Source organism: Arthrobacter sp. Y81, from assembly GCF_002929335.1.
Classification (GTDB): Bacteria; Actinomycetota; Actinomycetes; order Actinomycetales; family Micrococcaceae; genus Arthrobacter.
The window spans coordinates 168933-373565 of the sequence record NZ_PJIL01000003.1 but is presented as its reverse complement, the minus strand read 5'-3'; the positions used below and the strand labels follow the sequence as shown (position 1 = coordinate 373565).

Genomic DNA, 204633 nt, shown 5'->3' with positions numbered 1-204633 from the left:
TCTCTTCCGGATCACGATCAGGCAGCTGGTTAGTCAACCCGCTGAGGATATGGGAGGTATCTTCTCCTGCAGCCACGTCCAACCTCTCTTTGCGCGCATGCATCGGCGCCCTCAGGTCCGGCAGGGTAACTGCCTGGCGTGAACGCGACGTGTGCGACGTATCGGTTACAACAGCCCGGTCATGTGCGCCGGGCAGGGGGTCCTATCACTTCTATGACCGTATAAATCCAGGGCGATCGCCCCGCCGGCATAGTAGTCATCAGCCACTCTAGCTGTGCGAGCTATCCGATGCGTAGCCGCTGCCTGACGACCCCGTCGCATTTGACGTCATACTGGTTGTGTGACGGAAGGCCGCCTCGGCGGACGGACGTCAGCCCCCGGTGTGACGCAGAATAAGTGGGATCGCGGGGGCAACAGCTTGAAGAGCAGGCACAAAGGGTGTTGGCTTGTAGTAATGGAAATCACTAGATTTATGAAAATGACTAAGCATTGGAGGAACACGTGAGCGAGGCCGACGCCGCCACTTCGGTAAATGTGGCGGAAAAATTGGGTTTCAAAAACGGGGATCTGATTCAGGAGTTCGGTTACGACGACGACGTCGACTTCGACTTGCGTGACGATATTGAAGACCTCACGGGCTCGGAACTCCTTGATGAAGACGACCACGACGTAGTTGATGCCGTCATATTCTGGTGGCGCGACGGCGACGGGGACCTGGTGGACACGCTCATGGATTCACTGACCACCCTGAGTGAGAACGGTGTGGTCTGGGTACTGACGCCAAAGTCGGGGAGATCCGGTTACGTGTCCCCCGCGGAGATCCAGGAAGCTGCGCCCACGGCGGGGCTCCACCTCACGACATCGCCGGGTGTATCCAAGGACTGGAGCGCCACGCGCCTGGTCACCAGGAAGAACAAGTGACCCCACCGCCGGTACAAACTGCCGCGGCGGTCAGCGTTCTTCCGGAAATCGGCAGCACAGCTCCTGACTTTGAACTTGTCAATCAGTACGGCGAGCCCGTCCGGCTGTCGGAACTTCGGGGGCGCAACGTCGTCGTCGTTTTTTATCCGTTCGCCTTTTCCGGAATCTGTACCGGCGAGCTCTGTGAAATCCGCGACAATCTGTCGGTGTTTGCGGATGCGAACGCGACAGTCCTCGCTGTTTCCGTGGACAGCAAGTTCACGCTGCGTGCCTACGCAGAGAAGGAAGGCTACGGATTTGATCTGCTGGCCGACTTCTGGCCGCACGGCGGAGTTGCGTCGCTGTACGGCGTGTTCGATCCCGACAGCGGGATGGCGCAGCGGGGAACGTTCATCATCGATGCGGACGGCATCGTCCGCTACGTCGTGGTGAATCCGCGCGGCCAGGCCCGTGACCTGGCCGGATATCGTGCCGCCCTTGCGGAGCTCGGCGGGAGCTGACGGAATGAGGGAGCGGCGCCCCGGACTTGGCATGACTGGGTTCGCCAGCCTGCCGCCGGTCAGCGCCGCCACCCCTGCACCCGACGTCATCGGAGTCCTTCGGGGCATCCGGGACGCCTTGGCGGGAAGACGCTTCGCACTCCTCACCGGAGCCGGTCTCAGTACCGACTCGGGCATCCCGGACTACCGGGGACCCGGTGCCGCACCACGGGCACCCATGACCTATCAGGAGTTCATTGGCCACCCGGACAACCGCCAACGGTACTGGGCGCGCAATCACATCGGCTGGTCACACCTGCGCCGGGCCGATCCGAATGACGGCCATGTGGCTGCGGCCAGGCTCGAAAAACGCGGCCTGCTGACCGGCCTCATCACCCAAAATGTGGACCGGCTCCACGAGGATGCTGGCAGCGTTAATGTGGTGGACCTCCATGGCCGATTCGACCGCGTGGCCTGCCTTGCCTGCGCGCGGCGCTACAGCAGAACCTTGCTGGCGGGGGTACTGGAGGAACTGAACCCCGGATTCCTCGAACGGGCACTGGCGGACGGCGTTGTGGAAATGGCGCCCGACGCCGACGCGACGGTGGAGGATTCGGTCCTCATCCGCAGTTTCGTCGTTGCGCACTGCCCGGCATGCGGCGGCACCCTCAAGCCGGACTTTGTGTACTTTGGCGAGAATGTTCCCAGGGACCGGGTCGAACGCTCGTACGCCATGGTCGATGATGCCGGCGCCCTGGTTGTTGCCGGATCCTCACTGACGGTCATGAGCGGCCTCCGCTTCGTCCGGCATGCCGCCAAGCAGCAGAAGCCCGTGGTCATCATCAACAGGGGAGTCACCAGGGGCGATGACCTGGCCACGATCAAGCTGGAAGCCGGTGTCAGCGAATCGCTCACCTGGCTGGCCAGTGAACTGCCGGATGTGTGATGTAGGGCTCACTGCGGTGTGAACGCGGATGCCGATTGGCGTTCTGCGGGATTTATCCGGTACAGTTGCTGTTCGTTGGTTGAAGCGCTGAGGCGCGGAAATCACGGTTTGGGTCTTTAGCTCAGCTGGTAGAGCGCCACGTTTACACCGTGGATGTCATCGGTTCGATCCCGGTAGGACCCACCAACGGAACCCCGTCATTGCCGGCCGAAAGGTCAGCAAGGGCGGGGTTTTTTGTGTTTGCTGCCACGGACAAAAACTGTCGGACCCTGTCCATAGTGTTGCCGGCATGGAACACGTTTTGATGAGGATGGCCGCGGACGGCCGGCCGCTGTCCGTTGTTCGCGGCGGCCGGGAATGGACCATCGGCGCAGAACCGGTCCGCTGGTTTGAGCGCGTCAGCTGGTGGGAGGCCGAGCGGAGGATGCCGAAGGGCCTTGGCCGGGTGGACATTGAGGTCTGGCAGGTCCAGGCGCGGCTGGGCAGGAACGCCAACTCGGCCCTCACCATTATGGAACTGATCCGCGACGGACTCAGCGGGGGCTGGCGGCTGAGGGAGGCCGTGGCCGACGCTGCCTGATTCCCGGAACGGCGATTCTGCCGGGGAATTGGAAAAGCCTTCCACCGCGGCTATTGGGGGATGCCGCGGTGGAAGGCTTGAAATGAATATACAGTGAATTTTTCGAAATGTGAAACAAGGCGGGCGGGGGCGCGCCGGGTTTTCGGTGCCTGCGGTCCAGCCCGCGCCGGGTCCGAAGGTCGATGCCAGGGGCTCCCGGGAGCGGATCCCACCGTCACACATTATGATGGTTACTGTTCAGCTGATTGAACACACCTTTGTTTTGAACGGCGCTGAATGGACGCGCTTTACCTGAAGGAGAATCATGGCCGATTCCCGAGCTCCCCGCACCTCCTCTGACGGACTGGGGAGTGCGTCCCCCGCGCCGGCCGTGACGCGTGCCGCCGCCGTGCTGGAGGCGCTGGCCGCCTCTTCGACGGGCAGGCTCACGCTGAGTGACCTTTCGAGGGAACTCGGCATCCCCAAGTCGTCAACCTCGAATCTCCTGCTGGCCCTCGAAGAGGCCCGCCTCATCAACCGCCAGGGGGCGGACTTCACGCTCGGGCGCAAACTTGTGGAACTTGGCGCTGCCTACCTCAGCCGGCTGGATGAGGTCCAGGAGTTCTACCGCTTCTGCGAACAGGCCCCTACCTTGTCGGGTGAAACGGTCCGTATCGCCATGCTGGACGGAACCAATGTCATCTACCTGGCCCGTTACGAGGGCCACCCTGCGGTCCGGCTCACCTCGAATATCGGCGACAAAATGCCGGTGTCGCTGTGCGCTGTCGGCAAGGCGCTCATCGCGCGGCTGCACGACCACGACATCGAGGAGATGTTCCCTGACGACACGGAACTCCCGGTGCTCACGCCGAAATCCCTCCGGACCGGCGCCGACTTCAAGAAGCAACTGCCTGTCATTCGGGAACAGGGGTATGCCTTCGAGGACGAGGAGTCCACCACCGGAGTTGTTTGCCTCGCTGTCTCGGTCCCGACCAGGGGAGCCCACGGGCCAAGCCTGGGGCTGTCCGTCACTGCCCTGAAGGCCACCTATTCCGCGGAGCAGGGCGCCATGATGGTGAAAGAACTGAAGGAACTGGCCCGATCCCTGGGCAATCCCATGGGCTAGAACCGCCCCTGAAGCGGCGCAAAAGGCGGACGCTGACTCACGGAAAAATAAAACGGATTTCATCATTGGCTATCCGTTCAGCTTGCTGTACTGTGTTCACTATAGTGATCGACGCCACCGGTGTCGTCACTATCCCACCAGACCAACGGGGGTCTGGAGTGTTCTTAAGGGAGTGCTAGTGACAACTCGTACTAATTCACCGCTGGCCGATGTGGACGACGCCGTCGTCGAACCGGAACAACTGCGGAGGGCAACTCTTGCCAGCTCCGTAGGCTCCGCTCTGGAGTACTACGATTTCTACATTTATGGCCTGGCTTCGGCCCTCATTTTCGGGCCGCTCTTCTTCAAGCCGCTCGGCGAAGACGGCGCCCTGATCGCATCATTCGCCACCTATGGCGTTGGGTTTGCGGCCCGCCCCTTCGGGGGAGTCATCTTCGGTTACATTGGCGACAGGTTCGGACGCAAAATGGTCCTGATCCTTACGATCGGCCTGATGGGCACGGCAAGCTTCGCAATCGGCCTGCTGCCGACGTTCGAGCAGGCGGGAATGCTGGGCGCGGTCCTCCTCGTCACGCTGCGAATCCTTCAGGGCCTCGGCGCCGGCGCTGAGCAGGCGGGCGCCACCACCTTGATTTCCGAAGTCGCGCCGCGCCGTCGTCGTGGATTCTTCGCTTCCCTGCCGTTTGTCGGCATCCAGCTGGGCACCCTGCTCGGTGCCGGCACGTTCGCCCTGATTGCCATGGCTGACAAGGCGGTCCTGGAAGGCTGGCTGTGGCGTGTGCCTTTCCTGGCCAGCATCCTCCTGATTGCCGTGGCGATCTTCATCCGGCTCCGGCTCAAGGAAACTCCGGTTTTCCAGGAGCTGGAAAAGCACAAGAATGTGGTCAAGAACCCCATCGGCCAGCTCTGGAAGCACTCGAAGAAGAACGTGCTGATCGGCATCGGCCTGCGCATGGGTGAGAACGGCAACTCGTCGATCTACTCGGCACTCCTCATCGCCTTCCTGGCAGCCAAGGACGGGGTTTTCCCGGGCGACAAGTTCATCGGACCCGTTGGCCTGCTCATTGCCGCCGGCTTCGCCGCCGTTATGGTGGTCACATTTGGGGCCCTGTCCGACCGCTTTGGCCGTGTGCCGGTATACCGCTACGGAGCACTGTTCCAGGCCGTCATTGCGCTTCCGGCGTTCTACCTGGTGACGCTGGGCAACGTGACCCTGGTCTGGGTGGTCATGGTGGTGGGTATCGCCATCGGCGTCCAGTCCATGCTCGGTCCGCAGTGCCCGCTCCTGCCGGAGCTGTTCGGTTCCCAGTACCGCTTCACCGGTGTTGCCATGAGCCGCGAACTCTCCGCCGTTATGGCCGGAGGCCTTGTTCCCCTCGTTGGCGCGTCGCTGCTGGCGGCAACGGATCACTCCTGGCTGGTGCTTGCCATCTACTCGCTGGTGCTCGCGCTCATCTCCTTCGTCACCACGTTCTTCACTCCGGAGACCGTGGCCCGTGACCTCGTCCTCACGGAGGACGCGAGCTAGCACTCCCGCAGCACCGGAACTGCACTCCAACACAACGGCTGTGGCCCCTTCCGCAAGGAGGGGGCCACAGCCTTTGCTGCGCCGGGGCACGTTCGTGCCTGCCTGCCCCTAGGAGTTGTTGCGTTCCAGTGCCTGACCGATGATCCGGGCCCCTTCCGGGAAGGCTCCCGGGTTGGCCCCTGAGTAGTTGAGGCGGATGAAAGCGCCTGCGGGTTCGGCCGGGAACCACTCCCGCCCGGCGGCAATGATGACCCCGGCGCTTTCGCAGTCGCGGGTCAGCCGTTCAAGGTCTGTGCCGTCGGGAAGGCGCGCCCAGAGGTTCAGGCCTCCCTTGGGCACCTGCTCGATGTGCGCCTGCGGGGCGTACTCGCGCATGCTGGTGACCAGGAGGTCGCGGCGGGACTGGAGCTGGTGGCGGAGGCTGCGCAGGTGGGTCTGCCACCCGGGCTGGGTCACGACGTCGAGCGCCGCGGCCTGGAGCAGGCCGCTGACATACATTGACTCGGCTGCCCGGTCCGCGAGGATGCGCTCACGTGCCGGGCCGCGCGCGATCACGGCGGCGATGCGGATGGCCGGCGACACGCTCTTGGTCAGGGAGCGCAGGTACACCACGTGGCCGGAGTCGTCGCGGGAGGCGACGGGCACGGGGCTCGTGGTGATGCCGAAGTCGTGCGCCCAGTCGTCCTCGACCAGGAACGCACCCTTCGCCCGCACCACGTCCAGGACCTCGTCACCCCGACCTGCCGCCCACTGCGCACCGGTGGGGTTCGCGTAGTTCGGTTGGGCGTAGAACAGGCGGGCACCGGTTTCGTCAAAGGCCCGGGCCAGTTCGGCCGGGTCCGGACCGTCCGGTCCGCTGGGCACCGGGACAACGCGGACGCCGGCCTGTGCCGCCGCCAGGATGGCGCCCCAGTAGGTTGGTGACTCCATCAGCAGCGGCTGCCCGCGGCCCGCGAGCGCGCTGAAGATGGAGCTGAGCCCGCTCTGGCTCCCCGGGAGTACGACGACGTCGCTCGGGTTCGGCGGTGTGGTTCCGGCCGGTGTCGAGGTGCCGAGTTCATGCGCGAACCACGATTGCAGTTCCGGCAGGCCCGCTGCCGGCGGACGGGACAACGCTGCGTCGCCCCGGGCTGCCCGTGTGAGTGCCGTCCGGACGAGGCGCTCGGGCAGGAGTTCCCGGTCCGGGTAGCCGGAGTGGAAGGCTATGGCGTCGTTCGCCACGTCGCGCATGGTGGTGGAGGCTGACGGAAGCGGTGCCAGCGGCGACCGCAGTGCCGCCGTCTGCCAGCCATAGTCCGAGGGACGGGCACTCCGGACTGCCCGCACGAATGTTCCGACGCCGGGCCGGCTCTCGATTAGGCCCTGAGCGGTGAGGGACTGCAGTGCCTTCTGCACGGTCACCGGACTTGCCTGGTACTCAGCCACCAGGGACCGTGTGGACGGCAGCCTTGATCCGGGTGCGGCTTTGGCGATCCATTCCCGTAGTCGCACCGCAATCCGGGAACTGCTATCGTTGTTCATGAGAGACAATAGTAGCGCTACTACGCTAATTCGCCCAGTGGTACTGTCCCGCACCCCTTCCGGACTGTGGTGGGGTCTCCTCGGAGTAGCGGCGTTCTCGTTCACGGTTCCGTTCACCAAGATCGCCGTCGCGGGGCTCTCGCCGCTGTTCATCGGGTCCGGCCGCGCGGTGGTGGCCGGGGTCCTGGCCGCTTCCGCCCTTGCACTGGCGCGGCAGAAACTTCCCCGCGGCATGCAGTGGGCCAGGCTCGCGGTGGTGGCGGCCGGCGTTGTGATTGGATTTCCCTTGCTTACGTCCTTCGCGCTCACCACCACGCCGGCCAGTCACGGCGCGGTGGTCATCGCCCTGCTCCCGGCTGCGACGGCGACGGCGGCTGTCCTGAGGGGGCGCGAGCGTCCACCCTTGGCGTTCTGGCTCATCACCGGTGTGGGCGCGCTGGCGGCCATCGCCTTTGCCTCCATGCAGTCCGGCGGATTCGGGCAGCTGCACTCGGCGGACCTGCTGCTCCTTGGCGCCGTGGTGGCGGCGGCGATCGGCTATGCGGAGGGCGGCCTGCTGGCCCGCGAGCTCGGCTCCTGGCAGACCGTGTCGTGGGCGTTGGTGCTGGCGTCGCCGCTCATGGTGTTCCTCATGATGCTCTCCCTGGCCCAGCAGCCGGCGTCAGCCACTCCGGTCCAGTGGGCGGCGTTCGCCTACCTCGGGGTGGTGAGTATGTTTCTGGGCTTCTTTGCCTGGTACCGGGGCCTGGCCGTCGGCCCCATGGCCCAGGTCAGCCAGGTCCAGCTCATCCAGCCAGTGCTGAGCATCTGCTGGGCCGGCCTCCTGCTGGGCGAGGCCCTGACCTGGACCACCATCATCGGCGGCGTCGCCGTCATCCTCTGCGCCGGCGCAGCCGTCCGGGCCCGACTCAGGCAGCCCCCCGCTCCGCATGCCGTCCCACACTCCACAAGATCCCTCCAGCCTGCAAAGGATTAGCACCATGTACACACCAGCCCACTTCGAAGCCGGACCCGACGCCATCAGGGACCTCCTCACCCGGCCCGCCGCAGCCAATCTGGTCACGATGACACCGCAGGGCCTGCTCGCAACGCTGCTTCCGTTCGTCTACGACCCCTCGATCGGCGAACTCGGTGCCCTGCTCACCCACGTGGCCCGGAACAACGCGCAGTGGTCCGAGCCGGTGACCGGAGAAGCACTCGCCATCCTCCAGGGCGCGGACGCCTACATCTCGCCGTCCTGGTACGCCTCGAAGGCCGAGCACGGGCGTGTTGTCCCCACCTGGAACTACTCAACGGCGCATGTATACGGCAACTTGGTGGTCCACGACGATCCAGCCTGGCTCGCTGGCCAGGTCAGGCGGCTGACAGGCGTCAACGAAGCGGACTTCGACCACCCGTGGAGCGTGGATGACGCACCGGAGCGCTACATTTCGGGGCAGCTGCGCGCCATCGTGGGCCTGGAACTTGTTATTACCCGGATCGAGGCCAAGGCCAAGCTCAGCCAGAACCGGCCCGATGCGGACATCGACGGTGTGGTGGCAGGTCTTGCCGCCCGGGGGCAGGCTAAGAGCGCCGCCGACGTGGAGCGGGCAAGACGGCAATAGTCCCGGGAACCCACAAAAGGGCGGCCCCTCCGTTGCCGGAGGGGCCGCCCTGGCCTGCGGGTGTGCCGCGCGGGCCGGTGGACCCTGCAGTAGTGCGGCTTAGTAGAAGTGCACGGTGTCCACGAGGTGGGGGAGTTCCCCGCCGTCGAGGAACGTGCGCAGGTTGCTGCTGAAGCGTTCTGCGATCAGCCGGTTCTCCGCCGCGCTCAGCGCCGAGGTGTGCGGGGACACCATGACCTTCGGGTGGTTCCAGAGCGGGCTGTCCTGCGGCAGGGGTTCGACGGCGAATACGTCGAGGCAGGCGAAGCCCACCTGGCCGTTGTTGAGCGCCTCCAGGAGGGCGTCTTCGTCCACCACGGTGCCGCGGCCAACGTTGACGAACACCGTTCCCGGCTTCATGGCGGCGAACACCTCACGGTTGAACAGCCTCTCCGTGTACGGCGTGCCGGGCAGGGTGTTCACGACGGCGTCCGCCGAGGCGAGCAGCCCGGCCAGGCCGTCGTTGCCGGCAACTTTTTCGATGCCATCGATCGGCTCAACGTTCCGCTTGGTGCCGCTGACCTTCATGCCGAGGGCGCGGGCGATGCGGGCTGTTTCCAGGCCGATCTCGCCGAGGCCCGTCACGACGAGGGTGGAGCCGTTCACCAGGCGCGTCGGGGTGCGCAGTTCAGGCCAGACCTTGGCGGCCTGGTCCACGGCGAGCTCGGCGCTGCGCTTGAAGCCGTTGAGGATACCCAGGGCGGCGAATTCCGCCAGCGGGAGGGCATGCACTCCGGCGGAGGTGGTGACCTTGAACTTCTGCAGGGTTTCCTGGTCCAGGCCGGATGCCTTGACCGCTCCGCCTGCGCCTGCCGCCATGGCGTGGATCCACTGGAGCCGGGGGTTGCTTCCGGCAATGCGGGCAAGCCCGGCGGGATTCTCGTTGGGGAAGCCGTACAGGACGTCGGCCTTGTTCAGCATGTCCCAGTACTGTTCCTCCTGTTCCGGAGTGCGTTTGAAGTCCGGATCGCCGGAGTGGTCCGCGGGGAACCTCTCGGGCGGGAGGAGGTCGGGCTCATAGAGGACGGTCACGGCGGGATCTACGGCGCGGATGCGCTCAACCAGCTCAGCTTCGAGCGGGACGGCGATTGCGACGGTGGTTTTAGTCGTCATAGTGTTCATCATACTGAATGGAGGCTAGGATATTGAACAGATTCCCCTCCATTAACCACGATGAAGTGAGGTACCGCTGCCGATGGATGTGCAGACAGACCACGATTTGAGTGAAAATTCGTGTGAAAAGAGGGCCGGTTTCGTCGGGCTGGGCCTGATGGGCGGCCACATGGCAGCCAACCTGCTGAAGGCAGGCTGGAACGTCACAGGCTGGAACAGGTCAGCGGCCGCCCTGGACGACTTTGCGGCCCGCGGCGGCGCCCGCGCCGCCGACGTTGCCGCGCTGCGCGACGAACCGGTCATTGTTTTTATGCTCCCGGACCTGGGCTACATCGAGGAAGCGGCAGCCGGGCTCCTTGCCGGCTGGTCCCAAAGCCCGCCCGGCCCCGGTACCGCCGTTGTGGTCATGAGCAGTGTCTCCCCGGCAGCCGTGCGGGACTTCGGGGCGCGGGTGTGCGCCGCGAGCCGCGGCAACGCCGTCGTCGTTGACGCACCGGTCAGCGGCGGCACCAAAGGTGCCCGGGACGGAACCCTGGCCATCATGGCGGGCGCGGAGGAAACGGACTTCCAGCGGCTCCTTCCCCTCTTCAACGCCATGGGCGGCACAGTCCGCCGGCTGGGGCCCCTCGGCTCGGGCTCATTGGCCAAGGCCTGCAACCAGCTGATCGTGGGAACCACGACGGCGGCGCTCGCAGAAGCCGCTGAGCTCGCCGAACGCTCCGGCATGGACGTCGGGGCACTGTATGAGGTGCTGTCCGGCGGGCTGGCCAGCAGCAGGGTCCTGGACATCGTCGGGCCGCGCCTTGCCGCCAAGGACTACGAGCCCACCGGTCCGGCAAAATTCATGCACAAGGACCTGTCCTTCGTCCTGGAAAGCGCCGAGGCCGTGAACGCCGCCGTGCCCATGGCGACGGCCGGCGTCGAACTTTACGCCGAACTGAAGCGCCAGGGGCTGGGCGACCTCGACCTCGCGGCAGTCCGGCAGACCATCTCGAATCTCAGCAACGACGCAGCAGTCAAGACCAATTGAGGAACAGGAAACAATGAGCGCACTTTTTGACCTGACAGGCCGGACCGCGCTGGTCACGGGCTCCAGCCGGGGAATCGGCAATGCCCTGGCGCGGGCCCTGGCCGACGCCGGCGCCACTGTGGTGCTTAACGGCATCAACCCCGAACGGCTCAAAGCCGCCGAAGCCGCCATGGCGGCCGACTACCCGCCGGGGCGGGTGCACAGCTGCGCCTTCGACGTCACCAAAGACACCGAGGCCGCCCGCGGCGTCGCCTGGGTGGAAGAAAACGTGGGACCGCTCGAGATCCTCGTGAACAACGCCGGCATCCAGCACCGCGTCCCCATGCTGGACCTGGAAGTCAGCGACTGGGAACGCGTCATCTCCACGGACCTGACCAGCGCCTTCCTGGTGGGACGGGAAGCGGCGCGGCACATGATCCCGCGCGGACACGGCAAGATCATCAACATCTGCTCGGTGCAGACCGACCTCGCGCGGCCCACCATCGCCCCCTATATCGCGGCCAAGGGTGGACTCCGCAACCTCACCAGGGCAATGACCGCGGAATGGGCGGCTTCGGGGCTGCAGATCAACGGCATCGCCCCGGGCTATATCCACACCGAAATGACGCAGAACCTCGTGGACGACGAGCAGTTCAACTCCTGGATCCTGGGCCGCACGCCGGCCCACCGCTGGGGGACGGTCCAGGACCTGGCCGGCCCGGCGGTCTGGCTTGCCTCGGACGGTTCCAACTTCGTGAACGGACAGACCATCTTCATCGACGGCGGAATGACGGTGGTGGTCTGATGCCCGGCATCCACGAACTCCCCACCACCTCGGCCGCGGTGGTGGCCCATGCAGCCGGCGACCTCCGGATCGAGGAGGTGCATGTCTCTGTTCCCGGTTCCGATGAAGCGGTGGTGGAAATAGCCTATGGCGGCATCTGCGGCTCTGACCTCCACTACTGGCTCCACGGTGCCGCCGGTGAATCGATCCTCCGGGCCCCCCTGGTCCTGGGGCACGAAATTGTGGGCACTGTCCTGCAAGCGGCAGCAGACGGCACCGGACCTGCGGCGGGGACCGCCGTCGCCGTCCACCCGGCCACACCGGGCCCAGGTGCCGCACGGTACCCCGAAGACCGCCCCAACCTGTCGCCGGGCTGCACCTATCTGGGGAGCGCCGCCCGCTTCCCGCACACCGACGGCGCCTTCAGCCGGTATGCCACCCTGCCTGCCCGGATGCTCCGTCCGCTGCCGGAAGGCCTCAGCCTGCGGACAGCTGCCCTGGCCGAGCCGGCTGCTGTTGCCTGGCATGCTGTGGCCCGCGCCGGTGACGTCAAGGGGAAGACGGCCCTGGTGATCGGCAGCGGACCCATCGGCGCCCTGGCCGTGGCCGTCCTCAAACGCGCGGGTGCCCGGCGGATCGTCGCCGTGGACATGCACCCCAAGCCGCTGGAAATCGCCCGGGCCGTCGGCGCCGACGAGGTCCTGAAAGGCGATGACGCCGAGGCCATCGCCGCGGTGGAGGCGGACGTCGTCATCGAGTCATCCGGCAGCCACCACGGACTCGCCTCAGCCATCAAGGGCGCCGTCCGCGGCGGCAAAGTGGTGATGGTGGGCCTGCTGCCTTCCGGGCCGCAGCCCGTGCTGATCTCCCTGGCCATCACCCGCGAGCTGGAGCTGCTGGGTTCCTTCCGCTTCAACGCCGAAATCGACGAGGTCATTGCGGCGCTTGCGGACGGCACACTGTTCGTGGACCCCGTGGTGACCCATGAATTCCCGCTGGACCGCGGACTCGAGGCCTTTGAAGTGGCCAGGAACTCCGCTGAATCCGGAAAGGTACTGCTGGACTTCAGCCCGGCGCCGGGGGAGTAGGGACGGGGCTGCGCCTCCCCCGGCCGGCTCGGCGCGGCCGGTCCGTCAGCAGGGCGCGAGGCTGGCGGTCAGGGCGCGAGGCTGGCGGTCAGGCCTGCGGCAGGGGGACGAAGACCCTGGGCTGGTCCCGCCAGCCAGCCTCCATTTCGGTGATCGTCTCACGCATGATCCGGCTGGAGGCCTCCCGGGCCCCGGCGGCGTCCCCTGCGGCAATGGCCTCCGCCACGTCCACATGCCACTGCAGGGCGGCCTCGCGGGGGTGGTCCGGCATGAGGCCGTGGACGGTCCGGCCGGTCAGGGTTTCCGCCACCTGGCCTACCAGGTTGGCGAACATTTCATTACCCGAGCCGCTGAGGAGCAAGGAATGGAAGCGGATGTCCAGCTGCAGGAACTCCGCCACGTTGCCGGCCCGTCCGGCGTCGCGCATGGCCAGCGACACGTCCAGCAGTTCCTTCCGGAGGTCCTGCGGGGCGTTGGCGGCGGCCAGTTCGGCGGCGACGGGTTCGACGGCGGAGCGCAGCTCCGCCAGGGACCTGAGCTGGGCGCCGCGGCCCTCGCCGGCCAGGCGCCAGCGGATGACCAGGGGATCGAACGGATTCCAGCGGCTGGCCGGAAGCACCCGGATCCCCACGCGCTTGATGGTTTCCACCAGGCCGAGGGACTGCAGGACCCGGACGGCTTCCCGCACCACGGAGCGGGAAACCTTCAGCTCATCCTCGAGTTGCTCAGCCAGCATCACATGGCCCGTGGGCAGCGCGCCGCTCACGATACGGGTTCCCAGGTGTTCGATGGCGCGATGATGGAGGCTGGTTGACATAGTGGTAAGCATAATCGTGCCGGCGCCGCCGTCCGGCGCGGGCCCAACCCATGACGGACCCGGGGCGGCCGCCGCCCCGGCCTCACGCTGGCGGCATCATAGACTGTTTTATGACGCGCCGCCTTCCAAAACGTGGGCGCAACTTTCCCGTTGTCCGCGGAAATACATATGGTTTATTGACAGCCACTGGTTCTTAAAGCGTGTTCCGCAGGAAGTGCGGAACAGAATGCACACGTTGCACAGAAATGAATTGGAGTTTTGATGTCAGCACACATCGGTGTCACCGGCCTCGCGGTGATGGGGGCCAACCTCGCCCGCAACCTGGCCCGTAACGGCTTCACCGTGGCCCTGCACAACAGGTCTGTTGAGAAGACTGACGCGCTGCTGGAAAAGCACGGACACGACGGCGACTTCGTGCGTACCGAAACCCTCCAGGAGCTTGTGGATTCCCTGGAAAAGCCCCGCCGCGTGCTCATCATGGTCAAGGCCGGCAAGCCGGTCGACTCCGTGATCGAGCAGCTTGAGCCCCTGCTGGAGGCTGGGGACATCATCATCGACGCCGGCAACTCGCACTACGAGGACACCCGCCGCCGCGAAGCCGCCCTCGCCAAGAAGGACCTGCACTTCGTGGGCATCGGTGTGTCCGGCGGTGAGGAAGGCGCCCTGAACGGCCCGTCCATCATGCCTGGCGGCTCCAAGGAGTCCTACGACGCCCTCGGGCCGCTGCTGGAAAAGATCGCCGCTAACGTCGACGGCCAGCCCTGCTGCGCCTGGATCGGCACCGACGGCGCCGGCCACTTCGTCAAGATGGTCCACAACGGCATCGAATACGCCGACATGCAGGTCATCGGCGAAGCCTTCGACCTGCTGCGCTCCGGCGCCGGCATCGAACCGGCCGAGCAGTCCAAGATCTTCGCCGAGTGGAACAAGGGCGAGCTCGCTTCCTTCCTGATCGAAATCTCCGCCGAGGTCCTCGGCCACGTCGACACCCGCACGGGCAAGCCGTTCGTCGACGTCGTTGTAGACGCAGCAGGCCAGAAGGGCACCGGCCGCTGGACGGTCATCTCCGCGCTCGAGCTGGGATCCCCGACGTCGGGCATCGCCGAGTCCGTGTTCGCGCGTGCGCTTTCGTCCCAGGCCGAACAGCGCAAGCTGGCCCAGGAACTGCTCGCCGGCGAGGAAATCGCCGTCGAGGTCCCGGAAACGTTCGTCGAGGACGTCCGCCAGGCCCTGTACGCCTCCAAGCTGGTTTCCTACGCCCAGGGCCTGGACATGCTGACCTCGGCCGCCAAGGAATATGGTTGGGACCTGAAGCTTGATGAGATCGCCTCGCTGTGGCGCGGCGGCTGCATCATCCGTGCGGAACTGCTGAAGGAAATCACCAAGGCCTACGCCGCGGAGGAAAAGCCGGCGAACCTGCTGTTCGCTCCGGCGTTCACCAAGGCCATTGCCGAGGTCCTGCCGGCCTGGCGCCGCGTTGTGGCTACGGCGGTGCAGCTGGGTATCCCCGTCCCTGTCTTCTCCTCCTCGCTGGCCTACTACGACGGCCTGCGCCGCAAGCGCCTGCCCGCCGCCGTGATCCAGGGACAGCGCGACCTCTTCGGTGCACACACCTACGGCCGTGTTGACGCCGAAGGCACGTTCCACACCCTCTGGGGCGAGGACAAGTCCGAAATCGAGGCAGTGGACACCCACTAGCCTCAACACCACACCGGCACTCACACCACCGGTGACATTAAGCGCCGGCGCTTCCCGGATACTCTGGGAGGCGCCGGCCGTTGTCGTTAACAGGCCCGAACGGGCCCGCGTTGCCTATGCCTGCCGTTACCAAGGAGTGCAGCACATGTCCCAACCAGTCGCGTTTGTCACCGGTGCGTCCACCGGCATTGGGTTCGAGGCCGCCAAAAAGCTCAGCGAACATGGCTTCACGGTGTACGCGGGGGCCCGGCGGGTCGGGAAAATGGAGCCGCTGAAAGCATTCGGCGTGAAGGTGCTGGACCTGGATGTCACGGATGATGCATCGATGGCAGCAGCCGTGGGTACGATCCTCGAAGCCCACGGCAGGATCGATGTCCTCGTCAACAACGCCGGCTATGGGTCGTACGGGTCCCTGGAAGAGGTGGAACCGGCGGAAGGCCGGCGGCAGTTCGACGTCAATGTCTTCGGCCTGGCACGCATGACCCAGCTGGTGCTGCCCGCCATGCGGGCAGCGGCGCAGGGGAGGATCATCAACGTCTCCTCCATCGGCGGCAAGATGTACGAGCCCCTGGGCGCCTGGTACCACGCCACGAAGTTCGCCGTCGAAGGGCTCAGCGACTCTCTTCGCGTGGAACTCAAGCCCCACGGCATCAAGGTGTCAATCATCGAACCGGCAGGCACCCAGACGGAATGGGGCGGCATCTCCGGCGAGAGCCTGCTGGCAACCTCCGGGCACGGACCTTACGGGGACCAGGCAAAAATCGTCGCGGCCGCGTTGGCCTCCACCGCTGGCGCCGGCATGTCAACGCACCCGGAAGTCGTCGCCGACGCAATCGTCCACGCCGCCACGGCCGCCCGGCCAAAGACACGTTATCCGGTAGGCAAAGGTGCCCGGGCCATCGTGACACTGCGTCGGCTCCTGCCGGACCGTGCGTTCGACGCGGTTTTCTGGGCCATCTACCAGCGGATTGGCCGTTAGATCCTGTACTCCGCTAGATCCGGTACTCGATGTAGTACTCGGCGGGGTCCACGGCAGGCTTGGTTTCGCGCTGGGCGTCACGGTGGCGCCACGTTGCCGGGACACCGGTGATGATGGACTCCGGCGGGGCGTCCTTGACCACCACGGCGTTGGCCCCGACGGCACTGTCGCGCCCGATGGTGATAGGGCCCAGGATCTTGGCGCCGGCACCGATGGTCACCCGGTCCCCGATGGTGGGGTGCCTCTTGACCTTGGCAAGTGACCTTCCACCGAGCGTGACGCCGTGGTAGATCATGACGTCCTCGCCGATTTCCGCCGTCTCTCCGATGACCACACCCATGCCGTGGTCGATGAAGAACCGCTTGCCGATGGTGGCGCCCGGATGAATCTCGATCCCGGTCAGGAACCGCGCCAACTGCGAAATGAGGCGCGCCGGAAAGCGTAGCGAGGGATTCTGCCAGAGCTTATGCGTCAGGCGGTGCGCCCAGATGGCATGCAGGCCGGAGTAGGCAAAAAAGTTCTCAAAAGAACCTCGAGCCGCCGGGTCATGCGACCGGGCGGCGTCGAGGTCTTCCTTAAGTCTTGCGAAAAAGCTCACAAAGACCTTTCTACAGGAAACAGGGAATGGCGGGCTAAGACTTAGCCTCGGATGTCGTCATAGAGCACGGTGGAGATGTAACGCTCGCCGAAGTCGCAGACAACCGCGACGATGAGCTTGCCGGCGTTCTCCGGGCGCTTGGCGAGTTCGAGGGCACCCCAGACGATTGCGCCGGAGGAAATGCCGCCCAGGATGCCTTCCTTGACCCCGAGGTCGCGGGCCACGCGGACTGAATCCTCCAGGGTGGCGTCCAGGACTTCGTCGTAGACGTTGGTGTCCAGGATTTCAGGGATGAAGTTGGCGCCGATGCCCTGGATCTTGTGCGGGCCGGGAGCGCCGCCGTTAAGGATTGCGGAATCCTTCGGTTCGATGGCGACAATCTGGACGTCCGGCTTGCGTTCCTTCAGGACCTGGCCGACGCCGGTGATGGTTCCGCCGGTACCGATGCCGGAGACAAAGATGTCTACCTTGCCGTCGGTGTCGGTCCAGATTTCCTCGGCCGTGGTGGTGCGGTGGATCTCGGGGTTGGCTTCGTTGGCGAACTGCTGGGCCCAGATGGAGTTCTCCGTGTTGGCCACGATCTCCTGGGCCTTCTCCACGGCGCCGCGCATGCCTTCGGATCCCGGGGTCAGCACGATCTCCGCACCGAACGCACGGAGCATGACACGGCGTTCCGTGGACATGGTCTCGGGCATGGTCAGGATGACCTTGTAGCCGCGGGCGGCACCTACCATGGCCAGGGCGATGCCGGTGTTGCCGGACGTTCCTTCGACGATGGTTCCGCCGGGCTTGAGCGCGCCGGACTTCTCCGCGGCGTCAACAATGGCTACGCCGATACGGTCCTTGACGCTGTTGGCCGGGTTGTAGAACTCGAGCTTGACGGCCACCTGGGCGTCCAGGCCCTCGGTCAGGCGGTTGAGCCTGACCAGCGGAGTGCCGCCGACAAGCTGGGTGACGTCGTCGTAGATCCGTGCCATGTATTTGTGCCTATCTCTGAAGAGTTCTCTGAACAGCGAATACTGAGGTCAGCCTAACGAGGGCGGCCGGAACGCTGCTAAGCATTAAGCCATGCAGAGTAATATTTCCGTGCCTTGGCCAGCTTTGGGTTGATGATCACCTGGCAATAGCCCTGTTCCGGATGCTTGGCGTAGTAGTCCTGGTGGATATCCTCGGCCACGTGGAACGCGGGCAGCCTGCTTACCTCGGTGACGATCGGATGTGCCCACAGCTCCTGGTTCCGTTCGATGGCCTCTTCGAAGAGGATCTTTTCCTCGGTGGTCTCGTAGAACATGGACGAGCGGTACTGGGTGCCGACGTCGTACCCCTGGCGGTTGAGCGTCGTGGGGTCGTGGAGGGCGAAGAACATGTCCAGGATGACCTCGGCGGGGATCACGTCCTCATCGAAACTCACTGCCACTACTTCGGCATGGCCCGTGGTGCCCGAGCAGACCGAGTAATAGTCCGGATGGCGGTCATGGCCGCCGGTGTACCCCGAAATAACCGACGTGACGCCCTTGGTTTTTTGGTAGACGGCGTCGAGGCACCAGAAACAGCCTCCGCCAAGCACAAAAGTTTTCATGTCCTCTTCAATGGTTGAAGCGCGCTGATGATTCCCCCACCACCTTACGAGACTGTTACACGTGCGGACGAAGCCGGCGGATAGGGTAAAAATGAGGGTATGGAACCTGTGAACACCGACGTTGCAGACGACGCCCCTACCACTGCCGATCACGCCGGTGCGGAGTCCACTGAAGCAGCCGAGTCCTCCGATGCCCCCACGCTCGGCCAGATCCTGCTTGCTGTTGAAGAGCTCTGGCCGGAGTCCCTCGCCGAGGAATGGGACGAGGTGGGCCTGGTGGCCGGCCATCCGGCGGCAGAAGTCAGCAGGATCATGTTCGCTGTCGATCCCACCCTCGACGTCATTGAGGAAGCCATCGAATGGGGCGCTGGGCTGCTGATCACGCACCACCCCCTGCTGCTTAAGGGAGTCACGTCGGTGGCGGCGACGACGGCAAAAGGCAAAGCGGTCCACCGCCTCATCGAATCCGGAACCGGACTGCTGACCGTTCACACCAACGGTGACTCCGCCGTCGGGGGCGTCTCGGATGTCCTGGCAGACGCCCTTGGCCTCAACGACGTGGTTCCCCTTACCCCCTCCCCGAACGGACTGCCCGAAGAAGGCATCGGCCGGGTGGGGGACCTTGAGGACGTTATGACGCTGGGGGACTTCGCGGCCCGCGTGTTCGGCATCCTTCCATCCGTCGCGGGAGGCGTCCGCGTGTCCGGGGACAAGGACGGGCTGGTCCGGCGCGTGGCCGTCTGCGGCGGCGCGGGCGACTCCCTGTTTAACGAGGTCCGGGCAAGCAACGCCGATATCTTCGTGACGGCGGACCTTCGCCACCACCCGGCGTCCGAGGCCCGTGAGAATGCCGTGAACGATCGGCCCTACCTTATCGATGTTTCGCACTTCGCCAGCGAATGGCTGTGGCTGCCCGCTGCGGCCGACGCGCTGGGAAATGTCCTCAGCGACCAGGGCCACGACGTGGACATCCGCGTCAGCACCACCAACAGCGATCCCTGGGACTTCATTCTGACTCCGGGCGGGGACTAGAGTCTAAACTGCGCCGGTCCGGTGCCCGGCTGCGGCCGGTAGGAACAAGCGGAGGTAATAGTGGCCAAGGCAGCACCGGCGGAACAGTTGAAATTGCTCGAACTGCAGGGACTCGACGCCAGGCTCAAATCGCTGTCCAACCGCCGCCGGACCATCGAAAGCGATCCCCGGATCAGCGACCTTGAAGCTGCCCTGTCCGTGGCCAACGGCGAGCTCGGAGCCGCAAAAATGGCGGTCCACGACGCCGAAGCCGAGCTCAAGCGCTCGGAAGCGGACGTTGAGCAGGTGGCCTCCCGGATCGAACGGGACGAAGCGCGGCTGAACAGCGGCACCGGCCTCTCCAAGGACCTCGTCGCCCTGCAAAGCGACATTGCCTCGCTCAACAAGCGGCGTTCGGCCCTTGAGGACGTTGAACTCGAAGTCATGGAGCGCCTCGAGGGACTCCGCGAACGCCAGGCGGCCCAGCAGCAGATCGTGGACGATGTCCAGGGCTCCTTTGGTGTGATCCGCGCCGAGCTGGACGCGGCCCTGGCCGAGATTGCCGCCGAGGCGGGAGAGGTCGGCCGCAAGCGCTCGGAGTTCGCCGCGGGCCTCGACGCGGGCCTGCTGGCTGTCTACGAAAAGACCCTTGCCAAACGCGGAGTCGGCGCGGCCAGGCTGTTCCACGGCAAGTCCGAAGGCTCGGGAATGCAGCTCAGCCCGGGTGACCTTGCCGAGATCAAGGCAGCAGCCGAGGACGACGTTGTATTTTGCCCGGATTCCGGCTGCATCCTGGTCCGCTCGGCAGAGTGGGCCTAAGCCACCCCCAAGTAGCTGGCAGTTAACGTCGTGAAAAGCGCGAATGACGACGTTAACTGCGAGTCAGTTGGGCAGGATGATGTTGAGGGCGTGCGCCTTGCGCGCGGTGCCTTCGACCAGTTCGGCATCCCACTTCTCCCGGGCCGCCTTGAGCAGTTGAGCTGGCATGCGGGGGGCCGAACCCCGACGCGTCAGCAGGTGACGTGCCAGCTCGCCGCGGGTGTGCTTGGCGAAGTGGCTGACCACCTTGCGGACGCCGTTCACCTCCGTGAAGACGTTGACGGCAACGGTCTGCGCCAGCGGGGGAGCCCAGGCGGCGGCATAGGTGCTGGAGCGGCAGTCCACTAACAGCGACCCTCCCGTTTCGGCTGCCAGCGCCTCCGAAATCTGCGGCTTCCAGAACGAAGCGAGGCGGCCGACGTCGGGCAGTGACGTCCCCATGGACAGCCGGTAGGCGGGCACCCGGTCGGCAAAGCGGATGGCGCCCCAGAGGGCGGAAATGACCAGTACCGATTCATCGGCCTTCCGGCGCTGCGCTGCCGTCAGCGACTGGTAGCCCAGCGCGTCGTACAGGACCCCGGAATAGACCTGGTGCGCTGGAGCCGCCGGTTCCGTATGCAGCCGGGTATTGCGTTCGACGTCGGCACTCAGCGAGGCGCCGACGCCCAGCAACGCGAGGGCGTCCTGGTGGGCACTGACGTTTCCCAATGCCTCGAGAACCTTCGCGCGGTACGTGTTCAAAGCGGGAAAGCTCAGGGCGGTCCAGTCGACGGCGTCACCGTTGGGAGCGGGGGTCTTGCCTTCGGACGGCGGCAGCAGAATCAGCACCGTACGATCTTACCGGCGCGCAACGCGGACACTCTGCCGGCGGCCAAGCTACGCAGCCGGCCTCAGGCCAGGTTACGGCCAAGGAACGAGAAGACGTCCGGGAGGATGGAGCGCCAGTAGCCTCCGTCATGGCCGCCGTCCTGGAATCCGCCCTCATGTTCACCGGGCAGGCCGCTCACGTAGTCCTTCACGCTGTAGAGCAGGTTGTCCGACGTGCCGCAGTCGATTCTCTTCGGCAGCGGCCCAAGCTCCGGCCGGAGGGCAAAGATGTCGTTGGCCGCGAAATCCTCGGCGCTGTCAAAGTTGTCCGTCCGTGCGGCGTCGTGCAGGCTCCAGACTGCCGGGCTCATCGCTGCGACGGCGCGGAGTCCGGGAATCCGGTGCTGCGAGGCGAGGAGCAGGGCGCCAAATCCGCCCATCGACAGGCCGAAAACGGCGAGCCTGCCGGTGTCCAGGCCCTGGCCGGCCAGGAGCGGGATGAATTCCTCGACGACCATGGCCTGCGTGTCCGTGCCTGTTGCGCGGCGGTGCCACCAGCTTTCGCCGCCATCCACGGCCGCGAGTGCGAACGGCGTCCCGCCGCGGGCGACGTGTTGTGACAGGACGTCGGCCGCACGGAGGTCGTCGAAGATCACGCGGTGGTCCGCTCCTGTCCCGTGCAGGAAAAGTGCCACGGGAGGCTTGCCGGCTGCAGCACCGTCCGGCGAGCCGGGGGAGTTGCCCGTTTCCGGTACGGCGAGGGCCCAGTTCGTGGCGGTCTGCGGGCGGAACTGCGAGCTGAAGCTGCCGGTGCGCATGGACACGGGCGTGGCGTGCCCGGATGTCGTCCCGGCGGCGCAGGCGGCCAGCACGGCGGCAGCCACGCCGCCGGCTCCGAGTTCCAGCAACCGCCGGCGTCCGAGCGTCGGAAGATCCATACGCCGATCATAGACGCGGAGGCTCCGGATACAGGGCCGGCTCAGGCCGCCTTGACCGGCGGTTTGGCGGCAGCCGTGGCCGCCTGGTTCTCGCGGGCGAGGAATGCGGACAGTTCGCCGATGGTGCTCATCAGCGGCGCAGGGAAGACGACGGTGGAATTCTTGTCCACGGCGATTTCCACCAGGGACTGCAAATTCCGCAGCTGCAGGGCAAGCGGGTGGGCCATCATGGTGTCCGAAGCGTCGCCGAGGGCGGCTGCCGCGATGGCTTCGCCTTCAGCGGCGATGATCTTGGCCCGCTTCTCCCGCTCGGCCTCAGCCTGGCGGGCCATGGCGCGCTTCATGCTGTCGGGAAGCTGGATGTCCTTCAGTTCCACCAGCACCACTTCGACGCCCCAAGCGAGGGTCAGCTGATCCAGAATTTCCCGAATATCGCTGTTAATGCGCTCGGTTTCGGACAGCGTCTGATCCAGGCTGTGGCGGCCCACCACCTTCCGGAGGGTGGTCTGGGCGATCTGGTCGATGGCCGCTGCGACATTCTCAATTGCCACGACGGATTTCACGGCGTCCACCACGCGGTAGTAGGCAACAGCGGAGATGTCGACGCTCACATTGTCCTGGGTGATGATGCCCTGCGACTGGATGGGCATGGTTATTATCCGCAGGCTGACCAGCGGAAGGCGGTCAATAACGGGAATGATGAACCGCAGTCCCGGCATCCTGACGCCAATGACCCTTCCCAGCCGGAAGAGCACGCCCTGTTCGTACTGCCGGACGATCCGGATGGACATCTTGAGCAAGATAAGCAGCAGCAGTGCGACGGCGATGGCGACGAACGTATTGGTGGGGTCCATCAGGATCCCCTCCTTCTTGCCCGGGGTGATCTTGTTCAATTGTCCCACCAAGGGATCAAAAAGCGCCCGGCGCCCGGTGCGGAACCGGGCAGCCGCTACTGCCCGTAGAATGGACGGCGGATGGGTTGACCAGGCGGCCGCGCGTCACGCAAGTGGCTCGAGGAACGTCCGGGCTCCGCAGAGCAGGGTGGTGGGTAACGCCCACTCGGGGTAACCCGCAGGCCAGTGCCACAGAGAACAGACCGCCTGCCGCGGTCCGTGTCCGCACGGGCCGGGAACAGGTAAGGGTGAAACGGTGGTGTAAGAGACCACCAGCTTCCCGGGTGACCGGGAAGGCTAGGTAAACCCCACCCGGAGCAAGGCCAGACAGGGCACGTTCGAGGGCTGCTCGCCCGAGTGTCCGGGTAGGCCGCTGGAGGGCGTCGGCAACGGCGTCCGTAGATGGATGGCCGCTATTCCCGCTCCGGCAACGGTGCGGGAACACAGAACCCGGCGTATCGGTCAACCCATCCACCACAAGCCCTCAGCCGGCCCGCCAGCCAACCGCGAGCCGGGCCGTGTGAGTGACTTCACGCTTTTCGGGGCGGTGCAGGGGGCTTTGCCGCCCTAGAATGGATAGCGAACGTAGAAGTTCTGCCGCCGGGTCTGCGTTCGCAGCCGGCGGTTTTTCTTTGCGCTTCTCCAAGGTGTCCGGGGTGGACCGAATCCCCGCTGATGCCTGTGCCCCGGAATACCTCCGGTGGCCGACATCCGCATACGAAGACGTATGTGGTTGACCCAAGGAAGGTAGTTCTGTGAGCCAGACGTCAGATTCTTGTCTTGATACGTGGATGGGCCGTGAGGCACTTGCCGAGGCCATGATCCCGGTGATCGGCCGGCTGTACCGCGAGAACAACGTGGTGACCTCCATCCACGGCCGCAGCCTGATCAACAAGTCCACCATGAACATCCTGAAGGCGCACCGTTTCGCGCGTCGGATGAGCAAGGACGAGCTGCTTCTGGAAGAGACGGCACCGCTCCTGGATGCCCTCGCCGGTCTGGAGCTTGGCGCTGCGGCAATCGACATTGCCCGCCTGAACCAGAAGTACAAGACCGAGGCCAACGGTGCGAGCCTGGATGAATTCCTGCGCGCCGAACTTGCCGACATCGTCGGTAAGCGGGGCGGCGATGACCGCACCAGCACCGACGTCGTGCTCTACGGCTTCGGCCGCATCGGACGCCTGCTGGCGCGGCTCCTGATCGAAAAGGCCGGCGGCGGCCATGGCCTCCGGCTGCGCGCCATCGTGGTGCGCCGCGGCTCGGACAACGACCTCGCCAAGCGGGCCAGCCTGCTTCGCCGCGACTCCGTTCACGGTTCATTCGAGGGCACCATCAAGCTCGACACCGAGAACAACACCATCACGGCCAACGGCGTGCAGGTCCAGGTCATCTACTCGGACAACCCCTCCACGGTGGATTACACGGCTTACGGCATCAAGGATGCGCTCGTGGTGGACAACACGGGACGCTGGCGTGACGCCGAAGGCCTGTCCCAGCACCTCCTGAGCAAGGGCGTTTCGCGTGTCCTGCTCACGGCACCGGGCAAGGGCGAGCTGAAGAACATCGTCCACGGCATCAACCACGGCACCATCCTGGATTCGGACAAGATCGTCACGGCCGCGTCCTGCACCACCAACGCCATCACTCCGGTCCTGAAGGCCATCAACGACAAGTTCGGCGTGGTCCACGGCCACGTCGAGACGGTCCACTCCTTCACCAACGACCAGAACCTGATCGACAACTTCCACAAGGGTGACCGCCGCGGGCGCTCTGCCGCGCTGAACATGGTGATCACCGAAACGGGTGCCGCCAAGGCCGTGGCCAAGGCGCTGCCCGAACTCCTGGGCAAGCTCACCGGCAGCTCCATCCGCGTTCCCACCCCGGATGTGTCCCTGGCCATCCTGAACCTGAGCCTGGAGCACGGCACCACCAAGGACGAGATCAACGACTACCTGCGGCAGATGTCCCTGCACTCGGACCTGCGCAAGCAGATCGATTACATCGATTCGCCCGAGGTGGTCTCCACAGACTTCGTCGGCTCACGCCGCGCCGGAATTGTTGATGGCCTGGCCACCATCTCCAATGACAAGAACCTGGTCCTCTACGTCTGGTACGACAACGAGTTCGGCTACAGCTGCCAGGTAGTGCGCGTGATGGAGGAAATGGCAGGCGTCAACCCGCCGTCATTCCCCGTCAAGGAGCCGGCCGCCGCGCTGGCAGCGATCGCGGCGGTCTAGCGCCCCGGCAGTTTCAGGTCCGCGGTTTCCCGGCGGGTGCTCTGGCATCAGCCGGGAAACCGACACAGAATGGTGTCATGGAACAGGAATCGACTCTCGAACATGAAACCACACTGGAACACGCGCTCGACGTAGCGCGGACGAATCATAAGGAAGCCACCCGTCTCCTTGACCACGCGCGCGTGGCGCGTGCCGCGGGAGAGATTTCGGAAAGCAGGGTCAAGCAGCTCGAGGACCTGCTGGACATCGCCACTGAAGACCTCAAGCGTGTGATCAAGGAGCAGTAACCCCTCCTCCACACTGTGGATATCGGCCAGGTTGTCAGTGCCCTGCCCTAGGCTCTTGGCGTGCATAGGAATCCTCACCGGACCCATCGGCCATGACCATCAGTTGGACGGCGTACCGCCGCGCCCGGCGCCGCTCCCGCCAGGCCTGGGCCGTCCTGATTGTGCTGGCCGTGGGACTGGTTTCCGCCGTTTCCTGGTTTTTCACCGCCGGCCAGTTCGCGGCAGCAGAGCCGCCGGTCACCGGTCCCAGCGAAGCTCCGGTGCTGGACCCCACGTGGATGAAAGCGGTCCCTCCGGTCCGGCCTGTGCCCGAAGGCAGTGCGGCAGCGGCGCTGGAAACCCTCGCTGTGAAGGGCCGGGCCGCCAACGACAACTACGAGCGCACGGCATTCGGCCAGGCGTGGCTGGACGTGGACCGCAACGGCTGCGACACCCGCAACGACATCCTGCGGCGCGACATGGCCGCCGCGCAGTTCACTGAGGGATCGCGCTGCCGCGTGGCAGCCGGCCAGTTCCATGAGCCATACACCGGCGCGGTGGTGACATTCACAAGGGGAGCGGAGAGCAGCAAAGCCGTCCAGATCGACCATGTGGTGGCGCTGGGGGATGCCTGGCAGAAGGGCGCCCAGCAGTTGACGCTGCAACAGCGCCAGAGCCTCGCCAACGATCCCCTTAACCTTGTGGCCGCGGACGGGCCGGCCAACCAGGAAAAGAGCGCGTCAGACGCCGCCGGCTGGTTGCCGAAGAACAAGGCCTTCAGATGCCACTACGTAGCCCGCCAGATCTCCGTGAAGGCCGCCTACGCACTGTGGGTGACCCCGGCGGAAAAGGATGCCATGAAGCGCGTGCTGGCATCGTGTCCGCAGCAGCAGACGGTCATTCCGCGATAACGGGCCGGGCCGAACGGGGCCGCGCGCTGGGTCCAGCGGCGCAGCGGCCGTTTGCGTGCCGCTGGGCTCAGTGCCCGAACGGGTCGGGGTCGACGCCGGGCATCCAGGTCAGGCCGGGAACTCCCCAGCCGCTCCGCTTGGCCTGCTTCATCGCCTTCCGGGCGTAGCGGTCCATCAGCCGGTTCACATAGAGTTTGCCGTCCAGGTGGTCATACTCATGCTGGATGATCCGGGCGAACCAGTCCGTGGCTTCAAAGTCCACCGGGTTCCCGTCGCCGTCAAACCCCTGGACGCGCGCCCACTCGGCGCGTTTGAGCGGGTACTGGCCGCCGGGAAACGACAGGCAGCCCTCCACTTCCTCATCCGGGTCCGGAAGGGCGCCGGAAACCTTGGACAGCGTGAGGACGGGGTTCACCAGGACGCCCACAGGAGGAACATCGTCGTCATTGGCGAACTTGTACACAAAGATGCGCTTGCCCACGCCCACCTGGGGTGCGGCAAGCCCTACTCCGTTGGCGGCGTCATTCGTCTCGAACATGTCGGCGATGAGTTTGCGGAGTTCGTCGTCGAAGACTTCCACTTCGGCGGCCCGGCGGTGCAGAACCGGCTCGCCCCAGATGGTGATCGGCAGAACGGTCATGTCAGGTTGTTCCTTTGATGCAGTGCGGGATCAGGTCCGGGAACAGTCCGGCCCGCAGCGACCGGCGGAGCCTTGGACTTTTCCAGGAAACAAATAAAGGCCGCACCGGATAACCGGTGCGGCCTTTACGAAAGGGCGGAAAATCCTGCCCTTCATGAGGGTGAGCGACGGGGGTTGAACCCGCGACCTCCTGGACCACAACCAGGCGCTCTGCCAACTGAGCTACGCCCACCATGTGCCCTGCGAGACCGTCCGGCTATCCGGCTGTCTTGAAAGGCAACGTCATATAGCTTACCTGCTCCGCGGAGGTGTTTTTGCCACTTTCGTCCGTTTAGCGGAAATTTCCGCCAAACGTGGCGCAGATCACTTTTCCGAAGACTCCGCGAGGGACCCGGCAGAGGCCATGACGGACTTTGAAATGCGCTGGGCTGTGGCACTGTCCGGACCCGGCGCCGGAACAAAAACTGCCTCGCGGTAGTACCGCAGCTCATCGATGGAATCCTTGATGTCCCCGAGCGCCCGATGTCCGCCGCGCTTGGCCGGAGCCTGGAAGTAGGCGCGGGCGAACCAGCGCCGCGACAGTTCCTTGATGGTGCTCACGTCAATGACCCGGTAGTGCAGGTGCTCCACTACGGCGGGCATGTCCCGGGCAAGGAACACGCGGTCCGTGCCCACGGAGTTGCCTCCCAGTGGAGCCTTGCGGGGGTCCGGCACCCACTTCGCGATGTACTCCATGATGACGGCTTCCGCTTCGGCCATGGTTTTGCCGTGCGGGAGCTCCTCGAGCAGGCCGGAGCGCGTGTGCATGTCCCGGACGAAGTCGTTCATCTGGGCCAGCGCGGCATCGTCGGGACGGATGACGACGTCGACACCGTCGCCAAGAATGTTGAGTTCGGAGTCCGTCACCAGGGCGGCAACCTCAATGAGGGCGTCGTTCTTGGGGTCGAGGCCGGTCATCTCGCAGTCGATCCAGACAATGCGTTCGTTAGTTATAGGCACCCGCCCAGCCTACCGTTTCACTGCTCGAGAGCTGTCCGATGCTAGGATTTCGGGTACGTGGCGGTGCCCTTTTTTCACTGCTGCGGCCCCGCTTCCGCCGGCCTGCCCGGCTGCCACCGGGTGAAATATGCCCCACAACAGATTGGACGATCCTGAGATGACGGCGCCTGTACCCGCGGTGGGAAATGTGGCTGCCGGTACGTCACCGGAGCCGGCCGCGGCTGAAGTGGACAACGCCCTCTCGCCCCTCCTCTCGGGGTTCGCAGGTTCAATGTTCATGGCGATCGGCTCACTGGGGGTTGGCTGGCTCGCCCCCGTCTCCGAGCTTCGCCGCCTGCCGCTGTTCATCTGGATGCGCACCGAAGCCGTCGGAGTTGCACTGTCCATCGTGCTGCTGGCCGTGGGCGGCATGCTCCTGGTCCGCGCCTGGCTTCGCCTTGGCCAGAGGGTCCGGGTCTGGGGCGCAGGTGCCCGCAAGGCCACCCTGCAGGCAGTCGCGTTGTGGGGGCTGCCCATGATGTTCTCCGTGCCGCTCTTCAGTCGGGACGTCTACGCCTACATCGGGCAGGGCCGGCTGATGGTCGAAGGATTCAACCCTTACGAAAACGGCATCTCGGCGCTGTCCAACTATTTCCAGCTCGGTGCCGACAAGATGTGGACTGAGGCGCCGGTTCCGTACGGCCAGCTGTTCCTGTGGATTGAACAGCTCGTGGTGTGGACTACGAACGTGCACCCGGAAGCCAGCGTCATGCTGTTCCGGCTGGCGGCGCTCGTCGGCGTCGTGCTGTGTATTGTCTATGTGCCCAAACTGGCGGGGCTGCACGGCGTGAATCCGCACCGGGCACTGTGGCTGACTGCAGCCAACCCGCTGTTCCTCACCAACTTCATCGCCAGCGTCCACAACGATGCGCTGATGATCGGACTCGCACTGGCCGGGCTCTATTACTGCGCCACCAGGCGCGTGGTGTTCGGACTGGTGCTGGTGACGCTGTCGATCTCCGTCAAACCGATCACTATCGTGTTCCTGCCGTTCATCGGGCTGCTCTGGGCCGGCAAGAAGGCAGGCTGGCCACGGAAGTTCGTGTTCTGGGGACTCACTGCGGGCATCAGCCTGGCCCTCCTGTACGGCATGAGCCTGGTGAACGGCTTCGGCTTCGGCTGGGTGAACGGGTTGTCCGCTCCCGGCAGCATCTGGATCTGGTACGCCCCGGTTGGCCTGCTGGGGCTCGTGGTGGCCTCCATCTCCAACGCCTTCGGGCTGGACGGCTGGGGGCTGGCCAAATGGGTTTACGACGCCGGCAAGCTGCTCGCCGTCGGTATTGTCGCCTGGCAGATCTTCCGCGGCGACCATGACCGGCTGATGCGCCGGCTCACCCTGGCGTTCGCGGCGGTGGTCCTGCTCGCCCCAATGATCCAGTCCTGGTATGTGGTGTGGCTTATCCCGCTGTTTGCCGTCACCGGCATCCGGGACGACTGGCAGGTGAAGGCCCTGTACTTCATCGTGTCCTTCTTTATGGTCTACGCCATCTCGGACCAGCTGGAAGTCTTCCCCTACCTGCAGACCGAGGACCTGGGCCTTCCCCTGGCCCTTGCACGCAACGCCGCGGCCATCATCGCCCTGATGTTCGCGCTGTACCTGATCTTCCTGGATCCCAAAACGAAGCAGCTGTTCAGCAAGCCGGACGAGCCGGTGACCACGCGCCCGGTCATCTGACCGGAACCTGGACCCAAAGCGGGCCGTTTAGTCCTCTGCAGGCAGGTTCCTGAGCGCCTCGCGGAGTGAAAGCGGGCTGAGGGCGGCCCCGTGCGTCGCAGCGAACTGCCTGACCCACGCGGGATCAGTCTTTGCGTACTCGCGCAACGCCCAGCCGATGGCCTTGCGGATGAAGAACTCCCGGTCCGCCAGATTGGCCTCGATGACCGTGGCCAGGAGCCCGGTGTCGGTGTTGGACTTTGCCCCCAGCTGGGCGGTGATGGACGCCCTGCGGATCCAGAAATCGGGATCCGCGCTCCAGCGCAGCAGGACCGGTGTCAGCACTTCCCGGTGTGCCTGCAGAAGCCGGCCCAACCGGTCTTCCACGCCGTCCACCAGGTCCCACCATGCTCCGGTGCGGATGATTTCCTCGTACACAGGAACCATCGCCAAATCCGTCCTGACAAGCTTCGAGGCCGTCAGGTCTATCGCGGCATACCGTTCCTCCCGGTAGGTGGCTGTCCGGAAGAGCTCCAGCGCTGCCGACCTCAGCTCATCGCCCGATGCCAATGGCGCCGCTGCGACCTCGGCCTTGACGATCCTGCGCACCTCGGGCACCCGCACGCCCAGTTGCGCCATGGCCGATTTCAGGTAAGCCTGCGCGCCAGCGGCGCGCACCGGGTCCGCGGCGGCGGTGAGCCTTGCCCGGATGGCCGCAACCAGATCACTGTGTCCCATGGAGCAACCATAGCCACGGGCGGTCCGTGCGGACCCGCCGCCCGGGCCCTAGAGTGGAGGACAGAACAGCAGTCCGCCGGAGGATACTACAATCCCGCCGGGCGGCGCCGGCATCCCGGAGGTATCAGCATGTCCATGATCAAGAGCCCAGACGAGATTGCGCTGATGCGCGAGGCCGGCCGGGTGGTGGCAAACACCCTGGCCGCGGTGAAGGACGCGGCGGCGGTGGGTGTTTCCCTGAAGGAGCTTGATGAGCTGGCCGCTGAGTCGATATCGGCCGCTGGGGCCACGCCCGCCTTCCTGAACTACCGCCCGCGGTGGGCCTCGGTGCCGTTTCCTGGCGTCATCTGCGCGAGCGTCAACGATGCCGTGGTCCACGGCATCCCGAACGGCTACCGCCTGCAGGACGGGGACCTGCTCAGCGTGGACTGCGGCGCGTTCCTGGAGGGGTGGTGCGGAGACGCCGCCGTCAGCTTCGTCGTGGGAACGGCGGATCCGGTGGACCTGGCGCTGATTGCTGCCACCGATGCGGCCCTGGCGCGTGGCATCGAGATGGCCCGGCTCGGCAACAAAATGGGCGATCTCGCCTATGCGATCGGCGGAGCGGCGCGCCGGGCCGGCTACGGCCTGCTGGCGGACCACGGCGGGCACGGCATCGGCCGGACGATGCACGCCGAGCCCCCGGTGCCGAATGACGGACGTCCCGGCCGCGGCATCAAGCTGACGGAGGGGCTGGTGATAGCCATTGAACCCATGCTGATCCTCGGCGGCAAGGACGACTACTACCACGACGACGACGAGTGGACGCTGCGGTCCGCCAACGGCCGCCGGGCGGCCCACAGCGAACACACAGTCGCCATCACCGCGGACGGCCCAGTGATCCTCACGCTGCCCTGACGGCGCGTTGCCAACCACGGAATCTGTTGGCCGTGGATTACAATAGTGAGCGCTAACAACGTCTCTCCCAGCAGTAATGGAAACCACATGACCGCCACCGAGCACCAGATCAGTTTCGGCCCCTACACCGCCATCGCCACAGCCAGGGGAGGGGCGCTCCGCGAACTCCGGCACGACGGCCGCGATCTGGTCATCAGCTTCGGCGCCAACGGCGGTATCCCGGACTACCGCGGTGTTATCTGTGCTCCGTGGCCGAACCGGCTGGCTGATGGCCGCTACAGCTTCGACGGCGGGGATTTCCGGGCCGCGGTCAACGAGGAGGAGCGGGGGACCGCCCTGCATGGACTCGTGTTCGGGGCAGTTTGGGAGCCGCGGGAGCAGACCGCTTCATCCGTCCGCCTTGGCGCCCGCGTTGAGCCGGGCGAGGGGTATCCGGGGCGCCTTGACGTTTCCGTTGAATACGAGCTGCGGGCGGACGGGCTGCGCAGCACCGTGCGCGCCGAAAACATTGGCGCGGACGCAGCGCCCTACGGCGTCTGCCCCCACCCGTACCTCGTCGCCGGACCTGCCCCGCTCGATGAGTGGACCGTGCAGATCCCCGCCACCGAATTCATGGAGGTCTCCGACGACCGGTTGCTGCCCGAAGGCATGGCCAGTGTGCAGGGCCACGCCTTCGACTTCCGGACTGAAAAAGTCCTCGGCGCCGTGGAAATCGACCACGCCTTCACCGGCCTGATTACCAACGGGGACGGCCTCGCGGCCGTTCGGGCCTACGACCCCTCCGGGACCGGCGTCGAGCTGGAGTGGGATACTGCTTGGCCGTGGCTGCAGATCCATACCGCGGACAAACCCGCGGGGCCGTCCCGGCTGGGCCTCGCGGTTGAGCCCATGACGTGCCCGCCGGATGCGTTCAACAGCGGCACCGGCGTGATCCGGTTGGCTCCGGGGGAGTCCCACCAGGCCAGCTGGACCATCCGGGCGCTCAATCGCTGACGGGCGCTCAGCCGTTGAGGTAGGCAGCCGCGTACCGGCGGTACTGGGCGAGGACGTCCGGGGACCCGCCGTCGGGCGCCGTAACTTCCATCCGCGCCGATTCCCACTCCGGCCACCGTCCCGTGAGGACGGCCGCTGCCTGGCGGGCGGCGCCGTCGGCCACGTATTCCCCCGGCTCAGGCACAACCACGGGGAGGCCGAACACGGAGGCGGCGATCTGCTGCACCGCAGCGGACTGCGCCCCGCCGCCCACCAGGATGATCCGCCCGGCCGATACGCCCTGTGCCTGCAACGCCGCCAGGCCATCCGCGAGGGAGCACACCACGCCTTCGACGGCGGCCCGGGCGAGGTTGGCGCGCGTGTAGCTGGCCAGGGTGGCCCCGTGGAGGGAACCTGTGGCGTGCGGCAGGTTGGGTGTGCGCTCACCTTCGAAATACGGTACGAGTGTGAGGCCGCCGGATCCGGCCGGGGCGTCGAGGGCGAGTTCGGTGAGCCCGGCGAGGGTCACGCCGAGCAGCATGGCGGTGGCATCGAAGATCCGCGTGGCGTTCAGCGTGCAGGCCAGCGGAAGGAAGTTGCCGGTGGCATCCGCGAATCCGGCGACGAGCCCCGTGGCGTCGGCCGCAGGGGTCTCGGAGACGGCGAAGACCGTCCCTGACGTCCCCAGTGACACCACAACGTCGCCGGGGCGCGCGTCGACGCCGAGAGCAGCAGCGGCGTTGTCGCCGGCTCCGGGACCGATCAGCGCACCGGCCGGCGTCTTGCCTGCGGCCTCCAGTGAACCGGCGACGGCGGGAAGCACGGGCACGTGGCCCAGGACCTTCTCCAGGATCCCGGGGAGGTAGGTCCCCGACGCCGCGGAGAAGTAACCTGTGCCGGATGCGTCGGACCTGTCCGTCCGGAGCAGCTGAAGCGACGAGGGGCCCGTTCCCGGGCCGTGGCCTGCCAGCCGCCAGCTCAGCCAGTCGTGCGGGAGGCAGACGGCCGCGGCGCGGCGGGCATTGTCCGGTTCCTTCCGGGCCAGCCAGCGAAGTTTGGTGATAGTGAGCGATGCGACGGGGACCGTACCGGTCGCGTCTGCCCAGAAGGCGGCGCCGGCTTCGGCGTCGCCGTCGCCAGCATCAGCGATGAGCTGCTCGGCGTCGACGGCGGAGCGTGTGTCGTTCCACAGCAGGGCCGGTCGGATCACCGCGCCGGAGGAATCCAGGCACACCATGCCGTGCTGCTGGCCGCCGACGGAAACGGCGGCGACGTCGTCGAGGCCGCCCGCCTGGGCGATGGCATCCTGGAGGGCGGTCCACCAGTGGTCGGGGTGTACCTCGCTGCCTTCCGGGTGGGCCGCACGCCCTTGGCGGACCAGCGCGCCGGTGCCGGCGTCGCGGATCACCACTTTGCATGACTGTGTGGAGCTGTCGATTCCTGCGACCAGCGGCATGGCGGGTTCTTTCTGCAAGGTCTGCCGCCGGACCCGGGAGTCCGGATCCGGCGGCAGCGGTATTTGTTGGTTGGGAAGAACGGGCCTAGCGGGCGCCGAGCAGGTGCTCGATGGCCAGCTGGTTGAGGCGGACAAAGGCGAACGAGCGCTGGGCGGCGGCGTCGGCGTCGAACTCCGCGAAAGCGGACGCGTCAGCGAGCAGGTCCGCGGCGCTCTCACCGGCGGAAAGCGTGGGCTCCCCGAGTTCGAACACACCGGAGGTCTTCAACGCTTCCTGCACGTCAGGGTCGGCACGGAAGGCCAGGGCGCGTTCCTTGAGCAGCAGGTACATGGACATGTTGGATTTCGCGGATTCCCAGACGCCGTCGTAGCCGTCGGTGCGGGAGGGCTTGTAGTCGAAGTGCCGCGGACCGTCGTACCTGGGGCCGCCGTTGGGGAACCCGTTTTCGAGGAGGTCCACCGTGAAGAACGCGCTGGTCAGGTCGCCGTGCCCGAAGACGAGGTCCTGGTCGTACTTGATGCCGCGCTGGCCGTTGAGGTCGATGTGGAAGAGCTTCCCGGCCCACAGCGCCTGGGCGATGCCGTGGGTGAAGTTCAGTCCGGCCATCTGCTCATGGCCGGTTTCCGGGTTGAGGCCCACGATGTCGCCGTGTTCCAGCTGGGCGATGAACGCCAGGCCGTGTCCCACGGTGGGCAGGAAGATGTCGCCGCGGGGCTCGTTGGGCTTGGGCTCCAGGGCGATCCGCAGTCCGTAGCCCTTGTCCTTGATGTAGGCCGCGGCCGTGTCCACGCCCTCCTTCATGCGGTCCAACGCGGCCGAGAGGTCCTTCGAGCCGTCATATTCGCTGCCTTCGCGTCCGCCCCACATCACGAAGGTTTCGGCGCCCAGCTCGGCTGCGAGGTCGATGTTCTGCAGGACCTTGCTGAGCGCGAACCGGCGGACGGAACGATCGTTGGAGGTGAAGCCGCCGTCCTTGAAGACCGGGTGGCTGAACAGGTTGGTGGTGACCATGGGGGTCTTCAGGCCGGTCTCGGCCAGGGCTGCCTTGAAGTTTTTCAGGATCAGCTCGCGCTCGGAGGCCGTGGCATCGAACGGGACCAGGTCGTTGTCGTGGAAGGTGATGCCGTAGGCGCCGAGCTCGCTGAGCTTGTGGACGGCCTCGACGGGGTCCAGGGCCGGGCGGGTGGCGACGCCGAACGGATCGGCGCCGGTCCAGCCGACGGTCCAAAGGCCAAAGGTGAAACGGTCTGCGGGGGTGGGCTGAAGAGTCATGAAGCGTCCTTGGTTCAGAGATGGGGTTCAGGGAGTGGATTAGCGGTACCGGCCAACGCGGGGGCGGCCGGGATTCAATTAGTTTTCAATCTAAACTATATGCATCATGATTGACTAAGGTCAATGATGAAGGCGGCGGAAATGTCACTGGAAAAAAATGCCGACGGCGGTGCGGGCCGTCCTGCGCCCGGCCGCGTCGAGGATGTCCGGCGCGGAAACCTGGTGCGCGTCCTTGCTTCCCTGGCGCAGGCGCGCACTGATCCGGACCCGCACCCCACCCGTGCTGACCTGGCGGCCCGGACCGGATTGACCAAGGCGTCCGTGTCCAGCCTCGTCGCCGAGCTCGTGGACGCCGGTTTGGTGGCGGAATCCGGCGCCACCCGGGACGGCGAACGCGGCCGCCCGGGAGTGGGCCTGGAGCTGAGCACCCGCCGCGGCGTGGTGGGCATGGAAATCAATGTGGACTATATTTCCGCCGGGCTCCTGGACCTCGGCGGGACCCTGCGGATACTGAGGACACTGGAACGCGGCAACCGCGGCCAGTCACCTGAATCCGTCATGGCCCTGCTGGCCGGGCTTGTCAGCGACGTTGCCGCCGAGGCGTCTGCGGCCGGAATCGTCATTCTTGGCGGCGGGCTGGCTGTTCCCGGCCTTGTGGACTCGGCGTCGGGGACCGTTGCCAGTGCTCCCAACCTGCATTGGCACGCGGTTGCCCTGCAGCTTGACCGGCTACTTCCCGACGCACCGTTCGGCACAGTCCTGCACAACGAAGCGAACTGCGCCGCGCTGGGTGAACTCTGGTACGGGCACGGACTGGATTTCCAGGACTACCTTTTCGTCTCCGGCGAGGTGGGGGTCGGTGGCGGCCTGGTGATCGGCTCCGAACTGTTTGCGGGACCCCACGGCCAGGCCGGCGAGGTGGGCCACATGGTGGTGGAACCGTCCGGCCCCGACTGTTCGTGCGGCGGCCATGGCTGCCTGGAGACCTTCGCCGGGCAGGAGGCCATCTTCTCCGAGGCCGGCATTCCGGCAGGCACCGCATCCGTGCGGCTCGCGAGGCTCGGCGAACAACTTGCGTCCGGAGACATGGCCGCCATTACAGCCGTGGCCCGGGCCGGCCACTACCTGGGGATTGCCGCGGCGTCCACGGCGCGGATGATGAACCTGTCAGCCGTGGTGCTCGGCGGCCACTTCACCCAGATGGGACCGTGGATTGCTCCAGCTGTGGTGCAGAGCCTGGCTGACTATGCGCCCGGCGTCGTCAGCCCCGCCAGGGTGGCAGTCTCGGAGCTCGGCCAGTCCGCGGCCCTGCTCGGCGCGGCCGGGAGCTCCCTGCGCGCTGTCCTGGCCGCCCCGTTCAGCCTGACACCGGCAGGATAGCTTTCAGGCCCGCCTGGTGTTCGGTACTGCCCGGCGTTCAGGATGCGGCGACGAGCCGGACCACCGCCCGGCCCGGCACCGCATCGCTGACCACCTCGAAGCCTGCGGCCAGGAACAGCTTCAGGGTTCCGTGGTAGAGGTCGGCGGGACCCGCTTTCGGCCGCTGCTCAGGAACAACGGGGTAGCCTTCCACGATGCCGGCGCCGTGGGCAAGGGCGTGGCCGACGGCGGCCCGAAGCAGCGTGGCAGCGACACCGCTGCGGCGGTGGCCCGGTGCAACGACGAAGCAGCTCACCGACCAGACGGGCACCTCAGGTCCGTCCCCCGGTTGGCTGGACGCGGCCTGCCCGGCCGCCTTCAGGACCTGCGAACGCAGGATCCGCGGGTAGCAGCCGCGCGGTTCGACTGCGCACCAGCCCACCGGCTTACCGTCCCTGAAGGCGAGGACCCCGGGCGCCGGGGTGCCGGCGTCGAACTTTTCCTGCAGTTGCTTCTTGCGGTCCCCTGGAGCGGAGTCATTCCATTCCGGTCCGGTCAGGGCGAAAAACCTGCACCAGCATCGCGACGGCTCGCCGCGAACACCGAAAAGGCGTTCGACGTCGGGCCATTCGGCCGGCGCAGTGGTCACGGGCGCTGCGGTCACCGGAACGGGGCTGTCGGATCGCTTGGCAGTCATGGAAACAGGCTAGACCGGTTGCCCGCCGCGATGGAACGCCGCAGCCCCTGCGCTCAGGCACCGGTTGTTCGGCGCGCCTTAGTGGGCGAGGCGCCAGCCGAGCCCGGCAAGCCACGCGGCACACAGCTCCGTCCAACGCTCCACGCCGGAGACGCCGGCTGCAAGGCCCAGCCCGTGCCGGCCATGCGGAAAGACATGCAGTTCGGCACGCACGGCAGCGTGGCGCAGCGCGAGGGCATACCGCAGGCTGTGCTCGACATCCACGGCACCGTCGTCAAAGGTATGCCAGATAAAGGACGGGGGTGTGTCTTCGGTGGCAGTAAGCTCCGCAGACAGCCGTGCCAGGAGTTCATTCGAAGGCGAGGTACCGAGCAGGTTGTTGATGCTTCCCTGGTGGACTGCCGCTGTGAAGGACAGCACGGGGTAGCACAGGATGGACAGGTCGGGCCGCGAGGCCGGCACGTCGAGCGGTGCCTTGCCGCAGGGGACGCCGGCCGCCAGGGTGGCCGCAAGGTGACCGCCGGCTGAGAACCCGAGGACACCGACCCGTGAGCCGTCCACGGCGAGTCCGTGGCCTCCGCCCCGGATCCAGGCGAGCGCGGCCTTGGCATCCTGCAGGGGTGCCGGGTGGCGGTGCGGAGCCACCCGGTAGCGCAGCACGAACGCGTGGATGCCCAGTGAGGCCAGCCATTCGGCCACCGGCTCGGCCTCGTGGTCGGCGTGGCGTTCGTAGCCTCCGCCGGGAAGGATCAACATTGCCGGCGACTCCCGGATCGGTTCCCCACCGGCCGGGAGGACGCTGAGGCCCGCCGGCATCGTGGGGCTGCCCGTCAGGGCGTCCACTCGGTGCTCCGCCTGAGCGTCACCTCTCCCGTCACGGCGGCACCGCCGTCGTGGTGGCCGTCCCCGTCTGGAGCTTCAGGACCTGAGGTGCTCAGCGTGGCCAGGCGGCCGATTTCCTCGAGCGGAAGGCGGACTGTAGAGAGCCCCGGGCGGAAGTCCCGGAGGGTCTCGATGTCGTCGAACCCGGCGATCAGGGCGTCGCGGGGGATTCTGAACCCCTGGGAACGAAGCCCGGCCGTGGCACCGATGGCCATGACATCGTTTGCCGCGAAAATGCACAGGCCCGGCTTTTCGCCCTCTTTCGACGCTCCGGACGCTCGAGCCTCCCGGATCCGCCGAGCCAGCTCGAGTCCCGCCTCGTAGCCGCCGGCGCGGTTGAAGGATGCACGGAGGACTTCGGCGGGGGAACGGTCGGCCGCGGCAAGGCCGGACTGGAAACCGCGGATCCGGTCGTCAGAGGTGATCAGCCCCTCCGGGCCGCCGATGATCACAAACTCGCCTGAATGACCGGCAGCAAGCTTTCCGGCGAGTTCCGCGGCCAGCTCCTCGTTCGGCACTTCCACCAGGTGGTATCCGTCCAGCGCGCCGGCGCCGACGATTGCCTGCCCCACGACGCCGACGTGGCCGCCGTTGCGGCAGTAGCGGTCCAGTTCGGCGGCGAGGTCAGCATTGCCCTTGTCGTCCTCCGGCCGGCGGGACCGTGAGCCGGCAATGACAATGGCGTCCGCCCGCCTGGCCGCGAAAGCGGCCACGGCGTCCTTCTCATCCGCCGGGGTTCCGCCCGTGGTGGCCAGCAGCACCATCTTGTGCTGCTCGCGGGCCACCTCCTGCACGCCCCGTGCTATGGCCGAGAAGTACGGATCCGCGATGTCGTGCACAATCAGCCCCACAAGGCCCGAGCTGGATTTTGCCAGCGCCTGTGCCTGGGCATTGGGGATGTAGCCGAGGGTTTCAGCGGCCTGGCGCACCCGCTCGGACACGCCCGGGCCCGGCTTGCGGGCGGAACCGTTGAGGACGCGTGATGCAGTAGCCGGCGAAACCCCGGCCAGTCGTGCCACCTCGGTGAGGGTACTTGCAGCCACCGGTATCTCCTGTTCAGCCAATGTGCGCGTTCTGGCCATTATGGCAGTTTGACCGAGTTTCGGGAAAGCGCTTGCCATGTGGCGCGGAAAGATGCATCATAAATGCAGTGGGAATGCGCTTTCCCAACGACACGCACTGAACTACGAACTGTGGAGGACACATGGGCTTCGAAACAAAGACGATCCGTATCGCCATGAACGGCATCACCGGCCGGATGGGCTACCGCCAGCACCTGCTGCGCTCCATCCTCCCCATCCGGGACGCCGGCGGGTTCACCCTCGAGGACGGCACCAAGGTCCTGGTCGAACCCATCCTGGTGGGACGCAACGAAGCCAAGATCCGCGAACTCGCCGAACTCCACAAGGTGGCGGAGTGGACCACGGACCTCGACTCCGTGATCAACGACCCCACCGTGGACATCATCTTCGACGCCTCCATGACAAGCCTCCGGGCCGCCACACTGAAGAAAGCCATGCTGGCCGGCAAGCACATCTTCACCGAGAAGCCCACGGCTGAAACCCTCGAAGAGGCCATCGAACTGGCCCGCATCGGGAAGGAAGCCGGCGTGACCGCCGGCGTTGTGCACGACAAGCTGTACCTCCCGGGCCTGGTCAAGCTGCGCCGCCTGGTTGACGAGGGCTTCTTCGGCCGCATCCTGTCCATCCGCGGCGAATTCGGCTACTGGGTGTTCGAAGGCGACGTGCAGGCGGCACAGCGCCCGTCCTGGAACTACCGCAAGGAAGACGGCGGCGGCATGACCACGGACATGTTCTGCCACTGGAACTACGTCCTCGAAGGCATCATCGGCAAGGTCAAGAGCGTCAACGCCAAGACCGCCACCCACATCCCGGCCCGCTGGGACGAGGCCGGCAAGGAATACAAGGCCACCGCCGATGACGCCTCCTACGGCATCTTCGAACTCGAAACGTCGGCGGGCGAGCCGGTCATCGGCCAGATCAACTCCTCCTGGGCCGTCCGCGTCTACCGCGACGAACTGGTCGAGTTCCAGATCGACGGCACGCACGGTTCCGCCGTCGCCGGCCTGAACAAGTGCGTTGCCCAGCAGCGCGCCCACACCCCCAAGCCGGTCTGGAACCCGGACCTGCCCGTCACGGAATCCTTCCGCAGCCAGTGGCAGGAAGTCCCCGCCAACGCTGAACTGGACAACGGCTTCAAGCTGCAGTGGGAAGAATTCCTGCGCGACGTCGTTGCCGGCCGCGAACACCGCTTCGGCCTGCTCTCCGCTGCCCGCGGCGTGCAGCTCGCCGAGCTCGGACTCCAGTCCAACGACGAACGCCGCACCATCGACATCCCGGAGATCACGCTCTGATGACATCGCTGATCCTTCCCACCCACGACGGCGGAACCCGCGAATACCGGCTCCAGTCCGCCCCTGCCTGGTCCCGGCCCTCGGCCCCCATCACCTCGCGTCACGCCTACGCCGCCGCCCACGTCATCCCGGAAGTCACTGCCGACAACACTCCGGGCGCCCCGGCGCGCCTCGACTGGGACGCCACCATGGCGTACCGGCACGAGCTCTGGTCCTACGGCCTCGGCGTGGCAGATGCCATGGACACCGCCCAGCGCGGCATGGGCCTGGACTGGGCTGCCACCCAGCAGCTCATCAAGCGCACCGGTGTGGAGGCTGCATCCGTGGTCTCCTCCCGCAACGCCGCCACGGCCGGCAAGTCCGTCCGCGACCTGGTGTCCTGCGGCGCCGGCACCGACCAGCTGGATCCGGCCACGCTGCCTGCAGGCGCCGCCGGCATCCAGGCAGTCCTCGACGCCTACCGCGAGCAGGTCGCCGTCGTCTCCGAGGCCGGTCCCAAAGTCATCCTGATGGCCTCACGCGCCCTGGCGAAGGTGGCCAGCGGGCCGGATGACTACCTGCACGTCTACTCGACGCTGCTGCAGGAAGCCGAGCAGCCCGTCATCCTGCACTGGCTCGGTACCATGTTCGATCCCGCCCTGGCCGGCTACTGGGGCTCCGGCGACGTCGCCACGGCCACTGACACGTTCCTGTCCCTGATCCGCGAACACGCGGACAAGGTGGACGGCGTCAAGGTCTCGCTCCTCGATGCCAGCCACGAAGTGGCACTGCGGGCGGCACTCCCCGAAGGCGTCCGGCTGTACACCGGCGACGACTTCAACTACCCGGAACTGATCGACGGCGACGGCACGCACCACTCGGACGCCCTGCTGGGCATCTTCGCCGCCATCTACCCGGCAGCATCGGCAGCGCTGCAAAGCTACGACGCCGGCGACGCCGTCAGGGCCCGCGCCATCCTCGATTCCACCCGTGAACTGGGCAAGCACATCTTCAGCGCCCCCACGTTCTACTACAAGACCGGCATCGCGTTCATGTCCTGGCTCAACGGCAAGCAGCCGGGCTTCCAAATGGTGGGCGGACTGCACTCAGGCCGCTCCGTGGTGCATCTGGCGAAGACCTTTGAACTGGCCGACCAGGCCGGACTGCTGAAGGACCCGGCACTGGCCGCGTTCCGGATGTCCGACTACCTGCGCATCAACGGAGTGGGAGTATGACATCTAATTCAGGACCGTCCCCTTTTTCACGACTTTCCCTCAACAGCGCCACCACCAAGAAATGGACCCTGGCCGAGGCCGTCGACGGCTGCGCCCGCGCAGGCATCCCCGCAATCGGCCCGTGGCGTGACCGCGTGCACGAAGCCGGCCTCGACAAAGCCGCCAAACTCATCAGGGACGCCGGCCTGCGGGTGTCCTCGCTCTGCCGCGGCGGCTTCCTGACGGCGGCCGACGCCGAGGGACAGGCGGCGGCGCTCGCTGACAACCGTGCCGCCATCCTGGAAGCCGTGGCGCTGGACACCCGGGAACTGTTCCTGGTGGTCGGCGGCCTCGCCCCGGGGGAGAAGGACGTGGTGGCGGCCCGCCAGCGCGTCGCCGACCGCCTCGCGGACCTGGTTCCGTTCGCCGTCGAGAACGGCGTCCGGCTGGTGCTGGAGCCGCTGCACCCGATGTACGCCGCCGACCGCGCCCTGATCTCCACCCTCGGCCAGGCCCTGGACCTGGCGGCACCGTACGATGCGAAGGCCGTCGGCGTCGCCGTCGACACCTTCCACGTGTGGTGGGACCCGGAGCTGCAGGCTCAGATCGAACGGGCCGGCCGGGAGAACCGCATCGCGTCTTACCAGGTCTGCGATTTCAACCTGCCCATCGCGGCCGACGCACTGTTGTCCCGGGGCATGATGGGCGACGGCGTCATCGACTTCGCGACCATCGGCACCTGGGTCCGCGATGCCGGCTACACCGGCGACATCGAAGTGGAAATTTTCAATCAGGAAATCTGGGACGCCGACGGCGACAGCGTCCTGGCGACCATGAAGGAGCGCTACGCGGGACTCGTCCTGCCGTACGCCTGACCGGTCCCGCCGCGTTCTTGGGACGGCGTGATTCCTGACCAGACCGCGGGCCCCTGCTTCGTCACGGCCGGGGCCTGCGCCCCACCTGACGGCCGGGTACCGCATTGCGTTGCCGGGCCGTCGCCATGGGTGCACTCGTTTTGATGCCAGCGCATTTGTCTCTTACCACCGTCCACCGCCGCGCGTATCCTGAGGCCCAGGAGGAACAGCGATGAACAATCAGATCAAGGACGCGGAAGCGTCCATCCTCGTAGAAGCCCCGCGGAACCGGGTGTGGAAGGCACTCACCGATCCGGAAATTGTCAAACAGTATTTCCTTGGCACGAATGTGACCACCACCTGGCAGGAAGGCGACCCGGTGACCTTCGCCGGTGAGTGGAAAGGCAAGAGCTACGAAGACAAAGGCATCGTGCTGGAAAACCGGCACCAGGAGCTGCTCCGCATCACCCACTACAGCCCGCTGACGGGATTGCCGGACGTGCCGGAGAACTATCACACGGTGGAATACCGGCTGGACGAGAAGCCGGAAGGCACCCAGGTCACCATCACGCAAGGTAACAACAAAAGCGATTCCGAGGTGGAGGAGTCTGCAAAGCTCTGGGAAATGGTGCTGGGAAACCTGAAGGAACTGTTGGAGCGCTGACCGTCCCGGTCTTCCGGAACGGCTTTGGCGCCGGAGATGCGGGCCCTCGACAAGCACCCGGAACAGGTTTAGCTTGGCCTCATGACTGAGATTCCAGACGAAAACGGTACCGCTCGCGGCGACGACGGAATGTCCCGGCCCGTGGACGAGGCCGCGCGGGACTCCGTGGCCGGCGACCTGGCCGCAACAATTGACCCCGATATCGCAGGGATGGATGACACTCCCGAAGGGCACCCGGGCGGTGACGAACGCGGGTGATACGGCCAGCCGGTGCGCCAGCCGGTGTTACCTGGCGTGCCCCTACCGGACGCGCTGCGCCAGGACCTTCCTCCGGTGGGCCGCCGCCCGAAGCTGAATAATCCTGGCTGCGCCCGCAACCGCCACCAGGATGCCGCCGCCCACCGCGGCGATGAACAGCGCAATGCCCAGTGGCACAGCCCCTTTCAGCCCGAAGTACCTGACCTGCACATAATCCTGGTTCTGCAGGATAAAGACGATGAGCAGAACCATCACCGCCAATGCGGTGGCGACGGCCGCCCAGACCATGCCGGCTCGTGTCACACGCCGGTCCTCCGGTGCAGGCGGCGGGGGCTGCGCAGGCGTTGCGCCGGGCGGAATCGGGCGCTCTGCGTTGCCGGGTTGAACCTGCCCTGATGCCGGGGCTGGCTCGTTCGGATCGTAGTCGGGCGATTGCTGAGTCATTCGGTCCATCCTCTTCGAGGTGATCCGCCGTGGCGGCAGATTGTGGCGCAGATGCCACTTCAATGAGTCGGCGCCACACTCAAATCATAAGCATGCTTAGCGTTAAAGCCATGGAGGAGTGCGTTGTTCCGATTCCCGCGGGTCAGTTAACACTGTCCTCCGGTTAACACTGTCCTCCGGCGGCGGCCGCGTGGAAAGACAGAAGCGGCTCCCTCTGCGTTGGCGCAGGCGGGAGCCGCTTCCTTTTGTGCCCCAGGAGGGAATCGAACCCCCGACCGGCGGATTAGAAGGCCGCTGCTCTATCCCCTGAGCTACTGGGGCACGTTGGCACCTCCGGACCATTCCGGCGGCGCCTAGAAAAGTTTACAGTGCCGCGCGGCTTCGGCCAGTCAGCCCGCCGGCGGCGTTTTGACCTGTCCCCAACATCCGTGATTCACGCGGAGTTTTGCACATACGCAACGCAGACCCTCGATCCATTGCCCTGCCGGCGTGAAGCTGAAGGGGCCTGCTAGGGCACCATCATTCGAGACAGGACACCAAGATGACCGACAACATCACTGTCCGGGGCTTCGTCGCCTCGGAGATCAGGAGTTCCACCACGCCAGGGGGAGTCGCCACCGCGTCGTTTCGGCTCGGTTCCACAGACCGGCGCTATGACCGGGCATCGAGCATGTGGGTCGATGGCAATACCAACTGGTTCACCGTGCAGGGCTACCGACAGCTGGCCGGCAACATGGGGTGCAGCATCAAGAAGGGCCAGCGCGTCATTATCGTGGGCCGGCTCAAGATGCGGAGCTGGGAAAAGGACGGCCGGATCTACCACGTTGCCGAGATCGACGCCGAGTCCGTCGGCCATGACCTCATGTGGGGCTCAGCCAATTTCACCCGTACGGCCGGGAACACCGCCCAGCCCGGCGCGGGACAGGGTCAGTCAGGCCCTGCCTCCGGGGCTCAGGACGGCGTCGCGCCTGACTTGGAAGATCCTGAAAGCGCCGGGGATCGCGGGGAGGACGACGAAAGCGGGGACCCAGCTGCCGGAGGGATCTTTGAGGACGAAAACGGTGACGTCCTGCAGCTCGATTCTGAGACCGGAGAACTTACCGGGGCCGCCGCCTGAACATGTCCCGCTGATGCCGCGAGTGCGGCACCGTTCCCCTGCGGTGCCGCATGGCAGAATGGCAAGGTGATCCGAGCAGAGACACCCCGGCACCAGTCCGGAATCCGCCAGTCCGAGAACCAACAATCCCAAAACAGCGAGTCCGGAAAGCAACAGCCCGGAAAGCAACAGCCCGGAAAACCCCTGGCCCGAAACCTGCGACGCATACGCGCCGCGTCTGGGTCGCTCATCGCGGCGTCGGTGCTTGCGGCGGGACTCGTCGGCTGCACGGGAGCGGATTCGGTCCCGTCGGCCCCGCCGTCGCAGGCTGCGGCTGCTGCCGTGGAAACGCCGTCCGCGCAGCCTTCATCGTCAGCCGCTGCCGGCTCTGCTGCGTCGACGGCCGCTGGCCAGCCCCAACTGGACGCTGCCACCGCGCGGCTGAGTGAAACCGTGGGTAATGCCCTCCGCGGAGTAGTTGCCAGCAATCCGAAACCCGGCCAGGAACAGCTGACAGCGGCCCTGACCGGCGCCGGAATACCGGCAGGTTCGTTGCAGGTATCGGCCAGCCGCACGCCCACCGGCCTGGAAGTTGATGCCATCGAAGCTGCCGCGCTGCAGGGGGAGGACTGCGTGATCGGCCAGATCCGCGACGGAAGCGTTGTGGTCACGGTCCTTCCGGTTTTGGCGACGGGAAAGTGCTTCGTCGGCGGCTGAGCCTCAATCAGGCCGCCGTGTTTCCGGACTCCGCTGTTGCGGGGCTGTCCGTTCTGAACGATGCCGAACGGCCCGAATGCCGTCCGCGAATGTGAGTTAACCCCGCCGACCCACTAGATTTGGAACCATGGCGGAATTTATCTACACAATGACCAAGGCCCGCAAGGCCGTTGGCGAAAAACTCATTCTTGACGACGTAAGCATGTCCTTCTTCCCTGGCGCCAAAATTGGTGTTGTTGGCCCGAACGGCGCCGGTAAGTCCACCATCCTGAAGATTATGGCCGGTTTGGACACGCCCTCAAACGGTGAGGCCCGGCTCAGCCCCGGATACACCGTGGGCATCCTGTTGCAGGAGCCGCCGCTGAACGAGGAAAAGACCGTCCTGGGCAACGTCCAGGAAGGCGTGGGCGAGATCTACGGCAAGATCCAGCGCTTCAACGAGATCTCCGAGGAAATGGCCAGCCCTGACGCTGACTACGACACCCTGCTCGAAGAAATGGGCCAGCTCCAGGAAGCCATCGACACCGCGGACGCCTGGGACCTCGACTCCCAGCTGGAGCAGGCCATGGACGCCCTCCGTTGCCCGCCTGCGGACGCTGACGTGACCCTTCTCTCCGGCGGTGAGCGCCGCCGCGTGGCGCTCTGCAAACTCCTGCTGCAAAAGCCGGACCTCCTGCTGCTCGACGAGCCCACCAACCACCTTGACGCCGAGAGCGTGCTCTGGCTGGAACAGCACCTCTCCAACTACGCCGGCGCAGTCCTGGCCGTCACCCACGACCGTTATTTCCTTGACCACGTCGCGGAATGGATCGCCGAGGTTGACCGCGGGCACCTGTACCCGTACGAAGGCAACTACTCCACGTACTTGGAGAAGAAGCGCGCCCGCCTCGAGGTCCAGGGCAAGAAGGACGCCAAGCAGGCCAAGCGCCTCACCGAGGAACTCGAGTGGGTCCGCTCCAATGCCAAGGGACGCCAGACCAAGTCCAAGGCCCGTTTGGCCCGCTACGAGGAAATGGCCGCGGAAGCGGACCGTACCCGCAAGCTCGACTTCGAAGAGATCCAGATCCCGCCGGGACCCCGCCTCGGCGGCCTGGTGCTGGAAGCCAAGAACCTGCAAAAGGGGTTCGAGGACCGGACCCTCATCGACGGGCTGTCCTTCACGCTGCCCCGTAACGGCATCGTCGGCGTCATCGGCCCCAACGGTGTCGGCAAGACCACCCTGTTCAAGACCATTGTGGGCCTGGAGCCGCTCGACGGCGGCGACCTGAAGATCGGCGATTCGGTCAAGATCTCCTACGCGGACCAGAGCCGCGGCGGCATCGACCCCAACAAGACCCTCTGGGAAGTCGTGTCGGACGGCCTGGACTACATCCAGGTGGGCCACGTTGAAATGCCGTCCCGTGCCTACGTCGCGGCATTCGGATTCAAGGGACCGGACCAGCAGAAGAAGGCCGGTGTCCTCTCCGGTGGTGAGCGCAACCGCCTGAACCTGGCCCTGACCCTCAAGCAGGGCGGCAATTTGCTGCTCCTTGACGAACCGACCAACGACCTGGACGTCGAGACGCTCAGCAGCCTCGAAAACGCGCTGCTGGAATTCCCCGGCTGCGCCGTCGTGGTATCACACGACCGCTGGTTCCTGGACCGGGTGGCCACCCACATCCTGGCCTACGAAGGTGACGAGGAGAACCCGTCGAAGTGGTACTGGTTCGAAGGAAACTTCGAGTCGTACGAAGAGAACAAGGTGGAGCGCCTCGGCCCCGATGCGGCCAAGCCGCACCGCGTGACGCACCGCCGCCTGACCCGCGACTAGGCTCCCAAGCCACCCGGGTCATGCAAAAGGCCGGTTTCCCCAAGGAGGGGAAACCGGCCTTTTTTCTATATGCCTTGAGGCGGGGCGCCGCCGTGCGCCGGCTGCTCGGGGCTAGTCCTTCCCGCCTTTGCGCATCTGGTGCTGGAGGACCTTCGTTTGGAAGGCGCCCACCACTTTGTTCTTCAGGTCGGTCGGCACCCGGACCATGCCCTCCTGGGCCACAGACGCGACGTGCTGGCCGTCCCGGCTGAAAATCTTGCCGGTGGCAAGGCCGCGCGCACCCTGGGCGCTCGGCGACTCCTGAACGTACAGCAGCCATTCATCAACGCGCACGGGGCGGTGCCACCACATGGCGTGGTCAAGGCTTGCCACGCTCATGCCCGGAGTGATCCAGCTGAGTCCGTGTTTGCGCAGGATGGATTCGAGCAGCGTGTAGTCGCTGGCGTAGGCAAGGGCTGCCCGGTGGGTGTTGGCGTCGTCCGGCATCGGCCCGAAGGTCTTCATCCAGACGGCGTTGCGGGCTTCCCGCTCACCTTTGGCCGAAACATACAGCGGCGGGTCCACATGGCGGATATCGAAAGGACGTTCGTAGGCCCAGTGCCGTGCCACGGGGTGGTCGAACTTGCCCAGGAGGTCTGCCGTGCTGGGTAGCGACTCGGGGTCGGGGATGCCCTCGGGCATGGAGGACTGGTGGTCGACGCCCTCGTCCTCCTCCTGGAAGGAGGCAATCATCGACAGGATGGGCATGCCGTCCTGGTAGGCGTGCACCCGGCGGGCCGAGAAGGAACGGCCGTCGCGCAACCGCTGGACGCCGAACGTGATGGGCTTGTTGGCGTCGCCCGGGCGCAGGAAGTACCCGTGCATCGAATGAACACTGCGGTCCGGATCAACGGTCCGGTTTGCGGCGATGAGCGATTGCGCCAGGACCTGTCCTCCGAAGACGCGCTGCCGGGGCTGGCGCTGGGACGGTCCCATGAAGATGTCCTCGTCGGTCCGTGCACCCTCAAGCTCGCCGAGATCCAGGAGTTCAATGAGCGACGATGTGGGGTCCTCTATGGGCAACGCCTGCAATCCGGCTTCCGCTTCAGTCATGGTTTGACTCTAGACGTCACCCCGGCGCTCCTCAACCGCGGCTCAGCCGGTAGAGTCCTTAATGTGTCAGATGTCCTAACCCAGTCCTTCCGCTTCGCCGATCCGCGTGATCTGGCCGATCTCCGCACCTACGCCACACGCGCCAAGGCAATTGACGACGGCGCCATCCGACTTCAGGCCTCGGGTTCCGTGCTCGCCGCCTATGTCTGTGTGCTCCGGCCGCGGCTGCTCGGCGAGTCCACGCCCACCATCCTTGGCCTGCGGACCATGGCGCTTGCAGAGCCGGCTTCGGCCGACGTAACGGTCCCGCTCTCCGCGGTGCTGGACCGGCTCGCCCGCGCGGGGGAGAACGACGTCGAACTGCCCGTGCCGCCCACCACAGTCACCGAGTCCTGGGCCGGCGTCAGCGCCCCGAGGTCCGGCTGGGAACCTGTGGGGTCGATCGCCGATGCTGACCTGCGGTCCGCTGCGGAAGCCGGCATCACCGAAGTGGCGGGCATCGTTCCGGACAAACCGGGCGCCCTGATCGTCAACAATGCCCGCGCGGCCGTCTGGGGACGCGAACTGCCCGGCGGCGGCGGACTCCCGGCCGGTGCAGCGTTCGCTGCCCTGACGCTGGGGTTCCTGGGCGGCGACGAGCAAAGGCTCTACCGGGCCGGGCGTTGGTTCCGGCTCAGCGGCAGCCGCGGCCACGTCCTGGCCCGCACGGGCGCCGGTCTGGGCCTCTAAGAGGCTCTCAGGCGTCTGTGGGGCTGTTCACCATGGACAGCGCAGCGCGCTCCATGTAATCCCACAGCGTGCCTTCGTAGAGCGGCGGCAGTTCCAGGGCGTCCACTGCCGTGCGCATGTGGTGCAGCCACCGGTCCTTGGCCTCGGGGGTGACCCGGAACGGCATGTGGCGCATCCGCAGCCGGGGATGGCCGCGTTCTTCGCCGTACGTGGTGGGACCGCCCCAGTACTGCTCGAGGAACATCAGGAAACGCCTCTTGGCCGGTCCGAGGTCCTCTTCCGGGTACATCGGCCGGAGCAGCGGGTCCGTGGCCACGCCGTCGTAAAAGACATCGATTAGCTTCACGAAAGTCTCGTGGCCGCCCACGGCGTCGTAGAAGTTGTCCGTGTAGCCGGGCTGGGTGAAGGGATCGTTCTGCATCAGCATCTTCGGTTGGCTCTGGTCAGGGCTTGGCGTGCTCATGGTTACTCTCCGGCCTTCTGCTGGGGTGCTGAATCAGGGTCGGGTACGTCCGCGGACTCGTCCACCGGGGCCACGTAGTTGCCCTGGGAACGGTTGCCCACCCGCAGGATCTCGCCGTTTCGCAAGTACCAGATGGCGCCGTCCTCCGACCGGACGCGGGTGATACGGAGGCCCATGGACTCCACTGTTCCCACCACTTCGCTGGTCTCAATGACATCGCCGATGCCGTACTGGTCCTCGATCGTGATGAAGATGCCGGCCAGGAAGTCGCGGATGAGCTGCTGGGCGCCGAAGCCGATGGCGACACCCAGGATACCGACGCTGGTCAGCAGCGGGGCGATGTCCACATCCAGGTTCTTGAGGACGTACATGATGGTGATGACGGCGATGAGGACGCTGGCCACGCTGTTCAGCAGTGAGCCGATGGTCTTCGCCCGCTGGACGCGGCGCTCGTGGTCCAGGGCGCGCAGGGCCGGGGCAACCCACCGGAAATGGGGCTTCTTGAAGAATGTGGTGCCGGCGGCAACACTCTTGGTGATTCCGACAATCACGAAGGTGGCCGCGAGCCACACTCCAACGCCCACCCCGATGCTGATCACGATTCCGGCTGCGTTGATTCCGGAAATGTCCGGAGTGGCTGGTGGGGTGATCGACAACATGCTGTACATCGGCAGGGATGCTCCTTACTGCTGACCGGCGTCTGCCGGAGGTGGCCCGGCGTTCGCCGGGCGCATAACACTCTGTTCACCTTCAACACTAGCGCCGTAGCGTGGCCACATGCGCATCCTGATCCTTGGCGGTACCGCCTTCCTGTCCGCCGAAATTGCCCGGCAGGCGGTTACCGCCGGCCACGCCGTGACCTGCCTTGCGCGCGGTCTGGCGGCCGCTCCGCCGGAGGGAACGGCCTGGCTGCAGGCCGACCGTGCCCAAGGGAAGCAGGCGTATGAAAAGGCGGCCGGGGACTGGGACGCCGTCATTGATGTGGCCCGTGATCCGGAGCAGGCCAGGGACGCGCTGGAATTCCTGGCCCCGGCCGCCGCGCACTGGACAACGGTCTCCAGCTGCTCCGTGTACGCCGACCACTCAGTGCCCGGCGCGGACGAGAGCGCAGGGCTGCTGCCGCCCCTCGCACCGGGCACCGCCTTTGCGCCGGAGAACTACGGCGAGGCAAAGTCGGCCATCGAGCATCACGCCACAGCCCTGGCCGGCGCGAAGGCCCACCTTTGCCGGGCCGGACTGATCGGCGGCCCCGGGGACGGCACGGACCGCTACGGCTACTGGCCGGCCCGGTTTTCCCGCGACGCGGGACCGGTCCTCGTTCCGGACATCGGCGGCAGTGCGACCCAGATCATTGACGTCCGCGACCTCGCGGCCTGGATCCTGGAAGCGGCAGGACTGAGGATTACCGGATCCCTGAACGCGGTGGGAGGTGTTGTACCGTTCGGCGACTACGTGGACGAAGCGAAACGCCTCGCAGGTTATGGAGGCCGGACGCTCACGGTGCCGGAAGACTGGCTGGTTGCCCGGGGGATTGCCTATTGGGCAGGCAAAGACTCCCTGCCCCTCTGGCTCCCGCCGGGACATGACGGTTTTGCTTCACGGTCCAACAGTGCCGCCGTCGCAGCCGGCCTCACCTTGCGGCCATGGCAGGAGACCCTGCGGGACACGCTCGACGACGAACGCCGCCGCGGCCTGGACAGGGAACGGAAGGCCGGGCTCAGCGCCGAAACGGAGAAGCGGCTCCTGGACGAATTCCAGGCGTCCGGTACGTCCTGAGACACGGCAGTACCGCCAGCCAATAGCGGTCAGGCTCCCGGGCCAACCGTGGTGGGTGCGTGGAGCACGGGAAAGTTGACGCTGCGGGCAATGAAGCAGATCTTGTTTGCCTCTTCATGCAGCTGTTCCATGAGCGCGTTGTCCACAGCGGCCGCAACGGTCACCTGCGGCCTGAGCGTGACGGACTCAAACTGGCCGCTGCCGTCGCGGTTGGTCCGCATCAGGCCCTCGGCGCGGTCCTCGTAGGCGGACACCACCACGCCATGCTTCACGGCCACGTGGAGGAACGAAAGCATGTGGCACTGCGACAGGGCCGTCAGCAGCAGCTGTTCGGGGTTGTACCGGGTCTTGTCCCCGTGGAACGTGGGATCCGCGGATCCCTTGAGCGTAGGAAGTCCGGGGATGTCGATGTCGTGGGCCCGGGAGTACCCGCGGTACGTCGACGTTCCGTCTCCACGGTTCCCGGTCCATCGGACAGTCACGGCGTAACGGTGCTCATCAAGGGTCATGCCGCAAGTCTAGTAACGGCAAACGCCGGAACCCCGGAGCTGCAGCGGGCAGCTCCGGGGTTCCGGTTCGTTTCGGCTAACGCCGGTGGCTAGCCGACGTCGGCCTGGCGGGCCCGCAGCGCGCGGGCCACGCCGTCGCGGTTTTCCAGCATCATGCGCCGCAGGGCGGCGCTGTCTTCGGGCAGGGTGGCCAGGAACTCGTCCGTCCGGTCCACAGTGGCCTGGGTGGTCTGCTGTGACGGGTAAAGCCCGACGACGATCTGCTGGGCGAGCGCGTGGGTGCGGTTGGCAACGATGCCAGGAACGGCGTCGAAGTACTTCTCCGTGTACGGCGCCAGCAGCGCCGTATCCAGCACGCGCGTGAAACCCGCCACCGCGGAGGCCTGCAGGGCGTTGGAGAATTCGCCCTTGACCACGATGGACTCCCAGGCTGCAGCCTTTGCCTCGGCCGTGGGAATGGCCGCCGTGGCCAGGGCGGCAGCATTCTGGCCGTTGGCCGTGTTGTCCCGCTCGAGTTCGGCGTCGATCCGGTCCTGGCCGTGCCGTCCGCCGGCCACCAGCGAGGCGAGCAGCTCCCACCGCAGGTCCTGGTCGACAGTGAGTCCGTCCAGCGCGGCGGAGCCCTCCAGCAGCGCCGATACCGTATCCAGCTGGCTGTCACTGCGGGCCAGCAGGGCGTACGACTTCACGAACTGGAGCTGCGCATCCGAGCCCGCCGGTACCGCCCCTGTCAGGTCCCAGAGCGTGTCCGCTGCGGCCACGGACGTCTTTTCCCGGTGCTCCTCGGCAACGTAATAGGTGAGGGTGGTGGCCAGCTGGCGGAGCTGGACCAGGATCACGGAGGAGTCGGATTCGGAGGCGATGTTGGCCAGGATCAGTTCGACGTAGCCGCGGGCCGGTGATTCCCCGTCACGGGCGGCGTCCCAGGCCGAGCCCCAGACGAGCGTGCGCGGCAGGCTCTCCCGGAAGTCCTTCAGGTGGGCCGTGGCAGTGGCCAGGGACGTCGCATCGAGGCGGACCTTGGCGTAGGCGAGGTCGTCATCGTTGAGCAGGACCAGGTCCGGCTGCTGCAGGCCGGCCAGGGCGGGCACCTCGGTGCGTTCGCCGTCGACGTCCAATTCTTCGCGGTGCACCCGGACCAGCTGCCCGCCGGTGACGTTGTAGAAGCCGACGGCGAGGCGGTGCGGCCGGATGGTCGGCTGCTCGGCGACCGCTGACTGCACGATGGCGAAGGAGGTGATCGCGCCGGTGGAATCCACCGCGACGTCCGGTGTCAGCGTATTGACCCCGGCAGTTTCCAGCCACAGCCGCCCCCACTGGTCAAGGTCGCGGCCGCTGGCCTTTTCCAGTTCGACCATGAGGTCGCTGAGCTCGGTGTTCTTCCACGCGTGCTTGCTGAAGTACTCGCGGACCCCGGACATGAACTGCTCCGGCCCGACCCACGCAACCAGCTGGCGCAGCACCGAAGCGCCCTTGGCGTACGTGATGCCGTCGAAGTTCACCTCGACGTCCTGCAGGTCGTTGATCTCCGCGAAGATGGGGTGCGTGGTGGGCAGCTGGTCCTGGCGGTACGCCCACGACTTCTCCACCGAAGCGAACGTGGTCCAGGCGTGGTCAAACTCGGTGTTCTCCACCGCAGCCAGGTGGGACATGTACTCGGCGAACGATTCGTTGAGCCACAGGTCATTCCACCAGCGCATCGTCACGAGATCGCCGAACCACATGTGCGCGAGTTCGTGCAGCACGGTGATGGCGCGGCGTTCGATCTGCGCGCCCGTGACCTTGCCGCGGAACACATAGCCTTCCAGGATGGTGACGGCGCCCGCGTTCTCCATCGCCCCGGCATTGAACTCCGGGACAAAGAGCTGGTCGTACTTCTCGAACGGGTACGGGCACCCGAACTGTGCCTCGAAGAACTCGAACCCCTGCCGGGTGAGTTCGAAGATGTTGTCCGCATCCAGGTACTGCATGAGCGACTTCCGCGCGAACACTCCCAGCGGAACAACCCGTCCGTCGGCGCACTTCACCTCGCTGCGCACAGACTGGTACGGCCCGGCGACCAGCGCTGTCACGTACGAGGACAGCGGGGGAGTGGGGGCAAACTCCCAGACGGAACGGGCACCGCCGCGCTCACCGGGAATGGTCTCGATGGGCACAGGCGTGGGGGAGTTGGACACCACGTCCCAGTGCGACGGCGCAGTGACGGTGAACGTAAAGCTCGCCTTGAGGTCGGGCTGCTCGAACACGGCGAACATCCGGCGTGAGTCGGGGACCTCGAACTGCGTGTACAGGTAGACCTCGTTGTCCACCGGATCCACGAACCGGTGCAGCCCTTCGCCGGTGTTCATGTACGGCGCCTCGGCCACCACCAGCAGGTTGTTCTCCGCGGCGAGGTCCGGAAGCTGGATGCGGATGCCGTCGGACACCTCGGCGGGATCCAGCTCGATGCCGTTGAGCATAACGCCGTGGACCTTGTGGGTTACCGCATCGATAAAGGTGGAGGAGCCGGGGCGCGCGCTGAACTTCACGGCGGTGGTGGATCCGAAGACTTTGTCGCCCCGGGTCAGGTCCAGGCTGACGTCGTAGGACTCAACGGAGATGAGGTCGGCGCGCTCACGGGCTTCGGCGCGCGTCAGGTTCATACCTGGCAAGGTGGGGCCTCCAGAAAGGGTTGCGGTTGCCGGCCGGCAACAGTCATTGCCGGCACTGTGAAATTATTCTTTCACTTCATTGCCCGTTGGCAAGTTAGGTGAATCACACGGCGCCGGCTCGGAGTAGCGTTGGGGTATGGGAAACATCAGGGATTCGGTGGACGCCAAGGCACTGCGGTTCGCGGTGGGGTTCCCTGTGTTGCTGGCCGCCGCATTCGTCGTGTGCGCGCTCTTGCTCGGGCCGGACGTGCCGGACCCCATGGCTGTGCGCTGGTCCGACGCGGGGCCGGCAGGTTTTGCGCCGTTTTCTTCCTTTGTGACGTTCGGCGGCCTGATCATCGCGGCCGTGGGCTGGCTGGCCCTGGGGCAGGCCGTGCCTTTGAGCCGGCCGGCTGTGATGCGGCGCATCATGATGGGCGCCGGCCTGGGCATCAGCCTCTTTGTCACCACGGCACTGGCTGCTGTGCTGGTGGGCCAGGCGGGCATCGCCGACGTCCGCGAGGCACAGGTCGACATGTCGGTGCTCGCCCTCGGGAGCGGGGCCGCGTTGGCGCTCGGCGTCATCATCGGGTTTGTGTTCAAAGCCGACGAACAGTGGTCGGTGGACGATGACCGGGCCCTGCAGGAGGCACTGGAACGCGAACTCGACCCGGAACTGGCGACGGATTCTGTACGGCTGTGGGTTCATGCCCGCAGTTCGGTGTTCGTGATGCTGGGCGTCGCGTCGCTCTTCCCTGCGGCCCTGGTCTCCATCGCCGTCCCCTGGCTTGGCGCCCTGCTGGTGGTGCTGGCGGTGCTGGCAGCGGCCTTCCTCTTCGCCCGGGTTATCGTCGACCGGAGCGGGCTGCGGGTCTTCGTCGCAGGATTCGTCCGCGTGATGGAGGTTCCGGCCGCGGCCATTGCCTCGGCTGCACCCGCGGACGTCCGTGCCGCGGACTACGGCGGATGGGGCTACCGGCACCACGGCGGAACCACAGCCATGCTGGTCAGCAGCGGCCCCGCCGTCGTCGTCAACCGTGCGGACGGCAAGAAGGTGGCCGTCAGTGGCGGCAGCACCGACTCGGCCGAAAGGGTGGCCGCCGTCCTGTCCCGGGTGGCTGCCCGGGCCCGCGAGGAGAAGCGCCCGCCCCAGCCCTGACGTCCGCAGAGTGTTCATGGCGGGCACCCACCGCCTGCGTCCTAGTACGCTTGGACCCGACCCCCGAAGCAGCCCGGAAGCCTACCGGTGCTAACGACTGAACGGACACTGCCGTGACCACCTCTTCCGACTTTCCGCGCGTCCACATCGCCACCGACCACGCCGGGATGGAACTCAGCGCCCACCTGGTAGCCCACCTCACAGCGAAGGGCTACGACGTGGTGGACCACGGGCCCAAGGCTTACGACGCCCTGGACGACTACCCGTCCTTCTGCATCAACGCAGCTCTCGCCGTCGTGGCCGACCAGGCTGCCGGAGTGCACGCCCTGGGCATCGTACTCGGCGGCTCCGGGAACGGCGAGCAGATCGCCGCCAACAAGGTCAAGGGCGTCCGCGCGGCGCTCGCCTGGAACCTGTCCACGGCAACACTTGCCCGCGAGCACAATGACGCCAACGTCGTTGCTGTCGGCGGCCGCCAGCACAGTGTGGACGAGGCAACGGAAATCATCGAGGCATTCCTGCAGGAACCGTTCAGCAACGATGAACGCCATGTCCGCCGCATCGGCAAGATCGCTGCCTACGAGAACACCGGCGAGGTTATCGCCTAGTGCCGGAGGGGCATTCGGTCCACCGGCTGGCCCGCCAGTTTTCGGACGTATTTTCCGGGCAGCGCCTCGCCGTCTCCAGTCCGCAGGGGCGGTTCACTGACGGCGCGGCGCTGCTGAACGACCGCACCCTGGTTGCCTCCGTGGCCCACGGCAAGCACCTGTTCCTGCATTTCGACCACGGGCTCGTCCTGCACGTGCACCTGGGCCTCTACGGTGCCTGGGACTTCGGCGGTGATGCCACGTTCCGCGGCGCTTCCAGCATCGGCGCGCCCCGGAAGGTGGGGGAGCGGGAAGTGTTCGACGACGGCGTGGCAGCCGGCGCTGCTTTTGAATCCGCCGGCGGCAGTTCCGGGTACGAGGGCCCTCCCGCGCCGGTCGGTGCCGTCCGTGTCCGGCTGGCCGGCGCGCACGGCTGGGCGGACCTCAGGGGCGCCACTACGTGCCACGCCATCACCGAGGCAGAAGCCGACGCCGTCCTGGCCCGGCTGGGTCCGGACCCGCTGCGGAACCTTGCCGGGGACAAGGAAGGCTTCGTTGCGGGCGTACGGTCACGCAGGACGCCCCTCGCTGCGCTCCTGATGGACCAGAAGGTGATCGCCGGCGTCGGGAACGTCTACCGGGCCGAACTCCTCTTCCGCCAGGGCCTTGATCCCTGGCTGCCTGGCCGCTCGCTGGACGCGGGGGCGGCAGGAGGACTGTGGGAGGACACAGTCGCAATGATGTCCGACGGCGTCCGCGACGGCAGGATCATCACCACGCCGCCGACCTACTGGACGGATCCCGCCGCCGGACTGCCGGCGCCGGACGAGTCGCATTTCGTATACCGGCGGCACGGCCTCGAGTGCCGCAACTGCGGAACCGCTGTGGCGCTGACGGACCTTGCTGCGCGCAGGCTCTATTGGTGCCCCGTTTGCCAGCAGGGGACGTAAGGCCCGGAAACCAGGGCAAAGATGCCGGGAAAACAGGAAAGCCCCTCCGGAGAGGGGCTTTCCTGTTGTCCTGCTTTGTGTCCATGCGGGACAGTCCTGAAGGGGCACTGTCCTGGAGGGGACGACGGGAATCGAACCCGCGTAATCAGTTTGGAAGACTGAGGCTTTACCATTAAGCTACGTCCCCGTGGGAATGCTTCTGGCCGCTGCTGGTGATCACAGCTGCTGATGCATTACTTCCGGTCGGCTGCTCGAGCCGGATATAACTAAACCTAATTCAGGGCCCCAGTGTCAAATGTGCATATCCGGCCGTTATCACCGTAGACTGTTCTGTGCACTTACGGGGTGTAGCTCAGCTTGGCTAGAGCGCCTGCTTTGGGAGCAGGAAGTCGCAGGTTCAAATCCTGTCACCCCGACTCTGCAGCTTGTCAGATCATTGCGTTTGCAGAAACCCATCCCACAAAAACCAGGAGTACTTAGACTGTGAAGAGCGCTGTCGAGAACCTCACCCCCACGCGGGTCAAGCTCAATGTTGAGGTCCCTTTTGAGGAATTGAAGCCCAGCATCGAAGAGGCATACAAGACTGTTGCTTCGCAGATCCAGGTACCTGGCTTCCGCAAGGGCAAGGTCCCCGCAAAGCTGATCGACCAGCGCGTTGGCCGCGGCTACGTGCTGGAGACGGCCATCAACGAAGGCCTCAACGGCTGGTACCAGGAGGCTGTCCAGGAAACTGGAATCCGCCCGCTGAGCCGTCCCGAGGTTGAAATCACCGAGGTTCCGGACCCCACCGCGACCGACGGCGAACTCAAGTTCCACGCTGAAGTCGACATCCGTCCCGAGATCGAGCTGCCGGACTACGCCGGCATCAAGGTTGAGGTTGCCGCTGCCGAGTCCTCCGAAGCAGACGTTGACAAGGCACTCGACGAACTCCGCGGCCGCTTCGGCACGCTGAAGTCCGTGGAGCGTCCGGCCGCCGACAGCGACTTCCTGACTATCGACATCACCGCCTCGATCGACGGCGCCGAAGTTGACTCCGCCTCCGGCCTGTCCTACCAGGTTGGCGCCGGCACCATGCTCGAAGGCCTCGACGAGGCCGTCGCCGGCCTCAGCGCCGACGAGGACGCCATCTTCGAGACCACCCTCGTCGGCGGCGACCACGCCGGCGAAGCTGCCCAGGTCAAGGTAGTGGTCAAGTCCGTCAAGGAGCGCGAGCTTCCCGAGGCCGACGACGACTTCGCCCAGCTGGCATCCGAGTTCGACACGCTGTCCGAACTCCGTGCGGACCTCGCCAAGCAGGCTTCCGAATCCAAGGTTGTCGAGCAGGGTGTCGAGGCACGCGACAAGGTCCTCGACAAGCTCGTTGAGCTCGTTGAGGTTCCCGTTCCTGCCTCGGTCGTCGAAGAGCAGCTGGAGCAGCACTTCAAGGCTGAGAACTCCCACGGTGAAGGCGAGCACGACACCGAGGAGCACCGCGCCGAGGTCAAGGCCAACACCGAGCGTGCCTTCCAGAACGAGATCATCCTTGACGCCATTGCGGACAAGGAAGAGGTCGGCGTCAGCCAGAACGAGCTGATCGACTACATCGTGACCACGGCCAGCCAGTACGGCATGGACCCGAACCAGTTCGCCCAGATCATCGATCAGTCCGGCCAGGTTCCCATGATGGTTTCCGAGGTCCGTCGCCGCAAGGCCCTGGCCGTTGTGCTGGGCCAGGCCGAGGTTACCGACACCGAGGGCAACAAGGTTGACCTGAGCGACTTCGTCCGCCCCGGCGGCGAAGAAGCTCCTGCCGCTGAGGCTGAAGAGGCTCCCGCCGTTGATAGCGAAGCCGCCGCCGAGGAAGCCGCCCCCAGCGACGACCCCGCAGCAGTGAAGTTCTAACACGCTTTGCACGGAAGCCCCCGGATCCCTGATCCGGGGGCTTCCCCGTTTAACCCCGGAACGGCGGCTTAACTCCGGAACGGCGGCGGGGCTGCGGCAATCGTGCGCCGTCAGCGAACAGCGCGATCCGCGAGAACAAAACGGCCGCGAAACCGGTTAGTGTCCAAGTAGTGATTTTCAGTGATGTCGTTCCGTGACGTCACCGTCGCCAGCGAGAGGTAAGTACATATGTCACAGCAAGCAGGGGCCCCCCGGATGGCAACTGTCGATCCGGCAGCCCAGGACAACTACATCTACAACCGCCTGCTGAAAGAGCGCATCATCTGGCTCGGTTCCGAGGTCCGCGATGAGAATGCCAACGCGATCTGCTCGCAGTTGCTGCTGCTGTCAGCGGAGAACCCCGATAAGGACATCTACCTTTACATCAACTCTCCGGGCGGCTCCGTTACCGCCGGCATGGCCATCTACGACACCATGCAGTTCATCCCGAACGACGTCGTAACGGTGGCCACCGGGCTCGCGGCGTCCATGGGCCAGTTCCTGCTGTCCTCGGGCACCAAGGGCAAGCGCTACGCCACCCCGAACGCCCGCATCCTGATGCACCAGCCTTCCGGCGGCATCGGCGGCACGGCCTCGGACATCAAGATCCAGGCCGAGCTCATCCTGCACATGAAGAAGGTCATGGCGGAACTCACCGCCGACCAGACCGGGCAGACGGTCGATACCATCCTCAAGGACAACGACCGCGACAAGTGGTTTACGGCTCCCGAAGCCCTCGAATACGGCTTCTTCGACAAGATCGCCGCGCACGCGGGATCTGTGGCCGGCGGCGGCGGAACACAAAACGCCAGCGGCTCGGAAAACTAACCGGCACAAAGACAGAAATGATTCCAGGAGAAATGAACATGAACTACGATTTCGGATCGTCTGCCGGGAACCTGCCCACCAGCCGTTATGTGCTGCCGCAGTTCGAGGAGCGCACCCCCTACGGCTTCAAGCGCCAGGACCCGTACACCAAGCTCTTCGAGGACCGGATCATCTTCCTCGGTGTCCAGGTGGACGACGCCTCCGCTGACGATGTCATGGCGCAGCTGCTGGTGCTTGAGTCCACGGACCCGGACCGCGACATCACGCTCTACATCAACTCCCCGGGCGGTTCCTTCACCGCCATGACGGCGATCTACGACACCATGCAGTACATCCGTCCGGAGATCCAGACTGTGTGCCTGGGCCAGGCGGCAAGCGCCGCGGCCGTCCTGCTCGCAGCCGGTACGCCGGGCAAGCGGCTGGCACTGCCCAACGCACGCGTGCTGATCCACCAGCCCGCCCTGTCCGGCGGCCAGGGCGGCCAAGCCTCGGACCTCGAGATCCAGGCTGCGGAAGTCATGCGCATGCGCGCCTGGCTCGAAGACACGCTCGCCAAGCACTCGGGCCGGACCTCCGAGCAGGTCAACAACGACATCGAGCGTGACAAGATCCTGACCGCCGCTGAGGCGCAGTCCTACGGTCTCATCGACCAGGTCCTTGATTCCCGCAAGATCAAGCCGCAGGCGATCAGCAGGTAGCAGCACAACACGCGGAGCCGGTGCGGTTCATGGAAAATGGACCGCACCGGCTTTCGTTTTCAACGCGTAAGGTTCCACCCCTCAGGCCGAATGTGACCTAGAGTGGAACATGTCACGGCCGGACCTTCCGGACCCACCGTGATTCCAGCAACCGGTGCAGTGCTGCGGTAGCAGCAGGATACTAAGGGGTTCACATATGGCTCGGATTGGCGAGAGCACGGATCTGCTGAAGTGCTCTTTCTGCGGAAAGAGCCAAAAGCAGGTGCGAAAGCTCATTGCCGGGCCCGGCGTCTACATCTGCGACGAATGCATTGAGCTCTGCAACGAGATCATTGAAGAGGAGCTCGCGGAAGTAGCGGACCTCGGCAGCTTCGAGCTTCCCAAGCCGCGGGAGATCTTCGACTTCCTGCAGGAATACGTCATCGGCCAGGAGCCGGCCAAGCGCTCCCTCGCCGTCGCGGTGTACAACCACTACAAGCGGATCCAGGCCGGCCACGCCCCCAAGAGCGGCAGCCTCGCCGAGGGCGTCCATCACGACGACGTCGAGATCGCCAAGTCGAACATCCTCCTGATCGGCCCCACCGGTTGCGGGAAGACCTATCTCGCCCAGACCCTGGCAAGGCGCCTCAACGTCCCGTTCGCCGTCGCGGACGCCACGGCACTGACCGAGGCCGGGTACGTTGGCGAGGACGTCGAAAACATTCTCCTGAAGCTCATCCAGGCCGCTGACTACGACGTCAAGAAGGCCGAACAGGGCATCATCTACATTGACGAGATCGACAAGATTTCCCGGAAGAGCGAGAACCCGTCCATCACCCGGGATGTCTCCGGTGAAGGCGTCCAGCAGGCATTGCTGAAGATCCTGGAAGGCACGGTGGCCTCGGTTCCCCCGCAGGGCGGCCGGAAGCATCCGCACCAGGAGTTCATCCAGATCGACACCACCAACGTGCTGTTCATCGTTGCAGGAGCCTTCGCCGGGCTCGAGGACATTATTGGCTCCCGGTCCGGCCGCAAGGGTATCGGCTTCGGCGCCCCGCTCAACGAGGTCAAGAACAACTCCGACTCGTACGGCGAGGTCATGCCGGAGGACCTGCTGAAGTTCGGGCTTATCCCGGAATTCATCGGCAGGCTTCCCGTCATCACCACGGTCTCGAACCTGGACCGGCCTGCGTTGATCCAGATTCTGTCCACACCGAAGAACGCCCTGGTGAAGCAATACCAGAAGATGTTCCAGCTCGATGGCGTTGAGCTGCTGTTCGACGAGGCAGCGCTGGACATGATCGCAGACCAGGCACTGGAGCGCGGCACCGGTGCCCGCGGACTCCGGGCCATCATGGAGGAAGTGCTTCTTCCGGTGATGTTCGACCTCCCGAGCCGCGACGACATCGCCAGTGTTGTCATCACCGCCGACGTGGTGGCGAAGAAGGCCCAGCCCACCATGATCGCCCACGATGTAGTGGCGAAGCGTCGGAATAAATCCGCTTAGTTCTTCGCTCTTGGTAGACGTGCGCCTGATGCGCGCCATGCCCTGATGACTTTACGAGGAGATTTCCGTGCCTGAAACCACCGCGAGCAAAGCCGACTTCTGGTTCGACCCCCTGTGCCCCTTCGCCTGGATCACGTCCCGCTGGGTGGGCGAAGTGGAGGAAGTTCGCGACATCGACACCGAATGGCACGTGATGAGCCTTGCCGTCCTGAATGAGGGACGCGAGCTGGACCCGGGCTACCGCGAAGCGATGGACAAGGCCTGGGGGCCCGTCCGCGTCATCATCGCCGCCCGCGAGCAGCACGGTGACCACGTCATCAAGCCCCTGTATGACGCCATGGGCAGCCTGATCCACGACGCCGGCGAAAAGGACTTCGGCGTCGTGATCAGCAAAGCCCTGGCGGAGTGCGGGCTTCCGGCCGGGCTCGCGGCCGAGGCGTCCTCGGACGCCTTCGACGAGCAGCTTCGCGCCAGCCACGAAGAGGGCATCTCCCTAGTGGGGCAGGACGTGGGAACCCCGGTGGTGGCCTTCAACGGCACGGCGTTCTTTGGTCCGGTGCTGACCCGCATTCCCCGGGGCGAGGAAGCCGGCCGCTTGTGGGACGCCGCGGTGACCCTGGCCGCGTACCCGCACTTCTTCGAGATCAAGCGCAGCCGCACCGAGCGGCCTGAATTCAACTGACGGCATCCTCTGGACGGCCCCTGGGGCCCGGGTGAATTACTGCCATGTAGTTCTTCCTGGACTATTGCGGTTCGCCGTAGGTGGGACAACAATAGTTCTTACCCACTTCGAAAGAAGAGGGACACGGAAACCAAAGATTCAGTGACACGCATCTGACGCAGCCTTCGGCAAAGTCAGAAGCTGGCTACCAGTGACGAGGTAGGAAGACCTGAACTTCCGAGGATTCCGCCAGGTTGTCATAGACGTCACGAGACAATCGAAAAGTCGAAGCCCCACCAACGGCAATACGCTGATGGGGCTTCCCCTTTGCCCAAAAACAGACGGAGCTCCAAAGTCGGGGCGCAGCCAAAACAGAAGCCCCACCAGCAGGACGCTGATGGGGCTTCATGTTTGGCCGGACAGGTTTTGCCAGGCAGGCCAGGGGCTAGGCGCTTGGCGCTTCCTCCGGCGGGGCCAGCACAACATCGCTGACGGTGAGTTCGCCTTCGCCTGCCACGAGGGTCAGTTCGCGAGCATTGGAGGCTGCCTTCAGGTCTGCAAGACCGGCCTTCAGCTGCGTGGTGAGTGACTCCGTGGCGGTGATCGTGGCGGACAGGACCTCAGTGCGCTGCTTGACCTTCGCCTCGGACTTGGCCTTGCGGATGCCGCTCAGCGCGACCCCGACAGTCGCGAGCATGGTGGTGTCGCCGTCGGACACATCCAGGGGCGCCGGCCACTCGGCGCGGTGCACGGACCCGGTGCGCCACCAGCTCCAGACCTCTTCGGTGGCGAAGGGCAGGAACGGCGCGAACAGCCTCAGCAAGGTGTCCAGGGAGGTGGCCAGGGCCGCCAGCACGGACGCCTGCTCGGCCTCGCCGGCGGCACCGTAGGCGCGGTCCTTGATGAGCTCCACATAGTCGTCGGTGAACTGCCAGAAGAAGCTTTCGCTGATCTGCAGGGCACGGGCGTAATCGTAGTTTTCGAACGCCTTGGTGGCCTGCGCCACGACGTCCGAGAGCTGCGCCAGTACCGCGCGGTCCAAGGGGTTGGTCAGCACGGACAGATCCGTGGAAACCACCGAGTGTTCCGTGGCACCGAGGTTCAGGACGAACTTCGAGGCGTTGAGGAGCTTGATGGCGAGGCGGCGGCCGATCTTCATCTGGGCGATCTCGTAGGCGGTGTCCGCGCCCAGTTTGGCCGATGCCGCCCAGTAGCGGACCGCGTCCGAGCCGTACTCGTTGAGGACATCGGTCGGGACGATCACGTTGCCCTTGGACTTGGACATCTTCTTGCGGTCCGGATCCAGGATCCAGCCCGAGATGGCCGCGTGCTTCCACGGTGCGGTGTCCTGCAGCGCGTCGGCTCGGACGGCGGAGGAGAAGAGCCACGTCCGGATGATGTCGTGCCCCTGCGGGCGCACGTCGAAGGGGTAGACCTTGGCACAGAGTGCCTCGTCCGTGCTCCATCCGCCCACGATTTGCGGCGTCAGCGAGGACGTGGCCCAGGTGTCCAGGACGTCAGCGTCGCCGGTGAAACCGCCCGGCACATCGCGCTGGGCTTCTTCGTAGCCGGGCGCGGCGTCGGCGGCCGGGTCCACGGGGAGCTGCGCGTCGGACGGGACGATCGGCCCATCGTATTCGGGGTTGCCGTCGGCATCCAGGGGGTACCAGACCGGCACCGGCACGCCGAAGAAGCGCTGGCGGGACACGAGCCAGTCGCCGTTAAGTCCGGAGATCCAGTTCTCGTAGCGTGAGCGCATAAAGGCCGGGTGGAATTCGATTTCTTTGCCCCGGCCGATCAGGCGTTCGCGGCGGTCCTCGTCGCGGCCGCCGTTGCGGATGTACCACTGGCGCGACGTCACCACCTCGAGGGGCTTGTCGCCCTTCTCGAAGAAGTTGACCGGGTGCATGATCTTTTTGGGCTCGCCGTCGAGGAGCCCGGCGGCGGACAGCTGCTCGACAACGGCTTCCTTGGCGCTGAAGACCGTCTTGCCGGCGATTGACTCGAAGGCGGAGCGGCCTTCCCCGGTGGTGATCCAGTCCGGGGTGTCACCGATGATCCGGCCGTCGCGGCCCACGATGGCGCGGGTGGGCAGTTGCAGTTCGCGCCACCAGGTGACGTCGGTGAGGTCGCCGAAGGTGCAGACCATGGCGATGCCGGAGCCCTTGTCCGCTTTGGCGAGATGGTGCGCCTTGACCTCCACCTCAACGCCGAACACGGGAGAGGTGACCTTCTTGCCGAACAACGGCTGGTACCGCTCGTCGTCGGGGTTCGCCACGAGGGCGGCACAGGCGGCCAGCAGCTCCGGGCGGGTCGTCTCGACGTAGATCTTGTCGCCGTCCTCGGTGAAGAACGGGTAGCGGTAGTACGCGCCGGCGACTTCGCGGTCCTCGAGTTCGGCCTGGGCCACGGCTGTGCGGAACGTGACATCCCACAGGGTGGGTGCCTCGGCCATGTACGCGTCGCCGGCGGCCAGGTTGGCCAGGAAGGCGCGCTGGGAGATGGCGCGGGACTTGTCGTCGATGGTGCGGTAGGTCAGGTCCCAGTCAACGGAGAGGCCCAGGGTCTGGAAGAGGTTCTCGAAGACCTTCTCGTCCTCGACGGCGAGCTCCTCGCACAGCTCGATGAAGTTCCGGCGCGAGACGACGTCGAAGTCGCGCTGGTTCTTGGCCGGCTCTGCCGGCGGGCGGTAGGCGGCATCGTACGAAATTGCCGGATCGCAGCGAACACCGTAATAGTTCTGGACGCGGCGCTCGGTGGGCAGCCCGTTGTCGTCCCAGCCCATCGGGTAGAAGACGTTTTTGCCGGTCATGCGCTGGTAGCGCGCCAGGACGTCGGTGTGGGTGTAGGAGAACATGTGCCCCACGTGCAGGGACCCCGACGCCGTGGGCGGGGGAGTGTCGATCGAGTAGACCTGCTCCCTGGTGGTCTCCCGATTGAACTTGTAGGTCCCTTCGTCAAGCCAGCGCTGCGTCAGGGCAGCTTCCAACCCCTCAAGGGCGGGCTTGTCCGGAACATTGATAGGGGCAGTGGTGGGCGTGTCTGTACCCTGTTTGTCTTCAGCCATGGAGCAATTCTTTCATGATCTCTTCCATCGCCTGCGCGCCTCCCTGCACTAGCATCCCGGTATGGACAACGAAGCCCGCCAGTTGGCGACCAAACGCATCTACGATGAACCGGCCGACGACGACGGTTTCCGTGTCCTGGTGGACCGGCTCTGGCCGCGCGGGGTCAGCAAGGAGCGGGCCCGGCTGGATCTTTGGCTCAAGGACATTGCCCCGTCAGCACCGCTGCGGACCGAGTTCGCCCACATGAAGGAACGTTTCGCGGACTTCCGCGTCCAGTATGAGGCCGAACTCGAAAACAACCCGGCCGTGGCCGCCCTGCAGGATCTGGCGGAGAAGCACGGCCGCATCACTCTGCTGTACGGCGCCAGGGATCCGGAGGTCAATCACGCCCGTGTGCTGCTGGAGTTCCTCCAGCGTTAGGGTGGTGCCATGACTGAGGAAAAGCACACGAAGGCAGCAGTAGTCACGGGAGCAAGCACAGGAATCGGCGAAGCCACGGTCCGTGCGTTGGCGGCTGAAGGGTGGACGGTCTTTGCGGTCGCCCGCCGCGCGGACCGGCTCGCCGCACTGGCAGCGGAAACGGGAGCCACGGCCGTCCCTGCAGACATCACCGAAGACTCTGACGTGGAGCGGCTCCTGGCCGAAGTGACGCAGGCAGGCGGCATTGACACCCTCATCAACATCGCCGGCGGTGCGCGCGGAGCGGACAGGATCGCGGATGCCAGGACGGAAGACTGGGAGTGGATGTTCGGGGTGAACGTCCTGGGCACCATGAAACTGACGCGTGCCTTCCTTCCCATGCTGCGGGCCGGCGGCGAGGGAACAGTCCTGAACCTGACGTCGACGGCGGGACTGGCCGCCTATGAGGGCGGCGGCGGTTACAACGCGGCCAAGTTCGCCCAGCACGCCATGAACGATGCGCTGCGGCTCGAAGAGGTGGAACACAACCTCCGGGTCATCGAGGTTGCCCCGGGCCTGGTGCACACCGAGGAGTTCGCGCTCAACAGGCTGGGCGACCAGGAGGCTGCCGGCAAGGTCTACCAGGGCGTCGAGAAGCCGCTCACGGCCGCAGACGTCGCCGATGTGGTCCGCTACGCTGTCTCGGCGCCGCACCACGTCAACCTGGACCAGATCGTGATCCGGCCCGTGGCGCAGGCCTCAAACTACAAGCTCATCCGCAAGCAGGCCTGAGCAGGGTTCTAACCGACTGCCGGGACGCTCAGCGTCGCCACGACCGCTGCATGGTCCGTTCCGCGCACGCGATGGACCGCGTACCCGGAACCGGTGATGCCGGGGCTGGTGACGAGATGGTCAATGGCAATACCGGGCAGCCGGGGTCCCTCCATCGGCCAGGTGGGGATGAGGCGCATTCCGGCGGCCGTCCCAACATCCACCATTTTCCGGCCATCGGGGCCGCCGTCGACGAGTGCGCGGAACTCGGCGTGGTCGTACGTGGCGTTGAAGTCGCCGATGAGCAGCCGGTTGCCGGGCCGCGCGGCCAGGCGGGCCACGGCTGCGAGGTCGCTGCGCCACTGGCCAATGCGGACGTCAACCGGCGGAAGCGCATGGACGTTCGCGACTTCGAGGACTGCCGGCGCTTCCGTTCCCTCAACGGTGACCCGGACGATCGGCATCTGAAACGGCGTATCCGGCACGATGCCAACCGCTTCGATGCGGTCCGCCGAGTAGGTGGCGCTGCCGGCGGCGTCGTCCGTTGGGTCGCTGATCCTGTTCGGCAGCAAACCGGACAGCCCCGCGGCCGCCAGCCTGTCCTCAAGGGCCTGCGAATGTTCCTGGACCGTCAGCAGCGTAACGCCGTTCTCCCGGACCAGCCGCACAATTTCCGCCGCGTCCGCCTGACCGTATTCCGAATTGATGTTCATGGCGGTCACCTGCACCGTCGGCGCACCGGCCTCGGGAATGCTCCGGCCGTGGTCCAGCGGGAACAGCCAAAAGAGCTGGATCGCCATCAGGACGGCAGTCACCCAGGCCAGCCACCGACGTCGGCCAACAACGGCCAGGAGCAACCCGGCGCCGGCGGGGATCACCAGCCACGGTGTGAAGGACAACAGCTGGACGACGGGAGTAGGCCATTCCGCCGGAATGGCACGGAAGACGGACAGGACCGCCACCGGCACAGAAGCCAGCGCGGCGAGCACCGGCCATGCGACGGAGCGGCGGCGCTGTGGCCGGCTGGTTGCGGCGGGGGCGGAGGCGGAGATGGTCATGTGCCCGAGTCTATGCATTCCGAATACCGGGGCATGCCCGGGATTCCCCTGCCCGATACCGAAACTTGGGGTAACTCTGGGTAGAATCGAGTATCAGCTTTGACCCGGCCATCACCGGTGAGCTTCCGGAAGAACCTTCGGGCCCTGCGGCGCAGGACCCGAAGCAGTAGAACCGGACGGGTAAGCCCGTCACAGCAGCAATGAGCGGCCGACGCCGGTGCTCTCCATTACGGGGGTCCGGCGACGGTAAGTGAGGTGGTACCGCGGTGCCGGTGCTGTTGGAAGACAGCGTACGGGCCGTCCTCGCATCCTGAATGATCCACTTGTTCACTAGCTCAACCCAGGATGTCGAGATGACCTATTACCCCAAGGCCTCAGCCGCACCGGCAGGCTCCGGTTCCAACACCTCCGCTTCCAACACCTCTGGCGTGTCTGCCTCCGTGAAGTTTCCGGAGATCGAAGAACGGATCCTCAAGTACTGGGACCAGGACGGCACCTTCCAGGCAAGCATCGACCAGCGCGAGTCTGACCTCCCTGGCGGCGAACGCGGCAGCAACGAGTTTGTCTTCTACGACGGCCCTCCCTTCGCCAACGGCCTGCCGCACTACGGCCACCTGCTGACCGGTTACGCCAAGGACCTGGTGGGCCGCTACCAGACGCAGCGCGGCCGCCGCGTCGAGCGCCGCTTCGGCTGGGACACCCACGGCCTTCCCGCCGAGCTGGAAGCCATGAAGCAGCTGGGCATGACGGACAAAACCCAGATCGAAGCCATGGGCATCGACAAGTTCAACGACGCCTGCCGCGCGTCCGTGATGAAGTACGCGGACGAGTGGAAGAGCTACGTCACCCGCCAGGCCCGCTGGGTGGACTTTGACAACGACTACAAGACGCTCAACGTCGAATACATGGAGTCCGTGCTCTGGGCCTTCAAGCAGCTGCATGAAAAGGGCCTGACCTACAACGGCTACCGGGTCCTGCCGTACTGCTGGAAGGACGAAACGCCGCTGTCCAACCACGAACTGCGCATGGACGACGACGTCTACAAGAACCGCCAGGACCAGACCGTCACCGTCACGTTCCCCATCACGGCAGGGGAGTCGGAACTGTCCAGGCAGCTCGCCGGCGTGCAGGCGCTCGCCTGGACCACCACGCCCTGGACGCTGCCCACCAACCTGGCGCTCGCCGTCGGGCCCGCCATCACCTATGCCGTGCTGCCTGCCGGTCCCAACGGCATCAAGGCGGCGTCCCCCGAGGCCCCCGTCTCGGGGAGCTTCCTGCTCGCCGCCGACCTGCTGGGCGCCTATGCCAAGGACCTGGGCTACGGCGACGGCACCGCAGGCGTTGAGGCCGCCGAGGGCGCGGTCACCGCCACGTACACCGGCGCCGAGCTCGCCGGCCTGCAGTACCAGCCGCTCTGGACCGACTTCAGCGACACCGAGAAGTTCGGCACGGAGAACGCCTGGCGCTTCCTCGTGGCCGACTACGTCACCACCACCGACGGCACGGGCATCGTCCACCAGGCGCCCGCCTACGGTGAAGACGACCAGAAGGTCTGTGAAGAGGCCGGCATCCCCGTGGTCCTGTCCGTGGACGAGGGCGCGAAGTTCCTGCCGCTGTTCTCGCACGGCGACCTGCACGACATCGTCGGACTGCAGGTGTTCGAGGCCAACAAGCCCATCACGCAGGTGCTGCGCGCCCAGGGCCGTCTGGTCCGGCAGGCCAGCTACGAGCACAGCTACCCGCACTGCTGGCGCTGCCGCAACCCGCTGATCTACCGTGCGGTGTCCTCCTGGTACGTGGAGGTCACCAAGTTCAAGGACCGCATGTCCGAGCTGAACCAGGAGATCAACTGGATCCCCGGCAACGTCAAGGACGGCCAGTTCGGCAAGTGGCTGGCCAACGCCCGCGACTGGTCCATCAGCCGCAACCGCTACTGGGGCAGCCCCATCCCGGTGTGGCAGTCCAGCGACCCCGAATTCCCGCGCACCGACGTCTACGGTTCGCTCGCCGAGATCGAGGCCGACTTCGGCCGCCTCCCGCTGAACCAAGCCGGGCAGGTTGACCTGCACCGGCCGTTCATCGACGAACTGACCCGCCCGAACCCCGACGACCCGCGCACCCCCGAAGAGGGCCAGTCCGTGATGCGCCGCGTCGAGGATGTCCTGGACGTGTGGTTCGACTCCGGCTCCATGCCCTACGGCCAGGTCCACTACCCGTTCCAGAACGAGGAGTGGTTCGACACCCACAACCCGGCAGACTTTATCGTCGAGTACATCGGGCAGACCCGCGGCTGGTTCTACATGCTGCACATCCTGTCCACGGCGCTGTTCGACCGGCCGGCCTTCCGCAACGTCATCAGCCACGGCATCGTGCTCGGTTCGGACGGGCAGAAGATGTCCAAGAGCCTGCGCAACTACCCGGACGTCTCCGAGGTCCTGGACCGCGACGGCTCCGACGCCATGCGCTGGTTCCTGATGTCCAGCCCCATCCTGCGCGGCGGCAACCTCGTGGTCACCGAGCAGGGAATCCGCGACGGCGTCCGCCAGGTCATCCTGCCGCTGTGGAACGTGTACAGCTTCTTCACGCTGTACACGAACGCCGCGAACGCTGCTGCAGGACAAGCGAACGGCTACGACGCGAAGCTGCGCTACGACGGTTACGCGGACACGCTGGACCAGTACCTCATGGCCAACACCGGGGACCTGGTCCGCAACATGACCGCCCAGCTGGACGGCTACGACATCTCCGGCGCCTGCGACGAACTGCGCAGCTACCTGGACATGCTCACCAACTGGTACGTGCGCCGCAGCCGCCAGCGCTTCTTCGACGAGAGCGTCGACGCCTTCGACGCGCTCTACACCGCGCTGGAGACCGTCTCCCGGGTGGCGGCGTCCCTGCTGCCGCTGGTTTCCGAAGAAATCTGGCGCGGCCTCACCGGCGGGCGCTCCGTGCACCTGGCCGACTGGCCGGACGCCGGGCTCTTCCCGGCCAACCCGGGACTCGTCGAGGCGATGGACCGGGTCCAGCAGATCTGTTCCACCGGATCCTCACTCCGCAAGGCTGCGAACCTCCGGGTCCGCCTGCCGCTGCAGGAGCTCACCGTCGTAGCACCCGGCGCGGATGCGCTGGGAGGCTTCGCCGCCGTCGTCGCCGATGAACTGAACCTGCGTTCCGTCCGACTGCTGGACGCCGACAGCGCCTCCCCGGAGGAGTTCGGCATCGAGCAGAAGCTCGTCGTCAATGCACGGGCCGCCGGGCCGCGCCTGGGCAAGAACGTCCAGCAGGCCATCAAGGGCTCCAAGTCCGGTGACTGGTCAGTGGACGACGCCGGAGTGGTCACCGCGGGCGGACTCGTCCTCGAGCCGCAGGAATACACGCTGGAAACGGTCGTGGCGGAGGCCGCCGAGGGCGCCGGTGCTGGTCCTGCCACAAGGGCAGCCGCGGTGCTGCCTGGCGGCGGCTTCGTGGTCCTCAACACCGAGGTCACGCCGGAACTCGAAGCCGAAGGCCTGGCCCGGGACATGGTCCGTGCCATCCAGCAGGCCCGCAAGGATGCCGGACTCAACGTGAGCGACCGCATCCGCACCACCGTGACCGCCGCGCAGAACGTCATCGATGCGCTGGAGGCCAATGCCGGACTCATCAGGACCGAAACCCTGACTGTGGACCTGGGAACCGTTGCGGCAGACTCCGCAGAACCGCAGATCCGCGTTGAAAAAGTAGAGGCCTAAGCAATGACAGACGAATTTTCCGTAGAGAGCGTCTACGCCGAACTGCTGGGCCGCGCGCCCGAAAACAAGATGGAACCGCGCCTCGCGCCGCTGTTCCGGGCCATGGATGTGCTGGGGGAGCCCAACAAGGCGTTCCCGATCATCCACGTCACCGGCACCAACGGCAAGACGTCCACGGCCCGCATGATCGAGGCCGGGCTCCGGGCCCACGGACTGAGTACCGGGCGGTACACGAGCCCGCACCTGTCCAAGGTGACCGAGCGGATCAGCATCGACGGTGCACCGGTATCGGATGAGACCTTCGTCCGGATCTGGGACGAGATCCGGCCGTACCTGCAGATTGTGGACGGCGAGCTCGAGGCCGAGGGCCAGCCCCGGCTGACGTACTTCGAGTGCCTCACCATCCTGGCCTTCGCCGTTTTTGCCGACCAGCCGGTCAACGTGGCTGTCATGGAGGTGGGCCTGGGCGGCATTACCGATGCCACGAACGTCGGTGACGGCCAGGTGGCAGTGGTGACTCCCATCTCGCTGGACCACACGGACCTGCTCGGTGACACCACCGAAGACATTGCACGCGAAAAGGCGGGCATCATCAAACCGGGAGGCTTCCTGGTCAGCGCCGCGCAGCCCGTCGGTGCCGCCCAGGTGCTGCTGGAAAAGGCCCTGGAAGTCCAGGCCCCGTACCGCTTCGAAGGCGTGGAGTTCGGCGTCGAGTCACGGACCGTTGCCGTCGGCGGCCAGATGGTCACCATCCAGGGCCTGGCCGGACGGTACGAGGAACTGCTCGTTCCGCTGCACGGAGCGCACCAGGCGGAGAACGCCGCCGTCGCCATTGCCGCGCTTGAGGCGTTCTTCGGCGGCGAAAAGGCCCTTGACGCCGAAATCCTCCAGGAGGCGTTTGCTTCGGTCACCTCTCCGGGCCGCCTGGAAGTCCTCCGCACTGCGCCGACCATCATCGTGGATGCCGCCCACAACCCCGAGGGCATCCGGGTTTCGGCCGAAACCATCCACGAAGCCTTCAGCTTCACCAAACTGGTGCTGGTTGTGGGCGTCCTGAAGGAGAAGGACGCCGAGGAGATCCTCCGCCAGCTCAAGGAGTCCCTGGGCGACCTCGCCGCGGAATACTGCTTCACCCAGTCCAACTCGCCCCGGGCAGTACCGGCCGAGGACCTGGCGGAACTGGCGCTGGACCTGGGCTTCGGCGAAGATAACATCCATGTGGCCGAAAAGCTCGACGACGCCCTTGAATGGGCCGTGGAGCACGCCGAAGCCAACGAGGACCTCGCCGGCGGCGTCCTGGTGACGGGTTCCATCACGCTCGTGGCGGAAGCCCGGATCCTGCTCGGAAAGGCGGACGCCTGACAATGGCTCGACTCACAAAGGCGCAGCGGGAGTGGCGGCCGGGCATGCCCAAGAAGCGGCGCTCCACCAAAGTCATGTTCGCCTCGACGGTCCTGGTGCTCGAGGGGTTCGTTGCGTTCTTCGCCACCCTGGCGGTCTTCGGCCTCCGGCGCGACGAGTTCCCGCCGGCAGTGATTCTCTCGGTGGGCATCGTGCTGAGCCTGGTGCTCGTGCTCACCTGTGCCGTGCTGTCCAAGCCGTGGGGTGTGGCCCTGGGCTGGATCCTGCAGCTGGTCCTGATCTTCACCGGATTCCTTGAGCCAATGATGTTCGTCGTGGGCATCCTGTTTGCCGTGGCCTGGTGGTACGGCATCCGGACCGGCATCCGGATCGACCGCGAGGCCGCGCAGCGCGAACGTGAGCAGGCCGAGTGGGACGCCGCCCACCCCGACGGCGAAACCAACTAGACTATTTTCAAACCCCACCAACCACATTGGAGCAGCTGTGAGCATTGAGCGCACCCTCGTCCTGATCAAGCCCGACGGCGTGACCCGCAACCTGACCGGAGCCATCCTCGGCCGGATTGAAGCCAAGGGCTACAGCCTGGCCGAGCTCAAGAAGGTCGACGCCAGCCGCGAACTGCTGGAGCAGCACTACGAGGAGCACGTGGGCAAGCCGTTCTACGAGCCGCTGGTTGAGTTCATGCTCAGCGGACCCGTTGTCGCGGCGATCTTCGAAGGCCACCGCGTCATCGAGGGCTTCCGTTCCCTCGCAGGCACCACGGACCCGACGACGGCGGCGCCCGGCACCATCCGCGGCGACTTCGGCCGCGACTGGGGCCTGAAGGTCCAGCAGAACCTCGTCCACGGTTCGGATTCGGTGGAGTCCGCCGAACGCGAGATCAAGATCTGGTTCCAGGACTAACAGCCACCAGCGCGAACTGGCAGCAGATGACCCCAAAATGTGATTTTGAGGGCATTTGCTGCCAGTTCGCGCTTTTTTCTTTGGCTTTAGTAGCCGGAGGTTCCGATGAACACCTGGATGAAGGCGAAGAAGATGGTGGCGATGACGGCCACGTATAGCAGGGCCGTGACGATCCAGCCGGCGTCGCCCACGATCTTGGCGGGTCCGGCCGGAACCTTGATCACCCCGTGCATGATGTTCCGGACCGTGACCCACACAAAGAGCGGGATCATCGCGGCCCAGACCACCATGCAGAACGGGCAGAGGATGTGGATGGAATACAGCGCCTGCGACCACAGCCACACCACGAAGGCAAAGCCGAGCGTTACCCCGGCCTGGAGGCCAAGCCAGTACCAGCGGGCAAATCTTGCGCCGGAAAGAACAGCCATGCCCGTGGTGATTATGACGGCGAACGCCACGATGCCAATGAACATGTTGGGAAAACCGAAGACGGAACTCTGCCAGGTCTGCATGACAGCGCCGCACGAGACCCAGGGATTGATGTCGCAGGCCGTTACATGGTTCGGATCCTTGAGGACCTCGAGCTTTTCCAGGACGAGGGCGCCCGAGGCGAGCCAGCCGACGATGCCGGTGATCACCAGGAGCCATCCGAAGCGCTTGTCTCTGGTCATGGGAGGCAGGCTTTCCTGGGCCGCTGCACGCTCGCGGAGGCCACCGTCCAGCCTGTTGTCCTGCGTGGAATTGGAGATGCTGGGCATGGGATGTTGCGTCCTTTTTCTCGAGGGCTCCTGGCCCTGATTGTAACGCCGGAGGCTGGAAGGGACGCACAGACTGCACCCGGGCCGCGCCCCCGATTGTAAGTTGCCCGGCACTGCATCCGCCGCGATGGACTGAGCGTATGAGAGAATGAAGCTGGCTGGAATACGATCCACATTCGGATTCCGGTCCGGTGGCTCGTTTGTAAGACCGCCAATGATGAGCAGGGCACGGTCCGGATCCACGATAGATCCCGGCTTTCCCGCAATGCCATTGGACGGCACCTGGTTGTGGCTTGAGGAACAACGGGTTTCAGAACGACGTCGCCGGCCCTCCAGGGCTGCCGCACCCCACTGCCGGTGCGAACCTGAGGGTATCCAATTGACTTCTGTCAACGCCTGCGGGTTTTGACAAATATGTGCCCCAATGGGTGCCGGATGTGGCGGTACGTCAGGGGCAGGAGTGTCGCCACATATGGATAATGACCAGGTTCTAGCCGTTAATGAAGAAACCGCTGCCAGCGAAGAAGCAGTAGCTCCGGAGGCGCCGAAGAAGGCGACCCGGACAAGGCGCAAGGCCGCCCCCAAGGTGGAGGCCGTCGAAGCCGCCGAATCGGAGGCAGCTCCGGCGGAGGCCCCGGCAGCGGACACCGCCGCAGAGGAGAAGCCCCCGGCGCGCCGCAGCCGTTCCCGCAGGAAAGTCGAGCCTGCCGAACCGCTCCCGGTCTTCGCCGAGGACGCCGCAGCTGCTCCGGTAGACGCAGCTCCGGCTGATGCAGCACCCGTGGAAGACGTCCCGGTTGAAGCCGCCGTCGTTGAAAAGCCCGTCCGCCGCCGCGCCTCGCGCGCCAAGGCCCCCGCAAAAGCGGCCGCCACCGAACCCGCTGCTGAGCCGGCCCCTGCCGAGGAACCTGCGCCGGTCGTCGAGCCTGCGCCGGTCGCGGAGGCCGCACCCGATGCTGAAACAGCAGCACCGGAGGAAGCAGCAGCTGCCGAGCCTGAAAAGCCCGCCACCGCGGATTCCAGCCCGGTGGGCGCGCTCTTCCTTGAGCCCGGCTCGGTCACTTCCATGATTTTCCAGGCACCCGACCTGAGCACCGTGGTCCGCCCTGCGGCCGCGCCCCCCGCGGTCACCCCCGCTGCGGCCGAGGAAACGGACGAGGAAGAAACCGGCGACGACGGCGATGCTGACGCCGGCGGCGCCCGTCGCCGGCGCAGCCGCGGACGCCGCGGCCGCAGCCGTGTGACCGACCGCGAAGCAACCGGCGAGGCCGAAGACGCCGAGGGCGCCGCTGACGAGGACGCCGATGAGGAGTCCACCCGGACCGCGGAGGACGGCGTGACGTCCCGCCGCCGTCGCCGCCGCCGCCGCGGCGACCAGGATCTTGAGCTCACCGGAGGGGAAGGCGATGACCCGCCCAACACCGTGACCCGTGTCCGTGCCCCGCGCGCCGTCAGCGAGGCGCCGGTCAACAACCGCGTCACATCCGTCAAGGGCTCCACCCGGCTGGAGGCCAAGAAGCAGCGCCGCCGCGAATCCCGCGACACCGGCCGCCGCCGCACGGTCATCACCGAGGCCGAGTTCCTGGCCCGCCGTGAATCCGTGGACCGCCAGATGATCGTCCGCCAGCGCGACGACAGAATCCAGATCGGCGTCCTCGAGGACGGCGTCCTGGCAGAGCACTTCGTGTCCAAGACCCAGCAGGACTCCCTGATCGGCAACGTCTACCTGGGCAAGGTCCAGAACGTGCTGCCGTCGATGGAAGCCGCATTCGTGGACATCGGACGCGGCCGGAACGCCGTGCTGTACGCCGGTGAAGTCAACTGGGACGTGGTCAACCTCGAAGGCAAGCAGCGCCGGATCGAAAACGCACTGAAGTCCGGCGACTCCGTGCTGGTCCAGGTCACCAAGGACCCGGTCGGCCACAAGGGCGCCCGCCTGACGAGCCAGATTTCCCTGCCCGGCCGCTACCTCGTCTACGTTCCCGGCGGTTCCATGACCGGAATCTCCCGCAAGCTGCCCGACGTCGAACGCAACCGCCTCAAGCGGATCCTCAAGGACCGCCTGCCGGAAGATGCCGGCGTCATCGTCCGCACTGCAGCCGAGGGCGCGTCCGAGGAAGAGCTCACACACGACATCAACCGCCTGCGCGCCCAGTGGGAAGGGATCGAAGGCCAGGCAACGTCCACCAAGATCCTCGCGCCGGAACTGCTCTACGGCGAACCTGACCTGACCATCAAGGTGGTCCGTGACGTCTTCAACGAGGACTTCTCCAAGCTGATCGTCTCCGGCGAGGAAGCCTGGGACACCATCGAGGCCTATGTCACCTATGTGGCTCCGGACCTCGTGGGCCGGCTCGAGAAGTGGACCAAGGACACGGACATCTTCGCGGCCTGGCGGATCGACGAGCAGATCCACAAGGCACTCGACCGCAAGGTCTTCCTGCCGTCCGGCGGTTCCCTGGTCATCGACCGCACCGAAGCCATGACCGTGGTGGACGTCAACACCGGCAAGTTCACGGGCAGCGGCGGCAACCTCGAGGAAACCGTCACCAAAAACAACCTGGAAGCGGCCGAGGAAGTCGTCCGGCAGCTCCGGCTCCGCGACATCGGCGGCATCATCGTCATCGACTTCATCGACATGGTGCTCGAATCCAACCGCGACCTCGTGCTGCGCCGCATGGTGGAGTGCCTCGGCCGCGACCGGACCAAGCACCAGGTGGCCGAAGTGACCTCGCTGGGACTCGTGCAGATGACCCGCAAGCGGATGGGCACCGGGCTGCTGGAAGTCTTCGGCGAGCAGTGTGAAGCCTGCGCCGGCCGCGGCATCGTCACCCACGACGAGCCCGTGGAACACCGCCGCGCCAACGTTGTGGCCGCCGAGCATCACGTACCGCGGACGGAGAGCCAGCCGGCGCCGCGGACGGAGCGCAAGAGCCGCCGCCGCGGCAAGGGCGGTCAGGCTCCCGAGGCCGCTCCGCTGACGCCGGCCGCAGTACATCACGAGCCCACCGATGCCGAGCGCCACGCCAAGGCCGAAGCTACCCGCGCGGCGCTGGCCAACATAGCCGCCGCGGCGCACGCCGCCCACCTGCACGACGCCGAAACCGGCCATGCCGCCCCGGCTGCTGCTGCTGCCCAAGCGGCAGGGCAGGCACACGCTGCCCAGTCAACGCCGGCGCAGTCCGGTCCCGCCACGGCGCGGCCGGCCAAGGTGTCCGACGCCGAGGCGGCTGCCGCAGGGCGGCCGGCTGCGGTCCTGACCTTCGGCGGCGAAAAGGTTGCGCTGCCGTTCGTTGAGCACGCAGGGGAATCGCCGGCCACCGGTGCGGCCCTGACCCTCGACCGCCTGGCCGAGGCGTTCGCGCACCTTGGCGAGCCTGCAGCGGCTGAGCGCCCGGCGGCACCGGCTGAGCAGCCGGTTCAGGCGGTCCAGGCCCCGGCAGCCCGGGTTCCGGCTACGCGGGCCCCGGCAGCCCAGGCTGCTGAAGCCGACTACACCGACCACACTGCGGTGCAGGGCCGGGCGCGCCGTCCGCGCCGCAACCGGAGTGCGAGCCGTGCCCAGGGCGCAGCGAACGAAACGTCCGTGGAACATCACGAGACCGCTCCGGTGGCCGCGGCAGCGCACACCCATGAGGCGAAGGCACCGGAACCGGCAAAGAAGGATGCGCAGGCAAAGGCCCCGTCCAGCGAACCGATCATCCTCGGCGTGGGAGTGCCGGCCTCCGAGCTCTGATCCACCAGCCGACTGACACCGCGGGTGCGGTCCGAACCGGGCGTAGTAATACGGTTTCGGGCCGTACCCGCGAGTCCGTTAAAGGAAAACAGCTAGGCTAGGGGACTGACACGGGGTGCCGCGCACAGGGCCGGCTGAGATCCACACCCGTTGAACCTGTCCGGCTAGCACCGGCGAAGGGATGTCTCCTTTGTCTTCATCATTCCTGCCCACCCCCGCCTCCACAACGGGGGCCGGATCCACCCTGGACGCCGGGCTGCGGGCTACCCCGCGGGTGCTGGCCATCGCCGGATCGGACCCGTCCGGAGGGGCGGGGATCCAGGCGGACCTCAAGAGCATTGCCGCCAACGGCGGCTACGGCATGGCCGCCATTACCGCCCTGACGGCACAGAACACCCACAGCGTCCGGGCCGTCCACGTTCCCCCGGCGGACTTCCTGACCGCCCAGCTTGAGGCCATCAGCGATGACATCAGCATCGACGCCGTCAAGATCGGCATGCTGGGTGACTCCGCGGTGATTGCCGCCGTCCGCAGCTGGCTCGTAAAGGCCCGTCCCGCCGTCGTGGTCCTGGACCCTGTCATGGTGGCCACCAGCGGGGACCGGCTCCTGCAGGAGGCCGCCGAAGCGGAACTCCGTGAACTCCTGCCACTGGCCGACCTGATTACGCCGAACCTCGCAGAACTTGCGATGCTCCTCAACGAGCCCCTCGCGGCCGACTGGGAGGCGGCACTTGCCCAGGGCAAACGGCTTGCCGCCCAGGCCGGCACCACCGTGCTGGTTAAAGGCGGACATCTCGACGGCGGGGAATGCCCGGACGCGCTCGTCAACACCGAAGGGCTGCTGGCCCAGGATGTTGTGGTGGTCGACGGCGGCCGGATCGCCACCCGGAACAGCCACGGGACCGGTTGCTCCCTGTCCTCGGCCATGGCCACGGTGCAGGCAAGGCTGGGGGACTGGGAGGCGTCCTTGCGGGCAGTGAAGCCGTGGCTGCAGGGGGCGCTCCGGGAGTCCGGAGTGCTGGACGTGGGAACGGGCAACGGCCCGGTCCACCACTTCCACCATCTGGCGCCCAGGGGCCAGGACGTGCCGGCGGAAGGCCGGTTCGCCGCAGCACTCCGGCAGGACGCAGGACCGGACCTGGACGCCATCTACGGGCTGGACTTCATCCGCGCACTGGCCGACGGTTCCCTCACGGAACGCCACTTTGCCTATTACCTTGCCCAGGACGCCATCTACCTGAACGGCTACTCCAGGGTGCTGTCCCGTGCTGCCGCGATCGCCCCCACCGAGGCCGAGCAACTGTTCTGGGCACGGTCGGCGCAGCAATGCCTCGAAGTCGAGTCCGAACTGCACCGGACGTGGCTGAGCACCCGGACTGTGGACTCCGGACTGGGGCCGGTGACCAAGTCCTACGTGGACCACCTGCTGGCCTCGTCTGTTTCCGGCAGCTACGGAGTGCTGGTGGCGGCTGTGCTCCCGTGCTTCTGGCTGTATGCCGAAGTGGGGGCCACGCTGCACGGGCAGTTCCTGGCCGCCGGATCGCCGTCCGGCCACCCGTATGCCGACTGGCTGCGGACGTACGCGGACGAGGAGTTCGCCGCCGCCACCAGGCAGGCGGTGCGGATCACCGACCACGCCGCCCGGGCCGCCTCGGAAACGGAACGGCAGGCCATGCGGCTGGCTTTCCGGCAGTCCTGCCGGTACGAGGTGGAGTTCTTCGACGCGCCGCGCCTGCACGCTGAACCGGAAAGCCTTCCAAAGCCGGTAGGATAGTGGGGCACGGTTCCGGAAGTCGTTGCAGTGGCAGGCCGTAATACACGGAGTGTCACCTATCACGTACTACCACCGGAGCCAGCCTCATTTGCGGCCGAAGGCAAAATTAGCGTATTCTAGATCTTCGGTGCTTACGCCAACACTTGGGTTATGACCCCGGATCAGACTGTTTGGAATTACAAACGGAATTGTTCGTGGGATAACTCATGGGTTCCCCCGGGGAATCCACCGGCGTTGAGGCACAGCGTGAGCCAGGCCAAACAATTGGACCCAGGTTCCGCACGCAAATCTAGTAATAAACGTCGAGAGAAGTGAGTTCCCCAGTGGTGTACGCGATTGTCCGCGCAGGCGGCCGCCAAGAGAAGGTTTCCGTTGGAGACTTCGTTACCCTGAACCGCGTCCCCGGTGGAGCCGGCAGCACCATTGAGTTGCCCGCACTGCTCCTGGTAGACGGTGACAAAGTCACGTCTGCCGCTGCGGACCTGGCCAAGGTAACGGTTACGGCTGAGATCCTTCAGGACCTTCGTGGTCCGAAGATCGTCATCCAGAAGTTCAAGAACAAGACCGGGTACAAGAAGCGCCAGGGTCACCGTCAGGAACTGACCAAGGTCAAGATCACCGGTATCAAGTAACCTTCCGTTACTTTTCAGGTTTTCAGCAGATTCCCCAGAATTTTTAAGGCAGGCATTTCAAATGGCACATAAAAAAGGCGCGAGTTCCACTCGCAACGGTCGTGACTCCAACGCCCAGTACCTCGGCGTCAAGCGCTTCGGCGGCCAGGTAGTTTCCGCAGGCGAGATCATCGTCCGCCAGCGTGGCACCCACTTCCACCCGGGTGCAGGCGTTGGCCGTGGCGGCGACGACACCCTGTTCGCCCTGACCCCCGGCGCCGTCGAATTCGGCACCCGTCGCGGACGTCGAGTCGTGAACATCGTTGCTGCTGCAGCTGCAGAGTAACAACAAGATCTGAACCGGTGGAGCGGGCCATGATGGCCCGCTCCACTGTTCTTTTAACCGCATTACAATCAATTTGGGCGTCCAAGACGGTCAGGTTATGCACAGAGGAGATTCACGTGGCGAGCTTTGTAGACCGGGTAGTACTGCACGTATCCGGCGGTACCGGCGGTCACGGCTGTGTCTCCGTCCACCGCGAAAAGTTCAAGCCCCTGGGCGGTCCCGACGGCGGTAACGGCGGCGACGGTGGCGACGTCATCCTGCGCGTTGACGCCCAGACCACCACACTGCTGGACTACCACCACGCACCCCACCGCCACGCCACCAACGGCGGACCCGGCATGGGCGACTGGCGCGGCGGCAAAAACGGCGAAACGCTGATCCTTCCCGTTCCGGAGGGAACCGTAGTCAAGACCAAGGACGGCCGCGTGCTGGCCGACCTCGTCGGCGAAGGCACCGAGTTCATCGCGGCCGCCGGCGGCCCGGGCGGTTTGGGCAACGCCGCGCTCTCCTCGCAGAAGCGCCGCGCCCCGGGCTTTGCCCTGCTCGGCATCGAAGGCGAATCCAGCGACATCGTCCTGGAACTGAAGTCCATTGCGGACATCGCCCTCGTGGGCTTCCCGTCCGCGGGCAAGTCGAGCCTCATCGCCGCGATGTCCGCGGCACGCCCCAAAATTGCCGATTACCCCTTCACCACCCTGATCCCCAACCTGGGTGTGGTGCAGGCCGGCGACGTCCGCTTCACCATCGCCGACGTCCCCGGACTTATCGAAGGGGCCAGCGAAGGCAAGGGCCTGGGCCACCACTTCCTGCGACACGTAGAGCGCTGCGCAGCTTTGGTCCACGTTTTGGACTGCGGTACGCTGGAATCTGAGCGCGACCCGCTTTCCGACCTCGCCATCATCGAAGCCGAGCTCGAGAAATACGCGGTTGACATGAGCTTCGCCGGCTCCGACGGCGAGGTGGTCCCGCTGAACCACCGTCCCCGGCTGGTGGCCCTGAACAAGGTCGACCTGCCTGACGGCAAGGACATGGCCGAGTTCGTCCGGCCCGAGCTTGAATCCCGCGGCTACCGTGTGTTCGAGATTTCCGCGACGAGCCACGAAGGCCTGCGACAGCTGGGCTTCGCCATGGCAGAGATCGTCAAGGCCGCCCGGGACGCCGTGGCTGCCACGCCGCCCAAGGTGCACGCACCCGTGCTCCGCCCCAGGGCAGTCAACGAAACCGGCTTCAAGATCCGCCGCGAAGAGAAGAACCTCGAGCCGCTGTTCCGCGTGTTGGGCGACAAGCCCGTGCGCTGGGTCAAGCAGACCGACTTCACCAACGAGGAAGCCATTGGCTACCTCGCCGACCGCCTGGCCAAACTGGGCGTGGAAAACGAGCTGTTCAAGCAGGGCGCCGTGCCCGGCGACACCGTAGTGATCGGTGAAGACGACGGCGTGGTGTTCGACTGGGAGCCAACCATGATGGCCGGCGCCGAGCTGCTCGCCTCTCCGCGTGGCACCGACGTCCGCTTTGCCGACATCGGCGACCGCCCCACCCGCGGGCAAAAGCGCGACGAACAGCAGGAGCGCCGCGACGCCAAGGCTGCGGCCCGGGCCGAGCTTGAAGCCGAGCGCAAAGCCGGCATCTGGACTGAATCAGTCAGCGGGCGCCGTGCCGCACGGCCGCTCAAAGAAAGCGGACTGACCACCGAGAATGAGGAGTGAACCCCCACACGTGACCGATAATTCCGCAATTGTCATCGAGGAACCCAGGACCGACGACCGCCGTGTGCTCGCGAGGGCCCGCCGCATCGTAGTTAAGGTCGGATCATCGTCGCTCACCAGCATCAAAGGTGGGATCTCAGAAGAGGCGCTGATCGAGCTGTCGGATGCGCTGGCCGCGAAAAGCAACGCAGGCACGGAGATCATCCTTGTATCCTCCGGCGCCATCTCTGCCGGCCTGGCACCGCTGGGCCTCGTGAAGCGCCCGCGGGACCTTGCCACCCAGCAGGCCGCCGCAAGCGTCGGGCAGGGGCTGCTGATGGCCCGCTACACCCATGCCTTCGCAGCGCACGGCGTGACGGTGAGCCAGGTGCTGCTGACCGCGGATGACCTCATGCGGCGGAGCCACCACATGAACGCCTTCCGCGCGCTGAACCGGCTCCTGAACCTGGGCGTTGTGCCCGTGGTCAACGAGAACGACACCGTGGCCACGCACAAGATCCGCTTCGGCGACAACGACCGGCTCTCCGCCCTGGTGGCGCACCTGGTCCGCGCGGATGCCCTGCTGCTGCTCTCCGACGTCGACTCCCTGTATGACGGCCCGCCGTCGAAGGGGGCCAAGCGGATTCCGCAGGTGGATGGCCCGCAGGACCTTGAAGGCGTCAACATCGGCAAGCCCGGCAAGGCCGGAGTCGGAACCGGCGGAATGCAGACCAAGGTCGAGGCCGCCACCATGGCCGCCGATTCGGGAATCCCCGCCCTGGTCACTTCCACCGCCAATGCCGCGGCGGCCCTAAACGGCGAGGACGTCGGAACCTGGTTCTCCGTCAACAGCGGACGCAAGTCGGTGCGCATGATGTGGCTCGCCCACCTTGCCCATGTGCAGGGCCGGCTGATCCTCGACGACGGTGCTGTCACGGCCATACAGGACAATCACACGTCGCTGCTGCCTGCTGGTATTACTGCCGTTGAAGGGACCTTTGAATCCGGTGACGCCGTGGAAATGCTGTCACCCGACGGTACCGTCATCGCCCGCGGCCTGGTCAACTACTCCTCCGACGAACTGCCGCAAATGCTGGGCCGTTCCACAGTGGAGCTGGGGGAGTCCCTGGGCCGGGGCTTCGACCGTGAAGTTGTTCACGTTGATGACCTGGTTCTGGTCTAACGGGCTGACTCCCTTAGACTTGAATGATGACTGAGGCACTGATTCACCAAGCCGCTGAGAAATCCAACGACTCCACGGAGGTATCTCCCACGCCGGAAAATGCCCAGCTGTCGCCGGCTGACGTCGAGGCCGCCGTACATTCCATCGCCGACCGGTCCCGCCACGCTGCCCGCAGCATGGCGCGCGCAAACCGTGCCTGGAAGGACAAGGGCCTCCGCGCCATCGGCAAGGCCCTACTCGACAGCAGGACCCAAATCCTCGCCGCCAACGCCAAGGATGTAGAGGCCGGCCGTGCCAACGGAACCACCGCCGCGCTGCTTGACCGCCTGACACTGAATGACACGCGGATCGAGGCCCTGTCCGCCGCACTGGAGAACCTTGCCGGCCTGCCGGACCCGGTAGGAAACGTGGTCCGCGGCCAGACGCTGCCCAACGGCCTGCGCCTGCGCCAGGTCAACGTTCCCATGGGCGTGGTTGCCGCCATTTACGAGGCACGTCCCAACGTGACAGTGGACATCGCCGGGCTGGCGCTGAAGAGCGGCAACGCGGTGATCCTGCGGGGCGGCACCGCCGCGGCAGCCACCAACGAGGCCCTCATCAGGGTCCTCCGCGACGCACTCGCTTCGGTTGGCCTGCCGGCAGACGCCGTCCAGACCGTTGACCAGTTCGGCCGTGAAGGCGCCAACGTCCTGATGCGGGCACGTGGCAGGGTGGACGTCCTGATTCCCCGCGGCGGCAGGGACCTGATCCAGACTGTCGTCAACAATTCGTCCGTACCGGTCATCGAGACCGGCGAGGGCAACGTCCATATCTTCATAGACGAATCTGCCAGTGAAGAAATGGCGGTGGACATCCTCCTTAACGCCAAGACCCAGCGGCCCAGTGTCTGCAACACGGTGGAGACCCTCCTGGTGCACTCCGGGTCAACCGTCCTTCCCGCCGTCGCCGCGGCACTTCGGAAGGCCGGGGTCACCCTGCATGCCGACGCCCGCGTACGCGCCGCGTTGCCCGCGACCGTGGAAACCGTTCCCGCCACCGATGAGGACTGGGCCACCGAGTACATGGACCTGGACCTTGCCGTTGCCATGGTGGACAACCTCGACGAGGCAGTGAAGCACATCCGCAGCTGGTCGACCGGCCACACTGAGGCCATCATCACCAACGACCTGGCAAACGCGGAACGCTTCATTTCCGAAATCGACTCAGCGGCGGTCATCGTCAACGCCTCCACCAGGTTCACGGACGGCGGCGAACTGGGGCTGGGCGCCGAGGTGGGCATTTCCACCCAGAAGCTCCACGCGCGCGGCCCCATGGGGCTGACCGAACTGACTACCACCAAGTGGATAGTCCAGGGCGAGGGCCAGATCCGCAGCTAGCAACGCTGTAACATGGAACAGAAGTCCGGAACGGCGGGAAGTACCGCCGTCGTCATTGTGTGAACTCTTTAGGGGAGAAAATGCTGCTGCAGCAGGTTGGCGCGTCCGTCGCCGAACATGAAGAACTGGCTCCGCTGTGGGCCGAACCGTGGGTCTTCGGTGTATCGATCTTTACGATCATGCTCATCCTGATGTTCGTGACGCTGTCCTACAGCAACCTGGGTAACCGGCACGAAGCCGTCGAGGAGCACTCGGATCCGCACCGCCAGCACCCGAACAAGCACGATCACGGCCACTAACATCACTACCGTCCTGAAGCGGCGCGGCGCCAAGCGCCGCCTGCGTTTGGGTGTGATGGGTGGCACATTTGATCCCATTCATCACGGCCACCTTGTCGCGGCCAGCGAAGTTGCGGCGAAGTTCGGCCTCGACGAGGTGGTATTCGTCCCCACCGGTCAGCCGTGGCAAAAAACGCACAAGCAGGTCAGCGAGCCCGAGCACCGTTATCTGATGACGGTGATCGCCACAGCCTCCAATCCGCGTTTTACGGTCAGCCGTGTGGATGTGGACCGTCCCGGTCCGACGTACACCATCGACACCCTGAGGGACCTGCGGACACAACGGCCGGATGCGGACCTTTTCTTCATCACCGGCGCGGATGCCATGGCGCAGATCCTGTCCTGGAAGAACATCGACGAACTGTGGTCGCTGGCGCATTTTGTCGGTGTGACCCGTCCGGGGCACGTCCTTGACGGGATGGGCCGGAAGGACGTCAGCCTGTTGGAAGTGCCCGCCATGGCGATCTCTTCCACGGATTGCCGAGCCCGGGTCGCAGCAGGCAACCCTGTCTGGTACCTCGTGCCCGACGGGGTGGTCCAGTATATTGCGAAATACGGCCTGTACGCCGGGCAGCCCGACCCGGACAGCAGCGCTGCACTTACCGAGTTACACGAACCAGCCAGTACCGAGTGAGTTTTAGATGAGCCAGGAACAGCCTCCCCTCCGCAGCCGTCGTGAATTGCGACAGGCCAGAGATGAGCGCGCGGAATCACGCCAGGATGCGGGGCCTTCGGCTCCGCGTCCGGTTTCCCCTGCCTCAAAAGTGCCCGTCAATGTGACACCGGCTCCTGCTCGTGGCGATGCCCCGAACAAACCCGGTCCGGCGACGCCCCCCGCGCCGCCGACGCAGTCCGGACCGGGGGCACGGCCCGGCGAAACCGGTTCGGATGCCGGAACCGGCCGAATCCGGCGCGTGGCACCCGGCCCGGTGGATTCGGTCCGGCCGTCGACCGGATCCGAGCGGTCCTCACAGAGCAGGGCGCGGGACCGTGCTGCCCTGCGCACCATCAAGGAACTGGCAGAGAAAGAAGAACGGCTGTCCGGCGGCGGTCCGCCGACGCGCCGCCAGCTTCGCCTCCAGCAGCTTCAAGCCGAGGCGGCACCGGCCACGGCTGCCAACCCCATCGTTCCGCCTGCCCGAACGTCCGCCCAGCGGACCGTTCAGCCGGCCCGGCCGGCACAGGCATCGCCGCAAGCCGAAACCCCTCCGGCCGGACAGCAACAGTCCGGTCCGCCGCAGGTCAACGCGCCGCAGGCCAAACCTCCGCTGGCCAAGCCGGATAGCCAGCTTCCTGATGGAATGACCGTTGAGCAGGCTCTCGCGGCACGTTCCCTCCTCGCTGAACAGGCCAGGAACCAGATCGCCAAGATGGAGCACATCGCGGCGAACGATCCTGAAGCGGTGGACCCGGAAATCCTCGCCGAACAGATCGCCCTGGCCGAGCGCGCCGCCGTCCTGAACAAGCGGGCCATGGCCAAGCAGAAGCTGGCCGAGCAGGCCAGCCAGCCCGCGCATCCGAAGACCGAGCCGTCAGCCGTCAGCAACCTTGCGATGGTGACGCCCCTGGAGTTCGAGAAGGTCCCGGGGATTGACCGGCCGGTGATGAAGAAGCCCGCCACCTCCTATGTGCCGGTAGTCACCAACCCCGGCCCCAGGTTGCAGCCGCCGAGTACCAAGGGATCACGCAAATCCGGACCGTCGAGGCAGCGGAATGCCAGGCCGGCAACGGGCCGGGCCGGCGTGCTTGCGCGCGCCGAAGCAGCAGCACAGGCAGCAACTGATCCTGCGGCTTCGCACATTGGAGCATCGGCGTCCGGAGAGCCCTGGGCCGCCGAATCCGGCGAGAATTTCGTAGACAGGCCACGTGTGCCCGCCAACGCTGCCTACGGCCTTGAACCCCTGGACGCCGTCACTGCCGGCCTGGGCAGGGCGCACCGTGTCCGTCTGCTGCAGTTGGGCGTCCTCGCTTTGGGGATTGTTGCGCTGATTGCCGGCGTCACCATGATCATCAGCGGACTGGCGCCCTGATCCAAACGTCCCGGCGCGTCGCCAACGCTGCTGTTCTCCCGTCATACGAGGTAGACACCACTGGCGTCGGAACATACATAGCTTTAAACCACTACAAGGAGTCCCGTGACTGCAACCCAAACATCCATCGCCACAGCCCGCGTAGCAGCGCGCGCTGCCGCGGACAAGATAGCCCAGGACATAGTTGCCCTGGACGTCAGTGAGCGGCTTGCCCTTGCCGATGTTTTCCTGATCGCCTCGGCGCCCAGTGAGCGCCAGGTCAACGCCATCGTTGACGGCATCGAAGAGGAACTGGGCAAGCAGGACCTGCGTCCTGTTCGCCGCGAGGGCCGCTCTGGCGGACGCTGGGTCCTGCTGGACTACTCCGACGTCGTCATCCACGTCCAGCACGAGGAAGACCGCGTCTTCTACGCCCTTGAGCGCCTGTGGAAGGACTGCCCCGTCGTGGACCTCCAGCTCGGCGACGACACGTCGGCCAAGGCGGCTGTCTCCTCAGACAGCGAATAAGCGGAACCTGCCGCCCGAATATGCCCGATTTGGAATTTTCGGAACGGCTGTTCTAAGATATTTGAGTTGCTTCGGAGAGATCCGGACGAAGAGCCGGGCCCGGCAGTGAAAGCTGAAGGCGCCGGAGCAATGAAAATTCGGGGCTGTGGCGCAGCTGGTAGCGCACCTGCATGGCATGCAGGGGGTCAGGGGTTCGAGTCCCCTCAGCTCCACCGAACGGTCCGCCGGAATCGAAAGATTCCGGCGGACTTTTTTGTTTTCAATAGCCACTCGTGCCGGTACGAATGGTGAACCGGGGCGCCGGTCGCCAAAGGCCTCCGCCGAATTGGCGTCTTACACGATTGTGGTTTAAGATAATCAAGTTGCTTACGGAGATCGATCCGAAAGAAACAAGAGTTTGGGGCTGTGGCGCAGCTGGTAGCGCACCTGCATGGCATGCAGGGGGTCAGGGGTTCGAGTCCCCTCAGCTCCACCGGATTCACACAGCAGAAGCCGCCCGATCGGGCGGCTTCTGCTGTTTAAGCAGCTCGGCCTTTGGCCGGAGTAGGCTCGACTAAAATGGGACCGTGAACGAAACCCTTCCCCCTTGCCCTGAATGCTCCAGCGAGTACACATATGAGATGGGTGCGCTGCTGGTCTGCCCGGAGTGCGCCCACGAGTGGTCCGCCGTGGCCGCGGAACCTGCAACTCTTGCGGAAGCGGTGATCAAGGACGCGGTAGGCAATGTGCTCGCCGACGGCGATACGGTGACCGTGATCAAAGACCTCAAGATCAAGGGAAGCTCCACCGTTATCAAAGTCGGGACGAAAGTGCGCGGCATCCGGCTGATGGACGGCGTCGGAGACCACGACATCGACTGCAAAGTGGACGGCGTCGGACCCATGCAGCTCAAGTCCAGTGTGGTCAAGAAGGTCTAGGGCAGGTATCGGAAATCGCTGACGCCCAGGCGACGGAACTGCAGACCGCGGATGTAGTGGTGATCGGTGCCGGCCAGGCCGGCCTATCAGCTGCCTATCACCTGCAGCGGCGTGGCTTTCTGCCAGCTCCCGCCCCGGAGGAAGCGCCCCGTTCGTATGTTGTGCTGGACGCCGAAGCCGGGCCAGGCGGCGCATGGCGCCACCGCTGGCAGAGCCTCCGGATGGCCAGCGTGAACGGGATCAGCGACCTGCCAGGCATTCCCAAGCCGGAGGTTGACCCGGCCGAACCCAGTTCAGGCTTTCTCTCACGCTATTTCGGGGACTACGAGGACGGACTCGGCCTGAATATCGTGCGGCCTGTGAAAGTCCGCTCCGTATCCCGCGAGGACAACCACCCTTCGGGGCGGCTAAGGATCGAAACTTCGGCCGGATGTTGGTCGGCGCGGGCCGTCATCAACGCCACCGGCACCTGGACCAGGCCGTTTTGGCCCATCTACCCCGGGCAGTCCACGTTCCGGGGGAGGCAGTTGCACGTGGCCGACTACGTGGCTGCCGAGGAGTTCCGCGGGCAGCACGTGATTGTGGTGGGCGGCGGTATTTCCGCCGTCGGCCTGCTTGACGAAATATCCCAGGTGACTTCCACAAGCTGGTTCACCCGCCGGGAGCCGGTATGGCGCGACGCCGAATTTGACCAGAAAGCGGGACACGACGCCGTCGCCCTCGTTGAAGAGCGTGTACGGCAGGGACTGCCTCCGCAGAGCGTGGTTTCCGTAACCGGACTGATCTGGACCCCCTCACTGCGGGCCGCCGAAGCGCGGGGCGCCCTGGACCGGCGCCCGATGTTTACGGAAATCGAACCGCGTGGAGTCCGGCTGGCTGGCGGGGGCTTCCTGGCGGCGGATGTCATTCTTTGGGCCACCGGATTCCGGGCCGAGCTGGAACACTTGGCCGCGCTGCACCTCCGCGGCTCCGGCGGCGGAATCGCCATGAACGGAACGCAAGTGGCAGCAGAAGAACGCGTTCACCTTGTCGGCTACGGGCCGTCGTCGTCCACCATCGGCGCCAACCGCGCCGGCCGGGCGGCTGTGGCCGGCATCCTGGGGATGCTTGGCAGCCGCGACGGGGCAGGGGCGCCGCCGGCCGCGGACGGGGCCGTTTCACGGTAGGTTTACTGGGTAGCTTTCCGCCCGGTGAATCTTCCCGGTGAGCGGATCGACGATGGACAGAGAAGGCGGCAGCTTGCACGTGGCGGAAAACAGCTTGGACTCAGTCCTCTCGGGCCTGCGCCGGTTCCCGGATGTTGAAGCCCCGAACCTGCAGGCCTGGGACGCAACCGACAGGCTCCTGCTCGAAACAGCGTCGGAATTGCTGACCCCGGACAGTCGCGTAGCGGTGGTCGGCGACCGCTACGGAGCCCTCGCCTTGGGGGCGCTGGCCACCTGCGGCGTCAGGAACGTCCGGGTCCACCAGGACCTCATCACGGGGGAACGGGCCCTCCGGAACAATGCCGCGGCCCTCAACGTCGACGCCGGTGTTGACCAGCGACCGCTCGATGCGGCCCTGTTCGACGGCGCCGACGTCGTGTTGCTGCAGCTGCCCAAAACACTCGCGGAGCTGGAGGAAGTGGCCGACGCCGTAGCCCGCTACGCGGCACCGCACACGGTCCTGCTGGCGGGCGGCCGGATCAAGCACATGAGCCTGGGCATGAACACCGTCCTGCTACGCCACTTCAACGACGTCCAGGCGCAGCTGGCCCGGCAGAAATCAAGGGTCCTCATCGCCCGGGACCCCAGGCCTGTGACCGGTCCGCCGCCGTTTCCGGTCGCTGACGCCAACAGCGAGCTGGGCCTCACGGTCTGCGCGCGCGGTGCGGTGTTCGCCGGCACCAAGCTCGATATCGGGACACGGTTCCTGCTGAGGTTCCTGCCCGACATGCCGTCGGCTGAGGGTGTGGTGGATTTGGGGTGCGGGACCGGCATATTGGCCGCCATGTATGCCAGAAGCCATCCGGGCTCCAAGGTCACTGCCACGGACCAGTCGGCGGCCGCCGTCGACTCTGCCCGGGCAACTTCGGAGGCCAACGGACTGGAGGGCCAGATCACTGTCCTCCAGGACGACGCCATGGATTCGCTGCCGGACGGAAGTGCCGGGCTCATTCTGTTGAATCCGCCCTTTCACCTGGGCGCCAGCGTCCATGCCGGAGCAGGGCTCAAGATGTTCCGTGCCGCCGGAAGGGTACTGGCACCGGGCGGGGAACTCTGGACCGTATACAACAGCCACCTGCAGTATTTGCCGGCCCTGGAACGGTTTGTCGGCCCCACCCGCGTCGCGGGCCGGAACGCCAAGTTCACGGTTGCGGTCAGCATCGCACGCACCCCGCTCCCGTAACGCTGCCGCCGAGCGGATGCGGGCCGGCAGAAGGTCCGCCACAGAGCGGAAACCGCCGTGCCAGAAGTCAGCGTGTGAGCGTACCGCCACGACCGCAGGTAACGTACGATTCAAGCATCAGTAGTGCATAACCGAAGAAGTTTAGGGGAATCCGTGACTGAGATCCGCACGCCATCGCCGAGGCGCGGAACAAATTTGCCCCGTATGGGGGACTTCAATCTCACGGTGATTCTGGACGCCATCCGGCGGTCCTCCGGCGGCCTCAGCCGGGTGGAACTCGCCCAGATCGTTGGCCTTTCCCCGCAGACGATTTCCAATATCTCCCGGCGCCTGCTCGACCAGAACCTGATCGTCGAAGCTGGCAAGGAAGGGAGCGGACCCGGTAAGCCGCGCACCATCCTCAGGCTGAACCCTGCGGGAATGTACGCCGTTGGCGTGCACCTCGATCCTGCCGTCACCACCTTCGTGGTGCTCGACCTTGTGGGGGCCGTCGTCAGGCACTCACGGATCAATACCCCCGGCGCCAGCGACCCCGACGGGATCATCGCCACCATTGCCGCCGAGATCAAGGACCTTGTGGCCGCCTCTGGCGTCGACCCGGACAAGATTGCCGGTCTCGGCGTGGCAGCTCCGGGCCCTATCAACCTGGAAGAGGGCACAGTTGTGGATCCGCCGCTGTTGCTCGGCTGGGACCGCGTGCCGTTGCGCGACGCCCTGGCGGAGGCCACCGGCCTGTCCACCCTGGTGGACAAGGACGTCACCAGCGCCGCGGTCGCCGAAACCTGGGCGGGCGGTCCCAGCGGCTCCGGCAGTTTCGTTTTTATGTACATGGGCACAGGCATCGGTTGCGGCATCGTCCTGAACGACGAAGTGGTGCGCGGCACCTCGGGGAATGCCGGCGAAATAGGGCACATCATTGTGGACCCGGACGGCGCGCCCTGCGACTGCGGACTGAGGGGATGCGTGAAGTCGTCGTGCATTCCGCAGGTCCTCGTGGCGCAGGCCGAAGCGGCCGGCGTCCTGGAAGTTGAGCGCCACCCCTCCGGCGCCCCGGCGGTCCAGGAGAGCTTCGCGAAACTGTGTGAGGCAGCTGACGCCGGCAACAGCAAGGCCGGGGAGATAATTGACCGGTCCGCCGTCCTCGTGGCCCGGGCCGTCGCCGTCGTCACCAACACCCTTGACGTCGAGCGGGTGGTGTTCGGAGGCCCGTTCTGGACTCTCCTCTCGCAGAGGTACCTGGACCGCGTTCCGCAGCTGCTGGCGGAGAACAGCGCGGCCCGCAAGATCCATGGCGTCGAAGTGGTCGGCACAGGCGTGGGAGAGGACGTAGGTGCCGTCGGCGCGGCCTGCCTGGTGCTCGAGCATACGCTGGCCCCGCGGGCACAGCGGCTTCTGCTGGAAGGCTGAGGCTGGCCCGAGCTGCGGTGTCAGTGGGCAGCACTAACCTGAAATTGCATATCGGCTAAAGGCTGGGGCCAGCTGGAGGTTATTGGGGGCTGCAGCCGCTCGAAGATTGGAGCGTCATGCACCGCCCTGCAAAAATAGATCCTGCCAAAAAAAGCCCCGCCAAAGTGGGTGCTGCCAAATTAGTAGTCGCGCTGTTGTCCGCGGCAGCCCTGCTGGCAACGGCGGCCTGTTCCGCGCAACAGCCGGCCGCCGAAAACCGGACCCTGAAAATCGTCTACCAAAAGACCGATTCGTTTTCCGCCCTCGACACCTTGTTCAAGGACGCCAAGAAGGACTTCGAAGCTGCCAACCAGGGGACCACCGTTGAGCTGCAGCCCATCGAGGCCAATGACGACGACTACGGCACCAAGCTTGCGCTGGCCCTGAGGTCGGCAGAGACCGCCCCGGACGTCTTTTACGAGGACACGTTCAAAGTGAGGTCCGACGTCGACGCCGGATACCTCCTGAAACTGGACAGCTACCTCGAGAAGTGGGACGACTGGAAGACATTCAACGAAGCCGCCAAAGCTGCCGGCACCGGAGACGACGGCGGCATCTACGCCGTGCCCCTTGGAACCGACACCCGGGCCATCTGGTACAACAAGAAGGTCCTGCAGAAGGCTGGCATTGCCGTTCCATGGCAGCCCCGGTCCTGGGATGACATCCTCGATGCTGCACGCAAAATGAAGGCTGCGGACCCGGAACTCGTCCCGTTCAACATGTACGCCGGCAAAGCAACCGGTGAAGGCACTGTGATGCAGAGCTTCTACGAGCTGCTCTACGGTACGGACGCCGAACTGTACGACCAGCAGGAGAAGAAATGGGTGGTCGGTTCGCAGGGATTCACGGATTCGCTGGCGTTCCTGAAAACCCTCTACGACGAGAAACTGGCTGTCGCGCCGGCCGAGGCGCTTGATGCCAACGTCTGGAAGAAGGTCTTCGGCGAATGGCTGCCGCAGGGCAAGATGGGGGCCACGGTGGAAGGGTCCTACACGCCGTCGTTCTGGCAGAAGGGCGGCAGCTACGAGTGGGCCGGCTACACGGAGGACATGGGCGTTGCCAGGTTCCCCACGCAGCGGGGCCAGGAACCGGGCGGCGTCAGCATGTCCGGCGGCTGGACCCTGGCCGTCGGGGCGGACTCCAAGAATCCGGACCTGGCGTTCAAGTTCCTCACCGAGGCCATGAACAAGAAGAACTCGCTGTCGTTCACCGTGGCCAGTTCCCAGATCGCGGTCCGCACGGACGTGGCCTCCGAACCCGATTACCTGGCGGCCAACCCGTTCGTGAAGGACGTGTCCGAACTGGTCTCCGTCACCCACTACCGGCCCGCCACCGCCGACTATCCGCGGATCTCGGCCGCGGTGCAGGTAGCGACCGAAGCCGTTATCACCGGCACCCTCTCGCCGCAGGCGGCGGCCGAGCAGTACGACAAGACAGTCAGGGACCAGGTGGGTGAAGCCAAGGTCCTGCAGAAGTAGCGCATGCCTGCACGAAAATCCGTCCGGCGGCAGCTCCGGCTGCTGCCGGTTGTGCCGTCCGTCCTGCTGATCCTCCTTTTCCTGGCGGCGCCCGTCCTGTGGTCCTTCCACGCGTCCTTCACCAACGCGGCCCTGTCCGGGCGCAACGCCAGGAGTCCGGCCTGGACCGGCCTCGAGAACTACACGCGCCTGCTCAGCGACGCCGCGTTTCCGGCCTCGGTGGTCCTGACGATGGTTTTCGTCGTAGCGTCCGCGATTGTGGGCCAGAACCTGCTGGGACTACTCATTGCCGGGCTGATGACACGTGCCCGGAAAACCGTGTCCGCCGTCGTGGGAACAGCCGTCGTGGCGGCCTGGGTGCTTCCGGAGATTGTTGCGGCCTTCGCCGCCTACGCCTATTTCAGCAGGGACGGGACCCTGAACCAGCTGCTGGGCGGTGCGGGCCTGGCCGGTGCCGACTGGCTGTATGCCTTCCCCATGGTGGCCGTGGTGCTGGCCAACATCTGGCGAGGCACCGCGTTCTCCATGCTGGTGTACCGGGCGGCCCTCGCCGACGTGCCCCGTGACATCTCGGAGGCCGCCCTTATGGACGGGGCGGCGGGCTGGCAGCGCCTGGTGTTCATCACGCTGCCGCTGATCAGGTCCAGCATCGCCACCAACCTGATGCTCGTCACGCTGCAGACCCTGGCCGTCTTCACCCTGATCTGGGTGATGACGGCAGGCGGACCGTCCAACGCCAGCACCACCCTGCCGGTCCTGGCCTACCAGGAAGCGTTCAAGTTCGGTGACATCGGCTACGGCACCGCCATCGCCTCGGTGCTCATTGTCCTTGGCCTGGTGTTCGGGATCGGCTACGTCCGGCTGCTCAAGGGGGACAGACGATGACGACGGCGGAACGGGCCGCCCGGCGGGCAACGCCCGGGGGCGTGACCTCGCCGGGGCGGCGCTCCGCCCGCACCCCGGCAGACGCTGCCCTGCTGCTGATCGGTGCGTGCTTCGTGCTGCCGTTGCTGTGGCTGGTTTTCGCCTCGCTGGACACCAAAGCCGGGTACGAGACACGGCTGCCGGCCAGTGCCTCGCTCACCAACTTCGCGGCCGTGCTCACTCCGGAGCTTCTGATCAGGCCCCTCTGGAACAGCCTGCTGCTCTCCGGCGGGACGGCAACGGTTACCCTGGTGGCGGCCGTGCTGGCGGCGTACCCGCTTTCCCGATTCGAGTCCAGGTTCAACCGGCCGTTCCTGTATTCAATCCTGTGCGGCACCTGCCTGCCGGTGACGGCCATCATGGTGCCGGTCTATGGCCTGTTCGTCCAGCTGCGGCTGCTGGATTCCATGCCGGCCACGGTTTTCTTCATGGCGGCAACCGCCCTGCCCATGGCCATCTGGATGACCAAGAATTTCATGGATACGGTGCCTGTTTCGCTGGAGGAAGCCGCCTGGGTGGACGGCGCTTCCGGGCTCACGGCGCTGCGCACAGTGGTGCTGCCGCTCATGCGCCAGGGCCTGGGGGTGGTGTTCATCTTTGTTTTCATCCAGACCTGGGGCAACTTCTTTGTGCCCTTCGTGCTGCTGCTGTCCCCGTCCAAGCAACCCGCGTCCGTTTCGATCTTCAGCTTCTTCGGACAGCACGGCGCGATCGCCTACGGCCAACTGGCCGCATTTTCCATCCTCTATTCGGTACCCGTCCTGGTCCTCTACGTACTGGTGGCGCGCGGGGCCAGCGGATCGTTTGCACTGTCCGGGGCGATGAAGGGCTGAGCCTCCCCGTCAGTCGATGTCTTCGATCACAGTTCCGTACGGGACAGTGTCGTCAAGGTGCGCCTGGTGGCCGTGGGGCAGGTTGAGGACCCGGACACCGTGCGACTTTTCCGCTGCGGATTGCATGAGGATCGGCCGGACGGTGTTGATGAAACTCTCGCTCTTGCCGGCGAGATACTCCTGGTAACTGGCTGGAAGCTGAATCATCCCATCAGGATAGTACCGCCGGGCCCGCATGGGGAGGGCTCCCCATTGTGGAAACTGCCGGCCACGGCTTGGATAGTATGGCCGGTGGCGGACGATTGCGACCGCCGGCAACCGGGCAGCAGCAGCCGCCGGTCATTAACAGCAACCAGGGGGACTCTTCAGTGCTTCAGACTACGGCCGCCGTCCGGATCGAAGCGGCGGAACTGGCCCGGGCACAGCAGGTCATGGCCAACATCTCGCGCAGCTTCGACGCGAAGGTTGTGGGGCAGGCCAGGCTCCGTGAATCACTGCTGGTGGGGCTCATGACGGGCGGCCACATCCTGCTGGAAAGCGTCCCCGGGCTGGCGAAGACCACCGCAGCGCAGACCGTGGCGGACGCCGTCAGCGCAGAGTTCCGTAGGATCCAGTGCACCCCGGACCTGTTGCCCAGCGACATCGTCGGCACACAGATCTACGACGCGGCCAAGGGGACATTCGTCACCCAGTTGGGTCCGGTCCACGCCAACATCGTGCTCTTGGACGAGATTAACCGCTCCAGCGCTAAAACGCAGAGCGCCATGCTCGAAGCGATGCAGGAGCGGCAGACGTCCATCGGGGGAGTGGTGCACCGCCTGCCGACGCCGTTCCTGGTGCTGGCCACCCAGAACCCCATCGAGCAGGAGGGAACCTACCTGCTTCCCGAGGCCCAGATGGACCGCTTTATGCTCAAAGACGTCCTGGACTACCCCACACCCGCCGAAGAGGCCGAAATCATCCGCAGGATCGATTCCGGCGTCTTCACCGACGAACAGCGCCCTGCCGCCGCCGCGTCGCTTGACGCGGTCTCGGAAGTGCAGGAACTGGTCAAGCGCGTCTACATCGACCCGGCGATTGTCAGGTACATCGTGGGGCTGGTGTTCGTCACCCGCAACGCCGCCCAGTACATCGACGCCCGCCTGGCTGGTTTCATCGAATTCGGTGCCAGCCCCCGCGCCAGTATTGCCTTCAGCCAGGCCGCCCGCGCAGTCGCCCTCCTGAACGGCCGCGACCACGTGATCCCCGAGGACGTGAAGTCACTGGCCCACCGGGTGCTCCGGCACAGGATCATCCTTGGCTTCGAGGCGGTGGCGGAGCAGGTTCCCGTCGAGACCGTCGTCGATGCCATTGTGGCGTCCGTCCAGACCCCCTGAGCGCGCCCCCAATGTCCAGCCTCCTGACCCGGGTGAAATCGAAGATGTCGATCTTCGCCCACCGCAAGGCCCGGGGAATGCTCGACGGCGAGTACGGTTCCGTCTTCAAAGGCCGCAGCCTGGACTTTGACGACCTCCGGGCCTACATCCCCGGAGACGAAGTCCGCGACATCGACTGGAAGGCGTCCGCCCGGCACGGCTCCCCGCTCATCAAGCGTTTTGTTGCAGTGCGGCGGCAGACCTTGCTGCTGATCACGGATACCGGCCGCAACATGGCCGCCTCCGCGCTCGGCGGCGAGGAGAAGAAGGACGTTGCCGTGATGGCCCTGGGCGTGGTGGGCTACCTTGCCCAGCGCCACGGCGACGTCGTGGGCCTGGTCTGCGGTGACGCTGAGGGCTCCCGGTCCTTGCCCGCAAAGGCCGGCGAGGCCCACCTGGAAAGGCTACTGCGCGCCGTCGACGGCGACACGGGGCTGACGTCGCCCCGCAGCAGCATCGGCGAACAGCTGTCCTATGTGGCACGCAACTACGGGCAGCGCATGCTGCTCTTTGTTGTGGCCGACGAAATGGTTCCCGATGCCGCCATGGAGCGGCTGCTTCGCCGACTCCGGGCCCAACACGAGGTCCTTTGGCTGACGGTGCGGGACGCGCAGCTGGCCGCAGCCGGCCCGGGCAGGTTACAGGCCGGCGGGATACAGGCGGCCGCCACCCAACCCGCCGACCGCTACGACGTGGCGGACTCCCGCCTCCTCCCCGGCCGGCTGGCGGCATCGGAGGCTGTCATCCGTGCGTACACGGCGGCGCAGGAACAGCGCGATGCGGCCCGGGAGGCCGTGCTGCGCCGGCTGGGCATTGCCCACGTCCACGCGGGCAGCAGCCACGATGTGATGCCAGCCGTGTTCACCTTGCTGGAACGGCACCGCCGTGGAAAATGATTCCGGTTTCTATGCCCCGCTGACGTACAGCGAGTGGTTGACGTGGGCCGGCCTGGGCCTGCTGTTCCTCGTGGCAGCCTGGTTTGCCTTCGTCTTCCTGAGCACCCGGCAACGGCCGGGTACGGTGCCCGCCGCACCCTCCGGTCGGCCGTCGGATCCGTCCGGCCTCAAGCAGGAGTACCTGCGCCGCATCGATGCCGTGGCCGTCGACGCGGCGGCCGGCCGGGTGTCGGCGCGCGCCTCCCACCAGGAGCTGAGCCTGCTGATCAGGAGCTTTGTCCGCGACATTGCCGGGATCGACGCTCCGCGGATGACCCTGGCGGAACTCCACCGGCAGGGCATTCCGGCGGCCGCGTTGGCCATCAGCAGCCTTTATCCGGCCGAATTCGGCCCTGAGCCCCGGGATACTGAACCCCGCGACTCTGTCGCGGCCGCGGCGGACACGGCCCGGGAGGTGGTCCGGGCATGGAACTGATCTTCTGGTGGATGATTCCGGCGGCCCTCCTGATGGCCGTGGGAACGTACTGGGTGGCCCGGAAGCGGGACCGGAGCCACGGTTCCCTCCGGCGGCCCGTGGCCCACAGCCACCGGCTCACCGAACTGCCGGAGTACCAGGCCGCTTTGAGGCGCCACCGCCGTTGGCTCACTGTTGCCGCGGTCGCCGGGGGAGTGCTGATGGTGGCGGCAGTGGTTTCGGCGGCACGGCCGGCCGAGCGAAGCACTGTCAGCCCCGAGCAGCGCAACCGCGACATCATCCTGTGCCTGGACGCGTCGGGATCCATGAGCAGCGCCGACGCTGCGGTGGTGGAAGTCTTCGCCCGGCTGGCACAGGGATTCGACGGCGAACGGCTGGGCCTGACCGTCTTCGACAGCAGCGCGGTGCAGGTGTTCCCGCTGACTGATGACTATGACTTCGTGCAGGAACAGCTTCAGGTTGCCAAGGAAGCGTTCGACGGGGCTCCCGGAAGCGCCGGTTTCCTGGACGGCACCTGGAACGGCGCCGGGTCCTCGCTGATCGGTGACGGGCTGGCTTCGTGCGTGCAGGGCTTCCCGGCGGCCGATCAGGGTGGGCAGGCCGGAGCCGGCGGCACACAGGAACGGTCGCGTTCGGTCATCCTGGCCACCGACAACTTCGTCTCGGGTGATCCCATCTTCACCCTCCAGGAAGCGGCGGTGCTGGCCAAGAAGAAGGACGTCCGCATGTACGCCCTCAACCCCGGAGACTTCGACTATGGGACGGACCCGGCCCAGCCCGGCGCCCAGCTGAGGACGGCAGCGGAAGGGACGGGCGGGGCGTACTACGCGCTGGACAGCCCGGAAGCGGTCCAGGACATCATCCGCAAGGTCCAGGCGACTGGGGCCACCGCGTTCAAGGGCGCCCCGCAGGCCGCCGTGGCGGACCGCGCCGAGATCCCGCTGGGAATCGCCTTGGTGTCCGGCCTGGTGCTGGCCGGCGTGTCCTGGAGGCTCAGGTCATGACCTTTCAGCCGATCTGGCCCTGGTGGGTTATGGTTCCGGTGATTCTCGCCGTCGTCGTTGTCCTGGCATGGACGGCCGTCCGAAGCCGGCCCGGCCGCGCGGGACTCCGCGGCGCGTTGCTGCCGGCGGGACTCGTGGTTCTGCTTTTGTTGGCGGCCCTCCGGCCCGGTGTACCTGGCGGGAGCGTCCGGGCTGCCGCAACCGACGTGAATGTCTTTTTTGTTGTGGACACCACCAGCAGCATCGCAGCCGAGGACTACGGAAACGGCAGCCCCAGGCTCGACGGCGTCCGGAAGGACATCATGGCCATAGCCGGTGAGCTCGCCGGAGCCAGGTTCTCCATGATCACGTTCGACTCCCAGGCCGTCGTCCGGATGCCGCTGACCACGGACGCCTCCGCCCTCGACACCCTGACCGCTGTCCTGGAGCCCCAGGTCACCGTATATTCCACGGGCAGCAGCGTGACGGTTGCCCGGACTCTGCTTAACGAACGGCTGAAGGCAGCACGGGACAGCCACCCTGAGCGGGCCCGGATCGTGTACTACCTTGGCGACGGCGAGCAGACCAGCGGCAAGGCACCGGAGCCGATGCGCGTGGATGCCTCGCTGGTGAACGGCGGCGCGGTACTCGGTTACGGTACCGCGCAGGGCGGCCGGATGAAGGAGAAGACCAACTATTCATCCGCCGCGAGCACTGACTACATCCAGGACCGCAGCGGCGGCAGCGCCGGGGACGCCGTGTCCCGAATCGATGAGGACATGCTGAGAGGGATCGCAGCGCAGCTCGGTGTGCCGTATGTGCACCGCGCGGCAGGGGATGCAGTGGCCCCGATGATGCAGGCGGCCAGGACTGGAGCGCTGAAGGAAACGTCGGAGTCCCTCGAGGGCCGGGTGGAACTCTACTGGGCGCCGGCGCTGGCCGCGTTCGTCCTTGCCCTGTGGGAGAGCCTTAGGGTGCTTCGCCAGCTGAGGCAGCTCAGACCGGCGGAAAAGGGGGCCCGCGCATGAACAGGGAGCCGTTCCCGCCAACTCCGTCGCAAGAGGGAAAGCCGAACCGGGGAAAGCCATATCAGGGAAAACACCTACGGCACCGCCTGTTGCTTGTATCCGCTGTGCCCGCATTGGCTGCCGTGGCGCTCGCCGTCAAGCTGCTGAGCGTCGGTTACCTGGGCGGCCAGGCTGCCGGGGCCTTCGGCAGCGGCGACCAGGCTACCGTCGCGTCCGCGGCCTCCGGGCTGGGAATCGCGAATTTCGTGGAACGGCACAAGGCGCCCTTTGCCGCCGGCGATGCCCTGGTGCTGAGCGGTGACTACGCCGGCGCCCGCACGCTCTTCGAGGCGTCCCTGGCCGACGCGCCGCCGGCCGATGAGTGCAAGGTGCGCGTCAACCTGGTCCTGAGCATCGAACGGCTGGCCGACCAGACTGCAGAGCCCGGCAACGCCGGCGCGGAAGCCGCCAAACTTTACGACGACGGCCTGGCCGTGGTCAAGGCTGCCCCGCCCGGATGCTTCAGCCCGGAAGGCAGCCAGGAGAGCGCCAACGGAGCCGACGGTGTAGGCGACCGCCTGCGGGAAGCCGGAGAGCGGCTGCAGGCCAAAGCGGACAAGCTCGGAAGCCCGGCGGCGGAACCCGGCGAGGGCTCCGATGAGCAGCCGCAGCCCGATCCCGAACCGCAACAGAGCGAGCTGGACAAGCTCGAAGAGTCTGCCAAATCCGCGCAGCGGGAGCGGAACGACGGCAGGCAGCGGGACGAATACCTGAACGGCAGCGAATCCGAAACCGGGGCAGAAAAGCCCTGGTGACTTGCTGCAGGTAATCCGTGGCCGCTGGTAGTCCGGGCGCCCACGCAGGCAGACTGCGACCAAATCCCCTAGCGCCAACGACGGACGCGTACCAAGCTAATGACGGGGGAGGCGGAACAAGAGAGCGGCGGCTCCTCATGAGGATTGCAGAAACTGAAGACAGGCTTAAATGGGTGTGGGCGTCGTGGCTGGTTGCGGCGATGCTGTCGCTGGCGGTCCTGGACCTGACCGTATTTGGGTTGGTGATCCCGGCTTCAGCGCTGCTGCTCGCCGTCCTGGCAGGTCCCGGTGTCCTCCGCGGGGGGAACCGGCGGAAGAGAGTCGACAAGCTGGATCTCGCCGTCGTCGTGGTGCTTTACCTCGCCGTCGTCGGGCTCTTCCGCCTTGCATTTACGATGTTCACCGTTGCCAATGTCCTCGGCCTCTTCCTTTGCTTCGGCGCCGGACTTGTCCTGGGGGTCGCAGGGCCGGTGTTCTACACGGTGCGACGGCGCCGGCCATTGTCCGATGTGGGGCTGTGGCTGGGAAACTGGAAGGCGGCTGTCATCCTGGGACTTGTTCTGGCTGCCATCCAATTCGCAATCACCCTCTTTGGCTACACCCTGCCGGCGCCCGTGGACTGGGTGCCGCTGCTCGTTATGTCGTTGACTGTCGGCGCATTCGAGACAGTCTTCTTCCGGGGTTTCGTCCAGACGCGCCTCACCGCGAGCCTGGGCCAGGTCCCCGGCATAGCGCTGGCGGCGGCCCTCTACGCCGCTTATCACGTTGGCTACGGGATGGGCGCGGAAGGAATGCCCTTCCTGTTCGGGCTTGGCGTTGTATACGCCGTGGCCTTTGCGCTGGTCCGGAACGTCCTTGTTCTGTGGCCGCTGCTCACACCCCTAGGGTCCTTTTTCAACAACCTCAACAGCGGGGACATAGAACTTCCATGGGAGGCGATCCTGGGGTTCGCCGATGTCCTGGGACTGATGGTCGCTGCAGTGTGGTGGGGGCGCCGGCGGCTCCAGAAGGCGGCCCGGCGGGAGGCTTGAAACCGCGGTCAGCCGGCCAGGGCTTCCGGGTACTGGTCGCTTCGGGGCTTTTGGGCGAACAATGTTCTGTGCCGTGACGCAACAGGGCGTAAAGGTGCGTCTTAATTCGGCGGCCAGCTTGAACGCTCCGGAGGTGGGCCCTAGAGTCTTATACAAGTTACCGACGTAACGTGTCAGCGATCCTCCGCATTGGATGTGCCGCCCAGCGGCCGCCAGGAGGGTGTGGGTGCCCCCATGTGGGCCTGACATTTGCTCACGGAGAACTTCTTGTCAGGCGTAACAGTCGCGGCTGCGCCCTGCCGAAGTTCAATCCGTGTTCCCCAAACTCAAATTCATTGACGGTTCTGCGTTTCCGAGGTCCCAAGGACTGAGGCGCAGCTGCCGCCAATGGCTCAAAGCCAAGGACGCAAATGTCTCCACCTAGCCTTATTGACACGCACTCGAATCTATCCGACACAGCTCCGGTGGCGCTCTCTTATGAGCTGTTCCCGCCGCGTTCCCCGGCTGCCGCCGAATCGCTCTGGACCACCATCCGCGAGCTGGAATCCACGGACCCGGACTACGTGTCCGTGACCTACGGCGCCAGCGGCTCCAACCGGGACACCGCCGTCGAACTCATCAACCGGCTCCTGCTGGAGACGACGCTGCGCCCGCTGGCACACCTGACGTGCGTGGGCAACACGCCCCAGGAGCTGTCCGAAATCATCGGTGAACTGCTCGACGTCGGTGTCCGGGGCATCCTGGCGCTTCGCGGTGACCAGCCCAAGGACGGCGGGACCCCCGTCGTCGGCTCCCTGCGCTACGCCCAGGACCTCATCGAACTGATCCGCCGCGTGGAGCAGCGCCGTTCGGCCCTGCTGTGCGCCGGCAAAGTGGCGGTCGGCGTGGCCGCGTACCCCACCCGGCATCCGGAATCACCCACTGAGGCCCACGACGTCGAGGTGCTGCTGGCCAAGCAGCGCTCCGGTGCCGACTTCGCCATCACCCAGGTGTTTTTCCAGACCGAGCAGTACGCCGACCTCATCACGAGGGCACGCCGGGCGGGGGTCACGATTCCCATCATCCCGGGCGTCATGCCACTGACCAGCGTGCGCCGGCTGACCCGCCTGGGTGAGCTCACCGGCGTCGAACCAGCTCCGGAACTGATGGCACGGCTGGCCGCCGCGGACAGCGACGCCGAACGCCGGCTGATCGGCGTCCGCGCCACGGTGGATCTGGCCAACGCGGCCCTGGACGCCGGAGCACCGGGAATCCACCTGTACACCTTCAACGAACATGCGTGCGCGCTGGAAGTCCTGGACAAACTGGCACTGCCGCGGCCCGCCCGTCCGGCGAGCAGGCTCAGTGCCATTGCCCGCCGCCACCAGGAAATGGCGAGCTGAGGGCCACCCCCGCCCGATCCCCTTAGCACCAAGCAGGTAGCACCTGCAGCACCGAACACCCCCGATTTTTCACCGACACATCCAAGGAATTTCACATGACTGAGCAGAACACCCCGGCCGTGGCCACTCCGTTCCCGTCCGCCTCGATCCTGGGCTACCCGCGCATCGGCCGCCGCCGCGAGCTGAAGAAGGCCGTCGAAGCCTACTGGGCCGGCAAGATCGACGCCGCCGCACTTGACGCCGCCGCCAAGGAAATCCAGCTGGGCACCGCCAAGCGCCTCCAGGGCCTGGGCCTCACCGAAGCCGCAGCCGTACCCGGCACCTTCTCCTTCTACGACCAGGTGCTTGACGCCGCCGCCCACCTCGGCGCCGTGCCGGCCCGTTTCGGCAATCTCCTCAACGCTGAGGGACAGCTGGACATCGACGGCTACTTCACCCTGGCCCGCGGCAACAAGGACCAGCAGCCGCTGGAAATGACCAAGTGGTTCGACACCAACTACCACTACCTGGTGCCGGAAATCGGCCCGGAAACCAACTTCGCGCTGGCCTCCAACCGCATCGTTGAAGAATTCGAATACGCCCTCGCCAACGGTGTGGAGACCCGCCCGTACATCGTCGGCCCGGTCACCTTCCTGCTCCTGAGCAAGGCTTCCGACGACGCCCCGGCCGGCTTCAGCCCGCTGTCCCGCCTCGAGGACGTCCTGCCGGTATACACCGCGCTGCTGGAGAAGCTTGCCGCCGCCGGCGCCAGCTGGGTCCAGCTGGACGAGCCCGCCCTGGTGGTTGACCAGGACACCTCCGCCGAAGAGATCCAGGCCGCGGTGGCCCGCTCCTACGAGGTCCTGTCCTCGGCAGCGCAGCGCCCGCAGCTGTTCGTTTCCACCCCGTACGGTGCACTGAACGGCCAGCTCGGCACCCTTGCCGGCACCAACATCGACGCCCTGCACATCGACGTCTTCAAGGGCGCCGTCCCCTCAGCAGCAGCACTCGCCGCCCTGGGCAGCAAGACCCTGGTTGCCGGCGTCGTGGACGGCCATAACATCTGGCGCAACGACCTGCAGGCCTCGGCGGACAAGATCGCCGAACTGAAGAAGTCCGTGGCCAAGCTGGCCATCAGCACGTCCACCTCCACCCAGCACGTCCCGCACGATGTCGCGGAAGAGGCGCAGCTGTCCGAGCAGCTCCGCAGCTGGCTGGCCTTCGCCGACCAGAAGGCCGTTGAGGTTGTGACCCTTGCCGGCCTGCTGACCGACGCTGCCGCCGTGCAGCCGGCCATCGACGAGGCCACCCGTATCATCGCCAACCGCGCCGCCGCCGAGGGCGTCCAGCGCGCCGACGTGCGTGCCCGCACCGCGGCCCTGACCCCGGCCGACTTCAACCGCTCCGATTACTCGGTCCGCGAAGCCGCCCAGGAAGAGGCCCTGCACCTGCCGCCGCTGCCCACCACCACCATCGGCTCCTTCCCGCAGACCTCCGAAATCCGTTCGGCCCGTGCCCGCAACAACAAGGGCGATCTCACCAACGAGCAGTACGAGCAGCTCATGAAGGACGAGATCAAGCGCGTTGTGGAGCTGCAGGAAGAGCTCGGATACGACGTGCTGGTGCACGGCGAGCCTGAGCGCAACGACATGGTCCAGTACTTCGCCGAGAACCTCGAAGGTTTCGACGTCACGGTCCACGGCTGGGTCCAGTCCTACGGATCACGCTGCACCCGCCCGTCCATCCTCTGGGGCGACGTCACCCGCAGCGCCCCCATCACGGTGGCCTGGGCCGAGTACGCCCAGTCGCTGACCAGCAAGCCGATGAAGGGGATGCTCACCGGTCCGGTCACCATCCTGGCCTGGTCCTTCGTCCGCGACGACCAGCCGCTGGGCGAGACCGCCAACCAGGTGGGCCTGGCACTCCGCGACGAAATCGCCGACCTCGAAGCCGCCGGCATCAAGGTCATCCAGGTGGACGAGCCCGCCCTGCGCGAACTCCTTCCCCTGCGCAAGGCCGACCAGGCCTCCTACCTGGACTGGTCCGTGAACTCGTTCCGCCTGGCCACCGCCGGTGCTGCCGACGCCACCCAGATCCACACCCACCTGTGCTACTCCGAGTTCGGCGCCATCATCGACGCCATCGACGGACTGGACGCGGACGTCACCTCCATCGAGGCGGCACGTTCACGCATGGAGGTTGTTCACGACCTCGAGTCCCACGGCTTCGGCCGCGGCGTTGGCCCGGGCGTCTACGACATCCACTCGCCGCGCGTCCCGGGTGAGCAGGAAGTCACCGAGCTGCTCAGCACCGCTGTTAAGCACGTTCCGTCCCGCCAGCTCTGGGTCAACCCGGACTGCGGCCTGAAGACCCGCGGCTACGCCGAGACCGAAGAGTCCCTGCGTAACCTCGTCGCGGCCACCAAGACGGTCCGCGCCGGCCTGCTGGAAGCAGCCACGCAGTAGCAGCCAAATAACCAAAAGCAGCCACGCACGACGGCGGCCGGTCACCTCAGGTGACCGGCCGCCGTCGTGCTTTAACTATCTGGCTTTAGCTATCTAGTGCTTCAGGACTCCCAGACGATTTCGTCGTCCACCACGCCGTCCTCGTCGGCGGAAGCCACCAGCACCTCATCGGTGAAGTGCTCGCCCAGCGTGAAGTCCAGGACGAAGTAGCGTTCGGGCTGGCCGGGGTAGATTCCCACGTGGCCCAGCTTCAGGGCCTTCAGGAACACGGCATTCGTCAGCTGGCTCCTGTCCTCCACGCCGAACACCTTCTTGAGGTGCTCGTCCTTGATGGCATTGCAGTGGAAGTGGCGGTACTCCTGGGGGCTGGTGCCCTCCTGGTCCAGCTCCTCGGCAATCATGTCCCGCACCTGGTCCACGAGCTCGGGCAGATACCGCAACCTGTAGTCAACCTTGTGCATGGCCGCCTCGTCGAAGTGGTCATGCGCGTTGATGTTCAGGTCCAGTTCAACCGGCCGGCCCGCCAATTCATGTTTGGCGGCGATGTTATGGTCCCGGCCGTGGTTGAGCTCGATCTCTCCAAAGTGGCGGCTGAGTACCTTGTTCATATCTTCAACATAGTCCTCTCGGGCAGTCCATTCCAGCATCGGGGATTTTTTATCTGGGACGGGACCGGGCGGGGTCCCCGCGCAGGTACATTGATCGGAGGCACACTGCTGCCGCCGCCGTCGCCCGATCCCGCGAGCTTTTCGACAGCGGGGCGACCCGTCCGCTGGCCTGGCGCCTCGAACAGCTGGGCAATCTGCGCAGGATGCTGACCGAGCGCGGTGGCGATTTTGCCGGCGCTCTACTCAGCGACCTGGGCAAGCACCGGAGCGAATCGCAGTTGACCGAAATTGGATTCGTCACCGCCGAGGCGGCCCACCTGGAACGGCGCCTGGCGGCGTGGCTGCGGCCGCGCCGGGTCGACGTGCTCCTATGCAAGGCGGGTGCCTTTCCGTTCCCGCTAGTTCTTACGGGGTGGTTCCCAGGCTGTGCAGGGTATCGGCCAGGAGTTCGACGAAGAGCTGGACCCTGGCCGTCTGCTTGTCATTGATCAGCAGGGCAAAGACGTTCCTGGCCAGCCTGATCTCCGGAACGTCAAGCACCACCACTCCGGCGGGCCGGTGCCGCAGGGCAAGTTCAGGGACGAGGGCGGCGCCAAGCCCAGCGGCGGTCATTTCGAGGCTCGCATGGAAGTCATCGCTGTAGGCGACGACCCGGGGGTGCAGGTTGCAGCTGGCGAACAGCCGTTCAATCACCGTCGCGTCGCTTGTGCCCGGGTGGTGGACAATCCACGGCATTTCGGACAGATGGTCCGCCGCCACCTTGGCGTCGGTGCGGAAACCCCAGGCCGCGGGAAGCACCACGCGGAAGTCGTCGTCTCCGATCCACTGCCGGTTCACCGTATGCGGCCACGCCAGGCCGGACTGGCCCACCTGGTAGACCAGGGCTACATCGAGTTCGCCGCCGGTGCGCAGCCCCTGGATGGTCTGCGCCGGCTCGGCCACGGAAACCCGGAGGTCGATGCCGAGCTTCTTCCATGCCGGGTTCCGCAGGATCAGCGGCAGGACGTAGGTGGCGAGGCTGGGGAAGATGCCCAGCCTGAGTTCCTGGCTGGTGGCGTCGTGGGTCCTGGCGGCAGCCGCCATGAGGGCCTCGATGTCCGTCAGGACCTTGGCGGCATGCCGGGTCATCACCAGGGCGGCTTCCGTGGGGTGAATGCTCCTGGCCGAGCGCTGGAAGAGATCCACGCCGGTGTCCCGCTCCAGGGCGGACATCTGCTGGGAGACGGCGGAGGCCGTGTAGCCGAGCCGGTTGGCTGCGGCCGCGAATGAGCCCAGCCGGGTGACCTCCACCAGCGTCCGCAAATGAACAGGGTTAATCAATGGTTGCCCTTCGCTTTCGGAAATCCCGCTTCATTGTGGCATATCGCCCCGCGGCCCCGGAATGTCGTCCTCCCGGGTCTGCATCCACGGCGGAGAATCGCGTCAAGGCAGCCGGCTGGAATTAAGACTCATCCGGGCGCCCGTCGGTTACGAATTGTCCATAAGACGATCCATCAGGACGATTCAGGCCAAGCCAACAGGAGCAGATCAGTGTCGCAAGCAGCAACGATTCCGGACGGCCGGCGGATAGCCGTCATTGGCAGCGGCGTGGCAGGACTGACCGCAGCCTATGTCCTGAACCAGCGGGACAACGTGACCCTTTTCGAGGCGGACTCCCGGCTGGGCGGACACGCCCACACCCACGAGGTGATGCAGGCGGGCGGCCCCGCCCTGGGCGTGGACACCGGCTTCATCGTGCACAACGAACGCACGTACCCCACGCTGCTGCGGCTCTTCGCGGAGCTGGGGGTCGAGACGCAGGACTCCGAGATGAGCATGTCCGTCCGCTGCGACGGATGCGGCCTGGAATACGCCGGGGCCCGTGCCAAAGGGCGCGGCATCATCCCCAGACCCTCCACCCTGCTGCGCGGACGGTACCTGCTGATGCTGCTGGAGGTGACGCGGTTCCACCGCCGTGCCCGCGCCCTGCTGGCCGGGGAACAGTCAGCCACCGCGGATGCCGGCATGGACGGTATGACTTTGGCAGACTTCCTGGCCCGGGAGAAGTTCAGCCGCTACTTCGTTTCGCACTTCATGACCCCCGTGGTCAGCGCCGTGTGGTCCTGCGATCCCGCCACCGCACTGGCCTACCCGGCACGCTATCTCTTCACCTTCCTGGCCCACCACGGCCTCCTGGGTGTCACGGGCTCGCCGCAATGGCGGACCGTGACCGGCGGATCCCGTACCTACGTGGAAAAGGTGGCCGCCACCCTGCCGGAGGTCCGGCTCGCCAGCCCGGTCACTTCCGTGCGCCGCCATGCGGAGGGGATCGAACTCACCACCCCGCAGGGCAGGGAAAGCTTCGACGCCGTCGTGATCGCCACCCATCCCGGGCAGGCGCTGCGCATGCTCACCGACGCCTCGCCGGCGGAGAAGGACGCCCTGGGCAACATGCCCTACTCCGTTAACCAGACGGTCTTCCACCGCGACGAGGCCGTCCTGCCGTCCAGCGGCAATGCCAAGGCCTCCTGGAACTACCGGCTGCCGTCCTGCGACGCGCGGCCGGACAAGGTCCTGGTCAGCTACGACATGACGCGCCTGCAGCGGCTCGCACCTGCCGACGGGGGCCGCTACATCGTGAGCCTGGGGGAGTCCGAACTCATCTCCGACGGCGCGGTCCTGGACAGGATGGTCTACGAACATCCGCAGTACACGCCCGACTCCCTCCGGGCCCAGCAGCAGATCCTGGCGCTGGGGGACGGGCGCCTGGCCTTCGCCGGCGCCTACCACGGCTGGGGTTTCCATGAGGACGGCGCACTCTCCGGCGTCAAAGCTGCCGCCCGGCTTGGCCGGAAGTGGGAGCCGCGCAACTGGGAACAGCAACCCGTCCCTTCCAATCCCGCGCTGTCCGATGCAGGCCTGTCCGATCCCGGCTTGTCCCATTCGTCCATGCAGGGCGCTGCTGCGGAGGGAGCCTGATGAGTACCCAGGCAGCCATCTACCGCACGTCCATCGCCCATGTGCGCCGCACACCGCTGCACAACGCGTTCACGTACCGCAGCTATAGCTGGTACGTCGACGTCGACCGGCTCCCGTCCGTGCCCTGGCCGCTCAGGCCACTCGTGGATTTCCGCGTCGCGGACCACCTGGGAGACCCGGACGGCTCGCTCCGCGGCAACGTGGAACGGTTCCTGCGGACCCGGGGGGTAGAGCCCGACGGCGGCGGGATCACCATGCTGGCCAGCGCCAGGGTGTTCGGCCACGTCTTCAACCCGCTCAGCCTGTTCTGGTGCCATGACGCCGCCGGGGACCTGCGCTGCGTCGTCGCCGAAGTGCACAACACCTACGGTGAGCGGCACTGCTACCTGCTCGAAACAGACGCCGCCGGCCGGGCCAGCGTTCCCAAGGCGTTTTACGTTTCTCCGTTCAACGACGTCGAAGGCCAGTACCGGATGAAACTCCCGGTACCGGGGGAGCGCCTCGCAGTGTCCATCGTGCTGGAGCGCGAAGGACACAAGCCTTTTGTGGCCACCGTTGACGGCGAACGCCATGAGGCCTCCGTCCCGAACATCCTCGCCGCCGCGCTCGCCGTTCCCCTGGCGCCGCTGCGCGTAGCCGCGCAGATCCGGTGGCAGGGCATCAAGCTCTGGGCGCGCCGGCTGCCCCTCATCAAACGACCACCCCACCCCTCACAGGAGGCAGTTCAGTGACAATGACCGAAACGACCGGATCCGCCGCGGGACAGCCTGCGAACCAGGGTTCCACCCCGGCCCGGACCGGCCTCGCCCCCGACTGCACAGTTCCTTACACCGTTCCGCAGCCGCCCGCGGTGATCGACGCCGACGTGTGGCCGAGCATCGCCACGGTACCCACGAGCCTCAAGGCGCTGGTGGCCGGCCGGGCCGCCGATGCCATCTTCAAGGCCGCCGTACGGAGGCTTCCCCTCGAAGTCCGCTACCCGGACGGGACAGTCCTTGGCAGGGCAGCCGTGCCAGGCCAGAGCTACCCGGTGATGACCATGAACCGTCCGGAAGCTTTTGCTGCCCGGCTCGGCGACGGCGGGCTGATCGGCCTGGGGGAGTCCTACATGGCAGGGGACTGGGACGCCGATGACCTCACTGCGGTAATGGAAGTCTTCGCCGCCCGCGTCGGGACGCTCGTGCCTGGGCCGCTGCAGAAACTGCGGGCCCTTTACCTCCCGCGCCAGCCGCGCAGGGAACGCAACAGCGAGCAGAACACCCGCTCGAACGTCTCGCGGCACTATGACCTCTCCAACGAGCTGTTTGCCTCGTTCCTGGACAGCACCATGACGTACTCCAGCGCACTCTTTCCGGAGAGCGGCGACGCCCTGCGGACCGTTGCCTGGGACGGTTTCGCCGCCGCCCAGCAGGCGAAGATCGACCGGCTGCTGGACAAAGCCGGCGTCGGGCAGGGGACACGGGTCCTGGAAATCGGCACCGGCTGGGGCGAACTCGCCCTCCGGGCGGCTGCACGCGGAGCCACCGTCTACTCCGTCACGCTGTCCAGCGAACAGCAGGAGCTCGCCCGCCAGCGCGTGGCCGAGGCCGGCTACGCCGACTCCGTGTCCATCGAACTCAAGGACTACCGGGCGGTGGAAGGCGAGTACGACGCCGTCGTGTCGGTCGAAATGATCGAAGCCGTCGGCTACGAGTACTGGGCCACGTACTTCCAAACGATCGAGCGCGTCCTTGCTCCGGGCGGCAAGGTGGCCATCCAGGCCATCACCATCGCCCACGACCGCCTGGTCGCCACCCGGACCAGCTACACCTGGGTGCACAAGTACATCTTCCCCGGCGGCGTCATCCCGTCCGTCCGGGCCATCGAGGAAATCACCGAGAAGCAGACCGGGCTCCGGGTCCGCGAACGCCTGGCCATGGGCGACCACTACGCACAGACCCTGCGCCTCTGGGAGGAGCGGTTCATGTCCCGTGCCGACGAGGTGGCGGCCATGGGATTCGACGCGATTTTCCAGCGGATGTGGCTGTTCTACCTGTGCTACTCCAGGGCCGGCTTCGAGACGGGCTACCTTGACGTCCAGCAGATTGTCCTGGACCACGCAGCATCCAAGCGCGCAGCCGGCGGTCCCGGCTCTTATCCGCAGAGATAGTTCCGTTCATCACATCGGGGGTCCTGACGAAGCGTTCAGGACCCCTTTTGTGTGCCCCGCGACACGCGTCCGGCACCGCCGCGACACGCCGTCCACCACGCGACACGCAGGGGATTAAATGTGGCTAAGTACTCCACAGGGTGTGGATTTCGTCCTTGAAAACAGCAGAAACACGGACATTTTTCACCCCATGGCCTGTGGATTAACGGTGCATTAAATGACATACTTGTAATACATCATCTTGGGGTTCGTCCGGGGCGCTTGCACTACATGTAGTATCGACATACAGATTGACCGGGGCATCTGCGTCAGACATCAACATGCATATAGGCTGCCTGGGCAGCCGCCGGCGAGACCAGTATTCGGACATGGATTCCAGTTCGGGCAGGGCTCGCGGATTACGAAGAGCAATGACTTCAACAAAGGGGACAGGGACCATGACCGTAACGGTTTACACGAAGCCGGCCTGTGTTCAGTGCAACGCGACCTACCGTGCGCTGGACAAGAAGGGCATCACCTACCAGAGCGTCGACATCTCGCAGGACGCGGATGCACTCGAGCGCCTGAAGGCCCTGGGCTACATGCAGGCTCCCGTTGTGGTCACCGAGCAGGACCACTGGTCCGGATTCCGTCCGGACAAGATCGAGGAACTGGCACTGGCTGCCGCATCCTCCGTCGCGTAGGGGCAAATTTCCCACCAACAACACAGGCGAGGTGACTCCCGTGGCAGCACTGGCATTGGCCGATGCTCCCCTTGGGGCTCAGGCCGTCAACACGACCCAAAGCCAACTCATCTATTTTTCCTCGGCATCCGAGAACACCCGGCGCTTCGTTGAGAAGCTTGGCCGGGATGTGGCCCGGATTCCCCTGTATCAGCGTGAAGCTGAGCTCGTCGCCACCGAGCCCTTCGTCCTGGTGGTTCCCACCTACGGGGGGACCGGCGGCGAAGGCTCAGTGCCGAAACAGGTGATCCGGTTCCTCAACAACCCGCAGAACAGAAAACTGATCCGCGGGGTGATCGGCGCAGGAAACACAAATTTCGGGGACAACTTCTGCATGGCCGGCGACATCATCGCCTTCAAATGCCAGATACCGCACCTCTACCGCTTCGAACTCATGGGGACGCCTGACGACGTCCGCCTGGTAAATCAAGGATTGGACAAGTTTTGGACACTACTGTCGCAGACACAGAAGTAACCATGCCTGAGGGTCAGGGCTCCCGCACGGGAGCCGCCGTCGAGAAGACCGCAGAGAAGTCCGCGCTGCCTGCCGCCTACAAAGGCCTGGGCTACCACGAGCTGAACGCCATGCTGAACCTGTACGGGCCGAACGGCGAGATCCAGTTCGAGGCGGACCGCGAGGCTGCCCACCAGTACTTCCTGCAGCACGTCAACAACAACACCGTGTTCTTCCACGACCTGGAAGAAAAGCTCGACTACCTCGTGAAGAACCAGTACTACGAGCGCGAGACCCTCGACCAGTACACGATGAACTTCATCCGTGAGCTCTACAAGCGCGCGTACAAGAAGAAGTTCCGCTTCGAGACCTTCCTGGGCGCCTTCAAGTTCTACACGTCCTACACGCTGAAGACGTTCGACGGCAACCGCTTCCTGGAGCGCTACGAGGACCGCGTCTGCATGGTGGCACTGCACCTGGCCCGCGGCGACGAGCAGCTCGCCCTGCAGATGGTGGACGAGATCATCGAGGGCCGCTTCCAGCCGGCCACGCCCACGTTCCTCAACGCCGGCAAGCGCCAGCGCGGCGAGCTGGTCTCCTGCTTCCTGCTCCGCATCGAAGACAACATGGAGTCGATCGGCCGCTCCATCAACTCCGCCCTGCAGCTGTCCAAGCGCGGCGGCGGCGTGGCGTTCGCGCTGACCAACATCCGCGAAGTCGGCGCCCCGATCAAGCAGATCGAAAACCAGTCCTCCGGCGTCATCCCCGTGATGAAGCTCCTCGAGGACAGCTTCTCCTACGCCAACCAGCTCGGTGCCCGCCAGGGTGCCGGAGCCGTGTACCTGCACGCCCACCACCCGGACATCTACCGGTTCCTGGACACCAAGCGGGAAAACGCGGACGAGAAGATCCGCATCAAGACCCTTTCGCTCGGCGTCGTGATCCCGGACATCACCTTCGAGCTGGCCAAGCGCGACGAGGACATGTACCTGTTCTCCCCGTACGACGTCGAACGCGTCTACGGCATGCCGTTCTCCGACGTCTCGGTCACCGAGAAGTACTACGAGATGGTGGACGATTCCCGGATCAAGAAGACCAAGATCAAGGCCCGCGAGTTCTTCCAGACCCTCGCCGAGATCCAGTTCGAATCCGGCTACCCGTACATCATGTTCGAGGACACCGTGAACCGGGAAAACCCGATCGACGGCAAGATCATCATGTCCAACCTGTGCTCCGAGATCCTCCAGGTCTCCCAGCCCACCACGTACCACGATGACCTGTCCTACGACCAGACCGGCAAGGACATCTCCTGCAACCTGGGCTCGCTGAACATCGCGAAGACCATGGACTCGCCGGACTTCGGCCTGACCATCGAGACGGCCATCCGGTCCCTCTCGGCCGTGTCGGACATGTCCAACATCACCTCGGTGCCGTCCATCGCCCGCGGTAACGACCAGAGCCACGCCATCGGCCTCGGCCAGATGAACCTGCACGGGTACCTGGCACGCGAACGGGTCCACTACGGTTCCGAAGAGGGCCTGGACTTCACCAACATCTACTTCTACTCGGTGGTGTACCACGCCGTCCGCGCCTCCAACCTGCTGTCCATCCAGACCGGGCAGACCTTCGGCGGCTTCGAGAAGTCCAAGTACGCCTCGGGCGAGTTCTTCGACAAGTACACGGAGCAGGAGTGGGTGCCGCAGACCGAGAAAGTTGCGGAGCTGTTCAAGAACATCCACATCCCCACGCAGGATGACTGGCGCGAGCTGAAGGCTTCCGTCATGGAGCACGGCATCTACAACCAGAACCTGCAGGCCGTCCCGCCGACGGGCTCGATCTCCTACATCAACAACTCCACCTCCTCGATCCACCCGGTGGCGTCCAAGATCGAGATCCGCAAGGAAGGCAAGCTGGGCCGCGTGTACTACCCGGCGCCGTACCTGACGAACGACAACCTGGAGTACTACCAGGACGCGTACGAGCTCGGCTACGAGAAGGTCATCGACACCTACGCCGCCGCCACGCAGCACGTGGACCAGGGCCTGTCCCTGACGCTGTTCTTCAAGGACACCGCCACCACGCGCGACATCAACAAGGCCCAGATCTACGCCTGGAAAAAGGGCATCAAGACCATCTACTACATCCGTCTCCGCCAGCTCGCGCTGGAAGGGACTGAGGTGGACAACTGCGTCAGCTGCATGCTGTAGCAACCGCCACCGGTTGAGTACGACGGCGGGCGCCCGCCCGCCGTCGTACGCTTAAGTTAACGAAGAACCCAACTTTTTAGGGGATGACATGACCGAAAAGGTCAAGCTTCTTAGCCACGTCGAAGCCATTAACTGGAACCGTATCCAGGACGAAAAAGACGTGGATGTCTGGAACCGCCTGGTCAACAACTTCTGGCTGCCGGAGAAGATCCCGCTGTCCAACGACGTGCAGTCGTGGGCGACGCTGACCCCGGACGAGCAGCAGCTCACCATGCGTGTGTTCACCGGGCTGACCCTGCTGGACACCATCCAGGGCACCGTTGGCGCCGTCTCGTTGATTCCGGATGCGATCACCCCGCATGAAGAGGCCGTGTACACGAACATCGCCTTCATGGAATCCGTGCATGCCAAGAGCTATTCCTCCATCTTCTCCACGCTGGCCTCCACCAAGGAGATCGACGAGGCGTTCCGCTGGTCCACCGAGAACGCGAACCTTCAGAAGAAGGCCCAGATCGTCATGGACTACTACCAGGGCGACGATCCCCTGAAGCGCAAGGTAGCCTCCACGCTGCTGGAGAGCTTCCTGTTCTACTCGGGCTTCTACCTGCCCATGTACTGGTCCTCACGGGCCAAGCTGACGAACACGGCCGACCTGATCCGCCTGATCATCCGCGACGAGGCCGTGCACGGCTACTACATCGGCTACAAGTTCCAGAAGGGCCTGGAAAAGGTCTCCGAGGAGAAGCGCCAGGAGATCAAGGACTACACCTTCGAACTGCTCTTCGAGCTGTACGAGAACGAGGTCCAGTACACGCACGACCTCTACGACTCCGTTGGCCTGGCCGAGGATGTCAAGAAGTTCCTGCACTACAACGCCAACAAGGCGCTGATGAACCTGGGCTACGAGGCCATGTTCCCGGCTTCCGTCACCGACGTGAACCCCGCCATCCTGTCGGCCCTGTCCCCGAACGCTGACGAGAACCACGATTTCTTCTCGGGCTCGGGTTCGTCTTACGTCATTGGCAAGGCAGTCAATACTGAAGATGACGACTGGGACTTCTAGTCCTCCTCGTCCATCTTGCCAGGACCCCTATGCATGCGCATGGGGGTCCTGCGTGTGAGATGACAAATTAGGTGGCACCGCGACAAACAACTTGGCGCGGTGCCACTTTTTTGCCCCGTTCTGGAGGCTGCACATCGGCAGGACTCGCGCCCTGAAAACGTCAGGGCCGGACTAGTCCTGTACTGCTCGGCCGGCGATGGCGAGGGAGATGTGCCGGGGGAGGCGCTGGGCCATTCCGGCAAGCATGCAATTTCCCCAGCCGGAGACGACGCTTACGGGTGTAGTGCGGCGGTCGAGGGCGCGAAAGGCAGTGTCGATGACCTGGCTGGCGCTCTGCAGCCGGCCGACTGCTGCGGCCTGGCTTCCGAGTACGTCGAAGAACTCGGTGCGGGTAGCTCCTGGGCAGAGCGCGAGCACGCGAAGGCCCGATTCCTTCGTCTCGTGTGCCAGCGCTTCCGTGAAGCTCAGGACGAAGGCCTTGCTTGCTCCGTATACCGCCATCCCAGGCACCGGCTGAAATGCGGCGGTGCTGGCTACGTTGATGAGTGCGCCCTTTCCTGTGGAGAGCATCTCCGGGAGGAACGCCCGCGTGGTGTCGACGAGGGAAGCCACGTTGAGGGAGATCTCAGAGGCGATGACCGCGGGGTCTTCCTCGACCAACGGGCCGCGCGTGCCGAAGCCCGCGTTGTTGATCAGGGTGTCGATGCGGATACCGCGGCTGGTGAGCTCGTCGTGGACCTCCGTCCCGGCTCCCGGGCGGCTCAGGTCCTTCGATAGCGTAGTTACGGAAATGCCGTGGGCGTCGCGGAGCTTCCGGGCGAGATCCTCAAGCCTGTCGGTCCGCCGTGCAACCAGGACAAGATTGGCCCCGCGCGCCGCAAGCCGCGTGGCGAACTCGGAACCGAGCCCGGAGCTCGCTCCAGTGATGAGTGCCGTCGTTCCGGTGAAGGTCATGGTCATGTCGAATCCGATCTATGTCATGGCTGCTTATGTAGCCAATGCCAACATAGTAGGCAGCGACACCATTGTTGTCAATGACTACATCATGGTTATACTGAAGCATGATCGACCAGCCCTACCATCACGGCAACCTCCGCGAGGCGTTGCTCGCTCGTGCAACGGAAATCATCGAGGAAGCAGGCGTCGAGGGACTTTCCCTGCGGCAACTCGCACGTGAACTGGGCGTGAGCCACGCGGCGCCCGGAAAGCACTTCCGTGACAAGCAGGCGCTTCTCGATGCCCTAGCCCTCGACGGCTTCCGTGAAATGAACGCCCGGATAAAAGGAGCGTCGGAAGCTGCCGGAGGCCACCATTCACGCTTTGTCCTGATCGCAAGAGCCTACGTGGACTTCGCAGTCACCCACCCGGTCCAGCTGGCCGTGATGCACTCCACCAAGCACCACCCTGATGCCAGCGAAGAACTGCGCAACATCGGCGAAGACGGCATGCGGATCGCCAGAGCACTCATCGCAGAAGCCCAGGACGCCGGAGACTTGGCCTCAGGCGACGCCGACAGGCTCGCGCTCGTATGCTTCGTGAGCCTCCATGGAGCCGCACTGTTGGCGGCCGGAAACCTCCTCGATGGAGCATCCGTGGACGACCTGACCCTTGCGACAACCGACCTGTTGTGGGCGGGAATGGTCGCAGGTATGCCCGCGCCCACGGGTAGCTTGCCCGATCGCGCCTGAGTTGGCCCCCCACGCGCGCCTCCTATTCAGGAGTCTCTCTTGAAAGGCCTACGATCAGGGGGCTCTTATCGAGTACCTACGTGAATATGAGAGGGGGTGGTGGCTATGCCTGCCATCCAAACTACCCCGGGGAACCAGACCCGCCTCCGGGCGGGAGCCGCTCTCATGACGCTTGCCGGGCTGGCCTTCGTTGTATACGCCGTAGCCTTCCTGGGACTCAACTTTACGGGCGCCTTCCTTGAGCTGGGCATCGGCCCCGATCAAGTGGACAAGGGGATGGCGGAGGTCGAGGCGTTCAGCCCGCAGCTGCATCACTACATCAGCCATCTGCACATTGCGCTCGGCGGCTTCATCGCTGCGACCGGGCTGGCCATCGCAGGCCTGTCCTGGTACGGGGTGCGCCGAGGAGAACGGTGGGCCTTCGCCACAGCCGTTGTGGTCCCGACCGTCGGACTCGCAGTGGCCGTCCCCGCACATTACCCGTGGGGTCTGGCCACGCTGGGGCACCTCGGCCCGGTCTATCTCGCTGTCCTGATTTTCCTGGCAGGGGTCGGGGTAGCCTACAGCGGAATGCGAAGCCCTGCGATGAAACACGACTGAGATTCCGAAGTAGGCCGCCGGCGTGCGGAATGGAAACTCGGATCTACCCGAGATTCTTCCGAGCAACTTGGACAGTCGCCACGAGCTCTATCTCGAAACCGTCGGAGTTGGCCAGGTATGCCGCATAGTGGTCCGGACCACCTGCATGCGGGTACTTGTCGGCAAACAACTGGCTCCAACCGTGGTGTGAACTCTCCCGCGCCAGAGCGTCCACGCGCTGCCGGTTTCCGGTCTTGAACGCCAGGTGATTCAGCCCGGCCGAGGTGCGCTGGTGCTCGCGGCTGCTCAGGTCCGGGGATTCTTCCACGACGATGTAAAGGCCGCCCCGTCGCCAGCTGATCCCGCGTGTCCAGGTTTGATAGGTCTCATATCCCAAGCTGGAGAGAATCCAGCCCCATTCATCCTTGGCCCTCTTGAAGTCGGGCACCCACAGTTCGATATGGTGCAGGGCACCTTCGGAAGCATCGTCCACGTCGCGAGTCTCTCACACGCGCCATGGCTATGTGGCCGCGTCGCCCGATGGTCGACGGAGCCTTAGCAGGGCGGGTCGCGCAGCGCTGCCGACTACGTCATGTCGTCGAGTGCTCCCGCACGCGCGTGAGCCATTCGGCAACGAGGGCTTGGACGAGGCCGGGTTGCTCGTGCATCAATGCGTGGCCGGCGCGATCGAGTACGGCAAAGGTGGCGCGAGGGTAATGCTCGATCAACTCCCCAAGGCCTGAGTATCCTGCCGTGGCATCCTGTCGCCCGGCAAGGACCAGCGCTGGATGAGGATAGACTTTCGCGGCTTCCGGCCGATTCCTTAGCTCCCAGTGCGAAAAGATTCGCATCAGGCCCGACTCGTCAGCGAGTGAGTCTGCGGGAGCCACATACTCCTGAAACCGGTGCAGCGTTTCAGCCGTCTGCACCACGAAGTAGCTACGGTAAGTAGCCTCGAGATCCGGGTCCAGATCGCCGGTCAGATCAGCCGAGGAAACAAGGACCTCGTGCTTGGGCACGTCACGTGTATACGCGCCAACCGGGCAGATTAGTGCTAGCCCGACGGCCCGATCAGGTCTCAGATTGGCAATTGCACGGGCTAAGTAGCCACCGTAAGAGTGGCCAACGACAAGAAACTGTTCATCACCAACGATGCTGTCGATAAGGCCAAGCAGGAGATCAAGTACGTCATCGTTGCTCGTGATCGTCTCGGGTGCCAGCGTGCGGCCCATCCCGGGCAGGTCCGGATACAGGCGCCGAAAGCCTGTCACGTTGCGGAATATCGGTTCAAGGGCGCCGGCGATCTCGCGATGATCCACACCAGCCCCGTGCAGAGCGAGAACCGGCGTACCGCTGCCGTACTCGGCGTAATGCACAGGCGCTTCGCTGACCGTGACTTCCATCCAGACAGTGTAGAGCGCATCCGACGGCTGAGGTGCGGCACCCGAGCGCCTATCTTTCCTCCGGCCGGGAATAGGACGAGCCCGAGGGGGTCCGTTCCAATAGTCCGAAGTCGATCATGTAGCGGCGCAGCATCACGACGTCATCGGTGTAGCTGAGGAGCCGTTCATTGACCCGTTTTTCCGTCAGACGTTCGCCCGGCTCGATGGCTTCGCTGACAATCCAGGCCAGGAGCTCCCGCCGTTCCGCCATGTTGGCCGGATACCTCTCGATCCTGCCCAAGCGCATGAAGCGAGCCACTCCGGTCTGCGCCTGTCGCCGGGGTTGTTGCGTGAGGAGATCGCGGAAGATCGTTTCAGGCGCCGCCAGTTCGCTGGCAGCATTCCGTTCGACGAGCCCGGACTCAAGCAGGGCAGCGACGGCACGGTTTCGCCGTTGGTCATTCAGCTCGGATATCTCCTCGGGGAGCTTGGCGCCGAGCACTATCTGGGCGTAGGCGGTCCGCGCGTCGTGGTTGGCGAGGGCCGCCATTACCCGCCGCCAGTGCGGTCCGCTCATCCTCGTCCCTCCAGCCACAGCCACTCCTCACTCTGCGTCTAGCTGGTCACCGTCTACGTGGTCAACAGGCAAAATCGTAGTCCTGCAGGGGTGTAACGGAAACCGCAGCAATGTTGCAGACACAGCTTGCAACAGTGCGACATCGGACCCCTTAGTCCGCCTCGTCACCGCGCAGAACTGGCAGGAGTCCCATACGGTAAGTACCGTCGTCGTAACACCAGATTGGCAAACGGGCAGGGGCAATATGGGCAAGAACAGCAGGAACAGGCAAAAGGGCAAGGGCGCCAGCGGCGTGGGCAGCCCCGGCCGCGGGACCGCCACACCTCGATCCCTGAGCACCTTCCGGGCCGATCGAGCCGTGGATGCCCTCACGCCGGCTTTCGTCCGGTGGTTCGAGGAAGGATCGCCCGACTCCGCGGTGGCTGCCGTAGAGTGCCTGACCCAGATCAAAGCTGTAATGGGCCGCTACATGGAAAGAACGGCCGCGGCCGACGTGACAAATTTGGAACTTGGCGGCTTGTCAGTCGCGATCTCGGACGAAGTCTTTGCCATAGTTGACACGACCGAGACCTTGACCGGACCGATGGGCGCCTTCGAGAGCAGTAACTTCGTCGTGGACGCCGTTCACGCCTTTGTCGAATTCCTCGGGGAGACCGGACGGTGGAGCGGGACCCCAGCTCAACTGGCCGACGCTCTGGACGTCTTCGACACCACTGGAGAGGACGACGGCGGACAGGTTTATCTTGAGGTTCCCGAGATTCCGGAAGAAGAAGCCGTGGAGGTCTTCTCCAACCTGCCTCTGATCCAACGGGCCACGGCGCTGCTGCAGTGGGTGGGCGAAGGCAAGCCGGTTACCACGACCGGCGCGCTTCGCTTACGGGACATTGCAGCGGCTGCCGCGTGCGTCGGCGTCGCCGTCAAGGGTGGTATCAAACAGGAAGATTCCCCGCTGCCGGCCACTGCGGGTTCCGCGGACGAGGTACCAACCGTACGGAGTATGTACGAGGTGCCGCTGCTGGCCCTGCTATGGAACGCGCTGGAGGCGACCGAGCTGATTGAGCTCAAGCCGACGAAGGCGGTGCCCACCGCAGATTCCAGCGTCTTTCTTGTCGGTGAACCCTCAAAGCGGCTCGAGGAATTGGTGTTCCTTGTTGACCAGTTCCTGGTGGCAGCGGTGCTCGATTGGGATCCGGAACAGCCGTGGGAGAGGATAGCTTCGGGGCTGCAGGCATCGATCCTGCTCGCGGCGGCAACGTCGGATCCGCCGGAGAGAGCCCGGGCCCTGGCCGCCCCGGACAACGCGCCGGAAGCGGAAAAGGCAATGGCCGGCATTTTGACGAACCTGGCCGTGAAGCGTCTGGAAGACCTCGCTGAACTGGGGCTGCTGACGATCGACACCCACTTCCGCGTGCCGCCGGCCCTCATCCGCTGCATTGCGAATGTTTTCGATGATGATTCGGTGCTGGCTGACCTTGGCCTCGACCAAGTGCCTGACGACGCCGGCGTTGGGCCCCTGATGTAGGGACTTCTTGGGCGACCATCCCGCTGATATCCGGCGTCAGATGTGCTCTGTCGTCCGGCTCAGCCCGCCTGCCAGCTGACAGGGAGCTCCGTGAGTCCATAGACGATGGTGCTGTCCATCCGTTCCAGCTGCGACCCTGCGGTGAGTGTCAGTCCGGGCAGGCGGGACAGCACAGCCTGCAGGGCGATCACTGCCTCCAGTCTGGCTAGCGGGGCTCCGAGACAGAAGTGGATGCCCTGGCCGAAGGCGAGATGCCGGGAAGGCCCGCGGTCGATATCGAACTGGTCAGGCCGCGGGAAGTGCCGCTCATCGCGGTTTGCCGAGCCGATCCACGCCACCAACGGGACGCCGGCCGGCACCTGGACGCCGCCCAACGTGGTGTCAGCAGCCGTCACCCGGTACATGGACTGGACCGGGGAACGATAGCGCAGCACTTCTTCTATTGCCTGCGGCAGCAGCGACTGCTCGGCGCGGAGCCGTTCGATTGTTCCTGGCACTTCGGCGAAACACAGAACAGCATTGCCTATCAGGTTGGTGGTCGTTTCATTCCCGGCTACGAGCAGCAGGCTGCAGAAGCCCAGCAGTTCGGCCACGCTCAGTTTCTGCCCGTCAATCTCGGCGGAGAGCAGGCTGCTGATCAGGTCATTCCCGGGCCGGCTTCGGCGCTGTTCTATCAGGTCCAGGAAGTACCCGGTCATCTCAACGTTGGTGGCGTGGTGGTCGGCATTCTCTGCTCCCGTTCGCGTTTGGCTGACGATGACATCAGACCACTGCTTGAAACGGTCACGGTCAGCGGGGGGAATGCCCATGAGTTCTGCTATCACGATCACTGGCAGCGGGTACGCCAACCCCGCGATAAGGTCCGCTGTTCCAGTGGAAGCGATCCCGTCCAGCAATTCGTCCGTGAGTTGTGAGATGCGGGGAGCAAGGGCATCCACCGCCTTCGGCGTGAACGCCTGGTTCACCAGGGAGCGCAACTGCCGGTGCCGCGGCGGATCAGCAGTGATTAAACTCGCCGCAAACAGCTGGCCTGTCTCCGACGGGTCGTCACCGCCCATCCTCGAGGAGAACGTGGCATGTTCGGAAAGCACACGCTGCACGTCGTCATACCTGAAAACGTGCCAGCTCCCGGATTGCTCGTCATGGAAGACAGGAGAGGTCTCCCTCATCCTCCGGTAATGGGGGAACGGGTCAAGGGATCGCGCTCTATCCGATAAGAAGTCCATGGCTGGCCTCTCTGCTCAGCCCGGCGATCTTTCGGCCCTGGCCGAAGTGTCGGGGCGGTTGGGCCGGAGGCCCGTCAGAACCTGAGCTTATCCAAGAAGGTCCGGCACGTCAGCAGGTAAGAGGTAGGCCGCCGGCTCACGGTGTCAGCGGACCACGCAGGACGCGAAGGGCAAGGGAAACGTCACCACCAATGACGGCCGTGTCTTCGAGGTTCGACCGGCCCCAGAGGCCGAGGTACATGTCGGGGAGTTGCGCGGTCACAGATGCCGCAACGGGTCCCGGACCCACCGTCCAGCTGCCGGCCCCGGGCACGTGGAATGACACGGCCTTCTCCTCCTGCTGCATCCGCCCGAGCCGCAGCTGCCGCGGGGCGAACATTGCCAGGACCTCGTCGACGCCGTCGAGCATGAAGTCGGCTCCAAGGTCCGGCACCTCCCGGCCGGAAGCCTGGCTGGCATCGATGAGGTGGATGGCGTGTTCGTGCGCCTGACGGCGAAGCCAGAAACCCGCCGTGCGCGGCGGCGGTCCGAAGTTCCAGCACGGTGCCTCCGGGTCAAGTGCCGCCATAGTCTCGAGGAACGGTCCCGTGCCATCGAAAAACCACGAGGAGGCACCCAAGGCCGGGGGCGCCGGCTCCTCGACGTATTTGCCGCCCAGAACCACGGCGGCCGCCCAGCGTTCAATGGAGCCGAGGTGCCCGAACAGCTGATCGAGTGACCATCCAGGGCACGCCGGTACGGAACGGGACAGGACGTCGTCGGACTGGCGGGCGAGCGAGGTTAAGGTGTCAACTGAGCTGGCCAGCGCGGCAAGATAGCGTTCGGACGACATGGGATGAGCCTAACGCGCGGCTTCGCTCCCAGCCCTGATGGGATTACGAACGGGAACGGGCTGCCTCTGAGTCGCGGTCAATCCTCACGTCAAAGTCAAGGCCGATGCCGTTGCCAGCGAGGCGGCGGAGGAGGTAGGCGCGGAGCGCATCGTTGGTGGCAGTGTGCGCGCTGTGGATGGCTTCACCGCTGAGCAGGGCAAATGAGTCGCCGACGTGGAAGACCGTCAGGAAGCAGTCCTCAAGTTCATCCGTCCGCAGGTTGCGGACGATTTCCCGGAAGCTGCCTTCTGAGCCGCTCCTGGGCATGGTTGTCACCGAAAAGGTCACTGTGCTTGGCATTCTCGCTGGTCCTCTGTAGCCTCCAGCCGGGGACCTCCCCCCGGCCTCTATGACAGGCTAGCCGCTGCGTTCTGCAGGCAGAACCCTTACTGGACAGTAAGTTGAGGAATTCATGAATTCGGCAACTGGCGGGATGGCAGAGTCACCGCGATCCGGCAGATCCGGATCCCTAGGCCGTGCGCGATTCGATGAATTCCCTCAGCTCCACAGGGTCCAGCAGGAGCCCGTGGCTGGTTGCCCAATGGACGTTGAGGCCTCCAACCTCGTCGTGAATCGAGACGCGGGCCAGGTTTACTCCCGGCGTGGACCAGGCGTAGGCATCGCGCACCGCATCGTAGAGAGCGCGCTGCTTCCACCGGGACGAGCCCTTGTCGCCAAACACTCCCGGCGCGTCGGAGCCGCCGAACATGGCGTCCGACGACGGGCTGGCCCACCTGCCGCCGGACTTCCCGTCCTTCAGGCACATTCCTTCCATGTCCACGCTGTAGTTGAGGTACTGCCGCGCCCAGGGGAGTTCCGATGACCACGGAGTTCGAAGGGTCACCGGCCGGTAGCGGTTGAAGTGCAGGGCCTCATCGAACTCGACGAACAACCCGTCCGAACACGCAAAGTCCCACACCCCGGCCGTGAACTCGGCGTCGTCCCTGACACCGTCGAGTGCGCGGTAGACGTCGACGATGGAGGCCCGCACTTCGTCGGAAAGAAGCTTCGTGGTCGCCGCCACCATGCCGTGCTCGCGTGGCGTGTCCAGAACGTCGTACCCGGCTGCTGCCAACGAGGCCTTGAACGCGCTGGCCCGCTTCCCGTGCTTTCCCATGGTCGAATCCTAGCGAGGCGGGTCGGGGAACCATCCTGCCCGCACATCCTCATCCTGTATTCGCCAATGGCAGATGTTGCTATCGTCGGTAGTGGATTGCCGGCCTGCGGTATTGCTGGCACGCCTCTTCCGGCTACAGGACGAAGGTTCATCATGAAGCGCACACGTCTTTCCGCTATCGGCCTCATTGCAGCGGCAGCACTCGCCCTGGCCGGCTGCGGCTCCGGCTCCACCACTCCGTCCGGTTCGGCCCCGGCGGGAGGCGCGGACACGTCGCTGAGCGACGTCAAGAGCGCAGGCGAGCTCAAGATCGGCACGGAAGGCACCTACAAACCCTTCTCGTTCCATGCCGACGGAAGCGGCGACCTGACCGGCTACGACGTCGAGATCATCACGGCCGTCGCCGGGAAGCTCGGCGTCAAACCGTCCTTCCAGGAAACACAGTTCGACGCGATCTTCGCCGGCCTTGAGGCCAAGAGGTTCGACGTCGTCGCCAACCAGGTCTCGATCACCGACGAACGCAAGGCGAAATACGAATTCTCGGAGCCGTACACGGTGAGCACCGGCGTCATTGTCACCAAGGCAGATGACAGCAGCGTCAGTTCCTTCGACAGCCTCAAGGGCAAGACCACCGCTCAGTCCCTGACCAGCAACTGGTACAAACTGGCGCAGGAAAGCGGCGCCAACGTGGAGGCAGTGGAGGGATGGGCGCAAGCGGTAACACTGCTGAAGCAGGGGCGCGTTGATGCCACCATCAACGACAAACTGACCTACCTGGACTATCAAAAGACCGCGAAGGACGGCGAGATCAAAATTGCCGCCGAAACCACGGACAAGTCGCTCAGCGCCTTCGCATTCCGCAAGGGATCAGCGAGCCTGGCCGAAGCAGTGAACACGGCCCTCGGCGAGCTGCAGACCGACGGGACGCTTGCCAAGATTTCGCAGAAATACTTCGACGCTGACGTCACGAAGTAACGGCATGGAGGCCGACGGAGAACGCAGCGTCAGAGCATGACTATCAACTGGGACCTCGTGTGGAGCTCACTCGGGCCAATCCTGATGGGCGCCGTCACGGGCACGATTCCGCTGGCCCTGGCGTCGTTCGGCCTGGGACTGCTGCTGGCCCTCCTCATCGCCCTCATGCGGCTGAGCCGTAACCCCGTGTTCGCTGCCATTGCGCGGATCTACATCTCGGTCATCCGCGGCACACCACTCCTGGTCCAGTTGTTCGTCATTTTCTACGGGCTGCCTTCAATCGGCGTCACCATCAGCCCCTGGCCCAGCGCCATCATCGCGTTCTCCCTGAACGTGGGCGGATACGCAGCGGAGGTGATCCGGGCGGCCATCCTTTCCGTTCCCAAGGGGCAGTGGGAGGCCGGGCACACGATCGGCATGTCCCGCCGTCAGTCGCTGGTGCGGATCATCCTGCCGCAGGCCGCCAGGGTCTCGGTCCCGCCCCTTTCCAACACCTTCATCAGCCTGGTCAAGGACACGTCACTGGCATCCCTGATCCTCGTCACCGAGCTGTTCCGCCAGGCGCAGCAGGTGGCGGCCTTCAGCCAGGAGTTCATGCTGCTGTATCTGGAGGCGGCCGTCATCTACTGGGTCGTCTGCCTGGTCCTTGCCGGCGGCCAATCCGTCCTGGAGAAGAGATTGGACCGCTATGTCGCCCACTGAATCCACGCTCCCGGACGACTCGGCGCTGCTGGCCGTCAGGGAACTGCGGAAGGCCTTCGGCAGCCATGAAGTGCTCAAATCCGTAGACATCGACGTCCGCCGCGGCGAAGTCGTCGCCCTGATCGGGCCGTCGGGGTCCGGAAAAACGACGGTCCTGCGGTGCCTCAACGGACTGGAAATACCCGACGACGGCGTAGTGGACTTTGTCGGGCAGCTCGCCGTGGACTTTTCCGCACCGGTGTCCAAGAAGCAGCTGGCCTCCTTACGGGACCGCAGTGCCATGGTGTTCCAGCACTACAATCTCTTCCCGCACAAAACGGTCCTGGAGAACATCATCGAAGGGCCCGTGCAGGTTCAGAAACGCCCCAAAGCCGAGGCGATCGCTGCGGCCAGGGAGCTTCTGGCCCGGGTCGGGCTGGAAGGCAAGGAAAAGAGCTACCCGTTCGAGCTCTCCGGCGGGCAGCAGCAGCGCGTGGGCATCGTGCGTGCACTGGCCCTGCGCCCGCAGCTCCTGCTTTTTGACGAGCCCACGTCGGCCCTGGATCCGGAGCTGGTAGGGGACGTCCTGACGGTCATCAAGGAACTGGCCGATGAGGGCTGGACCATGGTGGTGGTCACCCACGAGCTGGCGTTCGCCCGCCAGGTCGCAGACGAAGTCATCTTCATGGACGGTGGCGTCGTCGTCGAACGCGGGCACCCGGACACGGTCCTGCGTGACCCGCGGGAGGAACGCACACGGCAGTTCGTGGACCGGCTGCTGAACCCCTTCTAGCGCCGAAGCACCGGACCCCTTGCCCCGTGATGAACGGGCGGAGGAGGATATTTGGTAACCGGTAGGAGGCGCTCCATGACCCAGCTTGGCAAGTTCGAGAAGTACCTGATCGAGGAATTCTTCGACGATTACCGTGCCGGTGCCATGAGCCAACACACGTTTACGCGCCGGGTGGCGTTCATTACCGGCAGCATGGCCGCCGCCGCGGGCGCCATGGCCCTGGTTGGCTGCACGCCGCAGGAACTTCCACGAAGCACCGACCCGATGCCCAGCCCGTCCTCGCCTTCGCCGGGCGGCGGCACCGCTTCCGCCGGCGCCGTGCCCGGCGCCAAGAGCCCGCTCTCCGTTCCCGAGGGTGCGGCCGGCCTGGTGACCGCGACGGTGCGGTTCCCCTCCGGCGGCACCGACATCAGCGCCTACCTTGCCCGGCCGGAGGGCGACGAAGCGGGACCGGCCGTGCTGGTCTGCCATGAGAACCGCGGGCTGACCCCGCATATCCAGGACGTGGCGCGCCGCTTCGCCAAGGCCGGGTACGCGGCCCTGGCCCTCGACCTGCTGAGCAGGGAGGGCGGAACGGCGAGCCTGGACCGGGACGCCGTCCCCGGAGCGCTGACGAAGGCCGGTGCATCCCGGCACGTGGCTGACTTCTCAGCGGCGTTCGATTACCTCAACGCGCAGCCCTACGTCGATTCCGGGCGGATTGCCATGACGGGCTACTGCTTCGGCGGAGGCATCACGTGGCAGGCGGCGACGGAGCTGACCGGACTGAAGGCGACGTCGGCGTTCTACGGACCCGCCCCCGACCTGGACAAGCTCTCCGCGATCAGGCCGGCGGTCCTCGGCGTCTACGCCGAACTTGACGACCGGATCACCGGCGCATTGCCTGCCTTCCGGGACGCCCTGGCGGCCACTGACGTCCGCCATGAGCTCAAGGTGTATCCCGGCGTCGACCATGCATTCCACAACGACACCGGCGAGCGCTACAACGAGGCGCAGGCCACCGCTGCCTGGAACGACACCCTGGCCTGGTTCGGCAAGTATGTCTAACCGTGCGCTCGCAGTCAGAATCAGGATCCGCAGCGGCATCTCGCTGAAGCTGCTTCCCTCGGCGCTTGTGTCGCTCTCCGGCTTCGTCCTGTTCGTACTGGAACAACGGATCGCCGGGTACGCCCTTTTGGCGACGGCGCTTGTACTGGCAGGATTCATCGACCGGGCGTTCCTGCGCGATCTGGCCCTGATCACGGCAGGGCTCGTGGCCATCAGCCTGGTTCCGATCACCACTGATATCAGCACCGGGCACATGCTCGTCATGGGTACGGCGATGATCCTCGCTGTGGGAATCCCGTACTTTGTTTCGCGGTTCGCCTTCAAGGACCATGCCGTCAGGTTTCCCGTGATGACCGGTCACCCCTGGACGCGGACCGAGAAGTGGTACCTGGCCGCCGTCGTCGTCATGGGCTACGCGCTGCTGCCGGCGTACATGGTCAACACCGGGGTCTACACCAACTGGCCGGCGGTCTCGGACCCGGAAGGGATCTTCCGCCTCTTCCTGGGCACGAATGTGCTGGGGATCTGGGACGAGCTGTTCTTTATCTGCACCGTCTTTGTGCTTCTGCGCCGGCACCTGCCCCTGGCGCAGGCAAACGTCCTGCAGGCTGTCCTGTTCACGTCGTTCCTGTGGGAACTGGGCTTCCATGCCTGGGCACCGGCCTTCATCTTTCCGTTCGCCCTGCTCCAGGCGCTCATTTTCACGAAGACGAAGTCACTGTCCTACATCGTGGCCGTCCACCTGCTCTTCGACTTCGTCCTGTTCCTGGTCCTGCTTCATGCCCACAACCGTGCCTGGATCGACATCTTCATCTACTGACGGCGGGACGGCGCCGGCCAACAGGCCATTCCGCTGCCGCTTGGGCAGGGGGATCCTGTCCAGGTCCTCTGCCGCGACGACGGCGGCCCGCCCGGCGCGGGCAGCGGCCTGTTCGGCGAGGACGCGAACATCGATGTACCGTGACGAAAAATGGGTGAGGACCAGTGTCCCGGCTCCGGCGGTGGATGCCAATGCCCCTGCCTGCCCGGCGGTGAGGTGCAGGTACTGGGCGGCCAGCCCGGCGTCGTCATTGCTGAACGTTGACTCCGCCACCAGGAGGTCCACCCCGTCGGCGAGCTCTTCGGCGCCGTCGCACTCGGCTGTATCCATGACGAAGGCGAAGCTCTGGCCGGGACGCGGAACGCTCACGTCCTCCAGCCGGATCCCGCCCACATTCCCTTGCTGCTGGAGCTGTGCGATGTCCGGCCCGGAGATCCCTGCCTTTGCGAGTTGATCCGGCACGATGGTGCGGCCGTCCGGCTCGACCAGCCGATAGCCGAACGTGTCGATGCGATGCCGCAGCGGCCGCACCTCCAGGCCCGGTGCCACCGGCCCCGGACCCGAGTGCGGGTGCAGCCGCAGGTCCAGGCCCGGGGAGGCGAGGGACACGAGGGCGCGGACTACCTCCTCGCCCGCGGCTGGGAAATGCAGGTGCACCGGGTGCTTCACTCCGTCGAGGACCATGCGCGACAGGACGCCCGGAAGCCCGAAGCAGTGGTCCCCGTGAACGTGCGTGAGGCAGATCCGCGTGACCTGGCTGGCCGAGACGACGGCGTGGATCATCTGCCGCTGGGTGCCTTCACCCGGGTCGAACAGCAGACCCTCGCCGTCCCACCGCAGCAGGTAGCCGTTGTGGTTGCGGGTCCGCGTGGGAACCTGCGAGGCGGTACCGAGGACGACCAGTTCACGCATGGGACTGAGTGTCTCACTGTTTGGGAGAATGGTCGGGTGACTGACGCCTGTGACTTCGTGGATGCCTCGCTGCAGCGGGAAAGCTCCTGGCTCCGGGCGGAAGAGGCCCATGCCCGGCTGGGCGACGGGCTTGAGTACTACGGCGCGTCCGTGGGTGCGGTGCGGGGAACCATCCGCGACATGCTGCGCCGCCACCGTGACCTGGTTCACGATGACATCACGGCCCTCAGCACTGAGCTGTGGTCGGTCCCCGTCTTCGAGCGCCGCCAGGCGGCGGTTGTGCTGCTGCAATCCCGGGTGGCTCTGCTTAACAACTCCGACCTCACCCGGATTGAGGGTTTTGTACGGGAGGCGCAGTCGGGTGAGCTGGTGGACCCGCTGGCCGCCGACGTCGTCCGTCCCCTGATAGCCGGGCTGGAAGGACAGGCGAGAGAGCGGGCGGACGTTGTGCTGGACCGGTGGGCGCGTGATCCCGACCCTTGGTTGCGTCGCGCAGCCGGGCTGTCACGGGCGGACGGCCCTCAGCCGCCGGCCCGCCGCTCCACCACCGCGTAGGCCTTTTCTTCCAGGAACTCCCAGTCGGTGACCACCATGAACCCGAGGGCGCTGACGCGGTCGTTGAGGACCAGGATGTCGAAGCCGCCGTCCCGGGGCTCGGCGTCCCACGTCGCAACATGGAGTTCCTTGCCCTCAAGGATCAGAAGCTCCGTGTTGACGTCGAAGTCCTCCTGCGGCTGATCGCTCAGCTGGCAGATGGCCACACAATAGTTATGCATTTACGGATTCTGCCTCATGACGGCTGTTACGCCGGGAAGGCGGTGTTGTAGCGGTAGAGGAAGGCAGCCACCTGGTCCCGGTTGACGGGCAATCCGGGCCGGAAGGTCCTGGTGCCGTCGGGTTCCGCCCAGCCGTTGGAGATCCCGTTGGACGCCAGCCATGCGATCTCTGCATAGAAGGCGTTTTGCTGGGAGATGTCGACAAAGGGAGGTGCTGTGGGTGTGTAGGCAGGGCTGCCAGCGAAACGGTACACAAATGCGGCGACCTGATCCCGGTTGACAGCCACTGTCGGGCGGAAGGTCCTGGTTCCGTTGGCTTCAGCCCAGCCGTTGGTGATTCCCTGGGATGCGAGCCACAGGATCTCTTTGTAGAAAGGGGTCTCCGGCGTGACATCCGCAAAGGGGGAACCCGTCGGCGTATAGGCAGGGCTCCCGGCCATCCGGTAGAAGAACGCGGCCATCATGTCCCTGCTGGCGGCCACGCCGGGACGGAATGTACGGGTACCGTCACTTTCGTACCAGCCGCCGGCAATTCCCTGGTTCGCCATCCAGCTGACCTCTGTGTACAGCGCCGAGCCCGGCGGGACGTCAACGAACGAGATAGAGGGCGACGGTGACGGTGAGGGCGACGGTGACGGTGAGGGCGACGGCGACGGAGAGGGTGACGGTGACGGAGAGGGCGACGTTGGGGGAGCGGAGGACTGGCCCAATGCCTGCGCCACGGTGCGGACCGACGTCGTCCCGTTGGCCGTCCGCGCGGCTAGCCACGTGACGAAGGATTCGAACAGTGCGGGAGTGATGGACAGCGTCGGATCCGTGCCCACGGCGATTTCGTGGAAGGTCAGCTGCACCCAGCCGCCGGTGGTCTCTGCGTCGGTGACCCGTGCCTGCAGATCCGCGAGGGTCCACGAGCTGGCCACCTGGTCCGGAGCCTTGGTGACCATTGGATTGCCCGGCGGCAGCGACTCGGCCACAGGGCAGGTGGCACAGCTTTCCGGCGAGCGCAGGTCACCCAGGCCCCGTGAACTGGCGTAGCCGCAATCCCGGACTGCCGACTGGGCGGTCGCGTTCTCTGCGGCAAAGGGATAGGCGAAGTTCCGGACAGTGAAACCCCAGCCCTCAAGCGTCGTCTTGCTGTTGCAGACTTCCGCGCGGGCGGCCGCGGCGCTGAGGGTGGTCAGGTCCGGATGGGTCACGCTGTGGCCGCCGATCTCGTTGCCGTCGGCAGCCAGGGTGTTCAGATTCGCCTGCGTGAGAAAACCGGAGGAACCGATGAAGGAGGTGGTGATGTAGAAGGTTCCCACCAGCCCGTGCGCCCTGAGTACCTGGGCGGCTGCGAGCTGGCTGCCGTTGCCGTCGTCAAAAGTGAGGCTGATGATCGTTGGCTCGGCAGCCTTCGATGAGCTGGCTATGCCAACCACGGTGCTCACCGTGAGCAGCAAAACACCTACGATCGCAGTCCACCGCCGACCGTGCCGGTCCTTGGCGGAAGTGTCCTCCGGAGGGTCCGCCAAGTGCCGAGCTTGACTGCGGACAGGGTGGGTCATCCAGCGCATGATTCCTCCAAGCGTGTGAGTCCCCCCGCAAGAACATGCACGTAGACTACGCCTCGCGGCGTGAAGGCAAAACACTCCATTTGACAAACGGCGAAACCAAGTATAGAGAGGCTCGCTACTCGCATCTGAGCTCCCGCGGCGCTCGCCGTGCCGTTACCGAATCTGGGCCACCACTCAGGCCTGGACCAGAAGCCCGGTGGCAAACATCACCGCCAGCCCCAGAATAATGCCGGCGCTGGTAAGCGGCGTGAAGGTCCTTCCTGCGTGGTCCTTCATCATGGGCAGGAGTTTGATGGCCACCTGGGCCACGGCGCCGGCGCCGACGCCCAGCAGGAAAGCCGACAGGGCGGGCTGGTAGACCGTGGCCCCGATCAGGGCTCCTGCGATGGCCGGGACTCCCGCGATCAGGCCCAGCACCGCCAGGCGTCCGAGGCTGGGCGGTTCCTTTGCCAGGGGTGTGACGATGGCCAGCCCTTCGGTGGTGTTGTGGATGGCGAAACCGACGATCAGCGTGGCCCCGAGCGCGAGCGAGCCGACGCTGTAGGCCGATCCAATCGCGAGGCCCTCGCCGAGGTTGTGAAGTCCGATGCCGATCGCAATTAGCAGGGCGAGCCGCTGGGGCGGCAGTGCCGCGGGCAGGCCCGCGATGCTCAGGTCCTGATGCCTGCGCATCCACGCATCGATGCCCTCCAGTGCCAGGTATGCGAGGAGTGCTCCGAGGAACACCACCAGGGTTCCTCCAAAGGCTCCGTTCTCGGCAACCACGTCCATGCCCTCGAGAGTCGCATCAATGGCCAGGAAACCAAGCAGCCCGATCGTAACTCCGAGCAGGATACGAATCCAGGAGCCAGGGGAGCGTCGGACGAACGGCATCCAGAGCATCCCCAGTGCCACCGGGATGACCCCGACGTAGATGCCCAGCAGGGCCATGAGGCTGAAGAATGAGCTGCCCCGTTCCGGACTGAGGGCAGCGGCGTCGATTTCGGCGGTGATCTTGCCGCCGAGGGAGGTGACCAGGGCCACCTCGTAGGGGTCGCCATCGACCCAGTGGTAGCTGATCGTGAGCGTGGTTGATTCCAGCGGCGCCATGGTCTCGCGCGTCTGCGTGAACGGGGCGTAGTAGTCCGAGATATTGACCTGCGCGATTGCCACCGGGTCCGGGCCTTCGTTGCGGACGGTGATTTCGATCTGGCCGGGCGTGAGGCGGACGTCCTCGACGGCGACCTCCTCCTTGGGCGGTACACCCTCCGAAAGCTGGGCGAGGCCCGGCGCATTCAGGAGCGAGAACAGCCCGAGCAGGATCGCGATCAGTACCAGCGGACCGAGGCCGAGCAGCCAGCGCGGTACCGGCGGCCGGCGGTGCAATTCTGCAGCCTGCGCCCCAGCTGTCTTTTCATCCAGGCTCATGATGCGCCCACCTCAAAGAAGCCCATCCAGCCCAGTTCCGCGAATTCGGTCTTGTGGGCATGGAACATGTATTTGCCAGGGTATGGGAAGCGGAGTTCCACGATGCCGCGCTGGCCCTGGACCTGGGAGATGGTGTCCGTGTATTCGCTGGGCGTCAGCATGGTCCCGGTGGGGTAGTAGTGGAAGAAATTGCCGTGTACGTGGAATGAGTTGATGGGGTCGTACTCGAGGACATTGATCAGGTGGATCCGGACGAGGGCGTTTTGCTTGACCTGCACGGGGAAGTCCATGAAGTGGAACGGCAGGCCATTCACCGAATAGAACTCGTTGTCGTCCCCGCCATCGGTGTTGTAGCCGTTCATGACCATGACCATCTCGTCGTCGGCCTTCGGCCGCCCTTCCTTGGGCTCGATGATGAAGCCACCGTAGAGACCCTTGGCGATGTGCGGGGCCAGGGGCGACTGATGGCAGTGGTAGAGATGCGTGCCGAACGGGGTGGCGTCGAACTCGTAGGTGAAGCTCTGCCCCGGTGCGATGGACCCGGCGCCGATGCCCGGTGTTCCGTCCATTTCCGCCCGGTGGATGCCGTGGAAATGCATCGTGTGGGGGTGGGCCCCGGCGTTCGTGAAGTTGATGCGTAGTGCGTCGCCCTCTCGCGCCCAGAGCGTGGGGCCGGGGATACGCCCGTTGTAGCTCCAGCCCGCGAAAGTGACGCCGGGGGCGATCTCAAAGTCCTTGTCCACCGCGACGATGTCCCACTCACGCAGCGTCCTGCCGTCCGGCAGGGTGCTGGTCTTCCCCCGGTCGAAGTCCCGCAGGATGGCCGTGGGGTCGATGCCGGCCCGTTCGGGCAGGACCGATCCACCGGCGAAGCCGGCATGTCCGGCGTGGCTGACGCCGGTGCCAACGGCCGACGGCGGGTCGCCTGCGCGCGATGTGCCGGAGCCTGTGGCCGTGCCGTTGCCCGAGTGCTGGTCGTGACCGCTCGACGCCGATGCCTGCAGGGCGGAAAAGGCCGGGACAGCGGCAAGGGCGGCTGCGCCGGACAACATGGAGCGCCGGCTAGGCAACGCCCTCGAGGCATTTTTCGGCATACCGATCCTTGTCCATTTAACACTGCAAACATTATTGTTCGTTAAGCCTAACATTTGCCCGTGGCTTGCTACCATGGATGGCATGCCGGTCTCCGATTTGTCCTCAGCCGCCCAGGACTACCTGAAGCTCATCTGGTCAGCCACGGAGTGGTCCGCCACACCCGTGACCGTCGGCGTTATGGCCGAACGGCTGGGGGTCAGGCCGTCCACCGTGTCAGATGGCATCAAGAAGCTGGCACGCCAGGGGCTGGTTGCCCACGCCCCGTACGGAAGCATCGAGCTGACCGACGAGGGCCGGGAGCACGCCGTCGCCATGGTCCGCCGGCATCGGCTCCTGGAGACGTTCCTGGTGGACGTACTCGGCTACGGCTGGGACGAAGTCCACGATGAGGCCGAAGTCCTGGAACACGCGGTGTCGGACAAACTGATTGGACGCCTGGACCGAAAACTTGGTCATCCCACCCGGGACCCGCACGGTGATCCCATACCCACTCCGGACGGAAAGCCCCACCTCCCGGAGGGAACGCAGCTCTCCGCCGCGGCCGCCGGCGGCACGGTGGCCATCACCCGGATCTCAGACGCGGATCCGCAGATGCTGCGCTATTTCACCCAGCTTGGGCTCGCCCCGGATACCAGGCTCACCGTCAGGGAGCACCGGCCCTATGCGGACGTGACCACGATCCGGCTGCATGGGCCCGACCGGGACATCGACCTCGGGGCGTCGGCCTCGGATGCCATCTGGGTGGTGGCCGTCTAGACCGGGGCCGCCGGCTGTTCAGGGCGGCGAGATGGACAGCTGTGCCGTGGCCTCGCCCTGCGCGAACTTGATGCGCAGAAGGGCGCCGCGGGTGTCCGCCGGTACTGTGAAGCGGACGTCGCCCGACTTGCTCGCATCGCCCACCACGAGATCGTTCAGGCCGGAATCGGGCGAATGGTTGATGCCGCCCGCGTTCAGCCTGAACGTTGAGTCCCAGAAGTTCACGTCATACCGACCGTGGTTGGTGCAACGGACAGTGAACGTCAGCGCCACCTTCCCGGCGACGTCGGGGCGCACCCGCGCATCGAGAATTTCATATTCGACGTCGGCGGACCTGTACTTTCGCTCGGCCGGCAAGGCCGCCGTCCACCCCGCACTCTCACCGGCGCCGGTCGTGGTTCCGCTTGGTTGGGGCTGGACGCCGGGCTGTGAAGCGCCGGCTGCGGGGGAGCTGCCCGCCGTGGCGGCGGGACGGCCGCCGTCGAACACTCCGAGTTGCCCCAGCCCCAGCAGCAGCCCCGTCACCGCGGTGATCACCGCAGCGGCAGCCGTCAGCAGACCGGGTAGCGTGGCCCACCAGCTGGTGGGCTTTTCATCCGCCATAGCCTTTCCCCCTCGGTCCCGAGCCAAGGTCAAAGATCAGTGATATCCCCATACTCCTGCCAAGCGGCCGCGAGCGCCAGACGCCGGCCCTGTTGCAGGCGCCCCGACACTCGTACTCTGGTTCTTGGAGGTGATTGCCATGAAGGCAGCCCAGGGAGACCGGATCACGATCCGGGGCAAGACGGTCGAATCGTCGGACCGGCACGGCCAGATTGTTGAGGTCCACGGCGCTGACGGAGCGCCGCCGTATGTGGTGCGTTTCGACGACGGCCATGAAACCACCGTCATTCCCGGCGGGGATTTCATCGTTGACAGGATCCAGCCGCCGCACTGACACGGTCCGGCAGCAGTCAAAAGCTGGACGAACTCCCTGACCCGGAGAAGCTACCGCCGCTGCTGCCGTACCCCGTTGTGCTGCCGTCTCCGCCACGGGCGCTGGCGACGCTGCTCACACCTGTGTTGAAGCCGGCGTTGAACGTGGGAACCGAGAAGAAGTAGTAGGACGGATAGACCGTGCCAAGGATGCTTGGCTCGTAGGCGCGGCCGTACTTGGCCTTGCTTCCGGCCTGCGCGCTCTCCATTTCGTCGCGCATCAGGTCGGCTTCGCGCGCGTTTTTGGCGAAGCCCGCGATGACCGTGTCGGCGTGGTCCTTCAGCAGCTCGGACAGGTGCGTCCGCGCGTCCCGCAACCGGTCCAGGGCTGTTTCCGGAGCGATTGAGCCGTCGGCGAGTTCAGCCGACCACCGCTCGATCTCCCGGTGGCTCTGGTCGCGGAAGGACCGGAGCGCTGCGGCCGTCGCGGAATCGCCTTCGGCGTGCCGCTTGCCGAGCATCTGTTCCAGGGCAGCCAGGTCACTGCGGAAGGGCGCCAGCTGCCGGTCCCACGCGTATGCCCACGCCGACCCCCGATTGAGGAGCGCGTTGGTGTCCGCAATGACGTCGTCCAGCGCGTCGAGCTCAGCGGCGGCGTCGGCAAAGCTTTGAATCAGTTTGAGGTTGGGCCGCCGGCTCATGGCGCGGGGAGTCAGTTCGTGCGCCTGGTTGGATAGTGCGGTGGCAGCGTTGTACTTGTTCAGGAACGTGCGGTGCTTCTCCAGCACGGTGCTGCCGTACCGCGAAGACTCCGGTATGGTCTCGGCATTGAGCTCGGTGACCTGCAGATCCATGCTGACGTTGGCGTAGCTCGCATCACCGCGAGCCAGCTCCTTGCGGCTGTCCGTCCGGGTCCGCCAGCGCACAAGCAGCCACGTTGCGGCGCCGAGTACGGCGGCGGCACCGGCGCTCCAGGCCGTGGCGAGGAAGGCGCTGGAACGGTACCACGGCTGGTTGATCAGCTCGGCGCCGCGCCGGATGCCCGCGATGGTGCCGTCGGTCCACTGGGCGTCACGGAGCAGATCCTTGGATGCGTTCTGGATGTCCTCGCGCTCTTCAACGGAAACCTTGCGGTCCTCGCCCATATAGGTGCCCACATGCCGCCCCACCGGGTCCAGGGCGAAGATGAAGAGGCCGTCCGCCCATTTCTGGCCGTCCCCGCTGATCCACTCCGGATGTTCAGCACGGGCAAAGCGAAGCACCTCCTCGTTGAGGTTGTCCTCCGCCGAACCCCTGTACGTGAAAATGGCAACCCTGGTGGGTTCGTAGAAGTCCAACGACTCCACCGCCGGAATCAGCCGGTTGCGGTCCAGCACTCCGGCGCTGTCTTCCACCACGATCTCAGCCGGCGGCTCCGCACGGGCGGCAGCCGTCCCGCACAGCGGGCCGAGAAGTACCAGCAACCCGGCAGCTAATGCCCTTCGAATGTTTCCTTTTCCCATGAAGCAACGATTGTCTCCGGCGGCGCTGATAGCAACCCCCCGCCGGGAGGGCCGAAAGTACCGTAGCTAGAGGGTGGGGAGTGGTCCATACTGACCACATGGACGCAGCGGCGGGAAAACCGAACAGGATCCTCGTGATTATCGTGGCGATTATTGCCGTCCTGGTGGTGGCGGCCCTGGCAGTGGTTTTCTCGCGGGGAGAACCTGCCCTGCTGGACGAGTCAACGCCACAGGGCGTGGTTCAGCGTTACTCGGCCGCCGTCATCGGCGGGGACGAGACCGCTGCCATGGCGTACCTCACGGAGTCCGCCCGGACCCAGTGCGTCGATTTCGAACGGGCTTCCACGGACAACCTGCGGGTCACGCTGGTTTCCACCACGGAGCGGGCCGCGTCCGCGGACGTGCGGGTGCTGATAGTGGTGTCGAACGGGAGCGGCCCCTTCGGCAACTCCGAGTACGAGACCGAGGACGTCTTCGACCTCGTCAAAACGAACGGCAAGTGGCTGATCGACTCCTCTCCCTGGCAACTCAGGGTCTGCGCGAACCGGGCGGTAAAGCCGTGAGCGCCGCCCGGACGGTGCCGGCGCCGGCGGCCGGGTCCGCCCAGCCCACGGTCCGCCGCCTGATCGTCTACACGCTGCTGTTCGCCTTGGTGGTGGTGGCCGCGATAGGCCTTAGCGGCCTGATGGGACGGCTGCTGGGTGCAGGCACCGTGGTCGCTGGGGGTGACGTGGCGGGCCTGGCCCGTTCGCTCGCATTCACCCTGATCGGCGGCCCCATGGCAGCTGCCCTGTGGTGGTTCGTCTGGCGCCGGCTCGAGGACCCGATGGAGCGGCAGTCCGTGGGCTGGGGCCTGTACCTGACCATCATGTACGCCGTCGCACTCATCACGGCTACATCATGGCTGCTCGGTGCCCTGGCCTCTGTCGCCGGAGGCGAATGGCAGGGGTGGCAGCTGTCACTGTCCAACGGGCTGGTCTGGGCAGGGGTGTTGGCGTGGCACCGCTGGATGCTGCGCCATCCGCGCAAGAGTCCCGTGCTGATGCCGGACGTGCCCATCGTGGTAGGGGCATTCTTCGGGCTCATCATCGGCGTGGGCGGCACCGTTACGGCGATGGCAACGCTTCTGGACACTGCCATCCGTGGCTTCACGGCGTCAGCCTCAGTCGGGGAACCGTGGTGGCGGTCCGTGCTGCAGTCGCTTGTCTGGGCCGCCGGAGGCGGGGCCATCTGGTGGTGGCACTGGATCCACGAAGCCGGACGCCGGCTGAAGACAGGTTTTGCCGATGTCGGGCTGGTGGTGGTCGGTATCCTCGGGGCGATCATCCTGGCGCTTGGCGGCATCGGTACTGTCCTGTTCGTCCTCCTCCGGCTCGCCTTTGACCGCACGGACCCCGTAAGCGAACTCCTTGAACCGCTGGGCGCAGCCATGGCGGCGGGCGCTGTCGGCTCCCTGGTCTGGGCCTACCACCGCGCCGTCTCGCTGGGACGTGCCGCGGCAACCCTGCAGGCAGCGAAGCTGGTGACCTCCGGGGTTGCCCTGGCCGCAGCTGCCACCGGAATCGGCGTTGTGGTCAATTCCGTACTCAGTATCGCGGCCACTCCGCTCGCCGGCAGCGGCACACGGGCGCTGCTGCTGGGTGGCATCAGCGCATTGGCGGTCGGCGGTCCGCTGTGGTGGCTCACCTGGAAGCCCGGAGTCCCGCCGGAACCGACCGAGCTTGGGCGCCGGGGACGGCGGGTGTACCTCATCGCAGTATTTGGCCTGAGCGCGGTGGTCGCCGTCATCACCCTCCTGGTGATCGGATACCGCGTCTTCGAATTCGTGCTCGGCGACGTCTCGGGCGGAAGCCTGGTGGACCGGACCCGCGCACCGCTTGGCCTGCTCGTGGCAACAGGGCTTGCCGCCGGATACCACTTCGCGGTGTGGCGGCACGACCGTGCCCTCACGGCCGCTGCCGCGCCCGCGCGGAAGCGGACCGTCGGGAAGGTGATCCTGGTGACCGCCGGCGACCCGGAACCGCTGGCCCGCGTTGCCGCCGAGGTCACCGGCGCGAGTGTCACCGTCTGGATAAAGGCCGACGCCGGGTCCTCCGATGCAACTGAGGGAACAGCGGATGAGTTGCCCGACCGGCTGGCCAGTGCACTGGACGGCGTCGCCGCGGACCGGGTTTTGGTGGTCACAGGCCCCGGATCCCGCGTCGAGGTCATCCCGCTGGCTCCGGCGTGAGCTAGGAGAGCCCGGACGTCCGCTTGTAGTTGCGCACCGCGTTGTTGACCGTGGGGAAGAAATGGTCGCGGCCGAACCTGCTGCTCACTCCGAACCTGAGCAGGCGGTCCTTAACCGGGCCCTTCAACTCCGCAAAGACCAGGCTGATGCCTTGGCCGGCGAGTTCGTCGTCTAGCTCCACGAGCTCGTCCAACGCGGTGGTGTCCAGGTCCGTAATGGCCTCGGAAGCCACAATCACGCATTTCACCGGTCCGGGGGCGTTGGCCACGAGGCTGCGGATGTGCTCGGCAAACACCTCGCCGTTGGCGAAAAAGAGCGGTGCGTCAAAGCGCGCGATCACCAGTCCGGGGACGCGCTGGCCCTCCGGATGCCTGCTGATGTCGTGGTAGCCCGGGACGTCCTCCAGGCTGGCCAGTTCGGTGCGGTAGGGATCCCATGCCCGCCGGATGAACGCGATCAGGGACAGTGCGATGGCGATGACGATGCCCTGCAGCACGCCCATGAAGGCGACGCCGAGGAAGGTGGCCACAAGGAGCGCCGTTTCCACCCGGCTCATCCGGACCAGCCGGAACAGGGTCTTGACGTCCACCAGCGAGGAGACCGCCACCATGACGACGCCGGCAAGCGTGGCGGTGGGGAGGAAGGCAGTCACGCCGGGGGTTACCAGCATGAACACGATCACCAGGGCCGCGGCCACGATGCCGCTGAACGAGGTGCGGGCACCGGCGTCGAGCGCTATGGGAGTCCGGGACGAGCTGCCGCAGACGGGGAAGCCGCCCAGTAGGCCGCTGGCCACGTTGGCAATCCCCAGTGCCCCCATTTCCTGGTTGCCGCTGGTGTGGATGCCACGGCGGCCTGCGAGGCTTTTGGATAAGGCTGAGGTATCGGCAAAGGCGATGAGCGCGATGCCGGCCGCCGGACCAACGAGTCCTGCAACATCATCCAGGGTGATGCCGCCCAGGGCGGGCGTGGGAAGCCCCTGGGGAAGGGCTCCGACCATGGGCATGGCATCCTTGAGGTCGAAGGCGGCGGCCGCAGCGATGGACGCCGCCACAGCCAGCAGCACGCCGGGCACCCTCCCGGGCAGGAACCGGCCGGCCACGATGATGATCACTGTGGCCGCTCCGAACAGCAGCGCCACAGGATTCACGGCTCCTTGGAGCACTGCCTCCGCCGTACCCGCGGCTGTTGCCTGCAACGAGCCGCCTGACACTTGGATGCCAAGAAGCCTGGGCAGCTGGCTGACCATGACCGCGAGCGCTATGCCGTTGAGGTATCCCACCCGGATCGGCTTCGACAGCAGCCCGGTGATGAATCCGAGCCGGAAAAGCCGGCCGGCGATGAGGAACCCTCCGATCAGGATGGCCAGCATGCCGGCCAGCGCCACGGCATGGTCCGGTTCCCGTCCGGCCAGCGGAAGCACCGCGGCGGCGATCATGGGCGCCAGCGACGAATCCGGTCCCACGATGAGGACGCGGGAAGGGCCGAAGACGGCATAGAACAGCATGGGAACCACCGAGGCGTACAGTCCCGTGACTGCCGGCAGACCGGCGGCCTCCGCGTAGGCCATGCCGGCGGGAATCAGCGCCGCGCTGAGCGCCGCGCCCGCCGCAAGGTCGGCCCTGAGCCACGACCGCTGATAGGTCCGGGCCAGGTCGATGCCCGGTACGGCTTTCAGGATCCAATCGCGGCGCAAATGGTGCCTCCCGGGCTGGTGGTCGGCGTCAGGGCTAAGGCGTTCCCTGGATCGGGCCGGAATCCTGGCCATATTCGGCGGATACCAGGATGGGAAGGTGGTCCGACGCGCCGCGCGGCAGGGTCTCCACGTTCTCGATGTCCAGCCCGAGGGAGGTGGCAAAGTCGAAATGCCCCTTGAAGACCTTGTACCTCGTATAGGTCCGCCGGTCACTGAGCGAGAGCTCGTAGCCGGAATTTTTCATGTGTTCCGTGAGGTTCTTCGTGAAGAAGGGGTAGTTGAAGTCACCCACCATAAGAGTCATCAGTCCGCTGCCCATGCCGAGGAGCTCCGCGTGTGCCGCCTTGATCTGTTTCCGGCGCAACGAATTGGAAGCCGTCAGGGGCGCCGCGTGGAAGGAAGCGATCACCAGCTCATGGTCCGTTTCGTTGTCTACGACCCTCGTGCCGATCAGCCGCTCATGCGCCGGTGCCAGAACCCGGTCGTGCAGTGATTTCTTCAGGGCGAAAGTGTTGGTTTCGAAGGCCGTGAAGCGGTCCATCCGGTAGTAGATGGCAAGTCCCAGCCTGTTGCCCTTGGTCGAATCGGCCAGGTGCAGGGGCCCCAGCGTGTCCGGTAAATCCGTAGTGTCGCACTCCTGCAGGCACAAGGCATCTATCCCGAAGTCGCGGGCCAGATCGAGCAGTTCGCCGCGCGCCGCGTGCTTTCGAAGGTTGTAGCTGATGACCCGTATCAGGGGAATACCTCTTCCGAGCGTAGTTAGGAGAACCAGTTCCTGAGTCTAGTCCGAAAGGGTGCCGCGCACAGGAAGACAGCACTGAAAGACGGCACACGGGAACGGCGGGGGACGCGGCCAAGCCGTCGTCCCCCGCCGTTATCCTGTGGCGGGCCGGTTAGCGGCCGCCGGGACCGCGGGCCGCCGTGTATTCGCCGGCGGTCACGGTGCCCTGCTCCTGTGCGCCGTCGAGAGTTCCGTCTCCGAGACCGGCGGTGACCTGGGCCGTCCCGCCGGTGTACACCGTGTATTCCTCACCGGCCGTGATGGCTGCGGAGGAGAAGACCAGCGAGGCTGCCTGCTTCGCCGTCACGAAGGTCGCCACCACGGCGCCGCTCGAATCCGCGAGCTGGAAGGTGGTGCCGGCCGGAAGGGCAGAGCCGAAGGTCAGCTGGACGCCGGACTGCGATGAGGACGTTCCGGGCGTCACTGCCATGCCGGAGCTTCCCGCGGCCGCGACTGTTCCGCCGTTCACCACGAGTTCGCCGTTGACGTCCAGCGCACCGTTGCCGTCGTTGGTGGGCCCGTTGACCACCACCGTGCCGCCGGTGATCGTGGCGTTGCCGTTGGAGTCCAGGCCGTCGCCCTGCGAATTGATGGTCAGCGAGCCGCCGGTGATTTCCACGGTGTAGTCGCCCGCGGCCATCTCACCGCCGCCCATTCCGCCCTGCGAATCGGTGCTGCCAGAGCTGCCGCCGGACGCGTTGACGCCGTCGTCGTTGGACGTGACGGTGGCCGTGCCGCCGGAGATCATGATGTGCTGGGCTTCCAGGCCTTCTTCGGACTCTTCCACCGTGGCGGTGCCGGCGGCGATGGTGAGCGTGTTGAAGGCCTTGATGCCGTCGTCACCGGCGCTTACGTTCAGGGTGCCGCCGTTGATGAGCACCCAGCCGCGGCCTTCATCTTCCTCGTTCTCCGACTTGAATCCGTCGTCGCCGGCCGTGACCTGGTAGTCGCCGTCGAGGAGCACGGCGTAGTCCTTGCCCACGATTCCGTCATCCGCGGCATCCACCTTCACGGTTCCGGCGGCCAGCACCAGGCCGTCCTTGGAGGAGATGCCGTCGTTGTACTTCCCGTCCACTGTGAGCGAGCCGGTGCCGGCGATGGTGAGGTCCGCCATGGAGTAGAGCGCGGCATCGGGGGCGTCCTCGCCCTGGTCTGCGTACGTGGCAGCGTCGCTCAGGGTGTTGGACGTGCCGTCTTCGAGGACGACGATGGCTTCGTTGGCGCTCTGCACCACAAACGGGGAGCCGGTGGAGCTGGTTATATCCGCGCCGTCGAGGATGATGCGCACCACGGCTTCCTCACCGGCGGCGACCACTACCTGCCCGTCCGACAGCGATCCGGTCAGGCGGTACGTGCCGTCCGCGCTGATGGTGACAGTGCCGCCGTCGACCTTCACAGCGTCCGACGACGTGCCGGAGGCCACAGTGCTGGCGCCGTTCGCCAGGGTCACGGCTACTTCCGACGCCGCGTCCCAGGTGAGGTCGTCGGCGTCGTAGTGGGTGTCCGCCGCGAGGGTGTCGAGGGAGACGGCCTCGGCGGTTCCGGACGACGCTGCCGTGCCCGAGGTTGTGGTGCCGGTGATGGAGGTGCCGGTGGATGCCGTGCCGGCGGCGGAGCAGCCTGCCAGTCCCACGGCGAGGGCGAGGGCGGTGACGGACAGGGCGGTGCGGAAGCGTTTCATGGTGTGTTCCTTCTGTGAAGTATTCGGGGGAGCAGTAGGTCAGGCGGCGGGGCGGAGAGCCAGGTTCCGGCGCAGTGTCCGGTTCCAGCGGTTGGCCGGCAGGTCAGGGCAGAGCGCCGCCATGCCGGTGGCGAACTTGGAGATCCGGGAGGGCCGCACTCCGTGTGCCCAGAGGTGCCGGTCCAGCGGGCCGGCCGTCGATCCGGACTTGGTCTCGAGGATCACGGCGCCGTCCAGTACCCAGGCCTGCTGGCCGGGGCGCTGCCAGGTCACGTCCGTGTCGATGGTGGCCCGGCTGCCGGATTCGGGCAGGTACAGCGTGGTGCGGAAGTAGCGGGTTTCGAGCACGGGCCCCAAAGGTCCGGAGGGCACGTCCCCCACCGCGGCGGCGAGGGTTTCGTGGACGTAGTCCAGGCCTTCGGCCGTCAGCCGGGCGCGGTCGCTGAGGTCGTAGGGGATGCGTTCCTTGATCGTGGCCTCGCGGGCGCCTTCCGTCTTGACTTCCAGGAAGCTGATGGCGCTGTCCACATAGGTCCTGGTGCGGATCTTGTAGCGGCGACGGCGGCCGTGGGCCGCCATTAGGTAGCTGTCCAGCTGCGCGGTGTCGAAGTACACCGAGTCGTAAGCGAAGCAGCGGGAGCCGTCCATCTCCAGCACCCGGACCTCGGCGTCGAACGTGGCCAGTAGCTGCTGTGCCAGCGTCTCGGGGACCACATACTTGCGGTCCACCCGGGTCTGCAGTGCGGCTTCGGCGTTCAGTTCGTCCAGCCCGACCGGCGGCAGCAGGCGCAGGGTGCCCAGGACGCCGGCTTGCGCCGGGGCGCTCATGCCGCACCTGCCGAGGCATGGACAGGGTCCGCCGCGTGGCGGGCAGCCGCCGTCGGGAAGGGGGCGAGGTCTGCCGGTTCCATGACGGGGGTCCCGGCCGACGGGATTTGCAGGGCGGCAGGGCCGGCGGGGAACGCTGCCGGAACGTAGGCGTAGCGCACATCGACGACCGTCTTGTCGTTGACGAGGTCCAGCTCCTGCACGGTGGCCGAGTGGACCTTGCCGTGGACCACCTCTTCGAGCCGGGCGTAGAGTTCCTCATCCACGGCGATGGCACGGTCGAGGATCACTGTCTGGTGGCGGTAGGCCGGCAGGACCCGTGAGTGGTCGCCCACGAACATCACCAGCAGGATCATGGCCATCAGCGCCAGCGGCAGCCACACGGGGTCGATTCCAAGGCCGGCGATCAGGCCAAGGGCCAGGGCTGAGAAGTAGTACGCAACCTCGTGCTGGGCCAGCTCAGTGGAGCGGAGCCGGATGATGGACAGGACGCCGAAGAGGCCGAGTCCCAGGCCGACGCCGGCGGCGGAGCCGGAGAGTGCGGCGGCAACGGCCATGACGCCGACATTCATGCCGAGGTAGGACACCACCAGGTCGCGGCGCCGGTGCCGGCGCAGGTAGAGGGCGAAGGTCAGGATGCTGATGGCGGCCAGGTCGGCGGCGATAAGGATGAGCGGTGTCATGGAATTCTCCGGAATCTGATTGGTGGATTGGTCTTTACGATCCCCGGCCAAACTGTGCAGGTGCTGTGACGGAACCTAGGCCGGAATATGAGTGTCGGCTGAGCGTTCCTTGCGGGTTTCCTCCGCGGGTTTGGCGGCGCGCTTGGCGAAGAGAAGCCGCTGCTGTACCGCGTAGCTGACGGCCAGCAGGGCGACTTCAGCGAGGATCTTGGCGGCCAGCGGGGGCAGGGACACCGCGTCAAGGACTGCGATGAGCGCGAAGTTGGCGGCAAGCAGCACCAGTACCAGGCTGAAATAGCGGACACCGGTTTGCGCTGCAGGCTTCTCCCGGCCGTGCCGGAACACCACCCTGCGGTTGACGGCGAAGTTGATGGCCGAACTCACGGCCCGGGCGCCGACCACCGCAAGCAGCAGCGAGTCGGCGGCCGCATTGAGGATCAGGAACATCACGGTGTCCACCAGGAACGCCGTGAACGAGGACGCCAGGAATTTCAGCAGCGGCGCATAGATCCGGGCGGAGTCCGCCAGCGGCCGGAAATGCGACCCCGCATTGTGATCCAGGTACACCGTGGCGATGTCCACGCTCCTGATCGCGTAGCCGGCCTGCCTGGCCTCGAGCAGGAGATTCAACTCGTACTCGTAGCGCTCGCCGTGGACGGACCGGAGCCAGGGGAGCATGGAGGCGGGGTAGCCGCGGAGGCCGGTCTGCGTGTCGGCAATGCGCTCGCCGGTGGCCAGGGTGAACAGCAGCCTGGTGGCGTTGTTGCCGAACCTGCTGCGGGCGGGGACGTTGCCGGTGAAGCTTCGGGTGCCCAGCACCATGGCCGTTGGGCCGCCCTGTAACGGGCTGCTCTCGGCCGCGGCACTTTGTACCGGGTCACCCGATACCGCGGCCGCCACGCGAAGGATGTCCACGATGGTGTGCTGGCCGTCGCTGTCGGCGCAGACCACGTTCCGGCCGGGCAGGTGGTCCGCAATGAAGCCGAAACCGGTCTTGAGGGCGAAGCCCTTTCCCCGGTTGCGGGAGTATCCGATGACGTGGCACCCAAGCGCCCTGACGCCGTCGAACACCTCGCGGTATGCGGGGCCGCTGCCGTCATCGACCACCACCACGGTGGCCCACGGTTCGGTCTCCCGGATGGAGCGGATCAGGGCGGGCAGTTGCCGGTCCGGCTCGTAGGCCGGGATCAGGATGATCATGGCCGGCCTCTACTGCGCGATGTAGAGGATGTCGGAGGTGCCGCGTTCCTTGTTTTCGCCCAGCGGGTTGTTGACCAGCTCCCCGTTGAAATACATGGTGGAGGATCCGCCGCCGTCGATGTTGTACGCCGTGGTGGCGCCGAGGTCCTGCATGATCTGCGCCAGCCCGGTCATGGTCACGCCCGAGCTGTAGCCGGGGCTGCGGCCGTCCACCACCACGAACACCAGGTGGTTTTCGTCGATGATGCCGACGGCGGTGCGGGGCTGCTCGCCCTGGATGGAGTGGTTGCCGAAGTTGGTGTCCACCTCCACGTCCTCGATGCCGTCGGCGATCTCGCCGTCGTCCAGCAGGGACGGGCCGAAGGAGAGGGTGTTCCAGACGCCGTCCGCCAGCAGCTGCTCGGCGGTGGTGGCGGTTTCGTCGTAGACCTTCACGGTGCCGTCGCGGTAGAAGGCCAGGCCCTGCCGGGCGCCCTCGTCGCGGAACACCACGCCGTTGCGGATCACGATGCCGGTGTCGCGGAAGCCGTAATAGTCGCCGTTGATGGCGAACACCGCGTTGTTGTCTTCGGCGATCGCGGAGGTGGTCTCGGTGATGTTCTCGCCGAAGCTGTTGTTGGCGAACGCGGACTGCAGTGTGGTGGCGTCATCCAGCACGACGTCGGCAACGTAGGTGGTGACGGTGCTGTCGCCGCTGCCGGTGGTCACTGTGGAGATATTGATGTCGGTGCTGTCCGAGGCGTAGGAAGTGTCCGTGGTGACGGCGGCGGTGCTGCCTGGTTCGCGGGTGGACTCACTGGTGGTGCCCGCCGTGGTCCCGGTCTGGCTTGCCTGGTAGGCGGAGACGTCCGAGATTTCCACGTGCTGGACCACAAAGCGGTCCAGTGCCCACGAGGTGGCCCCGCCGGCTGAAAGTGTGAGGGCAACGGCCCCGGCGACGACGGCGCGGCGTACGCGGCCGCCTTTACGGTGTTGGTTCTTGGGAGGAGTCATGCATTATTTCTAGGCTCCGGACTTATACCGGCCATGAGGTCAGGATAAGAGGAAGCTGTGAGACCAGCGCCAGGACGTTTGGGCGGCTGCAGCCCGAGGCCCGGGGTCCGCCGCAGGCGATAGTGTGTTCTGGGATCATCACCAAGCGCGCGAAAGGGTCGACGTTGACTGCAGCACTTCCGGAACTTGCCGAGGGCGACTTCTACTACGAGTCACTGGGAGGCGGGCGTTTCCGTTCGACCATTCACGCCCAGGGTGCCTGGAACGAGCACGAACAGCACATGGCGCCGGCCTCGGGACTCATGGCGGATTGCCTGGAGCGGCACAACCCGCGGGACGATGTCCGGATGGCGCGCCTGAGCTACGAGATCCTGGGACTGATCCCGGGCGGCGAATTCGAGGTGGTCACCACCACGCTCCGGCCCGGACGCACCATCGAACTGCTGCAGGCGGAACTCGTTGCGGACGGGCGCGTGGCGATCCGCGCCACGGCCTGGCGGCTGATTACGTCCGACACAACGGCTGTCGCAGCAATCGAAGACGGCCGGATTCCCGGGCCGGACGAGTGCTCACCGTACGACGGTGCCAGCGTCTGGCCGGGAGGCTACATCCGTTCCCTGGAAATGCGCGTTGCGGACGGGCACCGTCCGGGCTCCGGGAAGGTCTGGCTTCGCACCGGACACCCGCTCACGGATACCGCGGACAGCGGGGACGTGGCGCGGCTGATGGGGCTGGTGGATACCGCGAACGGAATAGCGGCCCGCGTCCCCCCGGGAAGGGACAGCTACGCCTTCCCCAACCTGGACCTGCAGATCCATATGTACCGGAAACCCGCCGGCGACTGGCTTGGCCTGGACAACGCGGTCTCCTTCGGCGCAGACGGCATCGGGCTGACGTCCACGGTGCTCCACGACCTCAGCGGACCCTTTGGCCGGGCCGAACAGATCCTGACCATCCGCAGGACCTAGCTCCGCGGAATGTGGTTCCGGGGCGCTCAGTTCCCGTGGAAGACGAGCCAGCCGGCCAGCGTGGCCAGGGCCGTCAATGCTGCGCCCCAGAGGATGTCCACGACAATGAGCTGCAGCGGCCAGGTCTTCAGCGTCGCGGCATTGGTGAGGTCGTACGTGGCGTAGGCGAACGCGCCCAGTGCGGCGCCGTAGCCCACCGCGCTGAGCCAGCTGCCGGCGTCGAGCGCGGGACGCAGTGCGAAGAACACGATGCCGGCAATGTAGATCACGTAGAACACCACCGCGTACCCTAGATTGGGCCGGTCGGCCAGCAGTTCACCAATCTGTCCGCGGTAAAACGGGTTCATCGTCTTGAGCCAGATGGCATCGATGACGGCGAACGCGGCGGCGACGACCAGGAATTGCAGAATGACCATAAGGGAGCTTAGCAAGATGCAGCACGCGGCCGGCGCACCAGCCACGCTGACCATCGTCCGGCAGGAGGAGTCGCTGGGGGCGGCCCGGGACCTGGAATTCGGCATTGAACTGCTGGGGATGGCCAAGACCGGCAGGACCGGCCCGACCCTGCGTTTGTACCGTCCGGCGCCCACAGTGGCCTTCGGCCAGCGGGACGCGCACCTCCCCGGCTTTGAGGCAGCGGCCCGGGCCTGCCGGGAGCTCGGTTTTGAGCCCTTGGTCCGGAAGGCCGGCGGCCGGGCGGCGGCTTACCACGAGGGAACACTGATCGTCGATCACGTGGAACCGCATGCCGACGCCATCGCCGGCGCCAAAGGGCGTTTCGCCTTCTTCGGCGAGATGCTGGCGGGTGCCCTCCGCAGTGCGGGAGTCCACGCCGCCGTCGGTGAAATCCCGGGCGAGTACTGTCCGGGGGAGTTCAGCGTCCACGGCCAGGACCCGGCCGATCCGCAGCACAGGGTCAAACTGATCGGCACAGCCCAGCGCGTTGTGTCCGGCGGGTGGCTGTTCAGCTCGGTCATCGTGGTGGAAAACTCCGGGCCGATCCGCCGTGTTCTGGAAGCCAGCTATGCCGCCCTTGGACTGGACTGGGACCCGGCCACTGCGGGCGCCGTCGACGACCTCGTCCCGGGACTCGACGTTGCGGCAGTCGAGGCGGCGGTTATTGACACGTATGCCGGGTACGCGCAGCTGGAGTATGCGGACTTCGCCAGCCTGCGCGGCTAACTGCCTGTGCGCTGGCGGACATGCAAAAGGCCGGGCACCCAGGTGCCCGGCCTTGCTTTTTGAACAGCTTTACGCCGGACGGGGCCTAGGCCGCGAGCCGGCTCTTTACTTCGGCCGCCGACGGGTTGGTGGCGGCGGTGCCGTCCGGGAAAAGGACGGTGGGGACGGTGCGGTTGCCTCCGTTGAGCTGCTCCACGAGATCGGCGGTACCTTCAACTTCTTCGATGTTGATCTCGGTGTAACCGATGCCCTGGGCGTCCAGCTGCTTCTTCAGCCGGTTGCAGTAACCGCACCAGGTGGTCGAAAACATGGTGATGGTGCCGGATTCGGGAGTGAAATCCACGGAGTTCTCCTCAAGCTCGTTGTTGCTCGTCGTAATCAAAGCAGATGTCTCTACCCTCAACCGTAACCCGGTGGCCGCTATTCCCGCGGCGGCGGGCCCTCCCCGTCCCCCACGATGACGGCCGATGACGGCCGATGACGCCGGGTGACACCGACTGCGGGCGGTGGCATGCTGGTGCCATGTGTGGACGCTATGTGATGGCCAGGGCGGTCGGGGACCTGCTGGCAGAGTTTGACGCTGAATTGGAAGAGGAGCTTGTGGTTCCGCCGTCGTGGAATGTGGCCCCTACCGCTGATGTGCCCATCCTGTTGGAGCGGCTGGTGGACGGCAGCCCGGTCCGGCAGCTGCACGTGGCCCGCTGGGGACTCGTGCCCTCCTGGGCCAAGGATCCTTCCATCGGCTCGAAAATGATCAATGCGCGGAGCGAGAGCGTCCTGGAGAAACCGGCCTTCCGCAAGGCAACGAGGTCAAGACGCTGCGCTGTGCCGGCGGACGGCTATTACGAATGGAAGGGTGAGGGGCGCAGCAAGCAGCCCTATTACGTGCACCCGAAGGACGGCATGCCGCTGGTGTTCGCCGGGCTGTATGAGTGGTGGAAGGATCCGTCCAAGCCCGAGGGCGACCCGCACCGCTGGATGTTGTCCACCTCCATCATGACCACCGACTCGCCGCCCGAGGGCTATGCCGGCGGGATCCTCGCCGAGCTTACTGCCCTGCACGACCGGGTGCCGCTGCCCATGGACCGCACCACCATGCAGGCATGGCTGGACCCCCAGGCGGATGACGCCGCCGGTCTGGTGGACCTGGTGAGGGCAGGGGCGCACGACGTCGCCGAAGGCTGGACGATCGATGCCGTTGGCACCGCCGTCGGGAACGTCAGGAATGATTCAGCGGAACTCATCCAGCCCGTGGCAGGCCTGTTCTAGGCGGGAGACTTTTTGGGCGCGCCTCAGACCGTGACTGTGCCGCCGGCGTCAACCGACCACGTGGGATTGAAGGCGATTTCCCAGCGGAAGCCGTCCGGATCCGCGAAGTACCCGGTGTAACCGCCCCACGGCTGGGTTTTCGGCCGGCCCACGACCGTTGCCCCCGCGGCCTCGGCTTCAGCCATGACCCGGTCAACGTCCGCCGCGCTGCCAACGTTGTGGCTCAGGGTGATGCAGGGGATCCCGGCGGGGCTGTCCACGGAAGCCTCGGCCTGCATCTGGCCTGCATCCCAGAGGGAAAGAATGAGGCCGTGGTTTGCCTGGATGAACACCACGTCGCCGGGGACTTCCCGGTGCACCGGCCAACCCAGGCCGTTGACGTAGAACCTGCGTGCGGCGTCAACACTACGGACGCCAAGTGAAATGAAGTCGACTCGAGGCTGCATTCTTAGATACTGTCATGCACATGCCCACAAATCACGGACACGACAAAGACGCCCAGGCCGACAGGGAGCAGCTCGCAGCTGTCCGCGTGGCCGTCGATGAGGTTGATGAGCAGATCGTCACCCTGATTGCGCGCCGTGAACGCCTGATCCGGATTTCCGGCACCCTCAAGGGCGATGACGCAGAGGTCCGCGCCCCCGGCCGGGTGGAGAAGGTCATCGAGCATGTCCGTGCCGCCGCGGAGAAGAAGGACATCGACCCGGACATCGTGGAGAAGACCTACCGTGCCATGATCACGGCCTTCACTGAACTTGAGATGAAAGTGCACAACGCCAACAGCTAGCGGCGTTGTGCGCGGGCGCTATGCCGGGCTGACGTCCGGGCGTATCTAGAGGGATTCCTCCACGGGTACGTTGGCCTGGAAGTCCCTGCCGTCGGCTTCGCTGAAAGCGGTCATGAGGTGACCCTTCTCCAGCCCCAGGACGGTACTCATGGGAAAATTCCCGGTAATGGTGCTGCCTGAATGTTCCACGCCGCCGAGGTCAAAATTCTCCTCGGTGCCGTCATGGCTGAAGCAATAGAAGGACACGGCTTCGCCGTTCATGAACTCGATTCCCATTCTTCGCTGATGGGAATGATCCGGCGTGGCGGCCACAAGGCCCACCACGTAGGCGCCCGCCCCGGGGATATTCCCGTCTATAGCAAAAGTCGCCACCAAGGTGGAGTCCTTGGCGGCGATGGATACATGCTTCAGGAGTGCGTTATGGGAGCTCATGGCTCCATCCTTCCCCCTGCGCTCCCGTCCGTCCACCCCTGATCTAGGTTTTGTCACCGCCCCGGCGTAGACTTGATTTATTCGAAGATATATTCGAACGAATCATTTCAAGTCTCTTCCTGCCACCCGCCACGGTCACCCGTTGCGGGGCGGGAAGGGTGTTCCGGGAGGCGCCCATGGGCATGTTCAGCGAGGGTGTCGATGTCATCTGCACGCCCGCCGGCCAGCCGCTGGAACTCACCTGGGCCGGAAGGCAATACACGGTCTGCGCCGAACCCGTGCGCTGGTATGAACGGCGCCAGTGGTGGGCAGAGGAAACCCGGGCGCCCCTTGGTACCGGTCCGGGTCTGGTGGATCACGAGATCTGGCGCGTCCAGGTCCGGCTTTCCGATGCCAAGGCCGCGCCGGACCCGGAAACCAGCCTCACTCTTGACCTGACACGGAGCATCAGCAGCGGACGCTGGAGGCTGCTGCGGATCCACGATGCCCTCCGGCCGCAATCAGCATGAGCTTCACCCATCTCCACGTGTCCACCGCCTTCAGCGCGCACTACGGCGTCTCCTGGCCGGATGAGCTGGCGCAGTCGGCCGCCGCAGACGGCGCCACGGCGTTGGCCTGCACCGACAGGGACGGACTGTACGGCACCGTCAAACACCTCAAAGCCTGCATGGCGGCGGGACTGGATCCCGTCGTCGGGGTTGACCTTGCGGTCTTCGACGACGACGGCGACCTCCGCACCCAGCTCGCGGGCCGCGTCGTCGTGCTCGCCCACGGAAACAACAAGGGCGCAGGCTACCGCGCCCTCTGCCGGCTTATTTCGGATGCCCATGCCCGCACCTCCGGCAAGGCCGGGGGAGCAGTACCCGTTGCGGTGACCCGCGCCGAACTCGCTTCAAGGACCCTGCATCCGGAGACACTGGAGCCGGTCCTGACCGTCCTGATCGGACCGGATTCCGACGTCGGGAGGGCAATGGGCGGCCGCCGGTACCTCCGCCCCCGCACCCTTTTCAAGCAGTGGCTGGAGAGTATGCCCAAGGGCACAGTGGCCGCAGAAGTGGTGTCACACCTCAGCGCCCCCGGTGAGCCGCTGAGCACCGCCCACGCCGTGCGCATGCTCAAGCTCGCTGCCGAGCACGGCGTACCCGCTGTGCTGACCAACGCCGTGCGGTACTGCGGGGAGGACGGGGCGGCGACGGCGGATGTCCTGGATTCAGCCCGCACCCTGAAGTCGCTGCCCGAGCTGACCGCGGAGCCACTGCTGCAGCCGAACGGCCAGGGCTGGCTTAAATCGGCGGCCCAAATGCTCCAGCTCGGCAAGGAGATCATCCATTCCGCAGGCTACGGGGCCACCGACCTCACCAGGCTGCTCGGCCAAACCGAGGCGCTCGCGGACCGCTGCCGGATGGATCCCGTCACGGACATGGGATGGAAACAGCCCGTTGTTCCGGAGGCAGCTGTCATCGGCATCGACGGCGACCCGCTGGTTGAGCTGACCCAACGCTGCGAGGCGGGAATCGTCCGGCGGTTCCCTGGGATATCGGGTCGGGCTGAAGCGCAACTGCGGGCACGGCTGGACCACGAACTGCGGATTATCGCCAACCTTGGCTTTGCCTCCTACTTCCTCACCGTCGCAGAGGTATCCCGAATGATCCTGGATATGGGGGTCAGGGCTGCCGCCAGGGGATCCGGCGCCTCCAGCCTGGTCAACTACCTGATCGACATCAGCCAGGTGAACCCCCTGCAGCACGATCTCATCTTCGAACGGTTCCTCTCCCGTGACAGAGCCACCCTTCCGGACATCGACATCGACGTCGAAAGTGCCGAGCGGCACAACGTCTACCGAAGGATCTTTGACCGCTTCGGGGCGGAACGGGTCACCCTCATGAGCATGCAGAACGGGTACCGCGCTCGCGGTGCCGTCCGCGACGCCGGGCTGGCGCTGGGCATGGACGACGGCGATATCGGCGAAATCGCCAAGCAGCTGTGGCGCTTCTCGGCCAGGAAATTCCGTGAAGCCCTGGTGGAGAAGCCGGAGCTGAAGGAATTCGCGGGCCGGGTGGAGCAGCGCGATTTCGCAGAAAACCAGCAGCTGGACCTGCTCGTAGACCTGACCGAGAGGCTCGACCGTCTGCCAAGGCACATCTCCATGCATCCCTGTGGCGTGATCCTTGGCGACGCCACTCTGCTGGACCGGACACCCGTCCAGCCCAGCAGACTTGGCCTGCCCATGAGCCAGTTCGACAAACACGACATGGATCCGATGGGCATGCTCAAGCTGGACGTCCTGGGCGTCCGGATGCAGAGCGCCATGGCCTTCGCCGTCAGGGAGGTCATCCGGCTGCACCCCTCCAAGGCCGAGGTGGTGGCTGCCGGCGCCCATCCGGTGGGCCCGGAGGGCACGGGGCCTGACTACATCGCCGCTGACGGGCACATCGACCTCAACGCCGTGCCGCTGGATGACGAACCAACCTATGAACTGATCCGCAGCACCCACACGCTGGGCTGTTTCCAGATCGAATCACCCGGGCAGCGGGAACTGATCGGCAAGATGGCGCCGAGGGAATTCAACGACCTCATCATCGACATTTCCCTGTTCCGGCCCGGACCCATGAAATCGGACATGGTGCGCCCCTTCCTGGAACACCGCCACGGTTTTGCGCCTGAGGTCTATCCGCATCCGGACCTCAAGCCCGTGCTCCAGGAAACCCACGGCGTCACGGTCTTCCACGAACAGATCCTGAAGACCTTCGATGTCATGACAAAGTGCGGGCTGGCCCGGGCTGATGAATTCCGCCGAGCCTTGGGGAACGAGTTCCTTGAACCCAAGGTGGAGGAATTCTTCCGCAAGGAAGCCCGGGCAAGGGGCTACACCCCCGAGGTGGTGGACAAGGTCTGGGGGACGCTGAAGGCCTTTGGCAGCTTTGGCTTCTGCAAGGCACACGGGGCAGCCTTCGCCGTGCCTACCTATCAGTCGGCCTGGCTGAAGGCCCACCACCCGGAGGCTTTCCTGGCCGGGTTGTGGGAACACGATCCGGGCATGTACCCCAAGAGGCTCCTTGTGGCTGAAGCCCGGCGGCTGGGGATCCCCATCCTGCCCCTCGACATCAACAGGAGCCAGGCGGTATATCGCGTCGAACGTGTGGAATCCGGACCGGACAGCGGGAAGCTTGGCATCCGGCTAAGCCTGAACGGCATCTACGGACTTTCCGGTGCTGAACTCAAAAGGATCGTGGCAGGGCAGCCCTATGACTCGCTGGCCGACCTTCGTGCCCGCTCCCGGCTGAGTAAGCCAAGCATCAAACGGCTTGCCCAGCTGGGAGCATTCGACTCACTGCATCGGGAGTCCGGGGGAGCAGCCAACAGGGCTGACCTCGTCCAACACCTGCAGGCCCTCCAGAACCGTCCTTCCAAGAAAGGCGTTGAGGTCATAGACGGCCAGCTTTCCCTGCCCCTGGGCGATGTTGAACTCAGGAACCTGAAAGCTGAACTTCCCGCACCCACCATGGTGGAGAACGTCAGGGCTGAACTTGACCTGATGGCGGTGGATGTCAGTGAACACCTGATGTCCAGCCACCGGCCCCTGCTGGACCGGCTGGGCGTCACCACGGCGGATAAGCTCCTGGGGCTCCGGAACGGCACTGAAGTGCTGGTCGCCGGTGTCCGGATCGCCACCCAGACTCCGCCTATGCGGGGAGGCCGCCGCGTGGTGTTCATCAGTATCGATGACGGCACCGGCTGCGTGGACTCAGTGTTCTTCCACGAAGCCCAGGAGCTGGCCGGCCCGTTGCTGTTCGGCACCCGGCTGCTCCTTATCCGGGGCAACACCCGCCGGACCGGACCCCGCGGAATCAGCATCAGTGCCACCATGGCCTGGGACCTCAGCCGCACCGAGACGCTGCCGTTCCCGGAAAAACAATCCACTGACCAGAGGGAACAGGACCTGCAGTTACAGGGGCCATTGGATGGAATCAGCCGCAACCTGGCCATCACCGGACTGGGCAGCTGACCTGCACCTCAGGACAGTGAGCGGCACGTGCCGCTTTGGTCGGCCTATCTCCCAACCGATAGCATGGACGAGGCTGGCTGTGGTCCCCGTACGCCACAAGCTACGAAGCCTTAACTTTGAATAGGAGACACCCGTGTCAGATGCCCAGAAGATCACCCTCATCGTCGACGGCGAAGAGACCAAGGTGACTACCGGGACCACCGGCGCGGAACTCTTCTTTGAGCGCCGCGACGTCGTTGTTGCCCGTGTAAATGGCGAACTGAAAGACCTGGACCAGCCGCTCCCCGACGGAGCGGACATCGAAGGTGTCACCATCGATTCCCCGGACGGCCTCAATGTCCTCCGGCACTCGACTGCCCACGTCATGGCCCAGGCCGTGCAGCAGCTGCGCCCGGACGCCAAGCTGGGCATCGGCCCCTACATCACTGACGGCTTCTACTTCGACTTCGACGTCGCTGAGCCGTTCACCCCGGAGGACCTGAAGGCCCTGGAAAAGATGATGCTCAAGGTCATCAACCAGAACCAGAAGTTCGTCCGCCGCGTGGTGTCCGAGGACGAGGCACGCGAAGCGATGAAGGCCGAGCCCTACAAGCTCGAACTGCTGGGCAGGAAGAACGACGCCGCGGACGCCGGCGAAGGGGTCAACGTAGAGGTCGGTGCCGGAGACATCACCATCTACGACAATGTGGACCGCAAGAGCGGCGACACCGTCTGGTGCGACCTGTGCCGCGGCCCGCACCTGCCCAACACCAAGCTCATCTCCAATGCCTTCGCCCTGACCCGGTCCTCGGCCGCCTACTGGCTGGGCAACCAGAACAACCAGCAGCTGCAGCGCATCTACGGCACTGCCTGGCCCACCAAGGACGCCCTCAAGGCCTACCAGGAGCGCATCGCCGAGGCCGAGCGCCGCGACCACCGCAAGCTGGGCGCCGAGCTGGACCTGTTCTCCTTCCCGGACGAGCTGGGTTCCGGCCTGCCGGTGTTCCACCCCAAGGGCGGCATCATCCGCAAGGCCATGGAGGACTACTCCCGCCAGCGCCACGTGGACGCCGGCTACGAGTTCGTCTACACCCCGCACATCACCAAGGGGCACCTCTACGAAGTCTCGGGCCACCTGGACTGGTACAAGGAGGGCATGTTCCCGGCGATGCACATCGATGCGGAACTGAACGAGGACGGCACCGTGCGCAAGCCCGGCCAGGACTACTACCTGAAGCCGATGAACTGCCCCATGCACAACCTGATCTTCCGCTCCCGGGGACGCTCCTACCGCGAACTGCCCCTGCGGCTGTTCGAATTCGGTTCGGTGTACCGGTACGAAAAGTCCGGCGTGGTGCACGGCCTGACCCGCGTGCGCGGCATGACACAGGACGACGCACACATCTACTGCACCCGCGAGCAGATGAAAGACGAGCTCACCACCACGCTGAACTTCGTGCTGGGCCTCCTCAAGGACTACGGCCTGGATGACTTCTACCTGGAGCTCTCGACCAAGAACGAAGACAAGTTCGTGGGCGACGACGCCACCTGGGAGGAAGCCACCCGGACCCTTGCCGAAGTGGCCGAAGCCTCCGGCCTGGAGCTCATTCCGGATCCGGGCGGAGCCGCGTTCTACGGCCCCAAGATCTCGGTCCAGGCAAAGGACGCCCTCGGCCGCACCTGGCAGATGTCCACCATCCAGCTGGACTTCAACCTGCCTGAGCGCTTCGAACTCGAATTCCAGGCCGCCGACGGCACCCGTCAGCGCCCGGTGATGATCCACCGCGCCCTGTTCGGTTCCGTGGAGCGGTTCATGGGTGTGTTGACCGAGCACTACGCCGGCGCCTTCCCGGCGTGGCTGGCACCCGTGCAGGTGGTGGGCATCCCGGTCGCCGAAGCTTTCAACGACTACATGTTCGACGTCGTCGGCCAGCTCAAGGCGGCCGGCATCCGGGCCGAGGTGGACATCTCCTCGGACCGTTTCCCGAAGAAGATCCGCACCGCCAGCAAAGACAAGATCCCGTTCGTGCTGATCGCCGGCGGCGAGGACGCCGAGGCCGGAGCCGTGTCGTTCCGGTTCCGCGACGGCAGCCAGGACAACGGGGTGCCGGTGGCCGAGGCCGTCCAGAGGATTGTCGAAGCCGTCCGCAACCGGACCAGCTAGCGGAAGCGGAAAGGCAAACGACGTGCAGGAAACCACAGGCGCTGGCGGAGGATATCCGGGCGACGGCGAGGCGACCGATGATTTCGGCCTGGCCGGAGTTCCGGACGCTTTCCAGCGCCTGTGGACTCCGCACCGCATGGCCTACATCAAGGGCGGGCAGCACCAGTTCAAGAATGAGGAAGACTGCCCTTTCTGCGTGGCCCCTGCGCGCAGCGACGACGACTCCCTGATCGTGTACCGCGGCCGAACGGCGTATGTGGTGCTGAACCTGTTTCCCTACAACCCGGGGCACCTGCTGATCTGCCCGTACCGCCACGTGCCGGACTACACGGACCTGACAGTGGAGGAAACGGCGGAGTTCGCGGCCCTGACGCAGACGTCCATGCGCGTCCTGCGGAAAGTGGCCAATCCCGGCGGCTTCAACCTCGGGATGAACCAGGGCGTTGTCGGCGGCGCCGGAATTGCCGGCCACCTGCACCAGCACGTGGTTCCGCGCTGGGGCGGGGACGGAAACTTCTTCCCCATCATCGCCCAGACGAAAGCCATCACCCAGACGCTCGGCGAGGTCCGCCAGCAGGTCGCCGAGGCCTGGCCCGAGGACGAACGTGCTTAACCGGCATGCCCGGGGGTTCTTCACAGCGCTGTTCTCCCCGCTTGCCCGCTGGCTCCTGAAAATCGGGGTCTCCCCGGATGCCATCACCATCGTGGGAACGGCCGGCGTGGTGGTGGGCGCCCTGGTGTTCTACCCCATGGGCCAGCTGTGGTGGGGGACCCTTTTCATCACGGCCTTTATCTTCTCGGACGTCCTGGACGGCATCATGGCGCGCCTGCAGGAACGCGGCGGCCGGTGGGGCAACTTCCTGGACTCCACCCTGGACAGGGTTGCCGACGGCGCCCTGTTTGCGGGCCTTGCCATCTGGTACTTCACCGGAGGCGCGGACCGCGCCATAGCCATCGCCGCCGTCGTGTGCCTGGTGCTTGGCATGGTGGTTTCCTACGCGCGGGCCAAGGCCGAGGCCCTCGGGTTCCAGGCCAACGTGGGCATCGCCGAGCGCGCCGAACGGCTGGTATCGGTGCTGGTGGTGACGGGTTTCACCGGGATCGGGCTGCCCAGCGTGGTTCTGCTGGCGACGCTGATCCTGCTCGCCGCCGCCAGCCTGGTCACAATTGTCCAGCGGATCGCCACGGTGTACCGGCAATCGCTGGAAGAGCCGAACGGCACGGCCTCGCAGCAGCCTGCCTGAGCGGTCCCGCCATGCTCCGGCGGCCGTCCGGCAGCGCCCATGGAGAGAGCGGGACTGCCGGGGTAACCCGAATTCAGCAGCGTCGCGGCGTGGGACTAGTATTAGGAGTACCTGGTCATTGGATCCGGTAATCCGGTGTGCGCGCGGCGTGACTTTTCCCGTCTGTGCCGACGCCTGCGCCGGGACCGAGAGACCGGATCTACGTAACATCTAGCTACCCATAGGGGTTTTTGTGTCTACACCTGATGTAAGCAGCGAAGCCGGCTCGTCCGCCAACAGCGTCACGGGCAGTAACCGCGTCAAGCGCGGCATGGCAGAGATGCTCAAGGGCGGCGTCATCATGGACGTCGTCAACGTCGAACAGGCCCGCATCGCCGAAGACGCCGGTGCCGTGGCCGTGATGGCGCTGGAGCGCGTTCCGGCCGATATCCGGGCCCAGGGCGGCGTGTCGCGCATGTCCGATCCGGACATGATCGACAAGATCATCGAAGCCGTGTCCGTGCCGGTCATGGCCAAGGCCCGTATCGGCCACTTCGTCGAAGCCCAGGTCCTGCAGTCCCTCGGCGTGGACTACATTGACGAGTCCGAGGTCCTGACCCCGGCCGACTACGTCAACCACATCGACAAGTGGAACTTCAAGGTTCCCTTCGTCTGTGGCGCCACCAACCTCGGTGAGGCGCTGCGCCGCATCAACGAGGGCGCGGCCATGATCCGGTCCAAGGGCGAGGCCGGCACCGGCGATGTCTCCAACGCGACCGGCCACATGCGCCAGATCCGTTCCGAGATTGCCAAGCTTGCCGCCCTGCCCGAGGACGAACTCTACGTCGCGGCCAAGGAACTGCAGGCCCCGTACGACCTGGTCAAGGAAGTTGCTGCCGCCGGCAAGCTCCCCGTGGTGCTCTTTACCGCAGGCGGCATCGCCACCCCGGCCGACGCCGCGATGATGATGCAGCTTGGTGCTGACGGTGTGTTCGTCGGCTCGGGCATCTTCAAGTCCGGCAACCCGGCCCAGCGTGCCGCCGCCGTCGTGAAGGCCACCACCTTCTTCGATGACCCCGATGTGATCGCCAAGGCCTCCCGCGGCCTGGGCGAAGCCATGGTGGGCATCAACGTCGACGAGATCCCGCAGCCGCACCGCCTCGCCGAGCGCGGCTGGTAATTCGCGCTCTCAAGCAGCACGACGGCGGCGGGTCACCTTGGAAGGTGACCCGCCGCCGTCGTCCGTTAACCCAACTGACTCGCAGTTAACGTCGCGAAACTCGCTTTTCACGACGTTAACTGCGAGTCAGTTGGGAAGGGCGGGGGTTACTCCAGGCCGCGGCGCTTCAGCAGCGGCTCCAGCTGCGCGTCGCGGCCCCGGAAGGCGCGGAACGATTCCAAAGGTTCGCGGCTGTTGCCGCGGGAGAGCAGTTCGCTCCGGAAGAAGTCGCCGTTGGCCCGGCTGAGTCCGCCGTTTTCCTTGAACCACTCGACGGTGTCCGCATCCAGCACTTCGCTCCAGATATAGGAGTAGTAGCCCGCGGCGTAGCCGTCACCCGCGAAGATGTGCTGGAAGTAGCCAGTACGGTATCGCGGTGGAATCAGATTGTGGGCCACGCCGGCCGCCGCAAGGGCCTTGGCTTCGAACTCCAGGACGTCCTCCGGGATACCGGATCCGTCCAGGACGTGCCAGGCAAGGTCGAGGAGCGCGGCCCCCAGGTACTCCGTGGTGCCGAAGCCTTCGCCCCACAGCTGGGATTCGTTGAGCCTGTCCACGATGTCCTGGGGCAGGGGCTCGCCGGTGGCATGGTGGCGGGCGTAGTTGGCCAGTACCTCGGGCCACATGATCCACATTTCGTTGACCTGGGAGGGGTACTCCACGAAGTCCCGCGGGACGGCCGTGCCGGAGAACCGCGGGAAGGCCACGTTCGAAAACAGGCCGTGGAGGGCATGCCCGAACTCGTGGAACGCCGTCCGGAGCTCGTCCAGCGTCAGGAGCGTGGGCTCGCCGGCCGGCGGCTTGGAGATGTTGAGGTTGTTGATGACCACAGGCCGCGTCCCCAGCAGCGCGGACTGGTCCACCAGCGAGTTCATCCAGGCCCCGCCGCGCTTGGACTCCCGGGCGTAGTAATCGCCCAGGAACAGGCCCAGTCCGGAACCGTCTTCGTTGCGGACCTCCCAGACCCGGACATCGGGGTGGTAGCCCACGAGCTCGGGCCGTTCGTGGAAGGTCACACCGTAAAGGGCCGTTGCGGCGAAGAAGACGCCGTCGCGCAACACCCGGTCCAGTTCGAAGTAGGGCCGCAGCGCCTGCTCGTCCACGCTGTACCGCTCCCGCCGCACTTTCGCGGAATAGTAGGCCCAGTCCCATGCCTCAAGGGGGTGGCCGGCCACTTCGGCTAGGGCGGCGGCCTCGGCGTCGGCATTCCGGACAGCGGCAGGCGCCAGCCGGTTCATCATGGTCTGCACAGCCCCGAAATCGGGTGCCGTCTGGCGGTCCACCGTCAGTTCGGCATAGTTGGCGAAGCCCAGGAGCCGGGCCTTTTCCGCCCGCAGCGCGACCATCGACTTCACCAGGTCCAGGACATCGAGGCTGCCGCCGCTGCTCCCGCGGCTGACGGATGCCTGGTAGAGGCGGCGCCGGACGTCGCGGTTGTCCAGCGAGACCATGGCCGGCTGGTTGCTGGGCTGGATCAGCGTGAGCAGGTAATTCCCGTCGTGGCCCGCGGCCCGCGCTGCCTCGGCGGCGCTGGTGGCGTCGTCAGCGGGCAGGCCGGACAGCTCTGCGGCGTCGTCGAGAAGCAGGGCATTGGTCTTCATGGCCTCCTTGGTGCGCTGGCCGAATTCCGTGCCCAGCCCGGACAACTCCGCGTTGACTGCCCTGAGCCGTTCCTGTCCGGCGTCGTCCAGCTGGATGCCGGACTGGCGGAACTCTTTGAGGTACTCCTCCACGAGCCTGGCAGATTCATCGTCGAGGCCGGCGGTATCCACGGCGGCGAACCGGTCGAACAGCCGGCGGTTCATGTAGATGGCATCCTGGTGGGCGGAGAACTGCGGGGACAGCTCCGTCTCGAGGGCGCGGATGCCATCCGAGGCATCGGCGGACACCAGGGTGAAAAACGACGCGGCGGCGCGCTGGAGGAGCTGCCCGGCGCGTTCCATGGCCAGAACTGTGTTTTCGAAGCCGGCGGGTTCGGCGTTGTCCACGATTGCCTGGATTTCAGCAAGGTGCTCCGCCAGCCCGGAGCGGACTGCCTCGGCGTAGTGGGCCTCGTCAATGTCTGCAAACGGGGGGAGCCCGTACGGCAAGGGGCTGGGAGTCAGGAGGGGGTTGGTCATGAAGCAACCCTTTCATGTAACCGGGCGGTTCTCAATGGTGATTTCGCGGGATTCGGAGATCGGCAGTCGTAGGATGGCGGACATGGGGGACCAACACCTACGACAACAAAAACCGCCCGCCACACAGCGTTTCGCGGCACTCGCCGCGGCCTGCGTGATGGTCACGCTGTCGTCGTGCGGCGTACTGGCTGAACAGGGCAGCGGTGTACGGGCAACCGGCGCAACGACGACGGCGGCATCCGCGCCGCCGTCGTCCGCCGCCACCCAGGTGCCGGCCCCCTCGCCGGAACCGACGCCGGGCAAGGGCCCAGCCTGCGCCGCTGTCCGGTGCACCTCTGTACTGGTGACCGGGGACATGCTGGTGCATGCCCAGTTGTGGGACCAGGCCCGCGCCGACGCGGCCGCCCTCGGAAAGCCGGGGTTGGACTTCGCCCCGCTGCTTGAGGGCCAGCGGGCGTACATCGACCAGAGCGACCTGGCCATCTGCCACCAGGAGACGCCGGTCGCCGGCCCGGACGGCCCCTTCTCGGCCTACCCGTCGTTCAATGTCCCGCCGCAGATCATCGCGGCGTCCAGGAATGTTGGCTATCAGGCCTGCACCACGGCCAGCAACCACACCATCGACCGCGGAACTGACGGCCTGGTCCGGACGCTCGACGCCCTGGACGCCGCGGGCTTGAAGCACACCGGATCCTACCGGACCGAGGCGGACTCCCAGGGCATCCTGATCCTGCAGACCGACGCCGCGAGAATTGCCGTGATCGAGGCCGCCTATGGCCTGAACGGGCAATACCCCGAGTACGCCTGGCAAGTGGACATGCTGGATGCGCCGGCCATGATTGCCAAGGCGAAGAAGGCGAGGGCGCTCGGCGCGGACATTGTGCTCGGCGTGATGCACGCCGGGGACGAATATGCCAGCACTCCGAATGCCCAGCAGCAGGATACGGCCCACGCCCTGGTGGACAGCGGCGAGTTCACCATGGTCTACGGCCACCACACCCATTCCGTGCTTCCCATCGAGAACTACAAAGGGACGTGGATTGTGTATGGGCTCGGCAACGGGGTCACGGAGCTGTCCCCCTGGTATGTGGTGAACAACGAAGGACTGCTGGTGCGGGCGCAGTTCAGCCAGGACGCGGCCGGAAAATGGGCGGCCTCGGACCTGGCGTGGGTGCCGTCAGTGATCGTCCGCGATCCGTACCGCTGGTGTTCGGTGGCGGCCGACGCGCCGCAGGGGCCGTGCGCCGGGCCGGAAGCCGATGCAGCCACGCGGTTGCGGACCAGGACGGTGGTGGAATCCATGGGCGCGGCCGAGGCGGGCGCCCGGGAACTGATCATTTCCGGCGGGCAGGGACGAGGTTGAAGGCCAAATCGCGGTTGATCGATGCCGTTCTGAGTGCGCGGAGCCGTCCCCCAGGGAGGTCCCGCTTCCGGGCCTAATATACTTCTGGCATGACAGAAGCTACGGACAACGTTGACCGTTTTTTCGACCGCTACGCTGCCGCGCTGCTGGCACGTGACGCCAAAGCGATCGCGGGAATGTACGCCGTTCCCTCGCTCATTCTGTTTCCCGGCCAGTCCATCCCGGTCACGGACACCGGCCAGACGGAGGCGTTCTTCGCCTCATCGTGGGGCCAATATGAGGGTATTGACTCAGTGGAGAAGAGAATCGACATCATGGCTGAAGCCCCGGGATTTGTATGGGCAGACGTCACCTGGACCTATGGCGGCGAACCCCGGGAGCGTTTTTGCTATCAGCTCGCCGAAAGGGCGGGCGGCTACCAGATCGCCGTCCTCACGCCTCTCGCATAGCACCACTTTTCTGACGGTCGACCCCTACTGGCGGTCGACGGCTACTGACGGTCGACGGCGGCGAGGATCGCCGCGCCGAGGTCGGCCGGCCTGGTGAACTGGGGCCAGTGTCCTGTGGGCAGGTCCACGTATTCGACATCGCGGATCCGCGCGAGCTCCGCAACATACGGATGCCCCGCTTCGATCCATTCCTTCAGCACGGCAGAGGGAAACTCGCAGGCGATCACGGTGGCCGGAACGCCGTAGCGGCGCTCGTCGTGAAGGTGCTGGGGGTCGTAAGCCACGGCCTTCGGCTGCGGGACCGCCCGGGCCCTGAACATGGCACGCAACCCGTCATCCAGGTCGGTGAGATCGGCGTCTTCGAAGCCTTCCCACGGCGGAAGCGGCACGTCGTCGCCCTCCGCGGGAAGTTCGTCGTTGATCACCCCGCCCTCGCCCAGCGGGCCACTATCCACGTAGATGGCGCGCGCAACGCGGTCCGGCCGGGCATCAACAGCACCATGGATGATGGCACCGCCGCCGGAATGCCCGACAAGGACCACCGGCTGGTCGGCGCTGTCGACGGCCGCGACGACGGCATTGATGTGGTCACGCAGGCCGATTCCGGCCCGCGGCGCATCCGGGGCTTCAAGACCGGGCAGCGTGAGCGGAACGGCGCGATGCCCCGCGGCGATCAGCGGCGGTGTGACGTCGGACCATGACGAGGCGTCCAGCCAGAATCCGGGAACCAGAATGATGTCCATGGAGGTACCCTACTCCGGAGGCCTCTCCCTGACGCGCAAGCCTGTCCCGGGCCCGGTACCCGGCAGTAAGATCGGGCATGAAAAAGCTACGGTACTCAGCGAAGATCAACGCTCCGGTCGGCGACGTGTGGACAACCATGCTGTCCGACTCCACCTACCGACAGTGGACGAGTGCCTTCCACCAGGGTTCCTATTTCGAGGGCGACTGGACCAAGGGCAGCGAGATCCGGTTCCTCGGCCCCGATGACGAGGGTTCGCTCGGCGGCATGATCGCCGTCGTCGAGGAGAACACACCCGGGGAGTTCATTTCGCTCCGCTATGTGGGCCAGATAGTCAACGGAGCGGATGACACAACCAGCGATGAAGCGGAAGCGTTCATCGGGACACACGAGAATTACTCATTCAGCGAGGACTCAGGGGTGACAACCGTGGAGGTTGCACTCGACAGCGAGGACGATTTTGCTGCCATGTTTGATGAAGCCTGGCCGGTTGCCCTCGCCAAACTCAAGGAAATCACCGAGGCACGCCGCTAGCCTCCACGGCCTTCCCCAGCGCCTTCCCAGTGCCGGCGTGTGACGTACCGCCGCTGCCACGGCGTCTCGACCGCGCGCGGGTGGTAGTGCTCCCGGATGAAGGACACCGCCTGTCGTGCAGGAACTCCGTCCAGAACAGCGATGCATGCAAGGGCTGTGCCGGTCCTTCCGCGGCCGCCCCAGCAGGCGATTTCGACGCGCTGGTATTCAGCCCGCAGCCATGCTTCCCTCAGGGCATCCATGGCCTCGTCCTCGTTGGTGGGCAACCAGAAGTCCGGCCAGCGGACCCATCGCTGCTCCCACTCAACCGAGGCAGGAGCCCTGCCGAGTAGGTAGACCGCAAAATCGGGGTCGGGACCCGGCGGGGGCGCCCGACGCAGTCCGCGCCCGCGGATGAGGCGCCCGGAAGGGAGCTGAAGCACGCCCGCCGCTCCCGGTTCCCACGTGTTCATGGTTTGACCCTGCCACCGGATCGCTGGCAAGGGAAGTGCACGCCCGGCACGGGGGAGGGGCATCGCCCGAAAGCGACGCCCCTCCTTGCCGCCTCAGACCGGCCGTTCAGGCAACGGCCTGTGGTTTGGGCTAGTGGCGTCCGCGCCCGTGGTCATCGTCGCAGTAGCTGACCCACTTCCAGTGGTAGTGGTTCCCGTGGCGTTCCCTCTTCCAGTAGCCGTGGGTTTCACACCACCTCTTGTGATTCTTCCAGTCATGGCCGCCGCGATTCCTGTCGTCGCGGTGGTTGTCCGTGTAGCTCGCGGCCGAGATTGTGACCGTCTTGAGCCCGGTGTCGGCTGCAGCGGGTCCGGCAACGACTGCAGTCCCGCCGAGGCTAAGTCCTGCGGCAAGCAGTGTGGACGCGAGCAAACCCATTGACCTCTACATGAGATCTTTCCCATCTTTTTGTTCATTCCCAGGTGAATGTCGCAGGCTTATCCGGGCAGGCGGAATCTCGGACGATGAATCACTATGGCTTCCGGTGTGCCTGCCTACAGGCTGCACCGGGTTCAAGATTCCTGTCGGATGTTGGTCTGCGGTTAGTGGCCCCAAATTTTTGTACAGCGATACGTTCCGTGAACCGGCGCAATGCCCCATTTTGCAGTGGCCTGATTCAAAGCGGCAACGCAGAGTCCTGCCGCATTTGGGAACCTCCGTGCCCCACGGTGCGTACGCCTGAGTACACGGATATCGATATGAGGGCACCCCCCGTGCCTACCCCAATACGCAAAAGCCCGGGCTCCGGAACGGTGGTCCGGCGGCAGGGGCCGTACAGCTCGAACACTCCGGTCCGCCACGTCAATGTGATCGGAGGGGAGTGTTCACCATCAACGATAGCGGGATGGCCGCAATCAGAATAGGAACGGGGGTTTATTACTACCGGAAATGCGATATTCTCCTGCCGGGACGTGTCACCGACATGCCTCGCGGGGCCTTGTGTGTATTTCGGCCGGGAGCGCGCGTTCCGGGCTGGACGGGTCCGGAATCGCCCGGTTATGTTACGGCGTGATGGTGAGGATACGGACCGGCTGGACGCAGGAAGCCGGGGTCAATCCACCGGCCTGATCGGGCCCTCCCGCCCTGTTGTTCCTGCCGGTATCGTCGCACCAGTCAGTGTTGTAGGGCGTTGCGGTCACCGTTGCCGCTCCCGCCGCCGAATTTACCGGAACGTTGAACGAATAAGTGAACCCGCCGGCGTCGTTCATTGGGGACGTTGCGTCCAAAATTCTCGCGCCCGCCGCATCCGTCACGGTCACGTGAATGCGCGCATTCTCGCCGTAGCGCGGGTCGCAGTCCGCGTCCGGCGCGGTGACACTCACGTTCTGGCCGACCTGGGCGCGCTCGGGCGTTAGCGTGTACGCCGGTGGGAAACACGGGGGAGCATCGAAGGGGCCAGGCCGCGAGCACGCCGGGAGCCACGCAAGCAGGAGAAAAGTGCACGCCGCTATGACGGCTCGAAGGGCGAGCCTTCTGCCGTGCGCTCCACGTCGAGGAACAGGTCCCACAGACCCATTGTGCGCGGTACTGGGCAGCCCCGTCCCTTACCGCCACTGAATTTCGCTTTTCGGCGACCGTTATTGGTTTTCCGTCATTTCCTCGGGAACGGCCACCACATGCAGTTCCGTGCCGTCGCGGAGCGCGGAGATGTCCAGCGGCGCTCCGATTGCCTCGGAGAAAAGCAGCTTCTGGAGGCTCTCCGCATTCGAAACGGACTTCCGCCCCACGCTCAGCAGCACGTCTCCGGCGCGGAGGCCCGCCCGCTCAGCCGGCGACCGCGGAAGGACCTCGACGACGAGCAATCCGTCACGGTGGCCGGTACGGACAACCGAGCTGACTGGAAGCTGAACGGGAGTGTTCACGAGACCAAGGTAGGCGCGCCTGACGCGCCCGTCCGCGAGGAGGGAAGCGATGATCCGCCGCGAGGTGGCGTTGATCGGAACCGCCAGCCCCAGCCCGGCACCGGCGACCGCGGTGTTGATGCCCACGATCCGGCCGTGGGCGTCCGCCAGCGCCCCTCCGGAGCTGCCGGCGTTCAGCGCGGCGTCGGTCTGGATCACATCCTCGATCACGCGGCGGTTGCGTCCGGACCATACCGGGATGGACCGGCCCAGGCCGCTGACCACCCCCGCCGTCACGGAGCCGGAGAGCCCCAGCGGATTGCCGACGGCGATGACCAGCTGCCCTACCTTGAGGAGTTCGGCATCGCCGAACTCGGCCGGCGGGGCGGTGGGTGCCTTGCCGTGGACAATGGCAAGGTCGGAAAGACGGTCGGCGCCCACCACCTCCACGGCGGACCGGGTGCCGTCGGCAAACACAGCGTGGCCCTTTCCGGCTGCGCCCACCACATGGGCGTTGGTTACCAGGTATCCGTCCGACGTGAACAGGACAGCTGAGCCGGCGCCCACACGGAACCTGCCGTTGCGCCCGTTGCCGGTCATTTCGATGGCGGCCACGTGCGGGGTGACGGTTTCCGCCACACGGATGACCGTTGCCGAGTAGGAATCCAGCGGGTCTTCGGCCGCGCTGGTTCCGCTGACTCCGCCGCTGAGTTCGACCATGGTGAGCCTCCCTGGAATGGTGCTTACCAATGTCAACGACTGCGCTGCCGGCGCTAGTCCTGCCAGGGCTACGCCGTCAGTGAAATCAGTGGTGCTGCAGGAGACGGCGCCGAAGACCAAGCCACGCGGTGGCGAAGGCCGGGTGCAGATTCCAGTCTTCCACGGCGTTGGCCGGTACCCACTTCAGCTCGATGCTCTCGGGATCGTTGATGACGGGTTCGAAGGATTCAACAACGTGCACCGCCACGGTGGTGTACGACCAGTACCCGACGTCGAAGACGGACGTGAAGAGGACACGGACGTTCTCCGGGGGGACAGCGGCCTCCTCATGGGCTTCGCGCAGGGCGCCCGTGATGGCATCTTCCCCTTGGTGCAGGGCGCCGCCGGGAAGGCCCCAGGTGCCGCCGTGATCACTCCATGTGGCCCGGTGCTGCAGCAGGATGCCCTTGGCCGGGTCCTGGACCAGGAGTCCCGCAGACCCGAACCGGCCCCAGAACTTGCCCCGCTCGCCTTCCACCCAGGCGTCGCCGGGATTGCGTGGCCCTGACGGACGGCGGAGGTATTCCGGGAGGCTGGAGGCTGCGGTGTCCATGGAAATAGTCTGCCATGGCCTATTCTCTGGCTGTCGCAATCCGTCACAGGAACTGGCCGGGTCCGGCACACGCGCCTGAACGGCCTACCGGGGCCGCCGTGCGGCGAGTTCGCGCGCCCGCACCGCGTAACGGTCGTCCGGAGCGCCGGTGGTGAAGCTGCCGTATTTGCGTTCGACGGCGGTGCGGATCAGGAAGTCGGCAATGGCCGGGTTCTTGGGCAGGAGGGAACCGTGGAGGTAGCTCGCAACGATGTTCCGGTAGCGGGCGCCTTCCTTGCCGTCGCTGCTGTTGTTCCCGATGCCCTTGGGGGTTGTGCCGAGCGGCTTGACGCCGGGCCCGAGCGTCGTCTGCCCGCTGTGGTTTTCGTAGCCCAGGATGTCCCCGAACTCGGCCGAGGACACCGTGACATTGCCGATCAGGCGTTCGTCGGTTCCGTGCGTTTCGACATCCAGCACACCGATGCCCGGAATGACCGATCCCGTGCGGGTCTTGAAGAACCTGCCGAAGAGCTGGTACATCCCGCAGATCAGGAGCATGGGCGTTCCGTCTTCCGCCATGTCTTTCAACGTCGATTCGCGGGACAGCAGATCGTCCTGGATGACAAGCTGCCCGCTGTCCTGGCCGCCGCCGCCCACGATGAGGTCGATGTCGGACGGGAAATCGTCGCCGACGTTGTATTCGAGGAGTTCGGGCGTGTAACCGTGCCAGCGGAGGCGCTGCTGGATGACCAGGGCGTTGCCCCAGTCCCCATAGATGTTCATGTCGCGGGGGTACAGCTGCAGGACCCTGATGGTGCCCTTGCTGACCGTGTCCGGGCCGTCGGTCACGGACTCGCCGTCCTGGGACTCGGCGTTTTGGGATAGGGGGGTCATGAGACCACCTCCACAGTGGTGATTTTGGATAGCTCGCGGCGGATGGCGAGCATGGCCGTGTATGTACAGAAGACGCGTTTGGGTTTGCCCTTGGCACCTTGGATGAACGCAGCCAGGGCCGGAGCGATGTCCGGGTTCACCGCGCCAATGGCGACGTCGTCGTACTGGAGCCGCAGCGCCATGTCGTACGCCCGCGAACCGGTGAGCTGGTCCACCCCGCCTTCGCGCAGCGAATCGAACTCGACGTCCCAGAGCCAGGACATGTCCCGGCCGTCGGCGTAGTTGTCATTGATCGCGATCATTGTGGCGTAGCCGCCGGCGGGAAACGACTTCAGGCCCAGCCGGAAACCGCTGGGGTTCTTGACCAGCACCAGGTCCAGCGGACGCCCGTCAACCACCAAACTTTCCCCGCGGCCGAAGGCGGGTGCAACCTCCGACAAGGCTTTGAGGAGGCCGTCATGGTCGGTGGGCGTCGCGCCGTTTCCGGCGATGCAGCGCGCCAGGACAAGGGCGGCTGCGGCGTTGAAGATGTTGTAGACGCCGCGGAGCTTCATCCCGGTGGTGACCGTGGCGCCGTCGTACTCAAAGTCGGCGTCGGCCGTCCCCACCCGGCGAAGCACGACGTCGGCGTGCGGCTTTCCGGGCAACGCCGGCACCGGGCTGCCGGGACCGGCCCGGAGGTCGTCGTCGTTCGGGAAGGTGCTCAGCAGGGAGTCGTCGAGGCCGAAGTAGCGGACCTCCGGTCCGTCCAGGGTGTCGGCAATGCGGGCGACACGCGGATCCTCCCGGTTCAGGACAACAGTGCCGGTGGTCTTGGAAGCGATGTGCTGCAGAAGCTGGGCGGTCTTGTCGATTTCGCCGAAGCGGTCCAGCTGGTCGCGGAGGACGTTGAGCAGCAGGCTGTACCGCGGCGGGACCCGGTTGACGAAGTGCACGGCGTGCGCCTCATCAAGCTCCAGCACGGCAATGTCCGCGTCCAGGCGGCCGCGCCAGTCGACGTCGCCCAGCAGCGCCGCGGCGACGCCGCGGGTGAAATTGCTGCCGGTGCGGTTCGTGAACACCTTCAGCCCCTGGCTCTCCAGCAGTTCAACAACCATCTTGGTGGTGGTGGTCTTGCCGTTCGTCCCGCTGACGACGGCGACCCCCAGGGGAAGCGTGGACAGTGTCCGCTGCATGAATTCCGGGTCGATTTTCTCGACCACAAGACCGGGGAGGGCAGAGCCTCCGCCCCTGAGCCGGGAGACCCGGCGGACGAGCTTGCCGAGCGGAACGCTGAAGTAAAGCATGCTCTGTAATATATCCCAGCCGAGGCATGGAGCCGCCGGCAGGGCCGTTCCGGCACTCCTCCGGGTACGGGGAGCACTATGCTGTTTGGATGACCAACCCCCCTTCCACGGACTATTCCCGCGCGGGTACGGGCCTGCGAATCGGTGTCCTGGCGCTCCAGGGTGACTTCCGGGAGCATCTGCGTGCCGCTGAAGCGACCGGCGCCACGGCCATCGGCATCCGGCGCCCGTCCGAACTTGACGGCATCGACGGCCTGATCATTCCCGGCGGTGAATCCACCACCATCGACAAGCTCGCACGGGCCTTCGAACTCGCGGATCCGCTGCGCAAGCTCATCGCCGACGGGCTGCCCGTGTACGGCTCCTGCGCTGGCATGATCCTGCTCGCCGACGAGATCGCCGACCCGGCCACGGACCTGGCAGGCAACCCGCAGCAGACGTTCGGCGGACTGGACATCACCGTCCGCCGGAACGCCTTCGGCCGGCAGCGGGAATCCTTCGAGACCGATCTTGAATTCAAAGGACTCGGCTTCAGCGACACCGGTTCCGGTGTGGCCCCGGTCCACGCGGTCTTCATCCGCGGCCCGTGGGTGGAGCGTGTGGGCGATGTTGTGGAGGTCCTGGCGCAGGTGGAGCCTGCGGACCCGGAACATGCCTCCCATGCTGCCGCGCTGCAGGGGACGGCTAGAATTGTTGCAGTGCGTTCAGGCCAGCTGCTGGCCACCTCCTTCCACCCGGAAGTGACGGGGGAGAAGCGCGTGCATGAACTGTTTATTCGAATGATCAGAGGAGAAGCGTAAAGCATGTCAGGCCACTCCAAATGGGCGACGACCAAGCACAAGAAGGCCATCCTTGATAGCCGCCGGGCAAAGTCGTTCGCCAAACTGATCAAGAACATCGAAGTCGCGGCCCGGATGGGCGGCCCGGACCTGGCCGGCAACCCCAGCCTGGAACTCGCTGTCACCAAGGCGAAAAAGACCTCGGTCCCCGCCGACAATATCGACCGTGCCATCAAGCGCGGGGCAGGCCTCACCGGCGAAGTCGTGGACTACACCGAGATCATGTACGAATGCCGCGGCCCGCAGGGCTCCGCGCTGCTGATCGAGTGCCTCACGGACAACAAGAACCGTGCCGCTTCCGAGGTCCGGCTCGCCATTTCCCGCAACGGCGGCACCATCGCCGATCCCGGTTCCGTCAGCTACCTCTTTTCCCGCAAGGGGGTTGTAACCCTCCCCAAGAACGGGTTGAGCGAGGACGACGTCCTGATGGCCGTGCTCGACGCCGGCGCCGAAGAGGTCAAGGACAACGGCGACTCCTTCGAAATCCACTCGGAGCCGACCGACCTCCAGGCCGTCCGCGATGCGCTCAAGGAAGCCGGGATCGAATACGACACCGACGAAGCCGAATTCGTCCCCTCCATGGAGGTTCCGCTCGACCTGGACGCTGCCAAGAAGTTCATGAAGCTGGTGGACGCCCTGGAAGACCTCGACGACGTCCAGAACGTTTACAGCAACGCGGACCTCAGCGACGAAGTGCAGGCCGCACTGGAAGCCGAGTGATCCGGCAACCCTGCAGTGACTTTGAGGCCCGGCCTTGACCCTCCGAGTATTGGGAGTCGACCCGGGCCTCACCCGTTGCGGCATCGGCGTCGTGGACGTCGAAAAGAACCGGCGCGCCACCATGGTTGCCGTCGGTGTGGTGGGCACGTCGCCGGATGAGGGCCTGGACCAGCGTCTGCTCCTCATCGCCACGTCCATCGATGACTGGCTGGACCGGTATGAACCGGACGTCCTCGCTGTGGAGCGGGTGTTCTCACAGCTGAACGTCAGCACTGTGATGGGCGTAGCGCAGGCGTCCGGCGTGGTGATTGCCGCCGCTGCCCGGCGCGGGATACCGGTGGCCCTGCATACGCCGTCGGAAGTCAAGGCCGCCGTCACGGGCAGCGGAACTTCCAACAAGGAAGCCGTGACGAAGCTCGTCACCAAGATCCTCCGCCTGGATGCCCCACCGCGTCCGGCGGACGCCGCCGACGCCCTCGCGCTGGCCATCACCCATGCGTGGCGGGCAGGCAGCGGTGCCGCCATCGCCACCACCGGCCCTGGCAGCCTGTCCCTCACCCCGGCCCAGCGGGCGTGGGCCGAAGCGGAGGCGAAGGCGCGCCGTGCACGGTGAATGTCCGGGCTCCTTGCTAGGGTATTCGTAGATATGTTCGGATAGCCGGTTTCATCCCGGCTGTATTTCAGGAGCCCGGCTTTGATCAGTTTTCTCCGCGGAACCGTAGCGCACGTCGGGTTGTCCTCCGCCGTGATCGACCTCAACGGCGCCGGCATGAGCGTGAACGCCACACCCCAGACCCTCAGCGGGCTGCGCGTCGGCTTTGAGGGCAAGCTCTTCACCTCCCTGATAGTGCGGGAGGATTCGCTGACCCTGTTCGGATTTTCCAGTGATGACGAACGCGAGGTTTTCGATATCCTGCTCAGCGTCAGCGGCGTGGGTCCCCGCCTTGCGCTGGCCGTGCTGGCCGTCCATGATCCCGAGGCGATCCGGGTTGCGGCTCACACTGGGGATGGCAAGGCTTTCACCAAAGTCCCCGGCATCGGCCCCAAAGTCGCAGGCAGGATCGTCCTGGAGCTCGCCGGGAAACTGGTGCCGCACGGGACCGGTTCAGCGGCGGCGCCCGCAGCATCGGCTCCGGCCCCGTGGAAGCCGCAGGTGGTGGCGGCTATGACCAGCCTCGGCTGGTCCGAAAAGGACGCCTCGTCCAGCATCGACAAAGCACTCTCGGATTCCCCCGAACTGGAAGCGGACGGCCAGGTGGCCGAAATTCTCCGGGCCACGCTGCGCTGGCTCGGCCAGGACGGCGCCCGTGCGGGCAACAGGGTAGGCAGCCGTGGCTGAACCCACCCTGGTTGGCGGGGGAGAGGAGCCGGAGGAACGCGTCATCGAGGCGGCCCTCCGTCCCAAGAACCTGCACGACTTCGTGGGCCAGCACCGTGTCCGCAAACAACTGTCGCTGGTGCTCGAAGCGTCGCGGATGCGCGGGCGCAGTGCTGACCACGTCCTGCTTTCCGGCCCGCCCGGCCTCGGCAAGACCACCTTGTCCATGATCATCGCGGCCGAGATGAATGCACCGCTGCGGATCAGCAGCGGCCCGGCCATCCAGCACGCCGGTGACCTTGCCGCCATCCTTTCCTCGCTGTCGGAAGGGGAGGTCCTGTTCCTTGACGAGATCCACCGCATGTCCCGGCCCGCGGAGGAAATGCTGTACATGGCCATGGAGGACTTCCGCGTGGACATCGTCGTGGGGAAAGGCGCCGGCGCCACCGCGATTCCGCTCGAACTGCCCCCGTTCACGCTCGTGGGCGCCACCACCCGCGCCGGCCTCCTCCCCGGCCCGCTCCGGGACAGGTTCGGCTTCACGGGCCACCTGGAGTTCTACTCCGTTGAGGAACTGGAACTGGTCCTGAGGCGTTCGGCCGGCCTGCTGGACCTCAAGGTCAACTCGGCAGGGTTCAGCGAAATCGCCGGCCGGTCCAGGGGCACGCCCCGAATTGCCAACCGCCTGCTCCGCCGCGTCCGCGACTGGGCGCTGGTCCACGGCATCGAACAGATAGATGCGCGGGCGGCTTCGGCCGCACTGGACATGTATGAGGTGGACAAGAGGGGGCTGGACCGGCTGGACCGCGCCGTCCTCGAAGCCCTGATCACCAAATTCGGCGGCGGTCCGGTGGGACTTTCCACCCTGGCCATTGCCGTTGGCGAGGAACCCGAAACCGTGGAAACCGTTGCCGAGCCCTACCTTGTCCGTGAGGGGCTCCTGGGGCGGACACCGCGCGGCCGGATCGCCATGGCTCCGGCCTGGACCCACCTTGGCTATGCGGTTCCGGACGGGGTGTTCGGCCAGGAGACGCTAGCCCTGTTCGAACCGGAAGACCTCAGCGGGGAGCCGGTGGCGGAGTGGCTTCCGAACAGCCAATAGCAGCGTCGGGCTTACTTTCCCTTTAGACTGGGATGAACGCTCGGCACGTTCGGGTCTTTGTTTCTGTGGGCGGCTCCGGCCGCCGTTGGCTGGGGTTTTCTGCCAGGTGGGCCGAAACGAAGCCGACGTTGCTGTAAATCAGCTATGTAAGTACAGAACGGAAACTTCCTGTGTTCGGACACATTACTGCCCAGGCCCAGCCGCAGGCCGGCGGCGGCATCGACATCATGACCATCCTGCTCTTCGTGATGCTGGGACTCTTCATCTTCATGATGTTCCGCCGCAACAAGAAGACCCAGCAGCAGCAGGCCACGCTGCAGTCCCAGTTCGCACCGGGCGTGGAGGTCATGACGAGCTTCGGACTCTACGGCCGCATCGTCTCCATCGATGAGGACGAGAACAAAGTCCTCCTTGAACTCTCCCCCGGCAACCTCGCCACCGTGCACCGCCAGGCCGTCACCAAGATCGTCGAGCCGGCCGTTGCCCCCGAAGAGCCCACTGTCGTTCCCGACGACGCCTCTTCCCTGACCGCGCAGGACGAGGCCCCGGCCGACGCTGTCAACCGTCCCGAGACCGTCAATGAGACGCCGGAAGAATCGCTGAAGCGCCTCAATGACGAAGGCAAGAAAGACAGCTAGTCCGGCGTACCCGCCAAGTCCCGCTAAGTAGAATTAATTACGGCCGCGGGCTGCCGCCGGAGTGTGAGCCCAGCTCACCCCGGCGGCTCCTCCGTAAACAATAGAAAGATCACAATGGCACGTACTGGCCCCAAAAACTCAGCACTCAGGGTGCTGGTCTGGCTCGGCGTTATCCTCGCCGTCATGACTGCCGTGCTCGCGGGCGGCACCATCGCCGGCCACGCCAGCTGGGCACCCAAGCTTGCGCTTGACCTGGAAGGCGGAACCCAGATGATCCTGGCGCCCAAGGTTGAGGGCGGCTCGGACATCAACGAGGACCAGCTCAACCAGGCCGTTGCGATCATCCGCCAGCGCGTGGACGGCTCGGGCGTCGCGGAAGCCGAGATCAGCACGCAGTCCGGCCGCAACGTGGTGGTGAGCCTCCCCGGTACTCCCTCCAAGGAGACCCGCGCCCTCATCCAGGCTTCAGCCGACATGAACTTCCGGCCCGTGCTTCAGGCCGGTGCCGGCGCAGCAGTTCCCACCGAATCCCTGACCCCGGACGACCAGCTGCCCAAGCCGACAGCAGAGCCGACCAACAGCAGCGACATCAACTGGGTCACGGCAGAGGTGTACAAGAAGTTTGAGACCCTGGACTGCGACAACCCCTCGCAGGACAAGCAGGAGCGCTCGGACCCGGCCAAGCCGCTGGTGACGTGTGAGCCGGCAACGGAGACGTCCCCGGCCATCAAGTACATTCTCGGTCCGGTTGAAGTCAAGGGCTCCAACATCAAGTCCTCCTCCTTCCAGCTGCAGCAGGGTGCACAGGGCGCTGTCACCAACGAGTGGGCCGTCAACATCCAGTTCGACGAGCAGGGCACCGCCAAGTTCAAGGAAGTCACCGAACGGCTGTACCAGTTCTTCGTTGCCGCCGGCGGTGAATCAGGCTCCGATCCGAAGGCCCAGTTCGCCATTGTCCTCGATGACCAGGTCATCTCGGCCCCGCGGTCGCTCGCGGTGATCACTGACGGCCGTCCCCAGATCACGGGTGGATTCACCGAGGCGTCCGCCAAGGCGCTGTCCGACCAGCTGCGGTTCGGTGCCCTTCCCATCAGCTTCGACATCCAGAGCGAACAGCAGATTTCGGCAACACTGGGCGGCGAGCAGCTCAAGATGGGTCTGCTCGCAGGCGTGATCGGCCTGCTCCTGGTGGTGGTCTACTCCCTCTTCCAATACCGGGCGCTGGGCTTTGTCACCATCTTCTCCCTCGTGGTTGCCGGTGCACTGACCTACCTCGCCATTGCGATCCTGGGCTGGACCGAAAACTACCGCCTGTCACTGGCCGGTGTGGCCGGCCTCATCGTGGCCATCGGCCAGACTGCAGACTCGTTCATCGTCTACTTCGAACGAATCCGTGATGAACTGCGGGAAGGCCGCGGGCTCGTCTCCGCCGTGGAGAACGGCTGGAAGCGTGCCAAGCGCACGGTCCTGGCGTCCAAGGCAGTGAACCTGCTGGCAGCCCTGGTGCTCTACTTCGTCGCCGTGGGCAACGTCCGGGGCTTCGCGTTCACGCTTGGCCTGACCGCCATCGCCGACCTCATCGTCGTGTTTATGTTCACCCACCCGACGCTGCGGCTCCTGGCCCGCACCAAGTTCTTCGGCGAGGGCCACAGGTTCTCCGGCCTTGACCCGAAGCGCCTCGGCGCCGTGCCCCTGTACCGCGGCGCGGGCAGGCTCCGCACACCGGATGAGAAGCCGGCCGTGGTGCGTGCCAAGAACACCGGCGCAGCTGCTGAAGCTGAGCGCCGGATGACCATTGCGGAACGCCGTCTGGCGGAAAAGCAGGAGCAGCTTGCCGGTTCCTCCAAGAGCACGTCCAAGGAGGGCAAGTAGATGACCACGAATTTTGCCACTTTCGGTAATGAGCTTTACACGGGCAAGCGCTCGTACAACTTCGTCTCATCCAAGAAGATCTGGTTCCTGATTGCCGCCGTCGCTGTGGCGCTGTCCATTCTCCTGCCGGTGGCCAAGGGCGGATTCAACCTTGGCATCGAGTTCCGGGGCGGGTCCGAGTTCACGGTTTCCAACGTGAAGACCACGGACGCGGCGGTCGGCGAGAAGGCCGTCAAGGACGTCGTGGAGGGCAGCATTCCGCGTGTAGCCAATGTTGCCGGCACCACCATGCGGATCCAGACGGACAAGCTGACGGACGACGAGACGCTCCGGATCAAGGAAGGCCTCACCACCGCCTACGGTGTCACGGACAACGAGGTGACGTCCACGTTCGTCGGGCCCACCTGGGGTGCGGACGTCACCAAGCAGGCGCTGCTGGGCCTGGTGATCTTTGTGGTCATCGCGGCATTCCTGATGGCCCTGTACTTCCGGACGTGGAAGATGTCGCTGTCGGCCCTTGTCGGCATGCTGGTGACCATGTTCGTCACTGCCGGCGTTTACGCCCTCAGCGACTTCGAAGTCACGCCGTCGGCCATTATCGGCTTCCTGACGGTGCTTAGCTACTCGCTGTACGACACCGTGGTGGTCTTCGACAAGATCCGCGAAAACACGGCGGACATCGATGCCTCCACGCGCCGCACCTTTGCGGAGGAGGTAAACCTTGCCGTCAACCAGACGCTGGTCCGTTCCATCAACACCATGATGGTGGCCATCCTGCCCGTGGGTGCCATCCTGTTCATCGGAGCCGGGCTCCTGGGCGCCGGTACGCTGCGGGACCTTTCGCTGGCACTGTTCGTCGGCATCCTGATCGGCACCGCGGCGACCATCTTCATCGCGGCCCCGCTGTATGCCTGGCTGCGGCAGGGTGAACCCCCGCTGGTCAAGCAGGCTGAGCGGGTTGAACGCCGCCGTGGCGAGGCTGCTGCGAAGGCAGCGGCTGCGCCGGAGACTGCCCCAGCCTGAGCTGTGCGTCCCTGAAGGGCCGGGCGCCGTCATTCGTGACGGTGTCCGGCCCTTCGCATATGCGGTCCGGTTACAGAAGTCTCCTGCCACGGGAATAGACTGGGATAATTAAACGGGTCGTGAGGGGTGCTTCATTGGAAGAACGTTCGACGTCGGCGCCAACGGCCGACGGTGGTGAGGGTCCGGGCCAGGGTCCGCAGGCCGGTTTGGTTGCGCCCGGGCTCCCTGACGCAGGCGTGCCCGTTGACAGTTCCGGGTTCCGCCCCACCTTCCCCGGACGCCGCGAACGCACCAGGTCCAGGCTCGCCCGGCTGACGGGCCGCGGAACGGCCACGTATTCTCCCATTCTCGAACCGTTGCTGCGCACGGTCCGGGCGAACAATCCCAAAGAGGATTTCGACCTCATCCAGCGTGCCTTCGTCGTCGCCGAGCAGAGCCACCGGGGACAGAAACGCAAGAGCGGCGATCCCTACATCACGCACCCCGTCGCCGTCGCCACCATTCTGGCCGAACTGGGACTGAGCGGCACCACGCTGGCGGCGGCGCTGCTGCATGACACTGTCGAGGATACGCCCTACACGCTGGCTGACCTCAAACGGGATTTCGGGCCCGAAGTCGCCATGCTGGTGGACGGCGTCACCAAGCTGGACAAGGTGAGTTTCGGCGAAGCCGCACAGTCGGAAACCGTCCGCAAGATGGTCGTCGCGATGGCCAAGGACATCCGGGTGCTGATGATCAAGCTGGCGGACAGACTGCACAATGCCCGCACCTGGCGCTTCGTCTCGGCGGAGTCCTCAGCCCGCAAAGCACGCGAAACACTGGAAATCTTCGCGCCCCTGGCGCACCGGCTCGGTATGAACACCATTAAGTGGGAACTCGAAGACCTCTCCTTCGCGGCGCTGTACCCGAAGGTGTACGAGGAAATCGTCCGCATGGTGGGGGACCGGACCCCGGAGCGTGAAAAGAGCCTCAGCGTCATCCGCAACCAGATCACCGACGATCTCCGGACGGCCAAGATCAAGGCCACCATCACAGGCCGCCCCAAGCATTACTACTCGATCTACCAGAAGATGATCGTCCGCGACAAGGACTTCGACGACATCAACGACCTCATGGGTGTCCGGGTCCTGGTGGACTCCGTCCGTGACTGCTATGCAGCCCTGGGCACGCTGCATTCGCGCTGGAACCCCCTTCCGGGCCGGTTCAAGGACTACATCGCGATGCCCAAGTTCAACATGTACCAGTCCCTGCACACCACGGTCATCGGGCCGGGCGGCAAGCCGGTTGAGATTCAGATCCGCACGCATGAAATGCACCGCCGGGCGGAGTACGGCGTCGCGGCGCACTGGAAGTACAAGGACCAGCCGAACAGGACGGCCGCAGGTCCCGGGAGCCCCCGCGACGGCGACATGGGCTGGCTGCGGTCCCTTGTTGACTGGCAGCAGGAAACCTCCGATCCGGGGGAATTCCTGGACTCGCTGCGGTTCGAAATCAACGCCCGGGAAGTGTTCGTCTTCACGCCCAAGGGCGAGGTCATGGCACTGCCGGCCGGATCCACTCCGGTGGACTTCGCATACGCGGTCCACACGGAGGTGGGCCACCGGACCATCGGCGCCAGGGTCAACGGCAAGCTGGTTCCGCTCAACAGCGAACTGAACCATGGCGACTGGGTGGAGATCTTCACCTCCAAGGCGGAGGGCGCCGGCCCCAGCCAGGACTGGCAGCACTTCGTCAAGAGCGCCCGCGCCCGCAACAAGATCAGGCAGTGGTTCAGCAAGGAGCGCCGCGAAGAGGCCATTGACCGCGGCAAGGAACTCCTGACGAAGGCGATGCGCAAGCAGAACCTTCCCCTGCAGCGCCTCATGACCCATGACGCCCTCGCTGAAGTGGCTGAACACTTCAAGTACGTTGACATCTCGGGCCTTTACGCCGGAGTCGGTGACGGGCACACGTCCGCGCAGTCCGTTATGGAACGGCTGGTGGATACCCTCGGCGGCAATGAGGGCCCCGAGGATGACCTGACAGAGATCAGCATCCCCACGCAGGTCAGCAAGACGAAGTACTCCGACTCCGGCGTGATTGTCCGCGGCGTGGGGGACGTGTGGGTCAAGCTGGCCCGCTGCTGCACGCCCGTTCCCCCGGATCCCATCCTGGGTTTTGTCACCAGGGGTTCCGGAGTGTCGGTGCACCGCACGGACTGCACGAACGTCTCGGACCTGAAGGACCAGCCGGACCGCATCGTGGAGGTGGACTGGGCGCCCACCCAGTCCAGCGTCTTCCTCGTGGAGATCCAGGTGGAGGCACTGGACCGTAAGTCGTTGCTGTCCGACGTCACCCGGATCCTGTCCGAAAACCACGTCAACATCCTGGCCGCCAGTGTGCACACCTCGACTGACCGGGTGGCCATCTCGAAGTTCGCGTTCGAGATGGGCGATCCCAAGTATCTGAGCCACGTGCTCAGCGCTGTGCGTCGCATCGATGGCGTGTTCGACGTGTACCGGACCACCGGAAACCGGCGGCGCGGCTAACTGCCGGGCTGCTAACCGGGCTCGGGATGCAGGGCCGACAGTAATTCCAGCGCGGCCTTCTTGTACGGAACCCGGGGAGTGGCTTCGACGGCCAGGGTGAGCAGCCGCAGCCTGACGTCCAGCTCCGGACTTGCCAGCATCTTGCGCAGGGCCGGCAACGCCCGCTCAGCGTCCACGTGCAGTGCGATGTCCAGCGCCGTCCGCAGCGGGCTGGAAACCATCAGCCCGCCGAGGCTCACGACGTCGAACGGGCCGAGCCTGACCTCGTGCAGGGTGCAGCCCCTGGTGGATCTCAGGCTGGAGACACGCCGGGTGGCATCCACCAGCAGTGCCAGCCGGTCCGGTTCCCCGGCGCACCCGTAGATCCACGCCGCCGTCATCCGGCCTGCCACGACGCGCTGCCGGATTCCCGGCGGGACAGCGAATGAGGCCGCGCGTGCCCGCAGCTGCGGGGTGGTGGCTGTGCCGGGCAGCATGTACCCGCGTTGGTAGAGCTGGCTCAGGACACCGTCGGCGGCCATGGCCTGCAGCTCCGGCCACGAGAACACGGCACCGGGCGAATAGAGCTCAACAGACCCGGCATCTGCGCTACTGATATTTCCGGGGACTGGGGACGAGGTAGCCATTCAGCCATCTTTTCCTGCAGCCCCAAACGCGTACAGGCCCCGTTCCGGATATGTGGATAACCGGAACGGGGCCTGTGCCTGCCTGCCTAAGTGGCTAGGACAGTTCGCTGGCCGAGCGAGAGATCTGGTCCAGCCATGCCTGGCGTGCCTCGAGGGCCTCCTGGGCGGCCTTGATCTTGCGCTGGTCGCCAGCCTTCTCTGCCTTGGCGAGGTCTTCCTTAAGCCCGGCGATGGCTGCTTCCAGCTGCGAAAGGGCGCTGTTGGTCCGTGCCTTGGTCTCCGGGTTGGACCGCTTCCAGTTTTCATCCTCGGCGTGGCGGACGGCGTCCTCCACCTTCCGGAGGCCGGCTTCGATCCGGCCCATGTCCGCACGGGGAACCTTGCCGGCTTCCTCCCAGCGGTCACGGATGGACTGGAGGGCCTTCTTGGCGGCGCCCAGGTCCTTGATGGGCAGCAGGGCGTTGGCCTCGACCAAAAGGGCTTCCTTCACGGTCAGGTTTGCGCCGTACTCCTGGTCGATCTCGTCGTTGGCTGCCTGCCGCGAGGTGAAGAAGACGTCCTGGGCGGCCCGGAACCGGGCCCACAGTGCGTCGTCGTCCTTCCGGCTGGCGCGCGGTGAGGCCTTCCATTCGTCCATCAGGCGGCGGTATTCGCCGGCGGCGAAGCCCCAGTCGGTGGAGGAGGAGAGTGCCTCGGCTTCAGTGATCAGCTTTTCCTTGGCAGCCTTGGCTGCGGAATTGTTGCTGTCCAGCTGTGAGAAGTACGCCCGGCGGTGGCGGTCGAAGACCGTCCGTGCTGCCCTGAACCGCTTCCAGAGGGCGTCCTCGTTGCTGCGGCCCAGGCGGACGCCGTTCTTCTGCGCTGTCTTCCAGCTTTCGAAGAGCTCGTTCATGCGGGCGCTGGAGGTCTTCCACTGGATCTGCGCAGGATCGTGTCCGGAAATTTCTTCCGCTTCCGCCACGATTGCTTCGCGGGTGGCCAGCTCGGCGGCACGCACGGCGTCGTGTTCGGCCTTTTCGGCCTTTTCGAGCTCCGTGATCTGGGTGGACAGCGTGTCGAGACGGGCTTCGGCCGCGCGGAGGTCACCCACCATGTTCCGTTCGGCCAGCTGCTCGCGCAGGTGCGTCACGGTCTTCTGCATGTCGGTCGTGGGCGCTTTGGAGCTCACGCGCTGTTCCAGGAGAACAATCTGGGCCGCCACGTCGTCGTACTTCCGGGCAAAGTAACCCAGCGCTTCGTCGTCGCTGACGCCCGGGTACTGGCCCACGGGGTGTTCGGCGCCGTCGATAGTCAGGAAGACGTGTCCGTCCCCTTCGACCCGGCCCCAGCGTGCAGCCTCCGCCAGCGACACCGCCGAAGGCACGGGAGCGGGGACCGGAGCCACGGGAGAAGAAGCAGCCTTGGGCCTCGCCGCAAATGCGGCCGGCGACGGGGCCGGACGCGGTGCAGGACGCGGCGCAGCGGCAGCGGCGGGAACATCCTCGGCCGCCGGTACTTCCTCCGCCGCAGCCTCTTCGGTCGCCGGTGCCTCAGTCGCCGGTACTTCCTCCGCCGCAGCCTCTTCGGCGGCGGGTGCCTCAGTTGCCGGAGCCTCCTCGGCGGCGGGTGCCTCAGTTGCCGGAGCCTCCTCGGCGGCCGGTGCCTCGATGGGTGCGTCGCCAGCCGCGGGAGCCTCCGCTTCGGGGCTTTCCTGGGCTGTTGACTGTGCGTCTGCCGCGGCCTCGGCCGCTGCGTCGTTGCCAGCCGCCTGCGCGCCGTCAACCACCTGAGCCTCGGTCCCGGCCTCGTCGGCAGCTGCTGTTACTATTTCGTCGGATTTCTGACTGTCTGTCACCGCTAAAAGTCTTTCGCTTGGAGGGAAATACCTGCACCCGCCGCGTGGAGGCCGGGGGCTGGTTACTTCAGAGAGAACGAGTCTATCGTGACTGGTTCCGCAGGAGCGCCGTCTGTTGCGCTTCCGCCCGTCTTAATACCGGCGGCCGCGATGTTCGTTACCACGTCAAGTCCGGACGTCACCTTGCCCACGATCGTGTACCCGCCGGCCTCATCAGCCGGAATGACAGTGTCTTTGTACACGATGAAGAACTGGGTGCCGTTACCGTAGGCGTTGCCGCTGGTACGCGCCACAGCAATGGATCCGGCCGGATATTTGTTGTCTGCCGGAGTATTTTCCAGCGGTCCCCAGGTGTAGGAAGGGTCGCCCTGGGCATCACCCGTTTTGGAACCGCATTGCAGCACTCCAAAGGTCTCGCCCGTGGTCAGCCGGTGGCAGCTGATTCCGTTGTAGTAATTCTCGTCAGCCAGCGATTTGAAGACCGCGGCCGCCTGGGGAGCCTTGGTTCCGTCCAGCTCAACGCCCAGGGCGCCGCTGTTCAACTTAAGCTCACCGGTGAAAACCTTGCCTGCCGCTGTCTCCGGTTTCGGGATGTTCGCTGCGTTGGTGGCCGGCGTTGTCGGCGTTGCCGAAGGACTGGTCAGCCCTGCCTGTGCAGCAGCGTACTCGTCCTCGGTCGGGTTGCTGGCAAAGACGGTGAGTTGGAGGACGACGGCGAGCACCAGTGCCGCGGCACCCGCGCCTGCAGCGAGGAGATTGTCGCGTTTGCGGCGCTTCTCCTGCAGCCGCCGCAGCTCGCGTTTCGCTTCCATTTGCAGGATGCGCCGCTTTGCTTCGCGGGCGCTCCGTGAACTGGCCGCCAAAAGTCCTCCTGGTTGTCGGGCCGGCACGCCAAACGGGCCAAGGGCGACGTCCGGTGTCCGGCAGCAAGCGGCAGACGATGCTCCGGGCCAGCTCCATTAGAGTTGCTGGCGCCGAAAGCATAAACTGACTGCCGCACATAGTTTATGCATGACTGGCTGGACTCCCGCCTTTACCGCCGCTTTTTGATCACATGGCGGAATCGGATGACCGCGCAGCGGACTCCAGCCTTCTGTTACCTGAGGAGAAAATCCACCATGGCACGCACCGCCTCCCTGTCCGGATTCCCCGAGTGGCTTCCCGAGGAGCGGCTGGTGGAGCTGCATGTGCTGGACACGCTGCGGCGCGTCTTTGAGCTGCACGGTTTCTCCTCGATCGAAACCCGCGCAGTCGAAACTGTGGGTCAGCTGCTCCGCAAGGGTGAGATCGACAAGGAAGTGTACGGACTCAGCCGCCTGCAGGAGGACGAAGGCGAAGAATCCAAGGCTGCCAAGGGCGACCACCATTCCCTGGCCCTGCACTTTGACCTGACGGTGCCGTTCGCCCGCTACGTGGTGGAGAACGCCGGCTACCTCGCGTTTCCGTTCCGCCGTTACCAGATACAGAAGGTGTGGCGCGGAGAACGTCCGCAGGAGGGCCGCGCCCGCGAGTTCACCCAGGCGGACATCGACATCGTCGGCGACGGCGATCTGCCGTTCCGCTACGACGTCGAAATCGCGCTGGTGATCGCCGAAGCTTTGAGCGCCCTGCCCATTCCCGACTTCCGCCTGCGCATCAACAACCGCAAACTTGCCGAAGGCTTCTACCGCGGGATCGGCCTGACGGACACCGCCGGGGTGCTGCGGAGCATCGACAAGCTCGAGAAGATCGGCCCTGCAAAGGTGGCCGAGCTGCTCAAGACAGAACTGGGGGCCACCGAGGACCAGGCGCAGGCCGCCCTGAGCCTTGCCGGCATCCGCACTGAGGACACGTCCTTCGTGGAAAAGGTCCGCGCGCTGGGCGTCAAGGACGAGCTGCTCGAGGAAGGCCTGAACGAGCTCGAGCAGGTCATTGCGGCCGCCGTGCAGCGTGCGCCGGGCAAGGTAGTGGCGGACCTCAGCATCGCCCGTGGCCTGGACTACTACACCGGAACCGTGGTGGAAACCGTCCTGGTGGGCCACGAACAGCTCGGCTCCATTTGCTCCGGCGGGCGCTACGACGCGCTGGCGAGCAAGGGCAACCGCAAATTCCCAGGCGTCGGCCTGTCCATCGGCGTCACGCGTCTCGTCTCCAGGATCCTGAGCCAGGACCTGGCCCAGGCAACCCGTTCGGTGCCCACGGCAGTGCTCGTCGCACTGAACAACGACGGCAGCTGGGGCGCTGCCCAGGACGTCGCGGCACAGCTACGTGGCAGGGGGATATCCACCGAAGTTGCCGCCAAGGCGGAAAAATTCGGCAAGCAGATCAAGTTCGCCGACCGCCGGGGTATCCCGTTCGTCTGGTTCACGGACGACGACGGCAAACACCAGGTCAAGGACATCCGTTCAGGCGAGCAGACAGACGCCGATCCCGCGACCTGGACGCCCTCGGCCGAGGACCTGTACGTCCGCATCCTTAAGTCCTAGGCGGCAGCTTCCGTAGCCGCAGCACCAGGAACCGGCCGGCAACTCCGGCCGCCAGCACGGCCGCCATGCCCGCCACGGAGGCCAACGGCAGCGTGACGGCAAGAATCAGGCAACCAACGAAACCCGCCGCATTCAGCCACCGGGGCGCCGTGCGCGGCCGTTCGGCCAGGGTGAAGGCGGCGGCATTCGTGACCGAATAGTAGATCAGGACGCCGAAGCTCGAGAAACCCACAACGGTCAGCACATCCGCCGTCAGGAGCAGCACGATCACGGCTGCTGCCACCGACAGCTCCGCGACGAACGGGACCGTATGCTGCCCGCCCACCCGGGCCAGGGGAGAGGGCAGGTCCCGCTCCCTCGCCATTGCCATCGCAGTACGGCCAACCCCGGTGATCAGTGCCAGCAGCGCGCCCAGGCAGGCCGCGGCTGCCCCTGCTTGCACCACCGGGGCGCCTGCGGCCAGACCGGAGGACATCACGGCGTCGAGCAGCGGCGACAGCGATTCCGCCAGCCGCCCCGGGGACAGGTGCCAGAGCAGCAGCACGGCGAGTGCCAGATAGATCGTGAAAGCTGCGGCCAGCGCGGCCAGGATGGCCCGCGGAATGGTGCGGGCGGGATCCTTGACCTCTTCGCCCAGCGTGGCGATCCGGGCGTAGCCGGCGAAGGCGAAGAACATCAGGCCGGCGGCCGGGAGGATCCCCCAGGCGCTGCCCGGGCCTGCGACGGGACCGGCCGGTTCCGGATGCGGCCCCGCAATGCCCGCAACCGTCACAAACACCAGGGTGCCAAGGACGATGGCGAGCAGGATTCTTGTCAACAGGGCGGTGCGGGTGATGCCCATCAGGTTGACCCCCGTGAGCACCACGACGGCGGCGACGGCCAACGGCGTGGCGAAGCCCGGTGCCACATATTGGCCGAAGGTCAGGGCCATGGCCGCGCACGACGCAGTCTTCCCCGTGACAAATCCCCAGCCTGCGATGAAGCCCGGCCATTCGCCGAGCTGCTTGCGGCCGTAGACATAGGTCCCTCCGCTGGCCGGGTACTTGGCGGCCAGCTGGGCCGACGCCACAGCGTTGCAGTAGGCAATGGCGCCCGCGACCAGGACCGAGAGAACCATCAGCGGGCCGGCCAGTGCGGTGGCGGGGGAGAAGACGACGAATACGCCGGCGCCAAGCATGGAGCCGAGTCCGATGGCGGTGGCGTCAAACACGCCGAGCCGGCGCTGAAGCCGTTGGTGGGTCTGCATGGCGGAAGGGAAGCCTTTCCAACGGGTAAACTCGAACGGGGCTGTTCCCGTAACGGTCCCATTCAACATCATCTCTGTCTTCCTTCTGAAAGGTAAGCTGTGCTGCGCACACATGACCTCGGATCCCTTCGCTCCGAGCACATTGGACAAACCGTTACCCTGGCCGGCTGGGTGGGCCGGCGTCGTGATCACGGTGGTGTGGCATTCGTTGACCTGCGCGATGCCTCAGGCGTCGCCCAGGTGGTAGTCCGCGAAGAAGAGGTCTTCCACGGGCTCCGCAACGAGTACGTGCTCCAGATCATCGGTACGGTTTCCCAGCGCCCCGAGGGCAATGAAAACCCGGCGCTGGCCACCGGTGAGATCGAGGTCATTGCCGAGAAGGTGACCATCCTCAACACCTCCGATCCGCTGCCCTTCCAGATCGACGAACACGTCGAGGTGGGCGAGGAAGCACGGCTGAAGCACCGCTACCTGGACCTGCGCCGCCCGGGCCCCGCCCGCAACCTGCGCCTGCGCTCGGAAGCGAACCGTGTGGCACGCGAGCTGCTCCACCAGGACGGCTTCGTTGAGATCGAGACCCCCACGCTGACGCGTTCGACGCCGGAAGGCGCCCGCGACTTCGTGGTCCCCGCACGCCTCGCGCCGGGTTCCTGGTACGCCCTGCCGCAGTCCCCGCAGCTCTTCAAGCAGCTCCTTCAGGTGGGCGGCTTCGAGAAGTACTACCAGATCGCCCGCTGCTACCGCGATGAGGACTTCCGCGCCGACCGCCAGCCGGAATTCACCCAGCTGGACATCGAAGCGAGCTTCGTGGAGCAGGATGACATCATTTCGCTCGGCGAAAGCATCGTCAAAGCCCTGTGGCAGCTGATCGACGTCGAAATCCCGACGCCCATCCAGCGCATCACGTACGCCGACGCCATGGCGCGCTACGGCTCGGACAAGCCGGACCTGCGCTTCGGCCAGGAACTGACCGAACTCACGGAATTCTTCAAGGACACCAACTTCGGCGTGTTCAAGGCATCCTACGTCGGTGCCGTAGTCATGCCCGGCGGTGCATCGCAGGCACGCCGTGCGCTGGACGCCTGGCAGGAATGGGCCAAGCAGCGCGGCGCCAAGGGCCTCGCGTACGTGCTCTACAAGGAGGACGGCGAACTGGCCGGACCCGTGGCCAAGAACCTCACCGACACCGAGCGCGCCGGCCTGGCCGACGCCGTCGGCGCCAAGCCCGGGGACTGCATCTTCTTCGCCGCCGGCGAGAAGACCCCCTCCCGTGCACTCCTCGGTGCCGCCCGTGTCGAAATCGGACACCGCACCGGCCTGATCAACCCCTCCGACTGGGCATTCTGCTGGGTTGTGGATGCCCCGATGTTCGAGCCTGCCGCCGCCGCAGTGGCATCGGGCGACGTGGCCGTTGGTGCCGGCCAGTGGACTGCCGTCCACCACGCCTTCACCTCGCCCAAGCCCGAGTTCATGGACTCCTTCGACCAGGACCCGGAATCCGCCCTGTCCTACGCCTACGACATTGTCTGCAACGGCAACGAAATCGGCGGCGGCTCCATCCGTATCCACGAGCGTGACGTGCAGGAACGCGTCTTCGAACTCATGGGCCTGGACAAGGCAGACGCCGAGACGAAGTTCGGCTTCCTCCTGGAGGGCTTCAAGTTCGGCGCTCCGCCGCACGGCGGCATCGCCTTCGGGTGGGACCGCGTTGTAGCCCTGCTGGCCGGCGTGGAGTCAATCCGCGACGTCATCGCGTTCCCGAAGTCCGGCGGCGGCTACGACCCGCTGACGGCAGCTCCGGCGCCGATCACGGCGCAGCAGCGCAAGGAGGCCGGCGTCGACTTCAAGCCTGAGGCCAAGAAGGCGGAACAGGCCCCCAAGAAGATCGACGACGAAGCCAAGTAGAGTGAACTGATCGTCAGCAAAGGCTCCCCGGGAAACCGGGGAGCCTTTGCTGTCCCCAAGCCGCTGAAAGGAAGCCGATGGAACGTCAGGCGACCCCCGCCCTGGAGGCATTGATGGACGCCGCCTGGCCCGCTCCCGACCGGGAGGAATCCGGCGGGTGGGTTCTTCGCGCCGCCAGCGGCGTGACCCAGCGTGCAAATTCCATCTGGCCACGCTCGGAGCCGGAGGGAACCCCGCACGAACGGCTGGCCCTGCTCCGGGAGGCGCGCGCCTGGTACCGCAACCGCCGGCTGCCCGTGATCTTCCAGGTCGTCGACGATGCCCGGAGCTCCGCGCTGAATGCGGTCCTCGATGAGGAAGGCTTCACCCGCCAGTCCGAGACCCTGATCCTCGTGCGAGGTGCCGGCGGGGATGCGCCGGCATCTGACGCCGGCGTCGAGCTCTCGGCACAGCCGACGGAGGAGTGGCTGCGGCTTTGGTGGAGCGTTGACGGCCGCGGTGACGAGGAATCCCTCGCCACTGCCCGCGGAATCCTCGAAGGCTGCCGGTCGCTGTACGCCCTGGTGAGGGACGACGACGGCGTGCCCGCCGCCGTCGGACGCCTTGCTCTTCCTCCGGGCCGGGCGGACAGTAGAGGCGGCCTGTACTGCATGGCGACCCGTCCGGATGCCAGGCGCCGCGGCTACGCAAACCGGGTGCTGCGGTCGTTGCTGGGGGCGGGGGCGACGCACGGGCTGGACGGCTACTGGTTGCTGGTGACAGCGGCCAATTCCGGTGCCCGGGAACTGTATGCCCGGGCCGGCTTCCGGGAAGCCGGCCGCTACCTCTATCGGCAGGAGCGGCCGAAGCGGCACCTCACCGGCTGCTAGGTTCGTTCGGTCGCGTAGTGCAGTCCCACCCAGGGGGAGGCGGCCAACTCGCCGCCGTCAACGGTTGTCGCGGCTGCTGGGGTTGCCTCCACGGGCGCCGCGGGTCCCTGCTGCGGCAGTTGCTGCCGGTCGACGGGCAGGCCGGTTCCGTGGCCCGGGTACTTGTTGCGGCGGATTGCGGGTCGCGGCATGGTGGTTCCTTTCGGGCTGTCGGTCGGAGTCACAGGTTTTGCAGCTCCCGGCGCCGGGCGGTTCCCTCCAGATACGGACCGCCCAGTTCCTCGATCGGCGTCCTGAACGTCTCGCGGGCGGAGAACACCGAGAAGGCTGCGATGAGCATGCACACCGTGCCGAAGACTGCCACGGGAACCCAGCCCGTGGCGCCTGGGGTCAGCAGCATGCCGGCGATCATCGGCGCGAAACCGGCGAGAACCAGCCCCAGCTGGTTTCCCATCGCCATGCCGGTATAGCGGACCGGGGCGGCGAACTGTTCGGCGAAGAACGAGGGCCAGATGCCGTTGAAGCCCGAGTACAGCACCGTCATATTGAGGAAAGCGGCCAGGAAGACCAGGACGATGTTGCCGGAGGACAGTGCAAGGAAGTACAGGAAGATGGTGATCGAGCAGCCGATTGCGGCGGTCAGCAGCAGGGGGCGCCGTCCGACCCGGTCCGAGAGCTTCGCGGCCAGCGGCATGGCGAACATCGACAGCCCGATGGCTACGGCATTGACGGTCAGGATGGATGCGCGGTCAAAGCCTGCGGTGGAGGTGGCGTACGCCAGTCCGAAGACCGTGAAGATGGTCTGCATGACGGACATGATCGACATGCCCACAACGCGCAGCACATCGGCGCCCTGGAACCTGAGTACTTCCTTGAGCGGCATCGGGGCGACCTGCTGGTGCTCCTGGGCCTCTTCGAAGACCGGCGTTTCGTCCAGGTGCGTCCGCACCCAGTAGGCGATGGCCAGGACCACGATGGACAGCCAGAACGGGATGCGCCAGCCCCAGCTCATCATCGCTTCCTGCGGCAGGGCCGTGACCGGAATGAACACGAGGGTGGCCAGCACCATGCCGGAGGCGTAGCCCGTCATCACGAAGCTGGTGAAGAAACCCCGTTTGCCCTCGGGCGAATGCTCCAGCGTAAGAGTGGAGGCGCCGGCCGATTCCGCGCCGGCGGAGAAGCCCTGCGCGAGCCGCCCGGCCACCAGGAGGATCGGCGCCCAGACGCCGACCTGCTCGTAGGTGGGCAGGAACCCGATGCCCAGCGATGCCAGGCCCATGATGCCCAGGGTCAGCAGCAGGATCTTCTTCCGTCCCAGTTTGTCGCCGAAGTGGCCCATCACCAGGCCTCCGACCGGCCGCGCTACGTAGGCGACGCCGAAGGTGGCAAAGGCGCCGATCAGGCCGATGGCAGGGTCCGCCGTGGGGAAGAACAGGTGCGGAAACACGAGGGCGGCGGCGGTGCCGTAGATGAAGAAGTCGTAGTACTCCAGGGTGCTGCCGAGGAAGGATGCCAGGGCTGCCTTGCCCGGCGTTTTCCGGGGTGCCGACTGCGGGGCCGGCTGCGTTGCGGGCTGAGTTGTGGATGCAGACTGCATGGGGATCTCCTTAAGACTGCGTTGTCTTAGTGGTGGCCGCAGGGGTCTCCCCGAGGTGGAAGTCCACCGAAAGGATCTGCTGGCTGTTGGGGAACGAGTACGCCTTCAGCGGCTCGTGGAGCGGGTGCGTGTTGTACACCGCGATGTCCTCGACCGTTTCGAAGTCGGCCACAATGGCGTAGTCGAAGGAGCGCTCGGTGTTGAGGACATCCGCGCCGTGGCTGAGGCTGAGCATGCCGGGGATCTTGCCGGTCATGTTGTTGAGGCCGTTGATCCAGGCCTGCTTGTCGGCGGGCGGGAAGCCCGGCTTGAACTTGAAGAGCACGGTGTGGCGGATCATCTCAGGCACCCACCAGCTCCACGGTTGGCTCAGCCTGTTCGGCGGGCTGTTCCGCGGAGCGGTACTCCGGTGACAGGCCGGCGATGGTGCGTCCGGCGAGGTAGCCCATGGTCATGATCGGTCCAAGGGTGGCGCCGGCGCCGGGGTAGCCTGCGGCGTAGGCGTTTTCCGTGGTGTTGCCGGCGGCGAACAGGCCCGGGATGGGGCGGTTGTCGACGTCGAGCACCCGGGCCAGCCCGTCGGTCGCCACGCCGCCGTTGGTGCCGAAGGCGCCATTGACCACTTCCAGCGCGTAGAACGGTCCGGACCGGAGGGGGCCGAGCGAGGGGTTCGGCCACGGGTTGCCGTCGTCGCCCCAATACTTGTCGTAAGCGCTCTCGCCGCGGCCGAAGTCCGGATCCTCGCCCTTGGCGGCGAACTCGTTGAACCGGGCCACAGTGGCTTCCAGGTTTTCTGCCGGAACGTTGATTTTTGCGGCCAGTTCCTCGAGGGTTGCCGCCTCGATCAGGTAGCCCGGCGTGGGTTTGCCGGCGCGGTGCGCCAGGATGCCATAGCGCTCCAGGTAGCCGTGGTCCACGATCACGTGGGCCGGCGTGTTGAGTGTCCGGTTCGCGGCCGAGTCCCAGGACTGGAGGCATCGGGCCAGGTCGTTGTAGTTCTGCGACTCGTTGGCGAACCGGCGGCCGTGGCGGTTCACCATGATCGAGCCCGGGCCCTGGCGTTCGAAGCGGAGCAGGGTGCCCACGGGCTGCCCGTCGCGTGTGTCACCGGTGACGGACATCGGCGCCCACCAGGCTTCGCGGGTGCCGCGGGTCTGGCCGCCGATGCGCTGCGACATCCGCAGCCCGTCGCCGGTGTTCGAGGGCGGCGAGCACATCGTGTACAGCCGGGACGCGAGCATGGAGTCGGCCAGTGCCTTGTCCCACTCGAAGCCGCCGGTGGCCAGCACCACACCGTCGTTTGCCCGGAAGGTTTCGCCGGATTCCAGTTCGACGCCGGTCACCCGGTCGCTGTCGGTGAGCAGCCGGTGCCCCCGCGCCCCGGTGACAAGCGCGGCACCGTCGCGGACCAGGCTGGCCAGCAGCATGGAGACGAGGGCCTGCCCCTTGGCCACGAGCCCTTCGTCCTGGCGGCCGGCCAGTTCGTCCCACGGGAACTTCGTAAAGGCGCCCCAGTTTTCGTATTCCTGCATGGTGAAGGGCGCGCGGCCGTCGCTGCGCACGTGCAGCCTGAGTCCGCCCAGCGCTTCCTTGCTGTTGAACAGCTCGGGCTCCACCGTGCGGCCGCCCTCCACGGCGCCGGGCAGGTCCTGCCGGTAGTCGGGGAAGTTGTTGAGGAAGATGAAGCGGACGCCGCATTCCTCTTCCACGAAGCGGAGCATCCGGTCGCCGTAATTCAGTGCTGCATCGAGCAGTTCCTCGCGGCCGCGTCCCCGGGCCACGGCGCGCACGTACTCTGCGGCCGCTTCCTTGGAGTCGGCAATACCGGCCTTCCGGGCGTGGTGGTTGTCCGCCACCCAGAGCATGCCGCCGGAGACGGCGGAGGTGCCGCCCAGCAGCTCACTTTTTTCGAGGACGACGACGGACTTGCCGGCACAGGCGGCGGTGGCCGCCGCGGTGAGTGCGCCCGCGCCGGAACCGACGACGACGACGTCGTAGCTTTCCGAGGCGCTTCCGTTAATGAATTTCATGGGTGGTGCCTTTCAGGAGGAAGAATGTCTGCGCTCGATTTGCGCAGGGGCTGCCGCGGCCGGATGCCGCTGGCGGTCAAACGGCGGGGAGCCGGGTCAGACGGCGGTGTAGCCGCCGTCGATCACGAGCTCGGAGCCCGTGGTGAAGCGCGATTCGTCGGACGCCAGGTACAGCACGCCGTAGGCGATCTCGTCCGGCTGGCCCTGGCGGGGCAGCGGGTTCGAGCCGACCAGCTGCTGGTAGTAGGCCTCGGCGCCGATGTCGGACTGTTCGGCCGAGCGGCGGCTCATCCGGGTGTTCATCGATCCGGGGTGGATGGAGTTCACCCGGATGCCGTAACTTCCATAGGCCGCAGCGTCCGACTTGCTCAGGAGCCGGACGGCGCCCTTGGTGGCGTGGTAGAGCGGCACATTCCTGCCCCCGGTCAGGCCGTGGATGGAGGAGAAGTTGACGATGCTGCCGGCACCCTTTTCGATCATGCCGGGAACCACGTGCTTGGTCATCAGCCAGACGCCCTTGACGTTGACGTTGAAGATCAGGTCGAAGTCCGTAACCGAGGCGGTGTGGGAGGCGCCGGCGGGGCCGATGATTCCGGCGGCGTTGACCAGGATGTCCGGCGCGCCCAGGTCGTCGCGGACCCGGCGGATGGCATCGGTGACGCTGTCCTCGCTGGTCACGTCGACGTCGTATTCACTGATGTTTGCGTGGGCCGCGGCGGCCGGGATGCCGGCAACGTCCAGGCTGGCAACGACCGCACCGTGTTCAGCCAGGAGGGCGGCGGTGGCGCTGCCCAGGTCGCCGCGGCCTCCGGTGACGATGGCGGTCTTTCCGGCCACTCGGTTCAGTGTGGGATTCATGGGGGGGCTCCTCGTGCTCCTGCAGCCTCTTCGCTGCGTCCTAGCCAGAGTGGCAGGGGAGCTGTGACCGGAACCACACGATTGCCGATGAACGGTAAAGCCAATATGGAGTGACTCTGTTCAGTGACTCTGCCTCAGAGTGCCCTTCAGCTCACCCCGCCAGCCGAGTGCCCTGGAAATACCCCGGGCGGCGGCCAGCAGGACGGGGACCCGGGCGGCCGCGTTCTCCTCGTTGCGCGGCACCACCACGCTGAGCGCGGCGCGGACGGTGTTGTCGGGCCCGAAGACGGGGACGGCGATGCCGCTGGATTCGGGTACGATCACGCCCGGCATGGCAGCGAACCCGCGCTGCCTGATCTCGGCCAGATGGCGGCGAAGCAAAGCTGGATCGGTCAGGGTGGTTTCGGTGAACTTCGTCAGGGGCCGGGCTAGGAAGCTGTCCTGATAGGCGGCGGGGGAGTGTGCCAGCAGAACCAGGCCCGAGGACGTTGCGTGCACCGGCAGCCTTCCGGCGATCTTGGTGATGTCGACGATGGTCTTGTCGGAGCCCAGCCGCTCGATGTACAGGACCTCGTCCGAATCAAGGATGCCCAGGGTGGTGGAGTGCTGCACTACTGCCTGGACGTCCTCCATGAACGGCAGGGCAGCCTCCCGCAGTCCCAGCATCTTGGATCCGCGGGAAACAAGTTCCCACATCCGGGTGCCGATGTGGATATCACCGCCGGGTTCGCGTTCGAGGAGCCGTTCGAGCAGCAGATCGTTGACCAGCCGGTAGGTCGTGGTCACAGGCAGTCCGGTCCGGCGCCCCAGTTCGGCGACGCTCATGGAGGTATGCCGGTCGTCGAACGCGCTCACGATCTTCACGAAGCGTCCGATGATCGACTCGCCCGATGCGGAATTGGCCACGCTTCCTCCTCAGGATTCCCGCTCAATGGTAATCCTCCTCCCGGTTGCCGGTGCCACCGGCTCTACTGGGGCTTTAGCCTTCCACCCGGCTGCCGGCGAGGATGCGGGCAGCCGACTGAACGGAGCAGGAACCAAATGAGCAAGACAGGAACCATTGGCACGGCAGGAACCAGGAGCGAGACTGTCTGTGATGTCCTCGTCATCGGCTCCGGCGTGGCCGGGATGGCCGCAGCGCTGAAAGCCGCTTCGCAGGGCTTGACCGTGATCGTTGCGGAAAAGGAGCAGTACTTCGGCGGAACCACCGCCATTTCCGCCGGCTGGGCATGGGTCCCCGGCAACAAGCAGGGCGTGGCGCAGGGGGACACCCGGGAGGACGCCGAGACATACCTGAAAAGCCTTGCCCCGGAGACGTTCAACGAAGCAGGCGTCAGGGACTTCCTGGATACCGTGCCTGAGGCGATCTCCTTTTTCGAGAACGAAACCGAGGTCAAGTTCACCTACCCGGAGAAATCCCCGGACTATCAGATGGACCTGCCGGGGGCCAAGCTGTCCGGCCGTGCCATCCTGCCCCAGGATGTTGACGCACGGGCGCTCGGGGACAAGCGGCTCCTGATGCAGCCGTACATGAGTTCCTACACCGTGTTCGGCTATATGCCCCAGGTCGGACCCGACATCAACGAGTTCTTCCACGTGAACCAGTCGATCAGTTCGTTCGTCTATGTGGCGAAGAAGCTGCTGCGCACGTGGGCCGACGCCGCCCGGTACAAGCGTCCCGTCCTCCGCTCCAACGGCAACGCCCTGATGACCCGGATGGTCAAGAGCGCCGGTGACCTGGGCGTGCGCCTGTGGAATTCTTCACCCGCCGTTTCACTGACCCGCGACGACGCCGGAACCATCACGGGCGCCGTGATCGGCGGTGAGCATGCCGCCACGGTGACGGCCCGGCTCGGCGTGATCCTCGCCGCCGGCGGCTTTTCCGGCAACAAGGAACTGCGGCAGCAGTATTTTCCGCACGACGCCGACGGCGACAACCACTTCACGCCGACCGTGGGCCACGGAGGGGATGCCGCCACCCTGGCGATCAGTGCCGGCGGGCACATCGACGATTCGGTGTTCAGCGTGGGCTCCTGGGCCCCGGTGACCGTGTTCAAGTACCTCAACGGCAAGCAGCGGCTCTTTCCGCACCTGCGGGCGATCGGACTGCCCGGCCTGATCGCCGTCGACCGTCACGGCAAGCGCTTCGGAAACGAGGCGCTGAGCTACCACGACTTCGGCGGAGCCATGATCGGGCACAACAAGGACGAGGACAAGACGTTTGGATACGTGATCGGCGACGCGAAGACAATGCACAAATACGGCATCGGCTACGCCAAGCCCTGGCCGATGCCCCGCGGCTATTTCTACCGGGCCGGGTACCTGGTCAAGGCGGACACCCTGGCGGAACTGTCCGGAAAGCTCGGCATCGACCCCACGGGCCTCGCGGCGACCGTGGCTGAGTTTAATCCGGGAGCGGAGCGCGGTGAGGATCCGGCGTTTGGCCGAGGCTCCACGCTGTACAACCACTTCCGGGGCGACCTTGAACACAAGCCGAATCCGAACCTCGCCCCGGTCGGCAAGGGCCCGTATTACGCCGCGAAGATCCAGATGGGCGACCTGGGCACCTTCGCCGGAGTCGGCGTCAACGAGCGGTCCGAAGCTGTCACCGCCGAGGGAACGGCCATCCCGGGCCTCCTTGCCGTCGGCGCAGCCGCGGTGAGCGTTTTCGGCGGCGGCTACCCGGGCTACGGCTCGCACATTGGGCCTGCCCTCGTGTTCGGCTACCGGGCGGGCCGCGACATCGGCAGGCTCGCGGCTGCCCGCGGTGTGGACCGCGGGGCCGGCGTGGAAGCCGGCTAGGGCGACGGGCCGGAGACGTCCGAATCGGTGAGTGCGAGTAGCGGCGTCCGTTTAGACGGTTCCCTGCGCACTCGACGTCCCGCTGCGGCGTCGAGACGGCACGGAACCGTCGAAATGGTGCCCGGGCTGCGGACGGGGACGCAGCACGGCGGCCGCGGGGTTAAACCGGCGGGTCGGTCACCAGGATGCGCACCGAACACAGGTCTGCGGCCGCCCGCTTGAGCACGGAGGCGCGGGGATCCGGAACGTCCAGGAACGGCAGCCGGGTCAGTGCCGCGTAGCGTTTCAGCACGGGTTCGGCGAGAACCTGCTCCGCCAGCGTGCGGTCACCGCCAGGCGCCAGGTACTCGATCCGGTGGCCGCCGAAGATCCGGCCGGCGTGCTCCGCGACCGCCTCCACGAGGGCATCCGCCTGGTTGGCGCGCCGCCGGGCGAAACGCTGCTGGGACCAGCCGCCGGCCGCAGTCCTGGACTGCACGTGGCGGGTTCCCGTCTTGGATGCCAGGGCGGCGCCGTCACGGACCACCGCCACGGAATAGCCGCCGCGGCGGACAAGCACCAACCCGAGCGTGCGGGACTGCGCCGCCAGCGACGCGAGCCGCGACACCGCGTCGGTTCCTGCCCCGGGCCGGCCGTCCGCCGGCCAAGGGGCCTGCAGCAGCGCCACGGCGCCGTCGGCCGCGGCGAGGCGGAGGCCGCCGTCGGGCTCTTCCTCCGTGAGGGTGCCGTGGCTTGCGGCGAAGCGCTCCACCCACCCCGGCAGCCGGGCGCCGGAGACAAACGCCACTCGGGACTCTGGGGTGGGCATCGCGTGGTCTCCGTTGTCTGTGCGGTCATTGAACTAGAAGTAGCCTATCTATGTGGATGATCTCTTTGGCCAGGGGCCGGATAACGACGACGACGGCGGGACAGCGGCGCCGTCCGGTTCGGCGGTTTCCGGGCCGGACGCCGGACGGGCGCGGCCCCGGAGCCCCTTGGCGGTCCGGATGCGGCCCCGCACCCTCGACGACGTGGTGGGCCAGCAACACCTGCTGGGACAGGGGTCCCCGTTGCGGCAGCTGGCGGCCGGCGCCGGGGCCGACTCCGCCGGACCGGCCGGACCGACGTCGCTCATCCTGTGGGGTCCGCCGGGAACCGGCAAGACCACGCTGGCCCATGTGATCGCCAAGGGCCCCGGCCGGAAGTTCGTGGAGCTCTCCGCCATCACGGCGGGCGTGAAGGACGTGCGGCGCGTCATGGACGAAGCGCTCACCGCGAGGGACCTCTACAAAACCACCACTGTCCTTTTCCTCGACGAGATCCACCGGTTCAACAAGGCCCAGCAGGACGCGCTGCTGCCCGGCGTTGAAAACCGCTGGGTGGTGCTGGTTGCCGCCACCACGGAGAATCCGTCCTTTTCCGTCGTCTCGCCGCTGCTATCCCGGTCGCTGCTGCTGACGCTCCGCCCACTGACGGATGCGGACGTAGAGGGCCTGGTCCAGCGGGCCGTGACCGATGCCCGCGGACTGAACGGGAAAGTGGAGCTCAGCGATGAAGCGCTGGCCCACCTGGTCCGGTTGTCCGGCGGCGACGCGCGCCGCGCTCTCACGGCGCTGGAGGCGGCGGCGGGCGTGGCTTTCGGGGATGCCGACGACGCCGACGACGGCCCCGTCACCGTGGAACTGCGGCACACCGAACGCGCCCTCGATGTTGCAGCCGTCAGGTACGACCGGGCAGGGGACCAGCACTACGACGTAGCCAGCGCCTTCATCAAATCCATTCGGGGCTCCGACGTCGATGCAGCACTGCATTACCTCGCGCGCATGCTGGAAGCGGGGGAGGACCCCCGATTCATCGCCCGCCGCATCGTGATTTCGGCCGCGGAGGATGTTGGCATGGCCGACCCCACGGCCTTGCAGACCGCCGTTGCCGCTGCCCAGGCCGTGCAGCTGATCGGCATGCCCGAAGGTCGCATCGTGCTGGCTGAAGCCGTGGTCCACCTGGCAACGGCCCCGAAGTCCAACGCCGCATACATGGGCATCAACAAGGCCACCGCAGACGTCCGGGCCGGCCTGGGCAACGGCATCCCCGCCCACCTGCGGGACGCGCACTACCCGGGATCCAAACAGCTCGGGCACGGGCAGGGCTACAAGTACGCGCACGACGCCCCGCATGCCGTTGCCACGCAGCAATATCCGCCGGATGACCTGGTCGGCCGGGACTACTACCAGCCAACCGCCAATGGTGCCGAACGCGAGATTTCCACCCGGCTGGAGCGGCTGCGGAAGATCATCCGCGGCGGCTGACCGGCCCCGTCCGAACGCTCCCGGGCGTTACCCGTTGACTTCCGGCGGCGGAGGGCTAACGTTGAATTACGTCAGCACGGATCTGTTGAACGTGCGTGCCTTGAGGGGGGACATCAGCAAAAATGCCGGTTGTTCGTACACTCAGGCCCCAGGTCGGGGCTGGCACAACACAAGCCCGGCACCACCTCCATGCGCCCTCTTCCCAGTTCCCAGGTAGTGTCCTATGTCCGTAAATTTCGTCACAGCACTGTCCGTAAAATCCTTTGACATCCCGGACAAGAAGCGTTGCCCCGACAAGGCGGAGTTTGATCTTGTCACCGTCAACGACTACTCGGTGGCCCGTCTGATTCTCAATCCGGGCTGGCGGTGGTCGGAGAGCAGCAAGCCCTTCGAGAAGACGGACTTCTGCCAGCACAACCATCTCGGATTCTGTGTCTCCGGGGTCCTGGAAGTGGAAACCGCCGACGGCGTCCGTTCCACGATCCACGCCAACGACACCTACACACTCCCGCCCGGCCACGATGAGTGGGTGGTGGGGTCCGAGCCGTTCGTTGCCGTGGAGTTCCTGGGTGCCGCCTCCTTCGGCCGGCCGTCCAGCCGCGGTGTCCACGCCCGGATCTGACTGCGCCGGCATCTGACTGCGCCCTCATCTGACTGCGCCGGCATCTGACAGTGCCCTGACCGTAGCGCCCTGACCTGGCTCCGGCCGATCAGGGCCGCAGGCCTCATCGTGGTAGGATTGTTCGTTGTCTGGCAAGGCACGGACGCACAATCCACTGATTTTCAGCATTTCATGCTGTGGTGTGGTTATGCCCTGTGCCCAGTAGCAAAAGGCAGCGGTTGGCCGATGCTCTCCATCGTGGAGGCCAGTAACACTGACACACCGCAGATATTGGAAGGACACAAGTGGCTAACAACACTCGTGCTCGCCGTACCGCACGCCTTTCGCGTGCACTCGGCATTGCTCTGACCCCCAAGGCCGCCAAGTACATGGAGCGCCGCCCGTACGGCCCCGGTGAGCATGGCCGTGCCCGCAAGAAGCAGGACTCCGACTACGCCGTACGTCTGCGCGAAAAGCAGCGTCTGCGTGCCCAGTACGGCATCCGCGAAGCCCAGATGACCCGTGCCTTCGAAGAAGCACGCCGCACCAAGGGCCTGACCGGTGAAAACCTGATCGAACTGCTCGAAATGCGTCTCGACGCCCTCGTGCTGCGTGCCGGCTTCGCCCGCACCATCGCCCAGGCCCGCCAGCTGGTTGTGCACCGCCACATCCTGGTTGACGGCATCCGCGTTGACCGCCCGTCCTTCCGCGTCGGCGAGGGCCAGCTGGTCCACGTTCACAGCCGCAGCGAAACCATGCCTCCGTTCCAGGTTGCAGCGGCCGGCGCACACCGCGACGTCCTGCCCCAGGTTCCGGCCTACCTGGACGTCAAGCTTGACGCCCTGCAGGCACGCCTGGTTCGTCGCCCGAAGCGCTCCGAGGTTCCCGTAACCTGCGAAGAGCAGCTCGTCGTCGAATTCTACGCACGCTAAATACCAGCAGCGTATACAAAGAAGCCCGTGGCAAGCGCCGCGGGCTTCTTTGTATGTAAGGTACTGGGGGGACTTCCGCGACAGCGGCCATGATGCCGCCGCGGAACCCGCAGCAGTCCACGGAATCACAAGGAGATGAACGTCTATGTCTGGTGGCGATATTGCCGGCCTGATCGCGGCAGGGGTGTTTGCGCTCCTCGTGCTGATCCTCGCCGTGCCGATCCTGAAGCTCGGACGGGTTTTTGACGAAGTCCGGACGTCCATCCGCGCAATCAGCGACGGCGCCACGCCACTCATGGACGAAGTCACGGCCACGGTTTCCACCACCAACCAGCAGCTGAAAAAGGTTGACGGCATCTCGTCCAACGTCTCGGACGCCTCAGCCAACATCTCCGCGCTCTCGTCACTCGTGGCCGCGACGGTGGGATCCCCGCTGATCAAGGTGGCAGCCTTCAGCTACGGTGTCCGCTCCGCCCTGTCAGCCCGCAAGAAACCCGCCACCGGCCGCCGCAGCCGCTAATCCAGACGGAGAGCACTCAATGAAAAGAATTCTCTGGATGGGAATCGGCGTCGCCATCGGCGTCATCGCGTTCCGCAAAATCACCGAGGCGCAGTCCACTCTTGGGCCCGAAGGCCTGAACCGGGCGGTGGGCCGCCTGGCTGACGGCATCTACGACTTCGCGGACGCCGTGCGGGACGGAATGCAGGAGCGCGAAACCGAGCTGCGGACAGCCCTGGGCATCGACAGCCAGGACGTGGCGCGGCGCTAGCGCCCTCCACCAGGACAGGCCCGCAGCCAGTCCGGTGTCCGGGCGCGGACACCGCACCGCCCCCAGTGGGGGAGAATTAAACCGGCAGCCCCGGCAGATGCCACCGCAGATGCCCAGGCAGCCCCACGCGTTTGCGTGACCTCACGCATCTGACCCATACGCATCAGAACTACACGCAGTACACCAAGAAGGGTAAGTAACCAGGTTATGAAGTCGCAGGAGATCACCAAGCGCTGG

201 protein-coding genes, 7 tRNA genes, 1 other RNA gene, 1 pseudogene and 1 riboswitch (1 of these 211 cut by a window edge) are annotated in these 204633 nt (G+C 65.7%); of the genes and pseudogenes, 131 read left to right on the top strand and 79 right to left on the bottom strand.

Annotated features, from left to right (window positions below; genetic code table 11):
* Positions 1 to 501: 501 nt before the first annotated feature.
* From CXQ91_RS06985 to CXQ91_RS06955, 7 genes are all read left to right on the top strand, one after another.
* Complete coding sequence (locus CXQ91_RS06985; protein ID WP_104173208.1) at positions 502 to 921, top strand: DUF3052 domain-containing protein; 420 nt, start codon at positions 502 to 504, stop codon at positions 919 to 921.
* A complete protein-coding gene (locus CXQ91_RS06980) occupies positions 918 to 1421 on the top strand; it encodes a peroxiredoxin (RefSeq protein ID WP_104173171.1) in 504 nt (167 codons plus the stop codon). Before CXQ91_RS06985 ends, CXQ91_RS06980 begins: the two co-directional genes overlap by 4 nt.
* A 4-nt stretch (positions 1422 to 1425) precedes the next feature.
* The gene (locus tag CXQ91_RS06975) at positions 1426 to 2346 is read left to right on the top strand and encodes an NAD-dependent protein deacetylase (protein ID WP_104173170.1); all 921 of its coding nucleotides are present in this window, start codon (positions 1426 to 1428) and stop codon (positions 2344 to 2346) included.
* A 110-nt stretch (positions 2347 to 2456) separates the two neighbouring features.
* Positions 2457 to 2532, top strand: a tRNA-Val gene (locus tag CXQ91_RS06970).
* A gap of 103 nt (positions 2533 to 2635) precedes the next feature.
* Positions 2636 to 2926 carry a hypothetical protein gene (locus tag CXQ91_RS06965; protein WP_104173169.1) on the top strand — a complete coding sequence of 97 codons (291 nt, stop codon included), beginning with the start codon at positions 2636 to 2638 and terminating at the stop codon, positions 2924 to 2926.
* A gap of 304 nt (positions 2927 to 3230) precedes the next feature.
* Positions 3231 to 4031: an IclR family transcriptional regulator gene (locus CXQ91_RS06960; protein ID WP_104173168.1), complete on the top strand. Its 801-nt coding sequence runs from the start codon at positions 3231 to 3233 to the stop codon at positions 4029 to 4031.
* 172 nt (positions 4032 to 4203) lie between these two features.
* Positions 4204 to 5559: an MFS transporter gene (locus CXQ91_RS06955; RefSeq protein WP_374953633.1), complete on the top strand. Its 1356-nt coding sequence runs from the start codon at positions 4204 to 4206 to the stop codon at positions 5557 to 5559.
* Positions 5560 to 5667: 108 nt separating this feature from the next.
* On the opposite strand, the gene CXQ91_RS06950 is transcribed toward CXQ91_RS06955, so the two are convergent.
* A complete protein-coding gene (locus CXQ91_RS06950; protein WP_104173166.1) occupies positions 5668 to 7080 on the bottom strand; it encodes a PLP-dependent aminotransferase family protein in 1413 nt (470 codons plus the stop codon).
* On the opposite strand from CXQ91_RS06950, the gene CXQ91_RS06945 reads away from it, so the two are divergent.
* Positions 7079 to 8056, top strand: coding sequence for a DMT family transporter (locus CXQ91_RS06945; RefSeq protein ID WP_104173165.1), 978 nt, complete (start codon positions 7079 to 7081; stop codon positions 8054 to 8056). The two genes, CXQ91_RS06950 and CXQ91_RS06945, sit on opposite strands and share 2 nt — an antisense overlap.
* 4 nt (positions 8057 to 8060) lie before the next feature.
* Positions 8061 to 8684 (top strand): FMN-binding negative transcriptional regulator, encoded by a 624-nt coding sequence (locus tag CXQ91_RS06940; RefSeq protein ID WP_104173164.1) that lies wholly within the window; start codon positions 8061 to 8063, stop codon positions 8682 to 8684.
* 99 nt (positions 8685 to 8783) lie between these two features.
* Here CXQ91_RS06940 and CXQ91_RS06935 read toward each other — a convergent pair whose 3' ends face one another.
* Positions 8784 to 9848 (bottom strand): D-2-hydroxyacid dehydrogenase, encoded by a 1065-nt coding sequence (locus tag CXQ91_RS06935; RefSeq protein ID WP_104173163.1) that lies wholly within the window; start codon positions 9846 to 9848, stop codon positions 8784 to 8786.
* A gap of 70 nt (positions 9849 to 9918) precedes the next feature.
* On the opposite strand from CXQ91_RS06935, the gene CXQ91_RS06930 reads away from it, so the two are divergent.
* The 3 genes from CXQ91_RS06930 to CXQ91_RS06920 are packed head-to-tail and all read left to right on the top strand — an operon-like array spanning position 9919 to position 12717.
* The gene (locus tag CXQ91_RS06930; RefSeq protein ID WP_104173162.1) at positions 9919 to 10866 is read left to right on the top strand and encodes an NAD(P)-dependent oxidoreductase; all 948 of its coding nucleotides are present in this window, start codon (positions 9919 to 9921) and stop codon (positions 10864 to 10866) included.
* Positions 10867 to 10879: 13 nt separating this feature from the next.
* Positions 10880 to 11650, top strand: a complete 771-nt coding sequence (locus tag CXQ91_RS06925) for an SDR family oxidoreductase (protein WP_104173161.1) — start codon at positions 10880 to 10882, stop codon at positions 11648 to 11650.
* Positions 11650 to 12717, top strand: a complete 1068-nt coding sequence (locus CXQ91_RS06920) for an L-idonate 5-dehydrogenase (protein ID WP_104173160.1) — start codon at positions 11650 to 11652, stop codon at positions 12715 to 12717. Before CXQ91_RS06925 ends, CXQ91_RS06920 begins: the two co-directional genes overlap by 1 nt.
* 88 nt (positions 12718 to 12805) lie before the next feature.
* On the opposite strand, the gene CXQ91_RS06915 is transcribed toward CXQ91_RS06920, so the two are convergent.
* Positions 12806 to 13534: a FadR/GntR family transcriptional regulator gene (locus CXQ91_RS06915; protein WP_104173159.1), complete on the bottom strand. Its 729-nt coding sequence runs from the start codon at positions 13532 to 13534 to the stop codon at positions 12806 to 12808.
* A 261-nt stretch (positions 13535 to 13795) separates the two neighbouring features.
* Between CXQ91_RS06915 and gndA the strand changes: the two genes are divergently transcribed.
* Positions 13796 to 15232 carry an NADP-dependent phosphogluconate dehydrogenase gene (gndA, locus tag CXQ91_RS06910; protein WP_028268949.1) on the top strand — a complete coding sequence of 479 codons (1437 nt, stop codon included), beginning with the start codon at positions 13796 to 13798 and terminating at the stop codon, positions 15230 to 15232.
* A gap of 145 nt (positions 15233 to 15377) precedes the next feature.
* On the top strand, positions 15378 to 16211 hold the full coding sequence (locus tag CXQ91_RS06905) for an oxidoreductase (protein WP_104173158.1): 834 nt from the start codon (positions 15378 to 15380) through the stop codon (positions 16209 to 16211).
* Between the two features lie 13 nt (positions 16212 to 16224).
* On the opposite strand, the gene epsC is transcribed toward CXQ91_RS06905, so the two are convergent.
* From epsC to msrA, 3 genes are all read right to left on the bottom strand, one after another.
* Positions 16225 to 16809 carry a serine O-acetyltransferase EpsC gene (gene epsC / locus CXQ91_RS06900; protein ID WP_011692289.1) on the bottom strand — a complete coding sequence of 195 codons (585 nt, stop codon included), beginning with the start codon at positions 16807 to 16809 and terminating at the stop codon, positions 16225 to 16227.
* Positions 16810 to 16850: 41 nt separating this feature from the next.
* Positions 16851 to 17786, bottom strand: a complete 936-nt coding sequence (gene cysK, locus CXQ91_RS06895) for a cysteine synthase A (RefSeq protein WP_104173157.1) — start codon at positions 17784 to 17786, stop codon at positions 16851 to 16853.
* Positions 17787 to 17863: 77 nt separating this feature from the next.
* Positions 17864 to 18388, bottom strand: coding sequence for a peptide-methionine (S)-S-oxide reductase MsrA (gene msrA, locus CXQ91_RS06890; RefSeq protein ID WP_104173156.1), 525 nt, complete (start codon positions 18386 to 18388; stop codon positions 17864 to 17866).
* Between the two features lie 99 nt (positions 18389 to 18487).
* Between msrA and CXQ91_RS06885 the strand changes: the two genes are divergently transcribed.
* Both CXQ91_RS06885 and CXQ91_RS06880 read left to right on the top strand, forming a co-directional pair.
* Positions 18488 to 19420 carry a Nif3-like dinuclear metal center hexameric protein gene (locus tag CXQ91_RS06885; RefSeq protein WP_104173155.1) on the top strand — a complete coding sequence of 311 codons (933 nt, stop codon included), beginning with the start codon at positions 18488 to 18490 and terminating at the stop codon, positions 19418 to 19420.
* Positions 19421 to 19480: 60 nt separating this feature from the next.
* The gene (locus tag CXQ91_RS06880) at positions 19481 to 20218 is read left to right on the top strand and encodes a zinc ribbon domain-containing protein (protein WP_104173154.1); all 738 of its coding nucleotides are present in this window, start codon (positions 19481 to 19483) and stop codon (positions 20216 to 20218) included.
* A 63-nt stretch (positions 20219 to 20281) separates the two neighbouring features.
* On the opposite strand, the gene CXQ91_RS06875 is transcribed toward CXQ91_RS06880, so the two are convergent.
* From CXQ91_RS06875 to CXQ91_RS06865, 3 genes are all read right to left on the bottom strand, one after another.
* A complete protein-coding gene (locus CXQ91_RS06875) occupies positions 20282 to 21046 on the bottom strand; it encodes a YaaA family protein (RefSeq protein WP_104173153.1) in 765 nt (254 codons plus the stop codon).
* Positions 21047 to 21108: 62 nt separating this feature from the next.
* A complete protein-coding gene (locus CXQ91_RS06870) occupies positions 21109 to 21963 on the bottom strand; it encodes an alpha/beta hydrolase family protein (RefSeq protein WP_104173152.1) in 855 nt (284 codons plus the stop codon).
* A gap of 41 nt (positions 21964 to 22004) precedes the next feature.
* A complete protein-coding gene (locus CXQ91_RS06865) occupies positions 22005 to 22817 on the bottom strand; it encodes a slipin family protein (RefSeq protein WP_104173207.1) in 813 nt (270 codons plus the stop codon).
* Positions 22818 to 22938: 121 nt separating this feature from the next.
* Between CXQ91_RS06865 and rnpB the strand changes: the two genes are divergently transcribed.
* The 4 genes from rnpB to CXQ91_RS06845 all read left to right on the top strand — a co-directional run bounded on the left by rnpB (position 22939) and on the right by CXQ91_RS06845 (position 26270).
* Positions 22939 to 23330, top strand: an RNA gene (gene rnpB, locus CXQ91_RS06860) — RNase P RNA component class A.
* Between the two features lie 281 nt (positions 23331 to 23611).
* A complete protein-coding gene (locus tag CXQ91_RS06855; RefSeq protein ID WP_104173151.1) occupies positions 23612 to 25093 on the top strand; it encodes a glyceraldehyde-3-phosphate dehydrogenase in 1482 nt (493 codons plus the stop codon).
* Between the two features lie 77 nt (positions 25094 to 25170).
* A complete protein-coding gene (locus CXQ91_RS06850) occupies positions 25171 to 25380 on the top strand; it encodes a hypothetical protein (RefSeq protein WP_104173150.1) in 210 nt (69 codons plus the stop codon).
* A 92-nt stretch (positions 25381 to 25472) separates the two neighbouring features.
* Entirely contained in the window at positions 25473 to 26270 is a 798-nt protein-coding gene (locus CXQ91_RS06845) for an HNH endonuclease family protein (protein WP_104173149.1), read from the top strand.
* Positions 26271 to 26337: 67 nt separating this feature from the next.
* Here CXQ91_RS06845 and def read toward each other — a convergent pair whose 3' ends face one another.
* The 3 genes from def to orn all read right to left on the bottom strand — a co-directional run bounded on the left by def (position 26338) and on the right by orn (position 27909).
* A complete protein-coding gene (gene def / locus CXQ91_RS06840; RefSeq protein WP_104173148.1) occupies positions 26338 to 26910 on the bottom strand; it encodes a peptide deformylase in 573 nt (190 codons plus the stop codon).
* A 159-nt stretch (positions 26911 to 27069) separates the two neighbouring features.
* Positions 27070 to 27142 (bottom strand) — tRNA-His (locus tag CXQ91_RS06835).
* A gap of 131 nt (positions 27143 to 27273) precedes the next feature.
* The gene (gene orn, locus CXQ91_RS06830) at positions 27274 to 27909 is read right to left on the bottom strand and encodes an oligoribonuclease (RefSeq protein WP_104173147.1); all 636 of its coding nucleotides are present in this window, start codon (positions 27907 to 27909) and stop codon (positions 27274 to 27276) included.
* A 157-nt stretch (positions 27910 to 28066) separates the two neighbouring features.
* Here orn and mptB point away from each other — a divergent pair, with 157 nt between their 5' ends.
* Positions 28067 to 29623 (top strand): polyprenol phosphomannose-dependent alpha 1,6 mannosyltransferase MptB, encoded by a 1557-nt coding sequence (gene mptB / locus CXQ91_RS06825; protein WP_181038807.1) that lies wholly within the window; start codon positions 28067 to 28069, stop codon positions 29621 to 29623.
* Between the two features lie 27 nt (positions 29624 to 29650).
* On the opposite strand, the gene CXQ91_RS06820 is transcribed toward mptB, so the two are convergent.
* Positions 29651 to 30340, bottom strand: coding sequence for a DNA alkylation repair protein (locus CXQ91_RS06820; protein ID WP_104173146.1), 690 nt, complete (start codon positions 30338 to 30340; stop codon positions 29651 to 29653).
* 129 nt (positions 30341 to 30469) lie between these two features.
* Here CXQ91_RS06820 and map point away from each other — a divergent pair, with 129 nt between their 5' ends.
* Positions 30470 to 31237, top strand: a complete 768-nt coding sequence (map, locus tag CXQ91_RS06815; RefSeq protein WP_104173145.1) for a type I methionyl aminopeptidase — start codon at positions 30470 to 30472, stop codon at positions 31235 to 31237.
* An 87-nt stretch (positions 31238 to 31324) separates the two neighbouring features.
* Complete coding sequence (locus tag CXQ91_RS06810) at positions 31325 to 32230, top strand: aldose 1-epimerase family protein (protein WP_104173144.1); 906 nt, start codon at positions 31325 to 31327, stop codon at positions 32228 to 32230.
* A 7-nt stretch (positions 32231 to 32237) separates the two neighbouring features.
* Here CXQ91_RS06810 and xylB read toward each other — a convergent pair whose 3' ends face one another.
* Positions 32238 to 33665 (bottom strand): xylulokinase, encoded by a 1428-nt coding sequence (gene xylB / locus CXQ91_RS06805; RefSeq protein ID WP_104173143.1) that lies wholly within the window; start codon positions 33663 to 33665, stop codon positions 32238 to 32240.
* Between the two features lie 85 nt (positions 33666 to 33750).
* Positions 33751 to 34938, bottom strand: a complete 1188-nt coding sequence (gene xylA / locus CXQ91_RS06800; RefSeq protein WP_104173142.1) for a xylose isomerase — start codon at positions 34936 to 34938, stop codon at positions 33751 to 33753.
* Between the two features lie 141 nt (positions 34939 to 35079).
* On the opposite strand from xylA, the gene CXQ91_RS06795 reads away from it, so the two are divergent.
* Positions 35080 to 36318 carry an ROK family transcriptional regulator gene (locus CXQ91_RS06795; RefSeq protein ID WP_104173205.1) on the top strand — a complete coding sequence of 413 codons (1239 nt, stop codon included), beginning with the start codon at positions 35080 to 35082 and terminating at the stop codon, positions 36316 to 36318.
* Positions 36319 to 36355: 37 nt separating this feature from the next.
* Here CXQ91_RS06795 and CXQ91_RS06790 read toward each other — a convergent pair whose 3' ends face one another.
* From CXQ91_RS06790 to CXQ91_RS06780, 3 genes are all read right to left on the bottom strand, one after another.
* Positions 36356 to 36994 (bottom strand): GNAT family N-acetyltransferase, encoded by a 639-nt coding sequence (locus CXQ91_RS06790; protein WP_104173141.1) that lies wholly within the window; start codon positions 36992 to 36994, stop codon positions 36356 to 36358.
* A gap of 78 nt (positions 36995 to 37072) precedes the next feature.
* Entirely contained in the window at positions 37073 to 37810 is a 738-nt protein-coding gene (locus CXQ91_RS06785) for an alpha/beta hydrolase (protein WP_104173204.1), read from the bottom strand.
* Positions 37811 to 37824: 14 nt separating this feature from the next.
* A complete protein-coding gene (locus CXQ91_RS06780) occupies positions 37825 to 38919 on the bottom strand; it encodes a LacI family DNA-binding transcriptional regulator (protein WP_104173140.1) in 1095 nt (364 codons plus the stop codon).
* Between the two features lie 161 nt (positions 38920 to 39080).
* Here CXQ91_RS06780 and CXQ91_RS06775 point away from each other — a divergent pair, with 161 nt between their 5' ends.
* The 5 genes from CXQ91_RS06775 to CXQ91_RS24730 all read left to right on the top strand — a co-directional run bounded on the left by CXQ91_RS06775 (position 39081) and on the right by CXQ91_RS24730 (position 43219).
* Complete coding sequence (locus CXQ91_RS06775) at positions 39081 to 40250, top strand: Gfo/Idh/MocA family protein (protein WP_104173139.1); 1170 nt, start codon at positions 39081 to 39083, stop codon at positions 40248 to 40250.
* A complete protein-coding gene (locus CXQ91_RS06770) occupies positions 40250 to 41464 on the top strand; it encodes a dihydrodipicolinate synthase family protein (protein ID WP_104173138.1) in 1215 nt (404 codons plus the stop codon). Before CXQ91_RS06775 ends, CXQ91_RS06770 begins: the two co-directional genes overlap by 1 nt.
* Positions 41461 to 42318: a sugar phosphate isomerase/epimerase gene (locus CXQ91_RS06765; protein ID WP_104173137.1), complete on the top strand. Its 858-nt coding sequence runs from the start codon at positions 41461 to 41463 to the stop codon at positions 42316 to 42318. The genes CXQ91_RS06770 and CXQ91_RS06765 overlap by 4 nt, the downstream gene beginning before the upstream one ends.
* 211 nt (positions 42319 to 42529) lie before the next feature.
* Positions 42530 to 42961, top strand: a complete 432-nt coding sequence (locus tag CXQ91_RS06760; RefSeq protein ID WP_104173136.1) for an SRPBCC domain-containing protein — start codon at positions 42530 to 42532, stop codon at positions 42959 to 42961.
* 81 nt (positions 42962 to 43042) lie between these two features.
* On the top strand, positions 43043 to 43219 hold the full coding sequence (locus CXQ91_RS24730) for a hypothetical protein (RefSeq protein WP_181038806.1): 177 nt from the start codon (positions 43043 to 43045) through the stop codon (positions 43217 to 43219).
* Positions 43220 to 43261: 42 nt separating this feature from the next.
* Here CXQ91_RS24730 and CXQ91_RS06755 read toward each other — a convergent pair whose 3' ends face one another.
* Positions 43262 to 43663, bottom strand: coding sequence for a lipopolysaccharide assembly LapA domain-containing protein (locus CXQ91_RS06755; RefSeq protein ID WP_104173135.1), 402 nt, complete (start codon positions 43661 to 43663; stop codon positions 43262 to 43264).
* A 248-nt stretch (positions 43664 to 43911) separates the two neighbouring features.
* Positions 43912 to 43984: transfer RNA gene (locus CXQ91_RS06750), tRNA-Arg, on the bottom strand.
* A gap of 220 nt (positions 43985 to 44204) precedes the next feature.
* On the opposite strand from CXQ91_RS06750, the gene CXQ91_RS06745 reads away from it, so the two are divergent.
* From CXQ91_RS06745 to ettA, 3 genes are all read left to right on the top strand, one after another.
* Positions 44205 to 44780 (top strand): single-stranded DNA-binding protein, encoded by a 576-nt coding sequence (locus tag CXQ91_RS06745; protein ID WP_104173134.1) that lies wholly within the window; start codon positions 44205 to 44207, stop codon positions 44778 to 44780.
* 66 nt (positions 44781 to 44846) lie between these two features.
* Entirely contained in the window at positions 44847 to 45476 is a 630-nt protein-coding gene (locus tag CXQ91_RS06740) for a DUF6993 domain-containing protein (protein WP_308471392.1), read from the top strand.
* Between the two features lie 127 nt (positions 45477 to 45603).
* The gene (gene ettA, locus CXQ91_RS06735; RefSeq protein ID WP_104173133.1) at positions 45604 to 47286 is read left to right on the top strand and encodes an energy-dependent translational throttle protein EttA; all 1683 of its coding nucleotides are present in this window, start codon (positions 45604 to 45606) and stop codon (positions 47284 to 47286) included.
* Between the two features lie 111 nt (positions 47287 to 47397).
* Here ettA and CXQ91_RS06730 read toward each other — a convergent pair whose 3' ends face one another.
* Positions 47398 to 48378, bottom strand: coding sequence for an acyl-CoA thioesterase II (locus CXQ91_RS06730; RefSeq protein ID WP_104173132.1), 981 nt, complete (start codon positions 48376 to 48378; stop codon positions 47398 to 47400).
* A gap of 63 nt (positions 48379 to 48441) precedes the next feature.
* Between CXQ91_RS06730 and CXQ91_RS06725 the strand changes: the two genes are divergently transcribed.
* Entirely contained in the window at positions 48442 to 49107 is a 666-nt protein-coding gene (locus CXQ91_RS06725) for a hypothetical protein (protein WP_104173131.1), read from the top strand.
* Positions 49108 to 49114: 7 nt separating this feature from the next.
* On the opposite strand, the gene CXQ91_RS06720 is transcribed toward CXQ91_RS06725, so the two are convergent.
* Positions 49115 to 49570, bottom strand: coding sequence for a globin (locus CXQ91_RS06720; RefSeq protein ID WP_104173130.1), 456 nt, complete (start codon positions 49568 to 49570; stop codon positions 49115 to 49117).
* 2 nt (positions 49571 to 49572) lie between these two features.
* Positions 49573 to 50238, bottom strand: coding sequence for a mechanosensitive ion channel family protein (locus tag CXQ91_RS06715; protein ID WP_104173129.1), 666 nt, complete (start codon positions 50236 to 50238; stop codon positions 49573 to 49575).
* A gap of 109 nt (positions 50239 to 50347) precedes the next feature.
* On the opposite strand from CXQ91_RS06715, the gene CXQ91_RS06710 reads away from it, so the two are divergent.
* Complete coding sequence (locus tag CXQ91_RS06710; protein WP_104173128.1) at positions 50348 to 51346, top strand: epimerase; 999 nt, start codon at positions 50348 to 50350, stop codon at positions 51344 to 51346.
* A gap of 29 nt (positions 51347 to 51375) precedes the next feature.
* Here CXQ91_RS06710 and CXQ91_RS06705 read toward each other — a convergent pair whose 3' ends face one another.
* Positions 51376 to 51855 carry an OsmC family protein gene (locus CXQ91_RS06705; protein ID WP_104173127.1) on the bottom strand — a complete coding sequence of 160 codons (480 nt, stop codon included), beginning with the start codon at positions 51853 to 51855 and terminating at the stop codon, positions 51376 to 51378.
* 89 nt (positions 51856 to 51944) lie between these two features.
* Positions 51945 to 54497: an aminopeptidase N gene (pepN, locus tag CXQ91_RS06700; protein WP_104173126.1), complete on the bottom strand. Its 2553-nt coding sequence runs from the start codon at positions 54495 to 54497 to the stop codon at positions 51945 to 51947.
* Positions 54498 to 54642: 145 nt separating this feature from the next.
* Here pepN and CXQ91_RS06695 point away from each other — a divergent pair, with 145 nt between their 5' ends.
* The 3 genes from CXQ91_RS06695 to CXQ91_RS06685 all read left to right on the top strand — a co-directional run bounded on the left by CXQ91_RS06695 (position 54643) and on the right by CXQ91_RS06685 (position 57181).
* The gene (locus tag CXQ91_RS06695) at positions 54643 to 55644 is read left to right on the top strand and encodes a hypothetical protein (protein ID WP_104173125.1); all 1002 of its coding nucleotides are present in this window, start codon (positions 54643 to 54645) and stop codon (positions 55642 to 55644) included.
* A gap of 113 nt (positions 55645 to 55757) precedes the next feature.
* Positions 55758 to 56252, top strand: coding sequence for a ribose-5-phosphate isomerase (locus CXQ91_RS06690; RefSeq protein WP_104173124.1), 495 nt, complete (start codon positions 55758 to 55760; stop codon positions 56250 to 56252).
* The gene (locus CXQ91_RS06685) at positions 56252 to 57181 is read left to right on the top strand and encodes an Fpg/Nei family DNA glycosylase (RefSeq protein ID WP_104173123.1); all 930 of its coding nucleotides are present in this window, start codon (positions 56252 to 56254) and stop codon (positions 57179 to 57181) included. Before CXQ91_RS06690 ends, CXQ91_RS06685 begins: the two co-directional genes overlap by 1 nt.
* A gap of 113 nt (positions 57182 to 57294) precedes the next feature.
* On the opposite strand, the gene CXQ91_RS06680 is transcribed toward CXQ91_RS06685, so the two are convergent.
* Positions 57295 to 57368 (bottom strand) — tRNA-Gly (locus CXQ91_RS06680).
* A 154-nt stretch (positions 57369 to 57522) separates the two neighbouring features.
* On the opposite strand from CXQ91_RS06680, the gene CXQ91_RS06675 reads away from it, so the two are divergent.
* The 6 genes from CXQ91_RS06675 (at position 57523) to CXQ91_RS06650 (ending at position 62795) form a co-directional block, all read left to right on the top strand.
* Positions 57523 to 57597: transfer RNA gene (locus tag CXQ91_RS06675), tRNA-Pro, on the top strand.
* Positions 57598 to 57664: 67 nt separating this feature from the next.
* The gene (tig, locus tag CXQ91_RS06670) at positions 57665 to 59062 is read left to right on the top strand and encodes a trigger factor (RefSeq protein ID WP_104173122.1); all 1398 of its coding nucleotides are present in this window, start codon (positions 57665 to 57667) and stop codon (positions 59060 to 59062) included.
* A 255-nt stretch (positions 59063 to 59317) separates the two neighbouring features.
* Complete coding sequence (locus tag CXQ91_RS06665) at positions 59318 to 59929, top strand: ATP-dependent Clp protease proteolytic subunit (RefSeq protein WP_104173121.1); 612 nt, start codon at positions 59318 to 59320, stop codon at positions 59927 to 59929.
* Positions 59930 to 59967: 38 nt separating this feature from the next.
* Positions 59968 to 60627, top strand: a complete 660-nt coding sequence (locus CXQ91_RS06660) for an ATP-dependent Clp protease proteolytic subunit (RefSeq protein ID WP_104173202.1) — start codon at positions 59968 to 59970, stop codon at positions 60625 to 60627.
* A 196-nt stretch (positions 60628 to 60823) separates the two neighbouring features.
* Positions 60824 to 62113 (top strand): ATP-dependent Clp protease ATP-binding subunit ClpX, encoded by a 1290-nt coding sequence (clpX, locus tag CXQ91_RS06655; RefSeq protein ID WP_104173120.1) that lies wholly within the window; start codon positions 60824 to 60826, stop codon positions 62111 to 62113.
* Positions 62114 to 62180: 67 nt separating this feature from the next.
* Positions 62181 to 62795 (top strand): disulfide bond formation protein DsbA, encoded by a 615-nt coding sequence (locus CXQ91_RS06650; protein WP_104173119.1) that lies wholly within the window; start codon positions 62181 to 62183, stop codon positions 62793 to 62795.
* 424 nt (positions 62796 to 63219) lie between these two features.
* On the opposite strand, the gene valS is transcribed toward CXQ91_RS06650, so the two are convergent.
* A complete protein-coding gene (valS, locus tag CXQ91_RS06645) occupies positions 63220 to 65841 on the bottom strand; it encodes a valine--tRNA ligase (protein WP_104173118.1) in 2622 nt (873 codons plus the stop codon).
* Positions 65842 to 65902: 61 nt separating this feature from the next.
* Here valS and CXQ91_RS06640 point away from each other — a divergent pair, with 61 nt between their 5' ends.
* Together CXQ91_RS06640 and CXQ91_RS06635 are read left to right on the top strand one after the other, a co-directional pair.
* Complete coding sequence (locus CXQ91_RS06640; protein ID WP_104173117.1) at positions 65903 to 66262, top strand: DUF488 domain-containing protein; 360 nt, start codon at positions 65903 to 65905, stop codon at positions 66260 to 66262.
* A gap of 9 nt (positions 66263 to 66271) precedes the next feature.
* Entirely contained in the window at positions 66272 to 67033 is a 762-nt protein-coding gene (locus tag CXQ91_RS06635; RefSeq protein ID WP_104173116.1) for an SDR family oxidoreductase, read from the top strand.
* Positions 67034 to 67041: 8 nt separating this feature from the next.
* Here the strand turns inward: CXQ91_RS06635 and CXQ91_RS06630 are convergent, their stop codons facing one another.
* The gene (locus CXQ91_RS06630; RefSeq protein WP_104173115.1) at positions 67042 to 68070 is read right to left on the bottom strand and encodes an endonuclease/exonuclease/phosphatase family protein; all 1029 of its coding nucleotides are present in this window, start codon (positions 68068 to 68070) and stop codon (positions 67042 to 67044) included.
* Between the two features lie 353 nt (positions 68071 to 68423).
* On the opposite strand from CXQ91_RS06630, the gene ileS reads away from it, so the two are divergent.
* From ileS to ndk, 4 genes are read left to right on the top strand one after another with little or no spacing between them, the layout of a single operon-like run.
* Complete coding sequence (gene ileS / locus CXQ91_RS06625; RefSeq protein ID WP_104173114.1) at positions 68424 to 71801, top strand: isoleucine--tRNA ligase; 3378 nt, start codon at positions 68424 to 68426, stop codon at positions 71799 to 71801.
* Positions 71802 to 71804: 3 nt separating this feature from the next.
* Positions 71805 to 73163, top strand: coding sequence for a folylpolyglutamate synthase/dihydrofolate synthase family protein (locus CXQ91_RS06620; protein WP_104173113.1), 1359 nt, complete (start codon positions 71805 to 71807; stop codon positions 73161 to 73163).
* 2 nt (positions 73164 to 73165) lie between these two features.
* Complete coding sequence (locus CXQ91_RS06615; RefSeq protein WP_104173112.1) at positions 73166 to 73609, top strand: DUF4233 domain-containing protein; 444 nt, start codon at positions 73166 to 73168, stop codon at positions 73607 to 73609.
* Between the two features lie 37 nt (positions 73610 to 73646).
* The gene (ndk, locus tag CXQ91_RS06610; protein ID WP_104173111.1) at positions 73647 to 74066 is read left to right on the top strand and encodes a nucleoside-diphosphate kinase; all 420 of its coding nucleotides are present in this window, start codon (positions 73647 to 73649) and stop codon (positions 74064 to 74066) included.
* Positions 74067 to 74152: 86 nt separating this feature from the next.
* Here ndk and CXQ91_RS06605 read toward each other — a convergent pair whose 3' ends face one another.
* Positions 74153 to 74824 carry a vitamin K epoxide reductase family protein gene (locus CXQ91_RS06605; RefSeq protein WP_104173110.1) on the bottom strand — a complete coding sequence of 224 codons (672 nt, stop codon included), beginning with the start codon at positions 74822 to 74824 and terminating at the stop codon, positions 74153 to 74155.
* Between the two features lie 472 nt (positions 74825 to 75296).
* Here CXQ91_RS06605 and CXQ91_RS06600 point away from each other — a divergent pair, with 472 nt between their 5' ends.
* From CXQ91_RS06600 to CXQ91_RS06505, 20 genes are all read left to right on the top strand, one after another.
* Entirely contained in the window at positions 75297 to 78560 is a 3264-nt protein-coding gene (locus CXQ91_RS06600) for an Rne/Rng family ribonuclease (RefSeq protein WP_104173109.1), read from the top strand.
* Between the two features lie 101 nt (positions 78561 to 78661).
* Positions 78662 to 78759, top strand: a riboswitch (TPP riboswitch).
* On the top strand, positions 78742 to 80334 hold the full coding sequence (gene thiD / locus CXQ91_RS06595; protein WP_181038805.1) for a bifunctional hydroxymethylpyrimidine kinase/phosphomethylpyrimidine kinase: 1593 nt from the start codon (positions 78742 to 78744) through the stop codon (positions 80332 to 80334). (Overlaps the previous riboswitch by 18 nt.)
* A 323-nt stretch (positions 80335 to 80657) precedes the next feature.
* The gene (gene rplU, locus CXQ91_RS06590) at positions 80658 to 80966 is read left to right on the top strand and encodes a 50S ribosomal protein L21 (protein ID WP_011692233.1); all 309 of its coding nucleotides are present in this window, start codon (positions 80658 to 80660) and stop codon (positions 80964 to 80966) included.
* 61 nt (positions 80967 to 81027) lie between these two features.
* Complete coding sequence (rpmA, locus tag CXQ91_RS06585; RefSeq protein ID WP_009372867.1) at positions 81028 to 81291, top strand: 50S ribosomal protein L27; 264 nt, start codon at positions 81028 to 81030, stop codon at positions 81289 to 81291.
* 116 nt (positions 81292 to 81407) lie between these two features.
* A complete protein-coding gene (gene obgE, locus CXQ91_RS06580; RefSeq protein WP_104173108.1) occupies positions 81408 to 82997 on the top strand; it encodes a GTPase ObgE in 1590 nt (529 codons plus the stop codon).
* The gene (gene proB, locus CXQ91_RS06575) at positions 82987 to 84159 is read left to right on the top strand and encodes a glutamate 5-kinase (protein WP_258073854.1); all 1173 of its coding nucleotides are present in this window, start codon (positions 82987 to 82989) and stop codon (positions 84157 to 84159) included. The genes obgE and proB overlap by 11 nt, the downstream gene beginning before the upstream one ends.
* A 26-nt stretch (positions 84160 to 84185) precedes the next feature.
* Positions 84186 to 85535 carry a glutamate-5-semialdehyde dehydrogenase gene (locus CXQ91_RS06570; protein ID WP_104173106.1) on the top strand — a complete coding sequence of 450 codons (1350 nt, stop codon included), beginning with the start codon at positions 84186 to 84188 and terminating at the stop codon, positions 85533 to 85535.
* 80 nt (positions 85536 to 85615) lie between these two features.
* The gene (locus CXQ91_RS06565; RefSeq protein WP_104173105.1) at positions 85616 to 85834 is read left to right on the top strand and encodes a hypothetical protein; all 219 of its coding nucleotides are present in this window, start codon (positions 85616 to 85618) and stop codon (positions 85832 to 85834) included.
* A gap of 13 nt (positions 85835 to 85847) precedes the next feature.
* Entirely contained in the window at positions 85848 to 86507 is a 660-nt protein-coding gene (gene nadD, locus CXQ91_RS06560; RefSeq protein ID WP_374953637.1) for a nicotinate-nucleotide adenylyltransferase, read from the top strand.
* A gap of 7 nt (positions 86508 to 86514) precedes the next feature.
* Positions 86515 to 87903: a hypothetical protein gene (locus CXQ91_RS06555; protein ID WP_104173104.1), complete on the top strand. Its 1389-nt coding sequence runs from the start codon at positions 86515 to 86517 to the stop codon at positions 87901 to 87903.
* A gap of 105 nt (positions 87904 to 88008) precedes the next feature.
* Positions 88009 to 88410 (top strand): ribosome silencing factor, encoded by a 402-nt coding sequence (rsfS, locus tag CXQ91_RS06550; protein WP_104173103.1) that lies wholly within the window; start codon positions 88009 to 88011, stop codon positions 88408 to 88410.
* A 139-nt stretch (positions 88411 to 88549) separates the two neighbouring features.
* Positions 88550 to 88622: transfer RNA gene (locus CXQ91_RS06545), tRNA-Ala, on the top strand.
* A 187-nt stretch (positions 88623 to 88809) separates the two neighbouring features.
* Positions 88810 to 88882, top strand: a tRNA-Ala gene (locus CXQ91_RS06540).
* 94 nt (positions 88883 to 88976) lie between these two features.
* The gene (locus CXQ91_RS06535; RefSeq protein WP_104173102.1) at positions 88977 to 89327 is read left to right on the top strand and encodes a zinc ribbon domain-containing protein YjdM; all 351 of its coding nucleotides are present in this window, start codon (positions 88977 to 88979) and stop codon (positions 89325 to 89327) included.
* A gap of 56 nt (positions 89328 to 89383) precedes the next feature.
* Positions 89384 to 90493 (top strand): NAD(P)-binding domain-containing protein, encoded by a 1110-nt coding sequence (locus CXQ91_RS06530; RefSeq protein ID WP_104173101.1) that lies wholly within the window; start codon positions 89384 to 89386, stop codon positions 90491 to 90493.
* 79 nt (positions 90494 to 90572) lie between these two features.
* On the top strand, positions 90573 to 91715 hold the full coding sequence (locus CXQ91_RS06525; protein WP_374953632.1) for a class I SAM-dependent methyltransferase: 1143 nt from the start codon (positions 90573 to 90575) through the stop codon (positions 91713 to 91715).
* Between the two features lie 204 nt (positions 91716 to 91919).
* Positions 91920 to 93122: an ROK family transcriptional regulator gene (locus CXQ91_RS06520; RefSeq protein WP_104173099.1), complete on the top strand. Its 1203-nt coding sequence runs from the start codon at positions 91920 to 91922 to the stop codon at positions 93120 to 93122.
* A 116-nt stretch (positions 93123 to 93238) separates the two neighbouring features.
* A complete protein-coding gene (locus CXQ91_RS06515; RefSeq protein WP_258073853.1) occupies positions 93239 to 94639 on the top strand; it encodes an extracellular solute-binding protein in 1401 nt (466 codons plus the stop codon).
* A 3-nt stretch (positions 94640 to 94642) separates the two neighbouring features.
* The gene (locus tag CXQ91_RS06510; protein ID WP_104173098.1) at positions 94643 to 95524 is read left to right on the top strand and encodes a carbohydrate ABC transporter permease; all 882 of its coding nucleotides are present in this window, start codon (positions 94643 to 94645) and stop codon (positions 95522 to 95524) included.
* A complete protein-coding gene (locus CXQ91_RS06505; RefSeq protein ID WP_104173097.1) occupies positions 95521 to 96396 on the top strand; it encodes a carbohydrate ABC transporter permease in 876 nt (291 codons plus the stop codon). Before CXQ91_RS06510 ends, CXQ91_RS06505 begins: the two co-directional genes overlap by 4 nt.
* Positions 96397 to 96405: 9 nt before the next feature.
* Here the strand turns inward: CXQ91_RS06505 and CXQ91_RS06500 are convergent, their stop codons facing one another.
* A complete protein-coding gene (locus tag CXQ91_RS06500) occupies positions 96406 to 96603 on the bottom strand; it encodes a hypothetical protein (RefSeq protein ID WP_104173096.1) in 198 nt (65 codons plus the stop codon).
* Between the two features lie 161 nt (positions 96604 to 96764).
* Here CXQ91_RS06500 and CXQ91_RS06495 point away from each other — a divergent pair, with 161 nt between their 5' ends.
* The 9 genes from CXQ91_RS06495 to metE all read left to right on the top strand — a co-directional run bounded on the left by CXQ91_RS06495 (position 96765) and on the right by metE (position 106844).
* Positions 96765 to 97772: a MoxR family ATPase gene (locus tag CXQ91_RS06495; protein WP_104173198.1), complete on the top strand. Its 1008-nt coding sequence runs from the start codon at positions 96765 to 96767 to the stop codon at positions 97770 to 97772.
* An 11-nt stretch (positions 97773 to 97783) separates the two neighbouring features.
* A complete protein-coding gene (locus CXQ91_RS06490; protein WP_104173095.1) occupies positions 97784 to 98707 on the top strand; it encodes a DUF58 domain-containing protein in 924 nt (307 codons plus the stop codon).
* Complete coding sequence (locus tag CXQ91_RS06485) at positions 98697 to 99182, top strand: hypothetical protein (RefSeq protein ID WP_104173094.1); 486 nt, start codon at positions 98697 to 98699, stop codon at positions 99180 to 99182. Before CXQ91_RS06490 ends, CXQ91_RS06485 begins: the two co-directional genes overlap by 11 nt.
* Complete coding sequence (locus CXQ91_RS06480) at positions 99173 to 100186, top strand: VWA domain-containing protein (RefSeq protein WP_104173093.1); 1014 nt, start codon at positions 99173 to 99175, stop codon at positions 100184 to 100186. The genes CXQ91_RS06485 and CXQ91_RS06480 overlap by 10 nt, the downstream gene beginning before the upstream one ends.
* Positions 100183 to 101193: a vWA domain-containing protein gene (locus CXQ91_RS06475; protein ID WP_104173092.1), complete on the top strand. Its 1011-nt coding sequence runs from the start codon at positions 100183 to 100185 to the stop codon at positions 101191 to 101193. Before CXQ91_RS06480 ends, CXQ91_RS06475 begins: the two co-directional genes overlap by 4 nt.
* 89 nt (positions 101194 to 101282) lie before the next feature.
* Entirely contained in the window at positions 101283 to 101987 is a 705-nt protein-coding gene (locus CXQ91_RS06470; RefSeq protein WP_258073852.1) for a hypothetical protein, read from the top strand.
* Positions 101988 to 102124: 137 nt separating this feature from the next.
* Positions 102125 to 103018 carry a type II CAAX prenyl endopeptidase Rce1 family protein gene (locus tag CXQ91_RS06465; RefSeq protein WP_104173091.1) on the top strand — a complete coding sequence of 298 codons (894 nt, stop codon included), beginning with the start codon at positions 102125 to 102127 and terminating at the stop codon, positions 103016 to 103018.
* A gap of 410 nt (positions 103019 to 103428) precedes the next feature.
* Complete coding sequence (locus CXQ91_RS06460; RefSeq protein WP_104173090.1) at positions 103429 to 104400, top strand: methylenetetrahydrofolate reductase; 972 nt, start codon at positions 103429 to 103431, stop codon at positions 104398 to 104400.
* A gap of 95 nt (positions 104401 to 104495) precedes the next feature.
* Positions 104496 to 106844, top strand: a complete 2349-nt coding sequence (gene metE, locus CXQ91_RS06455) for a 5-methyltetrahydropteroyltriglutamate--homocysteine S-methyltransferase (protein WP_104173089.1) — start codon at positions 104496 to 104498, stop codon at positions 106842 to 106844.
* 101 nt (positions 106845 to 106945) lie between these two features.
* Here the strand turns inward: metE and CXQ91_RS06450 are convergent, their stop codons facing one another.
* The gene (locus CXQ91_RS06450; protein WP_104173088.1) at positions 106946 to 107452 is read right to left on the bottom strand and encodes a DUF2004 domain-containing protein; all 507 of its coding nucleotides are present in this window, start codon (positions 107450 to 107452) and stop codon (positions 106946 to 106948) included.
* A 405-nt stretch (positions 107453 to 107857) separates the two neighbouring features.
* Positions 107858 to 108772 carry a LysR family transcriptional regulator gene (locus CXQ91_RS06440; RefSeq protein ID WP_104173087.1) on the bottom strand — a complete coding sequence of 305 codons (915 nt, stop codon included), beginning with the start codon at positions 108770 to 108772 and terminating at the stop codon, positions 107858 to 107860.
* Between the two features lie 210 nt (positions 108773 to 108982).
* Between CXQ91_RS06440 and CXQ91_RS06435 the strand changes: the two genes are divergently transcribed.
* The 7 genes from CXQ91_RS06435 (at position 108983) to nrdF (ending at position 117005) form a co-directional block, all read left to right on the top strand.
* Positions 108983 to 110410, top strand: coding sequence for an NAD(P)/FAD-dependent oxidoreductase (locus CXQ91_RS06435; protein WP_181038802.1), 1428 nt, complete (start codon positions 108983 to 108985; stop codon positions 110408 to 110410).
* Entirely contained in the window at positions 110410 to 111141 is a 732-nt protein-coding gene (locus CXQ91_RS06430; RefSeq protein WP_104173086.1) for a DUF1365 domain-containing protein, read from the top strand. Before CXQ91_RS06435 ends, CXQ91_RS06430 begins: the two co-directional genes overlap by 1 nt.
* Entirely contained in the window at positions 111138 to 112559 is a 1422-nt protein-coding gene (locus tag CXQ91_RS06425) for a class I SAM-dependent methyltransferase (protein WP_374953631.1), read from the top strand. The genes CXQ91_RS06430 and CXQ91_RS06425 overlap by 4 nt, the downstream gene beginning before the upstream one ends.
* A gap of 437 nt (positions 112560 to 112996) precedes the next feature.
* Entirely contained in the window at positions 112997 to 113242 is a 246-nt protein-coding gene (nrdH, locus tag CXQ91_RS06420; protein ID WP_104173085.1) for a glutaredoxin-like protein NrdH, read from the top strand.
* Positions 113243 to 113282: 40 nt separating this feature from the next.
* Positions 113283 to 113756: a class Ib ribonucleoside-diphosphate reductase assembly flavoprotein NrdI gene (gene nrdI, locus CXQ91_RS06415; RefSeq protein ID WP_181038801.1), complete on the top strand. Its 474-nt coding sequence runs from the start codon at positions 113283 to 113285 to the stop codon at positions 113754 to 113756.
* 2 nt (positions 113757 to 113758) lie between these two features.
* Positions 113759 to 115942, top strand: coding sequence for a class 1b ribonucleoside-diphosphate reductase subunit alpha (nrdE, locus tag CXQ91_RS06410; RefSeq protein WP_374953630.1), 2184 nt, complete (start codon positions 113759 to 113761; stop codon positions 115940 to 115942).
* 88 nt (positions 115943 to 116030) lie between these two features.
* Entirely contained in the window at positions 116031 to 117005 is a 975-nt protein-coding gene (gene nrdF / locus CXQ91_RS06405; protein WP_104173084.1) for a class 1b ribonucleoside-diphosphate reductase subunit beta, read from the top strand.
* Positions 117006 to 117176: 171 nt separating this feature from the next.
* Here the strand turns inward: nrdF and CXQ91_RS06400 are convergent, their stop codons facing one another.
* Positions 117177 to 117965, bottom strand: a complete 789-nt coding sequence (locus CXQ91_RS06400; protein WP_104173083.1) for an SDR family oxidoreductase — start codon at positions 117963 to 117965, stop codon at positions 117177 to 117179.
* Positions 117966 to 118066: 101 nt separating this feature from the next.
* Between CXQ91_RS06400 and CXQ91_RS06395 the strand changes: the two genes are divergently transcribed.
* Both CXQ91_RS06395 and CXQ91_RS06390 read left to right on the top strand, forming a co-directional pair.
* The gene (locus CXQ91_RS06395) at positions 118067 to 118693 is read left to right on the top strand and encodes a TetR/AcrR family transcriptional regulator (RefSeq protein ID WP_104173082.1); all 627 of its coding nucleotides are present in this window, start codon (positions 118067 to 118069) and stop codon (positions 118691 to 118693) included.
* 105 nt (positions 118694 to 118798) lie between these two features.
* On the top strand, positions 118799 to 119293 hold the full coding sequence (locus CXQ91_RS06390; protein WP_104173081.1) for a hypothetical protein: 495 nt from the start codon (positions 118799 to 118801) through the stop codon (positions 119291 to 119293).
* A 43-nt stretch (positions 119294 to 119336) separates the two neighbouring features.
* On the opposite strand, the gene CXQ91_RS06385 is transcribed toward CXQ91_RS06390, so the two are convergent.
* The 3 genes from CXQ91_RS06385 to CXQ91_RS06375 all read right to left on the bottom strand — a co-directional run bounded on the left by CXQ91_RS06385 (position 119337) and on the right by CXQ91_RS06375 (position 121231).
* A complete protein-coding gene (locus CXQ91_RS06385) occupies positions 119337 to 119765 on the bottom strand; it encodes a VOC family protein (protein WP_181038800.1) in 429 nt (142 codons plus the stop codon).
* A gap of 97 nt (positions 119766 to 119862) precedes the next feature.
* Positions 119863 to 120675, bottom strand: coding sequence for an alpha/beta fold hydrolase (locus CXQ91_RS06380; RefSeq protein WP_104173080.1), 813 nt, complete (start codon positions 120673 to 120675; stop codon positions 119863 to 119865).
* A gap of 49 nt (positions 120676 to 120724) precedes the next feature.
* The gene (locus CXQ91_RS06375; RefSeq protein ID WP_258073851.1) at positions 120725 to 121231 is read right to left on the bottom strand and encodes a DUF2087 domain-containing protein; all 507 of its coding nucleotides are present in this window, start codon (positions 121229 to 121231) and stop codon (positions 120725 to 120727) included.
* Positions 121232 to 121589: 358 nt separating this feature from the next.
* On the opposite strand from CXQ91_RS06375, the gene CXQ91_RS06370 reads away from it, so the two are divergent.
* The gene (locus tag CXQ91_RS06370; protein ID WP_146072303.1) at positions 121590 to 122753 is read left to right on the top strand and encodes a hypothetical protein; all 1164 of its coding nucleotides are present in this window, start codon (positions 121590 to 121592) and stop codon (positions 122751 to 122753) included.
* Positions 122754 to 122812: 59 nt separating this feature from the next.
* Here the strand turns inward: CXQ91_RS06370 and CXQ91_RS06365 are convergent, their stop codons facing one another.
* The 4 genes from CXQ91_RS06365 to CXQ91_RS06350 all read right to left on the bottom strand — a co-directional run bounded on the left by CXQ91_RS06365 (position 122813) and on the right by CXQ91_RS06350 (position 125968).
* Entirely contained in the window at positions 122813 to 123853 is a 1041-nt protein-coding gene (locus tag CXQ91_RS06365) for a cytochrome P450 (protein WP_258073850.1), read from the bottom strand.
* A gap of 262 nt (positions 123854 to 124115) precedes the next feature.
* A complete protein-coding gene (locus tag CXQ91_RS06360) occupies positions 124116 to 124811 on the bottom strand; it encodes a maleylpyruvate isomerase family mycothiol-dependent enzyme (RefSeq protein WP_104173076.1) in 696 nt (231 codons plus the stop codon).
* 43 nt (positions 124812 to 124854) lie between these two features.
* Positions 124855 to 125151, bottom strand: a complete 297-nt coding sequence (locus CXQ91_RS06355) for a hypothetical protein (RefSeq protein WP_146072302.1) — start codon at positions 125149 to 125151, stop codon at positions 124855 to 124857.
* Between the two features lie 169 nt (positions 125152 to 125320).
* Complete coding sequence (locus CXQ91_RS06350) at positions 125321 to 125968, bottom strand: hypothetical protein (protein WP_104173074.1); 648 nt, start codon at positions 125966 to 125968, stop codon at positions 125321 to 125323.
* Between the two features lie 153 nt (positions 125969 to 126121).
* On the opposite strand from CXQ91_RS06350, the gene CXQ91_RS06345 reads away from it, so the two are divergent.
* The 5 genes from CXQ91_RS06345 to CXQ91_RS06325 all read left to right on the top strand — a co-directional run bounded on the left by CXQ91_RS06345 (position 126122) and on the right by CXQ91_RS06325 (position 130284).
* Positions 126122 to 126943: an amino acid ABC transporter substrate-binding protein gene (locus tag CXQ91_RS06345; RefSeq protein WP_104173073.1), complete on the top strand. Its 822-nt coding sequence runs from the start codon at positions 126122 to 126124 to the stop codon at positions 126941 to 126943.
* A gap of 36 nt (positions 126944 to 126979) precedes the next feature.
* Complete coding sequence (locus CXQ91_RS06340; RefSeq protein ID WP_181038799.1) at positions 126980 to 127645, top strand: amino acid ABC transporter permease; 666 nt, start codon at positions 126980 to 126982, stop codon at positions 127643 to 127645.
* Positions 127632 to 128417, top strand: a complete 786-nt coding sequence (locus CXQ91_RS06335) for an amino acid ABC transporter ATP-binding protein (protein ID WP_104173072.1) — start codon at positions 127632 to 127634, stop codon at positions 128415 to 128417. Before CXQ91_RS06340 ends, CXQ91_RS06335 begins: the two co-directional genes overlap by 14 nt.
* Positions 128418 to 128492: 75 nt before the next feature.
* On the top strand, positions 128493 to 129464 hold the full coding sequence (locus CXQ91_RS06330; protein WP_104173071.1) for a dienelactone hydrolase family protein: 972 nt from the start codon (positions 128493 to 128495) through the stop codon (positions 129462 to 129464).
* A complete protein-coding gene (locus tag CXQ91_RS06325; RefSeq protein WP_104173070.1) occupies positions 129457 to 130284 on the top strand; it encodes a type II CAAX prenyl endopeptidase Rce1 family protein in 828 nt (275 codons plus the stop codon). Before CXQ91_RS06330 ends, CXQ91_RS06325 begins: the two co-directional genes overlap by 8 nt.
* Here CXQ91_RS06325 and CXQ91_RS06320 read toward each other — a convergent pair.
* On the bottom strand, positions 130180 to 131196 hold the full coding sequence (locus CXQ91_RS06320) for a ribonuclease Z (protein WP_104173069.1): 1017 nt from the start codon (positions 131194 to 131196) through the stop codon (positions 130180 to 130182). The genes CXQ91_RS06325 and CXQ91_RS06320 overlap by 105 nt on opposite strands.
* Positions 131197 to 131232: 36 nt before the next feature.
* Between CXQ91_RS06320 and CXQ91_RS06315 the strand changes: the two genes are divergently transcribed.
* Positions 131233 to 131751, top strand: coding sequence for a DNA alkylation repair protein (locus CXQ91_RS06315; RefSeq protein WP_104173068.1), 519 nt, complete (start codon positions 131233 to 131235; stop codon positions 131749 to 131751).
* Here the strand turns inward: CXQ91_RS06315 and CXQ91_RS06310 are convergent.
* Entirely contained in the window at positions 131718 to 131972 is a 255-nt protein-coding gene (locus CXQ91_RS06310) for a hypothetical protein (RefSeq protein ID WP_181038798.1), read from the bottom strand. The genes CXQ91_RS06315 and CXQ91_RS06310 overlap by 34 nt on opposite strands.
* Before the next feature lie 26 nt (positions 131973 to 131998).
* Entirely contained in the window at positions 131999 to 132412 is a 414-nt protein-coding gene (locus tag CXQ91_RS25705; protein WP_374953636.1) for an S-layer homology domain-containing protein, read from the bottom strand.
* Positions 132413 to 132434: 22 nt separating this feature from the next.
* Here CXQ91_RS25705 and CXQ91_RS25700 point away from each other — a divergent pair, with 22 nt between their 5' ends.
* A complete protein-coding gene (locus tag CXQ91_RS25700) occupies positions 132435 to 133007 on the top strand; it encodes a hypothetical protein (RefSeq protein ID WP_374953635.1) in 573 nt (190 codons plus the stop codon).
* Between the two features lie 5 nt (positions 133008 to 133012).
* Here CXQ91_RS25700 and CXQ91_RS25695 read toward each other — a convergent pair.
* The 3 genes and pseudogenes from CXQ91_RS25695 to CXQ91_RS06295 form a co-directional block, all read right to left on the bottom strand.
* Positions 133013 to 133519, bottom strand: a pseudogene (locus CXQ91_RS25695) (polysaccharide deacetylase family protein); the annotation flags it as partial.
* A 183-nt stretch (positions 133520 to 133702) separates the two neighbouring features.
* Entirely contained in the window at positions 133703 to 134935 is a 1233-nt protein-coding gene (locus tag CXQ91_RS06300) for a ZIP family metal transporter (RefSeq protein WP_104173065.1), read from the bottom strand.
* Positions 134932 to 135987, bottom strand: coding sequence for a multicopper oxidase domain-containing protein (locus tag CXQ91_RS06295; protein ID WP_258073849.1), 1056 nt, complete (start codon positions 135985 to 135987; stop codon positions 134932 to 134934). Before CXQ91_RS06295 ends, CXQ91_RS06300 begins: the two co-directional genes overlap by 4 nt.
* A 124-nt stretch (positions 135988 to 136111) precedes the next feature.
* On the opposite strand from CXQ91_RS06295, the gene CXQ91_RS06290 reads away from it, so the two are divergent.
* The gene (locus CXQ91_RS06290) at positions 136112 to 136786 is read left to right on the top strand and encodes a metal-dependent transcriptional regulator (protein ID WP_104173063.1); all 675 of its coding nucleotides are present in this window, start codon (positions 136112 to 136114) and stop codon (positions 136784 to 136786) included.
* A gap of 18 nt (positions 136787 to 136804) precedes the next feature.
* On the opposite strand, the gene CXQ91_RS06285 is transcribed toward CXQ91_RS06290, so the two are convergent.
* Positions 136805 to 137389, bottom strand: a complete 585-nt coding sequence (locus CXQ91_RS06285; RefSeq protein WP_104173062.1) for a hypothetical protein — start codon at positions 137387 to 137389, stop codon at positions 136805 to 136807.
* Positions 137390 to 137528: 139 nt separating this feature from the next.
* On the opposite strand from CXQ91_RS06285, the gene CXQ91_RS06280 reads away from it, so the two are divergent.
* Positions 137529 to 137723, top strand: coding sequence for a DUF1918 domain-containing protein (locus tag CXQ91_RS06280; protein WP_104173061.1), 195 nt, complete (start codon positions 137529 to 137531; stop codon positions 137721 to 137723).
* Between the two features lie 16 nt (positions 137724 to 137739).
* Here CXQ91_RS06280 and CXQ91_RS06275 read toward each other — a convergent pair whose 3' ends face one another.
* Positions 137740 to 139203, bottom strand: coding sequence for a DUF5129 domain-containing protein (locus tag CXQ91_RS06275; protein ID WP_104173060.1), 1464 nt, complete (start codon positions 139201 to 139203; stop codon positions 137740 to 137742).
* 98 nt (positions 139204 to 139301) lie between these two features.
* Here CXQ91_RS06275 and CXQ91_RS06270 point away from each other — a divergent pair, with 98 nt between their 5' ends.
* Both CXQ91_RS06270 and CXQ91_RS06265 read left to right on the top strand, forming a co-directional pair.
* Positions 139302 to 139766, top strand: a complete 465-nt coding sequence (locus CXQ91_RS06270) for a hypothetical protein (protein WP_181038796.1) — start codon at positions 139302 to 139304, stop codon at positions 139764 to 139766.
* On the top strand, positions 139703 to 141433 hold the full coding sequence (locus CXQ91_RS06265; RefSeq protein WP_308471390.1) for a DUF5671 domain-containing protein: 1731 nt from the start codon (positions 139703 to 139705) through the stop codon (positions 141431 to 141433). The genes CXQ91_RS06270 and CXQ91_RS06265 overlap by 64 nt, the downstream gene beginning before the upstream one ends.
* Position 141434: 1 nt before the next feature.
* Here CXQ91_RS06265 and CXQ91_RS06260 read toward each other — a convergent pair whose 3' ends face one another.
* The 7 genes from CXQ91_RS06260 to CXQ91_RS06230 all read right to left on the bottom strand — a co-directional run bounded on the left by CXQ91_RS06260 (position 141435) and on the right by CXQ91_RS06230 (position 149295).
* Positions 141435 to 143129 carry a SulP family inorganic anion transporter gene (locus CXQ91_RS06260; protein ID WP_219816494.1) on the bottom strand — a complete coding sequence of 565 codons (1695 nt, stop codon included), beginning with the start codon at positions 143127 to 143129 and terminating at the stop codon, positions 141435 to 141437.
* A gap of 34 nt (positions 143130 to 143163) precedes the next feature.
* The gene (locus CXQ91_RS06255; RefSeq protein ID WP_104173056.1) at positions 143164 to 143862 is read right to left on the bottom strand and encodes an endonuclease/exonuclease/phosphatase family protein; all 699 of its coding nucleotides are present in this window, start codon (positions 143860 to 143862) and stop codon (positions 143164 to 143166) included.
* Between the two features lie 160 nt (positions 143863 to 144022).
* On the bottom strand, positions 144023 to 145591 hold the full coding sequence (locus CXQ91_RS06250) for a carbohydrate-binding domain-containing protein (RefSeq protein WP_104173055.1): 1569 nt from the start codon (positions 145589 to 145591) through the stop codon (positions 144023 to 144025).
* A gap of 39 nt (positions 145592 to 145630) precedes the next feature.
* Positions 145631 to 146419, bottom strand: a complete 789-nt coding sequence (locus CXQ91_RS06245; protein WP_104173054.1) for a polyphosphate polymerase domain-containing protein — start codon at positions 146417 to 146419, stop codon at positions 145631 to 145633.
* On the bottom strand, positions 146416 to 147102 hold the full coding sequence (locus CXQ91_RS06240) for a DUF4956 domain-containing protein (protein ID WP_104173053.1): 687 nt from the start codon (positions 147100 to 147102) through the stop codon (positions 146416 to 146418). Before CXQ91_RS06240 ends, CXQ91_RS06245 begins: the two co-directional genes overlap by 4 nt.
* A 75-nt stretch (positions 147103 to 147177) precedes the next feature.
* Complete coding sequence (locus CXQ91_RS06235) at positions 147178 to 148302, bottom strand: bifunctional glycosyltransferase family 2/GtrA family protein (RefSeq protein ID WP_104173052.1); 1125 nt, start codon at positions 148300 to 148302, stop codon at positions 147178 to 147180.
* Positions 148303 to 148311: 9 nt separating this feature from the next.
* Positions 148312 to 149295, bottom strand: a complete 984-nt coding sequence (locus CXQ91_RS06230) for a phosphodiester glycosidase family protein (RefSeq protein ID WP_104173051.1) — start codon at positions 149293 to 149295, stop codon at positions 148312 to 148314.
* Positions 149296 to 149459: 164 nt separating this feature from the next.
* Here CXQ91_RS06230 and CXQ91_RS06225 point away from each other — a divergent pair, with 164 nt between their 5' ends.
* Complete coding sequence (locus CXQ91_RS06225) at positions 149460 to 150263, top strand: thioesterase family protein (protein ID WP_104173050.1); 804 nt, start codon at positions 149460 to 149462, stop codon at positions 150261 to 150263.
* 26 nt (positions 150264 to 150289) lie between these two features.
* Here the strand turns inward: CXQ91_RS06225 and CXQ91_RS06220 are convergent, their stop codons facing one another.
* The gene (locus tag CXQ91_RS06220; RefSeq protein WP_104173049.1) at positions 150290 to 150679 is read right to left on the bottom strand and encodes a DUF2177 family protein; all 390 of its coding nucleotides are present in this window, start codon (positions 150677 to 150679) and stop codon (positions 150290 to 150292) included.
* A gap of 16 nt (positions 150680 to 150695) precedes the next feature.
* On the opposite strand from CXQ91_RS06220, the gene CXQ91_RS06215 reads away from it, so the two are divergent.
* A complete protein-coding gene (locus CXQ91_RS06215) occupies positions 150696 to 151445 on the top strand; it encodes a lipoate--protein ligase (protein WP_104173048.1) in 750 nt (249 codons plus the stop codon).
* A gap of 85 nt (positions 151446 to 151530) precedes the next feature.
* Here CXQ91_RS06215 and CXQ91_RS06210 read toward each other — a convergent pair whose 3' ends face one another.
* Positions 151531 to 151788 (bottom strand): mycoredoxin, encoded by a 258-nt coding sequence (locus CXQ91_RS06210; RefSeq protein ID WP_011692168.1) that lies wholly within the window; start codon positions 151786 to 151788, stop codon positions 151531 to 151533.
* 179 nt (positions 151789 to 151967) lie between these two features.
* Between CXQ91_RS06210 and CXQ91_RS06205 the strand changes: the two genes are divergently transcribed.
* Positions 151968 to 152714, top strand: coding sequence for an SOS response-associated peptidase (locus CXQ91_RS06205; RefSeq protein WP_104173047.1), 747 nt, complete (start codon positions 151968 to 151970; stop codon positions 152712 to 152714).
* 23 nt (positions 152715 to 152737) lie between these two features.
* On the opposite strand, the gene CXQ91_RS06200 is transcribed toward CXQ91_RS06205, so the two are convergent.
* Positions 152738 to 153160 (bottom strand): VOC family protein, encoded by a 423-nt coding sequence (locus CXQ91_RS06200; protein ID WP_104173046.1) that lies wholly within the window; start codon positions 153158 to 153160, stop codon positions 152738 to 152740.
* Between the two features lie 14 nt (positions 153161 to 153174).
* Between CXQ91_RS06200 and CXQ91_RS06195 the strand changes: the two genes are divergently transcribed.
* Complete coding sequence (locus CXQ91_RS06195) at positions 153175 to 153501, top strand: chorismate mutase (RefSeq protein ID WP_104173045.1); 327 nt, start codon at positions 153175 to 153177, stop codon at positions 153499 to 153501.
* Positions 153502 to 153546: 45 nt separating this feature from the next.
* Here CXQ91_RS06195 and CXQ91_RS06190 read toward each other — a convergent pair whose 3' ends face one another.
* Positions 153547 to 153933, bottom strand: a complete 387-nt coding sequence (locus tag CXQ91_RS06190) for a hypothetical protein (protein ID WP_104173044.1) — start codon at positions 153931 to 153933, stop codon at positions 153547 to 153549.
* A gap of 176 nt (positions 153934 to 154109) precedes the next feature.
* Between CXQ91_RS06190 and CXQ91_RS06185 the strand changes: the two genes are divergently transcribed.
* The 6 genes from CXQ91_RS06185 (at position 154110) to pdxS (ending at position 162485) form a co-directional block, all read left to right on the top strand.
* A complete protein-coding gene (locus tag CXQ91_RS06185; RefSeq protein WP_104173043.1) occupies positions 154110 to 154442 on the top strand; it encodes a DUF6504 family protein in 333 nt (110 codons plus the stop codon).
* Positions 154439 to 157939 carry a DNA polymerase III subunit alpha gene (locus CXQ91_RS06180; protein ID WP_104173042.1) on the top strand — a complete coding sequence of 1167 codons (3501 nt, stop codon included), beginning with the start codon at positions 154439 to 154441 and terminating at the stop codon, positions 157937 to 157939. The genes CXQ91_RS06185 and CXQ91_RS06180 overlap by 4 nt, the downstream gene beginning before the upstream one ends.
* Positions 157940 to 158072: 133 nt before the next feature.
* Entirely contained in the window at positions 158073 to 160082 is a 2010-nt protein-coding gene (gene thrS, locus CXQ91_RS06175; RefSeq protein WP_104173041.1) for a threonine--tRNA ligase, read from the top strand.
* Between the two features lie 22 nt (positions 160083 to 160104).
* Positions 160105 to 160695, top strand: coding sequence for an HIT domain-containing protein (locus tag CXQ91_RS06170; RefSeq protein WP_104173040.1), 591 nt, complete (start codon positions 160105 to 160107; stop codon positions 160693 to 160695).
* Positions 160688 to 161326, top strand: a complete 639-nt coding sequence (pgsA, locus tag CXQ91_RS06165) for a phosphatidylinositol phosphate synthase (protein WP_104173039.1) — start codon at positions 160688 to 160690, stop codon at positions 161324 to 161326. The genes CXQ91_RS06170 and pgsA overlap by 8 nt, the downstream gene beginning before the upstream one ends.
* A 232-nt stretch (positions 161327 to 161558) precedes the next feature.
* Entirely contained in the window at positions 161559 to 162485 is a 927-nt protein-coding gene (gene pdxS / locus CXQ91_RS06160) for a pyridoxal 5'-phosphate synthase lyase subunit PdxS (protein WP_104173038.1), read from the top strand.
* 146 nt (positions 162486 to 162631) lie between these two features.
* Here pdxS and CXQ91_RS06155 read toward each other — a convergent pair whose 3' ends face one another.
* Positions 162632 to 164644: a M3 family metallopeptidase gene (locus CXQ91_RS06155; RefSeq protein ID WP_104173037.1), complete on the bottom strand. Its 2013-nt coding sequence runs from the start codon at positions 164642 to 164644 to the stop codon at positions 162632 to 162634.
* Between the two features lie 82 nt (positions 164645 to 164726).
* Here CXQ91_RS06155 and CXQ91_RS06150 point away from each other — a divergent pair, with 82 nt between their 5' ends.
* Positions 164727 to 166007, top strand: coding sequence for a CapA family protein (locus CXQ91_RS06150; RefSeq protein ID WP_258073847.1), 1281 nt, complete (start codon positions 164727 to 164729; stop codon positions 166005 to 166007).
* Positions 166008 to 166096: 89 nt separating this feature from the next.
* Entirely contained in the window at positions 166097 to 166456 is a 360-nt protein-coding gene (locus CXQ91_RS06145; RefSeq protein WP_104173036.1) for a hypothetical protein, read from the top strand.
* A gap of 41 nt (positions 166457 to 166497) precedes the next feature.
* Here CXQ91_RS06145 and CXQ91_RS06140 read toward each other — a convergent pair whose 3' ends face one another.
* Complete coding sequence (locus CXQ91_RS06140) at positions 166498 to 167199, bottom strand: alpha/beta fold hydrolase (RefSeq protein ID WP_104173035.1); 702 nt, start codon at positions 167197 to 167199, stop codon at positions 166498 to 166500.
* Positions 167200 to 167276: 77 nt separating this feature from the next.
* Here CXQ91_RS06140 and CXQ91_RS06135 point away from each other — a divergent pair, with 77 nt between their 5' ends.
* Positions 167277 to 167732: an SRPBCC domain-containing protein gene (locus CXQ91_RS06135; RefSeq protein ID WP_104173034.1), complete on the top strand. Its 456-nt coding sequence runs from the start codon at positions 167277 to 167279 to the stop codon at positions 167730 to 167732.
* Here CXQ91_RS06135 and CXQ91_RS06130 read toward each other — a convergent pair.
* The 7 genes from CXQ91_RS06130 to CXQ91_RS06100 all read right to left on the bottom strand — a co-directional run bounded on the left by CXQ91_RS06130 (position 167729) and on the right by CXQ91_RS06100 (position 173536).
* Positions 167729 to 168184 carry a protein phosphatase gene (locus CXQ91_RS06130; protein WP_104173033.1) on the bottom strand — a complete coding sequence of 152 codons (456 nt, stop codon included), beginning with the start codon at positions 168182 to 168184 and terminating at the stop codon, positions 167729 to 167731. The two genes, CXQ91_RS06135 and CXQ91_RS06130, sit on opposite strands and share 4 nt — an antisense overlap.
* A gap of 130 nt (positions 168185 to 168314) precedes the next feature.
* Positions 168315 to 168602, bottom strand: coding sequence for a hypothetical protein (locus tag CXQ91_RS06125; RefSeq protein WP_104173032.1), 288 nt, complete (start codon positions 168600 to 168602; stop codon positions 168315 to 168317).
* Positions 168603 to 169225: 623 nt separating this feature from the next.
* Positions 169226 to 169546 carry a hypothetical protein gene (locus CXQ91_RS06120; protein ID WP_104173031.1) on the bottom strand — a complete coding sequence of 107 codons (321 nt, stop codon included), beginning with the start codon at positions 169544 to 169546 and terminating at the stop codon, positions 169226 to 169228.
* Between the two features lie 255 nt (positions 169547 to 169801).
* Entirely contained in the window at positions 169802 to 170785 is a 984-nt protein-coding gene (locus tag CXQ91_RS06115; protein ID WP_104173030.1) for a S1C family serine protease, read from the bottom strand.
* A gap of 85 nt (positions 170786 to 170870) precedes the next feature.
* Positions 170871 to 171377 (bottom strand): NUDIX domain-containing protein, encoded by a 507-nt coding sequence (locus tag CXQ91_RS06110; RefSeq protein WP_104173029.1) that lies wholly within the window; start codon positions 171375 to 171377, stop codon positions 170871 to 170873.
* A gap of 84 nt (positions 171378 to 171461) precedes the next feature.
* Positions 171462 to 172250, bottom strand: a complete 789-nt coding sequence (locus CXQ91_RS06105) for a type 1 glutamine amidotransferase (RefSeq protein WP_258073846.1) — start codon at positions 172248 to 172250, stop codon at positions 171462 to 171464.
* Positions 172247 to 173536 carry a Mur ligase family protein gene (locus tag CXQ91_RS06100; protein ID WP_104173028.1) on the bottom strand — a complete coding sequence of 430 codons (1290 nt, stop codon included), beginning with the start codon at positions 173534 to 173536 and terminating at the stop codon, positions 172247 to 172249. Before CXQ91_RS06100 ends, CXQ91_RS06105 begins: the two co-directional genes overlap by 4 nt.
* 89 nt (positions 173537 to 173625) lie before the next feature.
* Between CXQ91_RS06100 and pdxT the strand changes: the two genes are divergently transcribed.
* The 9 genes from pdxT to CXQ91_RS06055 all read left to right on the top strand — a co-directional run bounded on the left by pdxT (position 173626) and on the right by CXQ91_RS06055 (position 183576).
* Entirely contained in the window at positions 173626 to 174336 is a 711-nt protein-coding gene (gene pdxT, locus CXQ91_RS06095) for a pyridoxal 5'-phosphate synthase glutaminase subunit PdxT (protein ID WP_104173188.1), read from the top strand.
* A 3-nt stretch (positions 174337 to 174339) separates the two neighbouring features.
* Entirely contained in the window at positions 174340 to 175095 is a 756-nt protein-coding gene (locus CXQ91_RS06090) for a YebC/PmpR family DNA-binding transcriptional regulator (RefSeq protein ID WP_104173027.1), read from the top strand.
* A gap of 34 nt (positions 175096 to 175129) precedes the next feature.
* A complete protein-coding gene (gene ruvC / locus CXQ91_RS06085) occupies positions 175130 to 175708 on the top strand; it encodes a crossover junction endodeoxyribonuclease RuvC (protein WP_104173026.1) in 579 nt (192 codons plus the stop codon).
* Positions 175709 to 175789: 81 nt separating this feature from the next.
* Positions 175790 to 176434, top strand: a complete 645-nt coding sequence (ruvA, locus tag CXQ91_RS06080; protein ID WP_104173025.1) for a Holliday junction branch migration protein RuvA — start codon at positions 175790 to 175792, stop codon at positions 176432 to 176434.
* Complete coding sequence (gene ruvB, locus CXQ91_RS06075; protein ID WP_104173024.1) at positions 176427 to 177515, top strand: Holliday junction branch migration DNA helicase RuvB; 1089 nt, start codon at positions 176427 to 176429, stop codon at positions 177513 to 177515. The genes ruvA and ruvB overlap by 8 nt, the downstream gene beginning before the upstream one ends.
* Positions 177516 to 177742: 227 nt before the next feature.
* Entirely contained in the window at positions 177743 to 178153 is a 411-nt protein-coding gene (yajC, locus tag CXQ91_RS06070) for a preprotein translocase subunit YajC (protein ID WP_104173187.1), read from the top strand.
* A 114-nt stretch (positions 178154 to 178267) separates the two neighbouring features.
* Positions 178268 to 180025 (top strand): protein translocase subunit SecD, encoded by a 1758-nt coding sequence (secD, locus tag CXQ91_RS06065; RefSeq protein ID WP_104173023.1) that lies wholly within the window; start codon positions 178268 to 178270, stop codon positions 180023 to 180025.
* Entirely contained in the window at positions 180026 to 181048 is a 1023-nt protein-coding gene (secF, locus tag CXQ91_RS06060) for a protein translocase subunit SecF (protein WP_104173022.1), read from the top strand. It abuts the gene before it with no gap.
* Between the two features lie 134 nt (positions 181049 to 181182).
* Complete coding sequence (locus CXQ91_RS06055) at positions 181183 to 183576, top strand: bifunctional (p)ppGpp synthetase/guanosine-3',5'-bis(diphosphate) 3'-pyrophosphohydrolase (protein WP_104173021.1); 2394 nt, start codon at positions 181183 to 181185, stop codon at positions 183574 to 183576.
* Between the two features lie 11 nt (positions 183577 to 183587).
* On the opposite strand, the gene CXQ91_RS06050 is transcribed toward CXQ91_RS06055, so the two are convergent.
* From CXQ91_RS06050 to CXQ91_RS06040, 3 genes are all read right to left on the bottom strand, one after another.
* Entirely contained in the window at positions 183588 to 184202 is a 615-nt protein-coding gene (locus tag CXQ91_RS06050; RefSeq protein ID WP_104173020.1) for a type IV toxin-antitoxin system AbiEi family antitoxin, read from the bottom strand.
* Between the two features lie 94 nt (positions 184203 to 184296).
* A complete protein-coding gene (locus CXQ91_RS06045) occupies positions 184297 to 186036 on the bottom strand; it encodes a DUF349 domain-containing protein (RefSeq protein WP_104173019.1) in 1740 nt (579 codons plus the stop codon).
* 62 nt (positions 186037 to 186098) lie between these two features.
* On the bottom strand, positions 186099 to 186899 hold the full coding sequence (locus CXQ91_RS06040; protein ID WP_104173018.1) for a peptidylprolyl isomerase: 801 nt from the start codon (positions 186897 to 186899) through the stop codon (positions 186099 to 186101).
* A gap of 255 nt (positions 186900 to 187154) precedes the next feature.
* Between CXQ91_RS06040 and hisS the strand changes: the two genes are divergently transcribed.
* The gene (hisS, locus tag CXQ91_RS06035; protein WP_104173017.1) at positions 187155 to 188501 is read left to right on the top strand and encodes a histidine--tRNA ligase; all 1347 of its coding nucleotides are present in this window, start codon (positions 187155 to 187157) and stop codon (positions 188499 to 188501) included.
* Here the strand turns inward: hisS and CXQ91_RS06030 are convergent.
* Positions 188491 to 189747 (bottom strand): APC family permease, encoded by a 1257-nt coding sequence (locus CXQ91_RS06030; RefSeq protein WP_104173186.1) that lies wholly within the window; start codon positions 189745 to 189747, stop codon positions 188491 to 188493. The genes hisS and CXQ91_RS06030 overlap by 11 nt on opposite strands.
* A gap of 99 nt (positions 189748 to 189846) precedes the next feature.
* On the opposite strand from CXQ91_RS06030, the gene aspS reads away from it, so the two are divergent.
* Together aspS and CXQ91_RS06020 are read left to right on the top strand one after the other, a co-directional pair.
* The gene (gene aspS, locus CXQ91_RS06025; RefSeq protein WP_104173016.1) at positions 189847 to 191652 is read left to right on the top strand and encodes an aspartate--tRNA ligase; all 1806 of its coding nucleotides are present in this window, start codon (positions 189847 to 189849) and stop codon (positions 191650 to 191652) included.
* Positions 191653 to 191729: 77 nt separating this feature from the next.
* Positions 191730 to 192521 carry an N-acetyltransferase gene (locus CXQ91_RS06020; protein ID WP_104173015.1) on the top strand — a complete coding sequence of 264 codons (792 nt, stop codon included), beginning with the start codon at positions 191730 to 191732 and terminating at the stop codon, positions 192519 to 192521.
* Here CXQ91_RS06020 and CXQ91_RS06015 read toward each other — a convergent pair.
* The 6 genes from CXQ91_RS06015 to CXQ91_RS05990 all read right to left on the bottom strand — a co-directional run bounded on the left by CXQ91_RS06015 (position 192518) and on the right by CXQ91_RS05990 (position 197912).
* Positions 192518 to 192712 (bottom strand): hypothetical protein, encoded by a 195-nt coding sequence (locus tag CXQ91_RS06015; RefSeq protein WP_104173014.1) that lies wholly within the window; start codon positions 192710 to 192712, stop codon positions 192518 to 192520. The genes CXQ91_RS06020 and CXQ91_RS06015 overlap by 4 nt on opposite strands.
* A gap of 29 nt (positions 192713 to 192741) precedes the next feature.
* Positions 192742 to 194118: an MFS transporter gene (locus CXQ91_RS06010; protein ID WP_104173013.1), complete on the bottom strand. Its 1377-nt coding sequence runs from the start codon at positions 194116 to 194118 to the stop codon at positions 192742 to 192744.
* Between the two features lie 10 nt (positions 194119 to 194128).
* Positions 194129 to 194458, bottom strand: a complete 330-nt coding sequence (locus tag CXQ91_RS06005; RefSeq protein WP_104173012.1) for a Dabb family protein — start codon at positions 194456 to 194458, stop codon at positions 194129 to 194131.
* A 1-nt stretch (position 194459) separates the two neighbouring features.
* The gene (locus tag CXQ91_RS06000) at positions 194460 to 196148 is read right to left on the bottom strand and encodes an FAD-dependent oxidoreductase (RefSeq protein ID WP_104173011.1); all 1689 of its coding nucleotides are present in this window, start codon (positions 196146 to 196148) and stop codon (positions 194460 to 194462) included.
* Positions 196149 to 196244: 96 nt separating this feature from the next.
* A complete protein-coding gene (locus CXQ91_RS05995; RefSeq protein WP_104173010.1) occupies positions 196245 to 197006 on the bottom strand; it encodes an SDR family NAD(P)-dependent oxidoreductase in 762 nt (253 codons plus the stop codon).
* A 120-nt stretch (positions 197007 to 197126) separates the two neighbouring features.
* Positions 197127 to 197912: an IclR family transcriptional regulator gene (locus CXQ91_RS05990; protein WP_104173009.1), complete on the bottom strand. Its 786-nt coding sequence runs from the start codon at positions 197910 to 197912 to the stop codon at positions 197127 to 197129.
* A 135-nt stretch (positions 197913 to 198047) separates the two neighbouring features.
* Between CXQ91_RS05990 and CXQ91_RS05985 the strand changes: the two genes are divergently transcribed.
* Positions 198048 to 199808 carry an FAD-dependent oxidoreductase gene (locus CXQ91_RS05985; protein ID WP_104173008.1) on the top strand — a complete coding sequence of 587 codons (1761 nt, stop codon included), beginning with the start codon at positions 198048 to 198050 and terminating at the stop codon, positions 199806 to 199808.
* A 160-nt stretch (positions 199809 to 199968) separates the two neighbouring features.
* Here the strand turns inward: CXQ91_RS05985 and CXQ91_RS05980 are convergent, their stop codons facing one another.
* Complete coding sequence (locus CXQ91_RS05980) at positions 199969 to 200616, bottom strand: acVLRF1 family peptidyl-tRNA hydrolase (protein WP_104173007.1); 648 nt, start codon at positions 200614 to 200616, stop codon at positions 199969 to 199971.
* A gap of 52 nt (positions 200617 to 200668) precedes the next feature.
* Between CXQ91_RS05980 and CXQ91_RS05975 the strand changes: the two genes are divergently transcribed.
* The 6 genes from CXQ91_RS05975 to alaS all read left to right on the top strand — a co-directional run.
* Positions 200669 to 202093 carry a replication-associated recombination protein A gene (locus CXQ91_RS05975; RefSeq protein WP_104173006.1) on the top strand — a complete coding sequence of 475 codons (1425 nt, stop codon included), beginning with the start codon at positions 200669 to 200671 and terminating at the stop codon, positions 202091 to 202093.
* A 223-nt stretch (positions 202094 to 202316) separates the two neighbouring features.
* Complete coding sequence (locus CXQ91_RS05970) at positions 202317 to 202715, top strand: cupin domain-containing protein (protein WP_104173005.1); 399 nt, start codon at positions 202317 to 202319, stop codon at positions 202713 to 202715.
* Between the two features lie 284 nt (positions 202716 to 202999).
* Positions 203000 to 203626, top strand: a complete 627-nt coding sequence (gene rpsD / locus CXQ91_RS05965) for a 30S ribosomal protein S4 (protein ID WP_011692125.1) — start codon at positions 203000 to 203002, stop codon at positions 203624 to 203626.
* A 145-nt stretch (positions 203627 to 203771) separates the two neighbouring features.
* Positions 203772 to 204146 carry a DUF948 domain-containing protein gene (locus CXQ91_RS05960; RefSeq protein ID WP_028269108.1) on the top strand — a complete coding sequence of 125 codons (375 nt, stop codon included), beginning with the start codon at positions 203772 to 203774 and terminating at the stop codon, positions 204144 to 204146.
* Between the two features lie 19 nt (positions 204147 to 204165).
* Positions 204166 to 204396, top strand: a complete 231-nt coding sequence (locus CXQ91_RS05955; RefSeq protein ID WP_181038795.1) for a DUF6167 family protein — start codon at positions 204166 to 204168, stop codon at positions 204394 to 204396.
* A 207-nt stretch (positions 204397 to 204603) separates the two neighbouring features.
* On the top strand, positions 204604 to 204633 hold the 5' end (the start) of the coding sequence (alaS, locus tag CXQ91_RS05950; protein ID WP_104173003.1) for an alanine--tRNA ligase. Its footprint extends 2649 nt past the window's final position; only the first 30 of its 2679 coding nucleotides appear in the window; its start codon is at positions 204604 to 204606; its stop codon lies off the right edge, out of view.

Coding starts and splice junctions, on each gene's coding strand:
- CXQ91_RS06975 (WP_104173170.1), top strand. CDS start 1,426: ATGAGGGAGCGGCGCCCCGGACTTGGCATGACTGGGTTCGCCAGCCTG.
- CXQ91_RS06965 (WP_104173169.1), top strand. CDS start 2,636: ATGGAACACGTTTTGATGAGGATGGCCGCGGACGGCCGGCCGCTGTCC.
- CXQ91_RS06960 (WP_104173168.1), top strand. CDS start 3,231: ATGGCCGATTCCCGAGCTCCCCGCACCTCCTCTGACGGACTGGGGAGT.
- CXQ91_RS06945 (WP_104173165.1), top strand. CDS start 7,079: ATGAGAGACAATAGTAGCGCTACTACGCTAATTCGCCCAGTGGTACTG.
- CXQ91_RS06950 (WP_104173166.1), bottom strand. CDS start 7,080: ATGAACAACGATAGCAGTTCCCGGATTGCGGTGCGACTACGGGAATGG.
- CXQ91_RS06940 (WP_104173164.1), top strand. CDS start 8,061: ATGTACACACCAGCCCACTTCGAAGCCGGACCCGACGCCATCAGGGAC.
- CXQ91_RS06935 (WP_104173163.1), bottom strand. CDS start 9,848: ATGATGAACACTATGACGACTAAAACCACCGTCGCAATCGCCGTCCCG.
- CXQ91_RS06930 (WP_104173162.1), top strand. CDS start 9,919: ATGGATGTGCAGACAGACCACGATTTGAGTGAAAATTCGTGTGAAAAG.
- CXQ91_RS06925 (WP_104173161.1), top strand. CDS start 10,880: ATGAGCGCACTTTTTGACCTGACAGGCCGGACCGCGCTGGTCACGGGC.
- CXQ91_RS06920 (WP_104173160.1), top strand. CDS start 11,650: ATGCCCGGCATCCACGAACTCCCCACCACCTCGGCCGCGGTGGTGGCC.
- CXQ91_RS06915 (WP_104173159.1), bottom strand. CDS start 13,534: ATGTCAACCAGCCTCCATCATCGCGCCATCGAACACCTGGGAACCCGT.
- gndA (WP_028268949.1), top strand. CDS start 13,796: ATGTCAGCACACATCGGTGTCACCGGCCTCGCGGTGATGGGGGCCAAC.
- CXQ91_RS06905 (WP_104173158.1), top strand. CDS start 15,378: ATGTCCCAACCAGTCGCGTTTGTCACCGGTGCGTCCACCGGCATTGGG.
- cysK (WP_104173157.1), bottom strand. CDS start 17,786: ATGGCACGGATCTACGACGACGTCACCCAGCTTGTCGGCGGCACTCCG.
- msrA (WP_104173156.1), bottom strand. CDS start 18,388: ATGAAAACTTTTGTGCTTGGCGGAGGCTGTTTCTGGTGCCTCGACGCC.
- CXQ91_RS06885 (WP_104173155.1), top strand. CDS start 18,488: ATGGAACCTGTGAACACCGACGTTGCAGACGACGCCCCTACCACTGCC.
- CXQ91_RS06870 (WP_104173152.1), bottom strand. CDS start 21,963: ATGGATCTTCCGACGCTCGGACGCCGGCGGTTGCTGGAACTCGGAGCC.
- CXQ91_RS06865 (WP_104173207.1), bottom strand. CDS start 22,817: ATGGACCCCACCAATACGTTCGTCGCCATCGCCGTCGCACTGCTGCTG.
- CXQ91_RS06850 (WP_104173150.1), top strand. CDS start 25,171: ATGGAACAGGAATCGACTCTCGAACATGAAACCACACTGGAACACGCG.
- CXQ91_RS06845 (WP_104173149.1), top strand. CDS start 25,473: ATGACCATCAGTTGGACGGCGTACCGCCGCGCCCGGCGCCGCTCCCGC.
- def (WP_104173148.1), bottom strand. CDS start 26,910: ATGACCGTTCTGCCGATCACCATCTGGGGCGAGCCGGTTCTGCACCGC.
- mptB (WP_181038807.1), top strand. CDS start 28,067: ATGACGGCGCCTGTACCCGCGGTGGGAAATGTGGCTGCCGGTACGTCA.
- CXQ91_RS06820 (WP_104173146.1), bottom strand. CDS start 30,340: ATGGGACACAGTGATCTGGTTGCGGCCATCCGGGCAAGGCTCACCGCC.
- map (WP_104173145.1), top strand. CDS start 30,470: ATGTCCATGATCAAGAGCCCAGACGAGATTGCGCTGATGCGCGAGGCC.
- CXQ91_RS06810 (WP_104173144.1), top strand. CDS start 31,325: ATGACCGCCACCGAGCACCAGATCAGTTTCGGCCCCTACACCGCCATC.
- xylB (WP_104173143.1), bottom strand. CDS start 33,665: ATGCCGCTGGTCGCAGGAATCGACAGCTCCACACAGTCATGCAAAGTG.
- xylA (WP_104173142.1), bottom strand. CDS start 34,938: ATGACTCTTCAGCCCACCCCCGCAGACCGTTTCACCTTTGGCCTTTGG.
- CXQ91_RS06795 (WP_104173205.1), top strand. CDS start 35,080: ATGTCACTGGAAAAAAATGCCGACGGCGGTGCGGGCCGTCCTGCGCCC.
- CXQ91_RS06790 (WP_104173141.1), bottom strand. CDS start 36,994: ATGACTGCCAAGCGATCCGACAGCCCCGTTCCGGTGACCGCAGCGCCC.
- CXQ91_RS06785 (WP_104173204.1), bottom strand. CDS start 37,810: ATGCCGGCGGGCCTCAGCGTCCTCCCGGCCGGTGGGGAACCGATCCGG.
- CXQ91_RS06775 (WP_104173139.1), top strand. CDS start 39,081: ATGGGCTTCGAAACAAAGACGATCCGTATCGCCATGAACGGCATCACC.
- CXQ91_RS06770 (WP_104173138.1), top strand. CDS start 40,250: ATGACATCGCTGATCCTTCCCACCCACGACGGCGGAACCCGCGAATAC.
- CXQ91_RS06765 (WP_104173137.1), top strand. CDS start 41,461: ATGACATCTAATTCAGGACCGTCCCCTTTTTCACGACTTTCCCTCAAC.
- CXQ91_RS06760 (WP_104173136.1), top strand. CDS start 42,530: ATGAACAATCAGATCAAGGACGCGGAAGCGTCCATCCTCGTAGAAGCC.
- CXQ91_RS24730 (WP_181038806.1), top strand. CDS start 43,043: ATGACTGAGATTCCAGACGAAAACGGTACCGCTCGCGGCGACGACGGA.
- CXQ91_RS06755 (WP_104173135.1), bottom strand. CDS start 43,663: ATGACTCAGCAATCGCCCGACTACGATCCGAACGAGCCAGCCCCGGCA.
- CXQ91_RS06745 (WP_104173134.1), top strand. CDS start 44,205: ATGACCGACAACATCACTGTCCGGGGCTTCGTCGCCTCGGAGATCAGG.
- ettA (WP_104173133.1), top strand. CDS start 45,604: ATGGCGGAATTTATCTACACAATGACCAAGGCCCGCAAGGCCGTTGGC.
- CXQ91_RS06730 (WP_104173132.1), bottom strand. CDS start 48,378: ATGACTGAAGCGGAAGCCGGATTGCAGGCGTTGCCCATAGAGGACCCC.
- CXQ91_RS06720 (WP_104173130.1), bottom strand. CDS start 49,570: ATGAGCACGCCAAGCCCTGACCAGAGCCAACCGAAGATGCTGATGCAG.
- CXQ91_RS06715 (WP_104173129.1), bottom strand. CDS start 50,238: ATGTACAGCATGTTGTCGATCACCCCACCAGCCACTCCGGACATTTCC.
- CXQ91_RS06710 (WP_104173128.1), top strand. CDS start 50,348: ATGCGCATCCTGATCCTTGGCGGTACCGCCTTCCTGTCCGCCGAAATT.
- CXQ91_RS06705 (WP_104173127.1), bottom strand. CDS start 51,855: ATGACCCTTGATGAGCACCGTTACGCCGTGACTGTCCGATGGACCGGG.
- pepN (WP_104173126.1), bottom strand. CDS start 54,497: ATGAACCTGACGCGCGCCGAAGCCCGTGAGCGCGCCGACCTCATCTCC.
- CXQ91_RS06695 (WP_104173125.1), top strand. CDS start 54,643: ATGGGAAACATCAGGGATTCGGTGGACGCCAAGGCACTGCGGTTCGCG.
- CXQ91_RS06665 (WP_104173121.1), top strand. CDS start 59,318: ATGGCAACTGTCGATCCGGCAGCCCAGGACAACTACATCTACAACCGC.
- CXQ91_RS06660 (WP_104173202.1), top strand. CDS start 59,968: ATGAACTACGATTTCGGATCGTCTGCCGGGAACCTGCCCACCAGCCGT.
- clpX (WP_104173120.1), top strand. CDS start 60,824: ATGGCTCGGATTGGCGAGAGCACGGATCTGCTGAAGTGCTCTTTCTGC.
- valS (WP_104173118.1), bottom strand. CDS start 65,841: ATGGCTGAAGACAAACAGGGTACAGACACGCCCACCACTGCCCCTATC.
- CXQ91_RS06640 (WP_104173117.1), top strand. CDS start 65,903: ATGGACAACGAAGCCCGCCAGTTGGCGACCAAACGCATCTACGATGAA.
- CXQ91_RS06635 (WP_104173116.1), top strand. CDS start 66,272: ATGACTGAGGAAAAGCACACGAAGGCAGCAGTAGTCACGGGAGCAAGC.
- CXQ91_RS06630 (WP_104173115.1), bottom strand. CDS start 68,070: ATGACCATCTCCGCCTCCGCCCCCGCCGCAACCAGCCGGCCACAGCGC.
- ileS (WP_104173114.1), top strand. CDS start 68,424: ATGACCTATTACCCCAAGGCCTCAGCCGCACCGGCAGGCTCCGGTTCC.
- CXQ91_RS06620 (WP_104173113.1), top strand. CDS start 71,805: ATGACAGACGAATTTTCCGTAGAGAGCGTCTACGCCGAACTGCTGGGC.
- CXQ91_RS06615 (WP_104173112.1), top strand. CDS start 73,166: ATGGCTCGACTCACAAAGGCGCAGCGGGAGTGGCGGCCGGGCATGCCC.
- CXQ91_RS06605 (WP_104173110.1), bottom strand. CDS start 74,824: ATGCCCAGCATCTCCAATTCCACGCAGGACAACAGGCTGGACGGTGGC.
- CXQ91_RS06600 (WP_104173109.1), top strand. CDS start 75,297: ATGGATAATGACCAGGTTCTAGCCGTTAATGAAGAAACCGCTGCCAGC.
- thiD (WP_181038805.1), top strand. CDS start 78,742: ATGTCTCCTTTGTCTTCATCATTCCTGCCCACCCCCGCCTCCACAACG.
- rpmA (WP_009372867.1), top strand. CDS start 81,028: ATGGCACATAAAAAAGGCGCGAGTTCCACTCGCAACGGTCGTGACTCC.
- proB (WP_258073854.1), top strand. CDS start 82,987: ATGAGGAGTGAACCCCCACACGTGACCGATAATTCCGCAATTGTCATC.
- CXQ91_RS06570 (WP_104173106.1), top strand. CDS start 84,186: ATGACTGAGGCACTGATTCACCAAGCCGCTGAGAAATCCAACGACTCC.
- CXQ91_RS06565 (WP_104173105.1), top strand. CDS start 85,616: ATGCTGCTGCAGCAGGTTGGCGCGTCCGTCGCCGAACATGAAGAACTG.
- CXQ91_RS06555 (WP_104173104.1), top strand. CDS start 86,515: ATGAGCCAGGAACAGCCTCCCCTCCGCAGCCGTCGTGAATTGCGACAG.
- CXQ91_RS06520 (WP_104173099.1), top strand. CDS start 91,920: ATGGGGGACTTCAATCTCACGGTGATTCTGGACGCCATCCGGCGGTCC.
- CXQ91_RS06515 (WP_258073853.1), top strand. CDS start 93,239: ATGCACCGCCCTGCAAAAATAGATCCTGCCAAAAAAAGCCCCGCCAAA.
- CXQ91_RS06510 (WP_104173098.1), top strand. CDS start 94,643: ATGCCTGCACGAAAATCCGTCCGGCGGCAGCTCCGGCTGCTGCCGGTT.
- CXQ91_RS06505 (WP_104173097.1), top strand. CDS start 95,521: ATGACGACGGCGGAACGGGCCGCCCGGCGGGCAACGCCCGGGGGCGTG.
- CXQ91_RS06500 (WP_104173096.1), bottom strand. CDS start 96,603: ATGATTCAGCTTCCAGCCAGTTACCAGGAGTATCTCGCCGGCAAGAGC.
- CXQ91_RS06490 (WP_104173095.1), top strand. CDS start 97,784: ATGTCCAGCCTCCTGACCCGGGTGAAATCGAAGATGTCGATCTTCGCC.
- CXQ91_RS06480 (WP_104173093.1), top strand. CDS start 99,173: ATGGAACTGATCTTCTGGTGGATGATTCCGGCGGCCCTCCTGATGGCC.
- CXQ91_RS06475 (WP_104173092.1), top strand. CDS start 100,183: ATGACCTTTCAGCCGATCTGGCCCTGGTGGGTTATGGTTCCGGTGATT.
- CXQ91_RS06465 (WP_104173091.1), top strand. CDS start 102,125: ATGAGGATTGCAGAAACTGAAGACAGGCTTAAATGGGTGTGGGCGTCG.
- CXQ91_RS06460 (WP_104173090.1), top strand. CDS start 103,429: ATGTCTCCACCTAGCCTTATTGACACGCACTCGAATCTATCCGACACA.
- metE (WP_104173089.1), top strand. CDS start 104,496: ATGACTGAGCAGAACACCCCGGCCGTGGCCACTCCGTTCCCGTCCGCC.
- CXQ91_RS06450 (WP_104173088.1), bottom strand. CDS start 107,452: ATGAACAAGGTACTCAGCCGCCACTTTGGAGAGATCGAGCTCAACCAC.
- CXQ91_RS06430 (WP_104173086.1), top strand. CDS start 110,410: ATGAGTACCCAGGCAGCCATCTACCGCACGTCCATCGCCCATGTGCGC.
- nrdH (WP_104173085.1), top strand. CDS start 112,997: ATGACCGTAACGGTTTACACGAAGCCGGCCTGTGTTCAGTGCAACGCG.
- nrdE (WP_374953630.1), top strand. CDS start 113,759: ATGCCTGAGGGTCAGGGCTCCCGCACGGGAGCCGCCGTCGAGAAGACC.
- nrdF (WP_104173084.1), top strand. CDS start 116,031: ATGACCGAAAAGGTCAAGCTTCTTAGCCACGTCGAAGCCATTAACTGG.
- CXQ91_RS06400 (WP_104173083.1), bottom strand. CDS start 117,965: ATGACCATGACCTTCACCGGAACGACGGCACTCATCACTGGAGCGAGC.
- CXQ91_RS06395 (WP_104173082.1), top strand. CDS start 118,067: ATGATCGACCAGCCCTACCATCACGGCAACCTCCGCGAGGCGTTGCTC.
- CXQ91_RS06390 (WP_104173081.1), top strand. CDS start 118,799: ATGCCTGCCATCCAAACTACCCCGGGGAACCAGACCCGCCTCCGGGCG.
- CXQ91_RS06380 (WP_104173080.1), bottom strand. CDS start 120,675: ATGGAAGTCACGGTCAGCGAAGCGCCTGTGCATTACGCCGAGTACGGC.
- CXQ91_RS06375 (WP_258073851.1), bottom strand. CDS start 121,231: ATGAGCGGACCGCACTGGCGGCGGGTAATGGCGGCCCTCGCCAACCAC.
- CXQ91_RS06360 (WP_104173076.1), bottom strand. CDS start 124,811: ATGTCGTCCGAACGCTATCTTGCCGCGCTGGCCAGCTCAGTTGACACC.
- CXQ91_RS06355 (WP_146072302.1), bottom strand. CDS start 125,151: ATGCCAAGCACAGTGACCTTTTCGGTGACAACCATGCCCAGGAGCGGC.
- CXQ91_RS06350 (WP_104173074.1), bottom strand. CDS start 125,968: ATGGGAAAGCACGGGAAGCGGGCCAGCGCGTTCAAGGCCTCGTTGGCA.
- CXQ91_RS06345 (WP_104173073.1), top strand. CDS start 126,122: ATGAAGCGCACACGTCTTTCCGCTATCGGCCTCATTGCAGCGGCAGCA.
- CXQ91_RS06340 (WP_181038799.1), top strand. CDS start 126,980: ATGACTATCAACTGGGACCTCGTGTGGAGCTCACTCGGGCCAATCCTG.
- CXQ91_RS06335 (WP_104173072.1), top strand. CDS start 127,632: ATGTCGCCCACTGAATCCACGCTCCCGGACGACTCGGCGCTGCTGGCC.
- CXQ91_RS06330 (WP_104173071.1), top strand. CDS start 128,493: ATGACCCAGCTTGGCAAGTTCGAGAAGTACCTGATCGAGGAATTCTTC.
- CXQ91_RS06325 (WP_104173070.1), top strand. CDS start 129,457: ATGTCTAACCGTGCGCTCGCAGTCAGAATCAGGATCCGCAGCGGCATC.
- CXQ91_RS06320 (WP_104173069.1), bottom strand. CDS start 131,196: ATGCGTGAACTGGTCGTCCTCGGTACCGCCTCGCAGGTTCCCACGCGG.
- CXQ91_RS06310 (WP_181038798.1), bottom strand. CDS start 131,972: ATGCATAACTATTGTGTGGCCATCTGCCAGCTGAGCGATCAGCCGCAG.
- CXQ91_RS25705 (WP_374953636.1), bottom strand. CDS start 132,412: ATGGCCGGGAGCCCTGCCTATACGCCGACGGGTTCCCCCTTTGCGGAT.
- CXQ91_RS25700 (WP_374953635.1), top strand. CDS start 132,435: ATGTCCCTGCTGGCGGCCACGCCGGGACGGAATGTACGGGTACCGTCA.
- CXQ91_RS06300 (WP_104173065.1), bottom strand. CDS start 134,935: ATGAGCCTGGATGAAAAGACAGCTGGGGCGCAGGCTGCAGAATTGCAC.
- CXQ91_RS06295 (WP_258073849.1), bottom strand. CDS start 135,987: ATGTTGTCCGGCGCAGCCGCCCTTGCCGCTGTCCCGGCCTTTTCCGCC.
- CXQ91_RS06290 (WP_104173063.1), top strand. CDS start 136,112: ATGCCGGTCTCCGATTTGTCCTCAGCCGCCCAGGACTACCTGAAGCTC.
- CXQ91_RS06285 (WP_104173062.1), bottom strand. CDS start 137,389: ATGGCGGATGAAAAGCCCACCAGCTGGTGGGCCACGCTACCCGGTCTG.
- CXQ91_RS06280 (WP_104173061.1), top strand. CDS start 137,529: ATGAAGGCAGCCCAGGGAGACCGGATCACGATCCGGGGCAAGACGGTC.
- CXQ91_RS06275 (WP_104173060.1), bottom strand. CDS start 139,203: ATGGGAAAAGGAAACATTCGAAGGGCATTAGCTGCCGGGTTGCTGGTA.
- CXQ91_RS06270 (WP_181038796.1), top strand. CDS start 139,302: ATGGACGCAGCGGCGGGAAAACCGAACAGGATCCTCGTGATTATCGTG.
- CXQ91_RS06250 (WP_104173055.1), bottom strand. CDS start 145,591: ATGAAACGCTTCCGCACCGCCCTGTCCGTCACCGCCCTCGCCCTCGCC.
- CXQ91_RS06245 (WP_104173054.1), bottom strand. CDS start 146,419: ATGAGCGCCCCGGCGCAAGCCGGCGTCCTGGGCACCCTGCGCCTGCTG.
- CXQ91_RS06240 (WP_104173053.1), bottom strand. CDS start 147,102: ATGACACCGCTCATCCTTATCGCCGCCGACCTGGCCGCCATCAGCATC.
- CXQ91_RS06235 (WP_104173052.1), bottom strand. CDS start 148,302: ATGATCATCCTGATCCCGGCCTACGAGCCGGACCGGCAACTGCCCGCC.
- CXQ91_RS06230 (WP_104173051.1), bottom strand. CDS start 149,295: ATGACTCCTCCCAAGAACCAACACCGTAAAGGCGGCCGCGTACGCCGC.
- CXQ91_RS06220 (WP_104173049.1), bottom strand. CDS start 150,679: ATGGTCATTCTGCAATTCCTGGTCGTCGCCGCCGCGTTCGCCGTCATC.
- CXQ91_RS06215 (WP_104173048.1), top strand. CDS start 150,696: ATGCAGCACGCGGCCGGCGCACCAGCCACGCTGACCATCGTCCGGCAG.
- CXQ91_RS06205 (WP_104173047.1), top strand. CDS start 151,968: ATGTGTGGACGCTATGTGATGGCCAGGGCGGTCGGGGACCTGCTGGCA.
- CXQ91_RS06200 (WP_104173046.1), bottom strand. CDS start 153,160: ATGCAGCCTCGAGTCGACTTCATTTCACTTGGCGTCCGTAGTGTTGAC.
- CXQ91_RS06195 (WP_104173045.1), top strand. CDS start 153,175: ATGCACATGCCCACAAATCACGGACACGACAAAGACGCCCAGGCCGAC.
- CXQ91_RS06190 (WP_104173044.1), bottom strand. CDS start 153,933: ATGAGCTCCCATAACGCACTCCTGAAGCATGTATCCATCGCCGCCAAG.
- CXQ91_RS06185 (WP_104173043.1), top strand. CDS start 154,110: ATGGGCATGTTCAGCGAGGGTGTCGATGTCATCTGCACGCCCGCCGGC.
- CXQ91_RS06180 (WP_104173042.1), top strand. CDS start 154,439: ATGAGCTTCACCCATCTCCACGTGTCCACCGCCTTCAGCGCGCACTAC.
- CXQ91_RS06155 (WP_104173037.1), bottom strand. CDS start 164,644: ATGACCAACCCCCTCCTGACTCCCAGCCCCTTGCCGTACGGGCTCCCC.
- CXQ91_RS06150 (WP_258073847.1), top strand. CDS start 164,727: ATGGGGGACCAACACCTACGACAACAAAAACCGCCCGCCACACAGCGT.
- CXQ91_RS06145 (WP_104173036.1), top strand. CDS start 166,097: ATGACAGAAGCTACGGACAACGTTGACCGTTTTTTCGACCGCTACGCT.
- CXQ91_RS06140 (WP_104173035.1), bottom strand. CDS start 167,199: ATGGACATCATTCTGGTTCCCGGATTCTGGCTGGACGCCTCGTCATGG.
- CXQ91_RS06135 (WP_104173034.1), top strand. CDS start 167,277: ATGAAAAAGCTACGGTACTCAGCGAAGATCAACGCTCCGGTCGGCGAC.
- CXQ91_RS06130 (WP_104173033.1), bottom strand. CDS start 168,184: ATGAACACGTGGGAACCGGGAGCGGCGGGCGTGCTTCAGCTCCCTTCC.
- CXQ91_RS06125 (WP_104173032.1), bottom strand. CDS start 168,602: ATGGGTTTGCTCGCGTCCACACTGCTTGCCGCAGGACTTAGCCTCGGC.
- CXQ91_RS06115 (WP_104173030.1), bottom strand. CDS start 170,785: ATGGTCGAACTCAGCGGCGGAGTCAGCGGAACCAGCGCGGCCGAAGAC.
- CXQ91_RS06110 (WP_104173029.1), bottom strand. CDS start 171,377: ATGGACACCGCAGCCTCCAGCCTCCCGGAATACCTCCGCCGTCCGTCA.
- CXQ91_RS06105 (WP_258073846.1), bottom strand. CDS start 172,250: ATGACCCCCCTATCCCAAAACGCCGAGTCCCAGGACGGCGAGTCCGTG.
- CXQ91_RS06100 (WP_104173028.1), bottom strand. CDS start 173,536: ATGCTTTACTTCAGCGTTCCGCTCGGCAAGCTCGTCCGCCGGGTCTCC.
- pdxT (WP_104173188.1), top strand. CDS start 173,626: ATGACCAACCCCCCTTCCACGGACTATTCCCGCGCGGGTACGGGCCTG.
- CXQ91_RS06090 (WP_104173027.1), top strand. CDS start 174,340: ATGTCAGGCCACTCCAAATGGGCGACGACCAAGCACAAGAAGGCCATC.
- yajC (WP_104173187.1), top strand. CDS start 177,743: ATGACCATCCTGCTCTTCGTGATGCTGGGACTCTTCATCTTCATGATG.
- secD (WP_104173023.1), top strand. CDS start 178,268: ATGGCACGTACTGGCCCCAAAAACTCAGCACTCAGGGTGCTGGTCTGG.
- secF (WP_104173022.1), top strand. CDS start 180,026: ATGACCACGAATTTTGCCACTTTCGGTAATGAGCTTTACACGGGCAAG.
- CXQ91_RS06050 (WP_104173020.1), bottom strand. CDS start 184,202: ATGGCTACCTCGTCCCCAGTCCCCGGAAATATCAGTAGCGCAGATGCC.
- hisS (WP_104173017.1), top strand. CDS start 187,155: ATGGCACGCACCGCCTCCCTGTCCGGATTCCCCGAGTGGCTTCCCGAG.
- CXQ91_RS06030 (WP_104173186.1), bottom strand. CDS start 189,747: ATGCAGACCCACCAACGGCTTCAGCGCCGGCTCGGCGTGTTTGACGCC.
- CXQ91_RS06020 (WP_104173015.1), top strand. CDS start 191,730: ATGGAACGTCAGGCGACCCCCGCCCTGGAGGCATTGATGGACGCCGCC.
- CXQ91_RS06015 (WP_104173014.1), bottom strand. CDS start 192,712: ATGCCGCGACCCGCAATCCGCCGCAACAAGTACCCGGGCCACGGAACC.
- CXQ91_RS06010 (WP_104173013.1), bottom strand. CDS start 194,118: ATGCAGTCTGCATCCACAACTCAGCCCGCAACGCAGCCGGCCCCGCAG.
- CXQ91_RS06005 (WP_104173012.1), bottom strand. CDS start 194,458: ATGATCCGCCACACCGTGCTCTTCAAGTTCAAGCCGGGCTTCCCGCCC.
- CXQ91_RS06000 (WP_104173011.1), bottom strand. CDS start 196,148: ATGAAATTCATTAACGGAAGCGCCTCGGAAAGCTACGACGTCGTCGTC.
- CXQ91_RS05995 (WP_104173010.1), bottom strand. CDS start 197,006: ATGAATCCCACACTGAACCGAGTGGCCGGAAAGACCGCCATCGTCACC.
- CXQ91_RS05985 (WP_104173008.1), top strand. CDS start 198,048: ATGAGCAAGACAGGAACCATTGGCACGGCAGGAACCAGGAGCGAGACT.
- CXQ91_RS05980 (WP_104173007.1), bottom strand. CDS start 200,616: ATGCCCACCCCAGAGTCCCGAGTGGCGTTTGTCTCCGGCGCCCGGCTG.
- CXQ91_RS05970 (WP_104173005.1), top strand. CDS start 202,317: ATGTCCGTAAATTTCGTCACAGCACTGTCCGTAAAATCCTTTGACATC.
- CXQ91_RS05960 (WP_028269108.1), top strand. CDS start 203,772: ATGTCTGGTGGCGATATTGCCGGCCTGATCGCGGCAGGGGTGTTTGCG.
- CXQ91_RS05955 (WP_181038795.1), top strand. CDS start 204,166: ATGAAAAGAATTCTCTGGATGGGAATCGGCGTCGCCATCGGCGTCATC.